Origin of the sequence: Larkinella sp. VNQ87, from assembly GCF_049445795.1 — a bacterium.
In the GTDB taxonomy this organism is placed as follows: domain Bacteria; phylum Bacteroidota; class Bacteroidia; order Cytophagales; family Spirosomataceae; genus Larkinella.
Genome location: NZ_JBMSDT010000008.1, coordinates 57672 through 288357, shown reverse-complemented (window position 1 = coordinate 288357; position 230686 = coordinate 57672). Strand labels below are relative to the sequence as shown.

The following is a 230686-nucleotide window of genomic DNA, read 5'->3' as shown; positions in this document are numbered from 1 at the left end:
AGTGGCGGTGCAACAGGCCATTAAAGAGTTAATTACCAATACGTTGATTGTGTCGGCGCACGATATTTCCGACGGAGGTTTGTTTGTGACATTAACGGAGTCGGCGATGGCCGGTCCGCTTGGATTCAGCATCGAAACCGACAGCCGGTTCCGGAAAGATGCCTTCCTGTTCGGGGAGAGCCAGAGCCGGGTGGTGGTGTCGGTGGCCCCGGAAAAACAAGCGGAGTTCGAAGAAGCCCTTGCGAAAACCGGTGTCGCATTCAGCCGATTGGGTTCCGTAACCGATGAGGATTTTATTGTCGACGGCGAATCAGTATTGTCGGTGTCGACGGCCCGGGAGTTGTACGACAACGCCCTGGCTCGGAAGCTTGAAGCCTGATAGTGAACCGATATGGAAGCCACTGCAACGAGCAAACCACGTTTGACGGTCGAGGAATACTTCAAACTGGAAGAAACCAGTGAGATTCGGCATGAATTTTACCGGGGGCAGATTTTTGCGATGGCGGGGAGCACGCTCCGCCATAACGTACTGGTTGATGCCGTAAAAGACTTGTTCAAAGCTCATTTCCGTCCTAAAGGGTGTGGGGTTTACTCGGAAAGCGTCAAGGTTGAGGTTACTAAGGGAGAATATTACCCGTATCCGGATATTGTTCTGACTTGTCATCCTTTTGATTTACAAAGTCAATATATCATTCGGCAACCGAGCATTATCGTTGAAGTATTGTCTAAATCATCGGTGGGAACAGACCGGGGGTACAAGTGGCAGGAATACCAGAAAATGCCGTCGTTGCTGTACTATTTGCTGGTCGATCAGGCGAAGATGGCCGTCGAATTATTTGCTCGGGTGGAGCACATGGATCAGTGGACGTATCAGGCTTTTTACAAACCGGAAGACGTGGTGGTTTTCCCGAGACTGGATTTTGAGTTGACGGTAGGCGCCATCTACGAAGGTATCGATTTGACAGTGGAAGAGGGTGAGCCCAACGATAAATTGTGAGTTGAGTTTTCGGTTGGTGTTTGGTAATTCAGTTGGAAAGAATGATCACATCCGATAAAAAAACAAGCTACACCGCCGAAGAATACTTTGCTCTGGAAGAAAAGAGTGAAATCCGGCATGAGTATTATCAGGGTGGCCTGTATGCGATGGCGGGTAGCCAGGTCATCAAACAACCCCGGGTGATTGTTGAGGTGTTATCCAAATCGACGGCCCTGACGGATCGGAGCTTCAAGTGGCAGCGGTATCGGAAGGTTCCTTCCCTTTGGTACTATATACTGGTCGACCAATATTCCACCACGGTTGAACTGTTCAGCCGGATTGAGGAAACGGACGAATGGATCAACAGCCTGTATGAAAACCGTGATGATATCATTGTATTTCCCAGACTGAACATTGAAGTATCCTTGCAGGCTATTTATGACGGGCTGGAGTTACATTCCGAAGAGGTCGAGGGCGAGGAGGGCGCATGAAGCAACGGTATTTTATTCAACTTTCATACCGGGGAACGGCCTACAACGGTTGGCAGATTCAGCCCAACGGGCTGGCTGTTCAGGAAGTGCTTGAACAAAAACTGAGTCAGATTCTCCGGGAGCCGATTACGATTATCGGCAGCGGCCGGACCGATACCGGCGTCCATGCCGAACAGCAATTTGCTCATTTTGAGATCGAACGTGCGCTCGAAATCACGGATGCTTTTATTCATGCGCTGAACTGCATGTTGCCGCCCGACATTGCGGTGCAGCAGATTTTTCCGGTCGAACCCCGCGTTCATGCCCGGTTTTCGGCGATTTCCCGCTACTATCAATACCGCATTCGCCGACAGAAAAGCCCGTTTCTGGATTTGTTGGTTTACGTATTTCGCCCGGAACTCGACGTTGAGCGGATGAACGAAGCGGCCAGCCTGCTGCTCAAATACGATGACTTCCAGAGCTTTAGTAAAGTCCGGACGAAAGTCTCGCATTTTCGCTGTGAGATTCACCGCGCGGAGTGGGTCGTTGAAGCGGATGAACTGGTTTTTCATATCAAAGCCAACCGGTTTTTGTACGGGATGGTCCGGACGCTGGTTGGAACCATGCTGGAAGTCGGGCAGGGGCGGATGACGGTAGTTGAATTCGAGCAGATTATCCAGGCTAAAGACCGGACGAAAGCCGGACGGTCGGCCCCGGCCAGTGGCCTGTTTCTGGTTGAGGTGGGCTATCCTCCCGAGACGTTCGCGAAGAAAATGATGGATGATGAATTATGAATGATGAATTAGCGTAAATTAGGTGCGTCCATCATTCATAATCCATCATTCATCATTCCTAAAGCGTGATCAACGAATTTCAACAAATCATCCGGGCGTATCGGAAAACCGACTTTAGCCAGCGCAATGCCGCCCTGGCGACCGTTGTGGGGTTGAGCGGTTCGGGGTATCGCCGACCGGGTGCCCGCATGTACATCACCGACGATGGGCAGTGGATTGGGGCCATCAGTGGCGGTTGTCTGGAAGGCGATGCGCTGCGCAAGGCCCGCGAAGTGATGCAAACCCGGCAGGCCCGGCTGGTGACCTACGATACCACCGATCCCGAAGGCGAGAATTTCGGCATCGGATTGGGCTGCAACGGGATTCTGGATGTGCTCATTCAACCCATTGACCCGAACGACTCGGACAACCCGCTCGAAACCCTCGAACGCGTCATGCAGGACCGCCGACCACTGACGTTCGAAACCGCCTTGCCCGATGGGGCCGGGGTGTTCGTCGAAGAACTCAAACCCGACATTCAGTTGCTGGTGTTTGGGGGCGGTTACGATGCCGTTCCGCTTGTGAAACTGGCGAAACAGATTGGCTGGCGGGTCGTCGTGACGGATGATTGCGTGGCGCATTTGCAACCGAAACGGTTTGGCGAAGCCGATGAAATGCTGGCCGTGCAGCGCGACGATGTCCGGAAACAGGTGCCCATCGATGCCTATTCGGCCGCAGTACTGATCTCCCACAACTTCAAATACGACCGGGCGGTTTTGCGCGAATTGCTGCAAACCAACATTCCATACATTGGCTTGCTCGGGCCGAAAAAGCGGGGTGATGCCTTGCTGGACGAGGTAGCTGATCTGGTAAAACCGGCGGACGAAAACCGGCTTTTCTGGCCGGTCGGGCTGGATGTGGGCGCCGACAACCCGCAGGAAATCGCCCTATCGATTCTGGCCGAAATTCAGACGGTTTTCCGGAAAACCACGGCCCAACCGCTGAAATTCAAGAACGCGCCCATTCACCAGCCAGTGCATGGCATCAGCACGTCGGTAGATTTGGCGGAGTAATTGACGGATTTCGATTGCATGAACATTGCCACGATTATTCTGGCAGCCGGTAGTTCATCCCGGCTAGACCACCAACCTAAACAATTGATTGAATGGGAGGGAAAAACCCTGCTTCGCCGGGTGGTCGATACCGCACTGGCGACACCCTTCCGGCCGGTGGTGGTGGTGGTCGGGGCGCACAAACAACAGGTTGCTCCCGAATTAGACGGTTTGCCGGTGACCATCATCGACAACCAGCACTGGCAGCAGGGACTGTCGACCTCGGTCAAAACCGGGCTGGCGGCTGTTTACCTGACGCAGAAAGACATCGATGCGGTGTTGTTTCTGCTCACGGATCAGCCGCACGTCGACCGGGGGCTGCTGCTGCAACTGGCGCAGGTGTACCAGGAGAGCGGGAAAGGGATCGTTGCATCCGGTTACGCCGAGAGCCTGGGCGTTCCGGCACTCTTCGACCGTAACTACATCCATGAACTGCTCAGTTTGGAGGGCGACGCGGGGGCCAAGAAAGTGATTCTGAATCACCCGGACGACTGCGCTGAAGTTCCGTTCGCGCCGGGCCGGGTGGATTTGGATACGAAGCAGGATGTGGAGCGGTTTCTGGGCGAAGTGGATGGATGAAAGGGTTGTGACTTTGCTCCGCCCATTTTCCCGGCTACCGCTTTCGAATCGACACGATTTTGATAAAAGTGAACACCGGGGCCGCTTGTTCGGCATCCGGTTCAATTGTAAACCAGACGCTGGTTTCGTTTGGTGATCGGCATTCAAAAAAAGCTTACCTTTCCATGCGGTATTTTCGGAGCGGCATTTACGCTTCGCATCCGATATCATTTATCAATGAATGCATCGACTTCAATTGCCAACGGTTTCCAGTTTTTAAAAGGAGGAGGGGAACTGGGTGAATTAATCCGGACGGCCAACTGGTCGAAAACCGCTCTGGGGACGCCGGATTTCTGGCCGCAAAGTTTTAGGACGACGCTGAGTATCCTGCTGCATTCAAAATTTCCAATGTTTTTGTTCTGGGGGCCGGACTTGCTGTTTTTCTACAACGATGCGTACCGCCCCTGTCTGGGCAACGAAGGCAAGCATCCGACGGCGCTGGGTCGACCGGGCATGCAGGCCTGGCCCGAAGCCTGGTCCCAGATCAAGCCGCTCATCGACCGGGTCTTGGCGGGTGGAGAAGCTACCTGGAGTGAGGACCAATTGATGCCAATTTACCGGAACGGTCGGCTTGAAGATGCATACATGACGGTTAGCTACAGCCCGGTAAGCGATGAAACCGGAGTTGTTGCCGGGGTTTTCGGCACCTGCATCGAAACCACCAAAACCGTGTCCGTGGTAGGGCAGTTGAAAGAAAGCGAGCAGCGGTTTCAAAACCTGATCCTAGAAGCCCCGGTGGGCATTGTCGTGCTGAGTGGCGAGGAAATGCGGATCCGTATCGTCAACAATACTTACGGCCGGCTGATCGGCCGAACCCATGATGAATTAGTTGGAAAACGGCTCATTGATTTCGTCCCGGAAACCGAAGCGTTCTTCCGCCCGTTGATCGGGGAAGTTTTAACGCGGGGTGAACCGATCTACCGGTACAACACACCGTACGCGGTAACGGGCAATCAGACCCTGATCGAAGGCTATCTGAATATGGCTTGCCAGCCCTACAAAGAACAGGATGGCACCATTACCGGCGTGATGGTGCTTTGTCAGGATGTGACCGGGCAGGTGGAGCACCGGGAAGCCGTCGAAGAAAGTGAGACCCGCTTTCGTACCATGGCCGAGCATACGGATATCCTGATTGCCATCGGTGATGAAACCAGCAATGCCACGTATTTCAACAAAGCCTGGGTAAACCTGACGGGCCGACCGCTGGAAGAACTCCTGCAGTTTGGCTGGGTCGACTGGGTGCATCCGGAAGACCGGGACCGGTATCTGGCCCTGTACCTCGATGCTTTCGCCGTCCGGGGGCCTTTTACGGGTGAGTTTCGAATCCTGAACCACGCCGGGCAGTACCGCTGGTTGCTGGCACACGGCACGGCCCGGTTTCATCCCGACGGTTCATTTGCGGGCTACATCAGTTCCTGCGTCGATATTACCGAACGCAAAGAGTACCAGCAGGAACTGGAACGGGCGCTGGAGCAGATACGGCTGTCCAAGGAGGCTGCTCAACTCGGCACCTTCGACCTGGATTTGGTGACGGGCAAACTGGTGTGGGATGAACGCTGCCGGACGTTGTTTGGAATCAGCCATTTGGACGCGGTATCCTACGAAAAAGATTTTGTCATGGGGCTGCACCCCGAAGACCGGCAGCGGATTCTCGCCATTATCCAGAATGCTTTTGTCAAGTCGATCAGCAACGGGGATTACGACGTGGAGTACCGAACCGTGGGCGTCGAAGACCAGCAAGTTCGCTGGGTGCGCGCCAAGGGAAAGGTATATTTTGACCCGCAGGACAAACCCCTTCGGTTTATTGGCTCGGTTTTCGAAATCACCGAACAGGTCAATGCCCTGAAGCGAATTGAAGAAATGGTGGCCGAGCGGACCAAAGAACTGGCGGATGCCAACGAAAATCTACAGCGAACGAATGCCGAGCTGGCTCAGTTTGCCTACATCGCATCGCATGATTTGCAGGAACCCCTGCGAAAAATCAGCAGCTTTTCGCAATTGCTGGAAAATAGCCTGACAAACCACGACGAAGCGGAAGCCCGGCGGTTTCTGGGCAAAATCAGCACGTCGGCGGAACGCATGACCACCCTGATTCGGGATGTGTTGTTGTATTCCCAACTCGACAAGGAGCGTGAAAAATTTGAAGCGGTTTCGCTCACCTCCGTACTGCAAAATGCGGTTTCCGATTATGAACTGTTGATCGAGCAAAAAGGAGCCGTGGTCCGGGCCGAAGAGCTGCCGGTGCTGGAAGCCATTCCCCTGCAAATGGCGCAGCTATTTGCCAATCTGCTCGGTAACGCGCTGAAGTTTACCCGCCGTGATGTAAAACCGGTCATCCGGATTTATTCCGAAGCCGTGACCGGTGCAGACCGGACGTCGCATGGGCTGGCCACCGAATGGGCCTATACCAAAATCCGGTTCAGCGACAACGGAATTGGCATTCAACCGGAATACACCGAAAAAATCTTCAACATTTTTCAGCGGCTGCACAGCAAATCTGCCTATGAAGGAACCGGTATTGGGCTGGCGTTGTGTAAGAAAATAGTCCTTAACCACCACGGGGCGATTTATACGGAGAGCAATCCGGAAGGCGGAGCCACGTTTACCCTCATACTGCCCCTGCGGCAGCCTGCCCAATCCGGCGACTAGCGGTTTTGGGTGGTGAGTGCTGTATCGGGAGGAGGGGCGTTGCGGTCTGGTATTCAGGCAAAAACCGGCGAAGCAAACTAACGGGCTGTATGCCTGCGGCTTAGTTCTGCCTGATTGGCTTTCCGGTTTTTTGAATAGCCGGAACCACCGCAGCCGCGATGATGAGCAAACCAACCGTCAGCAAAAAACCGCCTTCGTGGGTGCTCTATTGCAAATTTGTTAAATTGTATTCTTAGCTTCTAAGCCTTGTCCTTCTTTATAATCTTTTGAGACATCTATAGAGTCATTTTCTCGAAGAAGAAGAACTTTTTCATGTTTTTTTTGGCCTCAAACAGCCACTCTGATGATACAATTTTATGATCAACTTCAAAACCGTATCTATATCGTGCGTGGTTTAACAGAAATAAAACCTCAAAATAACTTGGTTTGTTTTCTGTTTTTGTACTAAGAAAAAATGGCTTTTCAACTTCAATATCGGAAGTTGAATATCTTTTTGCGGAGTTAAGTATAATACCATTCATTATCCAAATCGCTTTCAGGAAATTTGATTTCCCGCTTGCGTTAGCGCTATAAATGACCGCGTTGCGCAAAAGCTGATACCGTCCGGCATCAATTAATTGACCCGATACTCACTGATCGAAGCCGCGTCAAGCCGTAGCATTTGACGGTCTTTGATTGAAAGAAAATTACCAACACCAATTTTAATTTAAAGTTAAGCATTCGCTAATTTTTCAACACCCACCACCGCCCGAATCCCATCCATCCGCCGGATGACGACGGGTTTTCCGGCTAAAATCGATTCTTCCGTTTCGGAAACCGCAATCCACTCGGTACCCCGGTAAAAAATCCGGCCTTCGCCGTGGGCCGGAATGGTTTGTGTGACGTTAGCGCGGTCGCCGATGTATTCGGTGTATTCCTGCTTTTTGGTTTTCGCTTCAAACCAGCGCCGGAGCGGTTTTCGACCCACCACCAGGCTCAGGATCGTGACGACCGAAAAGCAAAGCAACTGACCACTGACTTCTGGTGTCACACCAACCCAGGTGAGCAGCGCCGTGACCAGCGCTCCGACGCTCACAAAGGCAAACACAAACGATACGCTGAACAACTCAGCGACCAGAAACAAAAGGCCCAGTATAGCCCAAAGTTGAAGGAGTGTCATAAGGGTTTAACGTTTAAGGTTCAACGTTTAAAGATAGATTTACCCCAACCCCAGCCACGGCACCACCAACCCCGTGAGGGGTTGACGATGGATAACCCCGGATGCAATCCGGGGTTGGGACAGCTACCGGGTTGGGGTCGTGCCCGGGGCAGTGACCAGACCCCGGCCCAAGGTATAGGATCGTCGACAATGGATGGCGGGTGTCAGCTACTGGCGACAACCGTAAACCGACCCACTTAACTCGTCTTCTCCTGCTGCTTCACCACCGTCATCGCCGTTGAGATGATGGAAGATAAATCGCCGAAGTTGGCGGGCAGAATCAGGGTGTTGTTGGTCCTGGCCAGATTGCCAAACTGATTGACCACCTGCTCGGCCACCCGCAACTGAACCGCATTCATGCCGCCGTCTTCCTGAATGGCCAGGGCGATTTTCCGGATGCTTTCAGCCGTAGCGTCAGCGATGGACTTGATGGCTTCGGCCTGACCAGCGGCTTCGTTGATCTGCCGTAGCCGCAAGCCTTCCGACTCCAGCACAACCTTCTGCTTCTGACCCTCGGCAATGTTGATCGACGATTGTTTCTGTCCCTCCGATTCCAGAATGACGGCCCGCTTTTCACGTTCAGCCTGCATCTGCTTTTCCATCGCGTTCAAAACCGTCTGCGGGGGCGTAATGTTCTTGATTTCATACCGTAACACCTTGACACCCCAGCCAATAGCGGCTTCGTCGATAGCGTGAACAACGGCCTGGTTGATTGTGGTGCGTTCCTCGAAGGTTTTGTCGAGTTCGATTTTTCCCATTTCGCTCCGCATCGTGGTTTGCGACAACTGACTGACGGCAAACCGGTAGTCATTGATGCCGTACGATGCCTTCATCGGGTCAATGATCTGGATGAAAATCACCCCGTCGACGCGGACCTGCACGTTGTCGCGCGTGATGCAAATCTGTTCAGGAATATCCAGGGCGGTTTCTTTCAGGCTATGTTTATAGGAAACGCGGTCGAAAAACGGAATAATAAAGGTAATGCCCGGTTGCAGCACGGCGTAAAACTTACCCAGCCGTTCGACTACGTAGGCGGTTTGCTGCGGAACGACTTTGACCGTGGCAAAAACAACCACCAGGGCCAAAAAAGCGAGCGTAAGAAAAACATATCCCATAAAGATCTGAAGGTTAAGTGAATACGATGGGGTAAAGGTCGTTGAAATGGCTTGATACCTCAAAGGGCATCGGGATGGATAGAAAAAAACGTCAATGAAAGGTTGCCGGGGTGGATGAAAACCAGCGGCCACCCAGCGACGCAGCATCAAAGAACCCGCTGTTGATTCAGACCTACTACGAAATAAAATCCATAAAAGGCAGCCATTTTTCCATCCTACAATTCCTTTATTGAAGTAGCAAGCGCGAAATGACCAGTCGCTGAATCTCGCTCGTACCTTCGCCGATGGTGCAGAGTTTGGCGTCGCGGTAATGTTTCTCGACCGGAAAATCTTTTGTATACCCGTAACCACCAAAAATCTGGACGGCTTCGTCGGCGGCTTTAACGGCCACTTCCGAGGCATAAAGCTTCGCCATCGCCGATTCTTTCGTGACCGGTTTTCCGGCATCTTTTAGGTCGGCGGCCTGGTAGGTCAGTAGTTTGGCGGCTTCAATGGAAGTGGCCAGATCCGCCAATTTGAACGCAATAGCCTGAAACCGGGCAATCGACTGGCCGAACTGTTGGCGCTCCTGGGCGTAGCGGAGGGCGTGTTCGTAAGCGCCCATCGCGATGCCCAGGCTCAGGGCCGCAATCGAAATCCGGCCACCGTCCAGGATTTTCAGCGACTGAACGAAACCGTCGCCCACCTCGCCCAGCCGCTGGCTGTCGGGAATGCGGCAATCCTGGAAAATCATTTCGGCAGTTTCCGACGCCCGCATGCCGAGTTTATCTTCTTTTTTTCCGGCCGAAAAACCGGGTGTTCCGCGCTCAACAACGAAAGCCGTCGCGTTGCGGGACGTATTGGGTTCGCCGGTCCGGGCAATGACCACGGCCACATGGCCACTCTTGCCGTGGGTGATGAAATTCTTGGCCCCGTTCAGCACCCAGTCGTCACCGTTCCGCACGGCAACCGTCCGCATGTTTCCGGCGTCGGAACCGGTATTGGGCTCGGTCAGCCCCCAGGCCCCAATCCATTCGCCGGTGGCCAGTTTGGGCAAATAGCGCTGCTTTTGCTCTTCTTTGCCAAACGTAAGAATGTGGTTGGTACAGAGCGAGTTGTGGGCTGCCATCGAAAGCCCGATCGCACCATCGACTTTAGCCAGCTCGACAATTGCGCCAACGTAGGCCCGGTAATTTAAACCCGCTCCGCCAAATTTCTCGGGTACCAGGATTCCCAGTAAACCCAGTTCGCCGAGCTGGCGCATGGTTTCAAGGGGAAAATATTGTGCTTCATCCCATTCCCGTACGTGTGGGGCTATTTGCCGAACGGCAAAATCCCGGACCGTCTGAGTGATCAGGTGAGCTATGTCTTCTGCTTGGTTTTCTACAATTTCTGAAGTTAACATTGTGTGGTCTTTTTTCTCAGTTCTCCGTGAATTTTCTATAATATACTAAGATTTCGCTGAAGACTCAAATAATTGTCGAAATGACGCGAAATGCGTCTTTGCCAATTATTTAGCGAATATTCGTGCTGGACAAGTCTGCCGTCCAGATTAGCTAAGGTGCCTTCCGATTGCCTTTGAATCACAAATTTTGGCGAGGTCGATTGGAATTACGTAAAAAAATCTATTTTTGTGCGCAGTAGGGATCTATATAAAAAGTACAAATCAGATGCCTGCCTGCCTCTATCATATTGAATCAATCCATTACTTCCTATGAAATTAGCTGTTATTGGGACCGGATACGTCGGACTTGTGACCGGTACGTGCTTTGCTGAAACCGGAAATCAGGTTGTCTGTGTGGACATCGACGAACGGAAAGTTGAGAAACTGAACAACGGCATTATTCCAATTTACGAACCGGGGCTAGACGTCTTGTTCAACCGCAACACCGCCGAAGGTCGTCTGAAATTTACGACCAACCTGGCCGAAGGGATTGAAGGAGCGGAGGTTATTTTTTTGGCTCTGCCAACTCCGCCTGGTGAAGACGGTTCGGCTGATTTGAAATATATCCTGAAAGTCGCCGACGATCTGGGGCCGTTGCTGAAGCACTATGCCGTGGTTGTCGATAAAAGCACCGTGCCGGTCGGAACGGCGGAAAAGGTCTGGCTGCATATTTCTCGAGGCACCAACATTGATTTTGATGTAGTCTCGAATCCGGAATTTCTGCGCGAAGGGGTAGCCGTCGAAGATTTCATGAAACCGGATCGCGTCGTGATCGGTACAAAATCCGAGAAAGCCAAGACGGTTTTGAACAAATTGTATGCTCCATTGGTGCGGCAGGGCAACCCGGTGGTCTTTATGGACGAGCGCTCGGCCGAAATGACCAAGTATGCGGCCAATGCGTTTCTGGCGGTGAAGATTTCGTTCATGAACGAGATAGCCAACCTGTGCGAGAAAGTGGGGGCCAACGTCGATGATATTCGGAAGGGTATTGGCACCGACAGCCGGATTGGTAAGCGGTTTTTGTTTGCCGGAATTGGCTACGGCGGAAGCTGCTTCCCGAAAGATGTGCAGGCGCTGGCCAAAACCTCGTCCGATTACGACTACGATTTCAAGATTCTGAAGTCGGTGATGGACGTCAACGCTCAGCAAAAAAGCAAGTTGCTACCCATGATTCAACGCCATTTTAATGGTGATTTGAAGGGCAAAACCATCGCCGTGTGGGGGCTGGCTTTCAAGCCGTATACGGACGACATCCGGGAGGCTCCGGCCCTCGAAAACATTCGGGCCCTGCTGGAAGCCGGAGCCAGGGTAACGGTTTACGATCCGGAAGCGATGGAAAATGTGCGGAACATTCTGGGCAACCAGATCACGTATGCACACACCTCGTATGCGGCCCTGGACGATGCCGACGCGCTCGTGATCATGACCGAGTGGCCGCTGTTCCGGACTCCGGATTTTGCCAAAATGAATTTGCTATTGAAAAATAAGGTAATTTTCGACGGCCGAAACGTGTACGAACTCGACCAGATGAAGGAAGTTGGGTATACGTATTACAGCATTGGCCGTGAAACCATTCGGCCGGAAGTGCCGCAAAATGCCTGATTCAAATTTGTTACTTTACCTATTTTTGTAAAATCAGTTTATAGTTTCTGTTTATGCCGGGTAGCAAGTTGCTGAATTCCAGCATTCTGTTCAACTATAGACGCTAAACTAAAAACTGAAACACGCTCTATGAAACGCGTACTGATTACGGGTGGCGCTGGTTTTCTGGGTTCGCACCTCTGCGACCGGTTCATCAAGGAAGGCTACCATGTGATTGCGATGGATAACCTTATCACGGGTGACATCCGCAACATCGAACACCTTTTCCATTTGCCGAATTTCGAATTTTATCACCACGATGTTTCGAAGTTCATTCATGTGCCGGGCGAACTGCATTATATCCTGCACTTCGCGTCACCCGCCAGCCCCATCGATTACCTGAAAATCCCGATTCAGACGCTGAAAGTCGGTTCGCTGGGAATTCATAATTGCCTCGGCCTGGCGCGGGTAAAAAATGCCCGCGTGCTGATTGCTTCGACCTCGGAAGTCTACGGTGATCCGGCGGTGCATCCGCAGAACGAAGACTATTGGGGAAATGTGAACCCGGTCGGTCCGCGTGGCGTGTACGACGAAGCCAAACGGTTTCAGGAAGCGATCACGATGGCGTACCATACCTATCACGGACTGGAAACGCGGATCGTACGGATTTTCAACACCTACGGCCCGCGCATGCGGCTCAACGACGGCCGGGTGTTGCCCGCCTTCATTGGCCAGGCGCTGCGGGGCGAAGACCTGACCGTGTTCGGCGACGGCAGCCAGACGCGCTCGTTCTGCTACGTCGACGACCTGATCGAAGGGATCTACCGCTTGCTGCTGAGTGATTACCCGTATCCGGTCAACATCGGAAATCCGGGGGAAATTACCATCCGGGAATTTGGCGAAGAAATCATCAAACTGACCGGAACACAACAGAAGCTCATCACCAAACCGCTGCCAACCGACGATCCGAAGCAACGCCGTCCGGACATCACGCGGGCAAAAGAGATTTTGGGCTGGGAACCCAGGGTGTCGCGGGAGGAAGGGCTGCGGATTACGTACGACTATTTCAAGAGTCTGCCGGAAGAAGAGCTGTACAAAGCCGCTTACCACCGGGATTTCGTCAAGAAATAACCGACATGTACGTACCCACGGACTTTAGTCCGTGTGAGTCAATGGATCCAGAAGTCTATATTAACCCACACGGACTAAAGTCCGTGGGTACGTGACGGGTACGGCAAAAATTTCCTGTGCCTGAACGATCAAAGCGATCGTTCAGGCTTTTTTATTTTTTGGGTTGGTACTATTCTTGTTACGATTGAGTTAATTATCTTTCGACATTACCTTCTCTAACCCGCTTCAGGTATGCTACACCCACCGCTTCTACGGTGTTCTTCAACGTTCTGGAAAACACCTAAAAAGCTATTAATTATCTCCTTAACCCTAGCTTTACCTGCCCACTTTTCCAGCCGGGCCGCTGACCCCGGTGATTCTCTTTCGATTCGAAACGGCCGATTAACGGCTCATCAGCATACTAGCTCCACGGATTCCGTGTCTGGTGAAAGCCTCAATCGGATCGTTACCGGGAATGTATTACAGGCGTTGCAGGGGCAAGTTGCGGGCCTGTTCGTCCGGGCCAATTCCGGCGAACCCGGCGGGGCAGCTACCCTTCAGATTCATGGGCCGGGCCGGTTTGGCGATACCAGCCCGCTGGTGGTGGTGGATGGGATGATTATCGGACATTCGGATAACCTCAACTGGCTGGCTCCGCAGGATATTGAAACGGTCGAAGTGCTGAAAGATGCGACGGCCACCGGCGTCTACGGCATGCGGGCTGCTAACGGAGTCATTCAGATCACGACCAAAAAAGGCACCCTCGGTCGGCCGCGGGTTACGGCCGGTTTTTATACCGGCGTGCAGCGCATTACGCAACAACCGCAATTGCTCAATACCCGGCAGTACATCGACTTTATCAACGACAGCCGTTCGAATGGGGGGCTAATTCCGGCGTTCAAACTGACCAACCAACTCTCGCTGGATACCTTGTTGCGGACCAACACCGACTGGCTCGGGGCCTTGTTCCGGCCTGCACCGGTGCGGAATGCCAACGTGTCGGTGTCGGGTGGAACCGAGTCGGCCCGGTATCGGCTGGGTGTCGATTACTTCAAACAGGACGGTGTCATTCTGGCATCGGATCTGGAACGGCTGTCGTTGCGGCTTAACACGGAATTTGATCTACTTGATAACGTAAAGGTGGGCCAGAACCTGAGTGTCAGCCAACAGGTGCAGCACGCCAACGACGGAACCGGTGGCCGGACGCCCATCGAACAGGCCTTACGAAGCGCTCCTTATCTAAGTATTACTAATCCAAAACTGCTCGGCGGTTACAACGGGACAACTTATTTGGATGCGAATAACGACGCGCTCAATCCCATTGGACTGTCGAACCTCACCAACGACCGGCGAACGTACCTGAACCTGATCGGGGATCTGTACGGCGAATGGACTATCCTCGACAACCTGACCTACCGAGCAACCTTCGGCTTCGACCTCCGGAATTTCGACCGGGCGTATTCTATGCCCGCCTTTAACATGGGCGAGTACAACATCAACCCAACGGCGTCGCTAGCTCGTTCGAAGCAAACCGGGTACAATACCCTGCTGCACCACCAGTTGAGTTACACCTACACGCAGAACGCGCACGCGCTGACGGTTTTGCTGGCCGGAAGTCGCCAGACCTACCGGACTGACGACGTGCTGGCGTCGACTGGCGATCTGCCCGGCAATGACATTCGGGCGTTGTCGGCAGGGCAATCATCGCGCAACCGCACGGTTGGCGGAACGTACGGTTTTTACCGGATCGTAAGTTTGCTCGGCCAACTGTCGTACAACTACAATCAGAAGTACTGGCTGACGGCCGCCGTTCGGCGCGACGGTTCGTCCCGGTTTGGGCCGGGTAACCGGTTTGGCCTATTCCCATCGGTTGGGGCGGCCTGGTACCTAAACAAAGAATCTTTTTTTGAGTCGGTACCGTACTTAAGCACAGCGAAACTGCGGATCGGGTGGGGGAGAACCGGCAACGACAATGTCGGTGATTTTCAGTATGCTTCGCTGATTGCCCAAAATTATAACTATCCCTTTGGCCCGACCAATTCGTTCCTGGGCGTGGGGGCTTATCCGAGTACGTTACCCAATCCGGGTGTTCATTGGGAAACCACGACCCTGAGTAACATTGGGCTGGACCTCGGTGTATTGGATAACCTGCTAACGGTGCGGCTCGATTATTTCCGGAAACGCACAACCGATTTGCTGGTTGAGGTGCCCTTACCGGCATCGGTGGGTGCCGCGGCTCCGTTGACCAATGCCGGGACGGTGGACAACGCGGGAATCGACCTGAGCCTGACCGCCGGTCAACGCGCAGGCTTGATCACGTATTCCGTAACCGGTTTTGCCAGTTGGCAGAAAAACAAGGTCGTTTCGCTCGGGGAGCGCCCGACGCCGGTTTTCGACGGAACCGTGCAGGGCGAAACCGTAACGGCCACGGCCATCGGCCAGCCGATTGGCAGTTACTACGGTTTTCGGCGGGAAGGCATTTTTCAAAACCGCGACGAAATCATCAAAAATCCGAGCCTGACGGGTACCGAACCGGGCGATATCCGGTATGCCGATCTGAACCAGGACGGTAAAATTACCGACGAGGACAAAACGTTTCTGGGCAGCCCCGTGCCGACGTTTTACTACGGCTTTTCGGGCTCGGTGAGTGCGCTGGGCTTCGATCTGTCGGTCTTGCTTCAGGGCGCTTCCGGGCACGAACTGTACAATGCAACGGCCTACTGGCTGAATGGGTACCTGGGGCGCTACAACGCCGGAACCGAGGTGCTTGGCCGCTGGACGCGCCAGAATCCCTCGACCACCAATCCCCGCACCGATGCGTCCGGAACCCGGAATTTCCGCCCGTCGGACCGGTTTGTTGAGGATGGTAGTTATTTCCGCCTGAAGATGGTCCAAATCGGTTACACGCTTCCGGAAACCCTGACTTCGACTTTTGGGGCCAGTCGCTTCCGTGTCTATGTGGGGGCCCAGAACCTGTTTACTAAAACGAAGTATACCGGTTTTGATCCTGAGTTTGCGAGCAATCTGCCGGTTGCCGAAGGCATCGACGTAGCGCAGCAACCCCAGTCGCGGATGTTCCTGGGTGGTATTCAGATTAGTTTTTAATTGTGAATGAGCGAATGAGTGATTGAGTGAATAATGCCTCAGAAAGTACAAAAAACGGTGTATTTCACTCAATTACTCATTCGCTCATTCACTCAATCATACTCGAGTGATGAAAAAAATTAGTATGCTCCTGCTGATAACCGGCTTGACGGCCGGTTGCAGCGAAAAAGCGCTGGAGGTACAGAACGTCAATGAACTGACGACCGACAATTATTACAAAACCGAAGAAGATGCGCTGAAGGCGGTGAATGCGGCTTATGCCACGCTGGCATCACCGGATTTGTACTCCCAGATCATGCACCTAACGCAGGAACTGATGTCGGACGAAACCAACGCAACGGCTTCGACCAGTCCGAGCCTGGTGGCCATGCGGGAAGCCGAAACGGATGCCAGCAATGAGCTGTTCAACTTCATCTGGACGGGTTGTTACCAGGGCGTTTACCGGACGAACCTGGCCATCACCCGCATCCCGGGCGTGGCGATGAACGAGGCTAAAAAAAGCCGCCTGCTGGGCGAAGCCTATTTTCTGCGCGGGCTGTATTACTTTACGCTGGTGACCAATTTTGGCGATGTGCCCCTGATTCTGAAAGTGGTGGATGTGAGTAACCCCGCCGAACGTCAGCCTACCCGCATTGCCGCTGTCAACGTGTATGACGCCATCCTGAAGGATTTTGAAGAAGCCGAAAAACGCCTTCCGGTTTCGTACGAAGGCGACGACATTGGCCGGGCGACGCGCGGAGCGGCCAAAGGATTCCGGGGTAAAGCCCTGCTGTACCGCGCCAACCTAACCAACAGTCAGACCGATTACGCGGCTGCGGCCCGGCTGTTTAAAGAAATCATCGACTCCAACGTCTACGATCTGGTGCCGAATTACCGGGATAACCATACAAACACCAACGAGAACAACCGGGAGTCACTTTTCGAGGTTCAGTTCTCCACCACCGTCAACCCAGGCGCGTTTTGCGACGAATGCGGCACCGGCGGCCTGCGGCCGCTCGAAATGGGGGTGCGGGGTCGGGCCTACAACAACGTGATTCCCTCGGAATGGTACGTGAAGCAGTTTGAACGGGGCGACACGCGCTTGCTGGCTTCGGTTTTTGGACCGCAGGGCAGTAAGTTCGACGGCCTGGATTACTTCCGGATTCTGGAATACGATGCCTGGTCGGACATTCAGCCGGGCGATTATGCCATTCGGAAATACCAGAAAGACGCCGGAAATGAGTTCGACTGGACCACGGGTTCGGATGTAAACATCCGGTTGCTACGGTTTGCCGATGTGTTACTACTATACGCCGAAGCCATTAATTCGGCCCAGGGGCCGACCGCCGATGCCTACGCGGCTGTCAACCGGGTCCGGAAGCGGGCCGGGCTGGAGCCGCTGGAACCCGGTTTGTCCAAAACCGCCTTCATGGACTGGGTCATGCACGAACGCGTCGTTGAACTAGGGATGGAAGGCCATCGCTGGCGCGATTTGGTCCGCTGGAAAAAAGCCTACCAGGAATTGACGTCCAAAGGTCGGCCGTTCGACGAAAAGAAGCACTATTTGTTCCCTATTCCGGCCAAAGAGCGACAACTTAATCCCAACCTGACGCAGAATCCGGGTTGGTAAGGATGCGTTGGGATTCGACAAATCCGCTTTGCTCGCCTTCCTGTAAAGCGTGTCTAAGAACTTTTAGTTTTTCTTCTTCCTGTTCCAGTAGGCGCAATCCGGCTCGCACGACCTCACTGGTGGAACTGTAACGGCCTGTTTCAACCTGGCTTTCAACGAAAGCGGCAAAATGCTCTCCGATCGTAACTGATGCATTCCATTTCATGGCTTGATCCGCTGTTTGTGCATACGTTAAAGCAAATGTGCCAAGATTTGGTACATGTATCAAGTCTATTTTCGTCCATTAACGCAGACCTATCCGCCAGTCACTTGTCCGTTTCTGAACGGAAAGTGTCCATTTTTGGACAACTCATCGATAAGCCAACGGGTTAAATAGCGCTTTTAGCGCCTACGGAACAGTTTTGACTTATTTGGCTAGCTATTTGTACGACAAAGCCTATACTAATCATGGCTAGCCCGCTGCGTCCGTTCCGACTTCTTTTGTTATGAAACGACCTTACCTGGGAGAATTGGAGGAAATTGTCTTGTTGACGGTGGCCGCTTTGCAGGAGCAGGCCTACTGTGCTTCGATTACGCAGACCATCGAGCAGCAGATGGGCCGCAGCGTCAGCTTCCCGACGGTCCATACCACCCTGCAACGACTCACGGAGAAGGGATTTGTCTCCTCTCAGATGGGTGGAGCCACTGCCGAGCGGGGAGGGCGTCAGAAACGGCTGTTCACTGTCACGGCGGCCGGTCAGCGGGCCCTGATCGAGTGCCGGCACCTGCGCAATCAATTGTGGGAGCAGATTCCAAACCAGGTGATTCGGTTATGGGGCGTTTAACCAATACCAAAGGCGACTCGTCCGGGCCACCCCGCTGGTGGTTCGGCATTCCGACGGCCTGGTTGCTGAGCCGGTACTGCCCACCCGGGCAGGAAGACGAGCTGCAAGGTGACCTGCTCGAAATGTACACCTACTGGGTAAAAACCGTGGGGCTGCGGGCCGCTCGTTGGCGGTATACGCTGGCGGTTTTACGGCTGATTCGTCCATTTGCCCGATCAACGTCACCAAAATCGCAAAACTATTCCTTACAACCCGCTATGCTACGAAATTACTTTAAAATTGCCCTCCGAACCCTGAGTCGCAACAAACTCTATACGGCCCTAAATCTGGCCGGTCTGACGTTCGGACTTAGCTGCTTTTTGCTCGTCGGACTCTATCTGTTCGACGAACTCACCTTTGACCAGCAACACAGCCGGGCTGATCGTATCTACCGGGTGATCGAGCATAAAACCGTCAAGGGCGAGGCCACCACCATTGCCGCTGCCAGCTACAAACTGGCGACGGAATCGCCGAAAACCATTGCCGAAATCGACCAGACGACGCGCGTATCCAGAATCGGGCGGGCGAATCTCATCAATCCCGAAAACCCGGTGAATTTTCAGGAAACGATCACGAATGCCGATGAAAATTTTCTGCAAATCTTCGATTTTCCCCTCGTGCTCGGTGATAAACAGACGGCCTTACGCGAACCCAATTCAATCGTGATCAATGAAGAGCTGGCTTTGCGGCTGTTTGGCGATACGCAGGTTCTGGGTAAAACGCTCCAGTTTAGTCACATCGATTCCCCGCTGAAAGTGACCGGTATTTTGAAAAACCACCCGCGCAATTCGAGCTTTGACTTCAACTCGCTGGTTTCCGAAGCTTCGTACCGGAATACGGATTTCTACCAGCAAACTGCCGCCAGTGATTGGTCGTCTGCTAATTTTTCCGTGTATGTGCTGCTAAAACCCAACACAAATGCTGAATCGGTTTCTGCCAAACTCACGAAGCTTGCGCTGGCTCATGTTGCCCCCGAAATCGGCTCCAGCCTAGCGTACCGTCTTCAGGCGCTGAAGGATATCCACTTGCAGTCGGAAGGTATTGTCGACGGTGCCCGGAATTCAAACGTAGAGGCTATTCCGCAGGGAAGTCCGTTTTACATCCGGATTTTCTCATTCATTGCGCTGTTTGTGCTACTCATTGCAGGAATCAATTACATGAATTTATCGACCGCCCGGGCCTCCAGCCGGGTCAAGGAAATCGGGGTCCGCAAGTCGATCGGGGCCGAGCGGAGCAATCTGATCTATCAGTTTCTGGTGGAAGCCCTGCTGATTTCGGGTCTATCGCTGGTATTGGCATTGATTCTGGTCAACATCGTCCTGCCGTTCTTCAACCCGTTTGTCAATAAACAACTATCGCTGGGATTTGGCACGGATTACCGAATCTGGCTGATGACGCTGGGGGCCACCCTGCTGATGGGGCTGGTGTCGGGGAGTTATCCAGCCTTACTGCTCTCGGGCTACAAGCCGGTTTTGCTGTTGAAAGGCATGAAAATCAACCAGCGGGGTAGCCTGAGTTTGCGGAAAACCCTGGTCGTTTTTCAATTTACAATTTCAACGGTGCTGATTGTCGGCACCATCGCCCTCTTCTGGCAGGTACGGTTTATGACCACGACGAACCTGGGGTTCAACCAGGAGCAGTTGGTGGTGATCGACATCAATACCGGCACAGCGCGGGATCATTTTGAGACGATTAAGGCCGATATGGCTAAAATTCCCTCGGTGAAAAACATATCGGTTACATCGAGGGTACCCGGCGAATGGAAAATATATCGAACCGTCAAAATCAACCCACAGGGTAAAGCCGATGATCCCCGGGTTGCTTACCTGATTGGGGCGGATCAAGACTTCCTCAAAACGTTCGAAGTTAGTCTGGTAAAAGGACGAAATTTTGCCAATCCGGCGGATTCATTGTCGGTTTTGCTGAACGAAACGGCCGCCCGATTGCTGAACATCACCGAGCCATCGGACCAGGTGGTGGAAATTCCGGCCATGTCGGGGGGCGGTGAGTTTGTTCCCGTTAACTCCGACAACACCCCTTTCAAAGCCCGGGTAATCGGGATCGTGAAGGATTTTCATTTTCAGTCGCTGAGAGCACGAATTGAACCCCTGGTGCTGGCTTACCACCAGAATCCGATTCACGGGATTGACTATTACACGGCCCGGATCGACGCCGGCAACATTCCCGAAACCCTCGAAAAGTTGAAAGCCGTGATGCTGAAAGCCGACCCGGATGAGCCGTTTGAATACCATTTTCTGGATCAGCAACTGGCGCTGTTTTACCGGGAAGACGCCCGCCGACAGACCCTGCTCATCTGGGTTGCGCTGTCCACCATTTTCATCGCCTGTCTCGGCTTGTTTGGGCTGGCCACGTACTCAGCCGAACAGCGCATCAAGGAAGTGGGTGTCCGGAAGGTGCTGGGAGCCAGTACGGTTAATCTGGCCACGCTGCTTTCGGGCGACTTTCTGAAACTGGTGTTGATGGCCAACGGAATCGCGTTCCCGATCGCCTGGTGGGCTACCAACCAGTGGCTCCAGGAATACGCGTACCACATCGACCTGGAATGGTGGATGTTTGCATTGGCCGGTGGGCTGGCCCTGCTCATCGCGTTGCTGACGGTCAGCTACCAGGCGATCAAAGCCGCCCTGGTGAACCCGGTGAAGAGTTTGCGGACTGAGTAAACGGGCTGAGGGGCAGTGCACATACGCTTATTCGCTACGTAACGATTTTACCGGATTCGTCACGGCTGCTTTGATGGTCTGTGAACAAATCGTACTGATCGCCAGTAAGGAAAGGATGGTAAAGCCCGGTAAGACGATATTTAAACCAAGGCCAATCCGATTCGCAAAATTGTTTAGAATCTGACTGCTGAGGTAAATACCTGCGGGGATAGAAATGCAGAAACTGATGAGTAAAAGCATCAAAAAACCTTTGGATAAAGTGATGATAAGATCCTTTTCGGTGGCTCCCAATACCTTTCGTAAGCTAATTTCTTTCTGTCTCTTCTCAACGGAGTAAATGGTCATCCCCAACAGACCCATCATTCCGATCAGGAAGGTTAGAAATGTGAAAAATGTAATGACTTTGTTGACATCTTTGACGATGACAAAATTATTTTGAATGGTCGTTTTATAAAATTCTCCCCGAAACTCATACCCAGGCGCTATTTCTTCCCAGGCGGTTTTTAGAGCGTCGATGGTTTTATCAGAATTTTGTGGCAAAATCTCGACGGTAAGCACCTGCCATTCAGACGGATCATTTCGCAACATCAGGGGTTCTATTGGCTCGTCGGCGGGCTTGAACAGAAAGTCTTTTACGACGCCTTTAATTGTTGCGATGGTAGAATCATTCAGGTAAACAAATTTGCCAATCGACTCCGAAGCATTGCCCAATCGGTATTTTTTTATAAATAATTCATTGACGATGATGTCTTTGCTTACTGTATTGATGGAGGGTGCAGACGAAAAATTTTTGCCTGCGAGTAACGTTAAATTCAGCGTTGGTATAAGCGCATTGTCAATCGAATAGCTTTTAACCGACTCATAATTGTCTATTTTATGGAGTTTCATAGTGGTCGAAGCAACCGAATAGGTGCCCAACGGTTTGTTGATGGCAGCAGTACGTCTTACACCGGGAATCGTGGCAAATTTTGCCTTGGTTAGGCTTGCCGGTACGCCCTGAAGCTGAACGGTATAAAGTTGCTCGGTTGTAAAACCGTAGTCGATATTGATAGCATATTCTATCTGCTTATGCACGGTGGTTATTACCATGATAAACAGCATCGTAAAGGCAAACTGGATCACCAGAAGCGATCGGACCATACCGATGCGCTTGAACAGGCTGAGGTTTTCGATTTTACGAATCGCTGTAAGGGGATTGAGTTTTGAAATTGTAATCGCTGGCAGCAAGCCCGCAAAAACCCCTATTAATAGTGCGAAAAGGAAAAAGTAGGCGAATGAACTGAGAGTAGGGCTGACGTTCAGATCAAAAAATTGGAAACTTTGTAAGGCGTTTAGTTGCTCGCGCAAATACATCATAAAACCCAGTGCCAGCAATAAAGCAATCAAAGACAGGACGATTCCTTCACTGACTATTTGGAATAAAATCTGGGTTCGATTGGCTCCGATAACTTTTCTGACTCCTATTTCTTTAGCTCTGCCCAATGACTTTGCCAGGGTCAAATTGGTGTAATTGAAAAGGGCAGATGCTATGACGATAAAACCCATAAATGCCAGAAACCACAGCAGATGGCTGGGTAAGCCTTTACCCATACCGTTGGCAATGCTGTACCCGGGTGTAATTTCAGGCAGGGCTTGTAAGTCAAATCGGTAACTGGCATCCCGATCGGATAGTACCAGATTTTTATAGTTGGGTAATACTTCGTCGTTAATTGCCGCTATAGCCTGGTCAATACTTGTAGTAGGTTTTACTTTAACATACGTGTAGGTTGAAGAATAATTAGCCCAGTTTTCGGTCGTATCTTCCCGTAAGTTAGTTGAAAGTAAAGCCTCGAATTCAAAATGAGTCTTACCCGGATTGGGTTTAAGTACACCGGTAATTTTATAATATCCACGGTTTCCTATCTGAATAGATTTGTCGATTGGGTTCTCGTCTCTAAATAATTTATTACTTAAATCGGCCGTAATGACGATGGAATTTGGTTCTGCTAATGCCTGGTCTGCATCACCACGTTGGAGGCTAAAATTGAAGATTTTGAGAAAGTTTGTATCGGTAGCTTTTCCTTTAAAGTCAAATCGTTGATGATCTTTGATAATCACATCGTCAACAATCGTTAAAACAGTTACCTCATCTACCCATGCAAATTTTGATTCAATCACTTTTCCAATGGGAGTGGGACTAGTGGCGTAGGGTTCCGTATTTCCATCTTTTCGATTGGCTATTGTATTCACCCGGTAGATCAACTCAGCGTCTTTATGAAACTGGTCATAATTGTAGCCGTCTTGATACAAAAGCATGATTAACAGTCCCACCGACATGCTTAATGCGAGCCCGAAAATGTTGAGTAGGGAGAACGTTTTTTGGTGTAAAATTTTTCTCCAGGCGATTTTGAAATAGTTGCTAATCATGTCCATATGACTTGGGTTGGTGTATAGAGAGGCTTGTCGTCTGATCATAAAGGGCCGTACCAGGCTCAGCACATCCCGCCAGTAGCGCCATCGCGCCCGCTGTAGTCCGATCGACTCCACCCGTTGCCGGAAAAGCTCTTCCAGATCCCCTTCCATCTCATCAACCCGGTGGGGGGCACAGAAACCGCGCAGCAAACGCCCGGCCCAGCGGGGCGGTTCAGGATGCGATGTTTTTTTCATGACCAGGCGGTTTTCGGAATGGTGTCCCACATCTGGTTGCGCAGTTGCCGGATTTCTTCCAGCGCCCGACGCCCTGCCATCGTAACGGTGTAAAGGCGTTTCCGGCGACCTCCCCGTTCGGCCGAAATACCGCCCATCGCGGAGGTGACCAGCCCTTTCTCCTGAAGCCGGTTCAGGGCCGAATGCACCGCGCCGAGATTAACCGGGCGGTTCATCTGCTGCTCAATTTCGGTGACGACAGCAGCCCCATAAGCATCCCCCGCCCGAATCGCCACCGCTAGCAGGACTACTTCTTCAAACTCGCCGAGATAGGTTCCTTTCATTCGATCTTATTAGTTGTGTAAATGTATAACAAATGCCTTGCCAGAATAGGAAATTGGCCCTGTTACGTGTTCTGAAGCAATTTTTGAAGATAGGGGGTAAGCTACGTGTCCGTTTCTGGACAGAAAACCGTACGCTTGTGGACAGGACAATATTGTGGTTACTATCGATATATAATTACACAGGGTTGATCAGGGGAAACCAGAGTTGACCAGAGAAACCTCTGATAAGCTCTGATTTTCCCTGATCAACCCTGTGTAAGAGGAAAAATAGCTGTTCCCAGGCGGGAAGAGTGCCTGCCTTAGTTAAACTGATACCCGAAGTTGATCGTTTGCGTCAGGGTTTGGCCCGCCGTGAAGCGAATTTCTTCCTGCGACGTCACCAGGCCCATGCGGTTGAATGAGTAGTTGTACGACACTTTCTCCAGCGACTTTCCGGCGGTTTTGTCATCGTAATGGAACAACCGGACCAGGTTTTTGTTGAACTTGCCGTAGATCGGCAGGAACGGGTCGATCTCCTCATGCAGCGTCATCCAGATCGGATTCAGGCGGGTGTAATCTTTGATCAGCGCTTCCCCGGCCGGTTTATACCCGTAGGTCATGGCTTCCCATTTGCCGTTTTTCTTGATGTTGATCACAACCAGGTCATTATTGTCATTGTAAAGAAATTCCAGGTAATGACCGGCATTGTCCAGATTGGTCATTTTGATCAACTGGTTGGCGGCATTGTATTGGTACGAAAACCGCCGGGTGGTGGCTACGGTTTTTCCGTTGACGACGGAGTAATTTGTAATAAACGATTCTTTGCAGCGGCCCTTGGCATCGAACAGAATGAGCGTTTTGCGCCACAGGTTGTAGCCATTGAACAACTGGATCGTCATTCCGGTGCCGTTGGAAGCACGGGTGTACTCCCGGCGATAGTTCGGTTCGGCGGTCGATTGCAGTTTGACCAGATCGCCCTGTTCGTCGTAGAACAACTGCCAGTCGCCGTGTTTCACCAGACGATAGGTTTGAAGAGTGGGCAACAAATTATTTACCTGCGTCGGCTGGGGGGCAGTTTCGGTGTAAGGCGTCGTGCCGTTGCTTTGCAGGGGTTTGATGGCCTCGTTGTTGGTGCAGGAACTCAGGCTGGCCAGCAGCGAAATACCGAGAACGGAAAGCGTACTTTTTACAAACGTGTTCATGACGTGTGATTTGTTGGTGTGGATGGTAAAAAATGATACCCTATTTTCTGATTGGGTACTTCAAAGGTAGCGGGGAAGGGCGCAGTCAGGCTAGCCAAAGTCGGTACCTAGTGACATTGGCTGCGTAACTGACGGAGAATTGGGAACAGTCGGTGTTGGGGGCGTTCAGCCGGGCCCATCCTGGACAAAAAGCCGGGCCGCCCCTCAGGTGATGTTCCCGGTTGTTGGATCACTGGTCTTTATTCGGGCCACCAGCGCGGTTTTTTTTGCGTTCGGAACGGGCTTTCGACGCAGGATGTGCAGGCACCCGGCGGAGGCAGGGGCGGAGGACTAATGACGAGGGTTGGAAAGGAAGGAGCCGTTTGACGGTCGATGATGAGTGGTCGAACCACCATTGCTGAGGCCCCAAAGTACCCCAGAACCAATTCGTTTGGATGGCCTATTCGACTCATGTTGCCGATCAGAGTAACCGGTGCCGCATCGAACAGGCCACCCGTATTTTGGATCAGATCGTTCAGGGCGATGAGATACTGATACGCTTCTTTAGTCAGCGATTGTTGTTCAATTTCGACGTAATACGGTAAATAGCTGCTGAAAGGGGCTCTCAAAATAGGTCGCCGACTCAATAGGTTGCCGTTGATGAACTGGTCGCTGGCAATGTTGATCTGATTCTGATACCGAACAATATCCCAGCATTGCCCACAACAGCTTAAACTATATTCCACATAATTCTGACAGTTAGGGCATTCCGGTATTTTGACCGTACCACAATAGGCAAGCCGCTCGTAATGAACCCAGCTCCAACGGTAAAAATTATCGGGGGTTGCCGGGTCTTTCAAATCCAGGTAAACGTCAAATCCCTTGTCGAACGCATTGGTATTGGGGATTGGCTTCTCAGTATATTCCACAAACAGGGAATCGATGGGCGGAACAGGCTGGAGAAGTTCGGGTTGCGACGTATACTCGCGCCCGTCGGAGAGCCGGATGTTTAGCGTATAACTCCGCCCCGGTATGCCCCGCCAGTTGGTATCGGGCTGGTAATAACCCGGCGATGTTTCCAGAAACGGAATGCGCTGGCCGGTGTTGTCGGTGACAAGCACTTCCGCTCTTTCGATCACGTACGTCAGCGAAGTAGCGGTATAATCAGCGGTGACACTCAATGAGATGCGGTTTCGGCCGGGTTGGTCGGTCACCAGCCCATCCACGACCAGCGATCGGGGCAGGGTTCGGGTATCGGGATTGATCGGTGTGATACACTGGCAAAGCAGCATCGTTAGGATCAGGACAAGAGGCAGGATCGTGGGTTTCATCGGGTATCCTTACAACTTGAAATTATAGGTCAGTGAAGGTATCGCCGAGCCAAAAATGGACAACTTATTGGCATCGCCGGGCGTGTAGCTGCTAAACCGGTAAAAAACCGAGTAGGCATTTTTTCGGGCATAAAGATTATACACGGAAAAGCTCCAGCTATACCAGTATCGGGACTTCCGGGCCGGGCTCTTTTCCCAGGTGAGCGACACATCCAGCCGGTGGTAGTCGGGAATGCGCTGCTGGTTACGATCCAGGTACACCGGCAGCGTGATGAGGTTATTGACCCGGGCTTTGGCATAGGGGACAGTCAGGGGGCGACCGGTGCTGTAGGTGTAATTGGCCGAAAACGTGAAGGTTAGCGAAGGCCGGTAAATCGCCAGCAGATTAACGGCGTGCGGTTTGTCAAAATTTGCCGGATACCAGTTTCCATTGTTGATCCGCTCGCCGGGGTAGGGCCGGTCGATTCGCAAAAAACTACGGGTGAACGCATAACTCGCCCAGCCGGTCAGAAAACCCTTGTTCTTTTTGACCATTAGTTCAACCCCATACGCCTGACCCCGGCCCTGGATCAGGTCGGTTTCGGGGGTGGGATTGAGCAGCAATTTTGCCCCATCGCGGTAATCGATGGCGTTCTGGCTTGTTCGATAATACACCTCGGCCGACGTTTCGTAGGTATCGTTTCGGAAGTTCTGGAAATAGCCAGCCGAAACCTGGTCGGCAATTTGGGGGCGGAGGTGCGTGTCGCTCATTTTCCAGCGGGAAGTGGGCAGAACGGCGGTGGTATTCGTGACGAGTTGCAGGTACTGCCGGGTGCGGGTGTAGGCAATTTTTACCGATCGGTCGGGCCGTATTGCCCAGCGCAGGGCCAACCGGGGTTCGAAACCACCGTACGACTGTGCCACTGCACCGCGCCCGACAAACTCCTGATTCAGCAGGTTTTCGGGCCGACGGGGACCATTCGGCGCATAGGTTCGCGTTTCGATCGGCCCCAGAAACAGGAAGGACGAGTACCTTAACCCGGCAATCAGCGCGGCCTTCTCGTTTAGGATAATCTCATCTTCGGCGTATAATCCGGTTTCCAGTCCCTGCTCGGCGGGTAACTCAACGGCTTGTACGTTGGAAACCGGGCCCGGTTTTAAGGTGTTGGGCTTCAGGGCATAATGCGTAACCTGTAGGCCAAACGACCAGCGATGCCGATCGGTTTGATGCGTAAACTCGGCTTTACCAATTCGCGATAACAACTCCGACTGCAAGCGGAACTCGTTGCTGGAGTCGGGAACGCTGGTAGCCGAACGGTAGCGGGCGACGACGGCCGAAAGGTTCAGGCTCAATCGGTCGGAAAAGGTATGAATCCAGCGCAGCGAACCGTTAGCGGTTTGGTAATCGAAGCCCGTCCGGGATGCCGACACATCCACCGACAGCAGAGAGTCGGAGGGAAAAAGCATCCGGTCATCGCTGAGGTAGCCCGATGCGTATACCGTATTTCGCTCATTGGGAAGAAATTTGAGCTTGGCTGTGACGTCATAAAAGCTAGCTTTGACATCGCGGATGCCGGTTGGTCCTGCTTTGAACAGGAAGTCGTTGAGCGCCAGCCGGGCGTCGGCCAGGAAGGTCAGCTTCCGGCCGGCAATCGGACCTTCCACACCCAACCGGTTGGAAATCAGGCCAACACCGCCCGTGAGCCGTAGCTTTTCCGGATCGGGTTCTTTGGTCCGAACGTCGAGCACAGCCGAGGTCCGGCCCCCGTAGCGGGCGGGCATACTGCCTTTCTGCAAGGTGACGTCGCGCACGGCGTCCGGATTGAAAACCGAGAAAAAGCCCATCAGGTGCGACGAATTGTAGATGGGTGCCTCGTCGAGCAGGACCAGGTTCTGGTCGACGCTTCCCCCGCGAACGTTCAGGCCGGTGGCCCCTTCGCCGACGGTCGTGACCCCCGGCAGCAGCAGCAGGCTGCGCATCACATCCACCTCGCCCATGAGAGCGGGCATTTTGATGATGCTCTGGATGGGTAATTGAGTGACACCCAGCTCGACTTTTTTGACATTCCGGTCGGGCGACTCGGTTTTAACCGTCACTTCTTCAAGAAGCTGTGTATCAGGAGACAGCGAAAGGTTGTTGAGGGTTCGGTTGGGTGGCACAGTTACTTTCTGTTCCTGCCGCAGGTAGCCCAGGTGCGAAATCAGGAGGGTGTAGGAACCGTCAGCCACGGTCAGGTTGTAAAAACCGTCGCGATCCGTCGTGGTTCCCCGGCGGGTTTCCACGATAAAAACCGTTGCTCCGCCGATGGGTTTGTTCGTGCCGGTTTCGCGTACGTATCCCGAAATGACGCGGGTTAGCGACGATTGAGCGCAAACCGGCTCGCTCCAGACTGTAATGAACAGAAGTGCCAGCGCAAGCTGACCTGCGAATCGTAGAATTGTCACCAAAGAGCAAGGGTTTAGAACTTGCTACAAGATAATGACAAATGATGAAGTTGCAATATAGTAGGGTTATGTAGGGGAATAGTAAGGTCCCTAGCGCTAATGTGGGTCGGTTCACGAGCCAGAATTGGCCCGAAGGGCTACCCGTTAATAACCCCGGACGGACAGTCCGGGGCCTGGTCTACGCAGCGTCCGAATCCTTAAACCGCCATAATATCTTGTTCCTTGGCTGTAAAGATGGTATCAATCTTGGCAATAAAACTGTCGGTCAGTTTCTGCACCCGTTCTTCGCCTTTCTTGACCTCATCTTCCGAAACTCCTTCTTTGGTCAGTTTCCGGATGCCGTCGTTGGTATCTTTCCGGATATTCCGGACGTTTACCTTGGCGACTTCAATTTCCTGCTTCACTTTTTTGACCAGATCCCGGCGACGTTCTTCGGTCAGCGGGGGAATGTTCAGCCGGATGTTTTCGCCATCGTTGGTGGGCGAAAGGCCCAGGTTGCTGTTCCGGATTGCCTTCTCAATTTCACCGATCATCTTTTTTTCGAACGGTTTGATGGCGATGGTCCGGGCGTCGGGCGTCGTGATCGAAGCGACGTTGTTAATCGGCGAATTCATGCCGTAATATTCTACCTGAAGGCCGTCCAGCATGGCCGGGGAAGCTTTTCCCGCCCGAATTTTCGACAATTCAATGTTCAAGTGTTTCAACGCCTTCTCCATCGTATCCCGGGCGTCTTCAAGGTATAGCTCTATTTCTTCCATCGCTACTAGTGAAATGATGAATTATGAATTATGAATGATGAATGGGCTAACGCAGCGCCTATAATTCATCATTCATAATTCATCATTATACATAAAAATTCTACCCTGTGATTAACGTACCGATATCATCGCCTTCGACCAGCCGGATCAGGTTGTTCGGGCGGTTCATGTCGAATACGATGATGGGGAGATTATTTTCTTTGCACAGCGTAAAGGCCGTCAGGTCCATGACGTTCAATTTCTTTTCGTAAACGTCCTGAAACGAAATGGTGGTATACCGGGTAGCGGTTTTGTCTTTGAACGGGTCAGCCGTGTAAACGCCGTCTACCTTCGTGCCTTTCAGGACCACATCGGCTTCGACTTCAATGGCGCGCAGACTGGCGGTTGTGTCGGTCGTGAAATAGGGATTGCCGGTTCCGGCTCCGAAAATGACGATCCGTCCTTTCTCAAGGTGCCGAACGGCCCGCCGACGAACGTACGGTTCGCAAACCTGCTCCATTTTGATGGCCGACATCACCCGCGTGTATAAACCGTGCTGTTCGAGCGAACTTTGGATCGCCATGGCATTGATCACGGTAGCCAGCATACCCATGTAATCACCCTGTACCCGGTCCATCCCGCTGCGTTCTCCCTGAATGCCCCGGAAGATGTTGCCCCCGCCGATGACGATGGCCACCTGAACACCCAATTCGACAACCTGCTTGATTTCCAGACTGTACTGTTCTAAAACGGCCGGATTGATACCGTAACCGAGGTCCCCGCTTAACGCTTCTCCGCTCAGCTTAAGCAGGATTCGTTTATATTTTAGTTGAGCCATGAAGGAAAGTTTGGCCGCAAATATAGTAAGAGTTAAGAATTAAGAGTTAAGAATTAAGAGTTGGCTCCGCCACTTTACAGGAAATGGCGGAGCCGACTCATAACTCTTAATTGAATTCCACGAGTACCTGGTTTTTTTCGACGGTCTGCCCACGGCTGATTCGGACGGCTTTGACAGTGCCATCGGCGGGGGCCTTGATGACATTTTCCATTTTCATGGCTTCCAGAATCAAAACCGTGTCACCCTTACGGACGGTATCGCCGGGTTGCACGCTCAGGCTTAGAATCAAACCGGGCATCGGGGCCTTGATGTCGTTGAGTTTAGTCTGGCTGGTAGTACTCATACCCATCTGTTCCAGCAGGAGGTCAAAGCGGTCTTTTAGCTGGATGTGATGAATAGTCCGGTTTAGTTTAAGGGTGGCGGTTTTGGTTGCCGGGTCGAGGTGCAGCACCTCGGCCGTGTACGAACGGTTTTCGAACAGCAGGTGAAACTGCCGGTCGTTGAGCCGAACCAGATCCCAGGACAGTGGCTGGCCGTTCAGAAGGGGTTGCTGGCCCGAAAATTCTATTTCAATCGGAGAAAGGTCATCGACGGTCGCACGAAACATGGATGCTGGGGTTGAGGATCTATTTTTTGTTGATCAAATATACGCCCAACAAACAAATTCCCATACCGGCCACCTGCGGCCAGTGCAAGGGTTCCCCATCGAAAAGCCCCCAGAGGACCGCAACAACCGGAATCAGGTAGGTAACCGTCGAGGCAAAAACGCCGGATTTTAGCTGAATGATCCGGTTAAACAGGATGGTCGCAAAGCCTGAGCCGATCATTCCGAGCGTCAGAAGCATCAGCAATGCGGGCGTCGAACCCGGAGCCGAAATCCGGGCCGGGAAGTCGGTCGTGGCCAGACCGAGCAGTGCAATGGGGCCGACCAGCGAAAAGGTCGAAGCCGTGGACAGCAGCGCCGGTAAGTCCGACAAATACCGGGCGACGATGTTGATGTTAAACCCGTAACAAAGCGTTGCCAGCACAATCAGGAAGGCATACCCGTTGAACTCAAACGAACCGGTGTTGCTGAAAAAGACCAGAAAAACCGATCCGGCAAACCCAAGCAGAATGCCGCCGATTTGCTGGGTTTTTGCCTGTCTGCCGAATAAACTAATTCCGATCAGAAAGGTGAACAGGGGGCTGAGGGCGTTCAGCGTCCCGGCCAGCGAGCTGTTCAGGTGCGCTCCGGCGGTGGCGAACAGAACGGCGGGAATGAGATACCCCAGCATGCCCGAACCCAGCAACGGAAGCCAGCGGCTGCGCGGAAACTGCCGCCAGCGGACAACTAGGTAGGGAAGGAAAAAGACCAGCGCCAGAAAAATCCGGCCTGTTCCGACCTGCATCGCGGAAAAAACCGTTAGGCTGTGTTTGATCAGAATGAAGGATGTACCCCAGATGAGGGCCACCAGAATCAGTAACAACCAGGCTTGCAACGAGCGATTGACAGGAGAACGGAAAACCGCATCGGGTGAAGAAACTGCGTGTTTGGTAAATGGTTTTGTCATACTGAAATAACCACCCGGTGCATCGGTTTGGTTCTGCCAGTAGTAAAAAAGTTGGCATAGTAAAAGGTTGAAAATGAGGTTGTTGCTATTCTGTTGAGGAAGTGTCGAAAGAAATCGCAACGGCAGGCGGTCGAGTTGCGTATGGACATGCAACGGACTTTACCGAAAAACTGTCTTACTTTTTAGTACCCATCTCTATTACTAATAAACTGATTTTCAATGAAAAACACAACGAATTGGTCTCAGACTGGGTATGAAAAGGTCAATTATTATTCAAAAAAAACCGGCATCTCGGGCAAAATCGATCGGTAGTTTCGTAAAGACAAACGTCCGGCAACCAAGCCGATCACTACTCACCGTCCACACGCAATCAGCCCGATGAAAAATCCTAAAATACCGCTTTCCGTTGTCATGATTACGCTCAACGCCGAGCGGACGCTGAAACAGGCGCTCGAATCGGTTGCCGATTGGGCGGATGACCTTGTGATTGTCGATTCGGGAAGTACGGATTCCACGCTGTCGATCGCCCAGACATTCAATGGTCGAATCCTGCACCGAAAATTCGATGGGTTTGGGACGCAGAAGCAGTTTGCCATCGACCAGGCCCGGCACGACTGGGTATTGGTTCTCGATGCCGACGAGATTGTAACCGCTCCGCTGGCGAACGAAATTGCAACTGTCGTGGCTACCAGCGCTTCGGATTACGCAGGCTATACGCTGCCCCGCAGCCTTATTTTTCTGGGTCGGATTTTGCGGTATGGCGGGCAGAGCCGACAGCCCATTTTACGGTTATTCAACCGAAGAAAAGGACGAATGACACCCGCATCGGTGCATGAATCCGTACAAGTCGAAGGAACTGTCGGGCATTTGTCGGGCCTGTTGATCCACTACAGCTATGGATCGCTCCACGATTACGTGCTGAAACTGAACCAGTATACGACCCTGAGTGCGCACGAAATGGCAGCCCGGCAGAAAAAGGCCAACGTAGCCCTGCAAGGTGCCCGGTTTCTGTTTACGTTTGTGAAAATTTATTTTGTCAAAGGCGGCTTGTTCGATGGGTATCCGGGCTTTACCTGGGCCTTGTTGTCGGCTATGTACCCGGTGATCAAATATTCAAAATTGCAGGAAATCAAGGATCAGGGGTTATCCATGAAAACAAAACCGGTTCTGCGGTTCGATCAGTGGTCGATCTCCGATCATTGAAGAGTCGCCATTTCGTAGGTTTCGGTGATTTCGTCCAGAATTCCGGCAATTTCTCCAAACGTATCGGCCTGCACCAGTCGGAGCCGGAACGGTTTGAAATTGTCCAGACCTTTGAAATAGTTGGTGTAATGCCGGCGCATTTCGAAAATACCGGTTTTTTCACCTTTCCAGCGGATCGAGAACTCCAGGTGCTGTTTGCAAACCGCCACCCGGTCGGCCAGGGTAGGGGCCACCAGGTGCTCTCCGGTTCGGAGGAAGTGCTTGATTTCGTTGAAGACCCACGGATAGCCGATGCTGGCGCGACCGATCATGATGCCGTCGACGCCGTAGCGGTTTTTGTAGGCCAGGGCTTTTTCCGGACTGTCGATGTCGCCATTGCCGAAAATCGGAATCCGGATGCGCGGGTTTTCCTTGACCCGGCCAATCAGCGTCCAGTCGGCCTCGCCCTTGTACATCTGCACCCGCGTCCGGCCGTGAATGGTCAGCGCCTGAATACCAATGTCTTGCAAGCGTTCGGCTACGTCCAGAATGTTCTTCGTGCTGTCGTCCCAGCCCAGCCGGGTTTTGACCGTCACGGGCAGGTGCGTGGCTTTTACAACGGCTTCGGTCATTTTGACCATCTTAGGAATATCCTGCAACAAAGCCGCCCCGGCGCCCCGACAGGCGACGTTCTTGACCGGACAGCCATAGTTAATGTCGATCAAATCCGGGCTAACCCGCGAGGCAATCTCGGAACAGGCCCGCATCGTTTCGATATCGGAGCCGAAAAGCTGGATGCCGATGGGCCGCTCGTATTCAAAAATATCAAGCTTCTGAACACTCTTGGCCGCGTCGCGAATCAGTCCTTCCGACGAAATAAACTCGGTATACATCAAATCCGCGCCGTTGGCTTTGCACACCGCCCGGAACGGCGGATCGCTCACGTCTTCCATCGGGGCCAGCAGCAACGGGAAGTCGCCCAGTTCGATTGTTCCAATTTTAACCATACCTTGCTAACAAGCCGGTTTTAAAAGATGTTCGCTCACCTCCGAATCCGGATAAAAAACCGCTCAGAGAATGAAAAGCTTGCCGGTTTGGCCGTAAATTTACGGCAATTATGGAAGACTTCCGCTCTACGCCCCCCTCGTCGCGTGCTTTGCATCCGTTTCGCAGTCTGCTGGTCTTGCTGGGCTTTGTGCTGCTGGGCATGTCGCTGGGCGGCTTGCTGGCCGGTTTTCTGATCGCCGGTTGGGCGGCTCTGGATGGTAGCCAGTCGGTCACCGACGTGGCCGATCTGCTGACGAATCCGGCCGATCATCCGGGAAGCTGGCACCTGCTGATGCTGATTCAGGCCGTTAGCCATTTGTGTTCGTTTCTGCTCCCGAGCCTGCTGTTTCAGCGCTGGATCGAACGCCGGTCCTGGGCCGATTTCAACGCCCGGCCGCTGGGGGCGGTGCGGGCTGTCGGGCTGGTGGCGCTGTTGACCATCGCGTTCATGCCGTTAAACGGACTGATCATCGAGTGGAATCAGGGAATCGACTTGCCGGATTCCTGGCAGGGACTTGAAAACTGGATGCGGCAAAAAGAAGATCAGTTGTCGGGGCTGACCGAGTTCCTAACCGATTTTACCTCACCACTGGATCTGGTTTTTGCGTTGCTGGTGATTGGCGTCATTCCGGGCATTGGCGAGGAAGTGCTGTTTCGGGGATTGGTCCAACGGAAGCTGGCGGAGTGGAGCGGTAATGTGCACGTTGCCATCTGGGTATCGGCGCTGATTTTTAGCGCCATTCACGTTCAGTTTTTCGGGTTTGTGCCGCGGACGCTGCTGGGCGCTTTGTTTGGCTACCTCTATGTTTGGTCCGGAAACATCTGGGTACCCATTCTGGCCCATACGGTCAACAACGGTTTTACGGTCCTGATGGTGTGGCTGTACCACCGGAAACTGATTTCGATCGACATTGAAAATACGGATTCCGTTCCTTTGACCGGCGCGATAGTTTCCTTACTTTTAACAATAGGTTTGTTAACCTTTTTCCGAAAATCGAACCAATTGCCGTCCCAGCCGTATGTCTGATCAGTGGGAGAGAGTACTGGTGACACCCGCCATTCACCGGGCCGAACTGGCCAAAGTTGTGTTAGCCGGCCACGAAATTCAGGCCGTTGTCGTCAACAAGAAAGACAGTAATTATTTGCTGGGAAACTGCGAGGTGTATGTTCAGGCCGAAGATGCCGCGCTGGCCAAAATTCACCTGATCGCGGCTGATTTGGAGTACTGAGCGTGGTTAGTCGGTTGTCATTCCGGTTTGGGAACCGCCTTTTTTGCGTACGAAACCACCGTATGAATGCCTTCCGTGGGTTTGCCCGAAATTTCCAGCGTGATCACGGTCCGGCTGGTTTCCCAAACGCTCGATCGGCTTAAGTGGCCCAGCAAAACCGCATCGCCGTAGCGCTCTTTCCGGTCTTTGTACAGCGGGTAATTCCAGGACGAATAATCCCCCGAAGGCTTGCCGTAACGCTCCGTCAGAATGCCGTAAACCGTCTCGTAATCTTCCCAATGCTGCTGGGCCCGGATATGGTGGCGGTCGGTAAAAATATACAGTGCCCCGGCCAACTGGTCATTCACGAAAGTAAACCGTACCGTAGCCGGGAAATTGTAAAACCAGCGCTGGCGGTAGTGAAGGGTCGAATCGGTCGTCCGAAAGGGGGGCGAAACTTCGGTAATCATCACTTCTTTCTGGGTCATTCCCCAGCGAAGCGAACGGAGATCATACTCGGGTTGTTGACCAATCCCCGTCCACTGCAGAAACAAGCCAAGCAAAACTGAAAACATACGGAGCGCAGGGCAGTGAGTAGAACGCCGATCCTCAGCGCTCTGTTGATTTGAAGTGTAAATAACGGCAAAAATAGACGGAAAGGGAAGTTCGGTATGAAGGAGCTGATCGTATTTTGTTATTTTCGCCGGATCAACCACCCGGATTTGTAGTTGCCTTTCTGCATGAGAGAACGTTTAAATCAGATGAGTAACCTGCAACAGCGCGTCATCACGGCTGCGGTTGGGGTTGTTATCATTTTGTTTGGGATCTGGTACAGCGACTGGACATTTGCCTTGTTGTTCTGTGCAATCAGCGCCCTGACGCAACTGGAATTTTACAAACTGCTCGGTCTGGACGGCAACCAGCCCCTGACGTATTACGGAACGGCGGTCGGTTGCCTGATTTGTATCCTGACGTATCTGATTGAAAAGCAGATTGTCAACTACGACAGTTATTTTCTGATCTGTCCGGCCTGCTCGATGATTTTTCTGATCAAACTGTATAAAAAGCGGGATCTGAAACCGTTCACCAACATCGGATTTACGTTTCTGGGGCTGATTTATGTCGCCGTTCCGTTTGCCCTGCTGAATGTGCTGGCCTTGCGCGGTGGAACGTACCATCCGGGTCTGATGTTGGGGTGTCTGGTGTTGTTATGGGCCAGCGACATCGGGGCTTATTTTGCCGGGACCAAGTTCGGACGGCGGAAACTATTTGAGCGGGTGTCACCCAAAAAATCCTGGGAGGGAGCCGTCGGGGGCGCACTGGCGGCTGCGCTTATCGCGTTTTTTCTGGCTTTGTTCGTCGATGACCTCCGGCCGTGGGAGTGGTATTGCGTCGGAGCCATCATCGTGGTCACAGGAACGTATGGCGATCTGGTCGAATCGTTGTTTAAACGAAGCATTGCCATCAAAGACTCCGGCACCACCATCCCGGGGCACGGCGGTTTTCTGGATCGTTTCGACGGCCTACTGCTGGCAGCTCCGTTTATTATCACATTTTTAAAGCTATTTGCGTAATTTGGGAGTTTATTTACGGATCAGGCAAAAACCGGGTACGACAAACAAAAAAACAATACGTCCGGTTGCCGGGCGTTTTAGATAGAGATATGAAGAATTCATGGTTGACCATATTGGCTGGTTTGGTCGTTGGCCTGGGGCTGGTTCTGACCCATGTTTCAACGGCCCAGGCACAGGGTCAGGAAAAACTGATCATGTTTACCGGGATTATCACGGCTGGTGCAACCTCTGAGCCGTTGCCGGAAGCCTATATTTCCATTCCAAGGGCGGGCCGGGGCGTTTTATCGAACACCAACGGGTATTTCGCGATCCCGGTTTTCCCCGGTGATAGCGTGGTGTTCAGTTATGTCGGGTATAAGAAGCAATACCACATTATTCCGCGACGGCTCACCGAAACGTCGTATTCGGCGGTGGTAGCCATGCAGGAAGATGTGCAAATGCTGACGGAGGTAAAGGTGTATCCGTACCCGACCGAAGAGCTTTTCAAACAGGCGTTTGTCAACCTCAAGCTGCCCGATGAGAAAGAGCGGGAAAACCTGGCCCGTAACACCAGCGCCGAGTCGATGCAACGCCTGGCTGCCCTGACGCCCATGAGCGCAGCCGCCAACTACCGGTATTACCTCAATCAGCAATGGTACGGGCGTGAGTCGCTGACCGGTCGGACGCAGTTGACCACCATTCCGTTCCTGAACCCGTTTGCCTGGGCGAGTTTCATCAAGTCCGTTAAAAATGGTGACTTGAAGAAAAAAGAATTCCGGCAGGAACTGAATGCCACCCCGAAAGAAGGTCTCTCACGGCAGGATATTCTCAAGAACAATTAGACGGTTTACGGTTTTTATTTCGGTGTTCGATATTCGTTATTCGATGTTCAATATTTAAATAACGAATATTGAATAACGAACACCGAATATTGAATAACGAATATCGAAATAAAAACCGCACTCACCCCTCAAACCGCAACAATTGCGTCGTTTGACCATCGAACCGGGCGTAGGTGTTTTTGTGGTTGATCCATTCGCCCAGGTTGATGTAGCGGCTGGTTTCGTTGACGGCTAGGTCAAGAGCGAGGTGCCGGTGGCCAAAAATGTAGTAATCGTGGTGCTGTCGGGCTTCCACTTCCCGGCAATACTGGAAGATCCACTCGTAGGCTTCGCCTTTAAAAAGCTCGGTTTTATGCTGCTCGGCCTCTTTCCGGCGACGTGACCAGCCGTTGCCGAACGTCACGCCGATGTCGGGGTGTAACCAGCTAAACAGCCAGCGGGCCAGCGGATTTTCGAAGACCTTCTTGAGCTGTTTGTATTTGAAGTCGCCCGGACCCAGGCCGTCGCCGTGGCCGATCAGAAACCGCTTTCCGGCAATCTCGTAGGTGCGGGGTAGCCGATAAACGGGAATGCCCATTTCTTCCGTAAAATAGTCGGCCATCCACAGGTCGTGGTTACCCTTGAACAGAACAATTTTCAGGCCGCTATCGGCCAGTTCGGCCAGTTTGCCCTGTAACCGGCTAAATCCTTTCGGGATGACCTCCCGGTATTCAAACCAGAAATCGAACACATCGCCGACCAGAAAAATAGCCTCCGCATCGGTCCGGACAGTATCGAGCCAGCGAATGACGCGCCGTTCACGTTCCCGACTGACACCTGGTGTGGGCATTCCTAAATGAAAATCAGATGCAAAATAAACAGCCCGGTTGGGTGGGAGCGGCAGGTGGTCGGTGTCAAACATGAATCTTTTTTCAGAAATACAAAGGTACTATATTGCTTCATACACTGCGAAACTTGCATATTGCATTCTGAAAAGATACCCTCGCGTTATTAACTCCATTTTGCCGAGATGCTATGAAGAAACGGTTTATTGCCTTTGTGAGAACTGTAGGAATGATGTGTTTATTGGGACAAGGTAGTTTGCCGTTGTATGCCCAGGCCGAGCTGGCAATGGCAGCCAGTCCCCGCGCTGCTGCACCCGTCAAACTAATTTTTGACCGGGTGCTGGTGTATGAACAGACCGACTACAATGGCTCCGTAGTCCGGTATCAGGTGCTGCTGAATTCCAAAACCGGTCAGTTTGGATTCGACCGTAAACTGGCCAATCTGAGCTTTCCGGGCGTGGTGGGCGGTTATACGTTCGTTACCGGTGAGCCGGATGGAACCTACCGGGTGTATGTCTCGGACAAGTACGAAGGAAAGGTCATCATGCGCTACAACGTCGGCAAAGCGTATTATGCGCCCAACCGCGCTACGGCCTGTCACAACCGGTTTCAGCAACGCTACCGTCCCACGGGCCGGGAGGGAAGCCAGTACGGCCTGACCGCGACCGAATACCGGGCCAGTCTGGGTCGTCAGGATACCGAATGGCTTTGGGTAGCCGAGGTTCCGTTCAATTCGTATCCGCTGTATCTGTTCAATGAAATTGCCCTGGAAGCCAAGTTGCCGGATGCCCACAGCATCAATTTTTCGTCCTCGCTTGGCCCCAATGAACTGCTCGTTCAATCCAAGAAAGAATATTACTCCGAAAAAGTGAACGGAAAACCGGCTACGAGCACATTGAAACTAATCTTTTTCGGCCCGATCAACCATACATTTGACGCGACAGGGTATCGGTTTCGGTGAGACATATCAAAGTATAAGGTCAACCTGGCCGAAGCATGCGCTGACCATCCCCGACGGGCGGGTTCATGACCCACTGGTTTACATCCGGTTGACTCCCCCATTTTACCGGATACCGTGGCTGGTAACAAAAAAACGACCCGGCAGAAGCCCGGTCGTTTTTCAAAATGAATCCATGAACATTCTTATTTTTTATTGAAACCAGCAGGATACAACTGCGCAGTCGGAAAAACCGACAAGTTAGGCAACGGCCCATCGCAGTAGGCTGGTTTTCAAGTGTGTTCCAGGGGAATGTACTTATTTGGCCTTGCCCCCTTTCAGGGTGTTCTGAACATCCTGCGAAACCTGTAGGTGCGTCCGAACGAGCGGATGGGCGGCCGTCGCCAATCCTTTCAGGCTGGGGTCGGTTGCGCTGGTTTCTACTTTCGACATGACCTCATCGAGTTTCTGATGGCCATTTACTCCGCTTTCCATGACATACATCCGGTCGAATTCTTCGCCGGAAAGCCCCTGTAACTTCGTGAGCATCTCCTGCGTTTTGGCATCCGGGCTCGTAGGCAGACTGACTCCTTTGGCCGAGGCAATTTCTTTCAATTTGGTGGCTAAGCCGGTTTGTTCGTCCACTTCGGCCTGCGCGAGGGCGCGAACCTGATCGCTCGTCGCTTTCTGCACGGCTACCCGGCTTGCTTCCAGTTGCATCATGCCGCCCGCAGCTACTTCCATCATCAGCGCGTTATCGGCCTGCGAGAGGGCGTTTTTGGTCGGCGAAATTCCGGCTACGGCCATTGCCCCCTGCTTGTTCTGGTTCTCAAACTCGGTTTTACTCATCTTCCCCACCGAAGCGGTCCCCGACCGCGACTCCCGGCTCGGTTGTCCCTGTTGAGCCATCGACAAATGAGGCAGCAACCAAATTGCCAGTAATCCCGCAACACTACCCAGTTTTCTCATTGTGTTTTGACGTTTAGTTGGAACATCCGTGACGTTGTTGCTTCGATAACCGCCGGGTTAGGAAACTGTTTGATTCGTGGGTGATGGCTCGACCGAAGGGTGATAAACCGGTTGTTTACAACCTGACTGGAAATATTGGCCACTAAGCCATGCGTTCATCGTCCGGCGGTGCAGGAATATGCTACAACTGTTTCACCTGCACGGCCACCTTCGACTGCACGCGAATCAGCGCCTGAATCCCGTCGGGCCGAATGGCCACTTTCTGGGGCGTAAACCGGAACGATTGGATGTCGAGCCGGGTTTTCCGGCCGGTTTCTCCCTGGTGAAAGGATTGGCTGATTTGGTGCGGAATCATTTCAATTTCGCCACCCAGCGAAACCGTCAGAAAGCTCTCCAGAATTTTGACCAGCCCATCGTGTACCAGCGAGCCCGGGATGCGGGCGAGTGTCCGGACGGTTCCGGGGTCAAAGTCCAGGTTCTGAACGCGCAATGTATTGGTTGTGGTATCGAACGAGGGTCTGCCGCGCAGGTAGAGCGTGCCGTCGAGCAGCCCGCCGACCTCCGTTTTAATGATCAGGGCCTTTTGCCCGCCGTAGACAGTCGCCTTCTTGATGGTCAGCGCACCAAGTAACACTTTGCGGTTTTTATCGGTCAGGCTACGGGCAATCATCCGGTTGATGTCGGCATACGGAATCGTGCTGAGCAGCCGTAAGTCGGACATTTGCGGGAGTTGTTCGCGTTTTTGTAAAACCGGCAATGGGACGTTTTCGGGCTGTGGCTTTTGAGCCTGGAGTTTTGTGCTCGTTGTAAAGGCGATTCGCAGATGCGTGGTGAGCCGTTCGCGGTTTCCGTGGACGGGACTAGCTTCGACGCGGAGCGGTTTCGGAATGAGCCACAACCCATACGATCGGTCGATGAGCAAAGGCTGCTGAATGCTCTTCCAAACGGGTTGAATTAGCTGATCGAGCCGCAGTTCCTTGTAAATCGCTGAGTCGATTGCTTTTTCAATGGACGACTGGTGCCGGTCCAGGATGTTTTGGGCGAAACGGGTCAGCGAAATTTCTTTGCCGAGGAATTTGATTTCGGGTTCTTCAATCCATTGATAATCCACAAACTGAATCCGGCTGGCCAGTCGCCAGTCTTCCGTGACGGTCAGCGGACTTTGAAAATTGACATCCAAGGCGCAAAACGGTTTTTGGTCGGGGACTTTGGCCGAGCTAAATGGCGTCGTGATAAAGAGTTGTAACGGTGCGGATAATCGAATCTGGTTGTTGGCATACTGCACGCGCACCGGTCCCGAACGAACCACCCGGAATGGGAATAGTCCCCCGGCTTTGCCCCCCGACGATCCTTTTCCGACCAAAACCGGGTCCAGTTCCTGATTGATTTTAGTCTCTAACTCCTTGAGGGTAAACGCAATGGGGCCAGCCAGGTAGGATGTGTCGGCCGGAATGGGCGGGTCGAACCCTTCGGCTTTGGGTGGTTGAGGGTTGGGTTTCTGGCAGTGAGTCAGCAGGAGCACGGTCAGTAAACCCACTGCCGTTCGAATCAGGGTTGGGAGGTTCATTCATCAGGAAGGCCCGGTTGAACTGGCCTTATTGAATTAACTGCCAAGCCTTTTCGGATGTTTAGGATAAAAATAGGAACATGGATCGAACCGATGAAACGGATTAGAACAGATTTATCCGTTAAAATCCGTTGCATCCGTCCAATCCGTGTTCCTATCAATTCTATGAAACGCCTTTAAACACCTCCGTCTGCACAAACGGCTGGTTGTAAAGTCGTTTGCCGGTGGCTTTGAAAATAGCGTTGGCCACGGCCGCACCTGCCGGTGGAAGCGAGGGTTCGCCCAGGCCGGTTGGTTCGATTTCGTTTTGCACAAAATGGACGTCGATTTCGGGGATTTCGTTCATCCGGATGAGGTGGTAATCGTTGAAATTTTTCTGCTCAGGAATGCCGTCCTTGAACGTAATGTTACCGTACATGGCGTGTCCGATTCCATCGACGATACAACCACGAACCTGCTGCTGTGCCCCGCTCTGGTTGATCACGATGCCGCAGTCGGCGGCTGAGTAAACTTTTTTCAGCACCGGTTTTCCTTTTTCGACGACCACCTCACCCACCTGCGCAACGTACGAGCGGTGCGAGAAATAGACGCTGAAGCCTTGAGCCACGTTTTTATTTTTACCCCAGCCCGATTTTTCGGCGGCCAGTTCGATCACGCCCTTCATGCGGTCGATGTCGTAGGTGATTTTTCCGGTCGGTTTCTGCTTGGCTTTATCCAGCAACTCCAGCCGGAACTGCACCGGATCTTTCCCCGCAGCCTGGGCAACTTCATCGATGAAGGCTTGTTCGGCAAACGCCAGGAAGTTGGTGATCGGTGCGCGCCAGGGCCCCGTGGTGATCGGGGATTTGTGGTCAACGCTGTCGATCAGCAGGTTTTCGACGGCGCCCGACGGGAAGTTGTCTTCACGGGTGGCGTTTCCGGCGTTGATGCTGGCCCCCCGCAGTTTGTAGCCAATCAGGTTGCCTTGGGCGTCCAGCGCGGCTTCGAACCGGTAGCGAACGGCCGGGCGGTAAATACCGCCGGTCATATCGTCTTCGCGGGTCCACATCACTTTCACCGGCGCGTTTACGGCTTTCGACACCTGCACGGCTTCGAGGGCGTAGTCCGTGTTGAGTCGCCGACCAAAACCACCCCCCATCCGGGTTAGTTGAACAGTCACTTTTTCGGGCGGCAAGCCGAGCAGTTTGGCGGCCTGATTGCGGGCATTTTCCGGTGTCTGGCTCGGCCCCACCAACTCCGCACTGTCGGCTTTGACATGCGCGAAGAAGTTCATCGGCTCCATTGGGTTATGCGGCAGGAACGGGCACTGGTATTCGGCTTTCACTACCTTGGCGGCATTCTTAAAAGCGGTTTCCACGTCGCCGTCTTTCCGCCGAACTGTGGCATTCGGACTGTCGAGCATCTCCTTGAACAACCGGTTGTGATCGGCGGTGCTTTCCAGATTGCCGTCTTTTTCCCACTCGATTTTGAGTGCATCCTTGGCCTTCTTAACCTGCCAGGTCGATTTACCCACCACGGCCACGCTGTTGTTGATCGTCACGACGTTGACAATTCCGGGCATCGCTTTAGCCGCTGATGCATCGACCGACTTCAATTTGTAACCAAAAGCTGGGCGTTGCAGCATGGCGGTCAGCATTCCTTCGCGGTAGTAATCCAGCCCAAACAGCGGTTTTCCGGTCAGTATGCCAGGGTTGTCGACGTTTTTGATAGTCTGCCCGATCAGCTTAAAGTCCTTGACGTCTTTCAGTTTGACATCGGCCGGAACGGTCATTTTAGCGGCTTCGGTCGCCAGATCGCCGTAGCTAAGTTTCCGGTTGCTACCAGTATGGATCACAAAACCTTTGCTGGTCGAACATTCCGATGCGGCTACGTTCCAGCGTTTGGCTGCGGCTTCCAGCAACATCTGGCGGGCGGTTGCTCCGGCTACGCGCAGCCGTTTCCAGGAGTGCGGAATGGAGCCGCTGCCCCCGGCCACCTGCCGTTCGAATTTCTGGGTATCGAGGGGAGCCTGTTCGACGACTACGTTTTTCCAGTCGGCATCCAGTTCCTCGGCCACGATGATCGGGAAGGCGGTTTTGATGCCTTGCCCAACTTCCGGGTTTGGCGACAAAATGGTGATGATGCCCTGCGGATTGATCGATAAATAGCTGTTGAAGCCCACACCCGGCACGGCGGCCCCATTGGCCAGAAGGGTTGGGGTAGCGGCTTCGGCTTCGGACCAGTTGAAGCCCAGCATCAGGCCCCCGCCCGCTGCCGCAGCCAATTTCAGAAAGCTCCGGCGGTTATGATTTGGTAGTGAAGTCATGTCAGTTTGAGGGTTTACAGTGCCGTACCCACGGACTTTATTTAGTCCGTGTGAGTTGGTATCACCTTTAAGTTGGTACTAACTAATGGATCATAAAAGCTCACACGGACTAAAGTCCGTGGGTACGGTAAAAACTATTTTTTTGTGGATGCAACTTTAACGGCTTCGTGGATGCGGTGGTAGGTGCCGCAACGGCAGAGGTTGCCGGACATGGTGGCTTCGATTTCTTCGTCGGTCGGTTTAGGCTTCTTTTTCAACAGGGCAGCCGCCGTCATGATCTGACCGGCCTGGCAATAACCGCACTGGGCCACATCGACCTCATCCCAGGCTTTTTGCACCGGATGATCCCCATTTTTGGACAGACCTTCAATCGTCGTAACTTTGGAGGAGCCGATGGCCGAAACCGGTAACACACAGGAGCGCGTTGCTTCGCCGTTCAGGTGGACGGTGCAGGCACCACATTGGGCAATGCCGCAACCATATTTCGTGCCGAGCAACCCCAGGTTGTCGCGCAGGACCCACAGCAGCGGGGTGTCAGGCTCGACGTCGGTTTGGTAGCTTTTGCCGTTGATTTGTAGTTTAAACAAGGCCATAGTGAAGAAAGGAGTTTGGAATGGTGGCTAAATTACAAAAAATACTTCGTTCGTAGTAGTTTTCCGTAGATTTGTGAGGAACGGTTCTGCTTGCTTTATCGCTGTCAAATGAATGCTTTATCCCTATTGCGTACCACCGCTTCTGACCCGGTTTTTCACGAATTGATTACCCAACTGGATCAGGATTTATGGAGTCGCTATCAGCCATATCAGGCGAAATATGACGGTTTTAATAAGGTGGATGCGTCGGCGCGGGTGGTGGTGGTCCGACAGTGCGAACAAGCAATCGGCTGTGGTTGCTTTCGACCCATGACAGAACCCGGTTTTGTGGAAATCAAACGCATGTTTGTTGTCCCGGCGTTTCGGGGGCAGGGGCTGGCGTTGCAGCTTCTGGAGGAACTCGAACGATGGGCTAAGGAAGATGGTTTTCGGACCGCCCGGCTGGAAACCGGCAACAAACAGCCGGAAGCCGTTCGGATGTACGAAAAAGCGGGTTACATACGCATCGCCAATTATGGCCCATATGTGGGCATGGAAACGAGTATTTGCCTGGAAAAGCGACTGATTTGAAGAGAGGACTGTTTTTCTTACTTCGCAATTCGGTGTTCGTTATTCGCTATTCATTATTCAATATTTAAATAACGAATTGCGAATAACGAACACCGAATAACGAAGTTGGAAGCCGAAAACTGTAAACCGTAAACAACAACGATATGGAACCCAGAGTATATGCCCGGCTGGCGGGTGTGTTTCGAAATCCGGCGGTTCGGCTCGAATTGCAGCAGCTTGATCCCACCCGGGATTACCAGCGAATGGTGCAGTTGCTGGTCGGGTACGAGTTTCCGTTCGACATCACGCGGGCGCTCGAACTGGCCCTGTTTCATACCTACGCCAGCCCGCGCACCTCGGCTTTGCTGATGCGGACGGGGGAGTTTGAAAAACACGGCCAGAAGCGCTACGACGACACGAGCATCCTGATCGCCTGGTTCATGCAGTACGGCCTGGATACCGAAACCGGCCAGCGGGCCATCACCCACATGAACCGCATTCACGGTTTTTACCAGATTGAAAATGAGGACTTCCTGATGGTGCTGGCGACCTTCGTGTTTTATCCCATCAACTGGATCAATCGCTACGGCTGGCGGAAGCTTACCCCAAACGAAGAACAGGCGATTTTTCTGTTTTTCCGGGAAGTCGGCCAGCGGATGCACCTGACCGACATTCCGCCAACCCTTGAAGCTCTGCAAGCCTTCACGGACGCGTACGAAGCCGAACATTTCCGCTACGCCGAAAGCAACCGGCGCATCGCCAACGCGACCGTTCAGATTGTGGAAGGCTGGGTCCCAAAACCGCTGCGGTTTGCGGTTCAGCCGGTTTTTGCCGCCCTGATCAACGACAAACTGCGGGAAGCCTTTGGGTATCAACGACCGCCCGGCTGGTTTTGCGCCATGCTGGAAGGCGCGTTCTGGCTGCGGAAATGGCCTTTGCGCTGGATTACTTTCAAGCCGTACCCCACGCTGGTCGAGAATACGCTCTTCCGGACGTACCGAAAAGGTGTCCCGGCGGTCGAGGAGTTGGGGCCGGAAAAGCTCAGCCGGAAAATTCGGGAGCAGTCGGAGTGAGTAGACCCGATGCCGGTTTTTCTTATGATTGGGTTAATCCAATGATCTAAACTTTATGGAAAGGTTTATTAAAAAGTTATTACACAGAATTTATCAGAGAATATCAGACGGGGCCGCCCGGCGGGTGATCAGAGAAACCCTGATAAACCCTGATAAACTCCGATTAACTCTGTGTTACAGTTTTTTGACTCTCCTCCTAAACCCGGTTTTTGCCCAGAAGAACGACCCGAAGAAAGAAGAGTGGATCAAGCTGTTCAACGGCAAAGACCTCAGCGGCTGGGACATCAAGATTGCCGGGGAAGACCTGAACCACAACTACAAGAATACCTTCCGGGCCGAAAACGGCATGATCCGGATCATGTACGATCAGTACGAGACGTTCGACAACAAATACGGCCACCTCTATTACCACCAGCCGTTTTCGTACTACATCCTGAAATTTGATTACCGGTTTTTGGGTGATCAGGTGCCCGGCGGGGCGTCGTGGAACGTACGAAACAGTGGGGTGATGATTCATTCGCAGTCGGCCAAAAGCCTGACTAAAAATCAGGACTTTCCGATTTCGCTCGAAATTCAGACGCTGGGCGGTTTGGGCAAGGGCGTCCGGCACACGGCCAACCTCTGTACACCCGGCACCATCGTGGAGATGAACGGGAAAGTTGTCGATGCGCATTGCATTGATTCCCAGTCTAAAACGTACGACGGCGACCAGTGGGTGAGCGTCACGGCAGTCGTCCTGGGCGATTCGATCATTCACCACATCATTGAAGGCGATACGGTCTTGACCTACGAAAAAACGAAGATCGGCGGGGGCTACATCAGCAAACAGAACGGTTTTGCGTCGGGGCATGTCGACAACGCCGACTATTGGCTGAAACTGGACAACACGCCCTTGAAAGAAGGCTACATCGCGCTCCAGAGCGAGAGCCACGCTATCGACTTCCGGAACATCGAGGTGCTGAACCTGAAAGGCTGCATGGTGCCGGGTGCTTTGAATTACAAATCGTATTATCGCGTGGCGGATAACGGGACGTGTAAGTTTAAGAAATAGAGGTTATTACACAGGGTTTATCAGAGGACACCAGAGTTTATCAGGGTTTTCTCTGATTAGCTCTGATGTCCTTTGATAAACTCTGCGTAACAACAAATCACTCGCTCTTCAACACCTCCCCCGGGTTGCTCCGGGCGGCTTTCAGGGTCTGCGAGCCGATGAGCAGGAACGCCAGCATCATGACAACCAACACGCTGAGAACCAGTTCGCTCACCCCAATCGGCTGGTGGTAGACAAAGTTGGTCAGAACGACCTGGTCAAAGAAAAGGTACGTCGCCGGGAGCGCCACCAGCGTCGCGATCCCAAGCAGTAGTAGAAAGCCCTTGCTCAACTGGAAAATGAGACTGCCTTCGCTGGCGCCCAGCACTTTCCGGATGCTGATTTCCTTCAAGCGGGTTTCGGTCGTGAAAACCACCATGCCGAACAGCCCCATCGACGCGATGCAGATGGCTAGAAAGGTGATAAAACCGATCACTTTCACCATGACCTCGAATTGCCGGTACGCTTCTTCAATCTGGTCGTCGTAAAATTGGGCTTTCAGCGGGTGCACTTTGTCGATTTTTTGCCAGGCCGCTTCAATGCTGGCTAAGGCCGCCGGGTAATCCTCGGATTTAATGCCAACATTCAGATTTCCTGCCGGTTCGTCGGCTGAATAGCGGAAAACCGTCGGTTCAATTTTTTGGTCGATCGTGTCGTAGTGAAAATCGTTCAGCACCCCCACGATCGTCAGGGGCTTGTTGTCTATGATCACCTGTTTGCCGATGGCGTTGGCCGGGTTACCGTCGGCAATTCGAAACCGTTTCAAAACCTGCTCGTTGACAATGACTTCCGTTTCGTTGCCGCCGGTTGGGCGGTTTTTGAAATTGGTACCGGCCAAAAACCCGTGCCGGTGGAGAGGCAGGTAATTTTCGTCAACAAAATTTTGCCAGGCCATGGCCGAATCCGGGATGCCTTTGGCTGTGTATTTCAATTGAGTTCCGTAAAGGCTTCCCAAACTGGTAATCATCCGGGACGTGGCGATTTGGCTCACCGCCGGAATTTCGGCCAGTTCCTTTTTCAGCAGCGCGCTTTTGTTGCCCTGCATCCGGATGTTCAGGATGTTTTCGGTGCTGAAACCCAGGTCGAACGAAAGGAAGCCCCGATACTGTTTATAGCCGATCAGGGTGGTTGTAATAAACATCAACGAAAACGTATACTGAATGACAATCAGCGCTTTTCGCATATTCACGTGCCGGAAAACCCTGAACGTGGAAGCGTCTTTCAGCACCTGAACCGCCTGAATGCGCGAGAAAAATAGCGCAGGCAGAAAACCGGCGGCCAGTCCCACCACTACGGCTAGCAGCAGGAAGTAAAGGATCAACTTGAGCGATAATTCAAGCGTGACAACGTTCGCCAATTGGGGGGCCAATGCCATAAACTGGGTCCGCAGTACTAAAAAGAGCAGAAACGAGAAGACCAGTGCCAGCACGGAAATGATCACCGATTCGGCCATGAACTGCCCCAGAACGTGGTTTTTCAGCGCACCGACAATCTTGCGGATACCCACCTCCCGCGACCGGCGCATCGACCGGGCAATCGACAGGTTGGTGTAATTGAAACAAGCCGACAAGATGACGACAAACGCCAGCACAATCAGCACCCAGACCACCGGTTTGGGAATGTTGACGCCGATCTCGTTGGACAACCCGCCCCCGAAGACGATGTTGTTCATCGGTTGCAGCGAAAGTGTGATCTTCTGTCGGTCGAGCTGCGCGTTTTCGGCGGCACTCAGTTTGTCGAGACCCGCCTGAATGGTCGCAAGGTTAGCGTTTTCGGGCAAAGTCAGATAGACGTAGTTTTGAAAAATGTTACCCCAGTCCATAATACCACCGTCAGAATCGGTTTTCTGCCCGAGCATCGACGCCAGGGAAATCAGCGCTTCAAACCGGAAGTGCGACAACTTGGGAATGTCTTTCAAGACGCCGGTGACTGTGTAGTTCACCGTATCGAACCGGACGGTTTTACCCAGCGCGTCCGCTTCGCCGAACAGCTTCCGGGCGGTTTTCTCCGTCACCACCAGCGAATACGGTTCTTTGAGGGCCGTGGCCGGATTTCCTTTGAGCAGCGGGAAGGTAAAGACCTTGAAAAACGCCGGATCGGCCCAGGTGGCTTCGAGCGGAATGATGGTTTCTTCGCTGACTTTCGCGTCGCTGTAAAATCCCCGGCGAATCAGCGCGACATCTTCCACGCCCGGAATGGTTTCCCGGATTTTAAAACCGGCTTTCAGCGAGGTGGAGGCAAAGTTCATGACGGTTTTATCGGCCATTTCGTTGCGGGTCAGCAGGCGGTAGGTGCGGTGTTTCTTCTCGTGAAACTGATCGTAGGAGAACAGATCGGTCAGAAAAGCGATCACGAGCAGGCCTACCGACATGCTGACGGCCAGCCCGATAATGTTGATGAACGAGAATAGTTTGTTGCGCACCAGACTGCGCCGGGAGGTTTTCAGGTAACTGCCGATCATGAGCCAATGAATGAGAAGGTTTAGGAATTCGGGTTTGCGGACGGTGTACAGTCTGAAGAATTTCAGGGCATCGAGGCAGTAAATCCAGCGGGCGCGCCGGAGGCCTTTGGTTTTCAGGTTGCGTTCAAAGTATTCATTCATGTCACCCTCCAGGTCTTCGAGCAGGTCGGGGCGGCAATACCAGCGCAGAAGTTTCTGCGCCCAGCGGGGTGGGTGCTTGGCAGGTGTTTTCATACGGAGCCTTCCAGATTAAAACCGGGGATGATGCGCCAGAGCGATTCGCGCACGTCCCGGGCCTGTGTCAGCGCCACTTTCCCGGCCTGCGTCACTTCGTAAAACCGTTTGCGTTTGCCGCCCCGGGCGCTGGTGGCTTCACCCAGGCGGCTTTTCACCAGTCCTTTTTCTTCCAGCCGATTCAGGACGGCATGGACAACGCCCAGTTTCGCGACGCGGCCGGTGTGCTTTTCCAGTTCGTCGCAAATTGCCACGCTGTAGGCATCGTTCACGAGTGCGGCAATCGTCAGCAGCACCAGTTCTTCAAACTCGCCGAGGTTGGTACCTTTCATTGGCAGATCTGAGATTTTATTAATTCACCAAATGTATGTAAAATTGATTTATTAATTCAGTATATGTATGTAAAATATTTTGACTCGTTCATTCATAAATTTATGTTCATGAAACAGATGAATACTTCAGGAGTTGTAACTAAACCGGTCCCTCGTTGGTAATGTATGAAAGCAATTATTGTGACTTCTCAGGTACTCCTGTTTCTAACAACCATATACTGTCTGGTTACCGGAGGACTGCTTTACTTCAATCATTTTTCGGGGAGTTCTTATTACCTCTCAGTAGGAGCAGTCTTGGGGCTGCTACAGGTAATCGTGTACTATGTTCAGCATAAAAAAGCTGAACATCAGAAAGATAAACCGGCTTGAAAATTCCTTTATGCAGCGGAGCCTACAACAGACTCCGCTGAACTCCTTTTTTCTCCGCTTAACCGCCGGGCGGCCCCGCCCGCGAAACAACCTAGCTCAACCCCTTTAATTCGCTTCCGTCACCTCCAGCACCACGCTCGCCCGGCGCGCGTCGACCTGCGGGTTAAAACCGACCGTCATCAGGTAGTCGCCGGAGTAGACCGACTGACTGTGGTTGATGGGGGAGTTGGTGCCCGGGTACACATTCAATTCCTGAATCCGGTATTTTTTTGATGGATTAAGGCCTTTCAGTAAAATCGGGGCCTGGCTGCCTTCCCGGTAGCGGTTGCCGACCAGGTAGCTGAACCAGAGCGCTTTGTCCTGTTTTTCGGAGACGTACATAAGCGATGCCAGGTCGTTTTTCTGTGGAGAGGCCAGCCTGAATAAGTCGCCTTGCCAGATCACGTCTTTCACCCGGCTGTAGGTTTGCAGCGCCTGCTGACTGAATGCCAGTTCTTTTTCATCGAGTTTACTGACGACAATGTCGTACCCCATCTTGCCCATCATGGCGACATCGGTCCGGAACTTGATCGGTTGGTCGCCCCAGTCGGTGATGTGGTTACAAGTGGCAATGGCCGGGAAAAAGTACGAGTAATTCCATTGAATAAAAATCCGCTCCAAGCCGTCGGTGTTATCGCTTGGCCAGAACTCGGTGAAGTATTTCAGCGCGCCGTAATCGACCCGGCCACCCCCGCCCGAGCAGAGCATCAGGGGCAGCGTCGGATACTTAGCGCGCAGCCGGTCGAGCACCTTGTAAAGTCCCTGCACGTATTCGACAAAGAGGTGCGAGGGATTAGGGTTCGTGGCCGAGAAGGCATTATAAATCACCGCGTTGCAGTCCCACTTGATGTAGCTCAGCGTCGGATTTTTGGTTAAAATCCCGTCGACCACGCCGTAAACGAAATCCTGCACTTTTGGATTTGACAGATCCAGCACGAGCTGGTTTCGGAAGTAATATTCGGCGCGGTTGGGTAGCTTGATCACCCAGTCGGGGTGCTTTTCGTACAATTCGCTTTTCGGGCTGACCATCTCCGGTTCGAGCCAGATGCCGAATTTGATGCCCGCGCTTTCGGCTTCTTTCACTAGGTAGCCCAGGCCGTGGGGCAGTTTCTGTTTGTTCTCCTGCCAGTCACCGAGGCCGGTCTGGTCGTTGTTGCGGGGGTATTTGTTGGCAAACCAGCCATCGTCGAGCAGAAACAGGTCAACGCCCAGCTTCTTGCCATCTTTGAACAGGGCCGTCAGTTTTTCTTCGTTGAAGTCGAAATACGTGGCCTCCCAGTTGTTCAACAGCGTCAGGCGGTTGCCTTTACCCTGCGGAATGCGGTGTTTGCGTGCCCAGCGGTGCAGGTTCCGGCTGGCCTGGCCTTTGCCCGCGTTCGAGTAGGTGTACAGAAAAGCCGGAGTAGTAAACTCCTTGCCGGGGGCCAGCGTGTACTCGGACGCGTAGGGGTTAATGCCCGCCAGCAGCCGCAGGTTTCGCAGCGGATCGATCTCGAACTCAATCTTGTAATTGCCCGACCAGGCCAGCGTTCCGGCGATGACCTCGCCGATTTCTTCCTCGGCGGGTTGGTTCAGGGCCAGCAAAAAGGAAGGCGGTTGAAACAGGTCGGCGCGGGTGCCCAGCTTCGTGTCGAGCACCTTCAGCCCGGCCGTCAGCGGGATTTCCTCCGGGTTCATTTCCCGCGCCCAATCGCCGTGGAAATGCGTCAGGTAGTACTTCCGGGCCGGAATGTAGAGGTTGGCCGAAGCGTATTTTTGTAACCGCACCGGTTTTTTCTCCGAATGCCGAATCGTGGTCCACTGCTCGATAACATCTTCGTTCTGGTAGGCTTTGTAATATAGCATTACCTCGAACGGATACTGCGGGTCTTTCAGAAAAACCGTCGTCAGCACCACGCCGTCGGCCACGGTTTGCGTTTCGTGCCGCACATACCGGAGGTCGGCAGAAGGGTTACCATCGGCATGGGCAACCTGAAGGGCCGGTTCGAGCAAATTCCGACCCCCGGCGGGCGTGTAAACCGAGTTATAGATTTTGGTGTAGTCTTCTCCTCGTTTTTCATTGGCGGGCAACAAACCGTATTCGGCGGCATTCTGGAGCCGTTTGCCGAGGTGAACGATGGTCGGGTCGCCGTCTTGATCGACCCGGATCACCAGAGCGGTGTGTTGGGTTTCAATGGCAATATACTTGTCGCCGGGCGCGGCCGAAAAGGCGGTTTTTGCTGCCAACAGAAAAGCAAACAGGTAAAGGGTAATTTTCATCAGAATGGTCAGTTAAGGCGACAAAGCTACGCAAAGAACGGCTATGCTACTTCTTCAATCTGACCACGATCCGAATTTGTCCCCGGTTTTCACCCAAAGAAAATATCGTCTAGCTTGGTGAATGTGGCTTTGCCCAGACGCCTGGCTTGAGCCACCATTTCGTCAGCACCCTGTGACGGCCCCCCAATCCGCAAAACCGCATCGCAATGAGCCAGCAGGTCGACGGCGACCGGGTGGAAAATGCGGTTGAACGGTTCGTCGCCGATCTGTGTAGACCCGGCGGTTTCGATCAGCGGCAGGGCCAGCCATTCGCCGAGCATTGGCAAGTGGCCCTGATCGAACAGTTGAAGGGCCACCTCGTTCATGTGCCGGACATTAGCCGCGATTTTCGTCGGATCATCGTTCGTGCCGGAACGGTACGGCCCAGCCACCAGAATCATTTTTTTCATGCGTTGTCGATTTGAATGTTTGAGCAAAATTAATCAAAAATGAACAATTATGATTGTTTTTGATTTTTAATGATCAAATGTTTTCATTTTCTGTTTTTTTGACCAATAAAAATCCCTCCAACAACCCTTGAAGGGCTGCGGAGGGAACTGGTTAAAAACCGCACTTACTCGATTTCCACCACCATCTCAACCTCCACGGCATAGTCGGAGGGGAGAGCCGCGACGCCAACGGCCGAACGGGCGTGTTTGCCTTTGTCGCCGAAAATTTTCACGAGCAAATCCGAACACCCGTTGACCACTTTCGGGTGGTCGGCAAAGTCGGGGGCGGAGTTGACCATACCGAGTACTTTCACCACCCGTTTGACTTTGTTGAGGTCGCCGATTTCGGCTTTTAGCGACGACAACAAACCGATGGCCGAAAGCTTGGCGGCTTCGTAGCCCTGCTCGATGGTCAGGTCTTTGCCCAGCTTGCCCTTGATGCCGGTGCCGTCGGGGCGGTTGGAGACGTGGCCCGACAGGAAAACCAGGTTGCCGGTTCGGACGGATTTGACATAATTCGCCAGCGAGGGCGTTGGTTTGGTGAGTTCGATGCCCTGCTCTTTTAGCTTGGCTTCGACCGATTGGGCGTGCAGTAGAACCGTTGCCAGCGAAAAACTAAGGGTCAGAATCGTACAGATTTTTTTCACAGAATAAGGAGTTAAGGTCTTGGTTTAAAGTTTATAATTTACGGTTTATAGTTTACAGTTAATTGATTTACAGCCAGATAGTTGTCTGTAACTATGAACCATAAACCGTAAACTATAAACCAAAGACAGGTCATCAGGCCCGCATTTCGTTCATGACCTGCTGGATCGTATACACGAATTTTTCAGTAACTTCCCGCTGGGGCGTGGTGTCCCAGTTGCCGACCAGCCCGTTGCCCCCCAAATAAATCCCGTCTTTCCGGGCGATGATGCTGGCACCCCGGGCATTGAGCTTGTAGGTCACTTCCGGCTGCGGAATCAGGCAGGCCAACTGGCCGGAAACGGGCGTCAGTTCCGGGTCGTTGAACACCTCTTTGGCACCCAGCCCCATGCAATTGACCACGCAGGCTTCGGGCAGGGCGTCGATGTCTTCCAGGCGCTTGATTTCCTGCACCCTGATTTTGCCGCCCAGCATCGTGAACATTGTCATCTGGTGATGCAAATAACTCGGAATGTTAAACATCATGTTCGAACGCCAGCCGACGTATTTGGCTCCGAACGAATGCTCATTGGGGCTGAGGTCTTTCCGGTCCGGAATCAAGCCGGGCAGGTGGTACACTTCGCCCCCGATGGCGGGGTCCGTGCGCGGCTGCATCGGCTCGTTGCTGACGCTGTATTCATCGACCCACGACACAATATCGTCCAGACCCAGCATAAACTGAAACCGCCGGAACGAAAACCGGGTCGCTTTTTCCCACAGGTCGCGAAATTCGGGCGACGCTACTTTGGGATCACAAACCCGCGAGGCCGGTGACCAGGTGCCCGTCGCCAGGTTGCTCGTCACGTTGGGCGGCAGGTCTTTCGTGTAAATGGTCACTTCGCAGCCTTTTTCCTGGAGCAGCCGGGCGGTAGCAAGACCCACGGTACCGCAGCCCAGCACGGCCACTTTCTTTTCGCCGGTCGAAAGCACCAGTTCGCGGGCCAGGTTGCCGGTGCCCCACGATAGTGACCAGCCGCTGCCGCCGTGGCCGTAATTGTGGACGATGGTTTTGTTGCCGAGCGATTCTTTGGCAATGCGCGGCCCCGACGCCCGAAAGGGCCGCAAGCCGACGGTTTCTTTCACAATCCGGTCCAGCGAAAGCTTGAGTTTGGGCACCCGGTGCGCCGAGCGTTGGGCGATGGCGTTCAGGCGCGGGGCGCAGGCAGTAACGCCCGAAGCAAGGGCCAACGAACCCACGCCAGCCGTTTGCAGAAAGTTACGACGGTTCATACGAATCCACCGGATGCCATCATCCGGCCACGAATAAGTTTGGGATGTGAAGGTGAAACCAATACCAGGATCGGTATCGGTTGAGTTTTTCGGCCGGAATAAATCTACTATGTTTTTTGAAAAATCAAAATAAGGTATCGTGGATATGTAAATTATATCCAATAAATTTTACATTAAAGTCAATATGGGGTTGATTGTTTGCCTCTTAGCCATGTGTGCTCACTTTAAAAGTGCCATAACTGCCTCATCGCCGATGACGGCGTTGGCCGGACGCGGGTGAGCTTCGTTAAAAACCTGAAGATCCGTTGGAGGCAGGAGCTTGTTTGCGCTTTCGTCGATCTCGCCGTTTTTCAGCACCCGGTTTAAGTTCAGGTTGAGGTGTTTAGCCAGAAACCGGTAGGCGGCCGCCCGCTTCGAGGGGCCATAATCGTGTTTTTCGTTGGCGAGGTGTATTTGTTCCAACTGGTTTTCGGCTCCGTAAAAACCGTAAATTCGCCGGATATGCGGGTATTCCACGTTGGGCGTGTTCTTGGTCCAGTCGCCCCCGTCAGAAATCAGGATCATGGGGTGCGGAGCCGCCAGGGCCGCAATTTCAACGTTATTCGTTTCGTGTGTCGGCCGTTTGTGAATGGGCATGCCGCTCTCGCAAACGCAGCCGCCAAAGAAGTGAGCCGACACCATCACGACCGGCACCGACACCTTCACTCGCTCGTCCAGCGCGGTCAGCAGAAACGTCTGGGTGCCCCCGCCTGATTCGCCCGAAACGGCCACCCGATTTTGGTCGACTTCCGGCAGGCTCGTCAGAAAATCCAACGCCCGGATACTGTTGAGTGTCTGAAGTTTAGCCGCTTCCGGAATCCGGTGGTCGCACTGTTTCGAATCGCCGTAGCCAAGCATGTCGTAAACGAAAACCACCGCACCCATCCGCGCCATTGTGATGCAGCGTTGCTGGGTTTGCTCGACAAACCGGGCGTCCTGGTCGCGGGTGTGGCCGTGTGGACACAGCACGGCCGCCGTCTTGCCGGAAACGCCGGTCGGTTTATACAAATTGCCGGTGACGTAAAAACCGGGCAGGCTTTCAAACGCCACATTCTCAACGGTGTAGCCATCCATAGTCCGCAAACTGTGGCGAATGGGTTTCAGCGGAGCAAAGGCCGGTTTGGCGGGAAGCTTCATGCCGTCGCGAATGCCCTGCCGAATTAGCGCGGCCCGTTTTTCCCAGGACGCCCGGTCGGTGTAGGCTTCTGCGCACTGCTGGAGGGCTTTGGCCCCATCGGGTTCGCTGAAGTAGGCACCCTGGCGCAGATCGGGCTTATCGGGATTGGGTTGGGCGAAAACCGCCAGGGGCAGGAGGGACCACAGTCCCAGCGTGTAAAAAGAAGATCGCATAAGAAACAGGGTTAGGAACGCCAAATCTGCTTATTTTACCGTTCTTTTAAAAGCATTCCTAAACTTCTTTCTACGTCGATTTATGAAGAAAGTGCTATTCCTGTGGTTCATCTCGCTGTCGGCATTGGGCAACGTGTCGTTGCCGTCGATTCTGAATTCCAACATGGTCCTGCAGCAACAGACCGACCTGACCATCTGGGGGTGGGCCGACCCGACGGAGAAGATCACCGTTTCGGCCAGTTGGGAAAGCCAGCCCATCAGCACCACCTGCGCCGATAACGCCCAGTGGAAGGTGACCCTCCGCACACCCCAGGCCGGTGGGCCGTATACAATCACGATTCAGGGGCATAACAAGCTGGAATTGACCAATCTGCTGATCGGGGAGGTCTGGCTGTGCTCGGGCCAGTCGAACATGGAAATGACGGCGAGTGGGGGCGTCCGGGATGCGCAGGCCGAACTGCCGACGGCCTACAACCCGAACATCCGGTTTTTCAAAATCCCGAAGCGGGCGGCCGAGGCACCGCAGCTCGACGTGCGGGGCCAATGGGTTGTTTGTGACTCGCTAACGCTGAAGTACTTCAGCGCCGTCGGTTATTTTTTCGGAAAAAGGTTGCAGCATACGCTGAATGTACCCATCGGCCTGATCGACATGAGCTGGGGCGGTTCGTACATGGACACCTGGTTGCCGGAAACGGTGGCGATGCTGTATCCCGAAACCCGGCGGTCGGCGATGGCGATGGCGAAAGTCCCCTGGGCACCCAACAAACCGGGTGTACTTTATAACGGCATGGTGGCACCCATCACGTCGTTCCCGATTGCCGGGGTGATCTGGTACCAGGGCGAAGCTAACCGGCATGATGCCCCGGCTTATTACACGCTGACGCACGCGCTGGTGGATACCTGGCGGGGGCTCTGGCAGAAGGATTTTCCGTTTTATTACGTACAGATTGCCCCTTTTATGTACGGCGACAAATTTCAGACGGCGGCCACCCGCGAGAGCCAGACCCGGGCGATGGACATTCCGAAATCCGGCATGATCGTAACGACCGATCTGGTCGATAACCTGAAAGACATTCATCCGGCGTACAAGAAAGAAGTGGGCAACCGCCTGGCCAACTGGGCGCTCACCGAAACCTACGGGAAGTCGGTCGGGCCGTACAAAAGTCCGCAATACCGCTCGATGCAAGTCGAGGGGAACAAAATCCGCCTGACGTTCGACCACGCGCCCGACGGGTTGATGGTAAAAGGCGCTGAGGTGGCCGAACTGGAGATTGCCGGGGCCGATCAGGTGTTTTCGAAGGCGCAGGGCCGGGTCAAAGGCAATACGCTGGAGGTGTGGGCCGAGGATGTCAAAAATCCGGTAGCCGTGCGGTTTGCCTTCCGCGATGCCCCGGTGCCGAACCTGTTTAGCCGTGACGGGTTGCCCGTGATTCCGTTCCGGACGGATTGCTGGGATTTGGGGTTAAATGCAAACGTAAAGCCGTAAGTACGGACGTTAGCATGGTGTCTTTACCAAAACTTCTGTATTTTTAGTTCTGGATTGAACGTTTGTCTTTCATGAAACAGTGACAGGCCTTATGGAATATATAGCAGAACGGATTACCATCGACCCGGATTTGTGCAATGGAAAGCCAACAATCCGGGGAAAACGAATTACTGTACAGACGGTTCTGGAATTTTTAGGAGCAGGTGAAAATACAGATGAAATTCTGCATCAATATCCTTCTTTGGAACCGGAAGATATAACGGCCTGCGTTCGGTTTGCGGCCGATCTGATGAAGCGGCACTACACCATCCGTCCGCACTTTAATCATTGAACGAAATCCTCCATTTATGCACTACGGAGACACGGTCAAACATTCCGACACCGCCATCAACAACGGCCACCCCATGACGGTTTCGAGCCTAAACGAAGACGAAACACAAGCCCTCTGCCGACTCGACGACGACTCGGAAGAATGGTTTAACATCACGGACCTGACCGTGACCGAAGAACTTGACGATAGTTTTATTTAACCCGATTTACAGGTACAAAAACGGGTTTTTCGAGTCGATGTAAGTGATTTTGACGTCGGGTAACTTGGGTTGCAGCCAGGGGACAAGCCATTGCATGCCAGGCGCTTCACTCATAATATGGCCCAGCACGCCGAGCGACAGCTTCTGGCCCTGCTGACGGGCGTCGCGCACATATTCGACGGTTTCCCATTCGCTGATTTCTCCGCACAGAATCACATCCGGTTTGTCCTGCTGGAGCGCCACGATGTGACTCCGCCCGCCCGACGCGCCCGGCATCAGCAGCACGCGCTGGCAGGACTGGGCCGGGTCGCCCACCACCCGCATCATCGCGATACCGAGCTTTTCCTTCGCGTGTGCAATCAGTTGTTTCAGGGGAATCGCAGCGGGGAGCGTAATCATCCGCGGATTTTTCGGGTCCATGTACTTTTCCCAACCCAGAGCGGTCACGACGCCCATTCGGATGCCGTCGGGCCGGTGAGTGTGCCAGTAATCGTGAAACCGCCAGACCGCAATACCGTTTTTCTCCAGTAACCCGTATTTTTTCCGAAAGACCTCGTCATTTTTCAGCCAGTCGGTTTCGTCGAGGTGGTTGTAGAATGTCGGTTCGTGGACGATGATGAAATTGGCCCCCAATCGGGCGGTTTGCTCGATCACGTCCGTTGTGGCAAACATGGTCGACACGATGCCGGTGACTTTCTGATCCCGGTTGCCGGATTTAAGCGTGTCGACGGTTTTCGGAAACGGCGCTTCCGGAATGGTTTTCAGAATCAACTCCATCACCTGCCCAACGGTGACCGGTTGAGCCGGCGAAAAAACCGGATTCAAACCAGGAACGGTTGCCAGAAGAGAAGCTTTTGCAAGGGTGCCGACAAAGTCGCGCCGACCGGTTTTTTCGGGAATTATCATGGGGGTTGCAGGGCTATTTTTTGTAAGCTTAGCTATTTTTCGGGACATTACCGCCGAACCGCAGCAGCATAAAAAATGCCCCACCAGGCAGCGGGGCATTTTCGGTTTCATTTGGAGTAATAAACGTGAATTGGTTGAGGAAATCAGAAAGCTACTTGCCAAGCATTTCTTTCGGAGCGCCTTTCTCGACGGCTTTCATGACCCGGAAGAAGTTGCCGCTCCAGATTTTTTCGATGTCTTTCTGGGAATACCCACGCCGAACAAATTCGACCGTGAAGTTTTCGTATTGGCTGACATCGAAGCAGTCGGCCAGCGCACCCCCACCGTCGAAATCCGCACCCATACCGACGTGGTCGATGCCGATCAGCTTCACGATGTGGTCGATGTGATCGACGGCGTCTTTGACCGTGGCCAGTTGCACCGGGTATTTCTGGTTCAGTTCCATGAATTCGGCCCGGATTTTCTTTTGGTCGTCTTCCGAAAGTTTGCTCATGGCACCCATCATCGAACGCCGGTCTTTCACGCCCCATTTTTCGAACAGCGCTTTCTGAGCCGCTTCCCGTTCGGGGCTGGGCGGAATGGTTTTGACGTAATCGCTTAGGAGGTTCAGTTGCACCACGCCCCCGTTTTTTGCCAGCACCTTCAGCATATCGTCGGTCAGGTTGCGGGGGTGGTCGCAGATGGCTTTGGCCCCCGAATGCGACGCAATGATTGGCACTTTCGACAGGCGAACGACATCGTAAAACGTCGAATCCGATACATGCGACACGTCGATCATCATCCCCAGCCGGTTCATTTCGGCCACGACCTGCTCGCCGAGTTTGCTCAGTCCCTGGTATTCGGGGCCTTTCGGGTCGGTCGAGGAGTCGCAGATGTCGTTGTTGCTGGAATGGCAAAGCGTTAGGTAGCGGGCGCCGAGGTCGTAAAACTTCTTCAGCATCGAGAGATCGTGCCCGATCGGGTAACCGTTTTCCACCCCAATGAAAATCACGCGTTTACCGGTTTTGCCAATCCGGAGCGCGTCCTGGGGCGTGGTAGCCAGTTCAGCTTCGGACGCAGTTTTGTTGAGCGTCGAGTGAATGGCGTCGAAAATACCCAGCGCTTTCTGTTTGGCGGTTTCGTGGCCTTCGGGCGTGCGCGGTCCCTGCCCGAGGTAAACCGCCCAGAAAATGGCGTCCAGACCGCCTTTCCGCATTCGGGGATAATCCACCTTGCTGTTGGTGGCGCGTGGATCGTTTTCTTTCGTCACGTCAAAACCGCCCCGCGAGAGCAGCATGGGCGTGTCGGCGTGGGTGTCAACAGTAAAGGCTTTCTCGTGAATTTTTTTCGCCTTCTTGAGCAACGCCTTTTCGTCGTCATCGGCCAAAGCCGGGAAGAAACCGGTTGCCAGGCAGGCTACCAACGTCGGAAATAACCAGGTTTTTGTTGAAGTGTTCATCTTGCGTCAGGGTAAAAGGAAAGAAGGGGACAAAAACGCCCCCTTCCGAATGATTTATTTAGCAAACCACAATTTCAGTTTCTTATCGTTTTGACCGCCCATGCGTTTCAGCACGGTATCGAAGTTGGTGAAGTTGAGTGATTCTTCGAACCCTGGGTGAGGCAAGCACGTCGGAATGACGCCGTTGTTGGTATTCAGGGCGGGGGAATCCAGCGCCGGAATGCCGGTCCGGCGGTATTCGGCCCAGGCTTCCAGCCCCTGACCGTATAGCGCAATCCACTTTTGCTCCATCAATTGCGTGTAACCGGCAAGACTTATGAACAAAGCGAGCAACAGCAAACCGGAAGTAAAGGCTTTGGTCATAGAAGGTTCGTAAATGAAGAGAGATGAAATAGGATTATTGTATGCCTCAGAATCTGGGAGTTTAAAAAGTAAGGGTTTAGGACAGAAGTAATAATTTGGAAAAATGGGGAGTTTGTAAAATTTTGATTTGGTTTTTTACTTAGATAGCCATTATTTATCACTGTATTTTTGGATACAAGTTAAAATCATTAAATGATGATAAACAAATAAAATTTTTAAATCACTAAAATATTTAAAATATATATTGGTTTTTTAGAATAAAAATAAATATTAATTATGTGTTCAATTGTAAAATACAATTATTATTATGTTTTATGCAATAAATTGAGAGTGTGATTGTTAAAAAATAAGACATAACTTATATACAGCCTTTACACTATTGAACCTAATTCCTGAAGGACTTGAACGTCTAGTATCCGAATCCGAAAGGCCAGCAGCGGCTGACCATCCTTTAAGGAATGTAAGGGGTAGAAGAGAAAGCAGTAATACTTAGACACTTTTTGGGGGGGGATGCTCTTGGGCTGCAACAGATTTTTTCTTGGCCGCGTACGGGGTAAATAGGCTTGGATTTTATTTCCGAAATTCGTTAACTTTAAGATACTCGATCCACTCCCCGTTTGTCCTAAATCCTGTTCTATCGAAAAGACCTTTTACGTATTCATGTACTCCTTGGTTTACCGCGCTTTGCTGGGGCTGCTCTTTCTCGGCATGGCGATACCTGTTCAGGCAACACACCAGGTGGGCGGACAAATCGAAATGAGGGCCATCGGCACCTTGCCTGGGCACTTTCGAATCACGATTACCAACTACCTCGAAGACAACACGCGGGCGGCCCGGACCACCGGCGGTGAAGTCGGGATTTTCCGAAAGCGCGACAACATCCGGATGATGGCCTTCAGCGTTTACGAAACCGGCCAGCGCGAGCGGGTGGTTTTTACGAACGAAGCCTGCGCCAGCGCCCGGAACCAGCGGGTCATTGTGGCAACATTTGGGGCTGACATAAAGCTCGATCCTTATTTGTATGACGATGCGGGCGGGTATTACATGGCTTACCAGACTCAAAACCGCAATGATGGCATCAATAACATCGCCAACCCGGTCCAAACGGGTTTTACCTTTTACCTGGAATTCCCGGCGTTGCTGAGAAACGGGCAGTTTTTCCAAAATTCCTCCCCTCATTTCAATGCCCTCAACGGCGAATATTTATGCATCAACGAACCCTTTACCTTTCCGTTTGCGGGCACCGACCCCGATGGCGACGAACTGCGGTATTCGATGGTAACCCCGCTCAATCGGAGCGGCAACGGACGGAATCAGGAAGCGACGCCGGGGCCGTATCCCGAAGTGCAGTGGCTGGGCGGTTTCAACGCAGGCAACGCCATTCCGGGGAGTCCGTCCCTTTCGATCGATGGCCGAAGTGGGCAGTTGTCGGTAACACCCAATCAGTTAGGGTTATATGTCTTTGCCGTGCGGGTAGAAGAATACCGCAACGGAGTGAAGATCGGCGAAGTACGCCGGGATTTTCAGTTTCTGGTGATCGACTGCCCACCGGTTACGGCTCCCAACCCAACGGTCTGGGCCACGGGTCGGCCGGCCAGCACAGCCTACATGGTCTGTAAGGGCAACTCGCTCGAACTGCAAACCGCCCGGAATCCCGACTGGAACTACCAATGGCGTCGCGACGGGATCAACCTCCCCGACGCCAACAGCCCGACTTTGACCGTCGACGAACCCGGTGCTTACTCGGTTTTTGTGTCCTTTAAAACACAATGCGGCAAAGCCAGCGGATCGCAGAACGTCGACATAACGGTGGTCGACCTGCGCTCCGAGCTGCAATCGACGGGCCAGCTCTGTGCAACTGACGGTTCGGTAACGCTTACGGCCCTGTCCGGGGAAGGCCTGACCTACCAATGGCACCAGGACGGAAAAGCGGTGGGGAGTGCCACGACCAACGCGGTAATGAGCGCCACCCAGCCGGGGCACTACCGGGTTGTGCTAACTCAGGCCCGATCCGGCTGTTCGTATACGACCGAAAGCGTGGCCCTGACGCGGGCCGCCCCGGTTCCGGCGGCCATTCGGGCTACCCAAACGAAGCTTTGCCCCGGCGCGACCTTGCCGTTGGAGGGCGTGGGCGGAGTCGGTTTTGTCTGGAAACGCGACGGGCAGGTGGTCGCTTCAGTGACGGACCCGGTTTTTATGGTCCAGACGCCCGGAACGTACGTCGTTGAGGTTACGGCCGATAACGGTTGCAAGGCGACCTCATCGCCCGTGGTGGTGGAGCAAATTCCGGGCATAACCGTCGCTATGGAGGCTGTTCCGGCGGTTTGTGGTCCCGATGGGCCGACGTATGCGCTGATTGGCACCCCCGCGGGCGGTACGTTTGCCGGGCCGGGGGTTTCGGGTACAAAGTACGACGCCAAAGCCGCCGGGATCGGGCACCATACGCTGACCTACAGCGTTCCGTTCTCGCCCGAATGCCCGGCCGCGGTGGCGCAGCAAACGGCGGTCGTCGCACCCATTCCGACGGTTTTATTTCCGGAAGAAATCATTACCTCCTCGGGAAGTTCCTTGACGCTCAGCCCGGAACTGACTGGGGATCCGGTTCGGTTTGCCTGGTCCCCGCCGACCGATCTGGCCGACCCGACCGAAGCCCGGGCGCGGGTGGTGGGCATCGAGGATGATCGGGTCTATACGCTGAAGGTCGAAAATGCGACGGGTTGTCAGGCCGAAGGCTCGGTGCTGATCACGGTGTTGGAACGAATCTGGGTGCCGACGGCTTTTACGCCCAATGCCGACGGCCAGAACGATGTCTGGGAATTGAAGGGCGTCGAGGCATTTCCGGCCGTGGAGGTGACGGTTTTCAACCGCTGGGGCGAAGTCGTTTACCGATCGGCCGATGGCTACGCGCATCCGTTCGACGGCACGGTCAAAGGGGAAGCCATCCCGCCGGGAGCTTATGCGTACACGATTCGGTATGCCCCACAAAAACCGTTGCTGCGTGGAACGGTCTTCATTATGCGGTAAAACCGGGAAATCAGCTTTAGTACGGGCTGAGTGAACGGATTAATCACTTGAGGTGCATAAAAGAATTGGGTTATCCCAAAATTAGTTCATGCCAGCACCGGGCCTTTGCAGTTATTCGTTTAACAGCATCCTAATCGCTCAATGTACGTTAGCAAAAAAAAACCGCACCGGATGGTAAGCGCCGGTGCGGTTTTGAAAGAATGAGCTTAGGTTCGGTTATTTTACCGGAGTTGTTTTGACCGCAATTTTTACCCCATTGGCCGACGACAGCCCAAGCGGTTTTCCGTACGCATCAATTAGATTCTTCCAGTAGAGATCTCCGGGAGCCGTCGAATTGCCGGCAATGTCGCGGCTGATATCCAGATTCGTCTCCGTCAGGTTATCAATTTTCCAGGTATCACCAGCAGGCAGTTGGGGAGACGTCATAGTAAGCTTGGTATCATTCTCAGATAGCGACCATTTGCCGGTTGAACTCGTACCGTCCAGGCCGGTTTGGACAACATCCCCATTGCTTTTAAATTGGAGCCTAAACTTGCTCATATCTAATGCGTTGGTTGTCCCTCCGTTTTTGGTGTAGCCAGTTATTGGGGGTAATGTTCCTAAGGTAACAATCCCGGTATTTACTTCCCAGGTTTGGGCAATGAGTTCTGCTTTGGTTTTTACAGCCGGGGTATCGTCGTCATCGTTGTTGCAGCCGACAAAAATTGTTGTACCGAGTAAGAGGAAGAGAAGGGCTTTTTTCATGTGAGTAGCTAATTTGTGTTTTTCAGAACCGAAAGGTATTGAATTATTTTCAGAACACTTAACCCACCGGCCATTTACCGAACGGATTGGGTTGCTAATATATTTTGTGGCATCCCGTACCCACGGACTTTAGTCCGTGAGTTGCCAGTTTCTCTATGAGATAGCTAACACTCACGGACTAAACGGGGCCGCCCGGCGGTCCGTGGGTACGGATCAATGCAATCCCCGGCAGATGCAGTGGATGTGGCCGAAGCTCTGGGTTTCGGCGTGCCATTCAAAGGCATCGTTGTAGCGGTTGGTTTCCCAGAAAAACTTCTGCCGGGGGCGGTTGTAGTTTCCGGTTTCGTGCATGGTGTTGGCGTCGAACAGGCGGCCGTTGACCATCACATACTGAATGGCCTGGCTGTTTTGCAGGATTTCCAGCGGATTTTTATCCAACACGAGCAGGTCGGCCAGCTTGCCCACTTCCAGCGACCCGATTTCCCGGTCTAGCCCCAGGTTCCGGGCCGGGAGAATGGTGGCCTGCTTCAGCGCCTGAAGGTTCGAAATACCGCCCTGACCGAGCATCCAGAGTTCCCAGTGAGCGCCCAGACCCTGCAACTGCCCATGAGCACCCAACTGCACGCTTACCCCCGCGTCGGTGAGTTGGCGGGCGGTTTGCGAATTGCCGATGTGCCCAAATTCGTCATCCGGCAACATCGTCCGGCGACGCGAGCGGCTGTCGACCACGGCCCGGGGCGTAAACCGCAGCAGTCGTTCCTGTTCCCAGACGTTCATTTTCTGGTACCAGTAGTACTCGCCCGATACACTGCCGAAGCTCACGATCAGCGTGGGCGTGTAGGCGGTTTTGCTGTTGCGCCACAACGACACCACATCCTGGTAAACCGGGTCGACTGGAATGTTGTGCTCAATGGTCGTGTGGCCGTCCATGATCATAGTCATGTTGTGGTTGAAAAACGAACCGCCCTCCGGCACAACCATCATCCCCAACTCGCGGGCGGCCTGGATGATCTGCTGGCGCTGGTTCCGGCGGGGCTGGTTGTAACTTTTGACCGAAAACGCGCCGACGGCTTTCATCCGGCGCAGGTGCGAACGGGCGTCGTCGAGGCTGTTGATCACCGCTTTAAAATCACCATCGGCTCCGTACAGAATGGTGCCGGTCGAGTACACCCGCGGGCCGATCATCCGACCGGTTTTCACCATTTCCGACTGGCTAAACACCATTTCGGTATTGGAAGACGGGTCGTGAACCGTTGTGACGCCGTAGGCTAGGTTGGTAAAATACGACCACTGCTGCTGGGGCGATTTGCCGTCGCCGGTGCCAATGTGGGCGTGCGAGTCGATCAGGCCGGGCATGAGGGTTTTGCCGGTCGCATCGATGATTTTGGCCCCCGCCGGAATCGTGACTGCGTTGGCCGGGCCGACCGCCAGAATTTTGTTGTCCTGCACCACCAGCGTCCCGTTCTCGATCACGGCGTCGTCCTTCATCGTCAAAATCCGCCCACCCCGGAAAGCCACCACGCCCTTTGGCACATCGGCTGTCAGCGTCAGGCCAATTCGGATGCCGGTCGAATCGACGGCGGGCAGTTTCTCGGGTGCGCCTTCGACAAAAGCAAAACTCTGCTGAATCGACCGTGTGAAGTATTCAGGCCCAATGGTCCAGTGCAGTTTCTGGCTGTCTTTCGACCAGTGCAGGTAATCGCCCGCGTCGCGCGTCACCTTGTAAACCGGGAAAGCTTTCGTGCCGCCCGACAGGTCGACGCCTTTTCCGGCCTGCGCGAAGGGGGCGATGTAGAGGTGAAACAATTCCTGAAACGCAATCCAGCGGTTGTCGGGGCTGGGCACAAAGCGGGTCGCGTACTGGGAGGTAAAATGCGTCTGCTCGTCGGCGTTGGTCAGCGTCACGCTCTTGAAGGATTTGGTCGCGCCGTCTTCCACAAAGAAAATCCGGTCGCCGGTGCGATTGAAGAGCGGTTCTTCCCCATTTTCCCGAATGAAGGTAGGGGTGCCGCCGTTGGCAGTCATCACATACAAACCGGGTTCTTTTCCGTAGGCAAACCCCATAAAACCGTTCCCGGTCGATTTACGGTACACGATCTGCGTACCATCGGGACTGAAAACCGGGCTGTTGTAAAAGCCTTTTTCGCGGGTCAGTGTCTCGGTTTTGCGGGTTTGCAGGTTCAGCTTCCGGATGCTGCCCGTTAGCGAGTCGTTCCAGGTCGTGTAGACCAGGAATTTGCCGTCGGGGCTGAAGCTCGGTTCGTATTCGAAACTGGCGGTTTCTTTGGTCAGTCGTTCGGGTTGGCCGTTGGGCAAGGATTTAACGTACAAGTAACCGGCTGCGTGAAAAACCAAGGTTTTCTCGTCGGGCGACGTTCGCACGTGCCGGATCATTTTCGATTCAAACGTCGGCGAAAAAACCGTCTGCGGAAACCGCACGGCTTCCTGCACCGTCAGTTTGGCGTTCACCGTAAACGGGATTTCAACGGCTTTGGCGGTCTGAATAGCCACCCGGTACAGCTTGCCTTTCGCCCAGATGACCAGCTCTTTGCCGTCGGGTAGCCAGGCGTAGTTCGGATACAAGCCCATGATGGCCCAGGCTTCCTGCTGGTCTTTGTTCAACTGGTCGAAAACCGGGTATTCCTCGCCGGTTTTCAGGTCGTGGATGTACAGCACCGACTTCGTGCGCACCCGCCGGACAAACGCCAGCAACCGACCGTCGGGCGAAAGCTGCGGGCGGGTGGCTCCGCCGGGGCCGGTCACGATGTTCTTGATTTCGCCGGTCTGCCGGTCGACGCGCCGGATGGCGTAAATCTGGCCGTTTGGGTCTTTGTTGTACTGAAAAATCGGCCCTGGACTCACATCCTCGCTGAAATACACATACCGACCGTCGGGCGAGACACAGGGTTCGCCCGCGTCCTGTTGCTCGTTCTTGCGTTTGGTCAATTGCAAACCGGCCGAACCACCTCCGGCATGATAGAGCCAAAGCTCCCCGGCGCCGAGCGATCGCCGACTCGTGAAGTGCTTCCGGGCCACCAGATACTGCCCGTCGGGCGTCCAGACGGCGTTGTTGAGCAACCGGAAATCTTCGTTCGTAATCTGGCGCAGGCCGGAGCCATCGCGGTTCATGGTCCAGATGTTGTCGCCCCCGGACCGGTCGCTGGTGAACGAAATTCGTTTGCCATCGGGGCTGTAACGCGGCTGAATGTCAAGCGGTAAGCCACCGGCCAGGAGTTGGGCGGTTCCGCCGGAAATCGGAAGCGTGTAGAGGTCGCCGAGGAGGTCGAAGACGATTTCCCGACCATCGGGACTGACATCCAGGTTCATCCAGGTGCCTTCGCGGGTCGTAAAGCTGATTTCGTTGGCGGGGCCGTGGGGCGTGGCAACATCCCAGGATTCCTTCGGTTTTTGGGCAAATGAAAGACTGGTAGCCAGAAAAGCTACGGCGAGGGTATACGGTATCTTCATGCTGGAAGGGAAATAACACGAAAGATACAGAATTGAGTGATTAGTAACGCAAGGAATGGTTCCTTTGATCCGCTGAATCGCAACGGTGACCCGGCAGCGTTCCCATCAACCGGTTATTTGTGAAAAGCCGATGAAACGGGCCGACCCGATTTTTCAATCTTTACCGTTTTGGTTTCATTACCGCAGGCCAGCATCCAGAGGCCGAGCAACAGACCGAGTGCAGAGGGAATTAGTTTTACGTTCGCATTCATCGGTAGTCGTTGTTTAGTACCGTGAAAGTACAGAAGTTGAAAGCTAGTTGGAAAGAAAATCGGGTTAGGCGGAAAAAACCGGGGCTGGAACGGAGAATCGGTTTGGCGAAGGCAGCCTGAAGTGGCCTGAATTTATCACTCTTCCACCCATTCGACACTCACAAGTTCAATTCTGGACGTTTTTCCTTTCAAAAGAACCGGGCCGAGCTCTTGTCCTTTCATTTTCGGATGCGTTCCTAGTTTGTCGAGTAGGAATTTTGACGCGATAAAAAGTTTCCCCTGCTCATTACAAATACTCTGAATTCTGGCGGTGGTATTTAAGGTGTCACCGTGGTAGGCAATGTCTCGCTTCATTTCCCCTATCTCGACCGTTGTAACCGCACCCGTATGGACTCCGGCTTTAAATTCGGGCAGAAGACCATAGGTTGACATATAATACGCTGATCGAGTCTGAAATTGTCTTTTGCAGGCAAAATAAAACCGAATGCAAATGTGATTTTTAATTCCTTCACGTTCCGGCCACGTTACAATGATCTCGTCGCCGACATATTGATAAACTTGCGCGCGAAAGCCATAGAGCACCTCATTAATATCGGAAAAACAATCCCGAATAAATGAACTGTATTGTAAGTGACCTAACCGCTCGGCGGTTGTCGTCGAAGCCTTTAAATCCATGAACATGAAAATCCGGTCTTCTTCTTTTGGTTCACGGTATTTCCCCAGCAGCAACGGTAAAAGAACCCCAGGGCCATATTTCTTATTCACCTGATTGATGAAGCTGATGAGAAGTGTCATGAAGGAATAGTAAATTACGAATAGCAGAAAGAGCCAATCCCAGGATTCATCACTCAACCTTTTCGCCCCTTCCGGAACCGCTGGTGCCATCAAACGTTCAAAAAATGTATTGCGTAGCAGCACGAAAATAAGGACCAGGACCCCCAGTGAGGTGACGGCTTTAAGGATGATAATCGTTCCCAGCGCAAGCTTTCTGAAGAATTTCTGATCCAGATAATAGTGCATGGGCCCGAGAATAATGCCGTAGAAAATTCCCATCGATAAGGCAATCCATACCAGGGGCGTAAAGGGTCCCGTTGCCGCTATCTGGAAGGTTTGGCCAATGAAGCGCGACGTGATATGCGTTATGCACATCACCAGTAGATTGGCCATGAACCAGAAGTTTATTTGAATGCTCACATAAGAAACGAGGGGAAACCTTGACGAAAATTGGTGCGCTAGTGTCGTGTAATCAAGCTTCATTCTCATTTCGTTAGATGCTTTCGAAACCGTCATTGGGTTGAGGTGCCTTATAATTCCTGGAAATATAGGAAATACTGCTGCGAATTCGCTGATGTTTACCCGATCACCAGGGAGTAAAAAGACGCCATTCGTTGGAGTAAGATTAGTATAAATTCCTGCCTGGAAGCTTATTGGGAAGTGAAGGTTGTCACCCATGTCTAAACCCTACTGACTCATGAAACCTGAAAAGAATACAGTCAATTCCCGGAACGGTGTTTCCCGGAGAAAGTTTCTGGACCTGGCCGCCAAAGGAACGCTGGCTACGTCGGCACTCCTCGGCGGTTTTCCGACCATCGTACCGGCTTCAGTTTTTGGAAAAAACGCGCCCAGCAACCGCATCAACATTGGCGCTCTAGGGGTTGGCCGGATCTCGCGCGGACACGACATGCCGGGCGTCTGGCAGTACGACAATGCCCTGATCATGGCGGTTTGTGATGTCGACAGCAAGCGGGCTGAGGAAGGGAAACAACTCGTCAACGGCTATTATTCGAAGAAAACCGGCAAGGACTACGACGGCGTAAAAGTTTACACCGACTACCGGGAATTATTGAACAACAAAGATATTGATGCGGTCATCATCAGCACGCCCGATCACTGGCATGCGCCGATGGTGGTGCATTCCGTCGAAGCGGGCAAGGACGTTTACATGCAGAAACCGGCTTCGCTGACGATTTCGGAAGGACGTGTGATGGCCGATGCCGTGAAGCGGACGGGCCGGATTATGCAGGTAGGTAGCCAGCAACGTTCGTCGCACCAGTTTCGGTACGCGGCCGAACTGGTCCGGAACGGACGGATCGGGCAACTCAAAACCGTGTATGTCGGACTACCGGGCGATCCGTCGGGCGACGAAGAGCGGGAAATGCCCGTGCCGAAAAACCTGAATTACGACATGTGGCTGGGCACAACGCCCGAGGTCTATTACACCGAAAAACGGGTGCATCCGCAGGTAGGTTACGACCGGCCGGGCTGGCTGCGTTGCGAGCAGTTCGGGGCTGGAATGATTACGGGCTGGGGCTCGCACCACATCGACTGCGCCCACTGGGCCATGAATACCGAACACACTGGGCCGGTCGAAATCTGGGGTAAAGCCGACTTCCCGAAGAGCGGTTTGTGGGATGTCCACGGTATTTTCCGAACCGAAGCGAAATACGAAAACGGGGTTCACATGATCGTGAGCAACGAACTGCCCAACGGCATTAAGTTTGAAGGCACCGAAGGCTGGATTTTCGTTTCCCGGGGCGATTCGGCCGTCACGGCCAGCGACCCGATCTCGAAGCAACGGGCGGCTAAGGCACTCGATGCCAGCGATCCGAAAATTATCGAGTCGGTGATTGGGCCGAACGAAATCCATTTGCCCGTCAGCAAGGAACACCACGGCAACTGGCTGGAGAGCATCGTCAGCCGCAAAGAACCGATTGCCCCCGCCGAAGTCGGCCACCGGTCGTGTACGGCTTGCCTGCTGCACCACGCGGCCATGAAACTGAACCGGAAGTTGTATTGGGATCCGAAAAAAGAACAATTCAGGAATGATGCGGAGGCAAACCAGCTATTGTCGCGTCCGCAGCGGAAGCCCTACGCCATTCAGGCGCTGGCATCCACTAAATCCCGTTAATGTAGTGCCCGTAACAAAACCCACTCGAATGAACGTATCGCCTGTTTTTGGCAGCCTGTTGCTGGCTGCGCTGTTTGCTGCCTGTCAGTCATCGAACCAAACAAAGGATGACCTAATTCACCTGATTACACTGGATCCCGGTCACTTTCACGCGGCTCTGGTGCAGAAAAATACGTTGGAGGGTGTCGATTCGACGGTTCATGTGTATGCGCCGGAAGGTACCGACGTGCAGCTTCACCTCGACCGCATCAAAGGATACAACGCCCGACCCGAAGAACCGACCCACTGGCACGAAGATGTGTACCTGGGGGTGGATTTTTTTAACAAAATGCTGACCGACCGCGCCGAAACGAAAGCCAGCAACGTGGTCGTGATGGCGGGGAATAACCGGCTGAAAACCGATTACATCCAGAAAACCGTCGCGGCTGGATTTAACGTACTGGCTGACAAGCCGATGGCGATCAGCGCTTCGGACTTCGAGCAATTGAAAGAAGCGTTTTCGACGGCCGCGAAAAACAAGGTCTTGCTGTATGACATCATGACGGAGCGGTATGAGATCACGACGATGCTGCAACGGGCGTTTTCGCAGCAACCGGAAGTCTTCGGAACGCTGGAAAAAGGGACGCCCGACAATCCGGCGGTGACGAAGGAGAGCGTTCACCACTTTTACAAAAATGTGTCGGGCAGTATCCTGACGCGTCCGGCCTGGTTCATGGATGTGGCCCAGCAGGGCGAAGGCATCGTAGACGTGACGACGCACCTGGTCGATCTGGTTCAGTGGGAGTGTTTCCCGGAGCAAACGCTCGATTATAAGAACGATATCAAGCTAACCTCCGCCCGCCGGTGGACGACCGACATGACCCTGAGTCAGTTCACGGCCATCACCAAACAGGCCACTTTTCCGGATTACCTGAAAAAGGATGTGGTGAAGGACACTGTCCTGAAGGTGTATAGCAACGGCGAAATCAATTATCAACTGAAGGGTGTTCACGCCAAAGTCTCGGTCATCTGGGCGTACAAAGCCCCCGAAGGTACCGGCGATACGCACTACTCAATCATGCGGGGCACCAAAGCCAATCTGATCATCCGGCAGGGCGCGGAGCAGCAGTACAAACCGACCTTGTACATTGAAGCAGTGGACAAAAAGACGGATCTCGATGCGGCTATAAAGACGGTTTTGCCCGCCATCCAGAAGGACTATCCGGGCGTGGAGGTGAAGAAAATTGCCAAAGGCTGGGAAGTGGTTATTCCGGAAAAATACAAGGAAGGGCACGAAGCCCATTTTGGTCGGGTGGCGCAGAAATACCTGGAGTACCTGAAAGTCGGAGCGTTACCGGCCTGGGAAGTGCCGAACATGCTCGCCAAGTATTACACCACCACCCAGGCGCTGGAACTCGCCAAACGTACCGGCGGACTTTAGTCCGCCCGGCTACACTTGTACGGCGGACGGCCCGCCCGCCGATATTTTTGGTCTTTTCTGGTGTTGGTAAGAACTAAAAACAAAAAACTGACGGACTGCCAGTCCGTTGTACAGCTCGTCCGCCGATATTTGGGAGCTTTTCCTGGCGTATGAAAAAACTAAAAAAAACAACGGACTGGCAGTCCGTCGTACAAAAATGAACGATTCACACGCCAACCGGCGTCGGTTTCTGAGAGATTCCGTCGCTACAGCCGCCGGTTTAGCCGGTTTGACGGCCTTGCCAACCGAGATACTGGCCGCTTCCAAGACATTGCCAACCGTCACGATTCTCGGCAGTGAACGGGCCAAAACCGCCCCGCGCATCCGGTTTTCGGCCATCGGCCTGAACCACGGACACATCTACGGGCAGGTCGAAGCCGTTATTCGGGGCGGGGGACAATTGGTCTCTTTTTATGCCAAAGAACCGGATCTGGCGGCTGCGTTTGCCAAGCGCTATCCTGACGCCAAACTGGCCAAAAGCGAACAGGAAATCCTGGACGACAACTCGATTCAACTGGTCGTGAGCGCCGGTATTCCGGATGAACGCGCTCCGCTTGGTATCCGGGTGATGAAGGCCGGAAAAGATTACATGGCCGACAAACCGGGCATTACCACGCTCGAACAACTGACCGAAGCCCGCAAGGTGCAAAAAGACACCAAACGGATTTACTCGATCATGTACAGCGAGCGGCTGGAAAACCGGGCGACCGTCAAAGCCGGGGAACTCGTCAAAGCCGGAGCTATTGGCAAGGTGATCCAGACGATTGGGCTGGGGCCACACCGGATCAATCCGAAATCCCGTCCGGAGTGGTTCTGGGATAAGCAGCGATTTGGTGGCATCATCTGCGACATTGCTTCGCACCAGTTCGACCAGTTTTTGTTCTTCACCGGCTCCACCCAAGCCGAAGTGGTCGCTTCGCAGGTCGGAAACACGAGCCATCCGCAGTACCCGAAATTTGAAGATTTTGGCGATGCGATGGTGCGGGGCAACGGCGGAACGGGCTACATCCGGGTCGACTGGTTTACGCCCGACGGTCTGAAGTCGTGGGGCGATGGTCGATTGACCATTCTGGGAACCGACGGTTTTATCGAATTGCGGAAGAACGTCGACATCGGTGGACGTGAGGGCGGCAATCACCTTTTTTTGGTCGATAACAAGGAAACCCGGTACATCGATTGCAGCAAAGAAAATACGCCCTACGGCACCCAACTTGTCGATGATATTCTGAACCGGACCGAAACCGCCATGACGCAGGCTCACTGTTTTCTGGCAACGGAGCTGGCGCTGAAGGCCCAGAAACAGGCGCAGTCGGTAAAGTTAAGGACGTAACCTGATCAGCAGTAGACCGATAGCAACAAGCCATGAATCGATTAACCACTGTCACGTTTACGGGTTTACTTTTTTATTTCCTGACAATTCCGGTAAGCTGGGGACAGAAAGAAAAGGCTGTCAACTGGAAGAAAGTCAGGGTGTTGGTGTACACCAAAAACGGAAAAGGGTATGTACACGAGAACATTCCGTTCGCGGCCAAAAGCATTGAGAAGCTCGGCGAGGAACACGGTTTCAAGGTCGATGTGACGGACCAGCCAGCGGTTTTTACGGAAGACAACCTGAAACAATACACCTTGCTGGTGTTTCCGAGCACCAACAACGATGTATTCGACACCGACGCCCAGCGGCTGGCGCTACGGCGGTACATCGAAGCCGGGGGCGGTTTTGTCGGCATTCACTCGGTCACAGGCACCGAGCGAAACTGGACCTGGTTCAAACGGATGATCGGCGGAACGTTTGCCTGGCACCCCAAATTCCAGAAGTTCAAAACGGTGGTAATCGACACCAAACACCCCTCGATGGAAGGTCTGCCGAAGGTTTGGGAAAAAGAGGATGAGTTTTACTTCACCAAGGAAATGTCGCCCGGCCCGACGGTCGTCATGGCCCACGACCTGACTTCGCTGACCAGCGATGAACCGGAGAAAGTCCGGATGTTTGGCGGAACGTTCACGCAGTTGTACCCGGCAACCTGGTACTACAACTTCGATGGCGGTTACACCTGGTGTACGACCCTCGGCCACGACAAAAAGGATTATTCTGAGCCGCTGTTCATGAAACACATCTTCCAGGGCATCCGGTACGTTGCCAGCCAGGTGGGCAAAATCGACTTCTCGAAAGCTTACGCCGACTCACGGGATACGCCCCTACGGGATAACTAAAACCGGGTAAGGACTTGGTTTGAGTGAGTTTAAAGTTTATAGTCTATAGTTTTTCGGCTAATGAGCTAGTTGAAAGTTGGGATTTGCCCATAGTCAAACTATACACTATCAATCATAAACTAAAAACTGTCAAACCGCTTAGTTTTCCAGCAACTTGAGAATGTCCTGATAAATTGCGTCGGCCGAACTGGGTCGTTTGGCATTCAGGTCGGCCATGTTGCCTTTTTTGTCGATCAGAATGTAGCGGGGAATGCTGTTGATGCCGAAATACTGCACAATTCGTGACCGCCACCCGCCTTTCGACCAGCCCTGTTCACCGGGAAGCTGGTGTTTCTGGAGTGCGTTTTTCCAGTTCACGTCCGAATCATCGATCGAAACGTACAGGAAAACCACCTTTTCCAGTTGTTTCTTCGAAAACCGGGCGTGGAGTTGTTTGGAAAACGGAATTTCCCCAATGCAGGGGCCGCACCAACTCGCCCAAACGTCGAGATACACCACTTTTCCTTTGAAATCGTCCAGCGTAACGGTTTCGCCGGTTTGGTTGACAAATGAGAAAACATTGGGGTCTACTGGTTTCTTCTTAGGCTCCGGTTTTGGCTCGTCTTTCCGGGCCATGACCTCCCCGCAATGGGCTTTGACAAAGTCCGTATAAAATGCTGAATTGGGTGTCGCCGTTAACATGGCAAAGACCTCGCGAACTGATGATGGGACGGCTTTCTCGCAGTTTTCGAGCAGCAGCCTGGCCAGCGTATACTGATACGGTTTTCCACTCAGGTGCTGGCGGGCGTATCCGGCTTTTTCCGGCAACATTTTGTGAATGTCATTCGGAGTATATTTCGCATAATTCCGGGTCTTCGAGTTAAAATACGTGACGTAGTAAAACAGAAAATTCCGGTACGACTCGGCGAGCAGGGCGGTTTCGTCGCTTACCTTCGACTCATCGAAACCTTCCAGCATCACCGCCGGCAGCGAAGGCACGGTTTGCTGCGAAGCCTGGGCGTTGGTTCGGACAATGGGCCAGGCCATCAGCAGGTGCCAGTAATTCCAGCGGATGGTGTTTTCGACGTACTTTTTAAAGTGATCCGAAAATTGCCCGACCTGCGGATGCGCCTTGTAGAACGTTAATTGCACGTTCCGGGCCGTAAAGAGTGCCATCTCCCAACCATCAACCGGCGTTGTCTGCGCTTTTTCGTACTGAGAGGGCGCGTCGAAATCGGGTTTGAATTTTTCGTTGAACTCCTTCAAAAAGGCCTGCTCGGCGGCAGCCGTAAAAACCGCTTCGGGTTTTGGCCCCTGGTAAAGATCCTGCGCCCGGGTTGTCGGCAACAGCCCGATGAGCCATACTAACAGTAGAAGAGTTCGCATAAACTGGTTTTTGGATTGACAAGCAATTATTGTTCCAATGATAAGTTACTAACGCCGGGGCCGGGCGGTTAGTGTGTCACGTAGTCGTAGATCAGGCGGGAAACGGTTGCCATCGTTTGGGTAGCGGCTGCGTCGTCTTTCAGGTCCTTGCCCAGCAGAACGAGCACGTATTTCCGGCCGTCGGGCAGGATCACGATCCCGGAGTCGTGATGAACGCCGGTGATCGAGCCGGTTTTGTGGGCCACTTTCACGTCTTTCGGCAACTGAGCCGGAATGACACTGTTGAACCGTTGGTCGAGCAGAATCTTCGTCATCGCTTCCGAGGCTGCAGGGCTGACGGCTTTTCCGGTGGCAATCTTCTCAAAAATCACCATCAGATCATAGGCCGTGGTCGTGTTGTTGAGCCCCTGCTGAAACGCCTTGGTGTCTTCCACACCCCGCCGAACCTGAATATTTTTGGCCCCGAACGTGCGCATGGTTTGCGTCACATTTTTGGCATCGACGAGTTCAATCACCAGATTCGTCGCCAGGTTGCTGCTCACGATGATCATGTCGTACACCAAATCCGCGAGCGTGCGTTTGGTGCCGATCTGTTTGTATATCAGGGTATCGCTATCGGTTTCGGCTTTCAGGGTGAATGGACTGCCATCGGTAATGCTTTTGAATTCATTTTTGATCCGAATCGAATCCGACAGCGAAAACCGCCCCTCGGCGGCCTGTTTGTAAACCTCGATCATGACCGGTGTTTTCATGGTGCTGGCGGCATGAAAGCTTTCGTGTTCCCGAATCAGCAACTCCTGCCCGGTGGCGATGTCCCGGAAGGCAACCGCAAATCGGCCCGGCTGTTGGGCAAACTCTTGTTCAACGCGTTGTTTGAGTTGAGCGAGCGACGGTTTGGGTTGGGCAAAGGAGAGGAGAAACAGGCCCGAAAACAGAGAAGTCAGAAAGGCCCGACACCGGGCTTTTGAAGAGCAAAAAACCATATTTTCAGGAATTCGGTTGTAGGAACGTATAATTCAGATCGTTTTCGCCTGGAATTTGAATATGAGTGACCCAATTCCAGTGTAAGGGTAAGCCGAGTCACAAGATAGCTAATTTCGAACACTCCTTGATTTTTCTGGATGACCAATCTTGAAATTGTACTGGTTTTGATGTCCATTCTGGCTGCATTGACCTCTGTTACTCAAAAATTGAAAAGTCCGTACCCGATTCTGTTTCTGGTAGCCGGACTGATGGTCAACCACCAGCGCGATAGGATTATCCACTGGCACAAAGAAGGTACGTATAGCGAAGAAACCCTCCGGCGAATCGAACAGAAATTGGATATCCGCAGTCTGAGCCTGGAAACGCAACTCAACCGATTGAAATTGGTGGAGGTAAAAGGGTAATCGCTTACCCTGACAATCCATGCCGGATTCTGAAGGGATCGATAACATCGTTTGGCAATTATTTGGTTTATAATGTAAACTACTTTATGTTTGTAGAAATCCCGGATGGGATTTATTTATCGCTTATTAGTTTACAGTATAAACTACTTTATTGCTATGAAATGCAGTCTTATTTTCTTGACGTACGTCTTATTTTCGCTGTTGTATCCCGGTAAGAGCCTGGCGCAAAGCCGGGATGCCATGCAAAAATTGCGGTTTTTGGAAGGCCAATGGAAAGGGGCAGCCGAGGCCATACTAGGACCCGGAAAGAAGGTGAACATGGTCCAAACGGAAAACGTCCAGATGAAGTTGAACGACCGGGTGCTACTCATCGAAGGCACGGGCCGGGAGCAAGGCCAGGTAGTGTTTCAGGCGCTGGCCGTGGCGGCTTACGATTCGCTGAACCGGAAATACACCATGAAGGCGTTTCGTGATAACGGACAGTCTACCGATGCGTATCTGGACGTAAAAGGCGAAAACTGGCTGGAATGGGGCTTCAACACGGAGCGAGGCAAAATTCGTTATACGATTCGGCTGAACTCAAAAGGCCAATGGCACGAGGTTGGGGAGTTCAGTCCGAACGGCGGAGAAACCTGGTACAAAAGCTTTGAAATGACCCTGGACAAACTAAAGTAATAAACAATGGAATCTGAACCGCTGATGGACGAACGGGAAAGCCTCCGGGTGATCCACGCCATGATTCTCTCCGCCAAGAAAACCCTTCAGGACGACGGCACGCTGTACCTGATGTGGGGCTGGCTGGTGTTGTTTTCGAGTCTGGCCCACTACGGGTTGCTCACCCAGACCGATTTTCCCTACCCGTATGCCGTGTGGGCTACCATGCCGCTGGCCGGAGTGTACACCGGTTTTTACGTCCGCCGGTTGGCAAATCGGCAACCGGTCAAAACCTACATTGGTGAGTTTTTATCGTATCTGTGGATCGCTTTTTTGGTGTCTATTGTAATTTTGCTGGTCTTTATGCCCCGAATCGGGTATGAAAATACCTACCCGATCATACTCCTTCTGTACGGAATCGGTACGTTTGTGTCCGGGGGCGCGTTGCGGTTCCGGCCGCTGGTGATCGGCGGTGCCTTGAACTGGCCGATTGCCGTGGCCGCATTTTTCGTTTCGTTCGACGTTCAGTTGCTGTTGCTGGCCCTGGCTGTTACATGCAGCTACATTGTGCCTGGCTACCTGCTGCGGGCTAACTACCAGAAACAAGATGTTTGAAGAACTGGACCCCTTGTTGCACCAGCAACTACGACTCGCGGTAATGTCGTTGCTGATCAGCGTTCAGGAAGCCGAGTTTACGTTTCTGCGCGAAAAAACCGGAGCAACGGCGGGTAACCTGAGCGTGCAGATCACGAAGCTGAAGGAGGCCGGTTACATCGAAGTGACGAAAGGATTCAAGGATAATTTTCCACAAACGATGTGTCGAATCACATCGGCGGGAATTTCTGCGTTTGAAAATTACGTCAGAGCGCTGGAAAAATACATCAAAAAATAAACCCGACGGGCCCAGATCTCATTGCTCCTTCGTATTTTACGAGATAATCTAACCATCCTTCCGGTTTAGGCAAACCGGTTACGGGTTCCGTCGTATGCTTCACCATTATTGTACGCTTGTTTTTCGGACGATTCTTCGAAATAAAGTCTATACGGGTATCATTGTCACCGGGTTGGCAGTCGGGATGGCCGCTTTCTTACTGATTTCGAGCTATGTAAGGGTTGAGCAGAGCTACGACCGGATTCATCCGGAGGGCGACCGGATTTACCGCATTGAAAGCCGGTTTTTCAAAAACGGTGCCGAAACCGAACACTGGGCTACCAGTTCAAACGGTTATGCGCCAGCGATGAAACAGGCGTTTCCGGAGATTGAAGATTATACGCGGATTTCATGGCGGGGTTCGACCCGGATGGTGCGCTATGAAACGACCAAATTCCGGGAAGAACACGTTTGCTTTGCCGACTCGAATTTCTTTACCTTTTTTGGGTACCCGGTTGTCAAAGGCGACCGGCATACCTTCCTGCAAGCGCCCAACACCGTCGTTATTTCCGAATCGACGGCCCGGCGGTACTTCGGCAACAGCGATCCGGTCGGGAAATACCTGGATATTAGCACCATCTCCAGCGCATTCCGGTGCCAGGTGACGGGTGTGTTTGCCGACTTGCCCACCAACTCCACCATGCAGTTCAGTATGGTGCTGTCGTGGACTACGGCAGCCAGATGGACCTGGGATACCTGGTACCAGCACGAAAGTTATTCGTTCGTGCGGCTAAAATCGCAGGCTGATCCGGCGACGATTATGACCAAATTTCCGGCTATGTCGGAAAAATACAAAACCGCCGAAGCCCTGCGCGATCACGTTTGGGGCATCGATCTGGTGCCCTTGCACGACATTCACCTGAATCCGGCCACGCCCAATGAAATTGAGGTGAAAGGCAATCGGCGCGCTGTGCAGTTTCTGTCGATCATTGCATTCGTTATTCTGATCATTGGCTGGGTTAATTACAGCAACTTGTCGACCGCCCGGGCGATGGACCGCGCCAAAGAAATCGGCATTCGAAAAACGGTCGGTTCGTACAGAAGCCTGCTTGTGTTTCAGTTTCTGTTCGAATCATTGTTGTTAAATATCCTGGCGCTGACACTGGCGATTTGTCTGCTGTTGTTAGCCAATTCGTTCTTACCGGTTTTTCTGGGCATTGAATCGACGGCATTCGACTGGGCGAACCCCGGTCAGTACGGGTCGTTTGCGCTGGTTTTTCTCATCGGGATTGCCATCTCCGGCGTTTATCCGGCGCTTGTGATGGCGCAGGTCAAACCGGCGCTGGCGTTGAAAGGTCAATACCGGTTTTCGGGTGGTGGGGCGGTTTTGCGTCAAGGGCTGGTTGTGGTGCAGTTTACGGCTTCGATGGTGTTGATCGTGGGTACATTTGTCGCCTGGCGTCAGTTGGCGTATATGATGAACCAGGAGCTGGGCGTCCGAACTGATCAGGTGCTGGTGGTGAAAGCCCCCGTGAAAACCGAGCAGTACGACCAGAAAATGCAAACCCTGAAAAATGAGTTGAAGGCGATTCCCGGCATTCAGGAGGTGACGGGTTCGGGCGCGGTGCCGGGCCGGGAGGTGGGGCAGATGCTGGCCAACCGGCGGTTGCACGACGGCCCGGAAAATGACCGCCTGTATGAAATGCTGGTCGTGGATTTCGATTTTATCAAAACGTACGACCTGAAACTGGTGGCGGGCCGCGCCTTCGACCGCAGCCGTCCGGCCGACTCGCTGGGGCTGGTCCTGAATGAATCGGCCGTCCGGCAGTTTGGGTTTACGTCCAATGAGCAGGCTGTCGGGCAGAAAATTCTGCTGGAAACGACCCACGATCGGCCCAACGAAATCATCGGTGTGGTGAAAGATTATCACCAGCAATCGCTCGATAAACCGTTTACGCCGGTTATTTTGTTCATGGATCCCGCATACCGTTGGTTGCCCACCGACTATTTTTCCCTGAGAATCAATACCGATCGCGTGGAGGGACTGGTGGAACGGGTGCAAACTGTCTGGACCCGGTTTTTCCCGGAATCATCGATGGACCACTTTTTTCTGGATGCGTTTTTTAATCAGCAATACCAGCAGGATCGGCGGTTCGGCCGGACCTTTCTTTTGTTCTCGTCGCTGGCGATCCTGATTGCCTGCATGGGTTTGTTTGGCATGACTTCGTACAGCACAGCCCGGCGAACGAAAGAGATTGGCGTCCGAAAAACGCTTGGGGCTTCGGTGAAAAGCATTCTAGGGTTGCTGGCCTGGGATTCGCTGCGCCTGTTGCTGCTTGCGGGTCTGCTGGCGACGCCGGTTTCATGGTACCTGTTGCGGGAATTTCTGTCGGTCTATGCCTTTCGGATTGAACTGAATCCGGTACACTGGCTGGTGCCGATGGTGCTGCTGGTTCTGGTGGCACTCGCCACCATCAGTTACCAGACCATCAAAGCCGCCCTGACAAACCCCGTCAAATCCCTGCGGAGTGAATAGTACCCACGGAACGCCGGACGGCCCCGTTCAGTCCGTGGGTACGGACCGATGTTAATTATAGTGAGTACTGGTCTGAAGCGGGGGCGGAATTTTGTCAATGAGTGTAAACTGAACGGTATTATTCAGAACCTGTTGGTATCGATATAGGTACATAATGAATAGGCTGTCGAACAGCCTTGGATCATTGCTGCTCTTCAAGCGTCGGAGTAACTCGTTGACGTAAACCGTGTCGTTCATGGTTGATCGTTTTATAGGATTGGGAAAAGGTTATTCGTCCGTCAGCGACTCAAACCAGTCACGGAGCGATGGGTACTCAAGAATTAGCTCCTGAAAAAGCGTATCCGTCTGCTGGTTGACGGCTTTGAGCGTAGCTGTGTGTTCGTTAAAACGGTTGATTGATTCGTGGTTCTCGTTGGATAACCGGTGCGTAGCCGGGGGTAAATCCTGGAGTAATTCGACCAGCGTACGGACTAGCAGGTCGCGCAGATCCGTTAGCTTTTTTAAAGCTTCTTCCGGAATTGGCAGACAGTCGGACCGACCCAGTGCCAGGGTTAAAAAGTGATAGTTTTGATAAACTTCATCGGCTGCCTGGCTCCATTCAGGCAATAAGTGTTGAAAGGAGGCAATTGAATCAGGTTGTTGGTTATTGCGCATGCAACGGGTGGGTTACGGGAAATGTCCGAACAGGATAGCTCGTCTAGTAGAAAAGGCGGTTTTCTTTCATTTAGATGCCAAATCCGCAAAAAGGTAACATTAAAACTTCGACTCCCACGAAATAAAATATTAAAGACCAATTTGATACTAAAGTGGGCCATTGCTGATAGAAGGGCTCCCTTTGTCAGATACAGGATAGAATTAACAACAGATTTAAGCTGGCATGAGAGCTGGAGCTTGAAAAATGACCAGGTTAGAGAGAGTCTTTCAATATTTTTCGAAAAGCAGCCTGGTTTTGCCGTCTGACAAGCACAAAAAAACAGCCGCAGATTTTACCCTGCGGCTGTCCTGAGCGGATGATTCATCCGTTCCATCCGTATGTTAGAGATCGGCAACGGCCTTTCTGATCTCGTCTTTCGTTTTACCGGTTTTTTGCTGGATACGTCCCCACATTTCGTCTTCTTTACCTTCCTGATAGGTCAGATCGTCATCGGTCAGGTCTCCGTAGGCTTGTTTAATTTTGCCTTTCAATTCGTTCCAGCCGCCTTTAAGGGTTGTCTCGTTCATGGTTGAAAATGGTTTAACGTGAGTAATTTGTGTAACGATTCTGGTGAAGAATCTTACCAGTTAGAACCAGATTCATTGAAAATTGTTTGAAACGAACCCCAAAACCGCTCGTTCACCGAAAAGCACCGCTTAGTTGATGCGGGTCCAGGTTTGGGTTTTGCCGAGCAGGGAAATACCCACGTAGCCGCGTACATCGAGCGTATTGGGATTTTTCAGCGTAAGTTTGCAACTGTACTCCTTGCCGTCTTCGGGGTTGTAAATGTTGCCGTCTTCCCAGACTTTGCCACCGTCGTATTTGAAGCCCTGCATCACGTCAAGACCAACCAGCGGCCGCGAACGGAGGGGCGCCTGGCTGTTTTTGACATCGGTGCGCGGTTTGCCGGTTGCGGGATCGTTGGGTTCTTTCAGCCAGACGATTTTACCGAAATAGTGGTCGCCTTTTTTGTAAATCTGAATGTGGCCGCGCTTGGTACCGTTCAGCCAGGTGCCTACAACGGCGTCGGGGTTGTCCTGGGGACGAAAGGCGGTGAATACGAAACTACTGAGCAGAATAAAAACAGCACTCAAACGAAACGATTTCATTGTTTTTACAATGTTGATGGATTACCTCGATTAATTTACAGTATTTAACGTAAAATTTTGCGAACTATGATAAAACTCGATCCCACCAGAACCTATCCGCACGAAACCGAATCCCGCACCATCGTCCGTTTTCAGGATTGTGATCCGCTTCAACACCTAAATAACTCGAAGTATTTCGACTACTATTTCAATGCCCGGGAAGATCAGGTGGCCACGCAATATAACTTCAGTCCGCTGCAGTTGTTTCGGGAATACAAAACGAGTTGGGTCGTTTACCAGCACCAGATTGCTTACGTGCGTCCGGCGAGGGTCAGCGAGTGGATTCGGATTGTGTCGCGAATCATTTACTTCGATTCCGATACGATGGTGACCGAATATTACATGACCGACGACAGCCGGAAGGAGTTGAAAAACGTGCTCTGGATGACCTCAAAATACGTCAGTGTCGTGACGGGCCGGCGCATTCCCCACGATCCTGATGTGATGGCATTTCTGGAAGCCATCAGCATGAAAAACATAGACTTTCATAACCTGAATTTCAACGACCGGATTCGTCAAATCAAGGAAGAACTGGCCGAATCGGCAGGAGAAGGCGTCAACGACTAACCGGTTAGTAAAACACTTCCGTACTGTTTTTCTCCAGGTCTTTGATCAGACTGGCCGAGACTTTTTTCTGCTCACTAATCGGATTGCCCCGCAGGAACAGCTTGCGGAGGGTTTGGAGTTGCGAAAGTTGCGTGGGCAGGTCGGAGAGACGGTTGTGGCTGATGTCCAGTTCTTCGAGGTAGGGCAGATGCAGGAGCGGCTCAGGCACCCGGCTGAAGGCATTGTGGCCAATGTCGAGAATCCGGAGCGTATACAGTTTCTGAACGCTCGCCGGGAGGCTGGCCAGAAAATTATGGTGCGTATACAACACCTGTAACCGGCGCATGCGGCCGATTTGCTCCGGCAGGTCGTGCAACTGGTTGTTCGAAAGGGCCAACTGCTGCAACCGGCGCATCCGCCCAATTCGCTCCGGCAGCACCCGCAGCTTGTTGTAATACAAATCCAACACTTCCAATCGCTTTAATCGGTGAATGGTGCGGGGAAGTTCGGCCAGGTTGGCCCGGTACAAATTCAGGTCGTTCAGCCGCCGGAGCCGACGCAGCGGAGCGGTGTTGAGTCCGCCCGAAAAATCGTTCAGGCCTAGCCACAGGCTTTCCAGCCGCCGGTTGCGCGACACGGTTTTCGGAACGGCCGTAATCCCGGTCGATTGGATGTTCAGAATTTTCAGGTGTTTGTTGCGGGCAACGTGCAGCCCGTCGTTTCCCAGCGGATTGAAGGAAACATTAAGTTGTTTAAGTTTGGGAATCAAAAATACCTCTTCCGGGATTTGGTTCAGGCTATTACTGCTTAAGTCGAGCACTTCCAGGTTCGGAAACCGGTAGATAACGTTCGGAATTTCTTTCAACTCCAGCGTATTGAAAACCAAATGCTTGACGGTATCCGGCCGACCGGTTTTTTCGGCATCTTCAATCGTCGTCAGAATCCCCGGCCCCCGGCGGAGCTTGCGTTGGGAGGGGAATTTACCAATCGGCAGGCCGGTGAAATAGCGATACGGTTTTTCGGCGGTAACCGGAAACCGATAATTCGAGAACCATTGGCAAAGGAGTGGGCTGAGCCGGTTTTTTACGCGGATAATCGCCAGGCTATCCATGCGGATGGCCGAAAAATGAAACTCGGGCTCGGCATACACCCGGTTAATCGAACCGTCGGCGTTAGCGTACAAGGCAACCTGGACGTAACAGCCCGTATCCTGCAATACCTTCGCTTGTTTAAGCATCTGGTTCAGGTCTTTCGCAATCTGATTCCGGATTTCGATCCGCTTCTTTTCACCGGGCGTCATTTCAAAATCGGCCCGATTCGCATCCCGATTCGTTCCGAAGTCCGGGTCGAGCACTTTCTCGATCAGGATGTACTCTTTCGCCAGTTGGCGGGCCGCGGCTTCATGTTCTGCCTCGGTCAGACAAACCGTTTGGCTAAAACCGGCCAGGGATAGCAACCATCCGGTTAACAACAAGAGATTCCTGAACATGGGAAAGTGATGGACTTAAAGCTTAGTTGTGTAACGGTAAATATAGTTATAAATTTTAAGCAAGTTCATCTTCCAGTTAAAAACTACGAATAAAAGTTTTTAACATTTATTACGAAAATATTCGTAGTAAACTCTTGACATCTACGAAAGGATTCGTATATCTTTGTTACGAACAATTTCGTAGTCATCCGTACCCACGGACTTTAGTCCGTGTTTTGGGAGTTTATACCATCTAAAGGATCATATTAACTCAAAACACGGACTAAAGTCCGTGGGTACGGCCCGAACAGCAAACACAAAACAATGAAACCGACCGAATCCGAACTGGAAATTCTACAAGTGCTCTGGGCCAACGGCCCCAGCACGGTGCGACAGGTAAATGATCACCTGAATCGGGCGCGCGAAGTGGGGTACACGACCACCCTGAAGCTGATGCAGATCATGCATGACAAGGGCTTGCTGAGCCGCACGGAAGAAGGACGCTACCACGTCTATCAGGCATTGGTGGACGAGCAGGAAACCCGGCAACACCTGCTCGACCGGTTTGTGGACACCGCTTTTCGGGGATCGGCCATGAAACTGGTCATGCAGGCGCTCGGAACCAGCAAGGCGACTCCGCAGGAACTCGACGAATTGAAAAAGCTCATCGATGATTTAAAACCGTCTTCCAACGACTGATGCCATGATCGCCTTCATCCTTTTTTCAGAACCCATTACGAATGCGCTGGGCTGGGCGCTGGTGCACACCCTCTGGCAGGGAACACTGCTCGCAGCCGTCACGGCGCTGGCGTTGCGGCTGGCACACCAACAAACCGCGTCGGTGCGCTACGGAATCAGCATCGGGGCACTATCGCTGCAATTGCTGGCGTTTATCGGGTCGCTGTGGTTTTGTTACGAACCGGTTCGCCCGGCGATGCTGATCAGTGGTGATCTCCACAAAAACGCCGTCCATACGATTGTCGTGATGAACCTTGCTGGCACGACGGATTGGGTGGGACAACTGACTTTCTGGCTTAACCGGCACCTGCCACTCTTTGTTACCCTCTGGCTCTCGGGAGCGGTTTTTCTGTTCATTCGGTTGATGGGAGGTTGGTTGTTCGTGCAGCGACTCACCCGGCGGGGCATCCAACCCGCTCCCAAAGCCTGGCAGGATTATCTTACCCAACTGGGTGGGCAACTGGGTATTACGCAGGTGGTGCGGTTAGTCGAGTCGACCGAAATCAGCGTGCCTATGACGATTGGCTGGCTCAAACCGGTGGTGCTGATCCCGATCGGTTTACTGGCCGGTTTGTCGCCCCGGCAGGTCGAAGCGGTGTTAGCGCACGAACTGGCCCACATTCGCCGGTACGATTACCTGGTCAATCTGATTCAGTCGGCGGTCGAAATTATTCTGTTTTTTCACCCGGCCATCTGGTGGCTCTCGGCACGGGTGCGGGAAGAGCGCGAGCATGCCTGCGACGATGTAGCGATTCGACTATGTGGTGAACGGACGAGCCTGGCTCAGGCGCTGGTACACATTGAAGAACGGCGTCAGGCGCTGGTGGCAACCCCGGCGCTGGCGATGGCGTTCGGAGCCCGGAAACAGTCTTTCCTGCAACGGGTGAAACGGGTGATCGGGGTGCGGGAACAACCTTCGTCGTCGCGTCCGAACGGGTTGGCCGTAACCGGATGTTTTCTCCTGCTGGCCGGTTTGGTGACGGGGCAACATATGTACCGGACTGCCAAAAACCGCCCGGAGAGGGCTTCTGAAACCAAAATCTGGAAGGCGGATACCCTTCAACCTGCTGAATTGGAAAACGTGGAAGTAGCCGTGAAGAAATCGGTTGAGTTCGAGCCTGTTGTCTGGGAAAATGATACCCTTGATCCGAAAAACCGGCAGCAATTGGAAAACGAACTGGAGCGTCGTGAGCAGGAACTGGAGCGGTTAGAAATCGAGATGGAGAAGCTGACCGAACCGCTGGAAAAGCTTGAAGGACAGTATCAAATCCACGAGCGCGACGCCGAACGGATCGAGCAGGAAATGGAGAAATTACACGGGAAGATGGAAAAACTCCACCGTGATTTAGAGCAGAAACTGGAGGAATCGGTCGCATTAGAAGAAAAAAAGGGACGGCTGAACGGAAAGCTGAGCGAGTCGGAGAACCAACTGCTCGCCAAACTTCACGCAGACGTGGCCGAAAAGCAAAAGCAACTTCAAGAGCGGTTTGGGGATGACATGACCCGGATGCAGGAAAAACTGCAACAGTTTCAGGAGCGGATGCGGATGTCCGACGATTCGATGAAAGCCTACTGGGAGGAAGCGACCAAACAGATGAATGCGAACATGCCCCATCTGATCAAGTTGGCGGATCAATACCGGCGGGAAATGGATTCGTTGCGGGGAAAAGCATTTCCGGCCCCCGCCCTTCCGCCAACGCCCGAAGTGCCGGGCCGCCCCGCCCGCCCAGCGCCCGCGTTGGCTCCGGCCCGGCCCGGACGCCCCGCTCCGGTCGTTGCTCCGACAACCCCGGCGCGCCCAGTCAAACCGGCGGGTGTGAAAGGCCAGTATTGGTACAACGGCAAACGCTACGACCGCCCGGAAGACATGCCGAAAGCGCCTGAACCACCCGTAGCTCCGGCGACGCCGGATGTACCGGCGGTGGCCGCACCAGCCGCCGTACCCGCATCCCCGACTCCGCCCTTGCCGCCCGCCGTGGAAGACGCACCGGAAGGCGCCGTGTATTGGAAATCGGATGACAAACCCAAAAAGAAAAACAAAACGAATGTAAAACCGGCGAAGGCTCCCAAAGCCAAAACCGATTAGTAACATACTATAAAATAGGAGAAAGGAGAAACGGAGCCGGGCAAATGTCCTGGCTTCGTTTTTATTTGAAGGCAGCCCGTCGCAGCCGATCGTTGATGGCCCGGCCTAACCCGGTTTCGGGCAGAAGTTCGGCCAGGATCACATCGACATCGTGAGCATCGAGCGACCGCATGGCCGCAAACAGATTCTTGGCAGCTTCGTTTAGGTCGCCCGTCACAGAGAGAATTTGCTGGTTTTCGACCGGGATCAATCGACTCAGTTCTTCAAAAGCCAGCAACCCGATACGCTCCGGTTTATGGCTCGCCAAAGCTTCCGGAACGGTTTTCAGAAACAATGGTTTGCGGGGGGCGTAATGACTGCTGAGCATCCCCGGCGCTTTCGGATTCGAGGTTGAGTGGCTCCGGACGGCAACTTTTCCCACCACCGCTTCCAGTTTTTCCAGCGACATCCCGCCCAGCCGATACACCACCGGACCACCTTCCGTAAATCCAACAATGGTCGATTCTATCCCGACTTGGGCCGAACCGCCATCCAGCACGTAAGGAATCTGCTCTCCCAACTGCTCAGCCACGTGCCCGGCTGTGGTCGGACTGATGTACCCGAACGGATTGGCGCTCGGCGCTGCCAGCGGAAAGTCGAGCATGCCGAGCAACTTCAGTGCCAGCGGATGGTTCGGAATCCGGATGGCGACCGTATCGAGTCCCGACGAAACCAGATCAGGAATGATGTCTTTTTTGGAAAGCAAAATTGTTAAAGGCCCCGGCCAGAACCGTTCGGCCAGTTGCCGGGCTTTTTCCGGAATATCCCGAACGAACGCGTCAAGTTTGTCGATCGAATCGGTATGAACGATCAGGGGGTCGAAGGAGGGGCGGTTTTTGACCGTGAAAATTTTCAGCACCGCATCGGGATTCAGCGCATTGCCCGCCAGGCCGTAAACGGTTTCGGTGGGCATACCGATCACATTGCCTGCTTCCAGAAAGTGCTTTGCTTTGTCGAGGTCCGTTCCGAGTTCTGCCATGCTGCAAAGGTACGGTTTTCCGGTTTTCAGGCCGAAAAAGCCGGGGCAGACATTTTTTTGGCGGGTACAAACTTTTTTTTCATTTTCCTGTCCGGATTTCTCCTCGCCGTTTGTCTTACCTACAAAAAACAATTTACCACCTTAAAACACCTTATAAACATGGAAAAATTTATGCTGATTTTTCACGGACAACAACTCGATGAACAAGCCTTTCAGGCGCTCTCACCCGACGATTTTCAGGCCGAAATCCAGAAATGGAACCAGTGGATTGGCGGTATTGCGGCTCAGGGGAAAATGATCGACACCCAGGCGCTGCTGCCAGCGGGGAAAGTTCTGACGGCGGCTGGTAAGGTGGTGACCGACGGGCCGTATACAGAAGGCAAGGAAATCGTTGGCGGCTACATGCTGTTAACCGCCGACAGCTTCGACGAAGCCATGGCACTGGCCCAGGGTTGCCCACATTTCGACACCGGCGGAACGGTGGAAGTCCGGCAAATCCAGAAATTTGAATGATGAATGATGAATGATGAACGATGAATGAAATGCGTCATTCCATTCATCGTTCATCATTCATCGTTTTTGAAAATCATGTCAGAATCCAACTCCCTCGTTGCGCACTTGTTCCGGCACGAAGCAGGCCGGATGGTGACGGTATTGGCCAAACTGCTGGGATTCGACCGGATCGAACTGGCCGAGGATATCGTGCAGGATACGATGGTGCAGGCGCTGCGGTCGTGGCCGTTTCAGGGAGTGCCCGAGAACCCGTCGGCCTGGCTGTACCGCGTGGCGAAAAACAAGGCGCTGGATGTGGTGCGTCGGGAGAAAGTATTCCGGGAAATCAGCGGGGAGTGGGTACACGAGCAGGAAGCCGAAGCGATGGTCGAGCGGTATTTTTTTGAGGACGAAATCAACGACAGCCAGCTCCGAATGCTGTTTGCCTGTTGTCATCCGTCGCTGCCGTTTGAGTCGCAGGTGGCGATGTGCCTGAAAATTCTGTGCGGGTTGAGCATTCGCGAAATTGCCAATGCCTTCCTGACCAGCGAGGAAACTATCTCGAAGCGCATTTACCGGGCGAAAGAAAAGATTCGTACGAACGAAATCCGGCTCGAGGTGCCCACCGGTGCGCAATTGCCGCTCCGTCGGGATGCGGTTTTGAAAAGCATTTACCTCTTGTTTAATGAAGGGTATAATTCGTCGCATCCGGACACGCTCATCCGGCAGGATTTGTGCGAAGAAGCGATGCGACTGGCCTTGTTGCTTACTCAACATCCGCAAACCACCGCGCCTTCGGTCCACGCCCTGCTGGCCCTGATGTGCTTCCAGGTTGCCCGTTTCGATGCCCGCACCGATGCAACCGGTGCGATTGTTCTGTTAAAGGACCAGGACCGGAGCCAATGGAACCCCGCGCTGATTGCCCAGGGAAAAGCGCAACTCGCCCGTTCAGCCGAGGGCGACGACCTGACCGACTACCATCTCGAAGCCATCATTGCCCTGCATCATTGCATTTCTCCCAGTTACGAAGCTACCGACTGGCCCACCATGTTGCGGTTTTATGACCTGCTGCTCGACCGGAAACCGGGTCCGGTGGTGGCCCTCAACCGGGCCGTGGTACTGGCCGAAGTCGAAGGACCGATGGAAGCCCTGATGGCAGTATTGCAACTGAAAAGCCTGGAAAACAACCAGTACTATCATACCTTGTTGGGCGACCTCTACGCGCAGCTTCAGCAAACCGACCGCGCCCGGCAACATTATCAGCAAGCCCTGGCCCTGACCACCTCCCTGGCTGAGAAACAATTGCTACGCAAAAAAACCGGGCAGCTTCCATAGCCTTCTTCTCTCGCTTTTCGTACTATTCGCAGAGAATCCTTCGCTTTTTGGGTTAAAGAATGGATATTTATTGTATTCGGTATTACTTTTAGCAGCATATTCTTGTAACTTATATTTCGGTGACCTACTCACTAAACCAAAATTCAATGGATGTTCCACAAATAAAGAAGGCAGCGAAGGTTTACGACGTTGTCATTGTTGGCTCCGGAGCCGGGGGAGGCATGGCGGCTTATCAACTTTCGAAAGCCGGTGCCACGGTTGCTCTGCTTGAAGCCGGAGGCTATTTCGACCCTGCTGACCCGAAGTACATCAATCAGTTAAAATGGGTTTACGAATCACCCCGCCGTGGGGCCGGAACAACCCGTGCGTTCGGGGATTTCGATGCCGCCTGGGGGGGATGGGAGATTGACGGAGAACCTTATTCTGCGGCTAAAGGGACTGAGTTTCACTGGTTTCGCTCGCGGATGCTCGGCGGACGAACCAACCACTGGGGACGGATTTCGCTGCGGTTTGGACCGGACGATTTTAAACGCAAAAGCCTGACAGGCATCGGAGAAGACTGGCCCCTGGGCTACGAAGATTACGCGCCGTATTACGATAAAGTGGACGATCTGATTGGGGTTTTTGGATCGAAAGAAGGGTTGCGGGATGCGCCCGACGGCCGTTTTTTGCCCCCGCCGAAACCGCGTTTGCACGAATTGATGATTAAAAAAGCCGCCAAGAGCGTCGGTGTCCCGGTGATCCCGTCGCGGCTTTCAATCCTGACGAAACCGATTCACGACCGGGGCGGCTGTTTCTACTGTTCGCAGTGTGGCCGGGCCTGTCAGGCGTATGCCGACTTCTCATCGTCGTCGGTGTTGTGTATTCCGGCGGTCAAAACCGGGCGCGTCAACCTGATCAACAATGCGATGGCCCGCGAGGTGTTGACGGATGCCAAAACCGGTCTGGTAACCGGCGTGTCGTACGTCGATACCCTCACGCTGACCGAGCAGACGGTGATGGGGAAAGTGGTCGTGCTGGCCGCCAGTACCTGCGAAACCGCCCGTTTGCTGCTCAATTCCAAATCAACCCGATTCCAGACCGGTCTGGCCAACTCCAGTGGGGTTGTCGGGAAATACCTCAACGACTCGACGGGAGCCTCGCGCGGAGCCTTCATCCCATCGTTGATGGACCGCAAACGGTACAACGAAGACGGCGTGGGCGGTGCACACATTTATTCACCCTGGTGGCTGGACAACAAAAAGCTCGACTTCCCGCGTGGTTACCACATCGAATACGGCGGTGGGATGGGGATGCCGATGTACGGTTTTGGCTTCGGGATGGAAGGCCGCAACGCGCTGGTGCCGGGTCGGGATGGCAAGTCGAAAGAGGCTGGTGGCTACGGCGAAAGCCTGAAAGATGATTTCCGCCGGTTCTACGGTGCGAACATCGGTATGGCGGGTCGGGGCGAACCGGTTCCCCTGGAAAGCAACTACTGCGAAATTGACCCGAACACGGTGGATAAATACGGAATTCCAACGCTGCGGTTCAACTACAAGTGGTCGGATGCCGAGATCAAGCAGGCCAAGCATATGCAGGATACCTTCGAGGAAATCATTCACGCGATGGGCGGTATTCCGCTGGGTAAAAAACCGGGTCCGGAAACCAACTACGGTCTGGAAGCGCCCGGAAAAATCATCCACGAAATCGGTACGGCCCGGATGGGGAATGACCCGAAAACCTCGGTACTGAACAAGTTTTCGCAGGCCCATGACGTCAAGAACCTGTTCGTGGTGGATGCGGCTGCGTTCCCCTCGCAGGGTGATAAAAACGTGACCTGGACCATTCTGGCGAATTCCTGGCGGACCTCCGATTACATCATCGACCAAGTCAAACAAAAGAACATCTAACCTCTGATAACCGCTGATGTTCTCTGATAAACCCTGTGTAATAACGCTTTAAGCTGTTTCACAGAGTTTATCAGGGATTATCAGGGTTGATCAGAGAAATCTCAGACTATGAAACGCAGAGATTCTCTCAAAGCCATAACCCTGAGCAGTTTGGGATTTGCCGGGATGAACCCGCAGATTGCCGCTGCCGAGTCGGTGTTGCCGCCCGATGTCAAGCCGGTAAAAATTCCCGGAGGTCGGCAGAAGTTTGAAGCCGAGCGCGACGCCAAACTGAACGCCGAGAAGTTTTTTACACCCCACGAACTGAAAACCGTGACGGTGCTGGGCGACATCATTATTCCGGCCGATGCCAAATCCGGTAGTGCTTCCCAGGCGGGTGTACCGGCCTTTATTGAGTTCATGATGAAAGACCAGCCGCAGTGGCAGACGCCGATGCGCGGGGGCATTCGCTGGCTCGATAACGTGAGTACGAAACGGTTCGGGAAGAAATTTGCCGACTGTCTGCGGGCCCAGCAACTCGAAATCGTCGACGAAATCGCCTATCCGGCCAAAGCCAAGCCGGACATGACGCAGGGTGTTTCGTTCTTCAACATGATGCGCGGTTTTGTCGCCACCGGTTTCTTTACCAGCCCGATGGGCATCAAAGACCTGGGCTATGTCGGGAACACCCCCAACCAATGGGAAGGCGTCCCCGCCGATGTGCTGAAACAGTACAATCTAAGCTACGAAGACTAAATTTTGAATTAAGAGTTAAGAATTAAGAGTTGGCTCCGCCGGTTTTCTACAATCAGGCGGAGCCAACTCTTAATTCTTAACCGCACGGGCGGCCCCGTCTTCACTCATAACTCCTATGATGACTTCTCGACGTATTTTCCTACAGCAGACGGGACTGATTGCTTCGTCGCTGGCTTTTTCGCCTTTGACGATTGCACAGTCGCCGAAGAAGGATCGATTGGGTGTTGCACTTGTCGGTTTAGGCTATTACAGTACGGATTTGCTGGCTCCGGCTTTGCAACTGACCAAAAATTGCTATTTGGCCGGCATTGTAACCGGAACGCCGTCGAAAGCCGAACAGTGGGTGAAGAAGTACAACATTCCCGAAAAGAATGTGTACAACTACCAGAACTTCGACACGATTGCCAACAACCCCGACATCGACGTGGTATACGTGGTGTTGCCCCCGTCGATGCACAAGGAATATGTCATCCGGGCGGCCAAAGCCGGGAAGCACGTCTGGGTGGAAAAACCGATGGCGATTACCGAAAAAGAATGCCTGGACATGATCAATGCCTGCAAGCAGAACAAGCGGTTGCTGGCGGTGGGGTATCGGTTACAACACGAACCCAACACCCAGGAATACGTCAAGTTGCTACGCGAAGGAAAGTTGGGCAAAATCAAGATGGTAAGTTGTTCGGCAGGTTACAACGACAACCGGACGACGCACTGGAAGCAGAAGAAGGAAATGGGCGGGGGTGTCATGTACGACATGGGCGTGTACGTGCTACAAGGCGCACGGCTGGCTACCGGCGAAGAACCCATTTCGGTAACGGCCCAGCAATACACGACTCGACCGGAGATTTACAAAAACGGCCTGGACGAGACGACGATGGCCCAATTGGTATTTCCCAGCGGGGCGCGGGCGGCCGTGCAGACCAGCTTCGGCATCAACATGAACTTTCTGCACGTAGCGGGCGAAAAGGGTATCCTCCGGATTGAACCGTATTCGGCTTACAACGGCCAGCGTGGGGAGGCTCCGGGTGGCATAAAGATTGAGCATAAGTACGATGTTCCCCGGCAGCAGGCCATGCAGATGGACGATGATGCGGATGCGATCATGAACAACAAACCGTTGATTGCCCCGGGCGAAGAAGGTATGCGGGACATCCGAATTGTTGAAGCCATCTACAAAGCAGCCAAAACCGGCCAATCCGTGAAGCTAACGTAACATGCAAACATACAAGAAAGACGCCGGGTGGATCGCAAAATACGGGATTCCACTCGGCGTCTTTCTATTGTTTGTCATTTCAACCTGCCGGGCGCAGTCGGATCAATGCATCCCCACCGCCGGACAGTTTTCCGGTTCTCTCCAGATATCACCCGGTATTGGGTGCCTTCCGCTGACCATTAAAGCAAGCAGCAGTTTACGGGGTGTGAAAAATGTCCGTTACGTGTTTGAATACCAGGGTGGAGCCGTCAAAGAAACTGACCTGAAACGCGATTCAGTATATACGTATCGAAAAGCCGGGTTGTACCGGGTTCTGCAATATTCGGAACAGGAGGGCCGACAGCTTCGCGCCTGTGCGATTGTGCAGGTGTATGATACACTGCCACCGGAAGTGTCGACCACAAGCTGCCTGAACCACTTGTCATTGACAATTCCGAAAGCGGCTGACTACCAGTATGATTGGTACGAGGTTAAGTGGGGCGACGGAACCTCTGAGCGGCTCGATGGTGCAAAACCGTTCGGTGCTCATGCGTATCCGGACGATTCTCCCCGGGAAATAACCGTGCAGGGCGTTCATTTGTACGGAATGTGCGGGGGGACTACGCGGCTACGGTTTCGACCGGTTCGCTCATCGACATCTCCCGTCATAGAGGGCGTGAAAGCCATCGGAGCGCGGACCCTGGAAGTCACGTTTACGAATCCGGGAGCCAACGCAATCTGGCTTGAGCAACGCGTTCCGGGCGGAATCTACCAGCGAAGCCGCCGTTTTGATGAAACGCAACGGGCTATTTTCCAGCTTGAAGCCGATACCACCCAGTCGGTTTGCTTCCGGATTACGCTGGCAGATACGTGTCTGCAGGCTCCGCCTTCTGCTGAAGTCTGTTACGAACCGCCCAAACCACCCGACCCGGTGCCCGTCGTAGACTCGACGGTTTTCCTGCCCGATGCGTTCAGCCCGAATGCGGACGGGATCAACGACCGGTTTGTACCGAAAGGACTGGTGGGTCGACCGGTGCGGCTGACGGTTTTCAACCGCTGGGGCGAGGTGGTTTTTCAGTCGGACGACGCCCGGGACGGTTGGGATGGGCACCAGCAGAACCAACCCTTGCCTCCCGGACCTTACTCGTACCGGATGATCACCGAAAAAGCGTCCGGCGAACGGCTGGAAAAGCGCGGACTGGTGCTGCTCATGAAGTAATGGAAAACTAGTCTGATTTTTAAATTTCGACCGAAACTACACTCCGGTTTTCAAGCCCCAGTCCGTCGGTAAGCCGTCGAGACTGATCAGGTTTTTTTCTTCCAGATACTCTTGAAGGCCTTCTTTCCCTTTTTTATCGGCCCAGTCGAAGTGGATGTCGCGTTCACCGGTGTACTGAAACAACGGAACGCCAAAACCGCAGGAGGTTTGTACCAGCGAAATGTCGGCCAAAATGAGCTGGCGGGTGCTGGGGTAAATGGTAAAGTGGGGAGCGTAGGTGGCCCAGTCCTCCGAGTCGGGCAAAACCGTCCGGCCTTTTCCATACAGGCGCAGAATTAATGGAGCACCTTCGAAAGAACAGAACATAAGCGTAATGCGGCCGTTTTCGAGCGTGTGGGCGGAGGTTTCGTTGCCGCTACTGATTAGATCCATGTAGCCGACCTGATTGTTGGATAAAACCCGGAAGCAGTCGAGGCCCTTCGGGGACAGGTTCACGTGGCCATCCGCACACAAGGGTGCGGTACTGACAAAAAAGATGTGCTGTTTTTCAATAAATGCCCGGTGAGCGGGTTTGATGGAATCGTGGAATTTTCCCATAGGTGTTACGGAGAGAGGAAGACCGTTGCCGGGAGAACGGTCTTACACCGCAAACAGTTCGTTCACCGTCAGGCTTAAATCGGGCACAACGGGAGCCGCGTTGAAAACGTCCTCCTCGGTGCAGATGGACACGGTTTTGGGAGACGTATACACCGACACCGTCCGAACCGCCGGAATGATGCGCCACACCACCTGCACCCCGGCCTGAAAATACTCGATGAGCTTTTTTTCAACCTTCACAATGTCGTCGTATTCAGAAATGATTTCAATTACAAAAGCCGGAATAACATCCTGACCAGCCGCCGATTCGCGGATTTGCTCTGCGGTATAAAATGACAAATCCGGCCGACGCAGTTGCATTTCGGTGACCCAAAAGTTGATTTCAGGAACCAGTTCCGCCAGTTTCTGGTAAGCTGATGTGGTCGAAAAACGCCGGGTGATGCGTTGAATTAAATACAATTCTTCTTGTTTCATGGTGTAGGTGGGTTCCAGAATGCCGTTGCTCCACTCGTAGGCAAAACCGTCGTCGGGCGTCCAGTTCAGGAAGTCAGCTTTGCTCATCGACTGGCCAGCGTGAGCGGGCGTAATTCGTTTGGTTTCGTTCGGCACGTCGATCGTTTCCATACTCGTTCGGAATTGGTTGGTACGTGAAGATACTAAAAAACAGCGCTGCACACGGGTATTTATTGACTGGCCTGTTCGAGTTGCCGCAGGTTGTTTTGCGCTTCGGTGTAATCCGGTTTCAGGGCCACGGCCCGTCGGATGTCGGCCAGGGCTCCGGCGCGGTCGCCCAGGTAATAGCGGCTGACACCCCGGTTATGCCAAGCAGTTGCATCGTCCGGTTTGTACTGTAAAAACCGGTTGTAATCGGACACCGATTCCCGATACTGCTTCAACTGGAGGTACGTAAAACCGCGTGCGGTCAAGACCACCGTGTCTTTTTCGGGCACCAGCGCCAGGGCTTTGTTGAAATCCCGGAGCGCTTCCGAAAACCGGTTGACTTTGTTGTAGGTTAGCCCCCGGTTGTAATACACGTCGCTCTTGGTCGAATCCATGCGCAGGGCCTGGTCATACATTTCCAGCGCTTTCGGGAAATCGTTTTTTAATCCGTACACATTGCCCAGTCCTTCGTAACAATGATACCGTGCGCTTCCGTTGGCGACGGCGGCCTGAAACTGCTGCATGGCTTCGTCGATGCGATTTTGTTTGCCATAATAATCCCCGAGCCCCTCGCGCATCTGATCATTGTCGGGGTAGTAACGCAATGCGTTCGTCCAGAGCGTTTCGGTATTTTTCCAGACCTGAACCTGCTGCGTTGTCAGGTAAAAGAATAGAACGGCAAAGGCGGCCAGCGTAGAGGTGGCGAATTGCTGTCCGGAACCGGAATGTTCGGTGTACAGAAATAGCCCATAAACGAGCAGGAATAACAGGCCGAAGTACGAAAGGTAACTATAACGATCGGCCATGATGGCGGCTCCGACGGTCATAAATTGCAGCACCAGCACAATCGTAATCAGAAAGAAGCCAAGGCCAAAGGCCACCAAACGACTACTCTTCTTTTGGGCCGTAAAAAAATGCCAGAGGGCAAAACCGCTTACCAGCAGAAACACCACCGGCCCCAGCCAGTGCTGGGGTTCGATGTTCCGGACGTTTTCGGGATACGGATAAAAGGCCGATAACCGGAACGGTGCCACCAGTTTGATAAGGTACATCATAAACCCATAGCTGCCATAGACCAGCCAGCGGGCCGCAAACGGTTCCTGACCGACGGCATCTTTCTTCTCGGCAATTCGTAGCAGCCAGCCGTGGAAATCACCCCCGGCCTGCACGTTGGTCGCCACAAGTCCGACGAAAACCGCGACTCCAAAGAACGGCAGTTTTTCGAGCCAGACCGACGGTTTTCGCCAGCCTTGGACACCCGGTTTTTCGCTCTCCCAATAGTCAAGCAAGAGCAGAACCAGCGGCAACACGACGGCCATGGCCTTGCTCAGGCATGCTAATACAAACAATAAAAACGTCGACAAAAGCCAGCTCCTGGTGCCGGTTTTTCGGTATCGGAGGTAAGTCAGGCAGGCGCTCAGAAAAAACAGCGTATACAGTACATCCTTTCGTTCGGAAACCCAGATCACTGACTCGACGTGCATCGGATGCAGCCCCCACAGTGCAGCGACGAAAAGACCAACCCATTGATTTTGACGGCTCAATTGGTAGGCCAACCCAAAAACCAGCACCGTGTTGAGTAAGTGAATCAGCGTGTTGGTCACAATGAACGAAGTGGCTCCGGGGCCAAACCAGGCCGAATTGCCCGCCAGCGAAACCATCGTCAGTGGATGATAATTAAGGGCTACAACAGACTGGAGCAGGGTCCGGATGTGCTCACCGGTGGGTTGAAGGACATACGGATTGCCGAAAACATATTCCGAATCGTCCCAATCGACAAATCCGTTTCGGAAGCCAAACGAAAAAGCGATCAGCACGGCCAACAGCACCAAGGGTAGCCACAGGGTAATGCGCAGGTGCGAAAAACCGGGTTTGGGAGATTGCGCAGCCGCTTCAGCCTTTGCCTGGAGGGACGTAGGTCGGGCTGGGTGGGGAGCAACAGTCGGGCGAATTGACGACCGGGGATCCGTTTTTTTTTGTTTGGCCATACGAAAATCTGGTTACGGGAAAAATCCCGCAAAAGATGTACCATACGGCCTGCTAGTGGCTGGATTCGGGGGAAAGATCATTTCCAGCGAAACTCATTTCATGATGCCGGATGACTTCATTGCACGATTGGCAGGCGGTTTCGGCTCGCTGGTGAAACCAACGGCAACGGTTTCGGATCGGACAGTCGGGCAGGGCCGAGCTCGATACCCGGTTTTCGAGCAGCCGCTCCACCAGGGTGCAGGCTTGCCGGGATTTGCTCCATTGGTGACAACCTGTACGGACGCATTTTCCGGCAAACCGGAATCGTTCTTCCGCCGGGCGACCTTCCCGGGCGGCTTCCACAAATGTGTGATCGATAGGGATGGGCTGACGCAGGAATGAAACACGGCCTTCGGCGTTGAGAATGCCAAACAACTGCGCCCCGGGCTTGGCGATGTAGCTCGGGCAAAGAAGAAAACCTTCTTTGCCCGGTTGCTGGTTTTCCACGGTATCCATTACTGAAAAAGACCCTGCTGGACCAGTTTCAGACGAACACCGTTGATCAGGTCGCCGGGACGGAGACCGATTTTCTCGAACTTAAACCGTTTGGCAATAGCTAAATCGCCTTTGGTGTCGATGCGGGCCAGTTCGCGCATGACCACTTCCTGAATGCCCGACGAAATCCGTTCGTGCTGCTCTTTCGTCAACTCAATTCCTTCCAGGGCGGCTACAAAATGAGCGGCCCGGTTGTCTGGTTTTTGCTCCATGATCTGATGTGGTAGTGAGGGTAAGTAACTGATTCAAAGATAAATACTGGCTTTGGTTGCTTTTAGCGCAGGACTACGCATTTTCAGGAGCGGGTAGATTTACGAGGGTACGCGTATTTTTTCGGCCGTACTTTCAGCAACAAAAAAGCCCCGCTGGGCGAGGCTTTTCTGATGGAAAGGCTGCGGAACTCAGCCGTTGCCGCCTTCTTTCCCTTTTCCCTGTTGATTCGTGAGTTTGGGGCGTTTTACGCCGTAGGAACCGCGCCAGATTTTACCGCGCTTGGTTTTGACATCTCCTTTTCCCATGTTCAGAAAGTTAAGTGTAAGACCAACTGACAATCCCTGCTTACTGGGTAAGCGTCCATTTTAAATCCTAGTTACTCATTTCATCGGACTATTCCAAGTTCCTTCTTTCATGTGGGCCATCCTGTCCCTCGGGTTTCCAAACATCTCGGTGTCATTCTGGTTACTGTAACGTGATTAACCGTTAACAAACAAAGGTATGGCAAGTCTGAACACAGCAGCGTTGGAAAATTCCGGAATTGAAAAGCTTGAACCCGCCGTGAGCGGATCAAGCGTGATTAACGTCGGCGAAGACGAACGGGTCTGGTCGACGGTCGGCGGAGGCATGTTACTGACCTACGGTTTGAAACGAGGCTCGATCGGCGGGCTCCTGCTAGCAGCCGCCGGGGGCTACCTGGTTTACCGGGGCATGTCGGGGCACTGTCCGATGAGCGAAGCCATTGGCCGCAACACGGCCGACCGGCCAGCCGCGACCCTGCAACCGATTGAAATTACGACCCGCCTGACCATTTATAAACCCCGGGAAGAGGTTTTCCAATTCTGGCGGCAACTCGAAAACCTGCCCCGGTTTATGTCGCACCTGAAAGAAGTGCGGCAACTCGACTCGACGCACTCGCATTGGGTGGCCCAGGTGGGCGACGGAAAAGTGGCCGAAACGCTCGGTTCGGTGGAATGGGATGCCCAGATTATCCACGAGGTGCCGAACGAGCGGCTGGTCTGGAAATCCGTGGAAGGCGCTACGGTCGACAACGCCGGGGAAGTCCGCTTTGCGGATTCGGCCGACGGTTTTGGCACCGAGCTTCAGGCGACCATCCGGTATCGTCCGCCCGTCGGACACCTGGGCAGCGCCATCATGAAGCTGTTCAATCCGGCTTTCTCGCAACTGATTGAGAAAGATTTACGCCGGTTTAAAGAAGTCATCGAATCGGATGAAAAAGCCGCTGTTCCGGCAGCGCAAGCCCTTTCCGGCACGGCGCAGCTTTGAAAGGCCGGAGAATTGGTACTGAAAAATCTCCGTTGTTGTGTGCAACAACGGAGATTTTTTGTTGCTGCCGATAGGGGGAAAGGCATGGCTGGCTGTCATTAGGGCGAACAGTAAACAACGAACTAATGGATTTGCAGCACCTGGAACGGGAATTGATCCCCCTGACCACCTATGCCGCCCCGGTTATTGTGGGCTCCGTTCTCCTCGAATTCTGGCTGACCCGGCACGACGAAGACCACCGCTACGAAAGCCGGGACTTCTGGTCATCAGTAGGAATTGGCATTGGCAGCTTACTCATCAATGCGCTCCTGAAAACCAGCGTTTTTGGTTTCGCGCTGTTTTGCTACCAGATCACGCCCTGGCGGTTTGAAATCCACTGGTGGAGCTGGCTGCTGGCCTACGCGCTGATCGACCTCTGCAATTATTTTGCGCATTTTATCGCGCACAAACAGCGGGTCTGGTGGGCCACGCACGTCACGCACCATTCGTCGGAGCACCTGAACTTTTCGACGGCCTTTCGCAATTCGTGGACGCAGCACCTGAAGCTGATTTTCTTCATTCCGGCCTGGATGTCGGGGATCGATCTGGTGGTTTTGCTGACCTGTTACCAAATTAACCTGCTCTACCAATTCTGGATTCATACCGAAATGATCGGCAAATTGCCCCGTTGGTTTGAGTTTTTTTTCGTCACGCCCTCGCACCACCGCGTTCACCACGGCAGCAACGACCGGTACATCGACAAAAATTTCGGCTCCTCGCTGATCATCTGGGACCGATTGTTCGGAACGTTTCAGGAGGAAGACGAAAAACCGGTTTATGGCCTGACCAAACCCGTGGAATCGTTCAACCCGGTTTACCTGAACTTCCACGTCTGGGCCGACATCTGGCGGGATCTGCGGCAGGTGCGGTCGCTCAGGGCCGCCTGGGGAGTCCTGTTTGGCCCACCCTGAGCAACCGTCCGACTCAATTCCACACTCATATTCTGCAACGTTTTATCGGCTGCCATCATCTTCGCTGTGGAGCGGCAATCCGGACAATTAGTTATCCTTTTGGTATGAAAAAATATGTGTTGATTACGGGAGCCAGTTCCGGGTTAGGAAAGGCAATAGCCCTGGAGCTTGCCCGGCAGGGACAAAATCTGATTCTGGTTTCGCTTCCGAATGAAAATCTCCCCGAACTGGCCCAACACATCCGGATGCGGTTTAACGTTCGGGTGGCCGCTTATGAAACCGATCTCTGTCAACGGTCGAATATTGAAGAACTTGTAGCCTGGCTGACGGTTTCCCGTTTCGACATTTTTTACCTCATCAACAATGCCGGGATCGGCGGTTCGCAGGCTTTTGAACGGGCGGATACCGAACGGATTGAAAAAATCCTGCAATTAAATATCATCGGTACGTCATTATTAACCCGGTTGGTGTTGCCATTTCTGCTTAAATTTCCGCAATCTTACATTCTGAACGTGTCAAGCATGGCGGCTTTTTCACCGATTCCGTATAAAACCGTTTATCCGGCTTCGAAGGCTTTTATTTATTCGTTCTCGTTGGGTTTGCGGGCCGAATTGAGTGAAAAAGGCGTTCAGGTGAGTGTGTTACATCCCGGCCCGATGCCGCACACGCCTGAGAATCAGGCCCGGCTGAGCAAACACGGCCGGTTGGGACGAATGGCCACGGTACCGCTGGAACTGATTGCACAAATCGCTCTCCGGCAGGTGGAAGAAGGGCAGTCGGTCATCATTCCGGGCTGGACCAACAAGTTTGGCTACTGGATGACCCGCTGGATTCCGTGGTCGTGGCGACAACCGCTGGTGGTTTCGATGCTTCGGAAAGAAATTGCAACGGCGGTATGAGAGTGTTATTAACCGGCGTGACCGGACTGCTCGGGATTCATATTGCTGGTGAACTGATTCGGCAAGGCTACGAAGTAAAAGCGTTGTACCGCTCACTTCCCCAGCGTATCGACAGGCTGCCGTGGTTCAAAAAGGTCGATTGGGTAAAAGCCGCCATTACCGACCCGGTTTCGGTGGAAGGGACAATGAGTGATTGCCAGGCCGTCATTCACGCAGCCGCCCGGACCGACCCGTACCCAACGCATCTGTCGGCGTATTACGAAGCTAACATTGCCAGCACAGAATACATCCTGTCAGCCGTCCGAAAATGGAACATTGAACGATTGGTGTATGTCAGCACGGCATCGGTTTTTCGGCCGGGTACGCTCGAACAACCCGCTACGGAGGAAAGCCCGTACGCCTTTAATCTGATGGATTCCGGCTACATTGCCAGCAAGTACGAAGCCCAACAGCGTATAAGCGAGGCCGTTCAGGAGGGCGTCAACGCCGTGGTGGTCAATCCCACCTTTATGCTGGGCCCCTATGATTTTAAACCCAGTTCGGGGGCCGTCATTCGGTATGCCATGCAAAACCGGGTGATTTTCTATCCGGGATCGGGAGGGAAGAGCTTTATCGATGTCCGCGATGCCGCCCGGGCCACGGTCAATGCGCTTACCTTGGGAAAACCGGGTGAAAGTTACCTGCTGGCGAACGAAAACCTGCCATATGACCAGTTTTTTCCGATGCTGGCCCGCTTAACCGGTAAGTCACCCATCGAGCTTCCCATTCCGGCGTCATTAATTCGGCTGGCCGGGGGAATTTGCTCCGTTGGGGAGTGGCTTTTTCGACAGTCGCTTCCGTTAAACCGCATCAATGCCACCTTGTTGACGCAGGACAATTACTATTCCGGCGTGAAAGCCCGAACGGAGCTAAAGATGCCGGTTTCGCCGGTGCAACAGGCCATCGTAGACGCAATGGGGTGGTTTAAAGAGGGGTTTGAATCTTATCCCGGTAGTATTTAGCTGTACTAATTGATCAGGTTTTACCCAGCATAACCCCACCCCAACCCCTCCCTATGGGGGAGGGGTTGGGGTAAAACCCGATTGCTCAATTCATTTAGCTGCCAGGTGGTTTTATCAATCTTTGCGGCAAGGAAGCCATTCGACGATTCGAGCTCGCCGGTTATGCCGGTTTCTGGAATAAGCTGCATTCATCTCAAATTGAGGGGAGGAAACAAAAAGTTACATTTTTCAGTGTCGGTAGTTTTTCAAACTTTCGTACTTTGCGGAGAAAGTACAAGTACAAAAACTAAACCCCGGCCCCGGGCCGAAACCTTCACGTAAATGGATCTTTTTAATATCAACCGCCGTCGGTTTCTGCAAGGCGCGACGGCGTCGCTGGCCCTTTCGACATTTGGCGCTTATGGCATGGACGTCATGCACCAGGGAAAAACCTGGCGGGTGGGCCTGATCGGAACGGGCTGGTATGGCAAAAGCGATTTGTTCCGGCTTATTCAGGTAGCTCCGGTAGAAGTCGTGGCCCTTTGTGATGTTGACAAAAATATGCTCAATGCGGCTGGAAAACTGGTTAGCCAGCGTCAGAAATCCGGCAAAACGCCCAAGCTCTACGGTGATTACCGTAAAATGCTGTCTGAAAATGAGATGGATATTGTGCTGATCGGTACGCCCGATCACTGGCACGCGCTGCAAACCATCGATGCGGTCAAAGCCGGCGCCCACGTTTACGTGCAGAAACCGATTAGCGTCGATGTGATGGAAGGCGAAGCGATGGTAGCGGCCGCCCGGAAGTACAAGAAAGTGGTGCAGGTCGGCACGCAGCGCAAAAGCACTCCGCACCTGATCGACGCCAAAAAGAACATTGTCGATGCCGGTTTGCTGGGCAACATCAAGCACGTCGAAATGTGCTGCTATTTCCACATGCGGGCCAACGGCAATCCGGCGGTGCAGGCGGTTCCGGATTTCCTGGATTACAACCTGTGGACCGGCCCGGCTCCCTTGCGGCCCTACGATGGCTTGCCGCACATCCGTTGGTGGCGGACATTTAAAGAATACGGCAACGGCATCATGGGGGATATGTGTATCCACATGTTTGATACGGTACGCTGGATGCTGCAACTCGGCTGGCCGAAGCGCATCAGCTCGCAGGGCGGTATTTATGTTCAGAAAGACGGCAAATCCAATATTTCCGATACGCAGTCGGCGGTTTTTGAATACCCTGAACTGAATTGTGTGTGGCAGCACCGGACCTGGGGCACACCCAATAATCCTGATTATCCGTGGTCGTTTACACTCTATGGCGACAAAGGAACCCTGTGGGCTAGTACCATGCAGTGTGATTTCATTCCGATGGATAAAGAAGGGAAGAAGATCCATAAAGACGTCGTATACGAGAAAGAGAAGTACCCTGAAGACCTCACCGAAGAGCGGATCGAACTGAACGCTGCTCCGGCGACTCGCCTGCATATGCTTGATTTTCTGGCCGCTATCGAAAAAAACGGTCGTCCGGTGGCCGACATTGAGGAGGGGCATATTTCAACGGCAAGCTGTCTGATGGCCAACATTTCGATGGAATTGGGTCGGCCGGTGGTCTACGATCCGCAGAAACGTGAAATCGTGGGCGACCGTGAAGCGACCGCCATGCTGGCCCGGAAATACCGCAGTCCCTGGGTGCATCCTGATCCGAAAAAAGTGTAAATGGACCGCCGTACATTTGTACGTGCCGGGGCGGTTTCGTTCTGCGCACTGCCTGCGCTCACGGTCGTGAGCGCAGCGCGGTCTTTTGTGTCCGCGCCGGATGCTAAACCCGCCTGGCTGCTCGACATGATCCGGGCAAATGATCAGCAGATCGGGCAGATTCGGGCTTATCGGGTTGTTGAGGCCGGAAATGAAGCGTTTGGGGGCATCCGTGATAGCGACGATATTCCGAACGCACAGTCGACGGCGGATTTTGTCCGCCGGTGTTCATGCGCGATTTCGTGTCCGGAATCAGCCTTCTACCGTTCAAAGGAACTGCTCGGCGAAACCGCCCAGGCCGTACAGTATTTGCTGAAAATCCAGCATTCCGACGGAACCATCGATCTGCCTTCGACCAATTTCCATTCAACGCCCGATACCGGTTTCATCGTCAAACGCCTGACCACCGGGTATGGCCTGTTGAGCCGCTCCGGGACGCCGGGTCAGGAGACGGTTTTGCCCAATCTCAAACTATTTCTGCAACGGGCCGGAAATGCGCTGTCCGTTGGCGGTATTCACACCCCCAACCACCGCTGGGTGGTGTCGGCGGCTTTGACGAAACTGAACGGACTGTGGCCCGACGCCCGGTACGTAAACCGCATCGAGCAGTGGCTGGGCGAGCACATCGACATGGATGCCGACGGGCAGTACAACGAGCGAAGTATGCTAATTTATTCACCCCTGACCAACCGCCTGCTGATTACGATTGCGAAAGGAATGAACAAACCGGAGTTGCTGGACTACGTCCGGCGCAACCTGACCATGTCGCTGTATTACATTCACCCGAACGGCGAGGTGGTCTCGGAAGCGTCGGGGCGGCAGGACAAGGCACTGGTCGGTACGCTGGAAGGGTATTACTATCCAGCCCGGTACCTGGCCCTGCGCGATCAGAACGGGCAATTGGCCGAGCTGTGTCGCCAGATCGAGAAAACCGTACTGTCGAAAGGGGTTTACTTTCTGGATTATTTTCTGGACGACCCGTCGCTCTGGAAGGAACTACCCGCCAGCAAACCGCTGCCGACGAGCTACGTCAAAGCGTTTCCGCATTCCGGCCTGGTCCGGGTTCGGCGCGGGAATTGGGACAGTACGATTCTGAAAACCAACCCAGTCTGGCTGACCTTCTCGAAAGGCAATGCGGTTTTGCAGGGCGTTCGGCTGGCGGCTTCGTTTTTTGGGAAAGGGCAGTTTCAGACGCAGCAAATTGAGCAACAGGGGAACGCGTGGGTGCTTGTCCAGACGCTGGAAGGGCCTTATTACCAGCCGGTTGCCAAAGAGCGAATCGACCCGGAGGGCGATTGGGAGAAAATGCCCCATGCCAGTCGGTCCCAGTCCGAAGTGCAACGGTACGAAGCGAAAATTACGCTTCGGGAGACGGATACCGGGATGGAAGCCGACATTCGGATTACCGGCACCGACCATGTTCCGGTTTCGCTGGAACTGATTTTCCGGCCGGGCGGTACGCTGGCTGGCGTTACCAAACACCCGACCCGACCGAATGCGTTTCTGCTCAATGAATCTTCGGGGTCTTACACGATGGGAAAAGACACCATCACATTCGGCCCTGGAAAAGCGCTGCACAAAACCGTCGTCCTGCGTGGAGCGTTGCCGCCGATGGAAGCCCCGACGGTGTACCTGACTGGTTTTACGCCCTTTCAGCACACGCTGCGGTTGTCATAATTCTTCGAGCAGCAGGTCTTTGTAATAGACCAGTGCTTTGCCACCGCCGTGGATTTGCAGGCCAATCAGGCCGGTTTGAGGAATGGTTGCATCGGGTTCCGTATAGTCGACCGTTAGCTGATTATTGAGGAAAAGCCGAATGCGCCGGTTTTCGGCCCGGATTTCATAGTCGTTCCAATCGCCGGGTTTGAGTGTTTTTGTAATCAAAACGGAATCCGGTTTGATGAGTGTTTTGTTCCGGCGGGATTCATCGTACAGGCTGGCCCAATACCCTTTGCCCAGATCGGCCTGGTAGCCGATCATTTCGTGGGCCGGATTCGTCAGGCGCTGGCTGCGGAACTGCACGCCGGCGTTGATAAAACCGTCGGTACCAAGCAATTTAAACTTCAGACGCAGCCGGAAGTTGCCGTAGGGGCGGGTGGTGCAGAGAAAGTCATTTTTCGGCACGGTTTCGGTTAATGAACCGCCGACCAGCGCCCCATCCTGAACTCGCCAGGTTTTGACGGTATCGCCTTCCCAGCCCCGAAATGTTTTGCCATCAAAAAGACGGGTGGTTTTTAGCGGAGATCGGCTCGCAAAGGCCGCCAGCAATGCCCCAGCCAGCAGGAGGCAGTAAGGAGTAAATCGCATACTAGCAGGAAAATAAGGGTTCGGATGGCCTGGTTAGGAAAATAATAAACCGGGACCACATAGGGTCAAAGATAGCTAAAATAGGATTTATTGTGCTATCTTGTGAGTCTTGTTACCTTGCTGGCTCGTTTTCATTTGCCCAGCAGGCTGCTTTTCATGGAATCTGCTTTATCGCTTTCACTTTTTTCAGATCGTCCCACGGAGGGTGAAATGATTACCTACATCCGGGTGCACGATTGGTCTGCCAGCCGGGTTGGTCCCCGGGAGGCCTGGCCGACGGTCCTGCATTCGACACTAGCGGTCATGCTGCCGTCGCGGTTTCCCATGATTTTGTATTGGGGTCCTGATCGGATTTGTTTCTACAACGACGCTTTTGCTGCTTTTCTGAAGCTTTTGGGAAAGCATCCGGCGGCTCTGGGTGAACGGGCCGAAGCTGTTTGGGGGGAAAGCTGGTCGCTCATTTTGCCCCAAATCGAACACGTTGAACGAGGAGAGGGAGCTACCTGGCTCGAAGATCAGTGCATTCCGGTTTTACAGAGCGGTCAGTTACGGGATACCTTCTGGACTTCCAGTTACAGCCCGGTTTCAGATGAATCGGGAAAACCGGCCGGGGTCCTGGTCACCTGTCTGGAAACCACCGCGCAGGTAGTAACCCGGAAAACAATGAAGGATACCGATGAACGCCTGGAGTTTGCGCTCGAATCTGCCCGGCTGGGAACCTGGGACTTTCATCCAGTCACGCAAATTGTGACGTGGGATAACCGCACCCGCGAATTGTTTGGCTTTCCGAAAGACGAAATTATTCCCTTTGAGCATGTCCTCAACTTCATTGCCCCGGAGGATCATCCGTTGGTGAAGACCGCCATTGACCGGGCGCTGGATCCGGCGATTGGCGAACGGCTGAATATTCAGTTTCGGACCCTCGGAGCCGAAGACGGCAAAGTTCGCTGGGTGCATTCGATCGGACAAGCGCATTTTAAAGACGGGACTCCTTACCGGTTTAGCGGGATTGTGCTGGACCTGACCGACCGGATTACGGCTGAGCAGGACTTGCAGGCCAGCGAACGGCGGATGTTGAACATGGTGCTGGAAGCGCCGGTGGCTACGGCCATTTATATCGGTGAGGAGATGGTCATTCAACTGGCCAACGAAACGATGCTGAACCTATGGGGGAAAGACGCTTCGGCGATCGGAAAGACGGTTGATCAGGCGCTGCCGGAGTTGGACGGCCAGCCGTTTATGGCTCTTTTACAAAACGTCTACCGAACCGGGGTGGCCTACCGAGCCTCCGAGGACCGGTGCGATTTGGTGGTGGATGGACAACTCCAGACGTTTTATTTCAATTTTACGTACAAACCATTGACCGACAGCAACGGGCAGGTGTACGGAATCATGAACATGGCCGTTGATGTGACGGAGCAGGTGATGATTCGGAAGAAAATCGAATTGAGCGAAACACGCCAGAAACTGGCTATCGAAGCTGCCGGTTTGGGAACCTTCGACTGGGACATGATCAAACCGGAGTTTACGTTTTCGCAGCGCCTGGCACAAATGTTTGGTTATACGGAGACGGTCAACCTGGAGCATATCAGTTTTAGTGGCCTGATTCATCCGGATGACCGGCAGATTCGGCTTGATGCGCACGCAGAAGCCATCCGAACCGGGCGGCTGTTTTACGAAGCCCGTTTTGTCTGGTTGGATCAGTCGGTACACTGGATTCGGCTGAATGGAAAAGTGCTGTATACGGAGGAGGGTAAACCAAGCCGGATGTACGGAACGACGATGGACATTACCGATCAAAAAAATCTGGCCGACTGGCTGGAAAAGCAAGTCGAAGAACGGACGCTGACCTTGCAGCAACGAAATGAAGAACTGAAGCGGAGTGAGGAACGCTACCACAAAATGGTCGATGAAGTACAGGATTACGCCATTTTATTGCTGAACCGGGAAGGAATCATTCAAAACTGGAACCAGGGCGCCGAGCGAATCAAAGGGTATTCTGAAGCAGAAATTGTGGGCAAAAGTATCCGGGTGTTTTACCGGCCGGAGGATCGCGAAAAAGGACTGCCCGAGCGGCTCATCGACGAAGCCCTGCGGGAGGGCCGGGCAACCCATGAAGGCTGGCGACTTCGGAAAAACGGCAGCGAATTTTGGGGAAATACCGTCATCACGGCCCTGCATGACGAGCAGGGTAGTATCATCGGCTTCTCTAAAGTTACCCGGGATCTGACCGAGAAAAAACTGGCAGAGGATCAATTGTGGCAATATTCGCGCGATCTGGAATTGCAAAACAAGGAATTGGAGCAGTTTGCGTATATCGCATCCCATGATTTGCAGGAACCGCTGCGGAAAATTCAGACGTTTTCCGGTTTACTGCGGGAAAGTTTGGATCAACCGGAACTCGTGGATCGGTACCTGGGAAAAATCGATTCGTCGGCCCAGCGTATGTCTACCCTGATTCGGGAAGTGTTGAATTATTCCCGGCTGACCATGCAGGAAGAGCGGTTTGTTCCGGTCGACCTGAATGCGATTTTGCAGGCGGTTCTGGTGGATCTGGAATTACTGGTGGAGCAGAAAGGGGCGGAGATTCAGGCGGAAACGCTGCCAACGATTGATGGAGTTCCGCTTCAGTTGGGCCAGCTTTTTTACAATCTGATCAGCAACTCGCTGAAATTTACGGAAAAAAGACCCATGATCCGGATTTCTGCCCGCATCCTCACACCCGGAGACTTGGCCGGATTTGCCGGGTTAAAACCGACGCAGACCTACGTAGAGCTTCGGTTTGAAGACAACGGAATTGGCTTTGAACCCCATTTCGCCCAGCAGATTTTTGTAATTTTTCAGCGGCTGAATACGAGCAAAAGGTATGGTGGTACGGGTATTGGGCTGGCTCTTTGTAAAAAAATTGTCGATAATCACCAAGGGCAGATTCTTGCCCAAAGTGAACCCGGACAGGGTGCCGTGTTCCTGGTACAATTGCCATGTAGCCGCCAGGCCGGATCGGAAAGCAATCGACACCTTCAGTGAGGACATTGATTTTCGTTCATTTCCTGGGTAGAAGGAGTCGCAGACGAAATACCTCCGGGCGGAATGTCGCCTTGGGCTACCCAAACGATGGCGTTTAATACCAGTTTGCGCAGGTTGTCGTCGGCCCAAACCCGGTGAAAATGACCGCCCGTAATGCCAAAGCCCCGGCCACCGTCGGGCCGATCCCGACACCAGGCCATGTGTTGCGGTTGACCTTTTTCTGCGCGTACGGCCGGATTGTTTTCATGAGGGCCGTCTTTTCGATCCAGCGTCGAAGCGGGGGGCACAGTGGTGAGCAGGGGCGTTACTCCCTCCAGATGCGGCCGAAACCGCATGTGGTAATACCACTCATCGTGGAGTGTAAATGGCTTGACACCCTGCGTGATGGGATGTTGTGGCAGGGCTTTATACTCGGCCGTCCAGACCGGGTTAACGGACCAGTATGTTTCAAAATACCCGCCGATCCAATCCAGAAAATAGTTGCCAGCCTGGCCTTTGGGCACTTCCACTGCGTAGTGAATGCAGGCCAGTCCAACACCTTTGTCCATCAATTTTTTTAGGGTTTCCAAGTGAGGGATAGCCGGATGCCCCGTTCCGCCATCGCCGTAGATCACCACGGCTGCGGCCTGATCGAACGCCTTTGGGTCCGTCGGCCAGCCATCGGTGTAGACTTCCGTTTCGATACCGGGAACCTGCTCCTCCAGCCGTTTCGCCAATAAAAGGCAACCCGCCTTGTGTTCATGTTGTCCCGCTCCGTGGCTGCATTTTCCGGCAACAAAAACAATTCGTTTCGAAACACTTTTCCCACGGAGTTGCCCCTGTCGGGGGGAGTCCTGGCCAGGAGTGATGAATTGCGGTAGTATGAGAAAACAAAGCAAACCAGTCAGGCACTGAAAAGGGGTTCTGAGCATACGATTGTTGGTTGGTACCCCCAAAAGATGGCCCTGCAGATAACCTACTGAAACCGGGCCCGACCGACCCGGTTTTATCATGAACACATAATGATTATAAATTAAATACCTTAATTAATAAAATTGGTCTGTTATTTGTTAAATAAATCATAAATTATCAGGCAGTTAGTGATTTTTTTATATTATTTAAAGATAATTTGATCACGCTATGAAGAAGTCAGTTTTGGTCGTAGAAGATCAGTCAGCACAGCGCAAACTAATGGTCGACGCGTTGCAACGGGCGGGCTTCACGGTATTTCAGGCCGCAGACGTGCCGCAGGCTACTACTTTGCTGCATCAGCATAAACCAGCGGTATTGGTTGCCGATATGCATTTGCCGCATGGTGATGGTGCTGACGTGATTCGGGAAGCGCGAAAAGTAGCTGGAAAAGCGGTTGCCGTTATTGCTGTCTCGATCGATCTGGCAATATTGCACCATAACGCATCGGCCACCTACCCGGCTGATGCCTATTTATCTAAACCGTTTCATCCCCGGGAGTTACTGAAACTGGTGGAGGAGTTGGCTGGGGTGTCAGTATAAGCCGTGAAAAGCCTTGATTTAGAAGCCGTTGACCCACTTCCTCCGTTACAATCCAATAGTGTTGGTCATCATAAGTAACCAGCCAAAGTAAATCAGTTGCCAGACCACTACGCTGAATCCAATCCTGAGCCTGAGAAATGGAATGAAATAATACAAGGGCCGTATTGTTGGCATCAGGTAATGCATTGAGAAGTGTTAACCACGTATCTTCATCCATAGGTAAGTACGATAGTGCGATTGTTCGAACGGCACTTGATTACCGAAAATATTCGGCTGACGCCCAACCCAGTAGTAGCGCCATGAGCGCTAACACCATAGCCAGAAGCAAACGTTGGGATCGGTGCGGTGCTTTCTGCGGTTGGCTTAGGGCAGAATAGGCGAAATACCCCCCTACCAAACAATACAAGAGTACCGAAACTCCAATCAGGTATATAGCTGTCATGCGCGATTTTTACCGGGTATATGCCTTAGGATAGCCACTTACCCGATACTTGCCTACGTGTTCAAAGGGTATGCCAAATGGAGAAGATTGTAATTAGATGGTCACAGAAATGAGCAAACGAAAGGTCTAAAAACCGTAGCCCAGCTTTTCAGGCAATATTTTCTTTTTCAGTGCGTTGCCAGAATAGCGTGGTACAAAATTTGCTTCATATAAATTAAAGTATCTCCTATTCGCTGTTTGGAAGTATGACGGGAACGACATTATTAAATGCTATATCTTGTTCTCAGGCAGGCACGCTGGCAAACCCGTCCTGGAGTCGGCATGTGCAGGAATCCTTTGACCTCTATCACGAACTGGAGATCTTACGCGACAATGTAGAGCAGTTGGAAAACGTTCAGACGATCGATGAACGTCTGGGTCAATTGTTATTCACCCTGAATACCGTATTTGCGGATCTTGGCAAGGCACCGGCTTCCTCGGATCAGGCCGCACTCAAAAACTTCATGCACCAAATTTCCCGGCGGCTTGAGGCCGAAAACCGGTCGGTGAAAGAACTCATCCGGGCGCTGACAAGCGCCAAACCCGCCCTGGTTCAGCCGAGCAATTAGTCCGTTATTCATTCCCTTCAAGTCCCGCATGGGTAGCCGTCAGAGTAAGCTGCTGTGGGTAATCGTGCTGATTAATTTTGCCACCTTTCTTATCCGTACGGTAACCGCTCTCAAGAGCAGGCCGTGCTGACTTTGGGTTCGAAGAAGACTTAGCAAACACGGATCATCGAAAAACTGGCCTCAATCCATACGAACTCGCTTATTTTCATTGTGCTGTATTCAATTAACCCCTAACTTGCCGCCAAACGTTACCAAGCAGCGAAAGACTTGATTATTGAAACACGCGCCTACGCCCGTGCCGGGCTGCTGGGCAACCCCTCTGATGGTTTTTTTGGCAAGACCATTTCCATATCGGTTCGAAATTTTGGTTCATCGATTTCCCTGTACGAGTCGCCGGAACTGAATATCGAACCCCAACCCCAGGATACCAATACCTTCCGGAGCATTTACCACCTTCGTGATGCCGTGGCTTCGCTGGGGTATCATGGTGGTATCCCGCTCATTAAGGCGGCTCTCAAACGGTTTTGCGAGTATTGCGATCAGCAGGGCATCCGGCTTCCCAACCGAAATTTTACCATTCGCTACAGTACATCCATCCCGCGGCAGGTGGGCTTATCGGGCTCAAGCGCCATCATCGTAGCGACTTTCCGGGCGCTGATGAAATTCTACCAGGTCGAGGTTCCGTTGCCACAACTGCCCACACTGGTGTTGAAAACCGAGTCGGAGGAACTGGGCATTACCGCCGGTTTGCAGGACCGGGTCATACAATGTTACGAAGGCTGCGTGTACATGAACTTCGACCGAGAACAGATCGAGCGGTGTGGCTACGGCATGTATGAACCTATCGATCCGCGATTATTACCCAAACTCTACATCGCCTACAAAGTATCGCTGGGTAAGCAGTCGGGCCGGATTCACAACGATGTGCGGTCGCGCTGGGACAAAGGGGAAGAGCTGGTAGTCAAGACCTTGCAGGAGATTGCCGACGTCGCCCGCCAGGGGCGCGAAGCCTTGCTAAACAACGATAGCAATCAGCTCCACGCCCTCATTAACGAAAATTTCGACCTGCGCCGTCGCATTTACAACATCAGTGAGAGCAATCTGGAAATGATTGCGGCCGCCCGGCGCATCGGCGCATCGGCCTCCTTTGCCGGATCGGGCGGGGCTATCGTCGGTACCTACAAAGACGACGACATGCTCAACCGCCTGTTTGTCCAAATGAAACAACTGAATGCCCGTGTTATCAAACCGTATGTAGTTTAACAGCGAAAGAGCGAAAGAGCGAAAGAGCGAAATGATCGAAGATCACGCTTTCCCGCTTCACCAGCAAAACCGCCCTTTGCTTTTGGCTCTTTCACTCTTTCGCTCTTTCACTCTTTCACCCAATATGATCAAGAAAGCCGTTATTCCCGCTGCCGGACTGGGGACCCGCTTTTTACCGGCCACCAAAGCACAACCGAAAGAAATGCTGCCGATCATCGACACGCCGACGATTCAATATGTCGTACAGGAAGCGGTGGATTCGGGCATCGAAGATATTCTGATTATTACCGGAAAAGGCAAACGGTCGATCGAAGACCATTTCGACCGGAACTACGAACTCGAAACGCGGCTGGAGGAAAAAGATGACGAAGCGCTGCTGCTCGAAATGCGCCGGTTGTCGGACATGGCGGATATTCACTTTGTTCGGCAAAAAGAATTGAATGGCCTGGGCGATGCCATCTATTATGCCCGTCACCATGTTGGTAATGAGCCATTTGCAGTTTTGCTCGGCGACACGATCATGGATTCGGTGATACCGGTTACGCAGCAATTGATCGACACCTACGACCAATACCGGGGTACAGTGATTGCGGTCGAGGAGGTACCCGCCGACAAGGTCAATCGGTACGGCATTGTGGGTGGGTCGACGCTGAGTGACAGCATCATGGAACTGAACACCCTGATTGAAAAACCGGCAATTGATGCGGCTCCTTCGAACCTGGCCATTGCGGGTCGGTATATTCTGACCCCCGATATTTTCAAGGCCATCGAACAGACTGAAAAAGGGAAGAACAACGAAATCCAGTTGACCGACGCGATGTTACTCCTACTGAAACGGGAAAACATCTACTCGCACCGAATCGAGGGCAAGCGGCACGACATTGGAAATAAACTGGATTTTCTGAAAACCACAGTGGAGTTTGCGCTGAAACGCAAGGAGTTTTCTGCGCCCTTTCTGGCGTTTCTGAAGGAAATGGTGGCGGCTCATTCGTAGATTCCACGAGCAACGTCCATCGACGACGCAATTTTTAGGCAGACAGAAAAACCTGGCCTACTCGCCAGACTTCTTCAAATGTGTTGTACAGCGGAGCCGGAGCCAGCCGGATGCAATCCGGTTCGCGCCAGTCGCCGATAATGCCTTTCTCGGTGAGCTGGTTAAAAACCGCCTTGCCATTTTTAGGCACGAGCAACGAAAGTTGACAGCCTCGCTCCGCCGGAGTCAGGATCGTCAGTGGGTAGCCGGAATCGCGCAGCACAAATTCCAGAAAACCGGTCAGTTGTTCGCTTTTGCGCCGTAGCGCAGGCATTCCGGCTTCGGCGGTGATTTCCAGGGCCGCTTCGTGAACCGCCATCGCCAGAATCGTGGGCGTACTGACCTGCCAGCCGTCAGCACCCGGCATCGGAACGAATCCTTTGGTCATTTCAAACCGGCGGGCTTCGTCGTAACCCCACCAGCCTGCCAGTCGGGGCAGCCCGGCCGCGTGATGCTTTTCGTGTATGAAAATCCCGGCAACGCCCCCCGGTCCCGAATTGAGGTATTTGTACGAGCACCAGAAGGCAAAATCGACGCCCCAGTCGTGGAGGGCCAGTGGTACATTCCCAACCGCGTGCGCCAGATCAAACCCGACCATAACACCGACTTCGTGCGCTTTTTGGTTAATCGTTGCCATGTCGAACACTTGGCCGGTGTAGTAATGCAATCCACTCATCAACACCAGCGCCAGCGAATCCCGGTAGTGCTCAATCGCGTTTAGAAGGTCTTCGGTTCGCCAGGTAGGTTCACCCGAACGGGGAAACAGTTCAATGAACTGTTCATCCGGGTTCAGGCCCCGGCTTTTCAAATGCGATTCGAGGGCGTATTGATCGGACGGGAAATCTCCTCCGATGGTCAGGATCTTGGTTTTTTGACCCTGAGGTCGGTAAAAAGAGGTGAGCAGTAGGTGCAAGTTGACCGTCAGGTTGTTCATCGGGCAGACTTCCGCCGGTAAAGCGCCCAGAATCTGCGCCAGCGGCTCTTTGCAGCGCCGGTGAATCGAATACCAGGGATTTTCGCCCTCAAACCAGCCCTCCACCCCGTGCTGCTGCCAGATGGTCAGCTCGTGCTCAAGTGCCTGCTGAACGGTTTTCGGTTGCAAGCCCAGCGAATTGCCGCAAAAATAAATCAGCGGCTCCCCATTCCGCTGCGGTAAGTAAAACCGGTCGCGAAATGCCCGAAGCGGGTCTTCCTGATCCAATTGTCGGGCAAACGCCAGTGAGTTTTCCATAAAAGAGTGATGAGTTAAGAATTAAGAGTGAAGAGTTAGCTGCCGCATTTTTTTCGAGCGGAGCATTTAACTTTTCACTCTTAATTCTTAACTCCTTATTGGTGTTTCATGCCACCTTTCTTGCAGCAGGAGGGGAGTTTGGCGTAGCCTTTTTCGTCGGCGGTTACCTCATCAGCATCGTAGCCGGTTTTGGAAATATTGGCTTTGATCTTCGTCAGGTCCGTCTTCTTGGGGTTGTACTTGACCGTCACCACTTTGTTCGTCAAGTCCAGGTTGGATTCTTTCACGCCTTTCTCGAAGGCCAGGTTGCGTTCAATGCGTTCCTTGCACATCTCGCAAATGGCCGAGGTTTTGATTTTGACTTCTTTTTCCTTGTCATCGGCTGCCTGGGTTGTAATCCCGAAGGCCAGCAAAAGCAGCGTTAACAGACCAAATAAGTTCTTTTTCATGGCTATAAAGTTTTGGTTAAAAAGATTCATTTCGGTTAATGGTGTTTGGTGTGGTTTCCGGGCATCAACATCGGCATCAGCGATGGAGTAAATCGCAGGTAAATCTGACCTGATAACGGCGTTTTGCCATACACCGGTTCCAGCGCCCGATCGGGAAGGTGGCCCGTGAGTTGCGCACCCACCGCCATGTCGGAACCTGCGATCTGAAGCAGGCGATAATTTATCCCGAGTGTCAAGCTGTTGATGGTAACAAACTCCGTGTCATTTGCCTGTAAGTCAGTAAAGTAATCCCGAAGTCCTAACTCATCAACGGATTTCGTGATGTTTTCATACCGACCGTACAATGCCGTCCGCCCCAATTGCAGACTGCTTTCGGCCAGGTAAGCGCTTTCGTTTTCGCCATCGTGCGAATTCATGCCCCAAACCAACGCTGAAGAAACATAGCGATCCGGCCGTCCCAGCGATTTACTGTGCAAAAGTGATGCCGTTGTCCGGGTTATGTTGTGGTCAGGATCGATGGCTTCCGGACTGTTGATATACCCCTGCGAAAACTGCAGGGCCAGCGAAGGCGACGGGTTCACCGATAAGCGGTACGAATAACTGTCGAAACGCGGGCGGTCGAAGCCAAAGCGGTTTTCATTTGGTTCCCGACCCGTAAAACTCGACACTTCCAATTTAGCAATTTTGTACCGAAAACCCGCCGTTGCGATGCCGAAGGTAATGTGCGTGGCATCGGTCCAGTGGTGGCCCAGGGGTGAATCCGGGTTGTTGAACGATGAAATCCGGTGCATGAAAGCCGGAGGCCCCAGGGCCGGTTCGCCGGGATAACCCACGTAACCGAACACATCGGCATTCGGTGAAAGGGCGTAGGAATACCCGACGGACAACTCCGAAAACAGATCGTGCTGGTGCTGCCGGTCGATCAGGCGCTGGCCGTTGTAGGTTTCGCCCGACTGAAACAGCAACGGATAACCGTTTTTTCCGACCGTCAGCGGATCAAGCGAAAGCATAGCTTTGATGGCTAGTAGCCCGCGTTGTCCAACAGGACGCTGGGCCATGCCCATCACATAGTTGGGGGCGTCGAATTGCCTGGCCCGGCCCCTGCCGTTCGGATTCGTAAAATTCTGATTCGTATGGCGTAAAAACAGGCTGTAGTGCAACATGGTCATCCACGGGTTGCCGGACTGGCTTTGCGGATGGCTCATGTACATATACATCGGCGTTTGGTCGGGATGCCAGGCGGTGCCGGAAGCGTTCCGGTTCATGGGCAGGTTCCGGGAATAGAGATTCGACATCATCGACAGACTTTGCTGCATCTGCATCATGTTGTGCATCGCATGACCCATCGCGGCATGGTTCATGCTATCCTGCCGCATCATTTTCTTCGCGGGTGGCATGGCGGGTTTCCGGCTGGTATCGGCCGGAAACCCGTCGGCCAGGGCCAACCGCGTTAAACCGCAAAAAAAGAACAGCAGGATCGGCTTTACGGTTGTATTCATGACAATAAATTTACATTCAAACGGGTGCTCATGCATTGGCTGATAACCGGCGGCAATCGTCGGCGCAACGACGGCAGACTTCGGCGCAGGCTTGGCAAGGCTCGTGGTCATGTTTGCTGCATTCGTCGGCGCAGGCGTCACAGACATCGGCGCACAAGACCATAAAGTTCATCATAAAATCAGAATTGCGGGCGGTCAGGCTGCCGCACATCCGGCAAAAATCGGCGCAATCGCGGCAAAGCTGAATGCAGTTGCGCATCATCGCGATATGCTCTTCCTGCAAACAGGCCGATATGCAGCGTTCGCAGGCGGCTGCACAATCGAAACAGATTTGGACATGCTCTTCGTGGTGTTGCATCGTTTCCATAACGTCTTATTGTTTAGCGTGTTGTAAAAGGGCTTAAACGATTTTCGGTTACGGCCGGTGTACAAAATTAGCAATCCTGGGTTGGGTGGACGTACAAAAATTGGGCTATGTTGTGCATCATTTTGATACACCAACCTTATCGATATCCGTTCGGTACCGGCGTCCGGTACGTTTGAAATCGCTGGGTGTCAGACCAACCAATTGTTTGAACTGGTTGGATAAATGTTGTGTGCTGCTATAGCCCAGCCGCCAGGCAATTTCACTAAGTGTTAACTCGCCATCGAGCAAATACTCTTTTACTTTCTCAATTTTTTGCGCAATGACAAACTTTTCAATGGTTATTCCCTCCAAGGCCGAAAACAGATGACTTAGGTACGAATAGTCGTAGCCCATTTTCTGAGCCAAAAAATCTGACAAATTCTGGTGTTCGGGCCGCTCGCGCCGGTCGTGGTGAATTTCATTGATGATGGTGGTTTTAATCTGCTCGACGAGAATCGTTTTTCGGTCTTCCAGCAGCTCAAACTCGTTTTCGGCCAGCGCTTGCCGGATTTGTTCCAACGTAACGTTCGCGGGCAACTCACCGATTTCGACTTCCCCCAGTTCCACGTGCTGAACCTCAATACCGACTTCTTCCAGCGTATCACGGACCACGCGCTTGCACCGTCCGCAGACCATATGTTTGATGAGTAGTTTCATGATCGTCGTAAACTGTCTTGAACTCGGATTCCACGGATTAAGGGATTAACCAGGATGTAAAAAAAAGATCGCGATAGCTATCCCAGTTAATCCTTTAATCTGTGGAATCCCGGTTCAGACAGTTCAGATTTTAAGTTTATACCGAAAACCGGCGTAAAGCATCCGGCCCGTGATGGGGCCCCAAACCCGGGCGGCCGCATCGAAATCTCGTCCGAAAGGGTCACTAGCACCGACAATCGGGTTCGCCTGCCGGAAGTTTCCGAGGTTTTCACCGCCCAGATAAACCTCCCATTTCGGGAAGGCTTTGCTCACCTGGGCGTTGATGTTGTAAAAACCGGGTGCATTTTCGCGGGGCATGTTCTGATAACTCGTGTGTTCGTAGCCTTCCCGCAGGTACGGAATTCGGCGCGGTCCGTTCCATTGCACGGTAAAATCGAACTTCCATTTGTCGTAGGGGAGGGCATATCCGGCATTGAACAGCACCCGGTCGCGGCTGACCATCATCCGGGGCAGTAAAATGCTTTCACCGAAGGTCATGCCCATCGTTTGCCGGACGTCGAAAAGCCGGTAAGCCAGTTTCACCTCCATCCGTTTGATGGGTTGGTAGTTGAACTCTGCCTGAAAACTGTTGGCAAATGACCGGGTTTTCAGGCCGGGAGCCGACCGACTTGTCAGGTAATAAAAGTGAAGTTCACGTGGGTGTTCCAGGTCGACAATCAACTGGTTCTGAAAATTCGTGCGGTAATAATCCAGCACCAGCGAGGCTTTCTGTCCGAACAGATTGAATTCTTGCGCCAGACTGGTTCCGTAATTCCACGACACTTCGGCCTGCGGTTTGTCGTCGAAATAAACTGTTCGGGAACTAACCAGGTACCCGTAGTTTTCGGCCAGGGCATTCGGCGTCCGAAAACCGCGTCCGGCCGAAGCGCGAAGGGTCAGGCGGTGGTTTAGGTCGTATTTGGCATGAAACCGGGGCGTAAACTGGGTGCCGAACAGGTTGTGGAAATCCAGCCGGGCACCCGCTACCAACGTGAGTTTGTCGAGGTATTTGTAAGTATATTCCCCAAAAATACCCGGTACCGACTCGGTTCGCGTCATGACGGTATCTCGGTATTTTTCGCGGTAATCGTCGAGCAGGTAGCTCAGCCCGGTTTTGAACGAGTGGTTGGTGTTGTCGATGATCGACTGGTAAATCAGGTTTCCGTACAGCGATTGTTGCCGCCCGTCATAGGGAATAAAGCCAAACCGGGAATTTTGCTCGTGGTGGACGGCATTCAGAATCAGGCCCAGACCCCGGTACGGTTTTTCGGGATACAGGCGGGCGGTTTTGGAAAACACCTCCAGCCGCTTCGTGGTGTTAGTGAATCGGTAGGTGGGTACACCAACCCGATTTTCTGTCGCCTGTCCGCCGGTGCGGTCTTCGTACAGCGCCTTCACGCCAAATTGGCTCATAAACCGCTCCGAACCGTATTTGGCCCGGACAATGCCGTTGTATTGGGTATAGAGGGGCAGGTCCAGGAAGTTGTCCCCGTTCTGGTCGATCCGGTTTTGGAGCGTACTGGCGTGGCCCAGAAAACCAATACTCCACTTTTCCGACAGGGGACGTGAAAGGTTTAGATTGCCCTCAACACGCCCGAAACTGTTGACGTAAGCATTGGCGAAGATGCGTTCGCGGGCATCCGGTTTCTGCAATTCCACATTCATGGCACCCGACATGCCTTCGTACCCGTTTACGACCGAACCGGCCCCTTTGCCAATGTCGATGGACGAAATCCAGGTTCCGGGAATGTAGTTTAGCCCAAAGGTGGATGCCAGCCCGCGAATGGTCGGGATGTTTTCGATATTGGTCTGGACATAATTACCGCTTAACCCCAGCATCTGAATCTGTTTGGCACCCGTTACGGCGTCGCTGTAGGATACGTTGACCGAAGCGTTGGTCTCAAAGGATTCCGACAAATTGCAGCAGGCGGCTTTCGCCAGCGTTCGGGTGGTGATGATTTCGTTCTGAATGGGAGAAATCCGGTCGATCTGCGATGAGGCCCCCTGCACCGTAACTTCCTGTAAGGTATTCTGGTTGGTCAGAACGACCGTCAATTCAGTTTGATCGGTTACCGCAATGGTATCCGGTTTGAAGCCTACAAAGCTGAACACCAGCTGGTTGGAGGATTCGCTACGGGCAATGGCGAAATGACCGTTCGCGTCGGAAGTCGTGGCTTGGGTGGTTCCGGCCCAGTAAATATTGACCCCCGTGAGCGGTACGGTTTGGGTGTTCACTTGTTCTGAAACGGTGCCGTGGATGGTTTGGGCACCCGAAAAGAAGGGAATAAACAGGGATAACGCTGTCGCTATCCATTCCCTGAAATAGTCTGGAATTGAAAACATGATCGTATTGGTGTGTAAAGAATGTACAATGGCGGATGCGTTTCGACGCACCGACAGGAATCACTCTTGACCAAATGATCTATAGCAGGAAACTTTGGACGAACGAGAGCAGGCTGCGCCCGTAGGGAAGAGGAGGAGAGTCAACCCGGAATGCGACGGACTCGGTTTCTACTTCAAACAGCGTCTCTACCAGCCAGCTAACCAGGGTCGCTGCGGCAGCTCCGGCCAGATCCGTTGTCGACTTAATGAATTTGGCGACCAGTTGGGTGAGGGACGACGAAAAATCGACGTTTTCATACCGCTGTTCTTCCTTGCAGCAATCGGACCGTTTAATAACCGGGCCAATCGACGACTGCCGGGAGACGGAAAACGATTTTTTCTGATGAACGGCGCAGGTCGCTTTTTCCGATCGGTTGATTGTCATGGAAACTTTCTTCCCGCGCATCAGACACGTATGCTCAATCAGGCCAAAACCGGTACTGCTCAGCAGTACAAGGCAGGCCATCAGGAGGTTAACGTATCGGCAGAAAGTCTTTTTCATGACGAAACAAAAGTAGAATATGAGCCGTAGAAAAACAAGTACATGATTTTGGATGAACGTACATGATTTTGTCCTTGGGGAAAAGACACAAAAAACCGGTGAAGCACAGCCTCACCGGTTTTATCATTTAAGTGTATGATTACGAAATGAATGGTATTAATAACCGGGGTTTTGCTTCAAAATATCGGCACCGAGCAAGTCGATCTGATCTTGTGGCAGTGGCAGGTATTCGTGTTTGTTCGGGGTAAACTTGGCCCCACCCAGGGCACCGACCAGTTTTTTGCTTTCATAGGTCAGGTAGGCATTGACCTCTTTATCAGCCAATCCCCAGCGAACAAGGTCAAAAAAGCGGTGTCCTTCCAGTGACAGCTCCAGTTTCCGTTCGAAGTAAACCGTCTGACGGGCAATGGCTTTGTCGGCAAAGTTGGCCGCCGGATACACATCGATCAAATATTTAGCCGCCGGAGCGCCCGCTTTCGTAACAAAACCGGCCGGATTGGCCGCCCGTGCCCGGACCAGGTTGGTGTATTCGCGGGCTTTAGCCAGCGAACCGACTTCAATTTCGGCTTCAGCCGCCATCAACAGCACGTCGGCGTAGCGGATAACCGGGAAGTTCAACGCCGTGTAGCCCGGCGTCCAGGAACTGTTGTCCTGCAACGACCCTACGTCGGATTTGTAGTACGCAAACTTTTTCGGAGAATACGGACCGGCGTTAGCCTGGTTCCGAATCCAGTCGAAGCCCGGGTGATCGATCCAGTCCAGGAACGGAATTCCGCGACGACCGATGACGTGGTCAATCCGGGGATCGAGGTTGCCGGCATCCGGCGTGAAAGCTACGTTCGACTGAATCCCCTGGTCGGTTTTCAGTTCATTGGCGGGCAGGTTGTACGACCCATCCAGCAGCGGCAATCCGTTGGCATTGGTGCGGTAGGAGTTCGCCATTTCGAACGAAGGCGCGAAGAAACCGCAGCAGTTACCCGGACCGTTCGGACCCGTGTTGTACGGATAGTTCAGGTCAAACTCGGGGTTGGCGTTATTCACGCTCCCGGTATTAGCAGCCGCCTGAATCGCAAAAACCGACTCTTCGTTGTTGTCGTTCGAGGCCCGGAACATGTCAGCGTAACGCGGTACCAGACCGTATTTCTTGCCATTGGACGTTTTGCCGTTAGCAATGATGAGATCAAACAGGGCTTTGGCTTCGGTGTATTTCTTTTGATACAGATACACTTTAGCCAGGTAAGAAGCAGCCGCCCATTTGTTGGCCCGTCCTACTGCCGACTGGGTTTCGGGCAGGTTGTCGTAAGCATATTTTAGGTCGGCTTCGATCAGGGGGTACAGTTCCTTGTCATTCTTCACTTTCTCGATACCCGTGCCGTAATCCATCGTTTCGTCCACATACGGAACGTTGTTGAAGGCCCGTTTCAACTCAAAGTAGTAATGGCCGCGCAGGAACCGTGCTTCGCCCCCAATCCGCTGTTTGTCGGCTGCCGTCACATCCGCCCCGGCTTTGCCGATCAGCTTCAGGACGTTGTTAGCCCGGGCAATTCCTTCGTAGTTACCCCGGTATTTGTCGAGAATAACCCCCTGGGTGCTCAGGTATTCGAAGCGCTGGATGGGGTTGATGTCGCTAAAGTCACCGGGGTCGGTTCCTTTGTTGGCATCGCCCCCCCGGATGCTTCCCCAGACCCAGTTGGAGGGGCTGGCCATCCGGTTATCGCGGCCGTTGAGCTGCCCGTACACCGAGATCAGAGCGCCTTCCAGACCTTTTTTCGAGGTTAGCTGGGATTCACTGACCTGGCCGGTCGCCGGTATTTCCAGAAAACTGTCTTTGCAGGCATAGCCCACCAACATCAGGGTTGCCGAGGCCGTTGCTGTAATGACTCCTTTTTTAAATATAGCTTTCATGTTTTTTTTGATCGTTAGAACTGTAAGTGACAGGTGGTGAATCGCTTACGGGTACTATTAGAATCCAATGCTCAAACCACCGAGCAACTGACGGGTCATCGGGTAGTTCCCTACGTCGATCCCGAACTGCGTATCGGCATTCCCGCCAACGCTGGGATCTAAACCCTGGTATTTGGTGATCGTGAACAGGTTGTTGATCGATGCGAACACTTTCACCCGTTGAATTTTGGCTTTGCTCAACAGAGAAGCGGGCAGGTTGTACGACAGCGAAACGTTCTGCATCCGCATGTAGTCGCCGGGCTCCACGTAGAACGAGTTCGACTGGGTGTTCGTGCTGAAGTTCGAAGCATCTTCAAAAATTGGCGTCGTAGCCCCCGTGTTGGTTGGCGACCATGAATCTTTCACGCGGGCGCTGATGGCGGCACCGGCGAATGACGGATAAAAGTCGGTAAACCATTTCGACACGTTGAAGATCTTGTTGCCCAGGAAGGCGTTCAAATAGGTGTTCAGTTCAAAGTTCTTATAGTTCAGTTTCAGGTTCAAACCACCACTGAATTTCGGAACCGGGCTACCCAGATACGTCCGGTCGTTGACGTCAATTTTGTTGTCGCCGTTCAGGTCAGCATACCGGAACCGACCCACGCCTTTTCCATCCTGTGCCGGAGCCGAGTTAACTTCTTCCTGATTCTGGAACAAGCCAACTACCTGATAGCCGTAGAAGGCCGAGATCGAGTAGCCGAGTTGGTTCCGGATCGGGTTGATGCCACGATAGCCGGGGTTCACCGTCGTCAGGTAGGACAAACCCGGAGCCAGTTCCACGATCTCATTGTTCAGGAAACCGCCCGTCAGTGTGACTTCATAGGCCAGGTCGTTGGTAACTTTACCCCGGTTGATGACCTGAATATCAATCCCTTTGTTCACCATTTTACCGACGTTCACCGATGGTGCCGAAGCCCGGTAGCCCAACGTCGCCGTTACCGGTACCTGGAACAACAGATCCCGGGTATCTTTCTGCCACAGGTCGAGTACTACGTCCAGCTTACCATTCAGGAAGGTTGCATCGATCCCGATGTTCTTCGTGACACTGGTTTCCCATTTAGCATCGGGGTTACCGATCCGAGTCCGGTAGTATCCTTCAAGGGTGCTGCTGTTTGACCCGTTAATGTCGTAGGCCGATTGGCCGATGCTGGCGGCATACAAGCTGAACTGGTTGTTGGGGTCTACGTTGTTGGAGTTCCCCATCGTTCCGTAACCACCGCGCAGTTTCAGGTCAGTGATCCAGGTCAGCCCCTTCATAAATTCCTCGGAGGAGACGCGCCAGGCCGCTGAGAAGGCCGGGAATACCCCGTACCGGTTGTTGGCCCCAAACCGCGACGAACCATCCCGGCGAATCACCCCGGTCAAGATATACTTGTCGTTGAAGTTGTACACCGCCCGACCGAAGAGGGAGTAGAAATTAACCCCCCGACCATAGTTGCTGTTCACAACCCGACCGCTGGCTGAGGTGGTACTTAGCGTTACGTAGTTAGGGTCGGTCGAGAAGGGGTTCAGACCGTTTCCGCTCATGTTCCGGAACTGGCCCGTATTGAGAGCTTCCTGTCCGAGTAGCACTTCAACGCCGTGAACACCGAATTTCTTCTTGTAGGTAGCGGTGTTGGTCAGCGACCACCGGAACGTATATCCTCCTCCTTCGTTGTAGCCGAAGGCTGAGTTGTTTTCGGAGTTTTCGTATTGCAGACGTGAGTAGCCGTAGTTGTAGAAGTTGTCATACTGGCCACCCAGTGAGGTCCGCAGCGTCAGGCCCGGGATGGGGTCGTATTCGACGTAGATGTTACCAAAACCGTTCCCATTGAAGGCGTAGTTATCTTTCAGACCATCGCGGGAAGCCACCGGGTTCCGGGGGTTGTTGAACCCTTTAGCTGCCGTCCCGGCGTAACCACCAAATTCGTCGTAGATCGGGATAATGGAAGGCATACGGAAAGCCGCCAAGATGTCGTTTTCGTCGTCGGCAACCCCCTGACCACCATTGTCACCCGATAAACCAATCGCTGACCGGTAGGTAAACTGAAGGTTTTCGCCGATCCGGATTTTATCTGACACATTGAATTCGGAGTTCGCCCGGAAGGTATACCGGTTGAAGTCGTTGCTGTACAGAATCCCTTTCTGGTTCTGAGCACTGAAACTGATGTAGTAACGGGCGTAATCCGTACCGCCGGAGAAGCCCAGCGAATGACGTTGAATGGGAGCGACGCGGGTAATGGCATCGTACCAGTCGGTACCGGCTTTGTTGGCCCGAACGACCTGATAAACCGGCCCAGCCGTCGGATCGACGTTGTATTTCGCCCGTTCTGCCGCCAGGTCGATCGTACCGACCACGCCCGAACGGCCACCCACGTTGATGTAATCCGGGATAACCGGGGTTGCGCCGTTACCGAATTGCGGGTGCGTCCAGTTGGCATCGCCTACTTTCCGACCGGAGTTCCGGAATGCATTCCAGGTCCACTCGGCAAACTCCGTTGGGTTCAGCATTTCCTGTCCTTTGCCCGGGAAGGTCACCCCATACTGCCCATCATACGAAATAGAGAGCTTGCGGGCGGTTTTCGAGCCTTTTTTTGTGGTGTAAACGATAACACCGTTGGCCGCCCGTGCACCGTAAATAGAAGCAGCTGCGGCATCCTTCAACACGGTTGTTGTTTCGATGTCATCCGGTGCAATAAAGTCGGTAGAAGGCACGGGCACCCCATCCACAACGTAGAGCGGTTCGTTCCCACCGAAAGCACCGAAACCCCGGACACGGATTTGGCTCGTGGTACCGGGCTGACCATTGGTCACAACCGTAACCCCGGCTACCCGACCGGCCAGCGCTTGTTCGACGTTACCGGTCGGCACCGCCGTCAAATCGCGGGATTTAACAATCGCAACCGAACCGGTTGTCTCCCGGCGGCTGTCGGTGCTATACCCCGTTACAACAACTTCGCTCAAAGCGGTAACATCATCTTCCAAACGAATTTCGACAGTGCTGCGGTTTCCGATGGCTATTTCGGTTGATTTAAAGCCGATGGCGGAAATGACAAGGGTAGGATTGGCGCCCCGGATTGAAAGGGCAAAATCACCGTTGGCGTCGGTGGAGGTACCGGTTGTTGTGCCTTTGATTACGACGTTTGCTCCCGGGACAGGGCCATCAGCGCCGGTTACTTTCCCTGTGACACGGCGTTCCTGGGCCATGACATTTATGCTCCACAATAACATAAATGCACCCAAGAAAGCAGACTGAAACAATCTGTAGAATTGTGCTTTCATAATAGGTTTTGTAATAATTGGTTTTATTTTCGTACTAATTTAAGAGGTCTTTTAACATACTTCAAAATTTTCTCAAGAATATTATAAAAAATTGTGTTCTAAGAGGAGCAAAGAAAAGGCCGGTTTTCTAATCTACCATGCTGATTTTTAGTAATTTATGCGTAAAACATATCCCCTGAATTTTGGCTTAGTTTTTTTTGCTATGTTTTGATTATTAGGGTAATAGCTAAGACAATGGCGCATTTTTACTTATTTTGTCGGCCCGAAAAAGGGATCCGGTGGCCAGGCCAGTCAGACGTGAAATCAACTCCCTAAAACTGGGCACTTCCTTTTCGGGAATTACCGGGCAATTTTGTACTTTAGTTATTTTCTATATTATTCTTCAGGTATGTTTCGACAGCTTCTTGGGTATGGTTTGGGGGCCTTGTTCTGCGGCTTTGTGAGTTCATGCCAGTTTAGGGATAAAGCTCTTTTCAGTCTATTGCCTGCCAGCGAAACCGGGATTACGTTTTCTAACCGGATGAATGAAAGTGATACGCTGAATATTCTGAACGTTGATTATTTCTATAATGGAGGAGGGGCTGCCATCGGCGATTTTAATAACGATGGCTTGCAGGATGTCTTTTTTACGGGAAATCTGATTGAAAACCGGCTCTATCTCAATCAGGGCAGCTTTAAGTTCATGGATATGACCGCGCAAACCGGCGTCGTTGGGGGAGGCAAGTGGTGTTCGGGAGTAGCGCTGATCGATATCAATAACGATGGACTCTTGGATATATACGTCACGGCCTCCATTCGCAAAACCGCCCGCGACCGCGAAAATCTGCTGTATGTCAACCAGGGCTGGAAAGGTCGGAAGGATCAGGTGCCGGTTTTCAAGGAAATGGCAAAAGAATATGGGATTGCCGATGATAGTTACACGACCAATGCGGCTTTTTTCGATTATGATAACGACGGCGACCTCGACCTGTTTCTGCTGACCAATATGGCCGAGAAATACCCCGGGGCCTATCGCCAAAAAGTAATGGATGGTTCATCGCCAACCACCGACCGGCTGTATCGCAACGACTTTGATGCCAACCTTGGCCACCCGGTTTTTACCGATGTTTCGCGGGATGCCGGTATTCTGCTGGAAGGCTATGGCCTGGGCCTGAACATTTGCGACATCAACCGCGATGGTTGGAAAGACATTTATATCACGAACGACTTTCTGACGGAAGACCATTGCCTGATTAATAACCAGAAGGGAGGGTTTGTCGACCGGGCACCGGATTATTTCAAACACACCAGCAATTCGGCGATGGGCAACGACGTGGCCGATCTGAACAACGACGGGCTGATGGATATTGTGGTGCTTGATATGATGCCGTACGACAACCAGCGAAAGAAGATGTTTATTCCTCCGAATAACTACCAAACCTACCTCAATAACGACGAGTTTGGTTTCAAACATCAGTACATGCGGAATTCGCTCCAGTTGAATCAGGGCTTCAAACCCGGGACGCGTGACCCGGTTTTTAGCGAAATCAGTTTGATGGCGGGCATCGCCGAAACCGACTGGAGCTGGACCCCACTGGCCGTTGATTTCGACCACGACGGCTACCGGGATATTGTGGTCACGAACGGTTTCCCGAAAGACATTACCGACCGGGATTTCATGCAGTATTACGCCGATAACTCGTCGGTGGCCACCAAAGAGTTTATGCTGACGCAGATTCCGGTCATCAAGATCAATAATTTTGCTTTTAAAAATAACGGTCCAGACCTGTCGTTTACGGATGTTTCGCGCGACTGGGGCCTGACCACTCCGGCGTTTTCGGGTGGGGCTGCTTACGGCGACCTCGACAACGACGGTGATCTGGACATGATCATCAACAACATCAATGATTCGGCCTTTGTGTACCGGAATAACCTCGTTGAACAAAAACCGCAGCAGGCCAACTACCTCCGGATTCGGTTCAAAGGCAGCGAACAAAACCGCATGGGGCTGGGAGCACTGGTCGAATTGAAATACGCCAACGGCCAGCAGCAGATTTACGAACATACCATCTACCGGGGCTATCTGTCGACCGTTGAAAACGCGGCTCATTTCGGGCTGGGCGCTACCCAGACCATCGACGAGGTGCGGATTAGCTGGCCCGCACAGAACGGTCAGCCCGGAAAAGCCCAGACGTTGCGAAACGTCAAGGCCAATCAGGTGCTTATGGTTGATATTCAAAATGCGACCGAGCCGGTTTCGTTCCCGCCAACGCCCCCGGCGGGTACCCTTTTCCGGGATGTTACAGACTCGCTCAAGCTTCAGTTTGTTCATCAGGAACCGGAGTATATCGACTTCAATTTACAAAAGCTGTTGCCACACAAACTGTCGCAGTACGGCCCGGCGGTTTCGGTGGGCGATGTCAACGGCGATGGGCGGGATGATTTGTTTATTGGTGGTTCCCGGACTCAGAAAGGCGTTTTTCTGTTACAAACGGCGACCGGAAAACTGGTTCAGCAGGACTTGCTGCCCGGCGATTCGGGAGACACCAAACCGGAAGAGGACATGGGAACGCTGCTGTTCGATGCCGATGGAGATGGCGACCAGGATTTGTATGTGGCCAGCGGGGGCTATGAAGGAGAGCCGAACACGCCGGTTTTTCAGGATCGGTTTTATGTCAATGACGGAAAAGGGCACTTTAAGTTGGATTCGCAGGTTTTGCCCCCAAACTGGATTAGCAAATCTTGTCTGAAAGCGGCCGATTATGATCGCGACGGTGATTTGGATCTGTTCGTGGGTGGGCGGGTTGCACCCACTCAATACCCCCGGCCGGTATCGAGCTTCATTCTCCGCAACGACTCCAAGCCCGGTCAGCCGAAGTTTACCGACGTGACCAAAACCGTGGCCCCCTCCCTGCAAAACATCGGGTTAGTCTGTGATGCCCTCTGGACCGATACCGATAACGACGGTTGGCCGGATCTACTGTTGGCGGGAGAGTGGATGCCCCTGACGCTGCTGAAAAATGCGAAGGGTAGACAACTCGTCCATTCGCCAAATCCCTCATTTGATCAAGCAAAAGGCTGGTGGAATTCGCTCGTGGCGGCCGACTTCGACCGCGACGGTGATATGGATTATGTCGCGGGTAATCTGGGAACCAACACCCTTGCCAAAGCCAGTGAAAAAGAACCCGTCCGGGTTTACGCCAAAGATTTCGACAACAACGGGTTTTACGACGCGATTCCGACGGTGTTCTTTCCGGATCAGGACGGCGAGCGCCGGGAGTATCCGTTCAATGGCCGTGAAGACCTGATCCGGCAAATCATTGCCATGCGGGCCCGGTTTCCGCTACACAAGGATTTTGCCAAAGCGACCATTGATAAATTGCTGAAGGAAGAAGAGTTGAAAGATGCGATTGTGCTGGAAGCAACCTACATGAAATCGGCTTACGTAGAGAACAAAGGCGATGGTACGTTTGTGGTGCATGAATTACCGGTTCAGGCGCAAACCGCTCCGGTTTTTGGCATGATTGCGGATGATTTTGACCAGGATGGCAACCCGGATGTGCTGCTGGTCGGCAACGACTTTGGCAACGAACTGCTGGTCGGGCGGCTGGATGCTTTAAACGGTTTACTGCTCAAAGGCAACGGGAAAGGCGGTTTTACGGCCCTGAATCCGGGAGCCAGCGGATTTTACGTGCCCGGAAATGCCAAGGGACTCGTCCGGTTATCGGCGGGACCGGCCGGGGGGCAGGCCGCTTCGCTGATTGTAGCCACCCAAAACCGGGGTCCGTTGAAAGTCTTCCGCTGGGGGGCATCGCAGCCGGTGGTCCGGCTAAAACCGAACGATGCAGCCGCGACGCTGGTGTATGCCGATGGAAAAAAACAGAAACTGGAGTTCTATTACGGGCAATCGTTTCTGTCGCAGTCGGCGCGGGACATTGTTCTGAACCGTGCGGTAAAATCGGTGGAGATTATTGATTCCAAAGGAGCGAAACGGCTGATCCCGCTGCAGACGCTGGCGGGACGGTAGGCGGGTTTTAACTTCGATATTCGGTGTTCGTTATTCGGTGTTCGATATTTAATCTTTGAATAACGAATATCGAATACCGAATATCGAATAATGAAGTTTTGAACCATCACTCTTCCTGTCCGACGACCTCGCTGATCGGGCGGAGGTTGGCGGGCAGACGGTCTTCTTCTACATACGGGAACACATCCAGAATTTTGGTGGTATTGATGTCGGTCGTTTCAAACGGGATCAGCATCGTCCGCAGGCTTTCTTCAATCCGGTCATAGGCCTGTTTGACATTTTCGGCATTGACCAGCATCTGGTTGACGATGCGTTTCTCACGACCTTTGTCGTCCTCCGTCACGTAGACGACCTTGCATTTGAACCAGGTTTCCCCGCTTTCCTCGAAATGAAACAGATCGGCGAGCCTCATCCGGGTGATGGCCGTCACGGTGAAGTCGGGTGTGTTGGCGGCCACTTCCTTGTACAGGCGGGCTTCGGCGTCGGTATACGAAACGGCGTCGATCAGGTACGCTTCGTTGATAGTTTTGAATTTCCCGGTCGGGTCCTGTAATTGATAGCGAATTTTTCCCTGATACCAGCTTGGCATAATGTGTAAGTCTCTATGGTTTTGTTAAAATGTTGTAACACAGGGTTGATCAGGGATTATCAGCGTTACACAGAGTTTTTCTCTGATTACCTCTGATAATCCCTGATCAACCCTGTGTTACAACCCCTAACTCAAAAGTACACAAAAAGCCGCTCTTTCGGTAAGTTCGACGGCTCATCCGACTTTTTGGTTAGTTCGTCGTCGGATCGTTGGGGGAGCCTCTTCGTCCGGGCATCTTTGTTGAAAAATTAGTATCCTTGAAAATGAATACCTTACAGGATGTTTTGGTGCTGGTTGACGCCTTGCCCGTTGAACCGATAAAAAACTACCTGCACCTGACGCTCTTGTTCGTCGGTGTGCTGGCGCTCCTGACCACGGTCTGGTGGCAAACTGACAAGGAGTCGTATGAGGAAGTGACGGAAGAATTGCCGATTACCGCTTTTGAGAAACTGGAAATTTGGGGCATGTTAAACGTGCTCGTTTCCGAAGGGCCAACCTACACGCTGACAGCCCGTGGATCGCGCCGGGCCATCCACAACGTCAAAGTCCGGCAACGGGGTAAGTGGCTCAAAATCGGTTCCGGTTTTTTCTTCTGGCACCGCCAGTATGATCTTCTGCTGACGATTACAACGCCCCATCTGAGCAAGCTGGATGTATCGGGGGCCTGCACGGTGCAACTGACCGGTTTTCGCGAACTACACAACCTCGACATCGATATTACCGGCGCGTCGAACGTGTCGCTGGAAGGGGAGGTGCAAACGTTGAACATCGACATTACGGGTGCTTCGCGGCTGACGCTGATCGGGCGGGGAAATACGCTGGCTGCCGACCTGACGGGGGCCTCGAACCTGCACGCCCTGCAATATCCGGTGGAAGATGCCACGGTGGAAGTAACCGGAGCCTGCACCGCCCAGATTTTCGCTACCCACGTATTGAAGGCCGAAGCGACGGGGGCCAGCAAAGTACACTACCAGGGGGAGCCCAGTGTGCATTTTGAAAGTTCGGGTGCCGGTTCGATCAAGAAAGTATAGCCATGAGAAACACCATCCGATTGTGTATTCTGCTTACACTACAGATCCTGGTCATCTACGCTCTGCTGGAGACTGAGGCCACTATTCCATTTGAAATCAAACTGACCATTATTGGCATCGTGATTGGGAGTGGGCTACTGATTTACATGACTTTATCCTGGTTTATCCCGTATCTGCTCAATCACTCCGCCGAGCAGTTGTCTCCGCAAAAACTCGTATCGCTGACGGTAACCTCCAGCGGAATTTCGGCGGCTCTGACCGGTTTTCTGGCTACCTGGGGACTTGGGGCCTATTACGACATCCCATTCCGGCCCATTGACTACGGGACGATTTGTGGACTGTTTGCCATCATTACGGCGGGCATCACGGCGGTTTACTCGCTCAAATCCTTCGTGCAACGCTGGAAGGCGTTGCTGTTGATGGAAGAAGGGCTGAAGCAGGCGGTTTTGAAAGCCGAGTTTGAATCGTTGAAAAACCAGGTCAATCCGCACTTTTTGTTCAACTCGCTGAACATTCTAAGTGCTTTGATCCCGGAGGATACCGGCAAGTCGGTGCAGTTTGTCGAACGGCTTTCCAAAGTGTTTCGGTACAGTTTGCAGCATTCCGAGCAGAATACAATCGAGCTGGCTACCGAACTGAAAATCGCGGAGTCGTACCTGTTTATCAACCAGATGCGGTTTGGCGAAAGTTTTCGGTATACCGTCGAACTGTCGGACACCGACCGTAATCGCCAGATTGTAACCCAGGGACTGCTGACGCTGCTCGAAAACGTGGTCAAACACAACGAATGTTCGCTGGAGAAACCGCTGGAAATCCGGATTCACACCGACAAAGATTGCCTGGTAGTAGCCAATTCGTTCCAGCCGAAAAGCCGCTTGCGTACCGATTCGACCGGGATTGGGCTTAAAAATCTGCAAAACCGCTACGTCCAGTTGGCCGCCAACCGTCCGGTTGCCATCGAGCAGACGGAGCAGGAATTTATTGTGAAATTACCTTTACTCGAACCGGCTGCCCATCGTCCGGTCGATCATTGAAGACGACTATGAAAATCTTAATTGTGGAAGACGAGCCGCTGGCCGTCAAACGAATGGAAGGGCTGATTCGGGACGTAGCACCCGAGGCCGAAATTTTGGGAAAAATCGATACGGTTCGGGCCTTTGTCCGCTGGTGGCAAACCAATCCGGCCCCGGATCTCCTGCTGATGGATATTCAGTTGGCCGATGGCCTGAGCTTTGAGATTTTTCAGCAGGTGGATGTTAAAACACCGGTCATTTTCACGACGGCTTACGACGAATACGCCCTGCGGGCTTTCAAAGTCAATAGCGTAGATTATCTCCTGAAGCCCATTGAACAGGAGGAACTCGCCAAAGCCATTCAGAAATTCCGGCAGCAGGGCGGTTCGGCAGGCGACTCCAACGGCTCGTCGCAAAACCTGGCAAAAATGCTGGAGGAGTTTGGCATCAAACCGGTTTCGTACAAAAACCGGTTTCTGATCAAGCAGGGCGGGCGGTTCGATGTGGTCGAAACCGCCGACATTCTGTACCTCTACGCCGACGACAAAGTAGTGTTTCTGATCACGAATCAAAACCGGAAGTACATTGTCGACGAAACGCTCGACGAACTGGAGCACAAGCTCGACCCCCGGCATTTTTTCCGGGTCAATCGCAAATACATTACGCATCTGTCGGCCATCGAGCGCATCGAACCCTATTTCAACGGGCGGCTGCGGATCTGGCTGAAGCATCGGCCAACGGAAGAAGAAGTGTCGGTCAGCCGCGAGCGGGCCGAGTCGTTCAAAACCTGGCTAAACACCTGAACCAGAGCCAAAGACAAGGGGAGTATTCTCCGAATTCCGCTGGTGGGCGGGCCAGTCTACCAGGTAAATCCAAAACCGACCATCTCTATGCAAATTGTTCGTCGTTTTTCCGTAGTAGTCGCCCGGCCAGGTGGCCGATTGTTGGCCGTGTTGCTTCTGATGTACACTGGCCTTGTGCAGGGCCAGTCACCTGATTCGCTGACGGTTAAACTCGGCAGGCAGGTGTTTGCAACGTCTTGTGCGGCTTGTCACCAGGGCAATGCCACCATCAAAGCGCCCAGTCAGGCCGTATTAGGAATCATGACCCCACGGGCCATTCTGGCCGCCCTGGAAACCGGCAAAATGCGGACTCAGGCTGGCAATCTGACAGCGGATGAGCGCAAAGCGGTGGCCCAGTGGCTGACTGGGCGGGTCCTGAAAGAAAACGCCCTGCCATCGACGGCATTTACCGTTTTTACACTACCCAAAAACCGCAATGGGTTGGTGACGTATTCCGGTTGGGGGGGCGATCTGGCCGGAACCGGTTTTCGAACGGAACAACAGGCGGGCATTACGCCGGCCAATGTGGGCAAACTTCGGCTGAAATGGGCTTTTGCCTTTCCCGAAGCTACCCAGATGCGTTGCAAACCGGCCGTGGTGGGCGACTGGCTGGTGGTGGGCAGCCAATTCGGCGAGGTGTTTGCCATACAGAAGCAATCGGGCAAAATCGGCTGGCAATTTCAGGCCGATGGGCCGGTGCGGGGGGCGATCAGCGTCGTACAGGATCAGCGGGGTATCCGGGCGTATTTTGCCGACAATGTCACGAATGTCTACGCCCTGGATGTTCGGACGGGTAAGTTGCTTTGGAAACAACGGGCCGGAGCGCACCCGCAGGCATCCAATACTGGCTCGGTGGTGGTGCACGAAAACCGGGTCTTTGTGCCGATCAGCTCCATTGAAGTCGCGATGGCGCTGGACCCAAATTATCCCTGCTGCAGTTCGTCGGGCGAACTGGTGGCCCTGGATGCCACTTCCGGGCAGCTACTCTGGCGGCATCGGGTGATTGCGGAAAAAGTGCGGGAATCGGGTAAAAAGAAAAACGGGCAGCCGTTCCTGGGGCCATCCGGGGCACCGGTCTGGTGTAGCCCGACGGTGGATGTGAAACGGGGCTTGGTGTACATCGGTACCGGCGAAAATTACTCGAATCCGTTCTCCGCCGGCAGCGATGCCATTCAGGCGGTGGATCTGAAAACCGGTCGTCTGGTCTGGTCGTTTCAGGCCACCAGTGCCGATACCTGGAACCTGGCCTGTCCGGGCAATCCGAACTGCCCCGATACCGTTGGCCCGGATCACGATTTTGGCATGGCTCCGATTCTGGTGAAGGATGTCCGGGGCACCGAGCGGCTGGTGGTGGGTCAAAAATCCGGCGTTGTTCATGCCCTGAATCCCGATACCGGCAAACCGCTCTGGCAAACCCGAGTCGGGAAAGGCGGGATGCTGGGGGGGATTCACTGGGGCATGGCGACAGACGGGAAGCTGGTATATGCTGCCAATGCCGACAACATCTGGGCCATCGACCGCCGGGATTCGACCCGTCAGGCTGCACCCGGCCTTCACGCGCTGGACCTGGCAACCGGAGCAGTTGTCTGGACAACGCCCGCGCCCCCCTGCGAACGACAGCCCTGTGTCTCGGCTAACTCAGCCGCCCCGACGGTGGTGCCCGGCCTGGTTTTTGGCGGAACGCTGGATGGTCACATCCGGGCCTATGAGACCGCCACTGGCCGAATTGTCTGGGATTATAATACGATCCGGGATTACCAAACCGTCAACGGCATTCCGGGAAAAGGCGGTTCCCTCGACGGGCCGTCGCCGGTGGTGTCCGACGGGATGCTTTTTGTTAATTCCGGCTACGGTATGTTCAGTGAAATGCCCGGCAATGTGCTGCTGGCGTTCGGAGTCGAAGACTGACATACCCGGACTAGTGCTGACGGAGCCAATCACTGACCAAAGAGCCTAAGTTGTTTGGTAAAGCTCCGCCTTCATTGCGGAATGCCTGCTGAGGAGTACCAAATTGGGCTAAGTTATGATTCGCTTTGGATACAATAATTAATGTCGCCAGACCAGCCTGATGCTGATTGACCAACTGAACAATTTTTTGATGGTCGTTCAGGCTCATGATCCAATCGTATTCGCCGTAAATAACCAAAGTCGGTACATGCACAGCTGACCAGCCTGCTTCAAAGTTCAGGTCCTGAACCTGATGAAAAAAGGAAGCCGGTCGGCCATACTGGTGAGCCGGAGCATCGTACCAGAGCGGAGTCAGGTGCGGATAGTGGTGCAGGATAGTCTGTGGCGTCATTTTCTCCACGTAATAGCGTTGGTAGAGGGTCGCATAACCCGCCATTTTTGCGTTAATCTGGCCCCACGGTTCCCCCGACAAGCTTAGCCGACGCCGTTCGATTTCCAGCATGTGCTCAAACCAGGTGGTTGTACAGCCGCCGGTGACAATGTATCCTTTGATGGATTGACCCGCTCCCACAATTGGCGCCAGGGATGCGCCCAGACTCATTCCCAGGAGGTAAATCCGGGTGGTATCCACATCCGGTCGTTTTTTCAACTCGGCCAGGGCGGTTTGATACCCCCTGAGTTCGGTCTGCAAATCGCAATCGGCGCAGGCTGGCCCCTCACTATCGCCTACACCCGGTTTTTCAACACGCATAAATAAGTGTGAAGAGGCCTCAGCAAGTTGTTGAATCAACAGGTCGTTACCATCTTCTACCCGTTCGACTTCGACGGATGTGCACGACAACCATTGAATCAATAAAATAGCGGGTAATTTACCTGTCCCGGCTTTGGGTTTGGTAACCATGGTTCGTAAGGTATGGCCTAGTGGGGTGGTCAAGCGGCCATATTCGATCGCTGTGTTCAGATGCTGCTCCAGGGAACGTGGGTTGGGTGTGTAGGTCAAATCAAGCCTTCGACCATCCCTCAGGACGACAAGCCGGGCAGGGATATTGCCTCGGAGGCTGTTGATCGAACGGCTAAAATCGACTGCGCTGGTCAGTGAAACACCATTGATACGGACAATCAGATCGCCCGGTTGCAAGCCTGCCCGGATGGCAGCAGTTTCGGGTGCTACTGTGACAACACGCGCACCCGGCCTGGCAGGGGTGGGAGCCTGTAATCGCATGTCAAGATCGGCTCGTCTGGCTAAGCCGCCGATGAGGGTCTGACTAAGGGCGAGTAAGGGAGCGAAAAACAATAAAAAACTAAGGCTAATCCAGCGCATGGTTTACGTTGATTGGTTGACGCAAAGAACCCAAACCAAGCGGAAAAAACGGGTACAAAATGGCAAACGCGCAGTACGAATTTGCAAAATCGAAGTTTGTTTAGGGCAATTCGCGCAGCTTCTGGTGGCGCTTCTGATAGTCAGCCGGCGTGGTTCGGTACATTTTTTTAAAGGCCGTGTAAAATGTGGAGAGGGAATTGAAACCACATTCGGCCGCAATGGCTTCCATGCTGTAGTTGGCAAAGGCCGGGTCAGTTAAGCGACTGGCAACATCCTGAAGCCGGTACTCGGTAAGCAGTTCAGGGAATGTTTTCCGGAATGTTTGATTAAGGGCCTTCGAGGTCAGATGAGGAGGCAATTTCAATCGACTTGCCAATTTGGGTAATGTAAGATTAGAATCGGTATAGAGCTGTTCCCCGACCATCAACTGGTTGATTTGGTGTCCAATCGATTGCAATTGTTCGTTGACAACAGATGGTCTGGTCGTCAAAACCAAGGTTAATCGTCGCGCATGGCGCAATCCCCAGAAGCTTATTCCATACAGAACGAGGGCGGCAATGAGTGTAATGAGGAGGTAGATTACCTGTCCCGGGGCATACAACTGGATGAAAAAGACCAACCAAAGGCATCCAATTCCGATGAACAAACGGTTTAACCAGGGAATTACCGCCGAATGGAGGGAGGACTGTGCCGATCGACGGTAGATGATCCACGCAGCCATACCGGTATATGCGGCCATATGGAGAGCTGCGAAAGCATACTGATAAAAAATGATCGAGTCAGACGGATTGAAAAATTGCCAGAAAGCAATCACGAAACTTCCGGCAAAATGGAAATAATCAGTTTTCCTGAACAAACGGGCTGACCCGAAACCCGACCTGATGTAAAACCACAAAAAGGGACCGATCAACATCATCCCGACTAATCCGGAAGCTGGGACCAGGTAAGGTGCTGTCGGGACAAAAATCAAAAAAACTGATTTTGATAAGCGGATGGCTACTGCCAGCAACAAACCGGCCAGCCAACGAAGCGCGGGTTGTTGATGCCGTTGTTGCCAGCAGAAGACGAGCAGAAACAGGCAATGTCCCAGCGCAAAAGCACTGGCAAAAGCAAGAGTAGTCTGCATAGTATAATCAACACAACCGGTGTTTTAGTTGCTCAATAACCGACTCGGCATTGACAACCTGCCATCACGGCAGGTCTCGCTGTTCTCATCAACTCCCAAACCCTGACACCATTTGCTCATAATAGGTAACATCAGTGCATGAATTACTTATGCCGAGTTAACTTATGCTTTCTATTCGAATGAGGCAGCGGCACGCTTCACTAAATCTTATAAAACACCCACTTTGCCAGTTCTTTGTACGACGGTTTTTTGCCGTACATCAGAATGCCGACGCGGTAGATGCGGGCGGCCAGCCAGGCAGTTCCGATAAAACCGCCGATCAAGAGCGTGATCGACAACAGAATTTCCCAGGCAGGTACGCCAAACGGGATACGGACCATCATGATGATGGGGGAGGTGAACGGAATCATCGACATCCAGAAGGCCACGGCACCATCGGGTTCCCGAATCACGAACTGCGCCATCACAAACGACAACACCAGCGGAATCGTAATCGGGAACATAAACTGCTGCACATCGGTGTCGCTGTCGACCGCCGAGCCAACGGCGGCAAACAAAGCGCTGTAAATCAGGTAACCTCCGATGAAGTAGATCAGGAAACAGCCAATGATGAGCGGGATGTCGAGCGTACTGACGGCTTTCAATACCGATCCCACCATGTTGTTCTGCTGCTCGGTTTTGGGCTTTTCGGTCGGCGGGTTTTGGTTCTGGGTTTGAGCCTGTGCCATCATCTCGACCCGGTTTTGCGGCCCGACACTTTGCCCCAGAAAACTCGACATTACCGTCGAAATACCGAAGGTGAGTAAAATCCAGAGCAGAAACTGCGTCAGCCCGACCAGCGCCACGCCGGTAATTTTACCCGCCATGAGCTGAAAGGGCTTCACCGACGAAATGATCACTTCCACGATTCGGTTGGTTTTTTCTTCCATCACTCCGCGCATCACCTGCACGCCGTAAATAAAAATGGCGATATAGATGATGAAGGCACATAAATAGCCGATACCCGTGGCCGCGCCCGAACTGCTGTCCTTTTCGCCCTCATCACTCAGGCTAAAGGTGTCCGACGAGACATCGGCTTTGGTGCTCTCCAGAATCTTGCGGTCAATACCGGCTTCGACCAGCCGAATGTTTTCAATTTCCTGTTCAATGGCTTTTTCAACTCCTCGTTTAACCTCCAGACTCACATTTTTTTCGGCGTAAATTTTCAGGCTTTTTGGGTTATCCAGAATATCCTTCGGAATATGAACAAGCACATCGTACCCGCTGCGGGCAAACTCTTTCTTAGCCTGCTCAACCGGAACCTGTACCGGCTTGAACACCAGTTCTTTGGTATCCTTGAACGTATCCCCGAACCGTCCGGTTTCGTCGATTATCTCCACTTTTTTCTGATCGATTCCCCGCATGGCGAAGAAAATCGGAATCAGCCAGATGCAGGAGACCAGCAGGGGCGTCACCAACGTCATGATCAGGAAAGACTTCTTCTTGACCCGAACCAGGTATTCGCGCTTGAGAATAAGGAAAATGGTTTTCATAGTTGTCAATGAGTGAATGAGTGAATGATAGAATGAGTGAATAGCTCCTCCAGTTCTTTGCTTCCAGCGAAGCTATTCACTCATTCTATCATTCACTCATTCACAATTGGTTAAGTGGTTGGAACTTCGCCGACGGCTTTGATGAAGATATCGTTCATGGAGGGGATGTTCTCCCCAAACGAACGGACACTGACGTGGCCAATTAGCTCGCGGATCAGGTCGTTGACGGCGGCATCATCTGGAAGTCGGATGTTTGCCCGCTGAAATCCGTCCTCAATGGGTCTGGTATCCAAAACCTGGTAGGCTGGATTGATGTCATTTAAAGTGCCTTGAAAATCAACGTGGTAGGTGTGGGTTTTGAATTGCTCTTTGATGGTTTTTTTGGGACCGTCGAGCACTTTTTTCGACCGGTTGATCAACGCGATGTGGTCGCACAACTCCTCGACGGATTCCATGCGGTGGGTCGAGAAAATAATGGTGCTTCCTTTTTCGCGCAATTCCAGAATCTCGTCTTTGATCAGGTTGGCATTGATGGGGTCGAAGCCGGAAAACGGTTCGTCGAGGATGATCAGATCGGGTTCGTGTAAAACCGTAGCGACAAACTGAATTTTCTGCTGCATCCCCTTCGAAAGGTCTTCCACATTTTTGGTCCACCAGGTTTTAATGTCAAACTTGATGAACCATGCTTTCAGTTTTTCCATCGCCTGCCGTTCACTGAGCCCCTTCAACTGCGCCAGGTACAGCAGTTGCTCCCCCACTTTCATTTTTTTGTACAGACCCCGCTCTTCGGGTAGGTACCCGATGCGGCAGATGTGTTCGGGACCGAGCGGTTTTCCGTCAAAAAGAACTTCGCCTTCGTCGGGGCCGGTAATTTGGTTGATAATGCGGATGAGGGACGTTTTTCCGGCGCCGTTGGGGCCGAGCAAGCCAAAAATCTGGCCACGGGGAATGTTGATACTCACATCGTCTAACGCCCGATGCTGTGCGTACTGTTTGACAATGTGGCGGGTTTCGAGAATGTTCATATAAAGGTTAAAAAAGCCGCGATGAAGATCAATCGTCGCCACGAAGATAGAATCCGTACTATTGGGTGATATGGTTTTGGGACAAATGGCCGCCGAACGGGTTCATCGGACAATTCGCAGGAGAAATGAAGTGGTAAGAATTACTTGGGTAAACAATCAAACACTTAGGCCAAGATACTAAATTTACCGGGTAAATGGTTCGCCAGCGCATAAAAAAGACTGTCGCCCGACGACGACAGCCTTTTTTGCGGAAGTAAAGGGCTCAGGCTTTGACTACGATCGTTTTAGCCCACTTGTCACCAAACCGTTTGCGTTCATCGCCCAGCACCATGAGCGCATCCACGATGCCAAAAATCGGAATCATCAGGGATACCTGTCGGACAATCGCCGTGCCGTAGTCGCCCAGAATGCCCTGGCCGGTATCTTCCCGGATCACTTTGATTTTCATCAGTTTCTTGCCAATGCTTTGTCCGCCCAGAAAACCGCTGACTTCCGGCAGAGCATCTTTGGTGAGGTGATAGCCGAGCAGGACGATGTAGCCGAGATATCCCAATCGATAACTGATCATCATTAAGAGAAAAACAGGCACATAAGCGACGAATCCGTCGATCAGTGCGGCCACAAACCGCTGTGCCGGGTCAGCTTTGACCTGGGTAGCCGGGGTGTTGAATACGGGTTGCATACGAGAAGGTTAAAAGAGTTAAGAGGTTGAAAAACAAGCCTAACTACATCATCTCCGCGGACAAATGCAACCTTTGAATCGAAATTATGTATATCGAATTATTGCTATTGTGTAAACGGTTACTCCTCGATGGAAACCGGGTCGGCGGGTTGTATAAATTCACCTTCCCATTTCGAAATTACGCAGGTCGCAACGGCATTCCCGGCTACGCTGGTGGCCGAGCGGCCCATATCCAGAAAGGGATCGATGCCCAGGATTAAGGCTAGTCCTTCGGGGGGTAAATCGAACAGGGCCATCGTTCCGGCAATCACGACCAGCGACGCCCGGGGAACGCCCGCAATGCCTTTGGAAGTCACCATCAGCGTCAGCAGCATGATAACCTGTTGCTGAAGGGTCAGCGAAACCCCGTAAGCCTGGGCCAGAAAACCGGTGGCAAAGGTCATGTACATCATCGAGCCGTCGAGGTTGAACGAGTAGCCCAGGGGCAACACAAAACCGATGATGCGCGGTGAAATACCAAAGTCTTCGAGCGCTTTTATCTGTTGCGGGAGAGAGGCTTCCGAACTGGCCGTACTGAACGACAACAGCAGTGACTCTTTCATTTGTCGTAACAGTTTGAAGAACGGAATGCGCATGAAAGCGCAGATCCCGGCCAGAATGACGAAGATGAAAAAGAGCAAACCGCCGTAAAAACACAGAAGAAGATAGGCGTAAGAAACCAGAATGCCCAGGCCCTTCGCAGCAACCACGGCCGTCATCGCGCCCAAAACCGCATACGGGGCCAGTTGCATTACGTAGCCCACCATCTTGAACACCAGCTCGCTCAGTGCGTCGAGGGCTTTCATCAACCCCTTGCCTTTTTCGCCGATGGCTCCAAGTGCGATGCCGAAAAAGAGCGAAAAAACGACAATTTGCAGGATTTCGTTTTCGGCCAATGCCCGGAAGGCACTGTCGGGAAAAATGTGTAGAATGAACTCTTCAACACTGTTGAGCTTCTTGCCTTCAACCCCGACGCTGGTTCCGGCAGCCGGGCGGGGCCAGCTCTGAATCGTACCAGGACGAGTAATATTCACTACAATTAAACCGACGAGCAGCGATAAAATCGTGGCAAAATAGAAATAACCCAGGGTTTTGATGCCAATACGTCCCACCACTTTAAAATCCCCGAGTTTGGCAATGCCGACCACGAGCGTGGAGAACACCAGCGGCCCGACGATCATTTTGATCAGTTTCAGAAATACCTTGCTGATTAACTGGAACTTCGCGCCAATCGATGCGGCTGCTTCTGGGTCGGAGGTACTGTGCAGGATTTGACCGATGACGACACCCAGCGCAAAGCCGATAACGATTTTCGTGGTAATGGTTAGTTTCATTCAGATGAAGGATAAAGAGTAATAGGGAGCAGCGCCTAGTCCGACCCAAACAAAAATAGGAGAAAAATCCGAAACTGGGTCAATTCGAGGACTGACCAGGGCGGTTTACGCATTTTGTGCCTTCGGAGTGGACGGTAAATAAGAAGTTTACAGAATTCATAGTTTGGTAATATCGGACAGGCCAATTGAGCCTAATTTTAGGCAAAATCTACCACAACTATGACAAAAAACAGTTTACTCAACTTCATCAAACTCAGTCTGCTGTTGGGAGGGTTGTTTGCCGGACGTTCGGAAAGCCTTGCCCAGGTTTCGTTCGAGGCCGGTAATCTGACCCGATCCGAAAATTTTGATGCGCTTCCCGGTTCCGGAACGTCGGTATTTACCCAGAACAGTACGATTTTGGGTGTTTATGGCGAACGCACGGGAACGGGAAATACCATCGTAGCTGGAACCGGCAGTTCGAATGCCGGGGCGCTGAACAGCTTCGGAACAACCAGCGACCGGGCGTTGGGCTCGGTCGGGTCGGGGAATGCCGCTGCCGGAAGCTTTACGTATGGGTATCGGCTGAAAAACGAAACCGGTACGGTCATTACCGCCCTAACGGTCAGCTACAATGGGGAGCAGTGGCGCAATAGTGCAGTTTCCGAACCGCAGGTCGTGCCGTTTTCCTACCTGGTTTCAACGACCGCCATCGAAACCACCAATCCGGCCGGGGGCGCGGTGCCTACCGATTATGTAGCGGTGCCGGAACTCAACTTTTCCAATACGGTTTCCGGCGGAACGGCCGGGGCCATCGATGGAAATACGAACCGTCAGGCCAAAAACTACACGATCTCGGGCCTTTCTATCCAACCCGGCAGCGAAATCATGCTGCGCTGGTACGATCCCGACCATGCCGGAGCGGACCACGGGCTGGCCATCGACGATCTGAGCGTTACGGCGACGATTGAAGGGGGAGGAACGCCCGTTCCGGTGTTGACGGTCAATCCAACTACCTTAACCGGTTTTACGACCTCGGAAGGAGCGGCTTCTACACCGAGATCCTTCACCCTTTCGGGCAGTAACCTGACGGCGGATGTGGTCGTTTCGGCCCCGAGCGGTTTTGAAATCAGTACTGGCAACAGTTACTCGTCCAGTTTGACGCTGCCCTTGTCGAACAGCGCGGTGGGGGCTACGGCCATCGACGTCCGGCTAACCGGCGCTACGCAGGGCGATGTCAGTGGTTTTGTGACGAGTGTCAGCGGAGCAACATCGGTTTCGGTGTCGGTGAGCGGCACGGTCTTCGATCCGAACACCATTGCCAGCATTGCGTTGGCCCGCAGCCAGCCGAACAACACGCCAATTTCGGCCTTGCCGGGCGGAAAAATTGCCGGTCGGGTTACCGTGAGCAACCAGTTTAACGATGTGGCTTATATTCAGGACCCGACGGGCGGGATTGCGGTTTTTAGCACGGCGTTCCGAAACAGTGTTCAAATCGGCGATTCAGTCCAGATTACGGGTGGCACACTTGGAGCGTTCAACAATAACCGGCAGGTTTCGGGCACGGTGACGTTCACCAACTTCGGACCGCAGGGGCCGCTCACGCCGAAAGTGGTTACGGTGAGTCAGTTGCCGGAGTTCGAAGGTCAGTTGGTTACGGTTAATTCAGCCGTAATTCGCCCGAATACGGTCGTTGATGCGCCCAACCCGGTTTTTGTATTGACGCCAGACGCTAATTTCCAGCTTCAGGATGCAACCGGTACGCGCGAGATTCGGATCAATCGGGCGACCAACATTCCGGGCAATACCAATCCGGCCAACCCGGCGCCGATCACCGGCGTCGTCGGGCGGTTTAATGCGATAACGCAGTTGTTACCCCGCTTTACCCAGGATTTGCCGGGAAGCGCTCCCTACCTACCGGCCGGGGGCCAAATCGACCGCAACCTGACGCTCGACGTAGCCGCCTGGAACATTGAGTGGCTGGGCAGCACCGGCAACGGCCCCACCAACGAAGCGCAGCAACTAACCAACGCCATTGCGGTCTTGAACAGCCTGCAATCCGACATCATCGTGCTGGAAGAGATTTCGTCCGAAAACGCCCTGCCCAGCCTGCTGGCCGGGATGCCGGGCTACCAGGGCAATTGCTCCCGGTTCGTCTCGAATAATCCAGGTCACGAAATTCCGGCCAACCCGGCCACGCCCGGTCCAACCTTACCCAACAATACGCAGCGGGTTTGTATTCTGTATAAATCGGAGGTGGCCACACTGATTTCGCAAAAACCGCTGATGGAACGGGTTGAAAACCTGGCCGGCTACCCGACCGAACCCGACAATTTCTGGGCGTCGGGCCGGTATCCGTATCTGTGGAAATTCAATGTGACCGTCGCCGGAATTACTAAACAGGTCAACGTGGTCGGGATTCACGCCAAGGCCAACGAAGGAGCGCCGACTTCACAGGAAGCTTACGACCGGCGGAAATACGATGTCAAAGTGCTGTATGACACCCTGAAAGCCCAGTATCCGAATGATCTGATGATTTTGGCCGGGGATTTGAACGACGACCTCGACCGGACGGTGGCCAGCGTTTCCACGACCGAATCGACTTACAAACCCTTTACGGACGATGCCGCCAGCTTCACGGGCGTGACCCGGTCGTTGAGCGACAACGGTTTCCGAACGTTTCTGGCCCAGGATAATGTCATCGACCATATTATTGTCTCAAACGAACTGGCCCCGGCGTATGTAGACGGCTCGGCGGCCGTGGCTACTCCCTATGTAACCATCAGTGATTACGGTAACAACACCTCCGACCACGTCCCGGTCCTGGCCCGCTTTGATCTGTCACAATTGACGCTGGTGAAGGTGCAATACCAGAACGGAGACAACGGCCAGACGACCAACAACCAGATCAAACCAAATTTGAAGTTGGTCAATGAAGGCACAACGGCGGTTCCGTATAGCGAATTGACCATCCGCTACTGGTTTACGGCCGAAAACTTCGCCGGGATCAACACGTTCATCGATTACGCCCAGTTGGGTAACAACAAGGTAAAAGCCACGTACGTCCGGCAGGATACACCGGCCCGAAACGGCGCGAATGGCTACGTGGAGTACAGCTTCGATCCTTCGGCCGGGAGTCTGGCCGTTGGCGGCAATTCCGGTCCGATTCAAACCCGGCTGGCCAATAAAGATTGGGCGGACCTGAACGAAACCGATGATTATTCGTACCGGGCATCGGGCGATTTTGCCCTGAATGACCGGATTACCGTGTATCAGAACGGAACGCTGATCTGGGGGACTGAACCCGAAATAACGCCTTCGGTTCTGGCGGTAAAGGTTTTATCGGAGAACAAAAATAACCGCACCAATTCCAACACGATCAGCACGTACCTGAAAATCAACAATACCGGCAATGTGCCCCTGACTTACGGTGATCTCTCGGTGCGCTACTGGTTTACGGCCGATGGAACCTCGTCACTCAATTACTGGATCGATTACGCCAAGCTCGGAAACGCGAAACTGGCGGGTCAGTTTGTACCGGTCAATCCGGCCCGAACCGGGGCCGATACGTACCTGGAGTTGCGCATCAAGTCCGAAGCCGGCACGCTCTATCCGCTCAGCAATACCGGTAACATTCAATACCGGATTGCGAAAAGCAACTGGTCGAACTTCAACGAAGCCGATGACCACTCGTATAAACCCGCTGCTCCGTTTGCTGAGAATGACCGGATTACGGTTTACTACAAAGGCAATCTGATTTACGGAATTGAGCCGACATCATCGGCCGGAGCCCGGGTTTCGACGGCTTCTGATGCGGAAACCTTTGTGGTTCAGGTGTTACCCAACCCGGTTTTTGAAGTCTTTGAGGTGGAGTTTGCCGCCCCGGCTGGTGAGGAGGTTCGGCTGTCGCTGACGGACGTGCACGGAAAACCAGTTCTCCAGCGTTCCGTCACTGCAACGGGCCAACGGCAACGGCAGTCGCTCACGATCCGGCAGCAGGTGGCCGGGGTCTATTTCCTTCGCGCCAATGCGGGACAGCATTCCCGGCTCATTAAAGTGGTGAAGCAATAGCCGACTTGCCATGACGGTTTCCAGCCTTACCGGAAACCGCACAAAACCTTCCGATGGCTGACACAAACCGGGTCAGCGTCGGAAGGTTTTTTTATAAATGGGTTTTCGATACGCAAATAAGGCGTAAAAAAGCGGATAGAGGAGAACGTCCGTTAGCCGTGTTGGGGTTCGGAAGGTAATTTCATCACCGATGCGGGTTTGATTGCCTTGTCGGATAATTCGGTGTTTGTGCTGCCAGAAGGCCAAAAAAAAGGGCAGTTGGGTACCTTTGTCGATAAAGAAAATTTCCTCTTCAGTTTCCTGCTGATCAATGATAAGACTAATCCAGTCCTGCTTGAAAAGCAAAAAGTTAAGCCGCAGATGAACCGTATCCCCTTTCAAACAACCGTCGAATCGAACCACCTTCACGGGTGGAAACGGCGGACTCAGCTTGTTGAACAATCGCAGGTCAAAACCGGCCCAAACGCGCTGGTAATCTTGTTCAACAGTTGTGTAAAGGGAAATTTTCATGCCGTACCCACGGGCTTTGGTCCGTGTGAGTTAGTATTAACTTCTGGACACACTGACTCTCACGGACTAAAGTCCGTGGGTACTAAAGCTGTTCCAGGATGCGTTCGATGGAAACTTCCTGGCCGATGCGGCTTTTGAGTTCACTAATCGGAACGCGAATCTGCTCGGTGGTGTCGCGGTGCCGGATCGTGACCGTATCGTCTTCCAGGGTCTGGTAATCGACGGCAATACAAAACGGCGTGCCGATCAAATCCTGGCGCGTGTAGCGTTTGCCGATGGCGTCGCGTTCTTCGTAAATGACCCGGAATTCGCTCCGCAACTGCTTCACGATTTCCTGCGCCTTTTCGGGCAAACCGTCTTTCCGAACGAGCGGGAAAATAGCAGCTTTCACCGGCGCCAGGGCCGGGTGCAGTTTGAGGTACGTGCGCGTTTTCTGGTTGTCACCTTCGCCGACGACTTCCTCGGTATACGCATTGCAGAAAACCGCCAGGAACAAGCGGTCGGCCCCAACGGAGGTTTCGACTACATACGGGATGTAATTGCCGTACGGTTTGCCGTTTTCGTCGAGGTCGTTGTCAAAATATTGCTGTTTTTTGCGGCTCAGTTCCTGATGGCTGCGGAGGTCGAAGTCGGTGCGGGAGTGAATGCCCTCGATTTCGCGGAAGCCAAACGGGAATTGATACTCGATGTCGACGGCGGCATTCGCGTAGTGGGCCAGCTTCTCGTGAATATGGAATTTCAGCTTTTCGGCGGGTAATCCCACAGCTTGGTGAAATTTCAGCCGGGTATCGCGCCACTTTTCGTACCATGCCATTTCGGTGCCGGGCCGGACGAAAAACTGCATTTCCATCTGCTCGAACTCCCGCATTCGGAACGTAAACTGCCGGGCGACGATCTCATTCCGGAACGCCTTCCCGATCTGCGCAATGCCGAACGGAATCTTCATCCGGCCGGTTTTCTGCACGTTCAGGAAGTTGACAAAAATCCCCTGGGCGGTTTCCGGGCGGAGGTAAATCAGGCTGGCGTCTTCGGCCACCGAACCTACTTGCGTCGAAAACATCAGGTTAAACTGCCGCACTTCGGTCCAGTTGGCGGTGCCCGAAATCGGGTCGACGATGCCTTCGTTGATGATCAGGTCGCGGACGCCGTTGAGGTCGTTTTCACCCAGCAGGCGGCCCATTTCGACCAGCAGGGCGTTGGCTTTTTCGGCCTGGCCGTTGGCCGCGTATTCTTCGGCTTTCAGTTCGAGCAGTTGGTCGGCGCGGTAGCGTTTTTTCGAGTCTTTGTTGTCGATCATCGGGTCGTTGAACGAGTCGACGTGCCCCGAGGCTTTCCAGGTCATCGGGTGCATGAAAATGGAGGCATCGATGCCCACCACGTTTTCGTGGACCTGGGTCATGGCTTTCCACCAGACCGTTTTGAGGTTATTTTTCAGTTCCACGCCGTTCTGACCGTAGTCGTAAACGGCCTGCAACCCGTCGTAAATTTCGCTGGACGGGAACACGAAACCGTATTCTTTGGCGTGGGAGATAATGTCTTGCAATGAGGTGGCTGGTGCCTGAGTCGGTTTTGCTGCTTCCATAATGGCGCAAAAATACAGATTTAGCCCGGTTGCCTGACAAAATTTTTATACTTTTGACTACATCACCCAAATCTTTGGTACCGTGCTGATTAACTCCCTTTCGCTCGAAAATTTCAAGTGCTTCGAGAAGCTCGACGTAACATTTGCCCCCATCACCCTGCTGACCGGTGCAAACAGCAGTGGGAAGAGTTCGCTCATCAATGCCATTCTGGCGGTTTTGCAGACGGAGCAATTTCCTTTTTATCTGTCGCCGAATGGCAAGTATGTGAATATGGGGAGCTTTGAAGAGATAATTTTTCAAGGAGATGATTCTCTTGAACTAAAGCTATATATGAACTTTAAATCACTTTTTTATCGTAATATAACCGGAGCTGGCAGTATATTAACAAGTTGGAAAATTAATGTAGATAATAGTCTGCCCACTTTAAAAAATGTATATTTTAATAATGATGATTATCAGTATCATATTTATGAAAAGGATAATAAGTATTATATGGATCTTATTGCCTCTGACTTATCATTATATGTAAGAAATGAAGAAGATGTTTTAAGCTCTTTTTCAGAAATACTAAATTTTAACTCAGCAAAAGTAAATATTGACTTAAGCCCTAAGGAAAAAGATGCTGTAGTTTCTTATAACAAAGTAAGTATTAAATTTGAAAATGCAGAGGTGATCTCAATTGATGATATATTTAAAGTAAAATCAAGATCATATAAAGATAACTACTTAAATATAATTACTGGTCTGGCAACGTCATTAATTGAGCATGTAAAGGATGGGTTTAACTATGTAGGTTCTTTTAGGCAACCACCGGAAAGGACCTATTATCAAAAAGCAAAAAGTGAAAAAATTAATCCCTCAGGAGAGGGCTACATTGATCAAATTATTGAATGGGAAGAAACTGATCCAGAAAAATTTTCAACATTGAATAATTATACATTCCAAATGCAATTGTTAGAAGAGATTAAAACTACTAAGTTAAAAGGTGGAAGATTTGAGTTTGGAATAAGAAGTCATAAAAACGGGAAAGTAGTACCTGTAACAGACGTTGGCTTCGGCATTAGTCAATTTCTCCCCATTATCGTGGCAGATTTACAACTGCCAGATAGCTCCTGTCTTGCAGTCTCCCAGCCTGAAATTCATCTTCATCCAAAAATTCAAGCTGCATTTGGTAATTATTTAGTCAATCAAATTAATAGAACTAAAAAGCAATACATTATTGAAACTCACAGTGAATACTTGCTAAACCGTATTCGCTTATTACTTGTAACCGGCGAGCTAAAACCGGAGGATGTGAAAGTATATTATTTTGAAAATGATGGAATTAAAAGTGTTGTACATGAAATAGAATTTGCTACAAATGGCGCCGTAAAAGGAGCGCCGGACGGTTTCTTCGAAACCTATGAAATGGATGTGATGGATATTGCTATGCACGCGGTCAAATGAAAAACGATATTTTTATTGACAATAACGTCGCTAAAAATTTCAAGAATCCCATCGATCCTCATTATAAAAAACTGGTTGAGTGGTTATTTGAAAAAGGTCATCTGGTATTATCCCAGAAGCTTTTGAAGGAATACCACAGTAGCAACCGGGGTAATTGGGGGCAAAGTATCCTGACCATCATCAGCCGTTTGACCAAAGACGAACGCCTTGTTTCCATTTCAAATGAGCAGATGGAAAACTTACGGTTTTCGAAAGTGACCGAAAGACGACTGACCTGCAACGCGGAAGATCGCTGGCACCTAAAGACGATTCTTTTGTCCCACCGTAAAATAGCGGTTATTATTGATGTGGCCTTACGGAATGATGTGAATAACCACCCCAATCATGAGGGCGTCAAGCCTATCGCGGTTTCCCGGCCGGAGGAAATCGATTACGAAAATTATCTTCTTTAAAGCCAGATTTCACCCCCGCCTTTCGTACACACTCAACTGGCTTTTCAACCGCCTGATTTCGTCCTGCATGGCTTCCACGCGCTGCAACAGATGGTGAATCGCATCGATCCCGTCAAGGTTGATGTTCAGCTCGTAGTGCAAGTTGCTGAATTTCTCAAGCGTCGGCAACTGGTGCAGCGGAATAAATGGCTGCTCCTCGATGATGACCAGTTCCAGTAAACCGTACTCCGCCAGCGAAGCCACAAAGGTTTCTTCCACCGTATACTTCAGGCAATACTCTTCGACGCGAATCACATCTTCCGGCAGCATAAAAAAGGTCGTTTGAGGTTTAACGTTTAAGGTACGGGTGAACCTATTACCTGGAAACGAAGAAGCATTAACTATAACTTACTTTCTGTTCGCACTCAATTGGGCCAGTTCGCGGAATAATTCCTGTTCTTTTTCGGTCAATCCGGTCGGGATTTTGACCGAATACGTTACGTAAAGGTCGCCAAACTGGCCGTCCTGTTTGTAAACCGGGAATCCTTTCCCTTTCAGCCGGACCTTCGTGCCGGTCTGGGTTTCGGGGCTGACTTTCAATTTTACCTTGCCACCGAGGGTGTCGATGGTCTGGTCTCCGCCCAGCACCGCCGTGTACAAATCCAGCTCGACGGTCATGTACACATCGTCGTTCAGGCGCTTGAAAACCGGGTCGTCGGCGATCATGAACGTAATGAACAGGTCGCCGTTCGGCCCGCCGTTGGCCCCCGGCCCGCCCTGCCCTTTGAGCTTGATCACCTGCCCGTTGGCAATTCCGGCCGGAACCGTGATCCGGAGATTCTTGCCATTAACCGTCAGCGTATGCTGGTGGGTCTGGTAGGCTTCCCGCAGACTGACGGCCAGTTCGGCGGTGTAGTCCTGCCCCCGAAATTGCACCTGGCGACCGCGCGGCCGTTCGCCAAAAAACGATTCGTAGAAATCCGAAAAATCCTGACTCGAAAAGAAGTCTTCCGACTCGGGCCGTTCGGTTTGTCGGGTGTATTGTCCCGACTGCCGGGCTTGTTCAAACTGCTCGGCATGCCGCCAGTTTTCGCCGTACTGATCGTATTTTTTCCGCTTTTCGGGATCGCTCAGCACTTCGTTGGCTTCGTTGATCTGCTGGAATTTAGCATTGGCTTCCTGGTCGTTGGGATTCAGGTCCGGGTGGTATTGCCGGGCCAGCTTCCGATACGCCTTCTTAATGTCGTCATCCGAGGCATTCCGGTTGATCCCGAGTACATTATAGTAATCAATAAAAGCCATAGCGTGGAGCAATCAGGTGGCTTGAGGTTTCTCGTCGTGCCGTGTCGGAACAGAATTTGTTCCGCGGCTGGTGGTTAAACCGGTGGCTCAAGTTACACAATATCCGATCAGAAGAACAGCCGATTCGTTACTTTTTCGGACATCGTTCGTCTTAAAGTCAGGTTCCGGAAATCCTCCGTAACAATCAATTAACCAATTCTTTCGGAGCCAAGGATGAAGCGACTAATCGCCGTATTGCGTGATTATTTTGGCGTATCACACCAGGAAGCCCGGGGAATGCTGGCGTTGCTGGCCTTCACCGCCTTGTTGCTGCTGGCACCGCTGGCCTACCGGCTGTGGGTGCCCGATGCCGTTCCCGACACTTCCGCTGCCGACAAACGCCAGCTCGATAGTCTGGTGGCTTTGCTGGAAACCGAGAATCCAACGGACGCAGAGCGGGACGAAAAACCGCCCGGACGGTATGAACCCGCCATCAAAGCGCCTTCCGTTGAGCGGTTTGCTTTTGATCCGAACACCCTCGATCCCGAAGGCTGGCAACGGCTGGGCGCTCCCCGCTGGCTGGCCGAACGGATTATTCGCTATCGCTCGAAAGGGGGGCGGTTTCGACAAAAAGAAGACTTGCTGAAAATCTATGATTTTTCGCCCGACCTCTACGCTGAACTGGAACCCTATATCCGGCTTGTCGATGAAAGACAGCCATATGGTTCTAATAAAAACTATTCGGAACGGCTTTCCGCCAGTGAATTGAATCCGGCGAACCCGATGGCAACCCGCAAAACCGCCTTTACTGGTGAACGTTTCAGCAAATCGGTGGTGCAGCCGTTCGACATCAACACCGTCGATACCACCGAATTGATCAAACTGCGCGGGATTGGCTCCAAACTGGCCGCCCGGATCGTGAAGTTTCGGGATGGCCTGGGCGGTTTTGTGTCGCCGGAGCAATACGCTGAAATTTTCGGCCTGGATTCACTGGCCCGGGAGGAACTGACAAAGTTTGGGCGGATCGAATCACCGCCCAAAAAAATAGCGGTGAACACCGCTACTGTGGAAGAACTCGACCGGCACGTTTACGTATCGAAACGGCAGGCCGAGGTCATTGTCAATTATCGTACCCAGCACGGGCCGTATTCGTCGGCCGAGTCGCTGCGTACCATTCGCATTCTCGACGCCAAAACCATCGAAAAGCTAAAACCGTATCTGGAATTCTGACCAAGACACCGATCAGAAATTCGGTTTCAATAAGTATTTCATGTAAAAATCGTCGATGGCCTTGACGGCTTCGTCGGGCGTATCGACCAGCGAAATGAGTTTCATATCGCCGGGGCTGATGTTGTTCTCCTGGCCCAGCATCACCTGCTCAATCCAGTCGACCAGCCCCTGCCAGAACGATTTGCCGACCAGTACAATCGGGAACCGGGCAATTTTCTTGGTTTGAATCAGTGTAAGCGATTCGAACAACTCATCGAGCGTACCAAAACCGCCCGGCAGCGCGATAAAGCCCTGCGCGTATTTCACAAACATGACTTTGCGGACAAAGAAAAAGTCGAAATTGATGTTCTTATCCGGATCAATATAAATGTTGCTTTCCTGCTCGAACGGGAGTTGAATATTCAATCCGACGGATTTCCCACCCTGCTCGAAGGCACCTTTGTTACCGGCTTCCATAATACCGGGACCACCGCCCGTGATGACGCCGTAACCGTGCTGAACGAGCTTGGCCGCGATTTCTTCCGCCATCTGATAGTACGGGTTGTCGGGTTTGGTCCGGGCCGAGCCGAAAATCGACACGCAGGGCCCGATTTTAGCCAGTTTATCAAAACCTTCGACAAACTCGGCCATGACTTTAAAAATAACCCAGGAGTCGGCAATTTTTATCTCGTTCCAGTTGCGATCCTGAAAAGCTTCTTTGATTCGTTGCTCGTCGGGGGTAAGGAGAAGTTCATCGCGTTTAGGAAGATCTTTTTTGATTTGGGAAACATTCTGAGCTTCAGAACGTTGGACTGTTTTTTCTGCATCCATAGCTCTTTCATTGTTAAAGAACCGGGTGGCCGCAGGCGTTTTTCGTCCTCCTGTAACCAACCGACTCGTTGATGGTGGGCATCGTTACTCATTTTTACAAACAAGCGGAAACGTGAATCGATTCGCTGGTTGTGGATGAAAATTTCCGGTATAAATGGCGTTGATGCTGTTTGTTTGATCACTTACTTTGTCGAAAATTTGACGGTATTGCCCGGTATAAAACGCATTCAGGGCGGAGCCGGAATGTAATAACGTTAAATCACCTTTTTAGTTTCATTTGTTACGAAAAATTCATGAAACCATCCATAGCCGTAGGGGGCGATCACGCCGGGTTTGCGTATAAACAGGAAATTGTGGCCTGGCTCGAAAAAGAGGGGTATCCGACCAAAGACTTCGGTACCTACTCGGAGTCGTCGGCCGATTACCCGGATTTTGCCCACCCGGTTGCGCTGGCCGTCGAAACCGGGCAGTTTGACTGGGGAATTCTGGTCTGTGGGAGTGGTAACGGCGTTGCGATTACGGCGAACAAACACCAGGGCATTCGGGCGGCTCTCTGCTGGAAGCCCGAACTCGCCGAACTGGCCCGCCAGCACAACAATGCCAATATCCTCTGCCTGCCCGAACGGTTTATTTCACCTGAGGATGCCCTGGAATGTGTCCGGCGGTTTTTGAACACCGCATTTGAGGGGGGACGTCACCAGACGCGGGTCGGCAAGATCAGTTGCTGAGGGCCGCTTCCCGGCGTCGGTAAATGCCGTTCTGGCCGGTTGGCTCGTACGAAGCGGCCAGGGCGGGCGCGCGTTGAAAGAGTTTTTTGACGACGTTTTCCTTGTCGATGATGTAGGTAGGCGGGTCTTTCCGGAAATGATCGTAGACACTGATGACGCTTTCGTAACTGTCCAGGTTCCGCAGGTCGTACTTGGCCAGATCCCAGTTCAGATAAGGCGTTGCCACCTGGTTGTTTCGGTAAGCGCTGATGTCTTCCCCGATCACCAGAATTTTCTGTTGCTGAATACGCGTGTCGATGGGCGACGGTTTAACCTGTAGGGCACTCAGTCGGCCCGGTTCCCAGCGCGGAATCAGCGCCAGCGCGCCCTGGTACAGGATAAACAGGGTGAAGCCAAACACGCCCAGAAAAATCAGTTCAGCCATCAACTCCCGGCGAATGCCCTGAAAGTAGTAGGCGGCAAAAAACGCCAGCGCGGGCACGAAGCTGATGAATAGCATGGGAGCCAGAAAAGGCATCAGCGCCACCGACACCACGGCCGTCAGGCCCCAGATCATCATGATTTGCTGGCACCGTTGCTGAAAGTTAACGTACCGCGTGGTTTGCCGGAATAGGCTCAGTAAGCCCAGAATGCCCATTGCAAACGGCAGGAACATCGACGCCAGCAGGGTCTGGAAGTCCGTCAGATCGTATTGGCGAACCCGGAAAACCGACGCGAGCAGATTCCGGTTGAAATCGTCCAGGCTGTCGGCAAGGTAGAAGTACAGAACCGTCAGCAGGATCGGGAAGGAAAAGCCGAAAATCAGCAGGGAATGCTGCCGGAAACTCGCCCCCGTGTAGAGCAGAAGGGAAACCAGCGCCCAGATGATGAATAAAGCCGAGGGCAGGTAGAACAAGGCCGCCAGACTGATGTAAAAACCGACTTCGAACACCTCGTCCGTGGCACCCCGGCGGTCCATTTGTTTCACGAGCGTTCCGAAGGCCAGCAGCAAAAAGGTTGTGGAGAGCAAAACCGGCGATAAGGTGCTGCAATCGAACGACATGTTCAGAAACAGCGCGTAGAGCAACCCGGGAATCCAGTTGCGATCCGGGTAAATATCCCGAACATTCATCACCCAGTTAAAGTAAAACACCTGAAAAGCCGCCAGGGCCGTTCCGGCTACATGGTAAGCCAGGTGTGAGCGGCCCACCGTCAGATCGATCAGCCAGTAAACGACAGCCGAAAGCGGACTAATGCTATCCCAGATGTCGCGGTACAGCAGGTTCCCGTTGTTCATCTGTTCGCCGACCAGCATCCAGTTCAGCTCCGGCACCAGCAGGGGCGGGGGCGATAGCAGAAAGGGCAGCCGGATCAGGACCAGCAGGGCCAGCAACCCGACAATCTGGAGGGTGGCGTTAATCCGAAAAAAACTTAACAAGCGTTTCGAGCGTTTACCGTAAACCCGGGATTGGAACGACGAAATTAACGGTTTCGGTGTAAGAAGTCGAATAAAAGGCGGATATTTGCAACAGTTAAAATGAATAATGAACAATTAAAAATGAACAGTTGAAATCAAAAATAAGGTCGCGGGTATAATTCTGTGTTCATTATTCATCGTTAATTGTTCATTGTTTTTCAAAAATGGAATCGAAACGACAGCAGAAAGTAGCAAGGTTGTTGCAGAAAGACCTCAGCGAAATCTTTCAGCGCGATAGCCGACACCTGTTCAACGGTGCCTTTATCACCGTCACGAACGTGCGCGTGTCGCCCGACCTGAGCATTGCGCGGGTGTACCTGAGTTTTCTGGCGACGCCCAACAAGGAGTTGTTACTCGAACTGATCAAGGAGAAAGGAAAGTCGATCCGCCAGCAACTGGCCGACCGCGTCCGTCACCAGCTTCGGATCATCCCGGAACTCACCTTTTTCCTGGACGATACGGCCGAATACGCGGCCAAGATGGACGCCCTATTTGCCAATCTAGACATTCCACCCGCTCCGGAAGAAGACGACGAGGAGTGATGTTTCTGCCGACTCATGAACCTGCCGCTCTGGATTGCCCGCCGGTACTTCTTATCGAAACGCAAGCGTAGCTTTATCAACCTGATCTCCCTGGTGTCGATGCTTGGGGTGGGCGTGGGTACGATGGCGCTGGTGGTGGTGTTGTCGGTTTTTAACGGCATGGAGGAACTGAATCGCATCATTTTCAAGACGTTCGAAGCCGATTTGACGATTGCCCCGGCGCAGGGGAAACGCCTGACGGTTTCGCCCGCTTTGTTGCAAACCATCCGACAAAGCAGTGAGGTGGCGCTGATGACGCAGGTGATCGAAGACAACGCCCTGGCACGTTACCGCGACGGGCAAACCGTTGTGAAGCTCAAAGGCGTCGACAGCTCGTATTTGCAGCGTCGGCAACTCGACACGGCTCTGGTCGAAGGAAACCTGCGGTTGCAGGAAGATGGCGTCAACTTCGCGCTGGTAGCCGAAGGGGTCCGAAATGCGCTGCTGATTTCGCCCGATGACATGCTGACCCTGCTCGAACTCTGGTACCCGCAAAACCGAAAGTCGTACACGGTCTTGTCGGCCGATGCCTTCAACCGGGCGGAATTCCTGGTGTCAGGCGTGTTTTTTATTGAAGATAATTTCAACGATTACGTGCTGGCTCCTTTGGAGGTTGTGCGCGAATTGGTTGACTATCAGCCGAATCAACTATCTTCGCTGGAGTTGCAGGTAAAACCGGCGGTCGATATCGCGCGTTTGAAAAAACGTTTGCAGCAGCAACTGGGCCAAACCGTGGTGATCAAAGACCGCGACGACCTGAACCCGGATCTGTTTCGTGCTATCCGTGTTGAAAAACTGTTTGTGACCGTCACGTTGGCCTTTCTGGTGCTGATCGCTTCGGTCAACATCTTTTTTTCGCTGTCGATGCTCGCCATTGAAAAGAAAGACGATGTAGCCATTTTGTACGCGATGGGGGCGTCGCCCTCGCTGGTCCGGCGGATTTTCCTGTTCGAAGGCTCGATTGTCGCCCTGATTGGTGGAGTCGTCGGGCTGGTACTCGGTGTGGCGTTGTGTTTGTTGCAGCAGCGGTTTGGGTTTGTCTCAATGGGGATCGAAAGCTCGCTTATTGATGCCTATCCGGTCAAGTTGCAGGCGAATGATCTGCTCATGACCACGCTCATTGTGATTGTGGTAACCATAACGGTTTCCTGGTTCCCGGCTAAAAAAGCGGCCACCGTTTCGAAAGCCGTCGACAGTGTGCAGTAACCGAATGGACTAAAAAACGAATCGTGTCGTTTTGAACAAGGTAAGTGAATAATCGGTATGCTCAAAATTATCCGAAATAGCGTATTTCTTCTTTCTCTTCTTCTTGCCGGGAACTGGTCGCTGGGCCAGGCCACGCGGGTCGGGGAAACCGAGCGGAAAACCGGTCCGGTAGCCAGCAATGGGGCGTATAACCCCAGCCGAACGAGGGCGCATGATCTGATCCATACCCGGCTGGACCTGAGTTTCGACTGGGTGCGGCAATGGGTGCATGGCATTGCCCGGCTGCGGTTCAAACCGCATTTTTATCCCCAGAATATGCTGGATGTCGATGCCAAAGGGTTTGACGTAAAAGGCGTTTTTCTGCTCGATACCCTGAAAACCGGCGAAACGGTTTTCGATACGTTGAACTATACCTACAATGACCGGCAGAAAATCCACGTGCTGCTGCCCCGGACGTATACCCGGGCCGATACTTTTGATATTCAGATTGTTTATACCGCTAAACCGAACGAACTCCCCCAGGGCGGTAGCGTGGCCATTTCGCAGGACAAAGGGCTTTATTTTATCAACCACGACGGGGCCGAACCGAACAAACCCCGCCAGATCTGGACACAAGGCGAAACCGAAGCCAATTCGTGCTGGTTTCCGACCATCGACTCGCCGAACGAGAAAATGACGCAGGAAATTTACCTGACCGTCGGTTCTAATTTTCGGACGCTTTCCAACGGTAAACTGATTTCGTCGACCGTCAATCAGGACAGTACACGGACCGACTACTGGCGACAAACCCTGCCGCACGCGCCGTATCTGACGATGATTGCCGTGGGTGAGTTTGCGTACGTAAAGGATTCGCTGGCGGCCACTTCCGACCGGGGGCCATTGGAAGTCAGTTACTTTGTCGAACCGGAATACGAGCAGTCGGCACGGGCTATTTTTGGCCGTACACCCGAAATGATCCAGTTTTTCGAGCAAAAATTTGGCGTGCCGTACGTCTGGGAAAAATACAGCCAGATCGCCGTTCGGGATTTTGTAACCGGCGCGATGGAAAACACGACGGCCACCGTCCACGGCGAAGGCGTTCAGATGGACGCCCGCCAACTGGTCGATGGCAATTCCGACGATGTGATCGCGCACGAACTGTCGCACCACTGGTTCGGCAACCTCGTCACGGCCGAATCCTGGGCCAACCTGACGCTGAACGAAGCTTTTGCCACCTACGCCGAATACCTCTGGCGTGAACACAAGGAAGGCGTTTACTCGGCCGATATGCACGGTCTGGACGACCTGAACCAGTACATCGCCGAAGCTGAAACCAAGCAGGAACCGCTGATTCGCTACCGGTACACGGACCGCGAGCAGATGTTCGACAGCCATTCGTATGCGAAAGGGGGGCGGGTGCTGCATTTGCTCCGCCGGATCGTGGGCGATGAAGCCTTTTTTGAATCGCTGACCCGGTATTTGAAAAGCTATCGTTTTAAGACCGCCGAATTGAGCGATCTGCGCGAAGCCTTCGAGGAAGTGACCGGCGAAGACCTGAACTGGTTTTTCGACCAGTGGTTCCTGAAACCGGGTCATGCGGTCATCAAGGTCGAAAAAGAATATAAACCGGGTTCGGTGCAGTTGACGGTTTTGCAGCAGCAGGACTCGACCCGGACGCCGGTTTACCGGCTGCCGGTGAAAGTCGATGTGTGGGTGAAAGGCCAGAAAAAAACGTACGAAGTGGTCATCGACAAGGCCAAACAGACGCTGACGTTTTCGGTGGAACAACGGCCTGACCTGGTGCTGTTCGACGCCGACCACCGGATTGTGGGCACGGTCGAGCAGGAAAAAAACAAACCGGAATTGGTCTTTCAGTTTTACCACACCGATAATTACCTCGACAAATACGAGTCGATTACGCGCCTGGAAGACAAATCGAACATGCTCGACTCGACCGTGCGGCACATGATGATGGACGCCATGAAGGATAAGTTCTGGAAAATCCGTCAGGTTGCCATAGGAAATTTTGCCGAGTACGATGGGTATGAGTTCGCCGAAGTGGAGCGGATTGTGCAGAGTAAGGCGCGGAACGACGAGCGTTCGCTGGTGCGGCAGGAAGCCATTAACACGTTGGCGTCGTACGCCGATAACGTCAATGACCCGTTGTTCCGCGAGGCTCTAAACGATACATCCTATGCGGTGGTCTCGTCGGCGCTGGATTCGTATTTGCTGTCAAAACCTGGCGATGCCGCCGAAATAGCGACCCGGTTCGAGAATGTACCCAACGGCGATATTGTAACGGCGGTAGCGAACTACTACGCTAGTTCGCCCGATACGAGCCGCTACAGTTGGTTTACCAACAAGATGAACACCATGAAGTCGCAGGATTTATATAACTTTTTGCAGGTTTTCGGAAAATACCTCATTCGATCCGGTGGAGACCTTCAACGGCAGGCTGTTCCGATGCTGGAAGTGATGGCCCGGACCAGCCCGGCGTATTTCGTGCGGTTTGGTGCTTATCAGGTTCTGGGGTTGTTGCAGGACATCGAGGGCGTCAAATCCATGCGGAAAGACATTCGTTTGAGCGAGCGCGATCCGAAACTGAAAGAAATGTACGAACAATTCAAAGATTTTTAACCCCAACTTACAACAAAACCCTATGAAGAGAAAGCTCTTTACTTCGCTATTTACACTCCTTTTTAGCCTAACAATGGCCTGGGCGCAAAGCCCGATTGATGGGAAATGGACCGGCAAAATCGCCGATGACTACGCCCTGACACTGGACCTCAAAACCGAAGGAGCCGGACTGACCGGAACGATTGGCAATTCCGACGGAAATCTGCCGATTAAGAATGGAAAGGTAACCGGCAATGAATTTGCCTTTCAAACCGAGTACCAGGGCAGTACGCTTCCGGTCAAAGGCCGGGTGGAGGGGGAGAAACTGTACCTTTCTGTCGATTACAACGGTTCGGAACTGAACGGAACATTTACCAAACAAGGGGGCGGAACGGCAACCGCCCAGCGAAAAATGAAACCTGAAGAAACCGAAGTCTGGGATCCGGTACCAAAAGTGGTGACGCCGGGCAAAACGACGGCCGATGCGCCATCTGATGCTATTATTCTGTTCGATGGCAAAAACCTGGATCAGTGGGTATCGGTCAAGGATAAATCACCGGCGCAGTGGACGGTGAAAAACGGCGTGCTGACGGTCAACAAAGCTGTAGGCAACATCGAAACCAAACGGTCGTTCAAGAATTATCAACTGCACATCGAGTGGAAGATTCCGGAAAAAATCACGCTGACGGGCCAGAGCCGGGGCAATAGCGGGATTTTCCTGGCATCGACCGGGCCGGGCGATGCCGGTTACGAATTGCAGGTGCTGGATTCCTACGAAAACAAAACCTACTCCAACGGACAGGCGGGCAGCATTTATAAGCAAGCTATTCCGCTGGCCAACCCCAACAAAAAACCGGGTGAGTGGCAGGTTTACGACATCATCTGGAACGCGCCGACGTTCAATGCCGACGGCTCGGTGCAGTCTCCGGCCCGGGTGACGGTGATCTTCAACGGGGTAGTGGTTCAGAATAATTTCGAACTGAAAGGCGAAACGGTGTACATCGGCCAGCCGCAGTACAAAAAATACGATTCGGCTCCGATCAAGTTGCAGGCCCACGGCGACCCGAGCGAGCCGATCAGCTTCCGGAATATCTGGGTTCGGGAGTTGTAGCGTGCTGTCGCTGACAACTTGATTTTTTGTAAAAGGGCGGCTTTAGTCGCTCTTTTTTCATTTAAAAACCGCCTTGTGTCTTTCCCTTGATTGACATTCAGTTTTAACCTGTTCATATACTATGCGTTTTTTTGACCCCATCGGGGTCGAATGATTGTAGAAAACCGTTGTTCAATGTGTTCTACGAGTGCCGTAGGTACGCAACCTAGGGTTAATGGCGTACCTATGGCACGCTGATCGGCAGATCGTGGCGGTTTTTCTATAAACATTCCTTGCCGATGGCACTAAAACGGCTTGCAAGTCAGATCAATAATCTCATAGTTCGCGTTAACTTGTAAAATTGCCCTTGTGATGCACTTTAAAAGCCTGAGTGAAAGCATTGCATACCTCGAAAAGATAGACTTTGAAAACGATTCCAGCGTGCGTCCTGTGTCTGGAAATGGGTTGTACATGTTGCTGTACTTATCGAATAAAGAACTGGCGGCAAACAATCTTTTTCTCTATGGATTGAAAATTAAAACCGTCAGCTTGTATGTTTTACCGGATTCCGGTTTTTTAGCGGGGTTTCATCTCTTTTTTCATACCGATGATTCTCTGTTGGAATCCATCGAAGGGGATATTGGAAAATATACTATGGCTGCCGGATGGGGGCTGAATGATGAAGTCGCCAGCGAATTCGATATTTTTTCGTGGAATTATAGCCCGTATGAAATTGATCTTCATAAAAGAACTCGTTTCTTTTCTAATGACAAGCCGGGACCAGTTCTGGATATAATTTCGGGTACGACAGCCTCTTATAAATCCCTGAAACAACTGTACTTGAACGCGATTCGGAATCAGTAGCAACCGGAATCAATCCCCGTTCGCAGACGTTATCATTTTGATCCGGAGACGATATTTCGTTACTTGCGCGGGTCCAATTCGGCCATTGTGCCGCCTGTTTTCCGACGACTGATCCATGAGTAAACCCGAGAAAAAATTGTTTTTGCTGGATGCACTGGCGCTCATTTACCGCGCGCATTTTGCGTTCAGCAAAGCCCCCCGCATCACCTCGCGGGGCCTGAATACCAGTTGTGTATTTGGTTTCACGAATGCCCTGCTGGAGATTCTTCAGAAAGAAAAACCCACCCACATCGGTGTCGCGTTCGATACCAGCAAAAAGACCTTCCGGCACGAAACCTTTGTGGAGTACAAGGCTAACCGACAGGCCATGCCGGAAGATATCAGCATTGCTATTCCGTACGTCAAAAAGCTGGTCGAGGCCATGAACATCCCGATTCTGATGCTCGATGGCTACGAAGCCGACGACATTATCGGAACCCTCGCCAAGCGCGCGTCGAAAGCCGGTTTTGAGGTGTTTATGATGACGCCTGACAAGGACTACGGCCAACTCGTGGAAGATCATATCTACGTTTACCGACCCGCGTTTATGGGCAAAGCGGCTGAGAAGCTAGGCGTGAAGGAAGTGCTGGACCGCTGGCAAATTCAGGAGATTAGCCAGGTCACCGACATGCTGGGCCTGATGGGCGATTCCGTTGACAACATTCCCGGAATTCCGGGCGTTGGCGAGAAAACCGCCCAGAAACTGGTGGCCGAGTTCGGAACGGTCGAGAACCTGATCGCCAATGCCGATAAATTGAAAGGTAAACTGAAAGAAAATGTAGTCCAGTTTGCCCAGCAGGGGCTGTTGTCGAAACAACTGGCGACGATTCACCTGGATGTACCGATTGATTTCAACGAAACCGCCTTGTTGCACACCGAACCCAATAAGCCCGAATTGTCGGCTTTGCTGGATGAACTCGAGTTCCGGCAACTGCGGAAAAGGCTGGTGGGCGACGACGAACCGGATACCAATCCGTTCCCGGCTTCAAAACCGGCTGCCAAAGGCCAGATGGGCCTGTTCGACGAAGCGGTTTTGGCTCCTGCGTCTCAGCCCGGCGCGACCAACCCGTCGGGCGCGGACGATTTGCCTTTTGTCGATGAGTCGGATTCGTCACGAAAACGGGCCATTGCGGCTTTTGAAAAACAGGCAAAACCGGCCGTGCTCCCTAATACAGCGGACATGCAGGCCGACTGGACCGAAACCGAATCAGACGAGCGTCGACACGAGCCCCGGCGGACGATTTACTCGGTGGTGCATGATTACCGGCTGGTCGATACGCCCGACTTGCGGCAAGCTTTGGTGCATTACCTGAACCAGCAGGAAACCCTTTGCTTCGACTCGGAAACTACCTCGACCGATCCGGTCGAGGCTGATCTGGTGGGGCTGTCGTTTGCCTACCGGAAGGGTGAAGCCTTTTATGTGCCGGTGCCGCCGGATCGCGAAGCGGCCCAGGCTATCGTGGACGAGTTCCGGCCGGTTTTTGAAAATCCGGCAATTACGAAGGTGGGCCAGAACCTGAAGTACGACATGCTGATGCTGAAAAAGTACGGCGTGGAGGTGCAGGGCAAACTGTTTGACACGATGGTGGCACATTACCTCATCGAACCTGAGCAGCGGCACAACATGGACATCATGGCGATGACCCACCTGAATTACGAGCCGGTTTCGATCGAATCGTTGATTGGGAAAAAAGGCCCGAAGCAGTTGTCGATGCGGGATGTGGAAGTGCAGAAAGTGGTCGAATACGCCGGAGAAGACGCCGATATTACGCTGCAACTGAAAGATATTTTTGCGCCGATGCTGGAAAAAAACCAGCATAACAAACTGTTCGAGGAAGTCGAAATGCCACTGGTGCGGGTACTCGGTGAGATGGAACTGGGCGGAGTCAAGGTCGATCTGGATGCCCTCAAAGAACTGTCGGCCACGCTCGAAACCGATATGCGGCAGGTGCAGTCCGAAATCTACGAACTGGCGGGCGGGCCGTTCAACATCGGTTCGCCAAAACAGTTGGGCGAGGTGTTGTTTGATAAACTAAAACTCGACAACAAGGCGAAGAAAACCAAAACCGGGCAGTATGCCACGGGTGAGGAGGTATTGACCGAACTGGAAGCTGACCACGAAATTGCCCGGAAAATTCTGGATTACCGCGAGCTGGTCAAGCTGAAAAACACCTACGTGGATGCCCTGCCGTTGCTGATCAGCCCGCGCGATGGCCGGATTCATACGTCGTTCAACCAGGCCGTGGCCGCTACCGGTCGCTTGAGTTCGACCAACCCGAATTTGCAAAACATCCCAATCCGGACGCCGAGAGGCCGTGAAATCCGGAAGGCTTTCATACCCCACAGCGACGAATTTCTGATCATGTCGGCCGATTATTCGCAGATTGAACTGCGGATCATGGCAGCTTTCAGTGGAGATCAGACGATGCTGGATGCGTTCAACAACGGCATCGACATTCACACGCAAACCGCCAGCAAGGTGTTCAAAGTGCCGCTCGATCAGGTCGATTCCGACATGCGCCGGAAGGCTAAAATGGTCAATTTCGGGATTATTTACGGGATTTCGGCCTTCGGGCTTTCCCGGCGGCTCCGGATTCCGCGCAAGGAAGCGGCCGAAATTATTCAGGAATACTTTGCAGGTTTCCCGGCCATCAAGCAGTATATGGACCAGTCGATCGAGAAAGCCAGGGAGTGCGAATATGCCGAAACGATTCTGGGGCGTCGGCGCTACCTGCGCGACATCAACTCCCGGAATATGACCGACCGGAGTTTTGCCGAGCGCAACGCCATCAACGCGCCCATCCAGGGATCGGCGGCTGATATGATCAAGATTGCCATGATCAAGATTGACGAGTTTATCCGCGAAAACCGCCTGAAATCACGCATGATCCTGACCGTGCATGACGAATTGGTATTCGACGCCCACAAGGACGAGTTGGACATTCTGAAAGAAAACGTCTCGCAGTTGATGGCCAATGCCATTCCGCTGGCCGTGAAGATGGAAACCGGCATCGGTTTTGGGGAAAACTGGCTGGACGCGCATTGACCAGGGGTTACTTCATTATTCGGTGTTTGTTATTCAATATTTGATAGTAAAGCCTTTAAATCAATAACGAATATTGAATAACGAACACCGAATAACGAAATGCGGAACAGCTCATAACAAAGAATTAACCGGGTTTTCGGGAAGGAAGCCCGGTTTTTTTGTTAGTATTGAATCACTAATCCCTCAAACAATGAAAAATATTCTGGTTCCCACTGATTTCACCGGCACATCCGATCTGGCCCTGGCCTGGGCAAAATACATCACCAAAAATTACCTGAACGATGGCCTGGAGGCCACGATCGTGCTGACTCATGTTACCCAACCGTATATTCCGGATACGACACTCCCAACCGGCGAGGTGGGTGCGGGCATCATGGCCGCTCAGGAAATGGAAGACGTCGGCGAACTGAATTTGCGCGAGTTGGCCGAACAACTGGAGCGGGAGGGCTTCCGAACCCGGATCGAAACCCGGTTTGGTTCCATCGACAGCGAAATTGTGGAGGTGGCCGACGAGCTGCAACCCGACCTGATTGTAATGGGCCGGAGTCACATTGATAGCTTTTTCGACTGGCTGGCGGGCAGTTCGGCGGCTGATGTGGCCATGACAGCGCATTGCCCAGTACTGGTTGTTCCGACGCTGGAGGAAGGGAAACACCACCCGGTTCGGCTGGAAACGATTGCGTATGCGACCCAACTTGAATTTGACGAAAACCACATTCTGCGTCCGGTAGTTGATCTGGCCCGGCGGTTTCAGTCCAATCTTCGACTGGTGAAAATCAAGGCATTGAATCAGCCTAACGTCTATGACGACCGCCAGTTTCTGGATCAGATTGAAGCCGAGTTTGGCCGAAACCGGTTTGCAGAAGACACTGTCGATGCCGACAATGTCGCCGAAGGATTGACGAAATACATTCACAGGCATCAGGTCGATTTGCTCGTGATGGCCACCCGCGAACGGGATTTTCTGAGCAAGCTGTTAAACCCGAGTCTAACCAAACGCATGGTGCTGAGTTCGGACGTGCCGGTGCTGGTCTATCACGCTAAAGAAAATTACTAACGTACCCACGGACCGGGCCGCGCAGGCTTTAGTCCGTGTGGGCTAGGGAACCTTTAAGTTGGTATCAACTACTGGATTTGAAGACTCACACGGACTAAAGTCCGTAGGTACGAGATGACTATGAGCAGACGCCGGTACAAACATTCTGAGAAGAAAATTGGGGCTTCGCCGGGCACCCTGATCTACGTTGGGCAGGATACTGACTACAAAACCAAGATTCAGCGGATTGAGTACAATGAGGCCCGATACGAGATTGAACCAGTCAAACGCCTGAGTGCCTGCCGAATTCCGACTCAGGAAGCAAACGTAGTTTCCTGGCTGGATGTCGATGGCATTCACGAGCCAGCGGTTGTGGCAGGCATTGGGCAGCAATATCAATTGCATCCGTTGTTGCTCGAAGATGTGATGAATTCGCAGCAAAAGCCGAAGCTCGAGGAGTACGACGGTTCCTACTTGTTTGCGACCTTGAAAATGCTGTATTTCAATAAAATACGGCAGGAACTGGAGAGCGAACACCTGAGTTTCGTATTGGGTAAAAACTACCTGATCTCATTTCAGGAAGAACGAAAAGCGGATCTGTTTCAACCCATCCTCGACCGTATCCAGGCTTCGGCTGGTAAAACCCGGCGCAACGGCCCCGACTACTTGCTGTATGCCCTCATGGATTTGGTCGTAGACCATTATTTTGTGGTTCTGGACACAATCGGCGAAAGGTTGGAAGTGCTGGAAAACAGCATCATAGAACAAGTTGCCAGTCAGCAGACGCTGACCCGACTGTATACCCTCCGGCGCGAGCTGACGCTGATGCGGAAACTGGTCTGGCCGGTGCGCGAAATGATCAACCGGCTGTTGCTGGAAGAAAGCGAACTGATCCGGCCGACGACCATGCCGTTCATGCGGGACCTCTACGATCACGTGGTGCAGGTGCTCGACAGCATCGATTCCTACCGCGAACTCGCCACCAGTTTGCTCGATGTCTACCTCTCGACCAACAGCAACCGGATGAATGCGGTTATGAAAACACTGACGATTTTTTCCGCTATTTTTATGCCCTTAACGTTCATCGTCGGCGTTTACGGAATGAACTTCGACAATATGCCTGAGCTGCATACCCGTAACGGTTATTACGTCGTTCTGGCAGTCATGGCCGTTCTAACGGTTCTGATGGTTGTCTATTTCCGGCGACGACGGTGGTTTTAATTGGGTTTAACGTCTGACGTTTAAGGTTTGAGGTTTAACGTTTAAGGTCGCGGATGAAGAATGCGTCCGCACCTTAAACGTTAAACCTCAAACGGTTTTTTAAGTATTTCATGACTATTCAGGAATTCGACATCAATACCTCCGATGTGTATCCGCTGACCGACAGTCGGCAGGTGCCGTCGGTGACCCGGAGCGGATCGGCGGAACCGCTTTTTTTTGCCATTCGGGGCGAACACCACGATGGTCACCAGTTTATTGCGGACTTGTACCGAAAAAACGTCCGGCAGTTTGTGGTTGAAACGTCCGCCCTGACACCTGAGATTCGACACGATCTGGCCCGGATGCCCGACGCCCGAATCTGGGAGGTTAGCAGCAGCCTGAGAGCCTTGCAGGATCTGGCCGCCCGACACCGTAGCCAGTTCGACATTCCGGTGGTGGGCATCACCGGCAGTAACGGTAAAACCATTGTGAAAGAGTGGCTGGCGCAGGTTCTGGCCCCCGATTTCCGGATTCAGAAAAGCCCGAAAAGCTACAACTCACAACTGGGCGTACCGTTGTCGGTCTGGCCGCTGAATGGAGAGCATACGCTGGGTATTTTTGAAGCCGGGATTTCAAAACCGGCTGAAATGCAGGCGCTTCAGTCGATTATTCGTCCGACCATCGGGATATTTACCAACGTCGGTTCGGCCCACGACGAAGGGTTTCGGAGCCAGAAACAGAAAGTGGCCGAAAAGCTACGGCTGTTCCGGCAGTCCGAAACGCTGATTTACCGGAAGTCGTACACCGAAATCGACGAAGAAATTCATTTGCTGCTCAAAGCCGTCAACCCTTCGATTCGCCTGATTGACTGGAGTACGGAAGATGACACCGGGGTGCCGGTTTCCTTTAATCCCCAGCCTGCCGGGACTCAACTAGAGGTAACCTGGGAAGGCCGGAATTACCATGTTCGAGTGCCGTTTTCCGATTCGGCTTCGCTCGAAAACGCCACGCACGTATTGTTGGCTTCGCTGGTACTGGGCGTAACGGACGAAAACGTATTGCAGGGTCGGTTCGCACAGTTGCGACCGGTTTCCATGCGGCTTGAACTGAAAGAGGGCATTCACCGCAATCTGCTCATTGACGATACCTATAACAACGATCTGGCGGGCTTGTCAATCGCCCTTGATTTTCTGAATCAACAGGATCAGACCCGCCAGAAAGTACTGGTGTTGTCGGACATGCTCGAAACGGGACTGAAACCGGATGAACTCTACGCCGAAATTGCGCGTCTGGTCACCGAAAAAGGCGTAACACAACTAATTGGGGTAGGGCCGGAAATAGGACGGCATCGGACGGTCTTTACCATTCCATCCCGGTTTTTTGCCAACACGGAAGAATTGCTGGGATCGGAGTTCCTGAACGAACTGACCGACGCTGTCATTCTGGTGAAGGGTGCCAGGCGGTTTTCGTTTGAGGGCATTGTGAACCGGTTTGTGCAGAAATCGCATCGGACGGTGCTGGAAATCAACCTGGATGCATTGACGGATAATCTGAACTTTTACCGGAATAAAGTCGGAGCGCAGACCCGGATCATGGTGATGGTCAAGGCGTTTGCCTACGGGAGCGGGAGCGCCGAGGTAGCCAGTTTGCTCCAGCACCACCGCGTCGACTACCTGGCCGTGGCCTACGCCGACGAAGGCGTCGCCCTAAGGGAAAATGGCATCCGGTTGCCGATCATGGTCATGAATCCGTCGGTACAGGCGTTTCGGCAACTGCTGGATTACCAACTGGAACCGGAAATTTACAGCTTCCGGATTCTGGACGAATGGAACCGGTTTCTGGCTGGCGAGCCATCGTTAGCCGACCTTCCGTCGATACACATCAAGCTGGATACCGGAATGCACCGGCTGGGATTTTTACCGCAGGAAGTGGAAAGGCTGGGGCTACTTCTCAAGGCAAATCCAACGCTTAGGGTGGCGTCGATCTTCAGCCACCTGGCTGGTTCGGATGAGGCCGAACATACGCCTTTTTCCCAGGAACAGCATCGGCGTTTGATGGAAGGGGCGGTGTTGCTCGAAAAGTACCTCGGCTATCGACCGCTGCGTCACCTGCTTAATTCGGCCGGAATCGTTCGTCTGCCGGAATTCAAGCTGGACATGGTCCGGCTCGGCATCGGGTTGTACGGCGTCGAAGCCAGCAAACTCGAACCGCAGCAGGTGAAGCCGGTGGGTACGCTCAAAACCGTCATCAGCCAGATTAAAGAATTGAAAGCCGGAGAAACCGTGGGCTACAGCCGTCGCGGAGTGCTGACGCACGATGCCCGGATTGCGACCCTGGCCATTGGGTATGCCGATGGCTACGACCGGCGACTCGGCAACGGTGTCGGCCAGGTTTGGGTGAATGGCGTGTTGTGCCCGACGATTGGCAGCATCTGCATGGACATGACGATGATCGACGTCACAGCAGCAGCGGCTCAGGAAGGGGATGAGGTCGAATTGTTCGGAACTCAGATTCCTATTGGCGAACTGGCGGCCCGTATCGGTACCATTCCGTACGAAATCCTGACCGGTGTCAGCGAACGCGTGAAACGCGTGTTTTACCGGGCCTGACAAAAAGAAAGCCCGCCAGCCGGATTCCGACTGACGGGCCTCATCTGTCCCCACAAACCGCTCTCACAGGGATCATTCGGGCGGGAAGCGTGCTGCTTCTCCATCCCGGTTTCTTTTATAATACCCCAACCCCCTAAAGGCTGGACGGCCGGTGCCGGGCTCTCAAATCAGGATCATTAAGCCCCTTTAGGGGAGGTAAAACAGACAATTTCTTACTACTCAAAAATCTATTTCGGCAGCTTGACCCTGGCGGCTTCCAGTGCCTGCTTTTTTACTTCCAGTTCTTTGGCCGCGCTTTCCCGATCGGTTTTGTTCGTTTCGGTATCGCGTTGCAATTGTTCCAGTTCGCGGGCGTTTTCGTCCATCCGCTTCACCAGGTTGTCTTTTTCTTTCTTGTTTCGCTCCAGATCCCGAACCAGCTTTTCGCTTTGTTTGACCAGCTTGTCCTGTTTTCTCTGGGCTTCCTGAAACGAATCATCGGCTAATTTGATGTCGTAATTAATCCGGGTTCGTTCCGCAAAATCCTTTAGTAACGTTTCAACCTGGTCGTACATCGGACTGCCGGGTTTGACATAATCGGCATTTCCTTTGTCGACAGCCACAAAAACCGTGGCTTTGTTACGCTCGGTTGAAACCCGGCTGGCGACATTCAGCGGTTCGTTGGAAAGAGCCGGTATGTTGGCTGCCGGAATTTTGTAAACCCCGTTGCGGCCCGTTGCCACCTTGCCGTACGATTTAACGAGGGTTTCCCACTCTTTCTCGACAAACTTCCCTTCAATCGGCACATTCAGCGAAAGCCCAACGAGTGAAATCTGATCGACTTTTTCCGTGGCCGATGACACGGTTTGGGCCCGGCCGGAAATCGGAGCGAGCAGAAAGACCGGAATCCCCAGACAAAACAACATGGATAAGAACGGGCGAAATACAAGCGTTTTCATTCTAATAACGATGGATAAAGTGGTTTTCGTGTAATTAAAATTCGTTTCTTCTTGTCGAACAGCGTGGTGGCAAACAGATAGAGGTCGCCCCCCGTAGCAACATGTAATTTTTTGCGCAGAGTTTCAGCCGGTTCCGGAAAATTTCGGACGCTCAGGTTGGCTTTGCCGTCCGGTAAAAAAGCGTGCACGTCTTTTCGATCCGGTTTGCAACTTCCGAGCACCTCGAAACTGCGACCCGGGAAGCCGGGCAACCATTTTTCACTGGTGTAGAGATGGCTGTTAGGAGCCAATTTAGACAAGCCCAACCGTTCGGCCAGCACCCGGAAAGCCCCTGCTTTCAATATAGACGCATTGGGTTCGTACAAGTAACGCAATGGATCGCTGAAATGCACAGGAACGGTTCGTTCGTCGTTTCGGCGGAAAATAAACTGGTCGTCCTGGCCGGCTGAACGCAGGTTTACGGTTACTATTTCCACGTCTTCGGACGGTTCCGCCCGAAGTACAAAGAGCACTTCTTTGCATTCATTGTCGACCGAAACAACATGCACGGCGGCCACATCCGGCAATTGCCGCAGCACGGATTCAATATCGATTAACGGCGAGGTCTTTAGCAAAATAGCCGTGGTTTTGTTCCGAAAACCGGTTTTGTTTCCATCGTGGTACCAATCCAGCACGTTCGGTTCGCAATCTTCCAGCCGGACCACCTTGCCCCCCTGGCGGTCGCGCCGGGCGGGGTCCAGATACAGCCAGTCGGCTCTTTCGTCAAACGTAGCCATAAAACCGCTGGCGTCCACACCGGGTTGCTCCTGATTCGGAAACGCAAGGTTGGTGCCGCCCAGACGGGTCAGGTTATGAACCGCCAATTCGGCCAGTTCGGTTTGTTGCTCCACGTAAACGACCCGATGGGCCTGCCGCGAAAAAGCCAGCGCATCCACGCCCATGCCGCCGGTCAGATCGACCACCAGCGCTGGTTTTGGCGTGTTTTGGGATAAAATGGACGCTTTATAAGCCGCTGTCCGTTCCGAAGAAGCCTGTTCGACGGACAAGGCGGGCGGAAAGACCAGATCAGGATGGGCATACCAGGTCGGCAGTTTAGTACGGGCTTTTTGCCGGGCAACCAGTTGGGCGGCTACAATTTTGGGGCGAATGCCGTCGGTAAGGGCCTGACGAAGCAGGAACGTATGCGGGTCATCGTGCAGGTGGGTCAGGATGAAGGCCTGTTCGGCAGGCGTAATATCGATCATGGACGGGAGAAATTGTGGAAATTATTCAGGTCAGATTAAAAAAGGGTTAAAATTAATTCCGATTTTTGCTGATACAGAGTTTTTGTTTAACAACGAAAGCTTTAGTTAACACGTCACACAATCTAATCCATAACTTTTTGTATGAAACTCTTTAGTCCCCTAAAGACACTGGCAAGGTATTCGCCTGCTACCTTTCGATCCGATTTGCCAGCCGGTTTATCCGTTTTTTTGGTTGCTTTACCTCTTTGTCTGGGTATTGCTTTGGCGTCGGGCGCACCCTTGTTTGCCGGGTTGGTAGCCGGGATGATCGGCGGAATCATTGTTGGGTTTCTGTCGGGTTCTGAAGTTAGCGTAAGTGGTCCGGCGGCCGGACTGGCCGTGATTGTTGCGGACAGCATCAACAACCTTGGCGCTTTCGAAGTTTTCTTAACCGCAGTCGTCCTTGCCGGGATTATCCAGTTTATCCTGGGCCTGCTCAAGGCTGGTAAATTTAGCGGTTATTTTCCCGATAGTGTTATTCGCGGGCTGCTCGTTGCGATTGGGCTGGTTATTATTCTGAAACAGATCCCGCACGCACTTGGTCGTGACAATGATTTTGAAGGCGAATTTGCTTTTCAGCAACTGGCTGATGGTGAAAACACAATTTCTGAAATTTACCGGGCGATTGAAACAGCCAGCACCGGAGCGGTTATTATTAGCCTAACCTCTTTTCTATTACTCTATTTTTGGGAAAAAGCGGCCAAAAAAGGCGTTTCCTTCTTCCGGAATTTCCCCGGTGCGCTGGCGGTGGTGGTGCTCGGTATTGGGTTGAATGAGTTATTCCGTGTGGTTAAACCCGACTGGTATCTTGGGACCTCCGCCCATCAGCACATGGTACAAATCCCGGCGATCGAACCCGGGGAGAGTATTTTTTCAATCTTTTTTTTCCCGGATTTCAGCGCATTAAGTAATCCGAAGGTCTATGTCACGGCCATTACAATTGCTATCGTTGCCAGTCTGGAAACCCTGTTGAACCTCGAAGCGGCCGACAAACTCGATACGGAAAAACGTGTTTCGTCACCGGATCAGGAAATGGTCGCTCAGGGTATCGGCAACACGATTTCGGGTTTGATCGGAGGACTGCCCCTGACATCGGTTATTGTCCGGACCTCGGCCAACGTCTACAGCGGGAGCAAAACGCGGGTTTCAGCAATTACTCACGGAATCTTCCTGATGCTGGCGGTTTTTCTGGGGGCTCCGTTGCTCAATTTGATACCACTCTCGTGTCTGGCAGCCTTGCTGATTATGGTTGGCTATAAACTGGCTAATCCTCAGGTGTTTAAGAAAACCTACCAGGAAGGTGTTTATCAATTTATTCCATTTGTTGTCACGGTTTTAGGGATTGTGTTTACCGATTTGCTGATCGGGATCGGCATCGGGCTGGTGGTCGGCATTCTGTTTGTGTTATTTACCAACTTCCAGACGGCATTCCGGGTGGTTCGGGATGGCAACAAGGTGTTGATTAAAATTCAGAAAGATCTCTATTTTCTGATTAAACCGCAGTTGAAACAAACTCTGCGTGAATTGCAGCCTGGCGATCAGGTCTTGGTAGACGGTACGCATGCGTCGTTCATCGACCACGATATTTACAATATCTTGCTGGATTTTAAGGAAACCGCTCATACACAGAATATTAAATATGAGCTAAAGAATATCTCACTCAAAAAACGCAGCCTACGCAATGCACGCACACGAGAAATTACTATTAGCGAATAAGGCCTGGGCGCTGGATAAACTGGAACTTGACGAGTCTTATTTCGATACGCTGTCGGCCGATCAGAAACCACAGTTTCTCTGGATCGGTTGTTCCGACAGCCGCGTGTCGGCGGAGGAAATTACCGGCACGATGCCGGGTGAAATGTTCGTTCACCGGAACATTGCCAATCAGGTTATTTCTTCGGATTTAAACCTGCTGAGCGTGCTGCAATACGCGGTCGAGGTGCTGAAAGTGCGGCATGTGATTATCTGCGGACACTACGAATGTGGCGGGGTAAAGGCCGCTTTGCTGGATAAACGCTTTGGGCTGATCGACAACTGGTTGCAGAACATTCAGATCGTAAAACGGAAGTATGCCGAGGAACTGGGCCAGATCACCGACGAGCCTACCCGTTTCGACCGGTTGGTAGAACTCAGCACCCGTGAGCAGGTGTATAACCTTGGCCAAACGTCGATCATCCAGGATGCCTGGAACCGGAAGCAGGAATTGTGGCTTCACGGCTGGGTATTCGACATGCGAAACGGTCAGCTAAAAGAAATCATCGACTTATCGTCGGAAGATCAGGCCCATGTTGACATCGTGAAGGAACTGGGCACCAAAGACGGCCTGGCGAAGTCACTGACGACGGATATCCGGCTGTTAACTAGAATTAAGAGTTAAGAGTTATGAGTTGGCTGTGCCACTTTCCTGGAAACGGCGGAGCCAACTCATAACTCTTAATTCTTAACTCTTAATTCCTTCTGGTTGTAGGAAAAACGCGGTTTATGTTGCTTTTTTAGGGTGTATTCCAACAAACCCTTCATAGTACATGCGCATTAAACCATCCGCAGCCCCCGAAACAAGCGGGGTCTGGCGGGTCATTACGGCTTCCTCCGTCGGCACCCTGATCGAGTGGTACGACTTCTACATTTTTGGTAGTCTGGCGACGATTCTGTCCGCCCAGTTTTTTCCCAAAGACAACCCGACCGCCGGTTTTTTATCCACCCTGGCCACCTTTGCCGCCGGTTTCATTGTCAGGCCGTTCGGGGCGCTGGTTTTTGGTCGCCTGGGCGATTTGGTGGGCCGGAAATACACCTTTTTGCTGACGCTCGTGCTCATGGGTGGTTCGACGTTTCTCATCGGCTGTGTGCCGGGCTACGAAGCCATCGGCATGCTGGCACCGGCGCTCGTGTTGCTGCTCCGGCTGGTGCAGGGGTTGGCGCTGGGTGGTGAGTATGGCGGAGCGGCTACCTATGTGGCCGAACACTCGCCCGACAACCAACGCGGTTATTTTACGAGTTTCATTCAGACGACGGCCACGCTCGGCTTGTTTGTGTCGCTCGGCGTCATTTTGCTGACGCGCCAGGCGATGGGAACCGATACGTTTAACGCCTGGGGCTGGCGGGTGCCGTTTCTGTTGTCGGCTTTTTTGGTCGGCATTTCGATTTACATCCGGCTGCGGATGTCCGAATCTCCGCTTTTTCAGAAAATCAAGAAAGAGGGTAAGGTATCGACCAACCCGCTGAAGGAAAGCTTCGGCAAAAAAGCGAACCTGAAAATGGTGCTGCTGGCCTTGTTCGGGGCCACGGCAGGGCAGGGGGTGGTCTGGTACACCGGGCAGTTTTATGCGTTGTCGTTCATCCAGAAAATCTGTAACGTCGAGTTTGTTCAGTCGAATTACATCATCGCCCTGGCCTTGCTGGTGGCCACGCCCTTTTTCGTCATCTTCGGTGGGTTGTCCGACCGCATCGGTCGCCGGAATATCATGCTGGCCGGGATGTTCCTGGGTGTACTCACCTATCGACCCATTTACAAAGCCATGTACACATTGGCCGACGTGAACCAGAAAACCGAGTACACGTTCCAGCGGACCATTGAAACCAAACAGGAGCGGATCGAAGGAACGAAGGAGTTTAAGACAACCACCGCAACGGTACGGCATTTTGAAGACGGCACCATCCTGCGCGAAACCCAGCCCCCGGCCGGGTCGGCGTCAACGGCGGTGATTAAAGAAGTCACCCTGAGCAATGAAAGCTTCTGGCTGATGACGGTTTTGGTGCTGGTCCAGGTGTTGTATGTCACGATGGTCTATGGCCCGATTGCCGCGTTTCTGGTCGAACTGTTTCCGACCCGGATTCGGTACACGTCCATGTCGTTGCCGTATCACATCGGAAACGGTGTTTTTGGCGGTTTGACGCCTTTCATTGCGACCAGCCTGGTCGAAACGGCGAAGAAAACCGGCTCGCCGGATGCCTACCTGCAAGGCTTGTGGTATCCCATCGGGATTGCCGCCGTCTGTCTGGTTATTGGGGCCTTGTATATCGACAAAAAACAATATAAAACCGCTGACGACTAAGCCCTTATCGTGATGAATCAACTTAAAAAACTACTTGGACTGGTCTGGATGCTGGTCGGTTTGGCTCTACTCATTGGCTTACCGTACCAAACCATCCGGCAACTTTCTTCTGAAACGGCCAGCACGGAGGATTTCGTGTTTTGGCTCGTGATCGTCGTAATTTTCCTGCCCATCACCCTTGGGCTGGCGTTGTTTGGGCGGTATGCTTGGCAGGGGGAATACGATAAATAGGATTAGTTGGCTGGCGCTAACCCGGTTTTTGACCCCGTTGAATACTTGCGTCGGTGGCCGATTTTACAGGCATTTCTCCTCTAAGCTTACCGCAAAACCGCAAATAATCGTAGTTTAGCGGTCTGAACGATCGTATGTAAAAATATGAATTTTCGAATCCGAACCTTTGAAGAATATCAGGAAGCGTATCGCTACAGTGTCGAAGACCCGGAAGGATTCTGGGCCGAAATTGCTCAGAACTTCCAATGGCGCAAACCGTGGAAGAAAGCGCTCCAGTGGAATTTCGAGGAGCCCGATGTAAAGTGGTTCGAGGGTGGCAAGCTCAACATTACCGAAAACTGCCTGGACCGCCACCTCGCCGAACGGGGTGATCAGCCCGCCATCATCTGGGAGCCGAATGATCCGAACGAAGCCGGAATAACACTCACCTACCGGATGCTCCACGATCAGGTGTGCCGGATGGCGAACGTGCTGAAGCGCAACGGCGTCGTGAAAGGCGATCGGGTCTGTATCTACATGCCGATGGTGCCCGAACTGGCGATTGCCGTGCTGGCCTGCGCCCGAATCGGGGCCATTCACTCCGTAGTCTTCGGTGGTTTTTCGGCCCAGTCCATCGCCGACCGCATCAACGACGCGCAGTGCAAACTGGTCATCACGTCGGATGGTGCGTATCGGGGCAGCAAGGAAATTCCGATGAAAGAAACCGTCGATGATGCGCTCGTGCAATGTCCGAGCGTCAAGAAGGTGATCGTGCTGACACGGACGCGCACTCCGGTTTCCATGTTCAAAGGGCGGGATGTGTGGATGGAGCAGGAACTGAAGCTGGTGACGGCCGAGTGCCCCGCCGAAGAAATGGACGCCGAAGACATGCTGTTCATTCTGTATACCTCGGGTTCGACGGGCAAGCCGAAGGGGGTGGTGCACACGTGTGGCGGGTACATGATTTATACTGCCTATACCTTCCAGAACGTGTTTCAGTATGAACCGGGCCAAGTACATTTCTGTACGGCGGATATCGGCTGGATCACGGGCCACAGCTACATTGTGTACGGCCCGCTGGCCTGCGGAGCCACCAGTCTGCTGTTTGAGGGCGTTCCGACCTGGCCGGATTGCGGACGGTTCTGGGATATTGTCGATAAGTACAAAGTCGATATTCTGTACACGGCCCCAACGGCCATCCGGTCGCTGATGGGTTTTGGCCTGGAAAAAGTGGAAAGTCACGACCTGAGTTCGCTGAAAGTGCTGGGCTCGGTGGGCGAACCGATCAACGAGGAAGCCTGGCATTGGTACGACGATCATATCGGCAAAAACCGCTGCCCGATTGTCGATACGTGGTGGCAAACCGAAACCGCCGGAATTTTGATTTCGCCGATCGCCGGGGTTACCAAAACAAAACCGACCTACGCCACCCTGCCGCTGCCGGGGGTGCAGCCAATGCTGGTGGACGAGAATGGACAGGAAATTGAAGGAAACGGCGTCAGCGGAAACCTTTGCCTAAAGTTTCCGTGGCCGGGTATTCTCCGCACCACCTATGGCGACCACGAGCGCTGCCGCCAGACGTATTTCAGCACCTACAAAGGACTGTATTTTACGGGCGATGGCTGTCTGCGCGACGAAGACGGCTACTACCGCATCACGGGCCGGGTCGACGACGTACTGAACGTATCCGGCCACCGGATCGGAACCGCCGAGGTCGAAAATGCGATCAACATGCACACGGGTGTCGTGGAAAGCGCCGTAGTGGGCTATCCACACGACATTAAAGGCCAGGGCATTTATGCCTACGTGATTACCGAGCAGCAGATGTCGCACGGGGATGCCGACCTGACGAAGCGGGATATTCTGGCGACGGTTAGCCGGGTGATCGGGCCAATTGCTAAACCGGATAAAATTCAGTTCGTCAGCGGTTTACCCAAAACTCGTTCCGGGAAAATCATGCGCCGGATTCTGCGCAAGATTGCCGAAGGCGAAACCGAAAACCTGGGCGACACCTCGACCTTGCTCGATCCGGCGGTGGTCGAAGAGATCAAGAACGGTGCGTTGGTTGGTGTGAAATAGTACCCACGGACTTTAGTCCGTGTGAGCTTATTTGGTTCATTAGGTAATATAAACTTATAGGTAATCCCTGCTCACACGGACTTTAGTCCGTGGGTACAACAAAAAAGTCCGCAAGAATCGGGTTTTGGGAGCGGTTTTCCAGCGGTATCTTTGTTTCATGCAAACGACAACAAGCATGAACACGACCGAAACCAATCCTATTTATGGGCAAATTGCCCGCTCGATTGAGTTTTTAACCGAGAACTTCCGGCAGCAACCTTCCCTGGCCGACGTAGCCGACCGCGCCAACCTGAGTGAATACCATTTTCAGCGGTTATTTTCGGATTGGGCCGGGGTCAGTCCCAAGAAATTCCTCCAATACCTGACCCTTGATTTTGCCAAGAAACGACTGCGCAACGGGCAGACGCTGGCCGAAGCCGCCGATGCCGCCGGGCTGTCGGGGACCGGCCGATTGCACGACCTCTTCGTGGTGCTGGAGGGCATCACGCCGGGCCAGTTTAAACAGGGTGGAGAAGGCGTAGCGATTCGCTACGGTTTGTTTGACTGCCCGTTCGGGCCGTATCTGCTCGGGGCAATTGGCGACAAAATCTGTAAACTGGAATTTCTGGACGAAGCCGACGCTACCGATGCCGCCAGCCTGGCGACCCGGTTTTCCGCTGAGTGGCCTGAAGCCCGGCTGCTGCCCGGATTGGAAGAACTGCGACCCATAGCCGAGGGCATTTTCACCCTGACGGACCGAAAACCGCTTCGGATTGCCGTCAAAGCTACCCCATTTCAACTGAAAGTCTGGGAAGCTCTGCTTAAAATTCCGGAAGGACAGGTGGCGAGTTATGATCAGGTGGCAATCGCCATCGGAATGCCGTCGGCGTCGCGGGCGGTCGGAACGGCCATCGGCAGCAACCCGGTCGGCTACCTGATTCCGTGCCACCGCGTGATCCGAAAAACCGGGTTGTTTGGCAATTACCGCTGGGGAGCCACCCGAAAAACCGCCTTGCTGGGCTGGGAAGCGGCTTTTTTTGAAAAGAGCGAAAGAGCGAAATAGTGAAAGAGCGAAAATTCTGGTTATCATCTTCAGTTCATTTTTATGACGATTGATCTTGTAAATTGGCTGGATGTCCGGCAAACGCTTGACCAGAATGGGTTTGCTGTGTTGGAGCAGGTGTTGAATCCGGACGAGTGCCAGACCTTGAAAGCCTTGTATGACCAGCCAGAGTATTTCCGGAAAACGATTGTCATGGAGCGTTACCGGTTTGGTCTGGGCGAATACAAATACTTTACTTATCCGCTGCCGGATCGGATCCAGTACCTTCGGACGGTCCTGTACGCAGAACTCCAACCCGTTGCGAATCAGTGGATGCAAGCCTTGCGGACCGGATTGATATACCCCGCCGACCACGCCGGTTTTCTGGCCGAATGCCACCAGAACGGCCAGTACCTGGCGACACCCCTGTTATTGAAATACGGCGAAGGAGGACACAACACCTTGCATCAGGATTTGTACGGTGAGGTGTACTTTCCGTTGCAGGCTGTGCTGTTTCTAAGTGAACCAGGCCTAGACTACACCGGTGGGGAGTTTGTCCTGTCGGAGCAGGTGCCCCGGGCGCAGTCGAAGGCAACGGTTTTGACACCCCGGCAGGGTGATGTGCTTCTGTTTACCACGCAGTTTCGTCCGCAAAAAGGCTCCAAAGGCTATTACCGGGTCGCCATGAAGCACGGCGTCAGCGCGGTCCGATCGGGAAACCGGTATACGCTCGGCATCATTTTTCACGATGCGGCATGATTTGTCACACTGACTTTGCCGACACCGAAACCGGTCTGGCCGAGCTTTGGAAGTTGATAAAAACCGGGCAGATCGTCTTCGGTGGCAATGCGGTTCTGAAAACCTACGGGACGTTGCGTTGTCAGTCAGGCCGACGGATGCATCGGAAAAACCGGGTTTTCTTTTCGTCGGAAGACGAGGCTGTTGCCAGCGGATTCCGGCCCTGTGGCCATTGCCTGCGCGCGAAATACCGGCTGTGGAAGGAGGGGGGCGCCGGTTACCCGAGGGGAGTGGCAGCCAAAACGGCGTCGGCTTCAATGAGTGATAACGTTACCACAAACTGATCGCCGGTTTCCTGCACTGAGGGCGATGGTTGACCTAACATCTGGTATTTGGCCAGAATGTTGCTCAAACCGACGCCATTGGAAAGAACCCGTAACTTCTTTTTTTGCAGGGTATTCCGAACGGTTAGCGCTCCCCGTTCATCGGTTTCGATCTCAATTTGCAGGGGCTGTTCGGCCAGAGTGACATTGTGCTTGACGGCATTTTCGACCAGCAACTGCAAGGTGAGCGGGGGCAGTTTCATCTGCTCGGTGCCGGGAAAAATCTTGATAACCAGGCTCAATGCCGCGCCGTGCCGGGTTTTCAGCAAATGAAAATACGATTGAATAAAGTCGAGTTCGCTGCTGAGTGTCGTCAGGATCGTTTCGTTACTACGGAGCAAATACCGGTACACCGAGCTGAGTTCTTCGGCAAACGTTTCGGCCTGCTGCGGGTTTTCACCGATCAACGCCGTGAGCGAATTGAGACTGTTGAACAGAAAATGCGGGTTGACCTGCTGCTTCAGTGAGTCAAGTTGCCGTTGCATGTTCAATTGCTTCAGCCCGTATTCGCGTTCGACGCTTTCTTTCCATTGATGGTAGGAATGAACGGACTCCAGCAGGCCAACGGAGACAATGTTGGTAATAAAGCCAATTAGGGCCGTCCAGCCAAAAACCGTCGCGCTAAACCGGTAACCCGGTGCTTCCAGCCAGTCGTACAGGCCGTAAAGCAGACAAACGAACACGAACGTAACAACAATGTAAAAGACCAGACAGAAGGTGAGCCGCCGAACGGCCTGGTCAAGTCCACCGTATCGGTGGTGCATATACTTGGTCCACACATCCATGATCAGGGCAAACAGAAAGAATAAACCGGTTTGCGCCAGCGTGAGGGGAAGAAAAGTCGGAAAGTTATTGAAATACGCTTGCCCCAGCACCAGGTAATTACCGACGAATAAGGCCGGGTAATTGACCAGCATGACAAGCACATCGTAGCGGTTGATTCGTAACCACTCTTTCATAAAAGAGCCTCAAATGATCCTCTAAAGATACATAGACTTTTGCCGAAATTGGCTTTTTCAGGTCCTTTGATCGATGACCCTGCCTGATTTTTGGAAAAACCGTAGTACCAGGCACTGATTTTTCCGATATTCAGTCAGTAAACTATAGAAAATTGCCCATGCCACTGGCCCACCTTTCGCAGGACCCGGTTCTGAAACAGATTATTTACTGCACGCCCGAGCCGAAAATCGCGTTCGCGTACGACCGCGATCCGGCCAAAAACCGGGTGTATCTGGCGTTGCTGGAAAGTATTGTATCGCAGCAAATTTCCGTCAAAGCCGCTGATTCCATTTTCACCCGGTTTCTGGCCCTGTTCGCTGATGGGTATCCGCACCCGGACCAACTGCTTGCCAAGACTCCGGAAGTGTTACGAAGCGCCGGACTTTCGGGCCAGAAAGCACGCTATTTGCAAAGCGTGGCCGAGTTTGCGCTCCAAAACCCCATGACCAGCGACTTCCTCGAAACCATGACCGACGAGGAAATCATCCAATACTTGCTGCCGATCAAGGGCGTAGGCCGCTGGACGGTCGAGATGTTGCTGCTGTTCGTGCTCAACCGCCCCGATGTATTTCCGGTCGATGACCTGGTCATTCGCCAGAAAATGGTAAATGCCTACGGACTGACCGAAACCGGCCGCGCCCTCTATAAACGCCTTCACGCCATCGCCGAAGCCTGGCGTCCCCACCGTTCCCTGGCATCCCGCTACCTCTGGCGCTGGAAGAATTAAGAATTAAGAGTGAAGAGTTGGCTTCGCCACTTTATGGGAAACGGCGGAGCCAACTCTTCACTCTTCACTCTTAACTAATATTTGGTCACTTCCGGGTGGATCTCCAGGATTTCGGTGGTGAGCTGGCCGGTGGGGTCGACGGTCCAGCGTTCAGTGATGACGGTCTGTTTTTTCTGGTCGATGTACTGAACGGTGATGGCGGGCCCCTGGATTGTCAGGAGGGCGAAACCGTTGTAGCCGACGTTGCGTCGGCGGATGCGTTCCCGGATGCGCTGGTCGTAAAACAGCAGTTGGCCCAGGTGGCCCCGGTCGGGCGCATCGGTTTCGACGGGCATGCCACCGTGGCCGACGCAGCGCCCCCAGGCTTTGATACCGTCCGGAAAACCGAACTGGTTATAAAACGAAAGCCGGTGTTCGTGCCCCCAAAACCACAAAACTGGTCGTTCGGCGGCTCCGAAGACCTTTTTGAGCTGCCGACCGACCACCGGATGATCGTCGCGAAACGAAGAAAAGTAGGGGTGGTGGCTCAGGAGAATGATGCCCCGTTTGTCGTTCGGATCGTTCAGTTTGACGATATCCGTTAGCCATTTGAGCTGCTCATCCCGAAGGTTACAGTCGGGTTTGAACAACACTTCCAGCAGCGGCCGGTTGGTGGAGTTGTAACCTGTGTCGAGGCCGATGATGCGCCAGTGTTCGTTTTCCAGGCAGAAAAAACCGGCCTGCTGCGTCGCAATCTGGTCGCCTTTCCGGATTTTCATGGCGGGCAGCAGCTTCTTGAAATAAGCCGACCCGTTGGAATACATTTCGTGATTGCCCGACAGCGCCAGACTTCCGTGTTTGCCGAAATGCCAGGACGCATCCGGATTTGTAAAGTTGGTGGCCACTTCCTCGGGCGTTCCAACAAAATACACATCGCCGAGGTGAATGGTGTAATCGGGATCATAGTCCCGGATGAGGTTGCCGATCAGGTCCGACTCGGGCGTGTCCGTCGCCCAGTCTGACACGAGCGCAATGGTTACGGCTTCTGTATATGTATGCAGCCGATAAATGCCGTCATCGCCGTTGCTGGGGTAATATTGATAGGCCGCTTTGGGGCCAAACCGGCTTTTGAGGTAATGATAGGCAAACCCTAACAGGTTGGTTGCAAAAAATGCGGCCACTTTGTTGGCAGCCGTTCCCTCTTTCAAGCGTTTTTCGTACAAAGCCACCTGCGTCTTGAGGTGGTTTTCCAGGTCGAAATGGCCCAGATCAACGTATTGTTCCGGGTCTCGTTTCTTGTGCTGATCTTCGCTCATAATGTTCTCTGACTAACCCAAAAACCGGCTTCAGTGTTTGCTCCGGCGGCTTTTCGCTACTTTTTTACTTCGTTATTCGGTGTTCAACATTCGATATTCGTTATTAAAATTTTTAAGCAAATAGCGAACACTCAATAACGAACACCGAATACCGAAGTGGGCGTTGCCCATCACGCTTTGGGCCAATTCGTATCAATGCCGCTGCTTCGGACCCGGTTTTGAAACTCCTCCAGCAGCGGTTTTTGCTCCCGGACGGTGCGGGGAATGACGTTTTTCTGAAGCGCAAAAGCGGCCAGATGACCAACGGCTTCACCGATGCTCCACTCGACCGGGTGGAGTCGGTAACAGCCGTTGGTGATGTGTGTGGTGCCGATGTTCTTGTTGGCGGGTAACAGGTTTTCCATGCGTTGGGGCAATAGCGCCCCGAGCGGGATCTGGAACGGCAGCGAGCCGAAGTCGATGTAATTGTTGCCCCGGCTGCTTGGGTGCAGGTCGATGTGGTAGTAGCCGATGCCGACGCTGTCGTAAAAATCAGCCGCCGTATTGCCGGTTTTTTGTCCGGTAATCAGCGCCCGGTTGGCCGCGCCGACGTGCTCTTCCAAAACCGTAAAAACCGCCTTGATCCGGCGCGATTCGCGCACGTACGGGTACTTGGCCATGCCGTCTTCGGTGCCCATGATGTCGGGACGCAGCCGCAGCCCCGGCCAGCCCTGCCCGCCATCGGGACGCGGAGCTTCGGTTTGTAACCAGTAGAGCAGCGACAGACTCAGTTGTTTGCCCCGGTCGACCTGCTTCTTAAACTCTTTGTCACTCACACCAACCAGATTACCCAGAAAATAATCGTTCTGAGGCCAGTTGACCACCGTAATGTCACTGAGAAACGTCCCCGGTTTAAAGTTATTTTTGGCAATTAGCCGCCGGTAATTCCAGAGATTGAGGGCCGAGCCGGTCGGGATGCCTTCGGGATGAAAGCCAAGCTGTTTTGGGTCCAGGGTGGTGGGGCTGGAGTAGGTCAGATCGAGTAGTTTGCCCGACCAGGCGGGTGTCAACTGAGGGATGAACTTTTGCCAGAATGCGTATTCCGCCGGTTTTTCGATCAGGTGGCTGGCGGGTTTGCCGTTCAGTGTCGGCACATAATCCATCGCAAAACAAACCGTAAACGCCTGCTGGTTGGTGGGGTCGGCTTTGTCGGGGGCGTGGAGTTCACCGGTTTCCTTTTTCGATTCCGTGCCGGTTACAAATTCGGTTTTGGTCAGCGGGAGTAAATCGCCCAGTTCGGTGGCATCGACAAAATAGGGAGCGGTCAGCACGACTTCTTTCCCGGAACGCAGGCTGAGCGCTTTTAACGCACGAACCCGGTCACCGGTGGTGTCCGCGCTCACGATTTTGTGTTCCAGCAATAAAGTTAGCTGTCCGGTACTTTGGTAGGGAGCGAGCATGTCCTGCAAAACCGCCACCGCGACGCGGGGTTCGTGGCAAAGCCGCGACACGGCACCATCTCCAGGGTTCAGGTGTTTCCGGTTGCGGGCTTCGTCGGTCAGCGGGTAATTCCGAATATAGTAGTTTCGAACGGCGGTTCGAAAATCCCGGTAAAGCTGCGTAGCGCCGTGGGTTTCAATCCATTGGTGCTCGTCGGGCGGAACGCCCTGCTGGCTGATTTGCCCGCCGATCCAGTCGGTTTCTTCCGTCAGGACAACCCGCAGATTCACCCGCAATGCAGCCAGGGCGGCTGCACAGCCTCCCAATCCGCCCCCGGCAATAACCACATCCGCCGAAAATTCGTTATCCGTATGCAGCCGATTCGACCAACGGGCTGACGTTGCGGCCGAAGCCGGGATACTACCGGAAAAGACCGATGTCGCCGTGGCAAAGCCCAGGGTAACGGTTTCGATGAAATTTCTTCGATTCATGAACAAAACAATGACAAAGGAGAAGTGGGTTGATTTCTGGCGGCAATTTGCAAATCAAAGCGGATAAGTGGAAACTTCGCATCAGGTTAACCAACTTTCCCCGGTTTCTTCTAATTTTGGACACTCGAAGCAGAACTCTTTGATATACTCGTACAAAACCGCATATGGCAGAATTAATCCGCATGCCCAAGATGAGCGACACCATGACTGAGGGTGTCATCGCTGAATGGCATAAGAAAGTAGGCGATACCGTTAAGTCGGGCGACGTGCTGGCCGAGGTCGAAACCGATAAGGCGACGATGGACCTGGAAGCGTACGACGAAGGAACGCTGTTATACATTGGAGTTGAAAAAGGTCAGGCAGTTCCGATCGATGGTGTCATTGCCGTGATTGGGAAAGCCGGTGAAGATTACAAAGCGTTACTGGACGGTTCATCGAACGGCGCGGCCGAAGCTCCGGTCGAAAAACCAAGTCCGGCTCCCAGTCCGAACGGGTCCGCTCCCGAACAATCGACCAGCCAGACACCCGATGCCAAAGCGGTTTCGGCAGCACCGGCTGCCAACGTCAACGCGACGGTGATCCGGATGCCGAAAATGAGCGATACGATGACCGAAGGAACCATCGTGGCCTGGCATAAGAAAGAAGGGGATACGGTGAAATCGGGCGATGTGCTGGCCGAAGTCGAAACCGACAAGGCAACGATGGATCTGGAAGCCTATGAAGAGGGCACCCTGCTCTACATCGGCGTGAAAGAAGGCAACTCGGTGGCCGTCGATGAAGTGATTGCGGTCGTGGGTGAAAAAGGCGCTGATTTCAAAGTGTTGCTGCAGGGTGGACAGCCCGCAGCCGCTCCGCAGGCTGAAGTGCCGAAAGCTGCCGAAGCCCAACCAGCAGCTCCGGCCGAAACCGCAGCCGGCAGCGACCATGAAGGACGAATTTTTGCCTCGCCATTAGCCAAGCAGATCGCCAAAGATAAAGGCGTCAACCTGGCCGAAGTGCAGGGTTCAGGCCCCGACGGGCGAATTGTGAAGCGCGATGTCGAAACCTTCCAGCCTGCTCCGGCTCAACCGGCCCCGGCTTCCAAACCGGCCGAAAAACCGGCTACGGCGGCTCAACCGGCTCCGGCTACCCAGTCTGCTGCGGCTGCCAGCCCAGCCGGAAGCTACGAAGATATTTCGGTGACGCAGATGCGAAAGACCATTGCCCGCCGGTTGTCGGAAAGCCTGTTTACCGCGCCCCATTTCTATTTGACCATGGAAATCAACATGGACAAGGCGATGGAACTGCGCGGCAAAGTCAACGAGGTCAGCCCGGTGAAGGTGTCGTTCAACGACTTCGTGCTGAAAGCCGCTGCCCTGGCGCTGAAAAAACACCCGGCCGTCAACTCGTCGTGGCTGGGCGACAAAATCCGCCGGTACCATTACGTCAACATTGGCGTGGCCGTTGCGGTCGACGAAGGCCTGCTCGTGCCGGTCGTTCGGAATGCCGATCAGAAAACGATCTCGGCCATTGCCGCCGAGGTGAAGGACCTGGCCGGGAAGGCGAAGGACAAAAAACTCCAGCCGAAAGACTGGGAAGGCAGCACGTTCTCGATCTCCAACCTGGGCATGTTCGGTATCGATGAGTTTACGGCCATCATCAACCCGCCGGACTCGTGTATTCTGGCGATTGGGGCGATCAAACAAACCGTTGTGTTCGACGGTGACACGCCCAAGCCGACCAATGTCATGAAAGTGACGCTTTCGTGCGATCACCGGTCCGTTGACGGGGCTACAGGTGCGGCTTTCCTGCAAACTTTTAAAGGGCTGCTGGAAAATCCGTTCGGCATGCTGGTATAAACACAAGAGATTTAACGTTTAAGGTTTACGGTTTAACGGTTTTGGGGACGAATTCGGATCCCCGGCGGTTAACCTGTAAACCTTTAAACATTGAATAGCAGATCATCAATCGAATGCAGAAAATTCATGCAACTACCGTGGTCGGCATTATGCACAACGGTGAAATCGCGCTCGGGGCGGATGGCCAGGCCACGATGGGCAATACAATTGCCAAAAGTAACGTTCGAAAAGTACGCAGTCTGCTGAATGGCAAGGTATTGGCCGGTTTCGCCGGATCAACGGCCGACGCCTTCACGCTGATCGAGCGGTTTGAAGAAAAACTCAATGCCTACGGTGGCAATCTGAAACGGGCCGCCATCGAACTGGCTAAAGACTGGCGCACCGACCGCTACCTCCGTAAACTGGAGGCCATGCTGATTGTCGCTTCCAAAGAGGATATGCTGGTGATTTCCGGCACCGGTGATGTCCTTGAACCCGATCAGCAGATTGCCGCCATTGGTTCCGGCAGCATGTTTGCGCAGTCGGCGGCCATTGCCTTGAAAAAACACGCTCCGCAATTGACCGCCGAAGAAATGGTGCGGGAAAGTTTGCATATTGCAGCCGACATTTGCATTTATACCAACCATAATCTGGTGGTCGAGACGATCCGCTAGGTTTATCATCACCGGCTCGTTACTTCGTAATTCGGTGTTCAATATTCGATATTAAAACGATTGAACAAATATCGAATACTGAATAGCGAATAACGAATATCGAACGTAAAAAGCGGTCTGAAAAGGACGTTGAATTCCAACTACAAAACCCAATGAGAGCCATCCGATCAGTTTTGCCAAAGGCAGTTCGAAAACGGATTATATTCGGTTTCGGAATAGCGCTTTTGCTGATTGTTTTGGGGTTCGGAGTTACGTTATACAGTTACCAGCAATACCGGGAGGCAAGTTCCGAAATTACAGATAGTCAGCAGGTAATCAACCGGTTGACACGAGTGCTGTCGCTGATTACCGATGTGGAGACGAGCGAGCGTGGGTATGTGGCCTCCTCAGGAGATGGCAATTACCTGAAAGCGTTCGATGCGGCTGTTCCGCAGTTTCCGAAAGAGTTTGAAAAAATTCGGGAACTGGTGGCCGATCATCACCAACAAAGTCAGAATCTGGATTCATTGATCCGGCGAATCGATATCAAATTGGTAACCGCGCGTCAACTGATCGACGCTATGAAAAACCGGGTGCCGATCTCCATTGTCCGGTCGTATATGTGGCTCGGAATGACCCACATGGACCAGGTTCGGAAGGTGCTGACCGACATGAATACCCTCGAACAAGAAAAGTTCGACCGGTTTTCGCAAGCCGCTGAAGATTCCTTTTTGAATACGCTGATTGGGATTTTTACGGTTTCGCTACTGACTTTAATTACCCTGATTGTGTCCTACAATTTGCTGGAAAATGAGTTGAATACGCGCCAGATGAGTGAGAACCAGCTTCGGGCGTATGAGGATGAGTTACAGGAGAAAATTCAGTTGCTGGAAGTTTCAAACGAAGAGTTGGAACGGTTTGCATTTGTTGCTTCCCATGATATGCAGGAGCCGTTGCGAAAGATCCAGTCATTTGGCTATTTGCTGCGTGACCGGCACCAGCAGGGTCTTTCGGAGGAGGGTGTCATGTATCTGAACAAGATTCTGCAATCGGCGGAGCGGATGTCCAAGATGATCAAGGATCTGCTGAATTTTTCCCGGATTTCGAACAAGCAGGAGCCGTTTCGAATGGTTCGGCTGGGCGATGTCGTACAGGGTATTTTGACAGATCAGGAACTTAAAATCAAAGCCGCAGGAGCCCGGTTTGAGATTGGAAGTCTGGCGGCTATCGAAGCCGTACAAAGTCAGATGGATCATCTGTTTTCGAACCTGATCTCGAACGCTTTGAAGTTTACCAAACCGAATGAGCCTCCCTTGATTACCATTCAGGGCCGGACCGTCGATGGGGATGCGTACGACGAACTGATTCCTGGTAAAAGATACTACCGAATTACTGTATCGGACAACGGAATTGGCTTTCATGAAAAATACCTTGATCACATATTTAAAATTTTCCAGCGGCTTCATGGCAAAACGACCTACGAAGGAACCGGCATTGGCCTTGCCATTTGTAAACGCATCGTATACAACCATAAAGGATTGATTACGGCCCAAAGTCAACCGGGCGTTGGCTCGACCTTTATCATTATTTTACCCGAAAAAACAGACCCAGTCTGTTCACGACAATGCAGCAACTCACGAAACCAGTGCATATACTCTTAGCTGATGACGATGAAGACGACCGCTTCCTGACGCGTGAAGCGTTTCGCCAGCAATTCCCGGTAACCGAAATGTCGATCGTGGAAGACGGGGAAGAATTAATGGAGTTTCTGCGTCGATCGGGCCGCTACCAGAACTCGGAGCATGCCCTGCCGGAGTTGATTTTGCTCGATCTGAACATGCCCCGCAAAGATGGCCGGGAAGCCTTGCAGGAAATCAAGTCGGATCGGGACCTGCGCCATATTCCGGTCGTGATTCTGACCACATCGGATGCCAACGTGGACGTCGATAATTCGTATCTGTGGGGCGCCAACAGCTTCATTACCAAACCCGCTTCGTTCAAAAAGCTGATGGACATCATCCGGACGATTGGCGATTACTGGTTCAATGTGGTGAAAGTCAGCGGTCGGAACTAGAAACCGGGCGGCCGTAGGCCGCTCATTCACCCACTTTGAGCGTCGTGAGTTGCACCATGATTTTTTCCAGATAACTCATGACGCTTTTCATCGTGCCCGGCTGGTATTTATTCACAAAAACCGTGAAGCTGAGCAACTCACCATCGGCCGATGTGGCATACCCGGCATAGGCCCGGACGCCTTCGATGGTGCCGCTTTTGGCCCTGACATTGCCAGCCGCCGAGCTGCCCCGGGCCAGCCCTCTGACCGTTCCGGATTCGCCCACCACCGGGATGCTGTCGTAGAAAGGTAAAAAACTTTTTTCCTTCGACATGGCCGCCAAAATCCCGCTCAGACTGGCGGCTGTCAGCGCGCCGACGGGCGATAAACCACTCCCATCTTTGGGCCGGAACCCGGTCAGATCAAGGCCTTTAGCCTGCCAGAATTGAATCATTTGTCGAATTGCCTGCTCGGTGCTGACGGGTGATTTTGCCAGGGCGTTTCCGGCCAGGATCAGTAAGGCTTCGGCATACAAATTGATGCTGTGGTAATTGGTTTGCCGGGCAATTTCGCCGAGTGGAACCGAGGTGTGGAGGTGAAGCCGGGTGCGCCTGGTTCCCGGAGCAATTGCCAGATTCCGGGTTTCCAACGTACGGCCCGGACCGACTGAAACCGGAGCATTGTGGACGATAAAACCCGCTCGTTGTAACCGCTCGTTTAAGGCAAAAGCGGCTACAAAAGCCGGATCGGGCAGCGAGCCTTTTACGCCAAACTCACTGACACCTGCCGGGACAGTGCCTTCCAGAAAGACCTGGGTGGCTGGGGGCGCATTGTAAATAATCACTTCGTCGCCCGACCCGGCCGGTCCGGTTCGGACGTTATTTTGGAGTTGCAAAAAGGGCGTGGGAGGTTCGGTCCGGAGCAGCGGAGCGGGCTGCCCGACGGTTTTGGCTGGTTTAAAAACTGCCCGATACAGGTTTTCGTTGAAGTTTAAACCGTGGATACCCGCACCGTAATAGTTGCCGATATCACCCCAGACCCAGGTATCGGGCACAGGCTGTGTCTGAATCGCCGAGGCATCGCCAATGACCGAACCCCGGATTTGCCTGATTCCGGCCGCCTGCACGGCATCGGTCCAGGTACGGAGCAGGGTGGGCGCGTCGGCAAATTCGGTAAACCGGCTGCTGCCGAGCGTGGGATCACCCGAACCGTGAATGTACAGATTGCCATGGAGAATACTGTCCCGGATGCTGCCGTCGTATTCCAGCGTGGTTTGGTACGAATGATTTTCACCCATCACCGCCAGCGCCGTGGCCGTCGTGGCCAGTTTGAGCGTGGAGGCCGAGGGTAAGCTCAGTTGGGCGTTAAACTCCAGAAGCGGAACGCCATCGCGAACCCGGCGAACCGATAGGGCGACCGTGCCGTTCCGGACCGCCGGGCTGCTTTGAAGCTGGCTAAGGGTGGCTTGTAAGCGTCGCAGGGCCAGGGAATCGGCGGATGAAAAGGCCCGATGATAGGAAAACAGCAGGAAAACAAAGCCAAAAAGCAACGACTGGGGCCTGCGCATGGAAGTCCGAAAAGTACCGGTAGTTTATGAAAGTGTATTTCTGTAATATTGCAAAATTACCAGAATCTTAAGCCCGTTTCTGTTGTTCTGATCAAAATACAAAACAATTTTAAAGCTTCCCAGGGTGGTTGACGTGCGACAGTCGGCTGCCGGGGACATTAATCAAATCGAATGAAGTTAACATTTTGGGGGGCGGCCCGTCAGGTAACCGGTAGTATGTTTCTTCTGGAAACGGACGATCAATACCGTATCCTGATTGATTGCGGGACTGATATGGACAAGAAGGCCGCCCTGAATGGCCAGGCCGACGAAGGCGCTGAAACGTCGAACCCCGGAGCCGGGTATTTTCCCTTCGAGGCTTCCATGATCAACGTGGTTCTCCTGACGCACGCGCACATCGACCACAGCGGCAACCTGCCCAACCTGTACCGGGAAGGCTACGAGGGGCAGATTTTATGCACCGATCCGACGTATTCGCTGACGAATTTATTACTACAGGATGCGGCTGCCTTAAACTACCGCCGACTCAGTGAGGTTGGAAAAAGCAAAAAATCGAAGGTTCGGAAAAAGCTGGCGGGGCTTCAGAAGGAATTGTTTCTGGAAAAGCAGGTGCGCGAGTCGATGGAAAACGTCGTACCGATCCAGTTTAACCGAAAATTTAAACTAGCTGATGATGTCGATGTGACATTCATTCCAGCCGGTCACTTGCTGGGGGCAGCCCACATTCTGATCAACGTCTACGAAAACGGCCAGAAAAAAAGCATTTGCTTTTCCGGCGATCTCGGTCGCCGGAAATATCCGTTGCTGGCTGACCCAGAACCGATTCCACCGGTCGATTACCTGATTTGTGAATCGACGTACGGAAACCGGTTGCACGTTGATACCATTACGCCGGAGGCTACGCTGGCCGATGTCATCAAACGAACCTGCATCGACATTCCGGGAAGGCTGATCATTCCATCGTTTTCGGTCGGCCGGACGCAGGCGCTGCTGTACACACTCAATCGGTTGTATACCGAACAGGGATTTCCGAACATTAAGGTCTTCTCCGACAGTCCGTTGGCGCTGGAAAGCACGAAGGTGTACCAGAAAAATCTGCGACTGCTCAACCGGGAGGCCAAAGAGTACTACGAGGAAAACGAATCCCTGTTCGACTTTGCCAATTTTGAATACCTGGAAAGCTCGAAAGCCAGCCGGGAAGTGTCGAATTACAACGAACCCTGTATCATCATTTCCTCCTCGGGCATGGTCCAGGGTGGGCGTGTCGAGCAGCATGTAGCCGCCAACATCAGCAATCCGTATTGCACCATCCTGATTATTGGGTATTGCGCGGAAGGAACCCTGGGCTGGCGGTTACTGAACGGGCAACCGACCATTTCGATCAAAGACAAAGAGGTGCCGGTTCTGGCAAAAGTGGAGCGGACGGATGTGTTCAGTGGCCACGGCGACCGCGACGATCTGGTCCGGTTTGTTAAAACCCAGTCGCCCGAAAAGCTGAAAAAACTCTTTCTGGTCCACGGCGAACTTACCAGCATGGCGGCTTTTCAGCAAACACTAGCCGAGGAAGGTTTCACCCAGGTGGAAATCCCGATGCGGGGCCAAACGTACGAGTTGTGAGCCGGAACGGTTGCCGAACCGGATTTTCCGCTAACTTTGCCAATTGAAAAAAGGGCCGTTGCATTGTGACGGAACAGAATCCTGCTGATCGGACTTCGGAAACGGACCGGTGCCGGACCCTTGAGACACAATTTTTGGATGAGGACATACTTGGATTTCGAAAAACCGATAGCCGATTTAGAAGTACGACTGGTCGAAATGAAAAAACTGGCCGAAACCAGCAACGTCGATGTGACGGAAGCGGTTGCCTCGCTGGAAGTCAGCATTGAGAAACTCCGCAAGGAGATTTTTGACAACCTGACCCGCTGGCAGCGTGTCCAGCTTTCCCGCCACCCGGACCGGCCCTACACACTCGACTACATTTCGCTGATGTGCGATCAGTTTATCGAACTGCACGGCGACCGCACCGTTCGGGATGATCCGGCGATGGTGGGCGGTTTTGTCGAAATGGACGGGCAGACCGTGATGCTGATCGGACAGCAGAAAGGCCGGAATACGAAGCAACGCCAGCACCGAAACTTCGGCATGCCAAATCCGGAAGGTTACCGGAAAGCGCTGCGGCTGATGAAGCTGGCCGAGAAATTCAACAAGCCCATCGTGACCATGATCGATACGCCGGGTGCGTTTCCGGGTCTGGAAGCCGAAGAACGCGGCCAGGGTGAGGCCATTGCCCGTAACCTGAAAGAGATGTTTATGTTGCAGGTGCCGGTTGTTTGCATCGTCATCGGCGAAGGGGCGTCGGGCGGGGCGCTCGGCATTGCCATCGGCGACCGGGTGCTGATGCTCGAAAATACCTGGTATTCGGTGATTTCGCCCGAAAATTGCTCGACCATCCTCTGGCGGAGCTGGGACTACAAGGAACAGGCCGCCGAAGCCATGAAGCTGACCGCCCGCGACATGGAAAAAAATAAACTTGTCGATGGCATCATCGAGGAGCCGGAGGGAGGTGCTCATACCGACCACGCCGAAATGGCCCGTCGAATCAAAAAAGTAATTCTGGATACAATCGTTGAACTCAACCAACTGACGCCCGAACAACGCATCGATCAGCGGATCGAGAAATTCTGTTCGATGGGCGTGGTTGTCGAATAGGCACTAACACGGATGGCAGGAGTTTTAAAGCCCGGTATCAAAAATATCATTTTCGATCTCGGCGATGTGATTATTCCCATCGACTTGCGTGCGCCGATTCGTAATTTTGCCGCTTTGTCGGGCCTGGGCGAAGACGAGGTGGAGTCGCTCTGGCGCGAACACGGTCTGACGCTGCAATACGAAACCGGGTTGATCGATGATGCTGCTTTCCGGCAACACGTTCGGCAGTTGCTCAGGAACGATAGCTGGGCCGACGAGGTCATCGACACGGCCTGGAATACGGTTTTGCTGGACCTGCCGGTTGAGCGCGTTGAGCGCGTTCGTCAGTTAACGGGCGAATACCGGTTGTTTTTGTTAAGCAACACCAGCCCGATTCACATTGCAGGTGTCAATAAAATCCTGGCGGCACTCGGACAGCCTTCGCTCGAGCAGATCTTCGAACGGGTCTATTATTCCTACGAGGTCAAACTGGCGAAACCATCGCCGGAAATTTACCAGCATGTCTTAAGTACCTCAGGGTTAAACGCGGAAGAAACCGTATTCCTGGACGATAACCCGCACAACATTCGGGCGGCTGCGGAGTTAGGTATCCGGGCCGTGCAGGTTCAACCACCCCTGACGATTCTTGATTACCTTCGTGATGAATCCACAAACGAGGACATACCTCCTGCAAGCTAGCCTTTTTGTTCTCACCCTGTTTTCAACGACGGCGGCCGGGGCCGAATGGATGTACGGTCGTTATTTTCTGGACCCGGAACACGGCATTGGCTGGCCGGAATTCTGGCAAGGGCTGCATTACTCGATTCCGTTCCTGGCGATCCTGACCGTTCACGAATTCGGGCATTTTTTTGCGGCCCGCTACCACCAAGTTCGTGTCACGCTGCCGTATTACATTCCGCTCTGGTTCGGACTGGGGCAGACCATTGGCACCCTGGGAGCCTTCATTCGGATTCAGGATTTCATCAACAGCCGGAAAAAATTTTTCGACATCGGTATTGCCGGACCATTGGCCGGTTTTGTGTTGGCGCTGGTGGTGTTGTGGTACGGTTTTACCCATTTGCCACCCCCGGAGCATATCTTCTCCATTCACCCGGAATACAAGCAGTATGGCCTGGCATTTGGGCAACACGTCTACAAAAACCTGCCACCGGAAAGTGTGGTCCAACTGGGCGACAACCTTATCTTCTGGTTCTTCAAAACCTACGTGGCCGATCCGGCCCGGTTGCCGCATCCCTACGAAATGATTCATTATCCCTACCTGATGGCGGGGTATTTCGCCCTTCTTTTTACCGCGCTGAACCTGATTCCGATTGGGCAACTCGACGGGGGGCATGTCTTGTACAGCCTCATTGGTCAGCGGGCTTTCCGGATTGTGGCACCGATTTTATTGATCCTGTTTGCGTTTTACGCCGGATTGGGGTTCATCAAACCGTCGGATTTCGTCCTGGGCAACGATCAGGAGTTTGTCAATGAACTTGGCTACCTGGCGTTGTACATTTTCGGCTTGTACCTTAGTTTTCAGCGTATTCACGAAAATCGGATCACGGTGCTGTTGCTGGCATTAAGCGTCGTGGCTACGCAATTTGTAGTATTGCTCATTTTTCCAACCGCCGAGGGGTATCCCGGTTTTCTATTATTTATCCTGATTCTGGGGCGCTTTCTGGGCGTTTACCACCCCGAAACCCATGATCAGGAGCCGCTGAGCACCGGCCGGGTGGTGCTGGGCTGGCTGACGCTGCTTATTTTTGTGCTTTGTTTGAGTCCCAAACCCTTTATTTTTACCTGAACACTTCCCGTGTAGATGGTATTTGAACCCTATGTTTAGTGCAATAGCCCGTTGGTTGTATACGCTGGCAGGCTGGAAACTGGTTGGGCCGGTGCCGAAGCTACCCAAAGCCATTTGGGTGCTGGCCCCCCATACGACCAACTGGGATTTTCCGGTTGGACTGGGTGGTCGGGCCATGACCCGTGTACGGATTCAGTACCTTGCTAAAAAAGAGCTATTCACCTGGTATTCGGGATGGCTTTTCCGGCTGCTGGGCGGAAAACCGGTCGACCGCAGCCGGTCGACCAACCTGGTCGATGCCATCGTGGACGTGCTCAATCAGAACGAGTACCTGCACATATGTATCCTGCCCGAAGGGACCCGCTCCGACGTCGAGCGGCTTAAAACCGGGTTTTACTACATGGCCCTCAACTCCGGCGTGCCGCTCATTCTGACCGGTTTCGATTATCCCCGAAAAACCATCTTCCTGAGTGAGCCGCTCTACATGACGGGCAATTTTGAAGCGGACATGCGCCCGATTTACGACTTTTTCAGCCAGATACAGGGCAAGAAGAAAACGTGGCTGAAACGCTACGAACAAACCGGGCAGATTCGTTAAGTACCCACGGGCTTTAGCCCGTGTAAGCTTCTATGATTCGGAGTTGGTACCAACTAAAAGGTGATACCGGCTCACACGGGCTAAAGCCCGTGGGTACGGAGATACGTCACCATCAGTTCTCCAGCCCGGTCGGATGCGCCGGGGCCGCCGACTTTCCCGCGTAGTTCGGCGTAGTCGGTTTGCTGGCGTTGGTGGTCGGGGCCACCCGGCAGGATTCGCTTCAGCTCCCGGACCAGGTTGTCGGTGGTCAGCAAATGCTGGGTCAGTTCGCGGACCGCTTCCCGATCCAGAATGAGGTTGACCAGCGAAATAAACCGCACCGCAATCAATCGCCGGGCCACCTGAAACGTCACCCACGACATTTTGTAGCAGACCACTTCCGGAACGTTCAGCAGGGCGGTTTCCAGCGTGGCCGTTCCGGACGTGACCAGAGCCGCATCGGCCACCGTGAGTAGGTTATACGCATCATCCATCACGATCGGAATGTCCGGAAAACCGGCAAGCAGGCTGTTGTAAAGCGAAGCGGGCAGGTTACTGACGCCCGATACTACAAACTGATAATCCGGAAAGGACGATACCACCGCCAGCATATCCGGGAGCATTTTAGCCACTTCCTGATGACGGCTGCCAGGCAGCAGGGCGATGATCGGCTTGTCGCTCAATTGGCGGTTTTCCCGATAATCCGGATCCGGCTGGAACCCGGCAATGGCGTCCATCAGCGGGTTGCCGACGTAATCCACTTCGTACTCATAGTTCCGGAAAAAATCAACTTCGAACGGAAAAATGACAAACAGCCGGTCCACCGACGCTTTGATTTTCAGCGCCCGTTTCTGGTTCCAGGCCCAGACTTTCGGGGAAATGTAGTAAAATACCCGAATCCCGTGCTGTTTGGCAAACCGGGCCATCCGGAGGTTGAACCCGGCGTAATCGATCAGAATCAGCACGTCGGGGCGGGTTTGGAGCAGGTCCTGCTGGCAGTCGCGCAGGTTCCGACGAATGGTGCCCAAGTTTTGTACTACTTCCAGAAATCCCATGAACGCCATCGTCCGGTAATGCCGCACCAGCGTTGCCCCGGCTTCTTCCATCTGCTCACCGCCCCAAGCCCGAAACCGGGCGTCGGCATCATGGCGTCGGATGGCTTTGATGAGGTTGCCGCCGTGCAGGTCGCCGGAGCGCTCTCCGGCAATCAGGTAGTACGTCATAGGCTATTCCCCGTAGTAGTCCACGTAGTTTTTGGGGGTTTCAAACAGCCGGATCTGATGCAGCCGGGCTTCGGTGATTTGGTCGAGTGCCCGCTCCAGAATTTTCCATATTTCAACCACAAAAATCTCGCAACTCGCCATTTTACCCGTCATGAAATCGACGTCGAGATTCAGATTTTTATGATCGACCTGGTCAATCACCTCCCGTTTGATGACATCGGCCAGCACTTTCAAGTCGATGACAAAACCGGTATCGGGATTCGGTTTTCCTTTTACGGTAACGATTAATTCAAAGTTATGCCCATGTCCGTTTACATTCGCACACGGACCAAAAACTTCTTTATTCTTTTCCTCCGACCAGGCCGGATTGAACAACCGGTGGGCGGCATTGAAATGCTCTTTTCGACTGACGTATACCATCGCTTGGGCGATTCCGCGTTTGGGGCCACGGCGGACCATTTTGTTGACCGCAAAATTACAGTCTTCGCAGCGTTTATAAAAATCCGAATGTAACCGGCTTGCGCTGTCTTCGTCATGAACAACGCACCGGCCCGGAACGTGCCCGTTGGCAAGTCTCTGTTGGAATAATTATATTTTTTCGTCAAATGGTGGATAGGTTGATGTAGTCTTTTCTTCTAACTTTACACCCTGCTTATTGTAAAGATTTCGTTACTTTTCTCTAACCTAAAACAATCGTTGCTCAATTCTACGGAGTATGATAATTGTTACGGGCGCAACCGGCTTCATCGGAAGCTGTCTGATTTCTCGATTGAATCAGGAAAATTTCAATGCGATCATTGCTGTCGATGATTTTTCGCGGCAGGATAAATTGGTAAACCTGGAGGGTAAACGCGTGCTTGAACGGGTCGACCGGGAGGAGTTTTTCGACTGGCTGGATGAAAACTACCACGAAATTGAATTTCTGTTTCACATTGGCGCCCGGACGGATACGACCGAATTCGACCGTAGTATTTTTGAGCATCTGAACGTTGAGTACTCGAAAAAAATCTGGCAAAAATGCATCGACTACCAGATTCCGCTCGTGTACGCTTCCTCGGCCGCAACCTACGGCCTGGGCGAACTAGGGTACGATGACAACGAATCGCTGATTCCGCAGCTAAAACCGCTCAATCCGTACGGTGAGTCGAAAAACGAATTCGACAAATGGGTGCTGGAACAGGAGCAGCATCCATTTTTCTGGGCCGGACTCAAGTTCTTTAACGTGTACGGCCCGAATGAATACCACAAAGACCGCATGGCATCGGTGATTTACCACGCCTTTTGCCAGATTCAGCAGAAAGGGGCGATGAAGCTGTTCCGGTCGCACCACCCCAATTTTGCCGACGGCGAACAGATGCGTGACTTTATCTATGTCAAGGATGTAGTCGATGTCTGCGTGTTTCTGATGCATCACCGCCGGAATTCCGGCATTTACAACCTCGGCAGCGGAAAAGCCCGCACCTTCCTGGATTTAGCCCATAATACGTTTCTCGCCATGGGCGTTACGCCCCAGATTGAGTTCATTGATACGCCGGAAGACATTCGCGATAAGTACCAGTATTATACGCAGGCCACCATGAGCAAGCTGCGTTCGATTGGCTACTCCCAACCTTTTCAGACGCTGGAAGAAGGTATAAGCGACTATGTGAAGAACTACCTCGTTCCGGGGAAAACGATGTAAGCGCTGCGGTTTGATCCGTTTACGGTCCTGTTTTTGTCACGGTTTGTCATCCCGACGACAGGAGGGATCTTCGAGTGCCGGAGGGAATGTCTGTCTCACCCGAAGATCCCTCGTTCCTCGGGATGACAGAACCGTAAACCGAACACTCCGCCCTCTTACACACTTCGAAACTGTTGCCGAAACCGGGCGGGGGTGACGCCCTGTTTTTTCCGGAAAGCCTGCACGAAATACGACACATTCTCAAAACCGGCCTGCTCGCTGACGACCGTGATGCTCTCGTCGGTGCGGGTCAGTAAGTCGCAGGCGTAGCGAATCCGCAATTCCGTCACGTATTGGGTGAGCGTCTGGCCCATTTGTGACTTGAAATACCGGCAAAAAGCGGCCGGATTCATGTTGGCCAGACCGGCCACTTCGTCCAGTGAAACCGGCTGACTGACGTGTTGCAGCAAATGGCCGATCACGCGACTGAGCCGCTCGCTCTGCCGGTTTTGGTGGTATTCCGGCAAGTAGCCCGGCGAAATGGGAGCCAGGGTGTCGGAATGAGCAATCCGATCGAGAATATGCAGCAGCCCGGTCAACTGGGCCAAACCGCTCAGCGACAACAGTCCTTCCAATTGCTGCGCGACCTCCGTGCGAAGCGGTTCCAACAACTTCAGCCCAACGCCCGCCCGCTGGAGCAGCCGCTGAATCGGTTTGATTTCGGGTAATTCCCAGAAAGCTTCACCCGCGAATTCCGGCGCGAAACGAGCAATGATGGCCTCAGCCAGAAGCGGCCGGTCGGGCTGGCCTGCAACGGCGTCATTCTTCCAGTAGTGGGGTAAATTTGACCCCAGCAGCACAATCTCACCCCCCGAAAACCGCTCGATGCTGTGCCCGATAAACCGCATCCCGGCACTCGAAACGACGTAATTCAGTTCGATTTCGGGGTGAAAATGCCAGGGGTTCAGAAAGCCGGCGACGCGCTCGTGCCGCAAATCGAAGGAGCGGTTGGGTTGCTGCGGCACCAGAAGCCGGTCGGGGCGGTTGGGCATACGAACAGAGTTAGTTTTATTAAGGAAGTTGAAATTTGCAATGTTTTTTCAAAAATTCGAAATAATGCAAAATCAACAACAAAAGTGGCAAATGTCCTGTCAGAATAATGAAAGAAAATAGCGGAATTTTGCTGCTATGAAATCCATAACCAAACTCCTAACCGTCGTCAGTATCATCGCCGTATCCAGTTCTGCGGGCTTGACGCAGCCGCCCAACACACTCAGCCCGGCCGAACGGCGGGAAGGTTGGCAGTTGCTCTTTGACGGTGCCACCACCCACGGCTGGCGGGGCGCTTACGCGACGCAGTTTCCGGCCCGGGGCTGGGTCGTCAAAGACGGCGAACTCCGGGGTGAACTCCACGAGGGGGCCGAATCGGGCGATGCGGGCGATATTGTGACCGTCAAAAAATACCGTCATTTTGAATTTGCCTTCGATTGGAAACTAGGCCCGGGCGGCAATAGCGGGGTGAAGTATTTTATCGAAGAACGCCAGCCGAAACCCGAAAAAGGCTCCCAGGCCGGGTACGAGTATCAGCTCATCGACGATGCGAATTACATCTATAACGGCAAAAAGCTGCCCGCTGACCTGAAAACCGCATCCATTTACGATGTGGTGGCGGCTCAGAAACCGGACGTATCCGTCGGGACCTGGCACCGATCGCGGATCGTTGTGAATAAAAACCGCATCGAACACTGGCTCGATGGGGTGAAAGTGCTAGACGTTGACCGGGCGTCCGACGCGTTCCGCCGGGGCGTTACCGAAAGTAAATTCAGCACGTACCCGGATTTTGATAAAATACCGGAGGGCCACATTCTGCTCCAGGACCACGGCCACAGCGTTGCTTTCCGAAACCTGAAAATCAAAACCTTACCATGAACCGCCGACAGTTTCTACAACATAGTGCGCTGGCCGCTTCGGCCGTACCCGCGCTGGGTTTTCCGACCCTTGTACCGGCTTCCGTTTTTGGCAAAAATGCGCCGTCCAACCGCGTGACGGTTGGCCTGATTGGAACCGGTCGGCAGGGCTACGGGCAAAACCTGCAAGGCGCTGATTTAAAAGCGATTGTCGCACGAATTCCGGGTCTGCTGGATCTTGCCGATGTTCAGGTCACGGCTGTTTGCGACGTCGATAGCTGGCGGATGGACAAAGCCAAAACGACTATTGAAGCCCATTACGCGAAAAAAGCGCCGAACGGAACGTACAAAGGCTGTTCGACCCACCGCGATTTTCGGGAAGTGATTGCCCGGAAAGACATCGACGCCGTGATGATCTCGACGCCCGATTTCTGGCATGTGCCGATGGGCATTCTGGCGGCAAAAGCCAAAAAACCGATCAGTTGCGAAAAACCGCTCAGCATGAGCGTCCACCAGGGCCGGGCGCTGGTCGATGCCCTGAAAAAGTACGGGGTTGTCAACCGAACCGATAGTGAGTTTCGCTCCATCCGGCCCCAAAACCTGGCGGTTGAACTGGTACGGAACGGGCGAATCGGAACCTTGCAGAAGATCGAGATTGTCTTTCCGTCGGACCCCACGCCCGTGCCGCCCCAGGTCGATATGCCGGTGCCGAAGGAACTGGATTATGAGATGTGGCTTGGCCCGATGCCGTATGTGCCGTACACCGACATGCGGGTTCACACGCCCTTCGACATCCTGAAACGCCCGAACTGGATGCGGGTTGACACCTACGCGCAGGGCATGATTGCCAACTGGGGCGCACACTATTTCGACATGGCGCAGTGGGCCAACAACAGCGAGTATTCCGGACCGATTGAGATCGAGGGGAAAGGCGAATTCCCGAAAAGCCTCTGGAACTCGATGATCAATTTTTCGGTGAAATACCGCTACGCGAACGGCGTTGAGATGACCTGCCAGCAAACGCCCACCAGCAAGCCCAGCATTCGATACACCGGCTCGGAAGGCTGGATTCTCGTCGAAGGCTATCCCGGTAGCATCAGCGCCAGCAACCCGGCTTTGCTGGGTTCAAAACCGTCGGGCGACGAACTGGACTTGTCGAAAACGCTCTGGGATAAAACCGACTTTGTGGAAGCCGTAAAAACCGGCCGGAAAACGCTCGAACCCATCGAGGTAGGTCACCGCACGATTTCGATTTCACAGATCGGACTGATTGCCTGCCAGATTGGCGAGAAGTTGACCTGGAATCCGGAAAAAGAACTATTCACGGGCAACAATGCGGCCAATGCGTTGCTGACGGCTCCACTAGCGCGTAAAGAGTGGATTGTATAACAACCGCCTGATCATGAAAAAGATAGCTTTTTTTGTTTGCCTGCTATTCGTAACGGTTTACTCGCTGGCACAACGCAAGCCTACGAATGATTTCTTTGTCTTGCACAATGCCATCCGGGGCGATTCGACTTACAAGACCTTCGATCAACAGGTGGCGCTGGTCAAAAGCCTGGGTTTCGACGGTATTGAAATCAACCAGTTGGATTCATTTGAAGGAATGAAAACCGCGCTGGACAAACACCGGTTTACCGGTTCGTATTTCTACCTTAAAATGGACCTCGACGCCCCGCTGGATGCCCGGATCGAACCGGCTATTCAGGCCCTGAAAGGATCGAAAACCATCCTGGCCCCATTTGTTGTCAGCGACAGCAAGCGGTTTAAGACACCCTCGGCCCAGGGCGACTCCAGCGCGGTGGCTCATCTCCGGCAAATTAGCGCCTGGGCCGAAAAAGCCGGTTTGCAGGTAGCGATTTACCCGCACATCTACTTTTACGTCGAACGCGTCGACCACGCCCTGCGGCTGGTTCAGCAGATCGATCGGCCGAATGTCGGGCTAACCTTCAACCTCTGCCACTGGCTGGCGACGACGCCCAAGGCCGATCGAACCGACTGGAAAGGGCTGTTGACCACCTTGAATCCGCACCTGAAAATGATCACCATTTCCGGGGCCAACGACGTGGATGCCTCCCCGACGCAGCCGGGTGGCCTCTGGAATGACTACATTCTGCCCTTGGGAACGGGCACGTTCGATACCTACGAATTCGTCCGCTACGCTGTTCTGGATTTGGGATTCAAAGGGCCGATCGGGGTGCAGTGCTACGCGATGAAAGGCGACAAACTGACCAATCTGCGCAATACGATGGCGGTGATTCAACACTACAAAAACCGCCTGGCGAAGCGGGGGAGCTAATGTATAGTTTACGGTTTTTAGTTTATGGTTTAAAGTTAACGGCCTCTGTTGTTGCTCGCGTGTCGCGAACGACGTCTATTCCAAGGGCCGGTGCCAGTTTCTGAACCACAATTTTCACTTTATACATATGGAATTCACCAGCGAACACCTTCGGATTTACCAGCGTGACGGCTACGTGATCGTGCGCAACCTGTTTTCGAAAGCGGAAGTCGACCGGCTCTATGCGCTGGCCGTCGGCGATGAAGTGTTGAGTACGAAAACCTACGACCGGGTCGATGCGTCGGGCATGAAAACGAAACTGGCCCTCTGGTATACGCTCGACGACAGTTTGTACAGCAAGTTTGCCCGCTCGGCGCGGATCATTGACGCCGTGAGTCAAATACTGGGCGGACCCGTGGCGCATTACCACTCGAAGCTGATGCAGAAGGAACCCAAAACCGGCGGGGCTTGGGAGTGGCACCAGGATTACGGCTATTGGTACAAAAACAACGGTTTTCTGTTCCCCGATATGCTGTCGGTGTTGACGGCGCTGACGCCTTCCACGAAAGAAAACGGCTGTCTGCAAATGATCAAAGGTTCGCATAAAATGGGGCGGGTCGAACACGGTTTTGCCGGGGAGCAGGTCGGGGCCGATCTGGAAAAAGTGAACGAAGCGCTGAAAATCATGCCGTTGGAATACCTCGACATGGAACCTGGCGATACGGCTTTTTTCCACTGTAATACCTTGCACGCGTCGGCGGCCAATTTGTCCGACAAACCGCGCTGGTCGATCATTACGGCCTACAACCTGGCGAGCAACAAACCGTACAAGGATGTCCACGAGAGCAGCTACACGCCCGTTGAGCCTTTCTACGGTGATTTGCTGGCCGAAGAACAGGCCGGAATTACGGATACGGCCGATTTTCTGGTAAAATCCTGATCGGGTCACGGACCCAGCGGTTAGAACGAAGGTGAAACCGCCTTTTTAAGGTTGAACGTGAAGGCCGGTCTTTACGTGACTCAACATTTATTTCCTGCGCTGATGCCCATTCAATTCTTTGCCCCGGCCTGGGGGAACACGCTGCCGTTCGATGTTTTTTGCCGGAATGTCAAAGCCGCTGGATACGACGGAGTAGAAATGGCGTTGCCGTTTGAACCGGACGAAAAAGCGGCCATTCTGGCGAGCCTGGCTAAACATGATTTGACACTGATCGGCCAGTATTGGCAGTCGCTCGAAGCAGACTGGGACGAACACGCCCGCCATTACGAGAAATACCTCCGCCATCTGGCGGAAGCCCGGCCGCTGTTTATCAATTGCCAGACCGGAAAAGACTTTTTTTCGTTCGACCAAAACCGACGGCTGATTGAGCTAGCCGACCGGATTGCGGCCGAAACCGGGGTGAAAATCATTCACGAAACGCACCGGGGCAAGGCGTTTTTTGCCGCCCACATCACCCGCGACTATTTGCAAAAAATGCCCGGTATCCGGCTGACGCTCGATATTTCGCACTGGTGCAACGTGCATGAATCGCTGCTGGCCGACCAGCCGGAAGCTGTCGCGCTGGCGATTCAGCATACCGATCATATCCACAGCCGGGTTGGCCATCCGGAAGGCCCCCAGGTCAACGACCCACGCGCACCGGAATGGGCCGAGACTTTGGCTGCGCACCTGAACTGGTGGGAGCAGGTTGTAGCCCTTCACCGCAAAAACAGAACCGTTCTGACTGTGACAACCGAATTCGGCCCCGCCACCTACATGCCGGTTTTGCCGTACACCCAAATGCCGGTGACGAGCCAGTGGGACGTCAATGTCTTCATGATGAATTTGTTGAAATAATGGTTTTCGGACAAAAGCGGAGGAGTTATCTTTGGGGATGAATGCCGTTACTGCTTGGTTCGGCGGTCTGCTCGCCCTCCTCTCCGCCCTGAATCCGTACCGGCTCCAGCCTGAGCCCGTGCCCGAAACTCCGTTGGTTAGGCTGTCGGGCGAAGCGCAGGGGACAACGTATCAGATTACATACCACGACCGCCAGCAACGAAACTTCCAAACCGCCATTGATTCGCTCTTGCGTGGGATCGACCAGTGTTTATCGACCTACCGCACTGACTCCGAAATTTCGCAGTTCAACCGCTCGAACGCCCACCGGTTTCGATTGCCTTATTTTTACCCGGTTTTGAAAAAATCGGTCGAGATCTATCGGGCTACTGACGGAGCTTTCGACCCGACGGTCAAACCGCTGGTGGATGCGTACGAACAGGCTAAAAAGTCCCGCGACCCCGTTCTGCCTGATGTGGATTCCCTGTTGCAGTACGTTGGTTTTCAGTATATTAAATTTGACTCGGTTTCAGTACGAAAGACAAGACTCCATGTCCGGCTGGATTTCAACGCCCTGGCGCAAGGCTACACGGTCGACGTGCTGGCGGTTTTTCTGGAATCACAGGGTATCGACCGGTATTTGGTGGAAGTAGGAGGGGAAGTGCGCGGCCGGGGAGCGCGCAGCGAAGGCAAGTGGTGGACGGTCGGGATCGAAAACCCGCTCCGGCCGGGTGGTCTGCAAACGACGGTTCAACTCGCCAATCGGGCCATGGCGATGTCTGGTAATTACCGAAACTTTTACCGGCAGAACGGTCAGGTTTACGGGCACATCATCAACCCCAAAACCGGGTTTTCAAAACCGGATGCCTTGCTGAGCGCGACGGTTTTTGCCCCCGACGCCATGACGGCCGATGCGCTGGCGACGGCTTTCCTGGTTATGGGGCTGGAAAAAACAAGGGAGTTTCTGGCCCGTCGCCGGGATCTGGACGCCTATCTGATCTACCAGGACGAACAGGGGAAACTGGCGGTTTCGGCGACGGACGGGATCAGGGCGTTTGTGTCGAAATGAACAAAAAGAGCCACGGACCGGCGGTCCGTGGTACTATTGCCAGATAATTTCGACGACTTCTTTTTTCAAATCCACCGTGGTGCGTTTTTCGTCGTGGTTGCGCTTGAGGGTAATTGCGCCGTTCTGCACCCGCATCGACTCCTGCTGCAACACCCGGAATTCGTCTTTTTTGTGGAAAATCGAAATCGACAGATCTGTGTAATCAGCCAGCGGCAGGGTGTGGGTTTTCCCGGATGCCTTGATCGAACGGGCGGTTGTCGGAACGGTTTGGCCTTTGGCTAAAGCCAGCGCTCGTGATGCCTGTGGAACCCCGTAACCGATGTAATTATTGCCGTAGGGGTACAAATGCGACGATTTTTCGATGATGCTGATCAGCTCTTTATTGGTCAGCTTCGGATTGGCCTGCATCAGACAGGCGGCAAAACCGGTGATGACCGGGGCCGACAACGAGGTGCCATAGAGCGAAAAACACGAAACGTTCGGTTTGAGGTACGGCAAAAACTCCGGCCCGATACTGCTGTAGCCGATGCGGTTCCAGACTTTGTTGTTGGTAGCGCCCACGGCCAGCACGCCCTGTGCGTCGGCGGGGGTGGAAATGATGCGCCAGGAGCGGTCGTCGCCCTCGTTTCCGGCCGACACGATCACCAAAATGCCTTTTTTGTCAGCGGCCAGTTGGGCGGCTTTGCTGATCAGGCTCGTGTGGCCGTCCATCTGGTTGGGCTGATAATTTTCTTTCGGATTCGTGAAGCCTTTGGCGTAGCCGAGCGAGGTGTTGATGATTCGGACGCCCAGGCTGTCCATCCATTCCATCGCGGCAATCCAGTTATCTTCTTCCCCCCGGAATTCGCGGGCACCGTGGTCGGTGCGGGCCAGGTAAAAGGTGGCGTCGGTGGCCAAACCGTATTGAATATTTTCGTTGGGATCGTGTCCGGCAATGGCTGCCATCACCTCCGTGCCGTGGAAATCCGACAGGGTTTCGAGCGAGCGGAAAAACGCGTCTTTCGGCCGGTTGGCGTTCACGTAATCCCGTACATTTTTGATGCCGTTTCGCTGGAAAATGTGTTTCAGCGCGCTGGCTGAATCGGCCCCGAAAAAACCGGCATCGATAACGCCAATGGTTACATTTTTGGCCGACATCCCCGCCCGGCCGAACACCTCGGCCTGAATCTGCGACATGACGGGCGCCATCTGGGTTTTGGTAATGTCGATATCCAGGCTGTTGATGACAATCCGCTGGTCGATCGGCACAATCTCGTTCACAAACGGCAGTGCTTTCACCGCATCGAGTTGCTGCGTGCTCAGTTCGGCCGAAACCGCATTGAGCCAGCGCGAGCGGAACAGCGGCCGGATGCCCTGGCCCGCCAAGGCTTGCAGGTAGGTCGGGTTGAGGGGCAGGTCCGTTTCATCGACGGAAAGACCCATTGCCTGGCGGTTGGTGAGCGTGCGGGGAGAAAGAGCCGGGGTTTCGGTCAGGGGTTTGTCTTTCAGCGTGATCCAGTATTTGGACTGGGCGGTTGAGACGCCGGTCCAGCCGACCATGATCCCAAAAAGAAGCGCAACAATTTTTTTCATTGAAACGAAAGCATCAATTTTAGGCAACAATCTACAAAATGATCGCGACATTACCGAACAGGGTGTCCGTTGAAATAGCAAACTGTATGAAGTATACGCCCATCAGCAACGAATTGTTTACCCGAAACCGCCGTCGGTTGGCGGACCTCCTGAAACCAAAATCCATCGTTGTGCTCAACGCCAACGACATCATGCCGACCAATGCCGACGGTACGATGGGTTTTCGGCAAAATAACGACCTGTTTTACCTCTCCGGCGTCGATCAGGAAGAGACGATCCTGGTGTTGTTTCCCGATCATCCGGATGAAAAATTTCGGGAGGTGCTGTTTCTGCGCGAAACCAGTGAGCTGATCGAAATCTGGGAAGGCCATAAACTGACGAAAGACGAAGCCGAACAAACGTCCGGTATTTCGAAAAAATCGATTTTCTGGACCCACGAATACGAACGGGTGTTTATCCAGATGGTGTTTGAAGCCGAACACATCTACCTGAATACGAACGAACACACCCGCAATTCGTCGGAGGTCGAAACGCGCGATGCCCGGACGATCCGGCAGTTCAAAGACCGCTACCCGCTGCATCGCTACGAACGATTGGCACCCCTGATGCATTACCTCCGGGCCATCAAGCAACCGGAAGAAATCGACCTGTTGAAAGAAGCGGTCCGGATTACGGAAGACGGTTTCCGGCGGTTGCTGAAAGTGGTCAAACCGGGCGTCTGGGAATACGAGATCGAAGCCGAATTGCTGCACGAATTTGTGTGTCAACGGTCGCGCGGTTTTGCCTACGAACCCATCATTGCGTCGGGGGCGAATGCCTGCGTTTTACACTATCTTCAAAATAACAAACAGTGCCGGGACGGGGAGGTAATCCTGCTGGATGTGGCTGCTGAATACGCCAACTACAACGCCGACCTGACGCGGAGCATTCCGGTGAACGGCCGGTTTACGGAGCGGCAGAAAGCGGTGTATCAGGCGGTTTTGCACGTTATGAAAGAAGCAAAAAAGCTGCTGGTGCCGGGCAATCTGTGGGATGACTACCACAAGGAGGTCGGCAAAATTATGGAGTCGCAACTGATTGGCCTGGGCCTGTTGGATAAAGAGAAAGTTGCCAATCAGGACCCGGACAACCCGCTGTACCGCAAATATTTCATGCACGGAACTTCCCACTTTCTGGGCCTGGATGTGCACGATGTCGGCAACAAATATCGCAAATTCGAAGCCGGGATGGTGTTTACCTGCGAACCGGGCATCTACATTCGCGAGGAGGGGCTGGGCATCCGGCTCGAAAACAACATCCTGATCACCGAAACCGGCAACATCGACCTGATGGAGTCTATTCCGGTGGAAATTGAGGAAATCGAAGACCTGATGAACCGCTGAGAACGGAAGGTTGCCCTGGCTGCGGTTTTCACTCCGGCCAGGACAACTCGGCTTAGGACAGGTGTTGCTGTTGGAACAGAAATGAGCGGAGGTGATTCGAGCGTTCGCGGGTTTCCTGCGCTTTGGCGAAATAGGCCTCCGCAGCGTCAATGTTCTGGCCTTCCGTTAATACTTTGCCCGATTGTTCGAGCAGGATGATGGTTTCTTCCATGCTCTTTACCGATTTCCACAGATTATCTTCCACGGTTTTGGTCACCTCCGCCAGCAGCGAACTGGCGGTGAACGCGTGTCCCGTGTGGCAGCGGTACCGGATGAGTTTGCCCTCCCGAATGCTGATCAGCGAGCCGTTGCACTCCGGGCAGGTTAGCGGGGTGAGGTCACCCATTTTCAGGATATCCATCTCAAAGGCGTTGTCCTGAGCGGCAATGTTGAGTTCTGTTTGCAGTCGAATGGATTCGTCCTCGCTTAGGCCCGAATGATCGGGGGCGGTTTGCTGCGTTAACTCGACAAGCAGATTGGCCATGTCGGCCACGGGTACCTTGTAATCGACATCCACGTATTCGAGCACACTCCGGGGCATACTATCATACATCGCATCTTCCGGTTGCTGCACGATGCTCAGGCCACCCAGCCGGTTGACGGTCCATAAGCCCGATGTGCCATCGTCGAGCAGTCCGGTCAGCACAACGCCGATTACGCGCGAACCGTAGCGGTAAGCTGCCGACCGGAACAACGCATCGATGGAGGGCCGAAACCGGTTTTCTTTGGGCCCTTTCTTGACAATGATCTGATCGTACTCGATCAGCATGTGGTGATCCGGGGGAGCCACATAGATGGTACCGGGTTCCACCAGTTCGCCGTCTTCCGGGTGTCGGGCGGGGAGCGGACCGGCGTGGGTCAGAATATCCGGCAACAGACTCGGCGCGTGCGGGGATACGTGCTGGACCACAAAAATAGACGCATTAAAATCCTCCGGAAAACTGGCCACCAGTTCTTTCAGGGCGTAGACGCCCCCGGCCGAGGCTCCGATCACGATGATGTCGCGTTTTGTCATAGAAAAAGGCGTAGAGCCAGCCGATGAATCAACGGGCTATCTATCTAACCACATTTAGTGACCGATGTTTGCAAAACCGTCAGCACCCCCCGCAGCCGGACTTCCATACCACCGGGGCCAGGTTATCTGAAAAACCGTCCCCGTGCCCGGTTCGGTCTGTACCTCCAGGTGGGCCGAGAGAAGTTTGCAAAGCTGCCGGACGATCGACAGTCCAATGCCTTCACCGGGCACCGCTATTCGGCTGTTGCCGGATTCTTCGACCAGACTTGCCGGGTCCTGGGCCGTACTCAGGGATTGCCGCAACCGCTGAACAACTTCGGGGGGTAATCCGGGCCCGGTATCTTCAATGCGCAGGCTCCACTGATCGCCGGTTTCGTGCCACTGAACCAGAATACCGCCCTGCTGGGTATACCGGATGGCATTCAGGACCAGATTCTGAATGATTCGTTCAATTTTCACCGCATCGGATTCCACCAGCAATTGGTCCGGACCGTCGGTTCGGAGCCAAAGCGCTTTTTCGGCTACCAAAGGCTGCATTTTTTCACACAATTGCCGGATCTGATTACTCACATTGAAGTTTGTCAGCCGCAGGTGCTCCTGGCCCGCTTCCAGCCGGGCGTAGTCGAGCAACTGGGTCAGCATTTCGGTTGCCTGGGAGATGTTGCGTTTCAGCATGTCGAGGATGCTGCTGCGCTCTTCTTCCGAAGAAACCATCGCCAGCAGCGAGGCTGCCCCCGAAATGACCCCAAAGTTGCCGCGCAGATCGTGGGAGGTTTCGCGCAGAAACTGTCCCCGTTGCTTTAGGTACTGTTGAAGTTCTTCCAGCTTGTGGAAGGATTCGTTCGAGTTCCGTACTTCTTCCAGCCAGTGTTGCTGCTGCTGCTCGGCTTGTTTCAGAGCGGTGATGTCGAGACCCGTTACGACGACGCCCCCGTCAAAACGACTGGCCGACACGGCCGTCCAGACATCCGGATCGTCCGGGTTGGGGTTTTCCTGATAGAACGGTTCACCCGTTTCCTGAATGTGTCGGAGTCGTTCCAGCGGGGGAGTTTGATAGAACAGGTTGGGAAATTGGGTCACCGACTGTCCCTTGATGGCCAGGGCTGATTGTCCGAACAGATCGGCAAATTTCTGGTTACAAACCGCCAGGTGGAAGTCGATGATCGATTGGGCCGGTTGGTAGTCAATAACCGCCCGGAAAAAAGCAATCCAGGTCGGCGAACTGTCGAGGACAGCCTGTAGGTTCGTATTGGCGGTTTCCAGTTCCTGCGTACGTTGTTCTACCCGGCGGTCAAGTTCCTGTTGGAGTTCTTTTTGAAGATGCACCTCCGCACAGGTCCCGATATAGCCATTGAAGGTGCCTTCGGGCGAGGTGGTTGGCTGGGCGTGTTCGAGCATCCAGCGGTACTGACCGTCGTGGCGCATCAGCCGGTATTCGGCGCTGAACGGTTTTCGGTCGGCAAAATTCGCGTGGTACGTAGCCAGGTAAAGCACCCGGTCGTCGGGGTGAATGCCCTGCGCCCAGCCCTGACCGACTTCTTCCTCCATCGTTCGGCCTGTATACACCAGCCAGGCGCGGTTCAGGTACGTATACCGCCCGTCGGTTCCGGCCACCCAGGTCAGCGCGGGCGAATTGTCGACCATCGCGTGGAACCAGGCTTCGCGTTCCTCCGACAACCGCTGGGCGCGCCGGTGTTGCGTGATGTTTTCGATGGCCAGCAGAATCGCTTCTTTGCGGAGCTGCCGAACGACGCGCCGGGCATTCAGCAACAGCACAATTTCCTGGCCATCGGGCAGCGTGTAGGTGAATTCAAATCCCTGAAAATGAATGTCCTGCGTGATGACACCCGCCAGCCGTTCGCGCAACCGTTCGCTATCCCACTGACGGCCCCCTACCTCGTACAGCAAACGCCCTTCAATATCTTCCTGACGTAACCGGAACATCTCGTAGAACGTCGAGTTGGCACTCCGGACCCGCAGGTCGGCATCCAGCACCAGCGTGGCTTCGCGCAGGGTGGCAAAAATGGCTTCTGCAAATTCGTAGGCTTCCGAAAGCTGCTCGTTGCGAACCTGCAATTCCTGGTTGATCGTCAGGAGTTCCTCGTTCGTCGACTCGATCTCTTCCTTGCTGGTTTCGAGTTCTTCGTTGATGCTCTGCAACTCTTCGTTGCTGCTGACGATCTCCTCGTTGGCCGATTGCAACTCTTCATTACCGGCCTCCTGCTCCTCGATCAGCGAGTGCATGTCCCGCCGGACGGTCGCCAGTTCTTCCTCCAGTTCCTTGATCCGACGGTTTCGGGCCTTGACCGGGCCGGTTTCGGGAATGATCGGCGGACTGGTTTCCTGAAAAATGATCAGAAACAGCCGGTCTTCGGCATCGCTTTCAAGCGGAGTGGCTTCGATGGCGACGTAGTGCGTTGTTCCGCCCACCTTCATTTCCAAACCGGTTTTGCGCACCGGTTGTCCCGACTTGAGCACCTTATGCACGGCATTCCGCAACTCGAAGGAGAGCGACGGCCGGGCCATTTTCAGTAGGTTCAGGCTGGCGCGTCCCTGCGAGTGTTCGAGGTACAATGCCGTCGAGCCCCGAAAGCTCAGGATGTCGAGGTCCTGGTTGACCACCACACTGGCCGGAATATACTGGCTGAGCAGCATAGCATCTACCCGTTGTTCCAGGTCGTGGCCCGGCGTCGAAGCGGGACGGTTGACCGGCAGTCGGCGGGGAGCCGGGGTGACGGGATTGACTTCGATGGACCGGGGTTGCAGCTCGAAACTGGCGCGCCGGGCTACGTCGTTCTTCCGGGCAAACACCTTGTAGGCTTTCTCGACGGGGGTAAACAGGGACGTTGACGTACCAACGGTTTCCGATTTGCCCAACAACAGATAGCCCCGCGGATTTAACCCATAGTGGAATATGGTCAGTGCCTGACGTTGCAGACTGCTGTTGAGATAAATGAGCAGATTGCGGCAACTGACCAGGTCAACCCGCGAAAAGGGCGGATCTTTAAAAATGTTGTGGGGTGCAAACACGCACAAATCCCGGATAACCTTGTTGATGCGGTAGACATCGTCCTGCTTCGTAAAAAAGCGGCTGAGTCGCCGGGGCGATATGTCGAGCACTTCGGAGCGTGAATACGTCCCCAGCCGGGCTTTGGCGATGGCGGTTTCGCTCAGGTCTGTAGCAAAAATCTGGATGATTCGCTGCGAAGCCTGGTCGCCGAGCACCTCCAGCAGCAACATCGCCAGCGAATAAGCTTCCTGCCCCGTCGAGCAGGCCGGAACCCAGATTCGCAGGGGCTCGCCCGGGTGATTCTCGTGAAGCAGGCGGGGCAGGAGCACTTTTTTGAGGTATTCCATGACCTCCGTGTCCCGAAAGAAGGCCGTTACGTTGATCAGCAAATCACTGTACAGCAAACCGGCTTCCTGCGGATGCTGGCGGATGTACTGCGCATAGTCGCGCAGGGTTTCGAGTTTATACAGCAGCATCCGCCGGATGATCCGGCGCCGGATGGTGGTTACCTTATACTGGCTGAAATCCACCCCCACGGTTTTTCGCAAAAAGGCCAGAATGGGCTTCAGATCTTCGTCCGAAGGCTGGTGATCTTCCTGTTCTTCGGCCAGGGCGGTTTGCTGAAAAATGTCCGGACGCAGGCTCAGCCGCTCCAGTTCGAGCGCAATCTGATCGGGCGACAGAATCAGATCGACCACGCCTTCGGCGATGGCCGAGCGGGGCATCCCCTGGTAGAGCGCGGTCTGGTCCTGGGCAATCGTAATCCCGCCCGCCGATTTAATCGCCTTCAGCCCTTGTGTGCCATCGTTATCCATGCCCGACAGCAGGATACCGATGGACCCGGCTTTCTGGCGATCGGCGAGTGAGATGAAAAACCGGTCGATCGGCAGGTGCTTGACTTCATTTTCCAGGCTCATCGACTCCTGACGAGGCAATAGTGTCAGCACCCCATCGATAATTTCCAGATCGTTGTCGGGCGGAATGATGTAAACCTGATTGGGCTCGATGCGTTGCATGGGTTGCGCTTCAAAAACCGGCATGCTGGTATAACGGCCCAGGACCTGCGCCAGGGTGCTGTCGCGGTCGGGGGGCAGGTGCTGAATATAAACATAGGCAAAACCGGTGGTGGCCGACAGCCGGGTCAGCAGCGTCGAGATTGCTTCGAGCCCTCCGGCTGAGGCTCCGATGGCAACCACCGGAATCGGTTGGGGGGTAGAGTCGGATTGAGGTTTACGTTGTGCCATACTTCATTGGGCCGGAAAGAACATCTCGCCATTTGAAACTCTAAAGTAGTATCCTTTCGCTGGTATTAAACAAGAAAAGTGGAGCCATCTCTCTCGTGCAGACTCAACAGTACGTTATTCAACGGTAAATGGTCAGCAAAAAAGTCGTCTGTTGCTCAGAAAGGGCTGAAATAGTGTTCATGGGAATGTTTCTCAAGCCGGGGCCATTCCCTTATTTTTTTTAGTCCTAACCAACATCTGTATACGTGGCCGGGTAATGGGGGCAAACGGAATTCCCAACACGATGAACGTAACGCTGAAAGTCTGGCGGCAGAAGAACGCTCAAACGCCCGGCAAACTGGTCGAATACAAGTTGACGGATCTTGATCCGGGTATGTCGTTTCTGGAAATGTTCGATGTCCTGAACCAGCAGTTGATTCATAAGGGTGAAGAAAACATCGTTTTCGACCACGACTGCCGCGAGGGCATCTGCGGTTCCTGCGCCATGTTCATCAACGGCCGGGCCCACGGCCCCCAGACCGGCGGGGCCACCTGCCTGCTCCACATGCGGAGTTTTGAAGATGGAAGCACCATTGTGGTGGAACCCTGGCGGGCGAGGGCCTTCCCGATTGTCAAGGACCTGGCCGTCGACCGTTCGGCTTTCGACCGGATTGTGCAGGCCGGTGGCTACATTTCCGTCAATACCGGCGCGGCCCCCGACGCCAACGAAATTCCGGTAGCACGCGAGAAACAGGAACAATCGATGGACGCGGCTGCCTGCATTGCCTGTGGGGCCTGTGTAGCCGCCTGCAAAAATGCCTCGGCCATGCTGTTTACGGCGGCTCAGGTTTCCAAATTTGCGGTCTTGCCCCAGGGTGAACCCGAACGCCAGCTCCGCGTTGAGCGAATGGTGGCCCAGATGGACGCCGAGGGTTTCGGAGCGTGTTCCTTTATCGGCTCCTGTTCCGTCGAGTGCCCGGCGTCAATCTCGCTCGATCACATCACGCGGCTCAACCGGGAATACCTGGGTGCCAAACTGACCTCGAACAATGCGTAAATTGAAAACCGGTCATTCGCTCCGGGTGGGCCTGGCATTGCTGTTGCTGACAGGTTGCGGGGGCAAAAACACGTCCTCGAACGTCGAGTCGCCGGGGGCCGACAAAACCGCCAAAACCGAGGTGCTCGAAGCGGGGGCGGATGTGATTCAGAACAAGGCTCCGCTGAAGGCCATGAGTATGTACCTTGACGGGTTTCATTTTTACAGCGGCAACCTGAAGGGCCAGATGGAGGCTCATCACTACTGTACCCAACTCAACGAAGACCTCGTTCAATGTACCATTTTCGACGGTAACGGCCGGGACGCCCGGATCATGGGTGTCGAATACATTGTGTCCGAGCGGTTGTTTAAAACCCTGCCCGACGAAGAAAAGAAACTCTGGCACAGTCACCACCACGAGGTAAAGTCGGGCACGCTGATTGCCCCCGGTTTGCCGCTGGTGGCCGAACACGAGCTGATGGAAAAGCTGGTGTCGACTTACGGCAAAACCTACCACACCTGGCATACCGACCGCGATCTCGAACTGCCGCTCGGCCACCCACTGTTGATGATGGGTTTTACCAAAGATGGCCAACTGGCCGACAGCCTGGTCCGGCAGCGCGATCAGCGGTTTGAGGTATCTACGCCCGAAAAACGTCAAAACCGGGCCGATATTCCCACACCAACCCTCGTACCGGGGGCCAACGCCTGGGAACAGGGCGAAATCCGGCAGTTGAAAGTCAGTACGGTACAAGAGCCGCTTCCGGGGCACGCCCATTGAGGCACAGCCCATCGTAGGCAGTTAGGCCACACACTCGGTTTTTCAGCCACCAGCGACGTATAGCGGTTAAAATTCCGGAACCTCCCTCCAGAATTGAGGTGCAAATCACCGGACGAGGGACATTCGGAAACTTCAGTTGACCTACGACGTATGGCAAACAACCAGAACGACCACCTCTGGTGGCAAAATGGCGTTATTTATCAAATTTATCCCCGCTCTTTTCAAGACAGCAACGGCGACGGTATCGGCGATTTGCCGGGCATTCTCCGGCGACTGGATCACCTGCAATGGCTGGGCGTAACGGCGGTCTGGCTGTCACCCATTTATCCCTCGCCGATGGCCGATTTTGGCTACGACATCGCTGATTACCAGGGCATTCATTCTATATTCGGTTCTTTACAGGATTTTGACACCCTGCTGCATGAGGTCCATCGGCGCGGTATGAAGCTGATTCTGGACCTGGTGCCCAATCACACCTCCGACCAGCACCCGTGGTTTCGGGAATCCCGCTCGTCGCGCGACAACCCGAAGCGCGACTGGTACCTCTGGCACGACGCCGGTCCCGAGGGTGCTGTGCCCAACAACTGGCTGAGCGTGTTCGGCGGCAGCGGTTGGGAGTGGGACGAAACTACCCGGCAGTATTATTACCACGCCTTTCTGAAAGAGCAGCCTGATCTGAACTGGCGCAATCCGGAGGTCCGCAAAGCCATGTTTGATGTGATGCGGTTTTGGCTCGACAAAGGCGTCGACGGTTTCCGGGTCGACGTCATGTGGCACATGATCAAGGACGAACAGTTACGCGATAACCCGCCCAACCCCAATTATCTGCCTCACATGGCTACCTACGAACAGTTGTTGCCGGTCTATTCGACCGATCAGCCCGAGGTCCACGAACTAGTGCTGGCAATGCGCCGGGTACTCGATAACTACGACGAACGACTGATGATTGGCGAGATTTACCTGCCGATTCATCAACTCATGGCCTATTACGGCATCGATGGCAAAGGGGCACACCTGCCGTTCAATTTTCAGTTGCTGCAATTGCCCTGGGAAGCGCCCCAACTGGCGGCTGCCATTGATACCTACGAAGGCGCTTTACCGCCCGGTGGCTGGCCTAACTGGGTGCTGGGCAATCACGACCAGCCCCGGATTACGAGCCGTGTCGGCCGGGATCAGGCCCGGGTCGCGGCCATGCTGCTGCTGACCTTACGCGGAACGCCCACAATTTACTACGGGGATGAAATCGGGATGCGCGATGTGCCGATTCCGTTCGATGAAATCCAGGACCCGCAGGGATTGAATATGCCCGACAAGAACCTCAGCCGCGACCCCGCCCGAACACCCATGCAGTGGGACCGCAGCGCCAACGCCGGTTTTACGACCGGGAAGCCCTGGCTGAGGCTGGCCGGAACTTACGCCCGGGAAAACGTGGAAATCCAGAAAGAAGACCCTTACTCCATGCTGTCGTTGTATCGGCGACTAATTCAGCTCCGGCAGCAGGAACCGTCGCTGGCAGTGGGCGAGTACGCCCCGGTTTACACAGACACCCAATTGATTGCCTTCATCCGGCAGGCGGAAGGGTATGACCGGTTTTTGATCGTGCTAAACCTAAGCCACCGACCGGCGTATTTCAAACCGAAAGAGACTACACAGACCGGAATCATCGAGCTGGCAACCTATCCGGAACAGGAAGGAAAAGAAATAGGAGAAACCATCAACCTGGCTGGCGACGAGGGCATCGTCGTGCGGCTGAATAGCTAACGAAACGTGCTTACCATGAATAGTGTTGGTGCAACCTACACCGGCGAGGGGCGGTGTGTGTTTACCGTCTGGGCACCGGAGAAAGAATCCATGACGCTGCATCTGGTCCATCCGACCGACCGTCGGATTCCCATGCCACGCGTCGACCGGGAATACTTTCGGGTCGAACTGACGGACATTCAGCCCGGAGTGCAGTATTTTTTTCGACCCAACGACGAAGCGGATTATCCTGACCCAGCTTCGCATTGCCAGCCGGAGGGCGTCCACGGGCCGTCGGAAGTGGTCGATCAGGCCGGTTTTACGTGGACGGACCAATCCTGGCGGGGATTGCCGTTCCGGGATTTGATCCTGTATGAACTGCACGTCGGGACGTTTACACCGGAAGGTACCTTTGAAGCCATCATTCCCCGCCTGGATGCCCTTGCCGAAACGGGTATCAACGCCCTGGAACTGCTGCCAATCTGTCAATTTCCGGGGAGCCGCAACTGGGGCTACGATGGTGTTTTTCCGTATGCCGTGCAAAATTCCTACGGAGGGCCGGAAGGCTTGAAGAAACTGGTGGATGCCTGCCACGCTCGTGGCATGGCGGTTTTTCTGGATGTGGTCTACAACCACGTAGGTCCGGAAGGAAATTACTTCGGACATTTTGGCCCGTATTTTACCGAACGGTATTGTACCCCCTGGGGCGAAGCGCTCAACTTCGACGGGGATTATGCCGATGGTGTGCGAGATTATTTTGCCAATAACCCGGTGCACTGGTTTGAGCATTACCACATCGACGGGCTGCGATTCGATGCCATCCACGAGGTGTTCGACAGGAGCGCCATTTCGATATGGGAACTGATTCACCACAACGTCCGGCAGTTGGAACAGCGGTTGGGCCGTTCGCTACACCTGGTGGCCGAATCCGACCTCAACAACCCCCGGGTAGTCAAACGACCCGATGGGGGCGGATACGGTTTTAGCGCCCAGTGGCTCGACGATTTTCACCATGCGTTGTATACAATGGTCGACAAAGCGGGTCGGGAACGCTACGCGGACTTTGGCCGGATGGAGCAACTGGCCAAAGCCTACACCGACGGTTTTGTGATGAGCGGGGAGTATGCTCCCTTCCGAAAACGGAAATTCGGCGCGTCGTCGGCCGGTATTTCGGGGGAGCATTTCGTGGCGTTCAATCTGAACCACGATCAGGTCGGCAACCGGGTCGGTGGGGAGCGATTGTGTCAACTCATTGATTTTGAGCAGTTGAAAGTGTCGGCTGCGGCTTTGCTGCTGGCTCCGTACGTTCCGATGCTGTTCATGGGGGAGGAGTATGCCGACCGGACGCCCTTCTTCTATTTTGTCGATCATTCCGAAGAAGCGCTGATTCGGGCCGTGAAAGAGGGACGAAAAGCCGAGTTCGCGGCTTTCGGGGGCGAGCAGGAGCCGCTGGACCCTTTTGATCCGGAGACGTTTATCAACTCCCGGCCCCAATGGGAGAAGCGCACGACCGGTCAGCACCGTATTATCCTGGACTGGCACCGGACCCTCATTGGTATGCGCCGGACCGAACCGGTTTTGCAGAATTTTGCCAAAACCGACATCCGGGCGACGGTGCTCGGCCAGGCCGGACTGGTGCTGGATCGGCAAACCCCCGACGGGCAGGAACACCTCCTCTGCCTGCTGAACTTCTCCGACGGAGCGGTTTCCTATACCTTGCCGACCTGGCTGGATTCGTATCAAAAACTGCTGGATTCGAAGGAAAGCCAATGGCTGGAAACCGCCGAATCCAAGGGTGAGCCGTTGCCCGACCAACCTGTACCCGGCCAAACCGTGACGCTGTCCCCATCCAGCGCGACCGTGTACAAAGCCCGTACCCACGGACTTTAGTCCGTGTTTTTTCCTGACTATTCGAGTGTCCAGCTCAAAAAACACGGACTAAAGTCCGTGGGTACGTCAAAACAAACCGCTTAGTAAAAGGAATGCTTATCCGATACCGAAAAGTAGTACATTACTTTTCAAGCTACGAAGGTATATGGATAAGCTAACGAAAGGGCAGTTTTTTGGCCAGTCACGAAAGGAGCTTGTAGTGAATGGGCTGTCGCTGGTCCAGTCCGTTTATCACAACCAGCATAGCTGCCCCTGGCATTACCACGAAAACGCCTACTTTGCCTTTACTACCGGTGGCCACTTGCTCGAATCGTACAAACACCGGGAGATTGCCCTGAGCGCAGGTTCGCTGACCTATCACTATAGCCAGGAACCGCATCGAAACAGCCGGTACTCCTCGTATGTTTCGAGCCTGCACGTAGACATTGACGATGGCTGGTTCGACCGCTGCGACCTCCGGCAGGTTCGACCGGAAGGCTTGCGGGAGCTAAAATCTCCTGACCTGAAAATTACCTTTGCCCGGCTACTGGCGGAAACCCGGCTGGGTGGCACCGAGAAAGAAGTGGCAACGGAAAGCCTGGTGGTATTGGCCTTTAGCAATTTGCTTCAGTTGCGGGAGTATTCGGACTACAAACCCGCCTGGCTGGGGAAACTAAAAGCTTTGCTGTATGCCAATTATGACAAGCCTCTCAGTCTGAGCAATATTGCGGCTGAACTGCAACTTCATCCGGTTTATCTCTGTCAGCAGTTTCCCAAGTTATTTCAATGTACGCTGGGGGAGTATATCCGCAAGATCAAACTCGAGAAAGCCATTGAGCGAATGATCAGCCGCGAACCGGTATCGCTGACGGAATTAGCCTACGACTGCGGTTTTTCGGATCAGAGCCATTTTATCCGACTTTTCAAAAAACATACCGGTTTCACGCCATTCGCCTTTCGAAAACTGGTTCAGTGACTCCTCCTTAATTCTGTTCTATTTTCCCGATGCTGGTTGTGCCAATTTTAACCTGGAAAACAACCAGCTACTCGTTAATGCTATGAACAGAAATCGATTTATTTCAGCGCTCTCCTGCCTGTTGTCCACACCGTCTTTGGCCTTTTCCGGCTTAACAAACGCTTTACTGCCCGCAAAAGGCTTTGTTGCAAAGGCGGGTGAAGGCCGCAAGCACGGCCACCTGAAACTCAAAGGGGTCAATGTCAACGTGATTGATGTCAAAATTTCGGGCAGCGACACCGATGGTGGTTTGGCGGTCTTCGAGCAAACTTCCCTTTCTCCGGGCCGGGGAACCCCGCTGCACGTACACCCGGCGCAGGATGAAATTTTTTACGTGCTCGAGGGGGCGTACTATTTTCAGGTAGGCGAAGAAAAATACCACCTAAAGGCGGGCGACTCCATTTTCCTGCCCCGCAAAGTACCCCATGCCTGGACGCAAATGGCCGACAAAGGCAAAATGATCGTGATGCTGCAACCGGCCGGTAAACTGGAGGATTTCTTTGTCAACCTCTCCGGTCTGAATCACGATCCTTCGAAAGAGGAATTAGCAAAGCTTTTCCGTGACAACGACATGCAGGTGGTCGGCCCTCCCCTGGAGGTGAAATAGAATGCATTTCCTCAAGATATTATTGTAACTGCTTCATAACCAACGAATAGTGCACAGATGAAACGTCGTCTCTTTATTCAACTTCCGATGGGGCTTTCTGCCTTGTCGGCATTTGGGTTACCGCCCCTGGCGCCGGGGAAAGGGTTTAAAGTTGAAGCCGGTAAAGACCGCTTTGACAAGCCTATTTCGCTGTTTGAGGGCGACACATTCACCACCAAAGTGTCAGGTAGCGACAACGACGGGGGCATTTATGTATTTGAATCCGTTCGAATCAAGGAAGGCGGACCGACGCATCATCTGCATGTAGAGCAGGATGAGTGGTGGTATATCCTAAAGGGCGAGTTTCTATTTAAAATCGGGGACGAACTGTACCGGGGGAAAGCGGGTGACAGTTTCTTTGGGCCAAGAAATGTGCCTCATAGCTTTGCCAAAGTAGGCAAAGGGGAAGCCCGGCTGTTGATGTTCTTTCAGCCAGCCGGTCGAATGGAAGAATTTTTCAGGAAAATCAGCGAAGGGGTGACCAAAAACATGACCGACGAAGAAAAGGACAAATTCCGGCAGAAATACGGCCATAAAAGCGTCGGCCCTCCGATCAATCTGAGTACCCACGGACTTGAGTCCGTGTTTTAAGAGCCAGCTTTTGAGCTAGGATAATCTAAATCACGGACTCAAGTCCGTGGGTACTAGAGAAGTGCCCGAACCCAGTTTTGCTTGCCGCAGTTGGGGCAGGTTTCGGTGTCCTGTGCATGTGGAATATCCAGTTTTTTGAGATTTCCGCAGTGGTAACAGACATACTGGTTAGGGGCTAGTTGCTGTTGCAGGGTAAAATCCGAATCCCATTCCGGCAGAATGGAAAGCCCCGGCTGCGGCTCCGGAAATTTAATCAGCGTGAAAGCCCCGTTGGCTTCCATGTACAGTCGTTTGACGTGGCCCAGATGGGGCAGACCCTTCGACCGGAGTTGGGCAAACAGCAACTCCCGCGTCAGGCGGGATTCGCGCAAGTTGTCAAGCTGGATGACCGAATTTTCGACCATGGTGCTTTCAATGCCCTGCGAGATGCCCTCAAACCTTTCGTTGCGGGCGGCCCAGGCCGAAATGCCACGCTGGATAAAAATCACCACCAGGGCAATGATGATGGCCGGAACCAGCCCCCGGCTGGCATCCAAAACCGGCACCCCGACGGCCGCTGCCAGCGAGATCATGGCCGCCATTTCGTTGCGGCTAAGGTGTGAAGCCATCCGCCGACCCATTAGCCGCATGGAACCCACCAGAATCAGGTAAATGACCACAATCCGAATCAGAATCTCCAGGTAAAAGACGCCCGGAACCTCGCCGAGCAGAATTCGTTGCCAGTCGTAAATATGAATGTTCTCTTTTTCCATAATTCATTAAATAACCGCTTTGACCCATTCACCAGCTCCGCAGCTTGGACATATCTTATCCCGGGTGGTGGCCGACTGCGTAAAACCGCAATTGGAGCAAGCCATCAGCGGTTCGTCGGGCATCCGGTGAAGCGTGTGGATTTCGTCGTCGGGGGCTGGCAAAACCGACAGGCCGGGGCGGTCTTCTTCATTCGTATATAAGCTAAAAAGCCCGTACGCTTCCAGGTACAGGCGTTTTACCTTACTCAGATTGTAGATGTTTTCTTTCCGCAACACGGCGTAAACCTGCTGATGAGAAAGCCGGTTTTTGGCCATGGTCTTACACTGGATAATACCGTCTTTGATCAACATGGTTTCTGTACCCTGAATGAGCTGCTCGGATTTGCGGCTTTTGAACCCCAACAGATTGGTCAGACGCAGAAACAGCAGGGCGCAGAACATGGCCAGGATACCCGACAGCACCCCCCGGTCGGGTAATTGCATGGCCGGGGCCAAAATAGCCCCCATTGAAAGCATGACGGCCATTTCCAGGTTCGTCAACTGGCTATTCATGCGTTTGCCCAACAACCGTAAAACCACCAGCAGGATCAGGTAAATCACCACGGTTCGCAAAAACACTTCGAGCATGAACTCAACGGGGGCGTTCCCGATCAGAATCCGTTGCCAGTCTTCAAAAAAAATAGCTTCTTTCTTCATTCAGCTTCAAAAAAATGATGCGGTTTAGAAACCGCAGGCCCCGCCCGAATGATTTAAGTTCTGGCCCAAAAAGGAAATTAGTGAGCGAAAGATCCGGTTTAAGGCCGCTCAATCGGGAAAAATGAAAAAATAAGAGGGAAAACCGCCCACTGCGTTATGGACTCACTAGCTGTTCACAAAACCGTTTTGGTCCATGAAAAACCTCCTGCTGCTGGTGGGGCTCAGCCTCCTGATGGCCTGTCGGGACAATCCGGCTGAAACCACCTCGGAAAAGAAAACGCCCCCAACCCCCGTTCCGACGGATTTTATTCAGGAATTATGGTATAAAAACAGCCTGGTCTACAGTGTGGATGTCGAGGTATTCAAGGATTCCGACGGCAACGGTTTCGGCGATTTCAACGGCCTGACCCAACAACTGGACTACCTGAAAAACCTCGGGGTCGATGCCCTTTGGCTGGCACCGTTTCAGCCCACACCCAACCGCGACGACGGCTACGACGTGTCGGATTTTTACGGCATCGACCCCAACCTGGGCACCGAACAGGATTTCGACGCTTTCATGCGGGAGGCCGGTCGGCGAAACATCCGGGTCATGATGGATCTAGTGACCAACCACACCTCCGACCAGCATCCCTGGTTTCAACAGGCCATCCAAAATCCGGCTTCGCCCTACCGATCGTGGTACGTCTGGTCGAAAGAACGGCCCAAAAAGTGGGATTCCGGCATGGTGTTTCCCGGCGTGCAGGAAAGTGTCTGGACCCTGAATAAAAAAGCCGGGGAATATTACTACCACCGGTTTTACGAGTTTCAACCTGATCTGAACATGCAGAATCCGGCCGTGCTGCGGGAAATGCGGAAGATCGTGAAGCACTGGCTCGACAAGGGCATTGCCGGGTTTCGGGTCGATGCCGTTCCGTTTCTGATAGAAATCGCCAACGCGGATTTTGATCCGGATAGTCCTGAACATCAGTATGATATCATCAGCCAATTGCATCAATACATTCAATGGCACAAAAGCGACGCGATTTTGCTCGGCGAAGCGAACGTCGATCCGAAGGAACAGGAACCGTATTTCGGGAAAGACGGACAGGGGATGCAGACCATGTTCAACTTTTTTGCCAACCAACACCTGTTTTACGCGATGGCGACCGGCGAGGTGAAGCTTTTTTCGAAAGCGCTGGAAGATACGAAAGTGGTGCCCCCCACGGCCCAATGGGCGCAGTTTCTGCGGAATCACGACGAAATTGACCTGGGGCGGCTCAGCGATGACGAACGCGACAAGGTCTACGCCCGGTTTGGTCCCGACAGCACCATGCAGCTTTACGACCGGGGTATCCGGCGTCGGCTGGCCCCCATGCTCGGCGACCGTCGGCTGATCGATCTGGCCTACAGCATGCTGTTTTCACTGCCCGGGATGCCGGTGATTCGGTACGGCGAAGAAATCGGCATGGGTGATGATCTGCGGCTTGAGGAACGGCTATCGGTCCGGACGCCCATGCAATGGGCGAACGCGCCGAACGGCGGTTTTTCGACGGCGGCCCAAACCGTGCGGCCGGTGATCAACCAGGGCGAGTACGGTTTTTCCAAAATCAATGTGCAACAGCAGCTTTCGGATTCGACCTCGCTGCTGAGCCACATCCGGCGGATGGTTCGGTTGCGGAAACAATGTCCGGAGATCGGCTGGGGCGATTGGCACATACTGGATACCGGCTCCACGCACGTGCTGGCGATTCGCTACGACTGGCAGGGTCGCTCGCTGCTGATGGTCCATAACTTCAGTCCCGAGCCGCAGCAATTCCGCCTGAATCCCGAAACCCAAACCGGGCAAACGCTCACCAGTTTGAAGAATAAAGGTAAATTGTCCGTCGAAAAAGACGGTGCCTTTGCGATGAAGCTCGGAAGTTACGGCTACGGCTGGTATCGGCTCGGGAAGTAACCCGAACCGATGCCAGTCAAAACCGGTTTTACCAGCGGTTATACAGCGTTGCCCACAGCCGAAGCTGATTTTCGGCTTCGATGGTAAGCTGATCGGGCAGCAGGCGCCAGAGCCAGTTGTTTTCAGTGGCCGCCGGGGTGTTGATCCGGGCGGTTTCGTCCAGCCCCAGCATGTCCTGCACCGGCAGGATGACGGTTTTGGCCACCGACGCATAGACCAGTTGCCCAAGCACCTGATGGACGTTTTGCTCCGAAACCGGCCGTCCGACGTACTGTTGCACCTTTTTTTGCTCGGCTTTGGACAGTTCCCGGAACCAG

At 53.2% G+C, this 230686-nt stretch carries 196 protein-coding genes (2 of these 196 only partly in view); 109 read left to right on the top strand and 87 right to left on the bottom strand.

The genetic code is table 11. The features are described 5' to 3' along the window. From purL to ACO2Q8_RS15880, 7 genes are all read left to right on the top strand, one after another. Positions 1-379: the 3' end of a phosphoribosylformylglycinamidine synthase subunit PurL gene (gene purL, locus ACO2Q8_RS15910; protein WP_423345822.1), read on the top strand. It extends 1859 nt beyond the left edge of the window; only the last 379 of its 2238 coding nucleotides appear in the window; its start codon lies beyond the left edge, outside the window; its stop codon occupies positions 377-379. Between the two features lie 12 nt (positions 380-391). Then, complete coding sequence (locus ACO2Q8_RS15905) at positions 392-997, top strand: Uma2 family endonuclease (protein WP_423345821.1); 606 nt, start codon at positions 392-394, stop codon at positions 995-997. 41 nt (positions 998-1038) lie between these two features. Continuing rightward, a complete protein-coding gene (locus ACO2Q8_RS15900) occupies positions 1039-1467 on the top strand; it encodes a Uma2 family endonuclease (RefSeq protein WP_423345820.1) in 429 nt (142 codons plus the stop codon). Beyond that, positions 1464-2240, top strand: a complete 777-nt coding sequence (gene truA, locus ACO2Q8_RS15895; protein ID WP_423345819.1) for a tRNA pseudouridine(38-40) synthase TruA — start codon at positions 1464-1466, stop codon at positions 2238-2240. Before ACO2Q8_RS15900 ends, truA begins: the two co-directional genes overlap by 4 nt. A 65-nt stretch (positions 2241-2305) precedes the next feature. Further along, a complete protein-coding gene (locus ACO2Q8_RS15890) occupies positions 2306-3292 on the top strand; it encodes an XdhC family protein (RefSeq protein WP_423345818.1) in 987 nt (328 codons plus the stop codon). A gap of 18 nt (positions 3293-3310) precedes the next feature. Further along, complete coding sequence (locus ACO2Q8_RS15885; RefSeq protein WP_423345817.1) at positions 3311-3910, top strand: nucleotidyltransferase family protein; 600 nt, start codon at positions 3311-3313, stop codon at positions 3908-3910. Between the two features lie 216 nt (positions 3911-4126). Next, positions 4127-6598 (top strand): PAS domain-containing sensor histidine kinase, encoded by a 2472-nt coding sequence (locus tag ACO2Q8_RS15880; protein ID WP_423345816.1) that lies wholly within the window; start codon positions 4127-4129, stop codon positions 6596-6598. Between the two features lie 275 nt (positions 6599-6873). Here ACO2Q8_RS15880 and ACO2Q8_RS15875 read toward each other — a convergent pair whose 3' ends face one another. From ACO2Q8_RS15875 to ACO2Q8_RS15860, 4 genes are all read right to left on the bottom strand, one after another. Next, positions 6874-7188: an AAA family ATPase gene (locus tag ACO2Q8_RS15875; protein ID WP_423345815.1), complete on the bottom strand. Its 315-nt coding sequence runs from the start codon at positions 7186-7188 to the stop codon at positions 6874-6876. Between the two features lie 122 nt (positions 7189-7310). Continuing rightward, on the bottom strand, positions 7311-7757 hold the full coding sequence (locus ACO2Q8_RS15870) for an NfeD family protein (protein WP_423345814.1): 447 nt from the start codon (positions 7755-7757) through the stop codon (positions 7311-7313). 236 nt (positions 7758-7993) lie between these two features. Continuing rightward, the gene (locus ACO2Q8_RS15865) at positions 7994-8911 is read right to left on the bottom strand and encodes an SPFH domain-containing protein (protein ID WP_423345813.1); all 918 of its coding nucleotides are present in this window, start codon (positions 8909-8911) and stop codon (positions 7994-7996) included. A gap of 226 nt (positions 8912-9137) precedes the next feature. Further along, on the bottom strand, positions 9138-10295 hold the full coding sequence (locus ACO2Q8_RS15860) for an acyl-CoA dehydrogenase family protein (protein ID WP_423345812.1): 1158 nt from the start codon (positions 10293-10295) through the stop codon (positions 9138-9140). Positions 10296-10604: 309 nt separating this feature from the next. Between ACO2Q8_RS15860 and ACO2Q8_RS15855 the strand changes: the two genes are divergently transcribed. The 4 genes from ACO2Q8_RS15855 to ACO2Q8_RS15840 all read left to right on the top strand — a co-directional run bounded on the left by ACO2Q8_RS15855 (position 10605) and on the right by ACO2Q8_RS15840 (position 17739). Continuing rightward, on the top strand, positions 10605-11936 hold the full coding sequence (locus ACO2Q8_RS15855) for a UDP-glucose dehydrogenase family protein (RefSeq protein ID WP_423345811.1): 1332 nt from the start codon (positions 10605-10607) through the stop codon (positions 11934-11936). A 129-nt stretch (positions 11937-12065) separates the two neighbouring features. Beyond that, positions 12066-13046, top strand: a complete 981-nt coding sequence (locus tag ACO2Q8_RS15850; protein ID WP_423345810.1) for a UDP-glucuronic acid decarboxylase family protein — start codon at positions 12066-12068, stop codon at positions 13044-13046. 231 nt (positions 13047-13277) lie between these two features. After that, entirely contained in the window at positions 13278-16130 is a 2853-nt protein-coding gene (locus tag ACO2Q8_RS15845) for a SusC/RagA family TonB-linked outer membrane protein (RefSeq protein WP_423345809.1), read from the top strand. Between the two features lie 109 nt (positions 16131-16239). After that, positions 16240-17739 carry a RagB/SusD family nutrient uptake outer membrane protein gene (locus ACO2Q8_RS15840; protein ID WP_423345808.1) on the top strand — a complete coding sequence of 500 codons (1500 nt, stop codon included), beginning with the start codon at positions 16240-16242 and terminating at the stop codon, positions 17737-17739. Here the strand turns inward: ACO2Q8_RS15840 and ACO2Q8_RS15835 are convergent. Next, the gene (locus ACO2Q8_RS15835; RefSeq protein WP_423345807.1) at positions 17705-17944 is read right to left on the bottom strand and encodes a type II toxin-antitoxin system ParD family antitoxin; all 240 of its coding nucleotides are present in this window, start codon (positions 17942-17944) and stop codon (positions 17705-17707) included. The genes ACO2Q8_RS15840 and ACO2Q8_RS15835 overlap by 35 nt on opposite strands. A 280-nt stretch (positions 17945-18224) precedes the next feature. Between ACO2Q8_RS15835 and ACO2Q8_RS15830 the strand changes: the two genes are divergently transcribed. Both ACO2Q8_RS15830 and ACO2Q8_RS15825 read left to right on the top strand, forming a co-directional pair. Then, positions 18225-18563, top strand: coding sequence for a PadR family transcriptional regulator (locus ACO2Q8_RS15830; protein ID WP_423345806.1), 339 nt, complete (start codon positions 18225-18227; stop codon positions 18561-18563). Next, entirely contained in the window at positions 18551-21283 is a 2733-nt protein-coding gene (locus ACO2Q8_RS15825; protein WP_423345805.1) for an ABC transporter permease, read from the top strand. The genes ACO2Q8_RS15830 and ACO2Q8_RS15825 overlap by 13 nt, the downstream gene beginning before the upstream one ends. 27 nt (positions 21284-21310) lie before the next feature. On the opposite strand, the gene ACO2Q8_RS15820 is transcribed toward ACO2Q8_RS15825, so the two are convergent. The 9 genes from ACO2Q8_RS15820 to ACO2Q8_RS15780 all read right to left on the bottom strand — a co-directional run bounded on the left by ACO2Q8_RS15820 (position 21311) and on the right by ACO2Q8_RS15780 (position 32292). Continuing rightward, positions 21311-23929, bottom strand: a complete 2619-nt coding sequence (locus ACO2Q8_RS15820) for a permease prefix domain 2-containing transporter (RefSeq protein WP_423345804.1) — start codon at positions 23927-23929, stop codon at positions 21311-21313. Continuing rightward, on the bottom strand, positions 23926-24252 hold the full coding sequence (locus ACO2Q8_RS15815; protein WP_423345803.1) for a PadR family transcriptional regulator: 327 nt from the start codon (positions 24250-24252) through the stop codon (positions 23926-23928). The genes ACO2Q8_RS15820 and ACO2Q8_RS15815 overlap by 4 nt, the downstream gene beginning before the upstream one ends. Before the next feature lie 299 nt (positions 24253-24551). Continuing rightward, positions 24552-25433, bottom strand: a complete 882-nt coding sequence (locus ACO2Q8_RS15810; RefSeq protein WP_423345802.1) for a hypothetical protein — start codon at positions 25431-25433, stop codon at positions 24552-24554. A 239-nt stretch (positions 25434-25672) separates the two neighbouring features. Continuing rightward, the gene (locus tag ACO2Q8_RS15805; RefSeq protein WP_423345801.1) at positions 25673-26743 is read right to left on the bottom strand and encodes a DUF4249 domain-containing protein; all 1071 of its coding nucleotides are present in this window, start codon (positions 26741-26743) and stop codon (positions 25673-25675) included. A 9-nt stretch (positions 26744-26752) separates the two neighbouring features. Continuing rightward, the gene (locus ACO2Q8_RS15800; RefSeq protein WP_423345800.1) at positions 26753-29167 is read right to left on the bottom strand and encodes a TonB-dependent receptor; all 2415 of its coding nucleotides are present in this window, start codon (positions 29165-29167) and stop codon (positions 26753-26755) included. Positions 29168-29364: 197 nt separating this feature from the next. Continuing rightward, entirely contained in the window at positions 29365-29925 is a 561-nt protein-coding gene (gene frr, locus ACO2Q8_RS15795) for a ribosome recycling factor (protein WP_423345799.1), read from the bottom strand. Between the two features lie 100 nt (positions 29926-30025). Continuing rightward, complete coding sequence (gene pyrH / locus ACO2Q8_RS15790) at positions 30026-30742, bottom strand: UMP kinase (RefSeq protein ID WP_423345798.1); 717 nt, start codon at positions 30740-30742, stop codon at positions 30026-30028. 106 nt (positions 30743-30848) lie between these two features. Then, complete coding sequence (locus ACO2Q8_RS15785) at positions 30849-31349, bottom strand: acetyl-CoA carboxylase biotin carboxyl carrier protein subunit (protein WP_423345797.1); 501 nt, start codon at positions 31347-31349, stop codon at positions 30849-30851. A gap of 19 nt (positions 31350-31368) precedes the next feature. Beyond that, a complete protein-coding gene (locus ACO2Q8_RS15780) occupies positions 31369-32292 on the bottom strand; it encodes a DMT family transporter (protein WP_423345796.1) in 924 nt (307 codons plus the stop codon). 378 nt (positions 32293-32670) lie between these two features. On the opposite strand from ACO2Q8_RS15780, the gene ACO2Q8_RS15775 reads away from it, so the two are divergent. Next, positions 32671-33495, top strand: coding sequence for a glycosyltransferase family 2 protein (locus ACO2Q8_RS15775; protein WP_423345795.1), 825 nt, complete (start codon positions 32671-32673; stop codon positions 33493-33495). On the opposite strand, the gene dusB is transcribed toward ACO2Q8_RS15775, so the two are convergent. Beyond that, entirely contained in the window at positions 33489-34481 is a 993-nt protein-coding gene (gene dusB / locus ACO2Q8_RS15770) for a tRNA dihydrouridine synthase DusB (protein WP_423345794.1), read from the bottom strand. The two genes, ACO2Q8_RS15775 and dusB, sit on opposite strands and share 7 nt — an antisense overlap. Before the next feature lie 110 nt (positions 34482-34591). Between dusB and ACO2Q8_RS15765 the strand changes: the two genes are divergently transcribed. Together ACO2Q8_RS15765 and ACO2Q8_RS15760 are read left to right on the top strand one after the other, a co-directional pair. Next, positions 34592-35548 (top strand): lysostaphin resistance A-like protein, encoded by a 957-nt coding sequence (locus ACO2Q8_RS15765; protein WP_423345793.1) that lies wholly within the window; start codon positions 34592-34594, stop codon positions 35546-35548. After that, positions 35541-35750: a DUF2007 domain-containing protein gene (locus ACO2Q8_RS15760; RefSeq protein WP_423345792.1), complete on the top strand. Its 210-nt coding sequence runs from the start codon at positions 35541-35543 to the stop codon at positions 35748-35750. Before ACO2Q8_RS15765 ends, ACO2Q8_RS15760 begins: the two co-directional genes overlap by 8 nt. 17 nt (positions 35751-35767) lie before the next feature. Here ACO2Q8_RS15760 and ACO2Q8_RS15755 read toward each other — a convergent pair whose 3' ends face one another. Continuing rightward, positions 35768-36304: a hypothetical protein gene (locus tag ACO2Q8_RS15755; protein WP_423345791.1), complete on the bottom strand. Its 537-nt coding sequence runs from the start codon at positions 36302-36304 to the stop codon at positions 35768-35770. Positions 36305-36469: 165 nt separating this feature from the next. Here ACO2Q8_RS15755 and ACO2Q8_RS15750 point away from each other — a divergent pair, with 165 nt between their 5' ends. Further along, the gene (locus ACO2Q8_RS15750) at positions 36470-37303 is read left to right on the top strand and encodes a phosphatidate cytidylyltransferase (protein ID WP_423345790.1); all 834 of its coding nucleotides are present in this window, start codon (positions 36470-36472) and stop codon (positions 37301-37303) included. Between the two features lie 89 nt (positions 37304-37392). Next, positions 37393-38124 carry a carboxypeptidase-like regulatory domain-containing protein gene (locus ACO2Q8_RS15745; protein WP_423345789.1) on the top strand — a complete coding sequence of 244 codons (732 nt, stop codon included), beginning with the start codon at positions 37393-37395 and terminating at the stop codon, positions 38122-38124. Positions 38125-38245: 121 nt separating this feature from the next. Here ACO2Q8_RS15745 and ACO2Q8_RS15740 read toward each other — a convergent pair whose 3' ends face one another. Next, on the bottom strand, positions 38246-39025 hold the full coding sequence (locus ACO2Q8_RS15740; protein ID WP_423345788.1) for a UDP-2,3-diacylglucosamine diphosphatase: 780 nt from the start codon (positions 39023-39025) through the stop codon (positions 38246-38248). Positions 39026-39177: 152 nt separating this feature from the next. Between ACO2Q8_RS15740 and ACO2Q8_RS15735 the strand changes: the two genes are divergently transcribed. Further along, a complete protein-coding gene (locus ACO2Q8_RS15735; protein ID WP_423345787.1) occupies positions 39178-39909 on the top strand; it encodes a hypothetical protein in 732 nt (243 codons plus the stop codon). A 294-nt stretch (positions 39910-40203) separates the two neighbouring features. Here the strand turns inward: ACO2Q8_RS15735 and ACO2Q8_RS15730 are convergent, their stop codons facing one another. The 4 genes from ACO2Q8_RS15730 to ACO2Q8_RS15715 form a co-directional block, all read right to left on the bottom strand. Beyond that, a complete protein-coding gene (locus ACO2Q8_RS15730) occupies positions 40204-40854 on the bottom strand; it encodes a DUF4142 domain-containing protein (RefSeq protein WP_423345786.1) in 651 nt (216 codons plus the stop codon). A gap of 181 nt (positions 40855-41035) precedes the next feature. Further along, positions 41036-42421 (bottom strand): DUF4403 family protein, encoded by a 1386-nt coding sequence (locus ACO2Q8_RS15725; RefSeq protein WP_423345785.1) that lies wholly within the window; start codon positions 42419-42421, stop codon positions 41036-41038. 163 nt (positions 42422-42584) lie between these two features. Further along, positions 42585-44726: a molybdopterin cofactor-binding domain-containing protein gene (locus ACO2Q8_RS15720; RefSeq protein ID WP_423345784.1), complete on the bottom strand. Its 2142-nt coding sequence runs from the start codon at positions 44724-44726 to the stop codon at positions 42585-42587. A gap of 134 nt (positions 44727-44860) precedes the next feature. Next, on the bottom strand, positions 44861-45319 hold the full coding sequence (locus tag ACO2Q8_RS15715) for a (2Fe-2S)-binding protein (RefSeq protein ID WP_423345783.1): 459 nt from the start codon (positions 45317-45319) through the stop codon (positions 44861-44863). 108 nt (positions 45320-45427) lie between these two features. Here ACO2Q8_RS15715 and ACO2Q8_RS15710 point away from each other — a divergent pair, with 108 nt between their 5' ends. The 3 genes from ACO2Q8_RS15710 to ACO2Q8_RS15700 all read left to right on the top strand — a co-directional run bounded on the left by ACO2Q8_RS15710 (position 45428) and on the right by ACO2Q8_RS15700 (position 47992). Then, positions 45428-45889: a GNAT family N-acetyltransferase gene (locus ACO2Q8_RS15710; protein ID WP_423345782.1), complete on the top strand. Its 462-nt coding sequence runs from the start codon at positions 45428-45430 to the stop codon at positions 45887-45889. A 143-nt stretch (positions 45890-46032) separates the two neighbouring features. Beyond that, the gene (locus tag ACO2Q8_RS15705) at positions 46033-46941 is read left to right on the top strand and encodes an oxygenase MpaB family protein (RefSeq protein ID WP_423345781.1); all 909 of its coding nucleotides are present in this window, start codon (positions 46033-46035) and stop codon (positions 46939-46941) included. A 184-nt stretch (positions 46942-47125) separates the two neighbouring features. Next, the gene (locus tag ACO2Q8_RS15700) at positions 47126-47992 is read left to right on the top strand and encodes a 3-keto-disaccharide hydrolase (protein WP_423345780.1); all 867 of its coding nucleotides are present in this window, start codon (positions 47126-47128) and stop codon (positions 47990-47992) included. Positions 47993-48089: 97 nt separating this feature from the next. On the opposite strand, the gene ACO2Q8_RS15695 is transcribed toward ACO2Q8_RS15700, so the two are convergent. The 7 genes from ACO2Q8_RS15695 to ACO2Q8_RS15665 form a co-directional block, all read right to left on the bottom strand. After that, positions 48090-50726, bottom strand: a complete 2637-nt coding sequence (locus ACO2Q8_RS15695; protein ID WP_423345779.1) for an ABC transporter permease — start codon at positions 50724-50726, stop codon at positions 48090-48092. Further along, entirely contained in the window at positions 50723-51058 is a 336-nt protein-coding gene (locus ACO2Q8_RS15690; RefSeq protein ID WP_423345778.1) for a PadR family transcriptional regulator, read from the bottom strand. The genes ACO2Q8_RS15695 and ACO2Q8_RS15690 overlap by 4 nt, the downstream gene beginning before the upstream one ends. Before the next feature lie 474 nt (positions 51059-51532). Continuing rightward, positions 51533-53725: an alpha-galactosidase gene (locus ACO2Q8_RS15685; RefSeq protein WP_423345777.1), complete on the bottom strand. Its 2193-nt coding sequence runs from the start codon at positions 53723-53725 to the stop codon at positions 51533-51535. Positions 53726-53814: 89 nt separating this feature from the next. Beyond that, a complete protein-coding gene (locus tag ACO2Q8_RS15680; RefSeq protein WP_423345776.1) occupies positions 53815-54174 on the bottom strand; it encodes a DUF4406 domain-containing protein in 360 nt (119 codons plus the stop codon). Between the two features lie 164 nt (positions 54175-54338). After that, a complete protein-coding gene (locus ACO2Q8_RS15675; protein WP_423345899.1) occupies positions 54339-54851 on the bottom strand; it encodes a RidA family protein in 513 nt (170 codons plus the stop codon). Positions 54852-54993: 142 nt separating this feature from the next. Then, a complete protein-coding gene (locus ACO2Q8_RS15670) occupies positions 54994-56127 on the bottom strand; it encodes an FAD-dependent oxidoreductase (protein WP_423345775.1) in 1134 nt (377 codons plus the stop codon). Positions 56128-56346: 219 nt separating this feature from the next. Continuing rightward, positions 56347-57516, bottom strand: coding sequence for an alpha/beta hydrolase family protein (locus ACO2Q8_RS15665; RefSeq protein ID WP_423345774.1), 1170 nt, complete (start codon positions 57514-57516; stop codon positions 56347-56349). Between the two features lie 82 nt (positions 57517-57598). On the opposite strand from ACO2Q8_RS15665, the gene ACO2Q8_RS15660 reads away from it, so the two are divergent. From ACO2Q8_RS15660 to ACO2Q8_RS15650, 3 genes are all read left to right on the top strand, one after another. Next, positions 57599-59002, top strand: a complete 1404-nt coding sequence (locus ACO2Q8_RS15660; protein WP_423345773.1) for a sialate O-acetylesterase — start codon at positions 57599-57601, stop codon at positions 59000-59002. Between the two features lie 91 nt (positions 59003-59093). After that, positions 59094-59333 (top strand): DUF433 domain-containing protein, encoded by a 240-nt coding sequence (locus ACO2Q8_RS15655; RefSeq protein ID WP_423345772.1) that lies wholly within the window; start codon positions 59094-59096, stop codon positions 59331-59333. Positions 59334-59349: 16 nt separating this feature from the next. Then, positions 59350-59532, top strand: coding sequence for a hypothetical protein (locus ACO2Q8_RS15650; protein ID WP_423345771.1), 183 nt, complete (start codon positions 59350-59352; stop codon positions 59530-59532). A 6-nt stretch (positions 59533-59538) separates the two neighbouring features. On the opposite strand, the gene ACO2Q8_RS15645 is transcribed toward ACO2Q8_RS15650, so the two are convergent. The 3 genes from ACO2Q8_RS15645 to ACO2Q8_RS15635 form a co-directional block, all read right to left on the bottom strand. Then, positions 59539-60438, bottom strand: coding sequence for a Nif3-like dinuclear metal center hexameric protein (locus tag ACO2Q8_RS15645; protein WP_423345770.1), 900 nt, complete (start codon positions 60436-60438; stop codon positions 59539-59541). A 151-nt stretch (positions 60439-60589) separates the two neighbouring features. Continuing rightward, positions 60590-61876, bottom strand: a complete 1287-nt coding sequence (locus tag ACO2Q8_RS15640) for a dipeptidase (protein ID WP_423345769.1) — start codon at positions 61874-61876, stop codon at positions 60590-60592. A 54-nt stretch (positions 61877-61930) separates the two neighbouring features. Further along, positions 61931-62239 carry a SusD/RagB family nutrient-binding outer membrane lipoprotein gene (locus tag ACO2Q8_RS15635; RefSeq protein ID WP_423345768.1) on the bottom strand — a complete coding sequence of 103 codons (309 nt, stop codon included), beginning with the start codon at positions 62237-62239 and terminating at the stop codon, positions 61931-61933. Positions 62240-62899: 660 nt separating this feature from the next. Between ACO2Q8_RS15635 and ACO2Q8_RS15630 the strand changes: the two genes are divergently transcribed. Then, positions 62900-65263 carry a gliding motility-associated C-terminal domain-containing protein gene (locus ACO2Q8_RS15630; protein ID WP_423345767.1) on the top strand — a complete coding sequence of 788 codons (2364 nt, stop codon included), beginning with the start codon at positions 62900-62902 and terminating at the stop codon, positions 65261-65263. Between the two features lie 216 nt (positions 65264-65479). Here the strand turns inward: ACO2Q8_RS15630 and ACO2Q8_RS15625 are convergent, their stop codons facing one another. The 4 genes from ACO2Q8_RS15625 to ACO2Q8_RS15610 form a co-directional block, all read right to left on the bottom strand. After that, positions 65480-66007 carry a hypothetical protein gene (locus ACO2Q8_RS15625; RefSeq protein ID WP_423345766.1) on the bottom strand — a complete coding sequence of 176 codons (528 nt, stop codon included), beginning with the start codon at positions 66005-66007 and terminating at the stop codon, positions 65480-65482. Between the two features lie 213 nt (positions 66008-66220). After that, on the bottom strand, positions 66221-69475 hold the full coding sequence (locus ACO2Q8_RS15620; RefSeq protein ID WP_423345765.1) for an amidohydrolase family protein: 3255 nt from the start codon (positions 69473-69475) through the stop codon (positions 66221-66223). Between the two features lie 113 nt (positions 69476-69588). After that, a complete protein-coding gene (locus ACO2Q8_RS15615) occupies positions 69589-69726 on the bottom strand; it encodes a hypothetical protein (protein WP_423345764.1) in 138 nt (45 codons plus the stop codon). A gap of 135 nt (positions 69727-69861) precedes the next feature. After that, complete coding sequence (locus tag ACO2Q8_RS15610; RefSeq protein ID WP_423345763.1) at positions 69862-70893, bottom strand: adenylate/guanylate cyclase domain-containing protein; 1032 nt, start codon at positions 70891-70893, stop codon at positions 69862-69864. Positions 70894-71197: 304 nt separating this feature from the next. Between ACO2Q8_RS15610 and ACO2Q8_RS15605 the strand changes: the two genes are divergently transcribed. The 4 genes from ACO2Q8_RS15605 to ACO2Q8_RS15590 all read left to right on the top strand — a co-directional run bounded on the left by ACO2Q8_RS15605 (position 71198) and on the right by ACO2Q8_RS15590 (position 76304). Further along, positions 71198-72634: a Gfo/Idh/MocA family protein gene (locus tag ACO2Q8_RS15605; protein WP_423345762.1), complete on the top strand. Its 1437-nt coding sequence runs from the start codon at positions 71198-71200 to the stop codon at positions 72632-72634. Positions 72635-72662: 28 nt separating this feature from the next. Next, entirely contained in the window at positions 72663-74054 is a 1392-nt protein-coding gene (locus ACO2Q8_RS15600) for a putative oxidoreductase C-terminal domain-containing protein (RefSeq protein WP_423345761.1), read from the top strand. Positions 74055-74250: 196 nt separating this feature from the next. Then, complete coding sequence (locus tag ACO2Q8_RS15595) at positions 74251-75423, top strand: Gfo/Idh/MocA family protein (protein ID WP_423345760.1); 1173 nt, start codon at positions 74251-74253, stop codon at positions 75421-75423. 32 nt (positions 75424-75455) lie between these two features. Continuing rightward, a complete protein-coding gene (locus tag ACO2Q8_RS15590) occupies positions 75456-76304 on the top strand; it encodes a ThuA domain-containing protein (RefSeq protein WP_423345759.1) in 849 nt (282 codons plus the stop codon). Between the two features lie 138 nt (positions 76305-76442). Here the strand turns inward: ACO2Q8_RS15590 and ACO2Q8_RS15585 are convergent, their stop codons facing one another. Both ACO2Q8_RS15585 and ACO2Q8_RS15580 read right to left on the bottom strand, forming a co-directional pair. Next, entirely contained in the window at positions 76443-77669 is a 1227-nt protein-coding gene (locus tag ACO2Q8_RS15585; RefSeq protein ID WP_423345758.1) for a TlpA family protein disulfide reductase, read from the bottom strand. A gap of 68 nt (positions 77670-77737) precedes the next feature. Continuing rightward, positions 77738-78463, bottom strand: a complete 726-nt coding sequence (locus ACO2Q8_RS15580; RefSeq protein WP_423345898.1) for a serine hydrolase — start codon at positions 78461-78463, stop codon at positions 77738-77740. Between ACO2Q8_RS15580 and ACO2Q8_RS15575 the strand changes: the two genes are divergently transcribed. The 6 genes from ACO2Q8_RS15575 to ACO2Q8_RS15550 all read left to right on the top strand — a co-directional run bounded on the left by ACO2Q8_RS15575 (position 78434) and on the right by ACO2Q8_RS15550 (position 83118). Then, positions 78434-78637 (top strand): hypothetical protein, encoded by a 204-nt coding sequence (locus ACO2Q8_RS15575; protein ID WP_423345901.1) that lies wholly within the window; start codon positions 78434-78436, stop codon positions 78635-78637. The genes ACO2Q8_RS15580 and ACO2Q8_RS15575 overlap by 30 nt on opposite strands. Before the next feature lie 153 nt (positions 78638-78790). Then, on the top strand, positions 78791-79057 hold the full coding sequence (locus ACO2Q8_RS15570; protein WP_423345757.1) for a hypothetical protein: 267 nt from the start codon (positions 78791-78793) through the stop codon (positions 79055-79057). Positions 79058-79213: 156 nt separating this feature from the next. Further along, entirely contained in the window at positions 79214-79732 is a 519-nt protein-coding gene (locus tag ACO2Q8_RS15565; protein WP_423345756.1) for a DUF1579 family protein, read from the top strand. Positions 79733-79738: 6 nt separating this feature from the next. After that, positions 79739-80326, top strand: coding sequence for a hypothetical protein (locus tag ACO2Q8_RS15560; RefSeq protein WP_423345755.1), 588 nt, complete (start codon positions 79739-79741; stop codon positions 80324-80326). After that, entirely contained in the window at positions 80319-80603 is a 285-nt protein-coding gene (locus ACO2Q8_RS15555; protein ID WP_423345754.1) for a winged helix-turn-helix domain-containing protein, read from the top strand. Before ACO2Q8_RS15560 ends, ACO2Q8_RS15555 begins: the two co-directional genes overlap by 8 nt. 94 nt (positions 80604-80697) lie before the next feature. After that, positions 80698-83118: an ABC transporter permease gene (locus ACO2Q8_RS15550; RefSeq protein ID WP_423345753.1), complete on the top strand. Its 2421-nt coding sequence runs from the start codon at positions 80698-80700 to the stop codon at positions 83116-83118. A 267-nt stretch (positions 83119-83385) separates the two neighbouring features. On the opposite strand, the gene ACO2Q8_RS15545 is transcribed toward ACO2Q8_RS15550, so the two are convergent. From ACO2Q8_RS15545 to ACO2Q8_RS15535, 3 genes are all read right to left on the bottom strand, one after another. After that, on the bottom strand, positions 83386-83772 hold the full coding sequence (locus ACO2Q8_RS15545; RefSeq protein ID WP_423345752.1) for a hypothetical protein: 387 nt from the start codon (positions 83770-83772) through the stop codon (positions 83386-83388). 381 nt (positions 83773-84153) lie between these two features. Continuing rightward, the gene (locus ACO2Q8_RS15540) at positions 84154-84339 is read right to left on the bottom strand and encodes a CsbD family protein (RefSeq protein ID WP_423345751.1); all 186 of its coding nucleotides are present in this window, start codon (positions 84337-84339) and stop codon (positions 84154-84156) included. A gap of 129 nt (positions 84340-84468) precedes the next feature. Beyond that, positions 84469-84921, bottom strand: coding sequence for a DUF2147 domain-containing protein (locus ACO2Q8_RS15535; protein WP_423345750.1), 453 nt, complete (start codon positions 84919-84921; stop codon positions 84469-84471). 66 nt (positions 84922-84987) lie between these two features. Between ACO2Q8_RS15535 and ACO2Q8_RS15530 the strand changes: the two genes are divergently transcribed. Continuing rightward, positions 84988-85527, top strand: a complete 540-nt coding sequence (locus tag ACO2Q8_RS15530; protein ID WP_423345749.1) for an acyl-CoA thioesterase — start codon at positions 84988-84990, stop codon at positions 85525-85527. A 4-nt stretch (positions 85528-85531) separates the two neighbouring features. Here ACO2Q8_RS15530 and ACO2Q8_RS15525 read toward each other — a convergent pair whose 3' ends face one another. After that, complete coding sequence (locus ACO2Q8_RS15525) at positions 85532-86995, bottom strand: leucine-rich repeat domain-containing protein (RefSeq protein ID WP_423345748.1); 1464 nt, start codon at positions 86993-86995, stop codon at positions 85532-85534. A 303-nt stretch (positions 86996-87298) separates the two neighbouring features. Here ACO2Q8_RS15525 and ACO2Q8_RS15520 point away from each other — a divergent pair, with 303 nt between their 5' ends. Beyond that, on the top strand, positions 87299-87673 hold the full coding sequence (locus ACO2Q8_RS15520) for a BlaI/MecI/CopY family transcriptional regulator (protein ID WP_423345747.1): 375 nt from the start codon (positions 87299-87301) through the stop codon (positions 87671-87673). Positions 87674-87677: 4 nt separating this feature from the next. Further along, complete coding sequence (locus ACO2Q8_RS15515) at positions 87678-89798, top strand: M56 family metallopeptidase (protein ID WP_423345746.1); 2121 nt, start codon at positions 87678-87680, stop codon at positions 89796-89798. 61 nt (positions 89799-89859) lie between these two features. On the opposite strand, the gene ACO2Q8_RS15510 is transcribed toward ACO2Q8_RS15515, so the two are convergent. After that, the gene (locus ACO2Q8_RS15510) at positions 89860-90816 is read right to left on the bottom strand and encodes an L-threonylcarbamoyladenylate synthase (RefSeq protein WP_423345745.1); all 957 of its coding nucleotides are present in this window, start codon (positions 90814-90816) and stop codon (positions 89860-89862) included. 159 nt (positions 90817-90975) lie between these two features. Between ACO2Q8_RS15510 and ACO2Q8_RS15505 the strand changes: the two genes are divergently transcribed. From ACO2Q8_RS15505 to ACO2Q8_RS15480, 6 genes are all read left to right on the top strand, one after another. After that, complete coding sequence (locus ACO2Q8_RS15505) at positions 90976-91329, top strand: YciI family protein (protein WP_423345744.1); 354 nt, start codon at positions 90976-90978, stop codon at positions 91327-91329. A gap of 75 nt (positions 91330-91404) precedes the next feature. After that, positions 91405-92643 (top strand): RNA polymerase sigma factor, encoded by a 1239-nt coding sequence (locus ACO2Q8_RS15500; RefSeq protein WP_423345743.1) that lies wholly within the window; start codon positions 91405-91407, stop codon positions 92641-92643. Positions 92644-92789: 146 nt separating this feature from the next. Continuing rightward, positions 92790-94532, top strand: a complete 1743-nt coding sequence (locus ACO2Q8_RS15495; protein WP_423345742.1) for a GMC oxidoreductase — start codon at positions 92790-92792, stop codon at positions 94530-94532. Positions 94533-94640: 108 nt separating this feature from the next. Continuing rightward, the gene (locus ACO2Q8_RS15490) at positions 94641-95267 is read left to right on the top strand and encodes a gluconate 2-dehydrogenase subunit 3 family protein (protein ID WP_423345741.1); all 627 of its coding nucleotides are present in this window, start codon (positions 94641-94643) and stop codon (positions 95265-95267) included. 118 nt (positions 95268-95385) lie between these two features. Then, positions 95386-96477: a Gfo/Idh/MocA family protein gene (locus tag ACO2Q8_RS15485; RefSeq protein ID WP_423345897.1), complete on the top strand. Its 1092-nt coding sequence runs from the start codon at positions 95386-95388 to the stop codon at positions 96475-96477. 1 nt (position 96478) lies between these two features. Then, positions 96479-97675 (top strand): gliding motility-associated C-terminal domain-containing protein, encoded by a 1197-nt coding sequence (locus ACO2Q8_RS15480; protein WP_423345740.1) that lies wholly within the window; start codon positions 96479-96481, stop codon positions 97673-97675. 36 nt (positions 97676-97711) lie between these two features. Here the strand turns inward: ACO2Q8_RS15480 and ACO2Q8_RS15475 are convergent, their stop codons facing one another. The 6 genes from ACO2Q8_RS15475 to ACO2Q8_RS15450 form a co-directional block, all read right to left on the bottom strand. Continuing rightward, a complete protein-coding gene (locus tag ACO2Q8_RS15475) occupies positions 97712-98272 on the bottom strand; it encodes a pyridoxamine 5'-phosphate oxidase family protein (protein WP_423345739.1) in 561 nt (186 codons plus the stop codon). 42 nt (positions 98273-98314) lie between these two features. Continuing rightward, a complete protein-coding gene (locus ACO2Q8_RS15470; RefSeq protein WP_423345738.1) occupies positions 98315-98896 on the bottom strand; it encodes a Uma2 family endonuclease in 582 nt (193 codons plus the stop codon). Positions 98897-98955: 59 nt separating this feature from the next. Beyond that, positions 98956-100920: a tetratricopeptide repeat protein gene (locus ACO2Q8_RS15465; RefSeq protein ID WP_423345737.1), complete on the bottom strand. Its 1965-nt coding sequence runs from the start codon at positions 100918-100920 to the stop codon at positions 98956-98958. 52 nt (positions 100921-100972) lie between these two features. Next, on the bottom strand, positions 100973-101416 hold the full coding sequence (locus ACO2Q8_RS15460; RefSeq protein ID WP_423345736.1) for a hypothetical protein: 444 nt from the start codon (positions 101414-101416) through the stop codon (positions 100973-100975). After that, positions 101416-101667, bottom strand: a complete 252-nt coding sequence (locus ACO2Q8_RS15455; RefSeq protein WP_423345735.1) for a hypothetical protein — start codon at positions 101665-101667, stop codon at positions 101416-101418. The genes ACO2Q8_RS15460 and ACO2Q8_RS15455 overlap by 1 nt, the downstream gene beginning before the upstream one ends. Before the next feature lie 189 nt (positions 101668-101856). Beyond that, the gene (locus ACO2Q8_RS15450) at positions 101857-101973 is read right to left on the bottom strand and encodes a 30S ribosomal protein THX (protein WP_423345734.1); all 117 of its coding nucleotides are present in this window, start codon (positions 101971-101973) and stop codon (positions 101857-101859) included. A 196-nt stretch (positions 101974-102169) separates the two neighbouring features. On the opposite strand from ACO2Q8_RS15450, the gene ACO2Q8_RS15445 reads away from it, so the two are divergent. The 6 genes from ACO2Q8_RS15445 (at position 102170) to ACO2Q8_RS15420 (ending at position 109213) form a co-directional block, all read left to right on the top strand. Next, positions 102170-102955 carry an SRPBCC family protein gene (locus tag ACO2Q8_RS15445; RefSeq protein WP_423345733.1) on the top strand — a complete coding sequence of 262 codons (786 nt, stop codon included), beginning with the start codon at positions 102170-102172 and terminating at the stop codon, positions 102953-102955. Positions 102956-103080: 125 nt separating this feature from the next. Further along, a complete protein-coding gene (locus ACO2Q8_RS15440; RefSeq protein WP_423345732.1) occupies positions 103081-103905 on the top strand; it encodes a sterol desaturase family protein in 825 nt (274 codons plus the stop codon). A 104-nt stretch (positions 103906-104009) separates the two neighbouring features. Then, entirely contained in the window at positions 104010-104804 is a 795-nt protein-coding gene (locus ACO2Q8_RS15435) for an SDR family NAD(P)-dependent oxidoreductase (protein WP_423345731.1), read from the top strand. Then, positions 104801-105805, top strand: a complete 1005-nt coding sequence (locus tag ACO2Q8_RS15430) for an NAD-dependent epimerase/dehydratase family protein (RefSeq protein ID WP_423345730.1) — start codon at positions 104801-104803, stop codon at positions 105803-105805. The genes ACO2Q8_RS15435 and ACO2Q8_RS15430 overlap by 4 nt, the downstream gene beginning before the upstream one ends. 321 nt (positions 105806-106126) lie before the next feature. Continuing rightward, on the top strand, positions 106127-107497 hold the full coding sequence (locus tag ACO2Q8_RS15425; RefSeq protein ID WP_423345729.1) for a Gfo/Idh/MocA family protein: 1371 nt from the start codon (positions 106127-106129) through the stop codon (positions 107495-107497). Next, complete coding sequence (locus ACO2Q8_RS15420) at positions 107498-109213, top strand: hypothetical protein (protein WP_423345728.1); 1716 nt, start codon at positions 107498-107500, stop codon at positions 109211-109213. Here the strand turns inward: ACO2Q8_RS15420 and ACO2Q8_RS15415 are convergent. After that, positions 109208-109843: a 3-keto-disaccharide hydrolase gene (locus ACO2Q8_RS15415; RefSeq protein WP_423345727.1), complete on the bottom strand. Its 636-nt coding sequence runs from the start codon at positions 109841-109843 to the stop codon at positions 109208-109210. The two genes, ACO2Q8_RS15420 and ACO2Q8_RS15415, sit on opposite strands and share 6 nt — an antisense overlap. Before the next feature lie 210 nt (positions 109844-110053). On the opposite strand from ACO2Q8_RS15415, the gene ACO2Q8_RS15410 reads away from it, so the two are divergent. Further along, positions 110054-112870: a PAS domain-containing sensor histidine kinase gene (locus ACO2Q8_RS15410; protein WP_423345726.1), complete on the top strand. Its 2817-nt coding sequence runs from the start codon at positions 110054-110056 to the stop codon at positions 112868-112870. On the opposite strand, the gene ACO2Q8_RS15405 is transcribed toward ACO2Q8_RS15410, so the two are convergent. Beyond that, entirely contained in the window at positions 112864-113781 is a 918-nt protein-coding gene (locus ACO2Q8_RS15405) for a ThuA domain-containing protein (RefSeq protein ID WP_423345725.1), read from the bottom strand. The two genes, ACO2Q8_RS15410 and ACO2Q8_RS15405, sit on opposite strands and share 7 nt — an antisense overlap. A 208-nt stretch (positions 113782-113989) precedes the next feature. Here ACO2Q8_RS15405 and ACO2Q8_RS15400 point away from each other — a divergent pair, with 208 nt between their 5' ends. The 4 genes from ACO2Q8_RS15400 (at position 113990) to galU (ending at position 117668) form a co-directional block, all read left to right on the top strand. After that, positions 113990-114361: a response regulator transcription factor gene (locus ACO2Q8_RS15400; RefSeq protein ID WP_423345724.1), complete on the top strand. Its 372-nt coding sequence runs from the start codon at positions 113990-113992 to the stop codon at positions 114359-114361. 687 nt (positions 114362-115048) lie between these two features. After that, on the top strand, positions 115049-115411 hold the full coding sequence (locus ACO2Q8_RS15395) for a hypothetical protein (protein WP_423345723.1): 363 nt from the start codon (positions 115049-115051) through the stop codon (positions 115409-115411). Positions 115412-115678: 267 nt separating this feature from the next. Then, entirely contained in the window at positions 115679-116674 is a 996-nt protein-coding gene (locus ACO2Q8_RS15390) for a mevalonate kinase family protein (protein WP_423345722.1), read from the top strand. Between the two features lie 124 nt (positions 116675-116798). After that, the gene (galU, locus tag ACO2Q8_RS15385; protein ID WP_423345721.1) at positions 116799-117668 is read left to right on the top strand and encodes a UTP--glucose-1-phosphate uridylyltransferase GalU; all 870 of its coding nucleotides are present in this window, start codon (positions 116799-116801) and stop codon (positions 117666-117668) included. 34 nt (positions 117669-117702) lie between these two features. On the opposite strand, the gene kynU is transcribed toward galU, so the two are convergent. The 9 genes from kynU to ACO2Q8_RS15340 form a co-directional block, all read right to left on the bottom strand. Continuing rightward, a complete protein-coding gene (gene kynU / locus ACO2Q8_RS15380) occupies positions 117703-118938 on the bottom strand; it encodes a kynureninase (RefSeq protein WP_423345720.1) in 1236 nt (411 codons plus the stop codon). 95 nt (positions 118939-119033) lie between these two features. Next, entirely contained in the window at positions 119034-119387 is a 354-nt protein-coding gene (locus ACO2Q8_RS15375; RefSeq protein ID WP_423345719.1) for a heavy-metal-associated domain-containing protein, read from the bottom strand. Positions 119388-119422: 35 nt separating this feature from the next. Then, the gene (locus ACO2Q8_RS15370) at positions 119423-120997 is read right to left on the bottom strand and encodes a hypothetical protein (protein WP_423345718.1); all 1575 of its coding nucleotides are present in this window, start codon (positions 120995-120997) and stop codon (positions 119423-119425) included. After that, the gene (locus ACO2Q8_RS15365; protein WP_423345896.1) at positions 120915-121145 is read right to left on the bottom strand and encodes a four-helix bundle copper-binding protein; all 231 of its coding nucleotides are present in this window, start codon (positions 121143-121145) and stop codon (positions 120915-120917) included. Before ACO2Q8_RS15365 ends, ACO2Q8_RS15370 begins: the two co-directional genes overlap by 83 nt. Before the next feature lie 225 nt (positions 121146-121370). Then, positions 121371-121949: a helix-turn-helix domain-containing protein gene (locus ACO2Q8_RS15360; RefSeq protein WP_423345717.1), complete on the bottom strand. Its 579-nt coding sequence runs from the start codon at positions 121947-121949 to the stop codon at positions 121371-121373. A gap of 123 nt (positions 121950-122072) precedes the next feature. Then, positions 122073-124331: a TonB-dependent receptor gene (locus ACO2Q8_RS15355; protein ID WP_423345716.1), complete on the bottom strand. Its 2259-nt coding sequence runs from the start codon at positions 124329-124331 to the stop codon at positions 122073-122075. Between the two features lie 79 nt (positions 124332-124410). Beyond that, positions 124411-124872, bottom strand: coding sequence for an HYC_CC_PP family protein (locus ACO2Q8_RS15350; RefSeq protein WP_423345715.1), 462 nt, complete (start codon positions 124870-124872; stop codon positions 124411-124413). Positions 124873-125028: 156 nt separating this feature from the next. Continuing rightward, complete coding sequence (locus tag ACO2Q8_RS15345; RefSeq protein ID WP_423345714.1) at positions 125029-126777, bottom strand: RagB/SusD family nutrient uptake outer membrane protein; 1749 nt, start codon at positions 126775-126777, stop codon at positions 125029-125031. Positions 126778-126834: 57 nt separating this feature from the next. Continuing rightward, positions 126835-130077 carry a SusC/RagA family TonB-linked outer membrane protein gene (locus ACO2Q8_RS15340; RefSeq protein WP_423345713.1) on the bottom strand — a complete coding sequence of 1081 codons (3243 nt, stop codon included), beginning with the start codon at positions 130075-130077 and terminating at the stop codon, positions 126835-126837. A 388-nt stretch (positions 130078-130465) separates the two neighbouring features. Between ACO2Q8_RS15340 and ACO2Q8_RS15335 the strand changes: the two genes are divergently transcribed. Next, complete coding sequence (locus tag ACO2Q8_RS15335; RefSeq protein ID WP_423345712.1) at positions 130466-134083, top strand: VCBS repeat-containing protein; 3618 nt, start codon at positions 130466-130468, stop codon at positions 134081-134083. A gap of 106 nt (positions 134084-134189) precedes the next feature. Here ACO2Q8_RS15335 and ACO2Q8_RS15330 read toward each other — a convergent pair whose 3' ends face one another. Next, positions 134190-134672 carry a DUF4494 domain-containing protein gene (locus ACO2Q8_RS15330; protein WP_423345711.1) on the bottom strand — a complete coding sequence of 161 codons (483 nt, stop codon included), beginning with the start codon at positions 134670-134672 and terminating at the stop codon, positions 134190-134192. A gap of 263 nt (positions 134673-134935) precedes the next feature. Between ACO2Q8_RS15330 and ACO2Q8_RS15325 the strand changes: the two genes are divergently transcribed. The 4 genes from ACO2Q8_RS15325 to ACO2Q8_RS15310 all read left to right on the top strand — a co-directional run bounded on the left by ACO2Q8_RS15325 (position 134936) and on the right by ACO2Q8_RS15310 (position 139466). Then, positions 134936-135703: a head GIN domain-containing protein gene (locus tag ACO2Q8_RS15325; protein WP_423345710.1), complete on the top strand. Its 768-nt coding sequence runs from the start codon at positions 134936-134938 to the stop codon at positions 135701-135703. 2 nt (positions 135704-135705) lie between these two features. Next, entirely contained in the window at positions 135706-136737 is a 1032-nt protein-coding gene (locus ACO2Q8_RS15320; RefSeq protein ID WP_423345709.1) for a sensor histidine kinase, read from the top strand. An 8-nt stretch (positions 136738-136745) separates the two neighbouring features. Beyond that, positions 136746-137519, top strand: a complete 774-nt coding sequence (locus ACO2Q8_RS15315) for a LytR/AlgR family response regulator transcription factor (RefSeq protein WP_423345708.1) — start codon at positions 136746-136748, stop codon at positions 137517-137519. 87 nt (positions 137520-137606) lie between these two features. Beyond that, positions 137607-139466 carry a PQQ-binding-like beta-propeller repeat protein gene (locus ACO2Q8_RS15310; protein ID WP_423345707.1) on the top strand — a complete coding sequence of 620 codons (1860 nt, stop codon included), beginning with the start codon at positions 137607-137609 and terminating at the stop codon, positions 139464-139466. Positions 139467-139476: 10 nt separating this feature from the next. Here the strand turns inward: ACO2Q8_RS15310 and ACO2Q8_RS15305 are convergent, their stop codons facing one another. The 6 genes from ACO2Q8_RS15305 to ACO2Q8_RS15280 all read right to left on the bottom strand — a co-directional run bounded on the left by ACO2Q8_RS15305 (position 139477) and on the right by ACO2Q8_RS15280 (position 146525). After that, a complete protein-coding gene (locus ACO2Q8_RS15305; RefSeq protein WP_423345706.1) occupies positions 139477-140688 on the bottom strand; it encodes an alpha/beta fold hydrolase in 1212 nt (403 codons plus the stop codon). A gap of 199 nt (positions 140689-140887) precedes the next feature. Beyond that, positions 140888-141913: a helix-turn-helix domain-containing protein gene (locus tag ACO2Q8_RS15300; RefSeq protein WP_423345705.1), complete on the bottom strand. Its 1026-nt coding sequence runs from the start codon at positions 141911-141913 to the stop codon at positions 140888-140890. 200 nt (positions 141914-142113) lie between these two features. After that, on the bottom strand, positions 142114-143445 hold the full coding sequence (locus ACO2Q8_RS15295; RefSeq protein WP_423345704.1) for an ABC transporter permease: 1332 nt from the start codon (positions 143443-143445) through the stop codon (positions 142114-142116). Between the two features lie 110 nt (positions 143446-143555). Further along, positions 143556-144470 carry an ABC transporter ATP-binding protein gene (locus tag ACO2Q8_RS15290; protein WP_423345703.1) on the bottom strand — a complete coding sequence of 305 codons (915 nt, stop codon included), beginning with the start codon at positions 144468-144470 and terminating at the stop codon, positions 143556-143558. 262 nt (positions 144471-144732) lie between these two features. Next, positions 144733-145152: an RDD family protein gene (locus ACO2Q8_RS15285; protein ID WP_423345702.1), complete on the bottom strand. Its 420-nt coding sequence runs from the start codon at positions 145150-145152 to the stop codon at positions 144733-144735. A 119-nt stretch (positions 145153-145271) separates the two neighbouring features. Next, complete coding sequence (locus tag ACO2Q8_RS15280) at positions 145272-146525, bottom strand: dicarboxylate/amino acid:cation symporter (RefSeq protein ID WP_423345701.1); 1254 nt, start codon at positions 146523-146525, stop codon at positions 145272-145274. A gap of 219 nt (positions 146526-146744) precedes the next feature. Here ACO2Q8_RS15280 and ACO2Q8_RS15275 point away from each other — a divergent pair, with 219 nt between their 5' ends. Further along, complete coding sequence (locus ACO2Q8_RS15275; RefSeq protein WP_423345700.1) at positions 146745-150575, top strand: cellulose binding domain-containing protein; 3831 nt, start codon at positions 146745-146747, stop codon at positions 150573-150575. A 72-nt stretch (positions 150576-150647) separates the two neighbouring features. On the opposite strand, the gene ACO2Q8_RS15270 is transcribed toward ACO2Q8_RS15275, so the two are convergent. Then, positions 150648-151085 carry an SRPBCC family protein gene (locus ACO2Q8_RS15270; RefSeq protein WP_423345699.1) on the bottom strand — a complete coding sequence of 146 codons (438 nt, stop codon included), beginning with the start codon at positions 151083-151085 and terminating at the stop codon, positions 150648-150650. 82 nt (positions 151086-151167) lie between these two features. Beyond that, positions 151168-152667 carry a glycine--tRNA ligase gene (locus tag ACO2Q8_RS15265; protein ID WP_423345698.1) on the bottom strand — a complete coding sequence of 500 codons (1500 nt, stop codon included), beginning with the start codon at positions 152665-152667 and terminating at the stop codon, positions 151168-151170. A gap of 82 nt (positions 152668-152749) precedes the next feature. Between ACO2Q8_RS15265 and ACO2Q8_RS15260 the strand changes: the two genes are divergently transcribed. Further along, a complete protein-coding gene (locus ACO2Q8_RS15260; protein ID WP_423345697.1) occupies positions 152750-154114 on the top strand; it encodes a DUF3696 domain-containing protein in 1365 nt (454 codons plus the stop codon). Continuing rightward, a complete protein-coding gene (locus tag ACO2Q8_RS15255) occupies positions 154111-154566 on the top strand; it encodes a hypothetical protein (RefSeq protein ID WP_423345696.1) in 456 nt (151 codons plus the stop codon). Before ACO2Q8_RS15260 ends, ACO2Q8_RS15255 begins: the two co-directional genes overlap by 4 nt. A gap of 9 nt (positions 154567-154575) precedes the next feature. Here ACO2Q8_RS15255 and ACO2Q8_RS15250 read toward each other — a convergent pair whose 3' ends face one another. Then, on the bottom strand, positions 154576-154875 hold the full coding sequence (locus ACO2Q8_RS15250) for a chaperone modulator CbpM (RefSeq protein WP_423345695.1): 300 nt from the start codon (positions 154873-154875) through the stop codon (positions 154576-154578). Positions 154876-154953: 78 nt separating this feature from the next. After that, positions 154954-155847 carry a DnaJ C-terminal domain-containing protein gene (locus ACO2Q8_RS15245; protein ID WP_423345694.1) on the bottom strand — a complete coding sequence of 298 codons (894 nt, stop codon included), beginning with the start codon at positions 155845-155847 and terminating at the stop codon, positions 154954-154956. Positions 155848-156060: 213 nt separating this feature from the next. Between ACO2Q8_RS15245 and ACO2Q8_RS15240 the strand changes: the two genes are divergently transcribed. Continuing rightward, entirely contained in the window at positions 156061-157056 is a 996-nt protein-coding gene (locus ACO2Q8_RS15240) for a ComEA family DNA-binding protein (protein WP_423345693.1), read from the top strand. 12 nt (positions 157057-157068) lie between these two features. Here ACO2Q8_RS15240 and ACO2Q8_RS15235 read toward each other — a convergent pair whose 3' ends face one another. Further along, complete coding sequence (locus ACO2Q8_RS15235; RefSeq protein ID WP_423345692.1) at positions 157069-157866, bottom strand: TIGR00730 family Rossman fold protein; 798 nt, start codon at positions 157864-157866, stop codon at positions 157069-157071. 293 nt (positions 157867-158159) lie between these two features. Here ACO2Q8_RS15235 and rpiB point away from each other — a divergent pair, with 293 nt between their 5' ends. Beyond that, positions 158160-158594, top strand: a complete 435-nt coding sequence (gene rpiB, locus ACO2Q8_RS15230; RefSeq protein ID WP_423345691.1) for a ribose 5-phosphate isomerase B — start codon at positions 158160-158162, stop codon at positions 158592-158594. Here rpiB and ACO2Q8_RS15225 read toward each other — a convergent pair. Then, a complete protein-coding gene (locus ACO2Q8_RS15225; protein ID WP_423345690.1) occupies positions 158584-160011 on the bottom strand; it encodes a hypothetical protein in 1428 nt (475 codons plus the stop codon). The genes rpiB and ACO2Q8_RS15225 overlap by 11 nt on opposite strands. A gap of 203 nt (positions 160012-160214) precedes the next feature. Between ACO2Q8_RS15225 and rbfA the strand changes: the two genes are divergently transcribed. From rbfA to ACO2Q8_RS15180, 9 genes are all read left to right on the top strand, one after another. Next, positions 160215-160592 (top strand): 30S ribosome-binding factor RbfA, encoded by a 378-nt coding sequence (gene rbfA, locus ACO2Q8_RS15220; RefSeq protein WP_423345689.1) that lies wholly within the window; start codon positions 160215-160217, stop codon positions 160590-160592. A gap of 15 nt (positions 160593-160607) precedes the next feature. After that, positions 160608-161837 carry an ABC transporter permease gene (locus tag ACO2Q8_RS15215; RefSeq protein WP_423345688.1) on the top strand — a complete coding sequence of 410 codons (1230 nt, stop codon included), beginning with the start codon at positions 160608-160610 and terminating at the stop codon, positions 161835-161837. Between the two features lie 57 nt (positions 161838-161894). Then, positions 161895-164453: a M1 family aminopeptidase gene (locus tag ACO2Q8_RS15210; protein ID WP_423345687.1), complete on the top strand. Its 2559-nt coding sequence runs from the start codon at positions 161895-161897 to the stop codon at positions 164451-164453. A 22-nt stretch (positions 164454-164475) separates the two neighbouring features. Continuing rightward, positions 164476-165543: a 3-keto-disaccharide hydrolase gene (locus tag ACO2Q8_RS15205; RefSeq protein WP_423345686.1), complete on the top strand. Its 1068-nt coding sequence runs from the start codon at positions 164476-164478 to the stop codon at positions 165541-165543. A 351-nt stretch (positions 165544-165894) separates the two neighbouring features. Next, complete coding sequence (locus ACO2Q8_RS15200; protein ID WP_423345685.1) at positions 165895-166386, top strand: hypothetical protein; 492 nt, start codon at positions 165895-165897, stop codon at positions 166384-166386. A 115-nt stretch (positions 166387-166501) separates the two neighbouring features. Next, positions 166502-169471, top strand: a complete 2970-nt coding sequence (polA, locus tag ACO2Q8_RS15195) for a DNA polymerase I (RefSeq protein ID WP_423345684.1) — start codon at positions 166502-166504, stop codon at positions 169469-169471. 190 nt (positions 169472-169661) lie between these two features. Then, positions 169662-170528: a universal stress protein gene (locus ACO2Q8_RS15190; protein WP_423345683.1), complete on the top strand. Its 867-nt coding sequence runs from the start codon at positions 169662-169664 to the stop codon at positions 170526-170528. Positions 170529-170648: 120 nt separating this feature from the next. Then, complete coding sequence (corA, locus tag ACO2Q8_RS15185; RefSeq protein WP_423345682.1) at positions 170649-171728, top strand: magnesium/cobalt transporter CorA; 1080 nt, start codon at positions 170649-170651, stop codon at positions 171726-171728. A gap of 110 nt (positions 171729-171838) precedes the next feature. Next, positions 171839-174316: a bifunctional UDP-N-acetylmuramoyl-tripeptide:D-alanyl-D-alanine ligase/alanine racemase gene (locus ACO2Q8_RS15180; protein ID WP_423345681.1), complete on the top strand. Its 2478-nt coding sequence runs from the start codon at positions 171839-171841 to the stop codon at positions 174314-174316. A gap of 227 nt (positions 174317-174543) precedes the next feature. Here the strand turns inward: ACO2Q8_RS15180 and ACO2Q8_RS15175 are convergent, their stop codons facing one another. Next, the gene (locus tag ACO2Q8_RS15175) at positions 174544-175254 is read right to left on the bottom strand and encodes a hypothetical protein (protein WP_423345680.1); all 711 of its coding nucleotides are present in this window, start codon (positions 175252-175254) and stop codon (positions 174544-174546) included. Further along, complete coding sequence (locus tag ACO2Q8_RS15170; protein ID WP_423345679.1) at positions 175251-176498, bottom strand: THUMP-like domain-containing protein; 1248 nt, start codon at positions 176496-176498, stop codon at positions 175251-175253. Before ACO2Q8_RS15170 ends, ACO2Q8_RS15175 begins: the two co-directional genes overlap by 4 nt. 141 nt (positions 176499-176639) lie before the next feature. On the opposite strand from ACO2Q8_RS15170, the gene ACO2Q8_RS15165 reads away from it, so the two are divergent. From ACO2Q8_RS15165 to ACO2Q8_RS15130, 8 genes are all read left to right on the top strand, one after another. Next, positions 176640-178253 carry a SulP family inorganic anion transporter gene (locus tag ACO2Q8_RS15165; RefSeq protein ID WP_423345678.1) on the top strand — a complete coding sequence of 538 codons (1614 nt, stop codon included), beginning with the start codon at positions 176640-176642 and terminating at the stop codon, positions 178251-178253. Beyond that, positions 178219-178914 carry a carbonic anhydrase gene (locus ACO2Q8_RS15160; RefSeq protein WP_423345677.1) on the top strand — a complete coding sequence of 232 codons (696 nt, stop codon included), beginning with the start codon at positions 178219-178221 and terminating at the stop codon, positions 178912-178914. Before ACO2Q8_RS15165 ends, ACO2Q8_RS15160 begins: the two co-directional genes overlap by 35 nt. Positions 178915-179062: 148 nt before the next feature. Further along, complete coding sequence (locus tag ACO2Q8_RS15155) at positions 179063-180589, top strand: MFS transporter (RefSeq protein WP_423345676.1); 1527 nt, start codon at positions 179063-179065, stop codon at positions 180587-180589. A 12-nt stretch (positions 180590-180601) separates the two neighbouring features. Next, a complete protein-coding gene (locus ACO2Q8_RS15150) occupies positions 180602-180820 on the top strand; it encodes a DUF6814 family protein (RefSeq protein ID WP_423345675.1) in 219 nt (72 codons plus the stop codon). A 144-nt stretch (positions 180821-180964) separates the two neighbouring features. Continuing rightward, positions 180965-182878 carry an acetate--CoA ligase gene (gene acs / locus ACO2Q8_RS15145; RefSeq protein ID WP_423345674.1) on the top strand — a complete coding sequence of 638 codons (1914 nt, stop codon included), beginning with the start codon at positions 180965-180967 and terminating at the stop codon, positions 182876-182878. Positions 182879-183053: 175 nt separating this feature from the next. Beyond that, positions 183054-183920 carry a methylated-DNA--[protein]-cysteine S-methyltransferase gene (locus ACO2Q8_RS15140; protein WP_423345673.1) on the top strand — a complete coding sequence of 289 codons (867 nt, stop codon included), beginning with the start codon at positions 183054-183056 and terminating at the stop codon, positions 183918-183920. 42 nt (positions 183921-183962) lie between these two features. Then, entirely contained in the window at positions 183963-184658 is a 696-nt protein-coding gene (locus ACO2Q8_RS15135) for a 2OG-Fe(II) oxygenase (protein WP_423345672.1), read from the top strand. Continuing rightward, positions 184655-184981 carry an Ada metal-binding domain-containing protein gene (locus tag ACO2Q8_RS15130; protein ID WP_423345671.1) on the top strand — a complete coding sequence of 109 codons (327 nt, stop codon included), beginning with the start codon at positions 184655-184657 and terminating at the stop codon, positions 184979-184981. Before ACO2Q8_RS15135 ends, ACO2Q8_RS15130 begins: the two co-directional genes overlap by 4 nt. Here the strand turns inward: ACO2Q8_RS15130 and ACO2Q8_RS15125 are convergent. Beyond that, entirely contained in the window at positions 184915-185979 is a 1065-nt protein-coding gene (locus ACO2Q8_RS15125; RefSeq protein ID WP_423345670.1) for a sensor histidine kinase, read from the bottom strand. The genes ACO2Q8_RS15130 and ACO2Q8_RS15125 overlap by 67 nt on opposite strands. Before the next feature lie 158 nt (positions 185980-186137). On the opposite strand from ACO2Q8_RS15125, the gene ACO2Q8_RS15120 reads away from it, so the two are divergent. After that, a complete protein-coding gene (locus ACO2Q8_RS15120; protein ID WP_423345669.1) occupies positions 186138-186746 on the top strand; it encodes a DNA-3-methyladenine glycosylase family protein in 609 nt (202 codons plus the stop codon). A 74-nt stretch (positions 186747-186820) separates the two neighbouring features. On the opposite strand, the gene ACO2Q8_RS15115 is transcribed toward ACO2Q8_RS15120, so the two are convergent. Both ACO2Q8_RS15115 and ACO2Q8_RS15110 read right to left on the bottom strand, forming a co-directional pair. Continuing rightward, positions 186821-188041: a metallophosphoesterase family protein gene (locus ACO2Q8_RS15115; RefSeq protein ID WP_423345668.1), complete on the bottom strand. Its 1221-nt coding sequence runs from the start codon at positions 188039-188041 to the stop codon at positions 186821-186823. Between the two features lie 170 nt (positions 188042-188211). After that, on the bottom strand, positions 188212-189951 hold the full coding sequence (locus ACO2Q8_RS15110) for an FAD-dependent oxidoreductase (RefSeq protein WP_423345667.1): 1740 nt from the start codon (positions 189949-189951) through the stop codon (positions 188212-188214). A gap of 164 nt (positions 189952-190115) precedes the next feature. Here ACO2Q8_RS15110 and ACO2Q8_RS15105 point away from each other — a divergent pair, with 164 nt between their 5' ends. The 4 genes from ACO2Q8_RS15105 to ACO2Q8_RS15090 all read left to right on the top strand — a co-directional run bounded on the left by ACO2Q8_RS15105 (position 190116) and on the right by ACO2Q8_RS15090 (position 194495). Continuing rightward, the gene (locus ACO2Q8_RS15105; RefSeq protein ID WP_423345666.1) at positions 190116-191789 is read left to right on the top strand and encodes a pyruvate dehydrogenase complex dihydrolipoamide acetyltransferase; all 1674 of its coding nucleotides are present in this window, start codon (positions 190116-190118) and stop codon (positions 191787-191789) included. A 113-nt stretch (positions 191790-191902) separates the two neighbouring features. Next, positions 191903-192442, top strand: a complete 540-nt coding sequence (gene hslV / locus ACO2Q8_RS15100; protein ID WP_423345665.1) for an ATP-dependent protease subunit HslV — start codon at positions 191903-191905, stop codon at positions 192440-192442. Between the two features lie 152 nt (positions 192443-192594). Next, positions 192595-194082, top strand: a complete 1488-nt coding sequence (locus ACO2Q8_RS15095) for a sensor histidine kinase (RefSeq protein WP_423345664.1) — start codon at positions 192595-192597, stop codon at positions 194080-194082. Next, entirely contained in the window at positions 194067-194495 is a 429-nt protein-coding gene (locus tag ACO2Q8_RS15090) for a response regulator (protein WP_423345663.1), read from the top strand. Before ACO2Q8_RS15095 ends, ACO2Q8_RS15090 begins: the two co-directional genes overlap by 16 nt. Positions 194496-194517: 22 nt before the next feature. On the opposite strand, the gene dacB is transcribed toward ACO2Q8_RS15090, so the two are convergent. Beyond that, positions 194518-196041: a D-alanyl-D-alanine carboxypeptidase/D-alanyl-D-alanine endopeptidase gene (gene dacB / locus ACO2Q8_RS15085; protein WP_423345662.1), complete on the bottom strand. Its 1524-nt coding sequence runs from the start codon at positions 196039-196041 to the stop codon at positions 194518-194520. Positions 196042-196212: 171 nt separating this feature from the next. On the opposite strand from dacB, the gene ACO2Q8_RS15080 reads away from it, so the two are divergent. The 5 genes from ACO2Q8_RS15080 to ACO2Q8_RS15060 all read left to right on the top strand — a co-directional run bounded on the left by ACO2Q8_RS15080 (position 196213) and on the right by ACO2Q8_RS15060 (position 201134). Beyond that, entirely contained in the window at positions 196213-197658 is a 1446-nt protein-coding gene (locus ACO2Q8_RS15080) for an MBL fold metallo-hydrolase RNA specificity domain-containing protein (RefSeq protein WP_423345661.1), read from the top strand. 138 nt (positions 197659-197796) lie between these two features. Next, a complete protein-coding gene (locus tag ACO2Q8_RS15075) occupies positions 197797-198750 on the top strand; it encodes an acetyl-CoA carboxylase carboxyltransferase subunit alpha (RefSeq protein WP_423345660.1) in 954 nt (317 codons plus the stop codon). 12 nt (positions 198751-198762) lie between these two features. Continuing rightward, positions 198763-199428 carry an HAD family hydrolase gene (locus ACO2Q8_RS15070; RefSeq protein WP_423345659.1) on the top strand — a complete coding sequence of 222 codons (666 nt, stop codon included), beginning with the start codon at positions 198763-198765 and terminating at the stop codon, positions 199426-199428. After that, a complete protein-coding gene (locus ACO2Q8_RS15065) occupies positions 199391-200536 on the top strand; it encodes a site-2 protease family protein (RefSeq protein ID WP_423345658.1) in 1146 nt (381 codons plus the stop codon). Before ACO2Q8_RS15070 ends, ACO2Q8_RS15065 begins: the two co-directional genes overlap by 38 nt. Positions 200537-200567: 31 nt before the next feature. Continuing rightward, positions 200568-201134 (top strand): 1-acyl-sn-glycerol-3-phosphate acyltransferase, encoded by a 567-nt coding sequence (locus ACO2Q8_RS15060; RefSeq protein WP_423345657.1) that lies wholly within the window; start codon positions 200568-200570, stop codon positions 201132-201134. A gap of 80 nt (positions 201135-201214) precedes the next feature. On the opposite strand, the gene lpxB is transcribed toward ACO2Q8_RS15060, so the two are convergent. Together lpxB and ACO2Q8_RS15050 are read right to left on the bottom strand one after the other, a co-directional pair. Next, complete coding sequence (lpxB, locus tag ACO2Q8_RS15055; protein WP_423345656.1) at positions 201215-202336, bottom strand: lipid-A-disaccharide synthase; 1122 nt, start codon at positions 202334-202336, stop codon at positions 201215-201217. Positions 202337-202339: 3 nt separating this feature from the next. Then, positions 202340-202756: a 6-pyruvoyl trahydropterin synthase family protein gene (locus tag ACO2Q8_RS15050; protein ID WP_423345895.1), complete on the bottom strand. Its 417-nt coding sequence runs from the start codon at positions 202754-202756 to the stop codon at positions 202340-202342. 295 nt (positions 202757-203051) lie between these two features. Here ACO2Q8_RS15050 and rfaD point away from each other — a divergent pair, with 295 nt between their 5' ends. Then, positions 203052-204017, top strand: coding sequence for an ADP-glyceromanno-heptose 6-epimerase (gene rfaD / locus ACO2Q8_RS15045; protein WP_423345655.1), 966 nt, complete (start codon positions 203052-203054; stop codon positions 204015-204017). Between the two features lie 155 nt (positions 204018-204172). Here rfaD and ACO2Q8_RS15040 read toward each other — a convergent pair whose 3' ends face one another. Next, positions 204173-205048: a helix-turn-helix domain-containing protein gene (locus tag ACO2Q8_RS15040; RefSeq protein ID WP_423345654.1), complete on the bottom strand. Its 876-nt coding sequence runs from the start codon at positions 205046-205048 to the stop codon at positions 204173-204175. Positions 205049-205184: 136 nt separating this feature from the next. Here ACO2Q8_RS15040 and ACO2Q8_RS15035 point away from each other — a divergent pair, with 136 nt between their 5' ends. The 6 genes from ACO2Q8_RS15035 to ACO2Q8_RS15010 all read left to right on the top strand — a co-directional run bounded on the left by ACO2Q8_RS15035 (position 205185) and on the right by ACO2Q8_RS15010 (position 211066). Continuing rightward, on the top strand, positions 205185-205925 hold the full coding sequence (locus tag ACO2Q8_RS15035; protein ID WP_423345653.1) for a 3-keto-disaccharide hydrolase: 741 nt from the start codon (positions 205185-205187) through the stop codon (positions 205923-205925). Continuing rightward, the gene (locus ACO2Q8_RS15030; protein WP_423345652.1) at positions 205922-207292 is read left to right on the top strand and encodes a Gfo/Idh/MocA family oxidoreductase; all 1371 of its coding nucleotides are present in this window, start codon (positions 205922-205924) and stop codon (positions 207290-207292) included. Before ACO2Q8_RS15035 ends, ACO2Q8_RS15030 begins: the two co-directional genes overlap by 4 nt. A 13-nt stretch (positions 207293-207305) precedes the next feature. After that, on the top strand, positions 207306-208202 hold the full coding sequence (locus ACO2Q8_RS15025) for a sugar phosphate isomerase/epimerase family protein (RefSeq protein ID WP_423345651.1): 897 nt from the start codon (positions 207306-207308) through the stop codon (positions 208200-208202). A gap of 127 nt (positions 208203-208329) precedes the next feature. Beyond that, the gene (locus ACO2Q8_RS15020) at positions 208330-209121 is read left to right on the top strand and encodes a phytanoyl-CoA dioxygenase family protein (protein ID WP_423345650.1); all 792 of its coding nucleotides are present in this window, start codon (positions 208330-208332) and stop codon (positions 209119-209121) included. 102 nt (positions 209122-209223) lie between these two features. Beyond that, complete coding sequence (locus tag ACO2Q8_RS15015; protein WP_423345649.1) at positions 209224-210018, top strand: sugar phosphate isomerase/epimerase family protein; 795 nt, start codon at positions 209224-209226, stop codon at positions 210016-210018. A gap of 37 nt (positions 210019-210055) precedes the next feature. Next, positions 210056-211066 (top strand): FAD:protein FMN transferase, encoded by a 1011-nt coding sequence (locus tag ACO2Q8_RS15010; protein WP_423345648.1) that lies wholly within the window; start codon positions 210056-210058, stop codon positions 211064-211066. Between the two features lie 33 nt (positions 211067-211099). Here ACO2Q8_RS15010 and ACO2Q8_RS15005 read toward each other — a convergent pair whose 3' ends face one another. Further along, positions 211100-212638, bottom strand: a complete 1539-nt coding sequence (locus tag ACO2Q8_RS15005; protein WP_423345647.1) for a S8 family serine peptidase — start codon at positions 212636-212638, stop codon at positions 211100-211102. A gap of 86 nt (positions 212639-212724) precedes the next feature. Here ACO2Q8_RS15005 and ACO2Q8_RS15000 point away from each other — a divergent pair, with 86 nt between their 5' ends. Further along, positions 212725-214020 carry an aminopeptidase P family protein gene (locus tag ACO2Q8_RS15000; protein WP_423345646.1) on the top strand — a complete coding sequence of 432 codons (1296 nt, stop codon included), beginning with the start codon at positions 212725-212727 and terminating at the stop codon, positions 214018-214020. Positions 214021-214072: 52 nt separating this feature from the next. Here ACO2Q8_RS15000 and ACO2Q8_RS14995 read toward each other — a convergent pair whose 3' ends face one another. Together ACO2Q8_RS14995 and ACO2Q8_RS14990 are read right to left on the bottom strand one after the other, a co-directional pair. After that, positions 214073-215074: a chemotaxis protein CheB gene (locus ACO2Q8_RS14995; protein ID WP_423345645.1), complete on the bottom strand. Its 1002-nt coding sequence runs from the start codon at positions 215072-215074 to the stop codon at positions 214073-214075. A 54-nt stretch (positions 215075-215128) separates the two neighbouring features. Then, entirely contained in the window at positions 215129-219328 is a 4200-nt protein-coding gene (locus ACO2Q8_RS14990; RefSeq protein ID WP_423345644.1) for a chemotaxis protein CheB, read from the bottom strand. Between the two features lie 283 nt (positions 219329-219611). On the opposite strand from ACO2Q8_RS14990, the gene ACO2Q8_RS14985 reads away from it, so the two are divergent. The 7 genes from ACO2Q8_RS14985 to ACO2Q8_RS14955 all read left to right on the top strand — a co-directional run bounded on the left by ACO2Q8_RS14985 (position 219612) and on the right by ACO2Q8_RS14955 (position 226985). Continuing rightward, on the top strand, positions 219612-220364 hold the full coding sequence (locus ACO2Q8_RS14985) for a succinate dehydrogenase/fumarate reductase iron-sulfur subunit (RefSeq protein ID WP_423345643.1): 753 nt from the start codon (positions 219612-219614) through the stop codon (positions 220362-220364). Next, positions 220357-221124, top strand: a complete 768-nt coding sequence (locus ACO2Q8_RS14980) for an OBAP family protein (RefSeq protein ID WP_423345642.1) — start codon at positions 220357-220359, stop codon at positions 221122-221124. The genes ACO2Q8_RS14985 and ACO2Q8_RS14980 overlap by 8 nt, the downstream gene beginning before the upstream one ends. Positions 221125-221274: 150 nt before the next feature. Further along, positions 221275-222885, top strand: coding sequence for an alpha-amylase family glycosyl hydrolase (locus tag ACO2Q8_RS14975; RefSeq protein ID WP_423345641.1), 1611 nt, complete (start codon positions 221275-221277; stop codon positions 222883-222885). A 15-nt stretch (positions 222886-222900) separates the two neighbouring features. Next, positions 222901-224754: a malto-oligosyltrehalose trehalohydrolase gene (gene treZ, locus ACO2Q8_RS14970; RefSeq protein WP_423345640.1), complete on the top strand. Its 1854-nt coding sequence runs from the start codon at positions 222901-222903 to the stop codon at positions 224752-224754. Between the two features lie 145 nt (positions 224755-224899). After that, on the top strand, positions 224900-225709 hold the full coding sequence (locus ACO2Q8_RS14965) for a helix-turn-helix transcriptional regulator (RefSeq protein WP_423345639.1): 810 nt from the start codon (positions 224900-224902) through the stop codon (positions 225707-225709). An 82-nt stretch (positions 225710-225791) separates the two neighbouring features. Beyond that, positions 225792-226355, top strand: coding sequence for a cupin domain-containing protein (locus tag ACO2Q8_RS14960; protein WP_423345638.1), 564 nt, complete (start codon positions 225792-225794; stop codon positions 226353-226355). Positions 226356-226412: 57 nt separating this feature from the next. Further along, a complete protein-coding gene (locus ACO2Q8_RS14955; protein WP_423345637.1) occupies positions 226413-226985 on the top strand; it encodes a cupin domain-containing protein in 573 nt (190 codons plus the stop codon). A 53-nt stretch (positions 226986-227038) separates the two neighbouring features. Here ACO2Q8_RS14955 and ACO2Q8_RS14950 read toward each other — a convergent pair whose 3' ends face one another. Both ACO2Q8_RS14950 and ACO2Q8_RS14945 read right to left on the bottom strand, forming a co-directional pair. Further along, the gene (locus ACO2Q8_RS14950; protein WP_423345636.1) at positions 227039-227737 is read right to left on the bottom strand and encodes a DUF421 domain-containing protein; all 699 of its coding nucleotides are present in this window, start codon (positions 227735-227737) and stop codon (positions 227039-227041) included. 6 nt (positions 227738-227743) lie between these two features. Then, positions 227744-228433: a DUF421 domain-containing protein gene (locus ACO2Q8_RS14945; protein ID WP_423345635.1), complete on the bottom strand. Its 690-nt coding sequence runs from the start codon at positions 228431-228433 to the stop codon at positions 227744-227746. Between the two features lie 193 nt (positions 228434-228626). Here ACO2Q8_RS14945 and ACO2Q8_RS14940 point away from each other — a divergent pair, with 193 nt between their 5' ends. Then, positions 228627-230369, top strand: a complete 1743-nt coding sequence (locus ACO2Q8_RS14940) for an alpha-amylase family protein (RefSeq protein WP_423345634.1) — start codon at positions 228627-228629, stop codon at positions 230367-230369. A 28-nt stretch (positions 230370-230397) separates the two neighbouring features. On the opposite strand, the gene treY is transcribed toward ACO2Q8_RS14940, so the two are convergent. Continuing rightward, positions 230398-230686: the 3' portion of a malto-oligosyltrehalose synthase gene (gene treY / locus ACO2Q8_RS14935; protein WP_423345633.1), read on the bottom strand. It continues 3935 nt past the right edge of the window; 289 of the gene's 4224 nt are visible here — the last part of the coding sequence; the start codon falls outside the window, past its right edge; the stop codon is at positions 230398-230400.

What these genes read in the sequence shown, in the direction of transcription:
- ACO2Q8_RS15745 (WP_423345789.1), top strand. Translation starts at nt 37,393, where the DNA reads ATGAAGAATTCATGGTTGACCATATTGGCTGGTTTGGTCGTTGGCCTG.
- ACO2Q8_RS15545 (WP_423345752.1), bottom strand. Translation starts at nt 83,772, where the DNA reads ATGCGCAATAACCAACAACCTGATTCAATTGCCTCCTTTCAACACTTA.
- ACO2Q8_RS15560 (WP_423345755.1), top strand. Translation starts at nt 79,739, where the DNA reads ATGGAATCTGAACCGCTGATGGACGAACGGGAAAGCCTCCGGGTGATC.
- ACO2Q8_RS15060 (WP_423345657.1), top strand. Translation starts at nt 200,568, where the DNA reads ATGTTTAGTGCAATAGCCCGTTGGTTGTATACGCTGGCAGGCTGGAAA.
- ACO2Q8_RS15615 (WP_423345764.1), bottom strand. Translation starts at nt 69,726, where the DNA reads ATGAATGCGAACGTAAAACTAATTCCCTCTGCACTCGGTCTGTTGCTC.
- ACO2Q8_RS15825 (WP_423345805.1), top strand. Translation starts at nt 18,551, where the DNA reads ATGGGGCGTTTAACCAATACCAAAGGCGACTCGTCCGGGCCACCCCGC.
- ACO2Q8_RS15705 (WP_423345781.1), top strand. Translation starts at nt 46,033, where the DNA reads ATGGAACCCAGAGTATATGCCCGGCTGGCGGGTGTGTTTCGAAATCCG.
- ACO2Q8_RS15640 (WP_423345769.1), bottom strand. Translation starts at nt 61,876, where the DNA reads ATGAACACTTCAACAAAAACCTGGTTATTTCCGACGTTGGTAGCCTGC.
- ACO2Q8_RS14940 (WP_423345634.1), top strand. Translation starts at nt 228,627, where the DNA reads ATGAAAAACCTCCTGCTGCTGGTGGGGCTCAGCCTCCTGATGGCCTGT.
- ACO2Q8_RS15435 (WP_423345731.1), top strand. Translation starts at nt 104,010, where the DNA reads ATGAAAAAATATGTGTTGATTACGGGAGCCAGTTCCGGGTTAGGAAAG.
- ACO2Q8_RS15010 (WP_423345648.1), top strand. Translation starts at nt 210,056, where the DNA reads ATGAATGCCGTTACTGCTTGGTTCGGCGGTCTGCTCGCCCTCCTCTCC.
- ACO2Q8_RS15670 (WP_423345775.1), bottom strand. Translation starts at nt 56,127, where the DNA reads ATGAACCGTCGTAACTTTCTGCAAACGGCTGGCGTGGGTTCGTTGGCC.
- truA (WP_423345819.1), top strand. Translation starts at nt 1,464, where the DNA reads ATGAAGCAACGGTATTTTATTCAACTTTCATACCGGGGAACGGCCTAC.
- ACO2Q8_RS15270 (WP_423345699.1), bottom strand. Translation starts at nt 151,085, where the DNA reads ATGAAAATTTCCCTTTACACAACTGTTGAACAAGATTACCAGCGCGTT.
- ACO2Q8_RS15410 (WP_423345726.1), top strand. Translation starts at nt 110,054, where the DNA reads ATGATTACCTACATCCGGGTGCACGATTGGTCTGCCAGCCGGGTTGGT.
- ACO2Q8_RS15375 (WP_423345719.1), bottom strand. Translation starts at nt 119,387, where the DNA reads ATGAAAAAGAACTTATTTGGTCTGTTAACGCTGCTTTTGCTGGCCTTC.
- ACO2Q8_RS15555 (WP_423345754.1), top strand. Translation starts at nt 80,319, where the DNA reads ATGTTTGAAGAACTGGACCCCTTGTTGCACCAGCAACTACGACTCGCG.
- ACO2Q8_RS15485 (WP_423345897.1), top strand. Translation starts at nt 95,386, where the DNA reads ATGACTTCTCGACGTATTTTCCTACAGCAGACGGGACTGATTGCTTCG.
- ACO2Q8_RS15690 (WP_423345778.1), bottom strand. Translation starts at nt 51,058, where the DNA reads ATGAAAGGTACCAACCTCGGCGAGTTTGAAGAACTGGTGCTGCTGACG.
- ACO2Q8_RS15395 (WP_423345723.1), top strand. Translation starts at nt 115,049, where the DNA reads ATGACGGGAACGACATTATTAAATGCTATATCTTGTTCTCAGGCAGGC.
- ACO2Q8_RS14955 (WP_423345637.1), top strand. Translation starts at nt 226,413, where the DNA reads ATGAAACGTCGTCTCTTTATTCAACTTCCGATGGGGCTTTCTGCCTTG.
- ACO2Q8_RS15620 (WP_423345765.1), bottom strand. Translation starts at nt 69,475, where the DNA reads ATGAAGATACCGTATACCCTCGCCGTAGCTTTTCTGGCTACCAGTCTT.
- ACO2Q8_RS15850 (WP_423345810.1), top strand. Translation starts at nt 12,066, where the DNA reads ATGAAACGCGTACTGATTACGGGTGGCGCTGGTTTTCTGGGTTCGCAC.
- ACO2Q8_RS15180 (WP_423345681.1), top strand. Translation starts at nt 171,839, where the DNA reads ATGACTATTCAGGAATTCGACATCAATACCTCCGATGTGTATCCGCTG.
- lpxB (WP_423345656.1), bottom strand. Translation starts at nt 202,336, where the DNA reads ATGACGTACTACCTGATTGCCGGAGAGCGCTCCGGCGACCTGCACGGC.
- ACO2Q8_RS15650 (WP_423345771.1), top strand. Translation starts at nt 59,350, where the DNA reads ATGCACTACGGAGACACGGTCAAACATTCCGACACCGCCATCAACAAC.
- ACO2Q8_RS15070 (WP_423345659.1), top strand. Translation starts at nt 198,763, where the DNA reads ATGGCAGGAGTTTTAAAGCCCGGTATCAAAAATATCATTTTCGATCTC.
- ACO2Q8_RS15330 (WP_423345711.1), bottom strand. Translation starts at nt 134,672, where the DNA reads ATGCCAAGCTGGTATCAGGGAAAAATTCGCTATCAATTACAGGACCCG.
- ACO2Q8_RS15495 (WP_423345742.1), top strand. Translation starts at nt 92,790, where the DNA reads ATGGATGTTCCACAAATAAAGAAGGCAGCGAAGGTTTACGACGTTGTC.
- ACO2Q8_RS15160 (WP_423345677.1), top strand. Translation starts at nt 178,219, where the DNA reads ATGCACGCACACGAGAAATTACTATTAGCGAATAAGGCCTGGGCGCTG.
- ACO2Q8_RS15365 (WP_423345896.1), bottom strand. Translation starts at nt 121,145, where the DNA reads ATGCGCAACTGCATTCAGCTTTGCCGCGATTGCGCCGATTTTTGCCGG.
- ACO2Q8_RS15355 (WP_423345716.1), bottom strand. Translation starts at nt 124,331, where the DNA reads ATGTTTTCAATTCCAGACTATTTCAGGGAATGGATAGCGACAGCGTTA.
- ACO2Q8_RS15295 (WP_423345704.1), bottom strand. Translation starts at nt 143,445, where the DNA reads ATGAAAACCATTTTCCTTATTCTCAAGCGCGAATACCTGGTTCGGGTC.
- ACO2Q8_RS15190 (WP_423345683.1), top strand. Translation starts at nt 169,662, where the DNA reads ATGAAAAATATTCTGGTTCCCACTGATTTCACCGGCACATCCGATCTG.
- ACO2Q8_RS15585 (WP_423345758.1), bottom strand. Translation starts at nt 77,669, where the DNA reads ATGCGAACTCTTCTACTGTTAGTATGGCTCATCGGGCTGTTGCCGACA.
- ACO2Q8_RS14975 (WP_423345641.1), top strand. Translation starts at nt 221,275, where the DNA reads ATGGCAAACAACCAGAACGACCACCTCTGGTGGCAAAATGGCGTTATT.
- ACO2Q8_RS15460 (WP_423345736.1), bottom strand. Translation starts at nt 101,416, where the DNA reads ATGGATACCGTGGAAAACCAGCAACCGGGCAAAGAAGGTTTTCTTCTT.
- ACO2Q8_RS15265 (WP_423345698.1), bottom strand. Translation starts at nt 152,667, where the DNA reads ATGGAAGCAGCAAAACCGACTCAGGCACCAGCCACCTCATTGCAAGAC.
- treZ (WP_423345640.1), top strand. Translation starts at nt 222,901, where the DNA reads ATGAATAGTGTTGGTGCAACCTACACCGGCGAGGGGCGGTGTGTGTTT.
- ACO2Q8_RS15250 (WP_423345695.1), bottom strand. Translation starts at nt 154,875, where the DNA reads ATGCTGCCGGAAGATGTGATTCGCGTCGAAGAGTATTGCCTGAAGTAT.
- ACO2Q8_RS15900 (WP_423345820.1), top strand. Translation starts at nt 1,039, where the DNA reads ATGATCACATCCGATAAAAAAACAAGCTACACCGCCGAAGAATACTTT.
- ACO2Q8_RS15105 (WP_423345666.1), top strand. Translation starts at nt 190,116, where the DNA reads ATGGCAGAATTAATCCGCATGCCCAAGATGAGCGACACCATGACTGAG.
- ACO2Q8_RS15420 (WP_423345728.1), top strand. Translation starts at nt 107,498, where the DNA reads ATGGACCGCCGTACATTTGTACGTGCCGGGGCGGTTTCGTTCTGCGCA.
- dusB (WP_423345794.1), bottom strand. Translation starts at nt 34,481, where the DNA reads ATGGTTAAAATTGGAACAATCGAACTGGGCGACTTCCCGTTGCTGCTG.
- ACO2Q8_RS15080 (WP_423345661.1), top strand. Translation starts at nt 196,213, where the DNA reads ATGAAGTTAACATTTTGGGGGGCGGCCCGTCAGGTAACCGGTAGTATG.
- ACO2Q8_RS15310 (WP_423345707.1), top strand. Translation starts at nt 137,607, where the DNA reads ATGCAAATTGTTCGTCGTTTTTCCGTAGTAGTCGCCCGGCCAGGTGGC.
- ACO2Q8_RS15680 (WP_423345776.1), bottom strand. Translation starts at nt 54,174, where the DNA reads ATGAAAAAAATGATTCTGGTGGCTGGGCCGTACCGTTCCGGCACGAAC.
- acs (WP_423345674.1), top strand. Translation starts at nt 180,965, where the DNA reads ATGAATTTTCGAATCCGAACCTTTGAAGAATATCAGGAAGCGTATCGC.
- ACO2Q8_RS15075 (WP_423345660.1), top strand. Translation starts at nt 197,797, where the DNA reads ATGAGGACATACTTGGATTTCGAAAAACCGATAGCCGATTTAGAAGTA.
- ACO2Q8_RS15305 (WP_423345706.1), bottom strand. Translation starts at nt 140,688, where the DNA reads ATGCGATTACAGGCTCCCACCCCTGCCAGGCCGGGTGCGCGTGTTGTC.
- ACO2Q8_RS15465 (WP_423345737.1), bottom strand. Translation starts at nt 100,920, where the DNA reads ATGGCCAAACAAAAAAAAACGGATCCCCGGTCGTCAATTCGCCCGACT.
- ACO2Q8_RS15255 (WP_423345696.1), top strand. Translation starts at nt 154,111, where the DNA reads ATGAAAAACGATATTTTTATTGACAATAACGTCGCTAAAAATTTCAAG.
- ACO2Q8_RS15000 (WP_423345646.1), top strand. Translation starts at nt 212,725, where the DNA reads ATGAAGTATACGCCCATCAGCAACGAATTGTTTACCCGAAACCGCCGT.
- ACO2Q8_RS15120 (WP_423345669.1), top strand. Translation starts at nt 186,138, where the DNA reads ATGCCACTGGCCCACCTTTCGCAGGACCCGGTTCTGAAACAGATTATT.
- ACO2Q8_RS15685 (WP_423345777.1), bottom strand. Translation starts at nt 53,725, where the DNA reads ATGAAAATTACCCTTTACCTGTTTGCTTTTCTGTTGGCAGCAAAAACC.
- ACO2Q8_RS15840 (WP_423345808.1), top strand. Translation starts at nt 16,240, where the DNA reads ATGAAAAAAATTAGTATGCTCCTGCTGATAACCGGCTTGACGGCCGGT.
- ACO2Q8_RS15175 (WP_423345680.1), bottom strand. Translation starts at nt 175,254, where the DNA reads ATGAAAACGCTTGTATTTCGCCCGTTCTTATCCATGTTGTTTTGTCTG.
- ACO2Q8_RS15400 (WP_423345724.1), top strand. Translation starts at nt 113,990, where the DNA reads ATGAAGAAGTCAGTTTTGGTCGTAGAAGATCAGTCAGCACAGCGCAAA.
- ACO2Q8_RS15350 (WP_423345715.1), bottom strand. Translation starts at nt 124,872, where the DNA reads ATGAAAAAGACTTTCTGCCGATACGTTAACCTCCTGATGGCCTGCCTT.
- ACO2Q8_RS15625 (WP_423345766.1), bottom strand. Translation starts at nt 66,007, where the DNA reads ATGAAAAAAGCCCTTCTCTTCCTCTTACTCGGTACAACAATTTTTGTC.
- ACO2Q8_RS15240 (WP_423345693.1), top strand. Translation starts at nt 156,061, where the DNA reads ATGAAGCGACTAATCGCCGTATTGCGTGATTATTTTGGCGTATCACAC.
- ACO2Q8_RS15860 (WP_423345812.1), bottom strand. Translation starts at nt 10,295, where the DNA reads ATGTTAACTTCAGAAATTGTAGAAAACCAAGCAGAAGACATAGCTCAC.
- ACO2Q8_RS15595 (WP_423345760.1), top strand. Translation starts at nt 74,251, where the DNA reads ATGAACGATTCACACGCCAACCGGCGTCGGTTTCTGAGAGATTCCGTC.
- ACO2Q8_RS15470 (WP_423345738.1), bottom strand. Translation starts at nt 98,896, where the DNA reads ATGGAAACGATCGACGTGCCGAACGAAACCAAACGAATTACGCCCGCT.
- ACO2Q8_RS15550 (WP_423345753.1), top strand. Translation starts at nt 80,698, where the DNA reads ATGCTTCACCATTATTGTACGCTTGTTTTTCGGACGATTCTTCGAAAT.
- ACO2Q8_RS15320 (WP_423345709.1), top strand. Translation starts at nt 135,706, where the DNA reads ATGAGAAACACCATCCGATTGTGTATTCTGCTTACACTACAGATCCTG.
- ACO2Q8_RS15750 (WP_423345790.1), top strand. Translation starts at nt 36,470, where the DNA reads ATGAGAGAACGTTTAAATCAGATGAGTAACCTGCAACAGCGCGTCATC.
- ACO2Q8_RS15115 (WP_423345668.1), bottom strand. Translation starts at nt 188,041, where the DNA reads ATGAGCGAAGATCAGCACAAGAAACGAGACCCGGAACAATACGTTGAT.
- ACO2Q8_RS14945 (WP_423345635.1), bottom strand. Translation starts at nt 228,433, where the DNA reads ATGAAGAAAGAAGCTATTTTTTTTGAAGACTGGCAACGGATTCTGATC.
- ACO2Q8_RS15510 (WP_423345745.1), bottom strand. Translation starts at nt 90,816, where the DNA reads ATGGCAGAACTCGGAACGGACCTCGACAAAGCAAAGCACTTTCTGGAA.
- ACO2Q8_RS15500 (WP_423345743.1), top strand. Translation starts at nt 91,405, where the DNA reads ATGTCAGAATCCAACTCCCTCGTTGCGCACTTGTTCCGGCACGAAGCA.
- ACO2Q8_RS15135 (WP_423345672.1), top strand. Translation starts at nt 183,963, where the DNA reads ATGACGATTGATCTTGTAAATTGGCTGGATGTCCGGCAAACGCTTGAC.
- ACO2Q8_RS15475 (WP_423345739.1), bottom strand. Translation starts at nt 98,272, where the DNA reads ATGGGAAAATTCCACGATTCCATCAAACCCGCTCACCGGGCATTTATT.
- ACO2Q8_RS14995 (WP_423345645.1), bottom strand. Translation starts at nt 215,074, where the DNA reads ATGACAAAACGCGACATCATCGTGATCGGAGCCTCGGCCGGGGGCGTC.
- ACO2Q8_RS15605 (WP_423345762.1), top strand. Translation starts at nt 71,198, where the DNA reads ATGAAACCTGAAAAGAATACAGTCAATTCCCGGAACGGTGTTTCCCGG.
- ACO2Q8_RS15275 (WP_423345700.1), top strand. Translation starts at nt 146,745, where the DNA reads ATGACAAAAAACAGTTTACTCAACTTCATCAAACTCAGTCTGCTGTTG.
- ACO2Q8_RS15280 (WP_423345701.1), bottom strand. Translation starts at nt 146,525, where the DNA reads ATGAAACTAACCATTACCACGAAAATCGTTATCGGCTTTGCGCTGGGT.
- ACO2Q8_RS15015 (WP_423345649.1), top strand. Translation starts at nt 209,224, where the DNA reads ATGCCCATTCAATTCTTTGCCCCGGCCTGGGGGAACACGCTGCCGTTC.
- ACO2Q8_RS15215 (WP_423345688.1), top strand. Translation starts at nt 160,608, where the DNA reads ATGAACCTGCCGCTCTGGATTGCCCGCCGGTACTTCTTATCGAAACGC.
- ACO2Q8_RS15575 (WP_423345901.1), top strand. Translation starts at nt 78,434, where the DNA reads ATGAAAGCTTTCGTGTTCCCGAATCAGCAACTCCTGCCCGGTGGCGAT.
- ACO2Q8_RS15235 (WP_423345692.1), bottom strand. Translation starts at nt 157,866, where the DNA reads ATGGATGCAGAAAAAACAGTCCAACGTTCTGAAGCTCAGAATGTTTCC.
- ACO2Q8_RS15570 (WP_423345757.1), top strand. Translation starts at nt 78,791, where the DNA reads ATGACCAATCTTGAAATTGTACTGGTTTTGATGTCCATTCTGGCTGCA.
- ACO2Q8_RS14985 (WP_423345643.1), top strand. Translation starts at nt 219,612, where the DNA reads ATGAACGTAACGCTGAAAGTCTGGCGGCAGAAGAACGCTCAAACGCCC.
- ACO2Q8_RS15405 (WP_423345725.1), bottom strand. Translation starts at nt 113,781, where the DNA reads ATGCTCAGAACCCCTTTTCAGTGCCTGACTGGTTTGCTTTGTTTTCTC.
- ACO2Q8_RS15345 (WP_423345714.1), bottom strand. Translation starts at nt 126,777, where the DNA reads ATGAAAGCTATATTTAAAAAAGGAGTCATTACAGCAACGGCCTCGGCA.
- ACO2Q8_RS15425 (WP_423345729.1), top strand. Translation starts at nt 106,127, where the DNA reads ATGGATCTTTTTAATATCAACCGCCGTCGGTTTCTGCAAGGCGCGACG.
- ACO2Q8_RS15865 (WP_423345813.1), bottom strand. Translation starts at nt 8,911, where the DNA reads ATGGGATATGTTTTTCTTACGCTCGCTTTTTTGGCCCTGGTGGTTGTT.
- ACO2Q8_RS15855 (WP_423345811.1), top strand. Translation starts at nt 10,605, where the DNA reads ATGAAATTAGCTGTTATTGGGACCGGATACGTCGGACTTGTGACCGGT.
- ACO2Q8_RS15565 (WP_423345756.1), top strand. Translation starts at nt 79,214, where the DNA reads ATGAAATGCAGTCTTATTTTCTTGACGTACGTCTTATTTTCGCTGTTG.
- ACO2Q8_RS15200 (WP_423345685.1), top strand. Translation starts at nt 165,895, where the DNA reads ATGCACTTTAAAAGCCTGAGTGAAAGCATTGCATACCTCGAAAAGATA.
- ACO2Q8_RS15290 (WP_423345703.1), bottom strand. Translation starts at nt 144,470, where the DNA reads ATGAACATTCTCGAAACCCGCCACATTGTCAAACAGTACGCACAGCAT.
- ACO2Q8_RS15095 (WP_423345664.1), top strand. Translation starts at nt 192,595, where the DNA reads ATGAGAGCCATCCGATCAGTTTTGCCAAAGGCAGTTCGAAAACGGATT.
- ACO2Q8_RS15130 (WP_423345671.1), top strand. Translation starts at nt 184,655, where the DNA reads ATGATTTGTCACACTGACTTTGCCGACACCGAAACCGGTCTGGCCGAG.
- ACO2Q8_RS15140 (WP_423345673.1), top strand. Translation starts at nt 183,054, where the DNA reads ATGAACACGACCGAAACCAATCCTATTTATGGGCAAATTGCCCGCTCG.
- ACO2Q8_RS14990 (WP_423345644.1), bottom strand. Translation starts at nt 219,328, where the DNA reads ATGGCACAACGTAAACCTCAATCCGACTCTACCCCCCAACCGATTCCG.
- ACO2Q8_RS15030 (WP_423345652.1), top strand. Translation starts at nt 205,922, where the DNA reads ATGAACCGCCGACAGTTTCTACAACATAGTGCGCTGGCCGCTTCGGCC.
- pyrH (WP_423345798.1), bottom strand. Translation starts at nt 30,742, where the DNA reads ATGGCTCAACTAAAATATAAACGAATCCTGCTTAAGCTGAGCGGAGAA.
- ACO2Q8_RS15515 (WP_423345746.1), top strand. Translation starts at nt 87,678, where the DNA reads ATGATCGCCTTCATCCTTTTTTCAGAACCCATTACGAATGCGCTGGGC.
- ACO2Q8_RS15530 (WP_423345749.1), top strand. Translation starts at nt 84,988, where the DNA reads ATGATAAAACTCGATCCCACCAGAACCTATCCGCACGAAACCGAATCC.
- ACO2Q8_RS15870 (WP_423345814.1), bottom strand. Translation starts at nt 7,757, where the DNA reads ATGACACTCCTTCAACTTTGGGCTATACTGGGCCTTTTGTTTCTGGTC.
- ACO2Q8_RS15285 (WP_423345702.1), bottom strand. Translation starts at nt 145,152, where the DNA reads ATGCAACCCGTATTCAACACCCCGGCTACCCAGGTCAAAGCTGACCCG.
- ACO2Q8_RS15450 (WP_423345734.1), bottom strand. Translation starts at nt 101,973, where the DNA reads ATGGGAAAAGGAGATGTCAAAACCAAGCGCGGTAAAATCTGGCGCGGT.
- ACO2Q8_RS15660 (WP_423345773.1), top strand. Translation starts at nt 57,599, where the DNA reads ATGAAGAAAGTGCTATTCCTGTGGTTCATCTCGCTGTCGGCATTGGGC.
- ACO2Q8_RS15300 (WP_423345705.1), bottom strand. Translation starts at nt 141,913, where the DNA reads ATGCAGACTACTCTTGCTTTTGCCAGTGCTTTTGCGCTGGGACATTGC.
- ACO2Q8_RS15905 (WP_423345821.1), top strand. Translation starts at nt 392, where the DNA reads ATGGAAGCCACTGCAACGAGCAAACCACGTTTGACGGTCGAGGAATAC.
- ACO2Q8_RS15835 (WP_423345807.1), bottom strand. Translation starts at nt 17,944, where the DNA reads ATGAAATGGAATGCATCAGTTACGATCGGAGAGCATTTTGCCGCTTTC.
- ACO2Q8_RS14950 (WP_423345636.1), bottom strand. Translation starts at nt 227,737, where the DNA reads ATGGAAAAAGAGAACATTCATATTTACGACTGGCAACGAATTCTGCTC.
- ACO2Q8_RS15765 (WP_423345793.1), top strand. Translation starts at nt 34,592, where the DNA reads ATGGAAGACTTCCGCTCTACGCCCCCCTCGTCGCGTGCTTTGCATCCG.
- ACO2Q8_RS15805 (WP_423345801.1), bottom strand. Translation starts at nt 26,743, where the DNA reads ATGAAACCCACGATCCTGCCTCTTGTCCTGATCCTAACGATGCTGCTT.
- dacB (WP_423345662.1), bottom strand. Translation starts at nt 196,041, where the DNA reads ATGCGCAGGCCCCAGTCGTTGCTTTTTGGCTTTGTTTTCCTGCTGTTT.
- kynU (WP_423345720.1), bottom strand. Translation starts at nt 118,938, where the DNA reads ATGGAAAACTCACTGGCGTTTGCCCGACAATTGGATCAGGAAGACCCG.
- ACO2Q8_RS15830 (WP_423345806.1), top strand. Translation starts at nt 18,225, where the DNA reads ATGAAACGACCTTACCTGGGAGAATTGGAGGAAATTGTCTTGTTGACG.
- rfaD (WP_423345655.1), top strand. Translation starts at nt 203,052, where the DNA reads ATGATAATTGTTACGGGCGCAACCGGCTTCATCGGAAGCTGTCTGATT.
- frr (WP_423345799.1), bottom strand. Translation starts at nt 29,925, where the DNA reads ATGGAAGAAATAGAGCTATACCTTGAAGACGCCCGGGATACGATGGAG.
- ACO2Q8_RS15665 (WP_423345774.1), bottom strand. Translation starts at nt 57,516, where the DNA reads ATGCGATCTTCTTTTTACACGCTGGGACTGTGGTCCCTCCTGCCCCTG.
- ACO2Q8_RS15590 (WP_423345759.1), top strand. Translation starts at nt 75,456, where the DNA reads ATGAATCGATTAACCACTGTCACGTTTACGGGTTTACTTTTTTATTTC.
- ACO2Q8_RS15520 (WP_423345747.1), top strand. Translation starts at nt 87,299, where the DNA reads ATGAAACCGACCGAATCCGAACTGGAAATTCTACAAGTGCTCTGGGCC.
- ACO2Q8_RS15455 (WP_423345735.1), bottom strand. Translation starts at nt 101,667, where the DNA reads ATGGAGCAAAAACCAGACAACCGGGCCGCTCATTTTGTAGCCGCCCTG.
- ACO2Q8_RS15630 (WP_423345767.1), top strand. Translation starts at nt 62,900, where the DNA reads ATGTACTCCTTGGTTTACCGCGCTTTGCTGGGGCTGCTCTTTCTCGGC.
- ACO2Q8_RS15885 (WP_423345817.1), top strand. Translation starts at nt 3,311, where the DNA reads ATGAACATTGCCACGATTATTCTGGCAGCCGGTAGTTCATCCCGGCTA.
- ACO2Q8_RS15065 (WP_423345658.1), top strand. Translation starts at nt 199,391, where the DNA reads ATGAATCCACAAACGAGGACATACCTCCTGCAAGCTAGCCTTTTTGTT.
- ACO2Q8_RS15370 (WP_423345718.1), bottom strand. Translation starts at nt 120,997, where the DNA reads ATGACCACGAGCCTTGCCAAGCCTGCGCCGAAGTCTGCCGTCGTTGCG.
- ACO2Q8_RS15440 (WP_423345732.1), top strand. Translation starts at nt 103,081, where the DNA reads ATGGATTTGCAGCACCTGGAACGGGAATTGATCCCCCTGACCACCTAT.
- ACO2Q8_RS15810 (WP_423345802.1), bottom strand. Translation starts at nt 25,433, where the DNA reads ATGAACACGTTTGTAAAAAGTACGCTTTCCGTTCTCGGTATTTCGCTG.
- hslV (WP_423345665.1), top strand. Translation starts at nt 191,903, where the DNA reads ATGCAGAAAATTCATGCAACTACCGTGGTCGGCATTATGCACAACGGT.
- ACO2Q8_RS15020 (WP_423345650.1), top strand. Translation starts at nt 208,330, where the DNA reads ATGGAATTCACCAGCGAACACCTTCGGATTTACCAGCGTGACGGCTAC.
- ACO2Q8_RS15245 (WP_423345694.1), bottom strand. Translation starts at nt 155,847, where the DNA reads ATGGCTTTTATTGATTACTATAATGTACTCGGGATCAACCGGAATGCC.
- ACO2Q8_RS15725 (WP_423345785.1), bottom strand. Translation starts at nt 42,421, where the DNA reads ATGAACCTCCCAACCCTGATTCGAACGGCAGTGGGTTTACTGACCGTG.
- ACO2Q8_RS15415 (WP_423345727.1), bottom strand. Translation starts at nt 109,843, where the DNA reads ATGCGATTTACTCCTTACTGCCTCCTGCTGGCTGGGGCATTGCTGGCG.
- rbfA (WP_423345689.1), top strand. Translation starts at nt 160,215, where the DNA reads ATGGAATCGAAACGACAGCAGAAAGTAGCAAGGTTGTTGCAGAAAGAC.
- ACO2Q8_RS15490 (WP_423345741.1), top strand. Translation starts at nt 94,641, where the DNA reads ATGAAACGCAGAGATTCTCTCAAAGCCATAACCCTGAGCAGTTTGGGA.
- ACO2Q8_RS15050 (WP_423345895.1), bottom strand. Translation starts at nt 202,756, where the DNA reads ATGGTATACGTCAGTCGAAAAGAGCATTTCAATGCCGCCCACCGGTTG.
- ACO2Q8_RS14965 (WP_423345639.1), top strand. Translation starts at nt 224,900, where the DNA reads ATGGATAAGCTAACGAAAGGGCAGTTTTTTGGCCAGTCACGAAAGGAG.
- ACO2Q8_RS15820 (WP_423345804.1), bottom strand. Translation starts at nt 23,929, where the DNA reads ATGAAAAAAACATCGCATCCTGAACCGCCCCGCTGGGCCGGGCGTTTG.
- ACO2Q8_RS15205 (WP_423345686.1), top strand. Translation starts at nt 164,476, where the DNA reads ATGAAGAGAAAGCTCTTTACTTCGCTATTTACACTCCTTTTTAGCCTA.
- ACO2Q8_RS15535 (WP_423345750.1), bottom strand. Translation starts at nt 84,921, where the DNA reads ATGAAATCGTTTCGTTTGAGTGCTGTTTTTATTCTGCTCAGTAGTTTC.
- ACO2Q8_RS15815 (WP_423345803.1), bottom strand. Translation starts at nt 24,252, where the DNA reads ATGAAAGGAACCTATCTCGGCGAGTTTGAAGAAGTAGTCCTGCTAGCG.
- ACO2Q8_RS15325 (WP_423345710.1), top strand. Translation starts at nt 134,936, where the DNA reads ATGAATACCTTACAGGATGTTTTGGTGCTGGTTGACGCCTTGCCCGTT.
- ACO2Q8_RS15730 (WP_423345786.1), bottom strand. Translation starts at nt 40,854, where the DNA reads ATGAGAAAACTGGGTAGTGTTGCGGGATTACTGGCAATTTGGTTGCTG.
- ACO2Q8_RS15720 (WP_423345784.1), bottom strand. Translation starts at nt 44,726, where the DNA reads ATGACTTCACTACCAAATCATAACCGCCGGAGCTTTCTGAAATTGGCT.
- ACO2Q8_RS15780 (WP_423345796.1), bottom strand. Translation starts at nt 32,292, where the DNA reads ATGACAAAACCATTTACCAAACACGCAGTTTCTTCACCCGATGCGGTT.
- ACO2Q8_RS15210 (WP_423345687.1), top strand. Translation starts at nt 161,895, where the DNA reads ATGCTCAAAATTATCCGAAATAGCGTATTTCTTCTTTCTCTTCTTCTT.
- ACO2Q8_RS15610 (WP_423345763.1), bottom strand. Translation starts at nt 70,893, where the DNA reads ATGGCCAATCTACTGGTGATGTGCATAACGCATATCACGTCGCGCTTC.
- galU (WP_423345721.1), top strand. Translation starts at nt 116,799, where the DNA reads ATGATCAAGAAAGCCGTTATTCCCGCTGCCGGACTGGGGACCCGCTTT.
- ACO2Q8_RS15025 (WP_423345651.1), top strand. Translation starts at nt 207,306, where the DNA reads ATGAAAAAGATAGCTTTTTTTGTTTGCCTGCTATTCGTAACGGTTTAC.
- ACO2Q8_RS15150 (WP_423345675.1), top strand. Translation starts at nt 180,602, where the DNA reads ATGAATCAACTTAAAAAACTACTTGGACTGGTCTGGATGCTGGTCGGT.
- ACO2Q8_RS15735 (WP_423345787.1), top strand. Translation starts at nt 39,178, where the DNA reads ATGATGTGTTTATTGGGACAAGGTAGTTTGCCGTTGTATGCCCAGGCC.
- ACO2Q8_RS15155 (WP_423345676.1), top strand. Translation starts at nt 179,063, where the DNA reads ATGCGCATTAAACCATCCGCAGCCCCCGAAACAAGCGGGGTCTGGCGG.
- ACO2Q8_RS15110 (WP_423345667.1), bottom strand. Translation starts at nt 189,951, where the DNA reads ATGAATCGAAGAAATTTCATCGAAACCGTTACCCTGGGCTTTGCCACG.
- ACO2Q8_RS14980 (WP_423345642.1), top strand. Translation starts at nt 220,357, where the DNA reads ATGCGTAAATTGAAAACCGGTCATTCGCTCCGGGTGGGCCTGGCATTG.
- polA (WP_423345684.1), top strand. Translation starts at nt 166,502, where the DNA reads ATGAGTAAACCCGAGAAAAAATTGTTTTTGCTGGATGCACTGGCGCTC.
- ACO2Q8_RS15655 (WP_423345772.1), top strand. Translation starts at nt 59,094, where the DNA reads ATGGAATATATAGCAGAACGGATTACCATCGACCCGGATTTGTGCAAT.
- ACO2Q8_RS15775 (WP_423345795.1), top strand. Translation starts at nt 32,671, where the DNA reads ATGAAAAATCCTAAAATACCGCTTTCCGTTGTCATGATTACGCTCAAC.
- ACO2Q8_RS15880 (WP_423345816.1), top strand. Translation starts at nt 4,127, where the DNA reads ATGAATGCATCGACTTCAATTGCCAACGGTTTCCAGTTTTTAAAAGGA.
- ACO2Q8_RS15540 (WP_423345751.1), bottom strand. Translation starts at nt 84,339, where the DNA reads ATGAACGAGACAACCCTTAAAGGCGGCTGGAACGAATTGAAAGGCAAA.
- ACO2Q8_RS15600 (WP_423345761.1), top strand. Translation starts at nt 72,663, where the DNA reads ATGAACGTATCGCCTGTTTTTGGCAGCCTGTTGCTGGCTGCGCTGTTT.
- ACO2Q8_RS15165 (WP_423345678.1), top strand. Translation starts at nt 176,640, where the DNA reads ATGAAACTCTTTAGTCCCCTAAAGACACTGGCAAGGTATTCGCCTGCT.
- ACO2Q8_RS15715 (WP_423345783.1), bottom strand. Translation starts at nt 45,319, where the DNA reads ATGGCCTTGTTTAAACTACAAATCAACGGCAAAAGCTACCAAACCGAC.
- ACO2Q8_RS15035 (WP_423345653.1), top strand. Translation starts at nt 205,185, where the DNA reads ATGAAATCCATAACCAAACTCCTAACCGTCGTCAGTATCATCGCCGTA.
- ACO2Q8_RS15005 (WP_423345647.1), bottom strand. Translation starts at nt 212,638, where the DNA reads ATGAAAAAAATTGTTGCGCTTCTTTTTGGGATCATGGTCGGCTGGACC.
- ACO2Q8_RS15170 (WP_423345679.1), bottom strand. Translation starts at nt 176,498, where the DNA reads ATGATCGATATTACGCCTGCCGAACAGGCCTTCATCCTGACCCACCTG.
- ACO2Q8_RS15360 (WP_423345717.1), bottom strand. Translation starts at nt 121,949, where the DNA reads ATGAAACTACTCATCAAACATATGGTCTGCGGACGGTGCAAGCGCGTG.
- ACO2Q8_RS15760 (WP_423345792.1), top strand. Translation starts at nt 35,541, where the DNA reads ATGTCTGATCAGTGGGAGAGAGTACTGGTGACACCCGCCATTCACCGG.
- ACO2Q8_RS15525 (WP_423345748.1), bottom strand. Translation starts at nt 86,995, where the DNA reads ATGTTCAGGAATCTCTTGTTGTTAACCGGATGGTTGCTATCCCTGGCC.
- ACO2Q8_RS15645 (WP_423345770.1), bottom strand. Translation starts at nt 60,438, where the DNA reads ATGATAATTCCCGAAAAAACCGGTCGGCGCGACTTTGTCGGCACCCTT.
- ACO2Q8_RS15125 (WP_423345670.1), bottom strand. Translation starts at nt 185,979, where the DNA reads ATGAAAGAGTGGTTACGAATCAACCGCTACGATGTGCTTGTCATGCTG.
- ACO2Q8_RS15040 (WP_423345654.1), bottom strand. Translation starts at nt 205,048, where the DNA reads ATGCCCAACCGCCCCGACCGGCTTCTGGTGCCGCAGCAACCCAACCGC.
- ACO2Q8_RS15315 (WP_423345708.1), top strand. Translation starts at nt 136,746, where the DNA reads ATGAAAATCTTAATTGTGGAAGACGAGCCGCTGGCCGTCAAACGAATG.
- ACO2Q8_RS15430 (WP_423345730.1), top strand. Translation starts at nt 104,801, where the DNA reads ATGAGAGTGTTATTAACCGGCGTGACCGGACTGCTCGGGATTCATATT.
- ACO2Q8_RS15505 (WP_423345744.1), top strand. Translation starts at nt 90,976, where the DNA reads ATGGAAAAATTTATGCTGATTTTTCACGGACAACAACTCGATGAACAA.
- ACO2Q8_RS15785 (WP_423345797.1), bottom strand. Translation starts at nt 31,349, where the DNA reads ATGTTTCGTGCGACCGTCGATGACCTTTCTCCGATTGAAATAGAATTT.
- ACO2Q8_RS15740 (WP_423345788.1), bottom strand. Translation starts at nt 39,025, where the DNA reads ATGTTTGACACCGACCACCTGCCGCTCCCACCCAACCGGGCTGTTTAT.
- ACO2Q8_RS15480 (WP_423345740.1), top strand. Translation starts at nt 96,479, where the DNA reads ATGCAAACATACAAGAAAGACGCCGGGTGGATCGCAAAATACGGGATT.
- ACO2Q8_RS15335 (WP_423345712.1), top strand. Translation starts at nt 130,466, where the DNA reads ATGTTTCGACAGCTTCTTGGGTATGGTTTGGGGGCCTTGTTCTGCGGC.
- corA (WP_423345682.1), top strand. Translation starts at nt 170,649, where the DNA reads ATGAGCAGACGCCGGTACAAACATTCTGAGAAGAAAATTGGGGCTTCG.
- ACO2Q8_RS15710 (WP_423345782.1), top strand. Translation starts at nt 45,428, where the DNA reads ATGAATGCTTTATCCCTATTGCGTACCACCGCTTCTGACCCGGTTTTT.
- ACO2Q8_RS15445 (WP_423345733.1), top strand. Translation starts at nt 102,170, where the DNA reads ATGGCAAGTCTGAACACAGCAGCGTTGGAAAATTCCGGAATTGAAAAG.
- ACO2Q8_RS15635 (WP_423345768.1), bottom strand. Translation starts at nt 62,239, where the DNA reads ATGACCAAAGCCTTTACTTCCGGTTTGCTGTTGCTCGCTTTGTTCATA.
- ACO2Q8_RS15845 (WP_423345809.1), top strand. Translation starts at nt 13,278, where the DNA reads ATGCTACACCCACCGCTTCTACGGTGTTCTTCAACGTTCTGGAAAACA.
- rpiB (WP_423345691.1), top strand. Translation starts at nt 158,160, where the DNA reads ATGAAACCATCCATAGCCGTAGGGGGCGATCACGCCGGGTTTGCGTAT.
- ACO2Q8_RS14960 (WP_423345638.1), top strand. Translation starts at nt 225,792, where the DNA reads ATGAACAGAAATCGATTTATTTCAGCGCTCTCCTGCCTGTTGTCCACA.
- ACO2Q8_RS15695 (WP_423345779.1), bottom strand. Translation starts at nt 50,726, where the DNA reads ATGAAAACACCTGCCAAGCACCCACCCCGCTGGGCGCAGAAACTTCTG.
- ACO2Q8_RS15755 (WP_423345791.1), bottom strand. Translation starts at nt 36,304, where the DNA reads ATGTTTTCAGTTTTGCTTGGCTTGTTTCTGCAGTGGACGGGGATTGGT.
- ACO2Q8_RS15340 (WP_423345713.1), bottom strand. Translation starts at nt 130,077, where the DNA reads ATGAAAGCACAATTCTACAGATTGTTTCAGTCTGCTTTCTTGGGTGCA.